Annotated in this window: 203 protein-coding genes, 1 pseudogene and 2 riboswitches (1 of these 206 only partly in view); of the genes and pseudogenes, 113 read left to right on the top strand and 91 right to left on the bottom strand. The window is 58.9% G+C overall.

The genetic code is table 11. From position 1 onward, the window contains the following. A protein-coding gene (hemB, locus tag EDC26_RS10540) for a porphobilinogen synthase (protein ID WP_132582290.1) crosses the window boundary here: on the bottom strand, nt 1–998 show its 5' portion. The gene continues 19 nt to the left of window position 1, outside the view; the window shows 998 of its 1,017 coding nt (coding positions 1–998); it begins with the start codon at nt 996–998; the stop codon falls past the left edge of the window. Nucleotides 999–1,040: 42 nt separating this feature from the next. Then, a complete protein-coding gene (gene yihA / locus EDC26_RS10535) occupies nt 1,041–1,664 on the bottom strand; it encodes a ribosome biogenesis GTP-binding protein YihA/YsxC (protein ID WP_132582288.1) in 624 nt (207 codons plus the stop codon). 162 nt (nt 1,665–1,826) lie between these two features. Here yihA and EDC26_RS10530 point away from each other — a divergent pair, with 162 nt between their 5' ends. The 12 genes from EDC26_RS10530 to EDC26_RS20140 all read left to right on the top strand — a co-directional run bounded on the left by EDC26_RS10530 (nt 1,827) and on the right by EDC26_RS20140 (nt 20,950). After that, on the top strand, nt 1,827–2,531 hold the full coding sequence (locus EDC26_RS10530) for a c-type cytochrome (RefSeq protein WP_132582286.1): 705 nt from the start codon (nt 1,827–1,829) through the stop codon (nt 2,529–2,531). Nucleotides 2,532–2,618: 87 nt separating this feature from the next. Next, nucleotides 2,619–4,661 (top strand): cytochrome c biogenesis protein ResB, encoded by a 2,043-nt coding sequence (locus tag EDC26_RS10525; protein WP_132582284.1) that lies wholly within the window; start codon nt 2,619–2,621, stop codon nt 4,659–4,661. Nucleotides 4,662–4,672: 11 nt separating this feature from the next. Continuing rightward, nucleotides 4,673–6,031, top strand: coding sequence for a c-type cytochrome biogenesis protein CcsB (gene ccsB / locus EDC26_RS10520; protein ID WP_165930992.1), 1,359 nt, complete (start codon nt 4,673–4,675; stop codon nt 6,029–6,031). Nucleotides 6,032–6,521: 490 nt separating this feature from the next. Continuing rightward, nucleotides 6,522–8,789, top strand: coding sequence for a cellulose biosynthesis cyclic di-GMP-binding regulatory protein BcsB (bcsB, locus tag EDC26_RS10515; protein ID WP_165930991.1), 2,268 nt, complete (start codon nt 6,522–6,524; stop codon nt 8,787–8,789). Between the two features lie 4 nt (nt 8,790–8,793). Beyond that, nucleotides 8,794–10,050: a cellulose synthase complex periplasmic endoglucanase BcsZ gene (gene bcsZ / locus EDC26_RS10510; protein ID WP_243700870.1), complete on the top strand. Its 1,257-nt coding sequence runs from the start codon at nt 8,794–8,796 to the stop codon at nt 10,048–10,050. Further along, nucleotides 10,047–13,892 carry a cellulose synthase subunit BcsC-related outer membrane protein gene (locus tag EDC26_RS10505; RefSeq protein WP_165930990.1) on the top strand — a complete coding sequence of 1,282 codons (3,846 nt, stop codon included), beginning with the start codon at nt 10,047–10,049 and terminating at the stop codon, nt 13,890–13,892. Before bcsZ ends, EDC26_RS10505 begins: the two co-directional genes overlap by 4 nt. Nucleotides 13,893–13,930: 38 nt before the next feature. Further along, nucleotides 13,931–15,586, top strand: a complete 1,656-nt coding sequence (gene bcsE, locus EDC26_RS10500; protein ID WP_132582278.1) for a cellulose biosynthesis protein BcsE — start codon at nt 13,931–13,933, stop codon at nt 15,584–15,586. Then, the gene (locus tag EDC26_RS10495) at nt 15,583–15,774 is read left to right on the top strand and encodes a hypothetical protein (RefSeq protein ID WP_243700869.1); all 192 of its coding nucleotides are present in this window, start codon (nt 15,583–15,585) and stop codon (nt 15,772–15,774) included. The genes bcsE and EDC26_RS10495 overlap by 4 nt, the downstream gene beginning before the upstream one ends. Continuing rightward, entirely contained in the window at nt 15,771–16,532 is a 762-nt protein-coding gene (gene bcsQ / locus EDC26_RS10490) for a cellulose biosynthesis protein BcsQ (protein WP_132582274.1), read from the top strand. The genes EDC26_RS10495 and bcsQ overlap by 4 nt, the downstream gene beginning before the upstream one ends. A 1-nt stretch (nt 16,533) precedes the next feature. Beyond that, the gene (gene bcsA, locus EDC26_RS10485) at nt 16,534–19,182 is read left to right on the top strand and encodes a UDP-forming cellulose synthase catalytic subunit (RefSeq protein WP_243700868.1); all 2,649 of its coding nucleotides are present in this window, start codon (nt 16,534–16,536) and stop codon (nt 19,180–19,182) included. A 24-nt stretch (nt 19,183–19,206) separates the two neighbouring features. Then, nucleotides 19,207–20,781, top strand: coding sequence for a cellulose biosynthesis protein BcsG (gene bcsG / locus EDC26_RS10480; protein WP_132582272.1), 1,575 nt, complete (start codon nt 19,207–19,209; stop codon nt 20,779–20,781). Beyond that, on the top strand, nt 20,774–20,950 hold the full coding sequence (locus EDC26_RS20140; protein WP_165930989.1) for a hypothetical protein: 177 nt from the start codon (nt 20,774–20,776) through the stop codon (nt 20,948–20,950). Before bcsG ends, EDC26_RS20140 begins: the two co-directional genes overlap by 8 nt. Nucleotides 20,951–21,073: 123 nt before the next feature. Here the strand turns inward: EDC26_RS20140 and lysA are convergent, their stop codons facing one another. Genes lysA through EDC26_RS10465 form a run of 3 tightly spaced genes read right to left on the bottom strand, consistent with a single transcriptional unit; the run spans nt 21,074 to nt 25,022 of the window. After that, nucleotides 21,074–22,351 carry a diaminopimelate decarboxylase gene (lysA, locus tag EDC26_RS10475; protein WP_132582270.1) on the bottom strand — a complete coding sequence of 426 codons (1,278 nt, stop codon included), beginning with the start codon at nt 22,349–22,351 and terminating at the stop codon, nt 21,074–21,076. Continuing rightward, entirely contained in the window at nt 22,348–22,569 is a 222-nt protein-coding gene (gene lptM, locus EDC26_RS10470; RefSeq protein ID WP_132582268.1) for an LPS translocon maturation chaperone LptM, read from the bottom strand. Before lptM ends, lysA begins: the two co-directional genes overlap by 4 nt. Before the next feature lie 14 nt (nt 22,570–22,583). Beyond that, entirely contained in the window at nt 22,584–25,022 is a 2,439-nt protein-coding gene (locus EDC26_RS10465) for a penicillin-binding protein 1A (protein ID WP_132582266.1), read from the bottom strand. A gap of 115 nt (nt 25,023–25,137) precedes the next feature. Between EDC26_RS10465 and EDC26_RS10460 the strand changes: the two genes are divergently transcribed. The 3 genes from EDC26_RS10460 to EDC26_RS10450 are packed head-to-tail and all read left to right on the top strand — an operon-like array spanning nt 25,138 to nt 27,965. Beyond that, a complete protein-coding gene (locus EDC26_RS10460) occupies nt 25,138–25,749 on the top strand; it encodes a shikimate kinase (RefSeq protein WP_132582264.1) in 612 nt (203 codons plus the stop codon). Continuing rightward, a complete protein-coding gene (aroB, locus tag EDC26_RS10455) occupies nt 25,746–26,831 on the top strand; it encodes a 3-dehydroquinate synthase (RefSeq protein WP_132582262.1) in 1,086 nt (361 codons plus the stop codon). Before EDC26_RS10460 ends, aroB begins: the two co-directional genes overlap by 4 nt. A gap of 6 nt (nt 26,832–26,837) precedes the next feature. After that, nucleotides 26,838–27,965, top strand: a complete 1,128-nt coding sequence (locus tag EDC26_RS10450; RefSeq protein ID WP_132582260.1) for a deoxyguanosinetriphosphate triphosphohydrolase — start codon at nt 26,838–26,840, stop codon at nt 27,963–27,965. 81 nt (nt 27,966–28,046) lie between these two features. Here the strand turns inward: EDC26_RS10450 and EDC26_RS10445 are convergent, their stop codons facing one another. Both EDC26_RS10445 and EDC26_RS10440 read right to left on the bottom strand, forming a co-directional pair. Beyond that, nucleotides 28,047–29,369, bottom strand: coding sequence for an MFS transporter (locus tag EDC26_RS10445; RefSeq protein WP_132582258.1), 1,323 nt, complete (start codon nt 29,367–29,369; stop codon nt 28,047–28,049). 73 nt (nt 29,370–29,442) lie between these two features. Next, complete coding sequence (locus EDC26_RS10440) at nt 29,443–31,062, bottom strand: GMC family oxidoreductase (RefSeq protein WP_132582256.1); 1,620 nt, start codon at nt 31,060–31,062, stop codon at nt 29,443–29,445. Between the two features lie 207 nt (nt 31,063–31,269). Here EDC26_RS10440 and EDC26_RS10435 point away from each other — a divergent pair, with 207 nt between their 5' ends. Continuing rightward, nucleotides 31,270–32,040, top strand: a complete 771-nt coding sequence (locus tag EDC26_RS10435) for an IclR family transcriptional regulator (protein ID WP_132582254.1) — start codon at nt 31,270–31,272, stop codon at nt 32,038–32,040. A 9-nt stretch (nt 32,041–32,049) separates the two neighbouring features. Here EDC26_RS10435 and uvrA read toward each other — a convergent pair whose 3' ends face one another. Continuing rightward, nucleotides 32,050–34,917 carry an excinuclease ABC subunit UvrA gene (gene uvrA / locus EDC26_RS10430; RefSeq protein ID WP_132582252.1) on the bottom strand — a complete coding sequence of 956 codons (2,868 nt, stop codon included), beginning with the start codon at nt 34,915–34,917 and terminating at the stop codon, nt 32,050–32,052. A 127-nt stretch (nt 34,918–35,044) separates the two neighbouring features. Between uvrA and EDC26_RS10425 the strand changes: the two genes are divergently transcribed. Next, nucleotides 35,045–36,256, top strand: coding sequence for an MFS transporter (locus EDC26_RS10425; RefSeq protein WP_132582250.1), 1,212 nt, complete (start codon nt 35,045–35,047; stop codon nt 36,254–36,256). A gap of 376 nt (nt 36,257–36,632) precedes the next feature. Then, on the top strand, nt 36,633–37,118 hold the full coding sequence (gene ssb / locus EDC26_RS10420) for a single-stranded DNA-binding protein (protein WP_132582248.1): 486 nt from the start codon (nt 36,633–36,635) through the stop codon (nt 37,116–37,118). A gap of 198 nt (nt 37,119–37,316) precedes the next feature. Here ssb and EDC26_RS10415 read toward each other — a convergent pair whose 3' ends face one another. Next, nucleotides 37,317–37,814, bottom strand: coding sequence for a HugZ family pyridoxamine 5'-phosphate oxidase (locus EDC26_RS10415; protein WP_132582246.1), 498 nt, complete (start codon nt 37,812–37,814; stop codon nt 37,317–37,319). Nucleotides 37,815–38,184: 370 nt separating this feature from the next. On the opposite strand from EDC26_RS10415, the gene EDC26_RS10410 reads away from it, so the two are divergent. Next, complete coding sequence (locus EDC26_RS10410; RefSeq protein ID WP_132582244.1) at nt 38,185–39,270, top strand: NADH:flavin oxidoreductase/NADH oxidase; 1,086 nt, start codon at nt 38,185–38,187, stop codon at nt 39,268–39,270. A gap of 117 nt (nt 39,271–39,387) precedes the next feature. Here EDC26_RS10410 and EDC26_RS10405 read toward each other — a convergent pair whose 3' ends face one another. From EDC26_RS10405 to EDC26_RS10390, 4 genes and pseudogenes are all read right to left on the bottom strand, one after another. Continuing rightward, on the bottom strand, nt 39,388–41,121 hold the full coding sequence (locus tag EDC26_RS10405; protein WP_132582242.1) for a methyl-accepting chemotaxis protein: 1,734 nt from the start codon (nt 41,119–41,121) through the stop codon (nt 39,388–39,390). 73 nt (nt 41,122–41,194) lie between these two features. Beyond that, nucleotides 41,195–41,494: pseudogene (locus EDC26_RS20590) on the bottom strand (chemotaxis protein CheW); the annotation flags it as partial. A 344-nt stretch (nt 41,495–41,838) separates the two neighbouring features. Beyond that, a complete protein-coding gene (locus EDC26_RS10395) occupies nt 41,839–43,374 on the bottom strand; it encodes an EAL domain-containing protein (protein WP_165930988.1) in 1,536 nt (511 codons plus the stop codon). A gap of 142 nt (nt 43,375–43,516) precedes the next feature. Continuing rightward, the gene (locus tag EDC26_RS10390; protein ID WP_132582238.1) at nt 43,517–45,145 is read right to left on the bottom strand and encodes an MFS transporter; all 1,629 of its coding nucleotides are present in this window, start codon (nt 45,143–45,145) and stop codon (nt 43,517–43,519) included. A 387-nt stretch (nt 45,146–45,532) separates the two neighbouring features. On the opposite strand from EDC26_RS10390, the gene EDC26_RS10385 reads away from it, so the two are divergent. The 6 genes from EDC26_RS10385 to EDC26_RS10360 all read left to right on the top strand — a co-directional run bounded on the left by EDC26_RS10385 (nt 45,533) and on the right by EDC26_RS10360 (nt 51,380). Further along, nucleotides 45,533–45,844: a high-potential iron-sulfur protein gene (locus EDC26_RS10385; RefSeq protein ID WP_132582328.1), complete on the top strand. Its 312-nt coding sequence runs from the start codon at nt 45,533–45,535 to the stop codon at nt 45,842–45,844. A gap of 128 nt (nt 45,845–45,972) precedes the next feature. Then, nucleotides 45,973–47,037, top strand: coding sequence for an ABC transporter substrate-binding protein (locus tag EDC26_RS10380; RefSeq protein WP_132582236.1), 1,065 nt, complete (start codon nt 45,973–45,975; stop codon nt 47,035–47,037). Then, a complete protein-coding gene (locus EDC26_RS10375; RefSeq protein ID WP_132582234.1) occupies nt 47,034–47,804 on the top strand; it encodes an ABC transporter ATP-binding protein in 771 nt (256 codons plus the stop codon). The genes EDC26_RS10380 and EDC26_RS10375 overlap by 4 nt, the downstream gene beginning before the upstream one ends. 8 nt (nt 47,805–47,812) lie before the next feature. Further along, nucleotides 47,813–48,691 carry an ABC transporter permease gene (locus EDC26_RS10370; RefSeq protein ID WP_132582232.1) on the top strand — a complete coding sequence of 293 codons (879 nt, stop codon included), beginning with the start codon at nt 47,813–47,815 and terminating at the stop codon, nt 48,689–48,691. Between the two features lie 52 nt (nt 48,692–48,743). Next, nucleotides 48,744–49,988 carry an ATP-grasp domain-containing protein gene (locus EDC26_RS10365; protein ID WP_132582230.1) on the top strand — a complete coding sequence of 415 codons (1,245 nt, stop codon included), beginning with the start codon at nt 48,744–48,746 and terminating at the stop codon, nt 49,986–49,988. Between the two features lie 225 nt (nt 49,989–50,213). Further along, nucleotides 50,214–51,380 carry a hypothetical protein gene (locus EDC26_RS10360; RefSeq protein WP_243700867.1) on the top strand — a complete coding sequence of 389 codons (1,167 nt, stop codon included), beginning with the start codon at nt 50,214–50,216 and terminating at the stop codon, nt 51,378–51,380. 13 nt (nt 51,381–51,393) lie between these two features. On the opposite strand, the gene EDC26_RS10355 is transcribed toward EDC26_RS10360, so the two are convergent. Together EDC26_RS10355 and EDC26_RS10350 are read right to left on the bottom strand one after the other, a co-directional pair. Then, nucleotides 51,394–51,861, bottom strand: a complete 468-nt coding sequence (locus EDC26_RS10355) for a cyanophycin metabolism-associated DUF1854 family protein (protein WP_132582228.1) — start codon at nt 51,859–51,861, stop codon at nt 51,394–51,396. Continuing rightward, the gene (locus EDC26_RS10350) at nt 51,848–54,133 is read right to left on the bottom strand and encodes a cyanophycin metabolism-associated ABC transporter (RefSeq protein ID WP_132582226.1); all 2,286 of its coding nucleotides are present in this window, start codon (nt 54,131–54,133) and stop codon (nt 51,848–51,850) included. The genes EDC26_RS10355 and EDC26_RS10350 overlap by 14 nt, the downstream gene beginning before the upstream one ends. Before the next feature lie 255 nt (nt 54,134–54,388). On the opposite strand from EDC26_RS10350, the gene EDC26_RS10345 reads away from it, so the two are divergent. After that, the gene (locus EDC26_RS10345; protein ID WP_132582224.1) at nt 54,389–56,599 is read left to right on the top strand and encodes a cyanophycin synthetase; all 2,211 of its coding nucleotides are present in this window, start codon (nt 54,389–54,391) and stop codon (nt 56,597–56,599) included. Between the two features lie 21 nt (nt 56,600–56,620). Next, nucleotides 56,621–59,224 (top strand): cyanophycin synthetase, encoded by a 2,604-nt coding sequence (gene cphA, locus EDC26_RS10340; RefSeq protein WP_132582222.1) that lies wholly within the window; start codon nt 56,621–56,623, stop codon nt 59,222–59,224. A gap of 47 nt (nt 59,225–59,271) precedes the next feature. On the opposite strand, the gene EDC26_RS10335 is transcribed toward cphA, so the two are convergent. Genes EDC26_RS10335 through EDC26_RS10325 form a run of 3 tightly spaced genes read right to left on the bottom strand, consistent with a single transcriptional unit; the run spans nt 59,272 to nt 62,441 of the window. After that, entirely contained in the window at nt 59,272–60,687 is a 1,416-nt protein-coding gene (locus tag EDC26_RS10335) for a YfcC family protein (RefSeq protein WP_243700866.1), read from the bottom strand. A 42-nt stretch (nt 60,688–60,729) separates the two neighbouring features. Further along, nucleotides 60,730–61,497, bottom strand: coding sequence for an IclR family transcriptional regulator (locus tag EDC26_RS10330; RefSeq protein ID WP_132582218.1), 768 nt, complete (start codon nt 61,495–61,497; stop codon nt 60,730–60,732). Next, a complete protein-coding gene (locus tag EDC26_RS10325) occupies nt 61,494–62,441 on the bottom strand; it encodes an N-formylglutamate amidohydrolase (protein WP_132582216.1) in 948 nt (315 codons plus the stop codon). Before EDC26_RS10325 ends, EDC26_RS10330 begins: the two co-directional genes overlap by 4 nt. Nucleotides 62,442–62,899: 458 nt before the next feature. Here EDC26_RS10325 and EDC26_RS10320 point away from each other — a divergent pair, with 458 nt between their 5' ends. The 6 genes from EDC26_RS10320 to EDC26_RS10295 all read left to right on the top strand — a co-directional run bounded on the left by EDC26_RS10320 (nt 62,900) and on the right by EDC26_RS10295 (nt 68,933). Continuing rightward, nucleotides 62,900–63,727 (top strand): transporter substrate-binding domain-containing protein, encoded by an 828-nt coding sequence (locus tag EDC26_RS10320; protein WP_132582214.1) that lies wholly within the window; start codon nt 62,900–62,902, stop codon nt 63,725–63,727. 97 nt (nt 63,728–63,824) lie between these two features. Next, nucleotides 63,825–64,475: an amino acid ABC transporter permease gene (locus EDC26_RS10315; protein ID WP_132582212.1), complete on the top strand. Its 651-nt coding sequence runs from the start codon at nt 63,825–63,827 to the stop codon at nt 64,473–64,475. Nucleotides 64,476–64,489: 14 nt separating this feature from the next. After that, complete coding sequence (locus EDC26_RS10310; protein WP_243700875.1) at nt 64,490–65,140, top strand: amino acid ABC transporter permease; 651 nt, start codon at nt 64,490–64,492, stop codon at nt 65,138–65,140. A gap of 31 nt (nt 65,141–65,171) precedes the next feature. Further along, nucleotides 65,172–66,020, top strand: a complete 849-nt coding sequence (locus EDC26_RS10305) for an amino acid ABC transporter ATP-binding protein (RefSeq protein WP_132582208.1) — start codon at nt 65,172–65,174, stop codon at nt 66,018–66,020. 69 nt (nt 66,021–66,089) lie between these two features. Next, on the top strand, nt 66,090–67,286 hold the full coding sequence (locus EDC26_RS10300) for an amino acid aminotransferase (RefSeq protein WP_132582206.1): 1,197 nt from the start codon (nt 66,090–66,092) through the stop codon (nt 67,284–67,286). Nucleotides 67,287–67,547: 261 nt separating this feature from the next. Next, a complete protein-coding gene (locus tag EDC26_RS10295) occupies nt 67,548–68,933 on the top strand; it encodes an FAD-binding oxidoreductase (RefSeq protein ID WP_132582204.1) in 1,386 nt (461 codons plus the stop codon). Nucleotides 68,934–69,088: 155 nt separating this feature from the next. Here EDC26_RS10295 and EDC26_RS10290 read toward each other — a convergent pair whose 3' ends face one another. After that, on the bottom strand, nt 69,089–70,033 hold the full coding sequence (locus tag EDC26_RS10290; protein ID WP_132582202.1) for a LysR substrate-binding domain-containing protein: 945 nt from the start codon (nt 70,031–70,033) through the stop codon (nt 69,089–69,091). Between the two features lie 298 nt (nt 70,034–70,331). Here EDC26_RS10290 and EDC26_RS10285 point away from each other — a divergent pair, with 298 nt between their 5' ends. Then, entirely contained in the window at nt 70,332–71,402 is a 1,071-nt protein-coding gene (locus EDC26_RS10285; protein ID WP_132582200.1) for an aromatic ring-hydroxylating dioxygenase subunit alpha, read from the top strand. Between the two features lies 1 nt (nt 71,403). Further along, nucleotides 71,404–72,540, top strand: coding sequence for a 2Fe-2S iron-sulfur cluster-binding protein (locus tag EDC26_RS10280; RefSeq protein WP_132582198.1), 1,137 nt, complete (start codon nt 71,404–71,406; stop codon nt 72,538–72,540). Nucleotides 72,541–72,671: 131 nt separating this feature from the next. Here EDC26_RS10280 and hutC read toward each other — a convergent pair whose 3' ends face one another. Continuing rightward, entirely contained in the window at nt 72,672–73,406 is a 735-nt protein-coding gene (gene hutC, locus EDC26_RS10275; RefSeq protein ID WP_132582196.1) for a histidine utilization repressor, read from the bottom strand. 197 nt (nt 73,407–73,603) lie between these two features. Between hutC and hutU the strand changes: the two genes are divergently transcribed. Together hutU and hutH are read left to right on the top strand one after the other, a co-directional pair. Further along, a complete protein-coding gene (hutU, locus tag EDC26_RS10270) occupies nt 73,604–75,319 on the top strand; it encodes a urocanate hydratase (protein WP_132582194.1) in 1,716 nt (571 codons plus the stop codon). 54 nt (nt 75,320–75,373) lie between these two features. After that, the gene (gene hutH, locus EDC26_RS10265) at nt 75,374–76,921 is read left to right on the top strand and encodes a histidine ammonia-lyase (RefSeq protein WP_132582192.1); all 1,548 of its coding nucleotides are present in this window, start codon (nt 75,374–75,376) and stop codon (nt 76,919–76,921) included. Nucleotides 76,922–77,002: 81 nt separating this feature from the next. On the opposite strand, the gene hutG is transcribed toward hutH, so the two are convergent. From hutG to EDC26_RS10245, 4 genes are read right to left on the bottom strand one after another with little or no spacing between them, the layout of a single operon-like run. Next, a complete protein-coding gene (gene hutG / locus EDC26_RS10260; RefSeq protein ID WP_132582190.1) occupies nt 77,003–77,818 on the bottom strand; it encodes an N-formylglutamate deformylase in 816 nt (271 codons plus the stop codon). 12 nt (nt 77,819–77,830) lie between these two features. Then, nucleotides 77,831–79,252 carry a formimidoylglutamate deiminase gene (locus EDC26_RS10255; protein WP_132582188.1) on the bottom strand — a complete coding sequence of 474 codons (1,422 nt, stop codon included), beginning with the start codon at nt 79,250–79,252 and terminating at the stop codon, nt 77,831–77,833. After that, complete coding sequence (gene hutI, locus EDC26_RS10250) at nt 79,249–80,484, bottom strand: imidazolonepropionase (protein ID WP_132582186.1); 1,236 nt, start codon at nt 80,482–80,484, stop codon at nt 79,249–79,251. Before hutI ends, EDC26_RS10255 begins: the two co-directional genes overlap by 4 nt. Further along, on the bottom strand, nt 80,481–81,125 hold the full coding sequence (locus EDC26_RS10245; protein ID WP_132582184.1) for a HutD/Ves family protein: 645 nt from the start codon (nt 81,123–81,125) through the stop codon (nt 80,481–80,483). Before EDC26_RS10245 ends, hutI begins: the two co-directional genes overlap by 4 nt. Before the next feature lie 455 nt (nt 81,126–81,580). On the opposite strand from EDC26_RS10245, the gene ddpX reads away from it, so the two are divergent. After that, complete coding sequence (gene ddpX / locus EDC26_RS10240; protein WP_132582324.1) at nt 81,581–82,186, top strand: D-alanyl-D-alanine dipeptidase; 606 nt, start codon at nt 81,581–81,583, stop codon at nt 82,184–82,186. A 111-nt stretch (nt 82,187–82,297) separates the two neighbouring features. Then, a complete protein-coding gene (locus EDC26_RS10235; protein ID WP_132582182.1) occupies nt 82,298–83,497 on the top strand; it encodes an aminotransferase-like domain-containing protein in 1,200 nt (399 codons plus the stop codon). A 256-nt stretch (nt 83,498–83,753) separates the two neighbouring features. Here EDC26_RS10235 and pbfA read toward each other — a convergent pair whose 3' ends face one another. From pbfA to EDC26_RS10185, 10 genes are all read right to left on the bottom strand, one after another. Next, nucleotides 83,754–85,169: a (R)-1-hydroxy-2-aminoethylphosphonate ammonia-lyase gene (gene pbfA / locus EDC26_RS10230; RefSeq protein ID WP_132582180.1), complete on the bottom strand. Its 1,416-nt coding sequence runs from the start codon at nt 85,167–85,169 to the stop codon at nt 83,754–83,756. Next, nucleotides 85,166–85,966: an ABC transporter permease subunit gene (locus tag EDC26_RS10225; protein WP_132582178.1), complete on the bottom strand. Its 801-nt coding sequence runs from the start codon at nt 85,964–85,966 to the stop codon at nt 85,166–85,168. The genes pbfA and EDC26_RS10225 overlap by 4 nt, the downstream gene beginning before the upstream one ends. Then, a complete protein-coding gene (locus EDC26_RS10220; protein WP_132582176.1) occupies nt 85,950–86,831 on the bottom strand; it encodes a 2-aminoethylphosphonate ABC transporter permease subunit in 882 nt (293 codons plus the stop codon). The genes EDC26_RS10225 and EDC26_RS10220 overlap by 17 nt, the downstream gene beginning before the upstream one ends. Next, nucleotides 86,824–87,975 carry an ABC transporter ATP-binding protein gene (locus tag EDC26_RS10215; protein WP_207915095.1) on the bottom strand — a complete coding sequence of 384 codons (1,152 nt, stop codon included), beginning with the start codon at nt 87,973–87,975 and terminating at the stop codon, nt 86,824–86,826. The genes EDC26_RS10220 and EDC26_RS10215 overlap by 8 nt, the downstream gene beginning before the upstream one ends. Beyond that, nucleotides 87,975–89,006 carry a 2-aminoethylphosphonate ABC transporter substrate-binding protein gene (locus tag EDC26_RS10210; protein WP_132582174.1) on the bottom strand — a complete coding sequence of 344 codons (1,032 nt, stop codon included), beginning with the start codon at nt 89,004–89,006 and terminating at the stop codon, nt 87,975–87,977. The genes EDC26_RS10215 and EDC26_RS10210 overlap by 1 nt, the downstream gene beginning before the upstream one ends. 229 nt (nt 89,007–89,235) lie before the next feature. Beyond that, nucleotides 89,236–90,684, bottom strand: a complete 1,449-nt coding sequence (gene phnY, locus EDC26_RS10205; RefSeq protein ID WP_132582172.1) for a phosphonoacetaldehyde dehydrogenase — start codon at nt 90,682–90,684, stop codon at nt 89,236–89,238. Nucleotides 90,685–90,810: 126 nt separating this feature from the next. Then, nucleotides 90,811–92,058: a phosphonoacetate hydrolase gene (gene phnA / locus EDC26_RS10200; protein WP_132582170.1), complete on the bottom strand. Its 1,248-nt coding sequence runs from the start codon at nt 92,056–92,058 to the stop codon at nt 90,811–90,813. Between the two features lie 11 nt (nt 92,059–92,069). Next, nucleotides 92,070–93,227, bottom strand: coding sequence for a 2-aminoethylphosphonate--pyruvate transaminase (locus EDC26_RS10195; protein ID WP_132582168.1), 1,158 nt, complete (start codon nt 93,225–93,227; stop codon nt 92,070–92,072). 131 nt (nt 93,228–93,358) lie between these two features. Further along, entirely contained in the window at nt 93,359–94,204 is an 846-nt protein-coding gene (locus EDC26_RS10190; RefSeq protein WP_132582166.1) for an EamA family transporter, read from the bottom strand. Nucleotides 94,205–94,218: 14 nt separating this feature from the next. Then, nucleotides 94,219–94,989, bottom strand: a complete 771-nt coding sequence (locus tag EDC26_RS10185; RefSeq protein WP_132582164.1) for a DeoR/GlpR family DNA-binding transcription regulator — start codon at nt 94,987–94,989, stop codon at nt 94,219–94,221. A gap of 233 nt (nt 94,990–95,222) precedes the next feature. On the opposite strand from EDC26_RS10185, the gene EDC26_RS10180 reads away from it, so the two are divergent. Both EDC26_RS10180 and ubiA read left to right on the top strand, forming a co-directional pair. Beyond that, the gene (locus EDC26_RS10180; RefSeq protein ID WP_132582162.1) at nt 95,223–97,703 is read left to right on the top strand and encodes a GcvT family protein; all 2,481 of its coding nucleotides are present in this window, start codon (nt 95,223–95,225) and stop codon (nt 97,701–97,703) included. Between the two features lie 108 nt (nt 97,704–97,811). Then, nucleotides 97,812–98,738, top strand: a complete 927-nt coding sequence (ubiA, locus tag EDC26_RS10175) for a 4-hydroxybenzoate octaprenyltransferase (RefSeq protein ID WP_425012536.1) — start codon at nt 97,812–97,814, stop codon at nt 98,736–98,738. On the opposite strand, the gene EDC26_RS10170 is transcribed toward ubiA, so the two are convergent. From EDC26_RS10170 to EDC26_RS10150, 5 genes are all read right to left on the bottom strand, one after another. Beyond that, nucleotides 98,739–99,170 carry a type II toxin-antitoxin system VapC family toxin gene (locus EDC26_RS10170; protein ID WP_132582160.1) on the bottom strand — a complete coding sequence of 144 codons (432 nt, stop codon included), beginning with the start codon at nt 99,168–99,170 and terminating at the stop codon, nt 98,739–98,741. Continuing rightward, the gene (locus EDC26_RS10165) at nt 99,167–99,412 is read right to left on the bottom strand and encodes a FitA-like ribbon-helix-helix domain-containing protein (RefSeq protein ID WP_132582158.1); all 246 of its coding nucleotides are present in this window, start codon (nt 99,410–99,412) and stop codon (nt 99,167–99,169) included. Before EDC26_RS10165 ends, EDC26_RS10170 begins: the two co-directional genes overlap by 4 nt. A 99-nt stretch (nt 99,413–99,511) precedes the next feature. Then, nucleotides 99,512–100,345 (bottom strand): citryl-CoA lyase, encoded by an 834-nt coding sequence (locus EDC26_RS10160; protein WP_132582156.1) that lies wholly within the window; start codon nt 100,343–100,345, stop codon nt 99,512–99,514. Further along, entirely contained in the window at nt 100,342–101,541 is a 1,200-nt protein-coding gene (locus EDC26_RS10155; protein WP_132582154.1) for a CaiB/BaiF CoA transferase family protein, read from the bottom strand. Before EDC26_RS10155 ends, EDC26_RS10160 begins: the two co-directional genes overlap by 4 nt. A gap of 63 nt (nt 101,542–101,604) precedes the next feature. Then, on the bottom strand, nt 101,605–102,585 hold the full coding sequence (locus EDC26_RS10150; RefSeq protein ID WP_165930987.1) for a Bug family tripartite tricarboxylate transporter substrate binding protein: 981 nt from the start codon (nt 102,583–102,585) through the stop codon (nt 101,605–101,607). A 208-nt stretch (nt 102,586–102,793) separates the two neighbouring features. Here EDC26_RS10150 and EDC26_RS10145 point away from each other — a divergent pair, with 208 nt between their 5' ends. The 3 genes from EDC26_RS10145 (at nt 102,794) to EDC26_RS10135 (ending at nt 106,941) form a co-directional block, all read left to right on the top strand. Next, entirely contained in the window at nt 102,794–103,735 is a 942-nt protein-coding gene (locus tag EDC26_RS10145; RefSeq protein WP_132582150.1) for a LysR family transcriptional regulator, read from the top strand. A 139-nt stretch (nt 103,736–103,874) separates the two neighbouring features. Continuing rightward, nucleotides 103,875–105,494: a GMC family oxidoreductase gene (locus EDC26_RS10140; RefSeq protein ID WP_132582318.1), complete on the top strand. Its 1,620-nt coding sequence runs from the start codon at nt 103,875–103,877 to the stop codon at nt 105,492–105,494. A gap of 133 nt (nt 105,495–105,627) precedes the next feature. Next, nucleotides 105,628–106,941 carry a putative Na+/H+ antiporter gene (locus EDC26_RS10135; protein ID WP_132582148.1) on the top strand — a complete coding sequence of 438 codons (1,314 nt, stop codon included), beginning with the start codon at nt 105,628–105,630 and terminating at the stop codon, nt 106,939–106,941. Between the two features lie 44 nt (nt 106,942–106,985). Here the strand turns inward: EDC26_RS10135 and EDC26_RS10130 are convergent, their stop codons facing one another. Genes EDC26_RS10130 through EDC26_RS10110 form a run of 5 tightly spaced genes read right to left on the bottom strand, consistent with a single transcriptional unit; the run spans nt 106,986 to nt 112,077 of the window. Continuing rightward, complete coding sequence (locus EDC26_RS10130) at nt 106,986–108,488, bottom strand: carboxylesterase/lipase family protein (RefSeq protein WP_132582146.1); 1,503 nt, start codon at nt 108,486–108,488, stop codon at nt 106,986–106,988. Between the two features lie 53 nt (nt 108,489–108,541). Beyond that, entirely contained in the window at nt 108,542–109,327 is a 786-nt protein-coding gene (locus tag EDC26_RS10125; RefSeq protein WP_132582144.1) for an ABC transporter permease, read from the bottom strand. Next, entirely contained in the window at nt 109,308–110,087 is a 780-nt protein-coding gene (locus tag EDC26_RS10120; RefSeq protein WP_132582142.1) for an ABC transporter permease, read from the bottom strand. Before EDC26_RS10120 ends, EDC26_RS10125 begins: the two co-directional genes overlap by 20 nt. A 27-nt stretch (nt 110,088–110,114) precedes the next feature. Further along, complete coding sequence (locus EDC26_RS10115) at nt 110,115–111,119, bottom strand: ABC transporter substrate-binding protein (protein ID WP_165930986.1); 1,005 nt, start codon at nt 111,117–111,119, stop codon at nt 110,115–110,117. A 25-nt stretch (nt 111,120–111,144) separates the two neighbouring features. Next, the gene (locus EDC26_RS10110; RefSeq protein WP_132582138.1) at nt 111,145–112,077 is read right to left on the bottom strand and encodes an ABC transporter ATP-binding protein; all 933 of its coding nucleotides are present in this window, start codon (nt 112,075–112,077) and stop codon (nt 111,145–111,147) included. A gap of 68 nt (nt 112,078–112,145) precedes the next feature. On the opposite strand from EDC26_RS10110, the gene EDC26_RS10105 reads away from it, so the two are divergent. The 5 genes from EDC26_RS10105 (at nt 112,146) to clsB (ending at nt 117,293) form a co-directional block, all read left to right on the top strand. Beyond that, nucleotides 112,146–112,571, top strand: coding sequence for an FmdB family zinc ribbon protein (locus tag EDC26_RS10105; protein ID WP_132582136.1), 426 nt, complete (start codon nt 112,146–112,148; stop codon nt 112,569–112,571). A 6-nt stretch (nt 112,572–112,577) separates the two neighbouring features. Then, nucleotides 112,578–113,267: a DUF502 domain-containing protein gene (locus EDC26_RS10100; RefSeq protein WP_132582134.1), complete on the top strand. Its 690-nt coding sequence runs from the start codon at nt 112,578–112,580 to the stop codon at nt 113,265–113,267. A gap of 32 nt (nt 113,268–113,299) precedes the next feature. Then, nucleotides 113,300–115,084 carry an aspartate--tRNA ligase gene (aspS, locus tag EDC26_RS10095; RefSeq protein WP_132582132.1) on the top strand — a complete coding sequence of 595 codons (1,785 nt, stop codon included), beginning with the start codon at nt 113,300–113,302 and terminating at the stop codon, nt 115,082–115,084. A 95-nt stretch (nt 115,085–115,179) separates the two neighbouring features. Then, on the top strand, nt 115,180–116,040 hold the full coding sequence (locus EDC26_RS10090) for an endonuclease/exonuclease/phosphatase family protein (RefSeq protein WP_132582130.1): 861 nt from the start codon (nt 115,180–115,182) through the stop codon (nt 116,038–116,040). 5 nt (nt 116,041–116,045) lie between these two features. After that, nucleotides 116,046–117,293, top strand: a complete 1,248-nt coding sequence (clsB, locus tag EDC26_RS10085) for a cardiolipin synthase ClsB (RefSeq protein ID WP_132582128.1) — start codon at nt 116,046–116,048, stop codon at nt 117,291–117,293. A 160-nt stretch (nt 117,294–117,453) separates the two neighbouring features. On the opposite strand, the gene EDC26_RS10080 is transcribed toward clsB, so the two are convergent. Continuing rightward, nucleotides 117,454–118,437, bottom strand: a complete 984-nt coding sequence (locus tag EDC26_RS10080) for a tripartite tricarboxylate transporter substrate binding protein (RefSeq protein ID WP_132582126.1) — start codon at nt 118,435–118,437, stop codon at nt 117,454–117,456. An 11-nt stretch (nt 118,438–118,448) separates the two neighbouring features. Then, the gene (locus EDC26_RS10075) at nt 118,449–119,282 is read right to left on the bottom strand and encodes an amidohydrolase family protein (RefSeq protein ID WP_243700865.1); all 834 of its coding nucleotides are present in this window, start codon (nt 119,280–119,282) and stop codon (nt 118,449–118,451) included. 109 nt (nt 119,283–119,391) lie between these two features. Between EDC26_RS10075 and EDC26_RS10070 the strand changes: the two genes are divergently transcribed. Both EDC26_RS10070 and EDC26_RS10065 read left to right on the top strand, forming a co-directional pair. Then, the gene (locus tag EDC26_RS10070; RefSeq protein ID WP_341802614.1) at nt 119,392–120,249 is read left to right on the top strand and encodes a LysR family transcriptional regulator; all 858 of its coding nucleotides are present in this window, start codon (nt 119,392–119,394) and stop codon (nt 120,247–120,249) included. A 262-nt stretch (nt 120,250–120,511) separates the two neighbouring features. Continuing rightward, a complete protein-coding gene (locus EDC26_RS10065; protein ID WP_132582122.1) occupies nt 120,512–121,342 on the top strand; it encodes a class II glutamine amidotransferase in 831 nt (276 codons plus the stop codon). 32 nt (nt 121,343–121,374) lie between these two features. On the opposite strand, the gene EDC26_RS10060 is transcribed toward EDC26_RS10065, so the two are convergent. Together EDC26_RS10060 and EDC26_RS20585 are read right to left on the bottom strand one after the other, a co-directional pair. Next, a complete protein-coding gene (locus tag EDC26_RS10060) occupies nt 121,375–121,695 on the bottom strand; it encodes a helix-turn-helix domain-containing protein (RefSeq protein WP_207915096.1) in 321 nt (106 codons plus the stop codon). Beyond that, a complete protein-coding gene (locus EDC26_RS20585) occupies nt 121,649–122,086 on the bottom strand; it encodes a type II toxin-antitoxin system RelE/ParE family toxin (protein ID WP_132582118.1) in 438 nt (145 codons plus the stop codon). The genes EDC26_RS10060 and EDC26_RS20585 overlap by 47 nt, the downstream gene beginning before the upstream one ends. A 224-nt stretch (nt 122,087–122,310) precedes the next feature. Here EDC26_RS20585 and EDC26_RS10050 point away from each other — a divergent pair, with 224 nt between their 5' ends. Continuing rightward, a complete protein-coding gene (locus EDC26_RS10050) occupies nt 122,311–124,752 on the top strand; it encodes a 3-hydroxyacyl-CoA dehydrogenase/enoyl-CoA hydratase family protein (protein WP_132582116.1) in 2,442 nt (813 codons plus the stop codon). A gap of 10 nt (nt 124,753–124,762) precedes the next feature. Then, entirely contained in the window at nt 124,763–125,959 is a 1,197-nt protein-coding gene (locus EDC26_RS10045; RefSeq protein WP_132582114.1) for an acetyl-CoA C-acyltransferase, read from the top strand. Between the two features lie 395 nt (nt 125,960–126,354). Here EDC26_RS10045 and EDC26_RS10040 read toward each other — a convergent pair whose 3' ends face one another. The 3 genes from EDC26_RS10040 to dprA form a co-directional block, all read right to left on the bottom strand. After that, complete coding sequence (locus EDC26_RS10040; protein ID WP_132582314.1) at nt 126,355–126,819, bottom strand: hypothetical protein; 465 nt, start codon at nt 126,817–126,819, stop codon at nt 126,355–126,357. Nucleotides 126,820–126,873: 54 nt separating this feature from the next. Next, the gene (locus tag EDC26_RS10035; protein ID WP_132582112.1) at nt 126,874–127,782 is read right to left on the bottom strand and encodes a hydroxymethylglutaryl-CoA lyase; all 909 of its coding nucleotides are present in this window, start codon (nt 127,780–127,782) and stop codon (nt 126,874–126,876) included. 89 nt (nt 127,783–127,871) lie between these two features. Further along, nucleotides 127,872–129,008 carry a DNA-processing protein DprA gene (dprA, locus tag EDC26_RS10030; RefSeq protein WP_132582110.1) on the bottom strand — a complete coding sequence of 379 codons (1,137 nt, stop codon included), beginning with the start codon at nt 129,006–129,008 and terminating at the stop codon, nt 127,872–127,874. A gap of 170 nt (nt 129,009–129,178) precedes the next feature. Between dprA and def the strand changes: the two genes are divergently transcribed. After that, nucleotides 129,179–129,694 carry a peptide deformylase gene (def, locus tag EDC26_RS10025; protein WP_132582108.1) on the top strand — a complete coding sequence of 172 codons (516 nt, stop codon included), beginning with the start codon at nt 129,179–129,181 and terminating at the stop codon, nt 129,692–129,694. 99 nt (nt 129,695–129,793) lie between these two features. After that, nucleotides 129,794–130,738, top strand: a complete 945-nt coding sequence (gene fmt, locus EDC26_RS10020; RefSeq protein ID WP_132582106.1) for a methionyl-tRNA formyltransferase — start codon at nt 129,794–129,796, stop codon at nt 130,736–130,738. Nucleotides 130,739–130,844: 106 nt separating this feature from the next. Here fmt and galE read toward each other — a convergent pair whose 3' ends face one another. Both galE and EDC26_RS10010 read right to left on the bottom strand, forming a co-directional pair. Further along, nucleotides 130,845–131,870, bottom strand: coding sequence for a UDP-glucose 4-epimerase GalE (galE, locus tag EDC26_RS10015; protein ID WP_132582104.1), 1,026 nt, complete (start codon nt 131,868–131,870; stop codon nt 130,845–130,847). 138 nt (nt 131,871–132,008) lie between these two features. Then, nucleotides 132,009–132,698, bottom strand: a complete 690-nt coding sequence (locus EDC26_RS10010) for a GntR family transcriptional regulator (RefSeq protein ID WP_132582102.1) — start codon at nt 132,696–132,698, stop codon at nt 132,009–132,011. A 181-nt stretch (nt 132,699–132,879) separates the two neighbouring features. Here EDC26_RS10010 and EDC26_RS10005 point away from each other — a divergent pair, with 181 nt between their 5' ends. The 12 genes from EDC26_RS10005 to EDC26_RS09950 all read left to right on the top strand — a co-directional run bounded on the left by EDC26_RS10005 (nt 132,880) and on the right by EDC26_RS09950 (nt 144,790). Further along, nucleotides 132,880–133,689, top strand: a complete 810-nt coding sequence (locus EDC26_RS10005; RefSeq protein ID WP_243700864.1) for an SDR family NAD(P)-dependent oxidoreductase — start codon at nt 132,880–132,882, stop codon at nt 133,687–133,689. A 55-nt stretch (nt 133,690–133,744) separates the two neighbouring features. Then, nucleotides 133,745–134,962, top strand: a complete 1,218-nt coding sequence (locus EDC26_RS10000; RefSeq protein ID WP_132582100.1) for an ABC transporter substrate-binding protein — start codon at nt 133,745–133,747, stop codon at nt 134,960–134,962. Between the two features lie 55 nt (nt 134,963–135,017). After that, nucleotides 135,018–135,920, top strand: a complete 903-nt coding sequence (locus tag EDC26_RS09995) for a branched-chain amino acid ABC transporter permease (protein ID WP_132582098.1) — start codon at nt 135,018–135,020, stop codon at nt 135,918–135,920. After that, nucleotides 135,917–136,909 carry a branched-chain amino acid ABC transporter permease gene (locus EDC26_RS09990; RefSeq protein WP_132582096.1) on the top strand — a complete coding sequence of 331 codons (993 nt, stop codon included), beginning with the start codon at nt 135,917–135,919 and terminating at the stop codon, nt 136,907–136,909. The genes EDC26_RS09995 and EDC26_RS09990 overlap by 4 nt, the downstream gene beginning before the upstream one ends. Beyond that, entirely contained in the window at nt 136,906–137,661 is a 756-nt protein-coding gene (locus EDC26_RS09985) for an ABC transporter ATP-binding protein (RefSeq protein ID WP_132582094.1), read from the top strand. The genes EDC26_RS09990 and EDC26_RS09985 overlap by 4 nt, the downstream gene beginning before the upstream one ends. Next, entirely contained in the window at nt 137,658–138,377 is a 720-nt protein-coding gene (locus EDC26_RS09980; protein WP_132582092.1) for an ABC transporter ATP-binding protein, read from the top strand. The genes EDC26_RS09985 and EDC26_RS09980 overlap by 4 nt, the downstream gene beginning before the upstream one ends. 18 nt (nt 138,378–138,395) lie before the next feature. Further along, nucleotides 138,396–139,148, top strand: coding sequence for an SDR family NAD(P)-dependent oxidoreductase (locus tag EDC26_RS09975; RefSeq protein WP_132582090.1), 753 nt, complete (start codon nt 138,396–138,398; stop codon nt 139,146–139,148). Between the two features lie 11 nt (nt 139,149–139,159). Next, nucleotides 139,160–139,885, top strand: a complete 726-nt coding sequence (locus EDC26_RS09970) for an SDR family NAD(P)-dependent oxidoreductase (protein WP_132582088.1) — start codon at nt 139,160–139,162, stop codon at nt 139,883–139,885. 6 nt (nt 139,886–139,891) lie between these two features. Beyond that, a complete protein-coding gene (locus tag EDC26_RS09965) occupies nt 139,892–141,592 on the top strand; it encodes an FAD-dependent oxidoreductase (RefSeq protein WP_132582086.1) in 1,701 nt (566 codons plus the stop codon). A gap of 32 nt (nt 141,593–141,624) precedes the next feature. Beyond that, nucleotides 141,625–142,233 carry a glutathione S-transferase gene (locus EDC26_RS09960; protein ID WP_132582084.1) on the top strand — a complete coding sequence of 203 codons (609 nt, stop codon included), beginning with the start codon at nt 141,625–141,627 and terminating at the stop codon, nt 142,231–142,233. Between the two features lie 102 nt (nt 142,234–142,335). Next, the gene (gene waaC, locus EDC26_RS09955; RefSeq protein ID WP_132582082.1) at nt 142,336–143,355 is read left to right on the top strand and encodes a lipopolysaccharide heptosyltransferase I; all 1,020 of its coding nucleotides are present in this window, start codon (nt 142,336–142,338) and stop codon (nt 143,353–143,355) included. Between the two features lie 55 nt (nt 143,356–143,410). After that, the gene (locus tag EDC26_RS09950) at nt 143,411–144,790 is read left to right on the top strand and encodes a 3-deoxy-D-manno-octulosonic acid transferase (RefSeq protein ID WP_132582080.1); all 1,380 of its coding nucleotides are present in this window, start codon (nt 143,411–143,413) and stop codon (nt 144,788–144,790) included. Nucleotides 144,791–144,853: 63 nt separating this feature from the next. On the opposite strand, the gene galU is transcribed toward EDC26_RS09950, so the two are convergent. Then, on the bottom strand, nt 144,854–145,684 hold the full coding sequence (gene galU, locus EDC26_RS09945; protein ID WP_132582078.1) for a UTP--glucose-1-phosphate uridylyltransferase GalU: 831 nt from the start codon (nt 145,682–145,684) through the stop codon (nt 144,854–144,856). 210 nt (nt 145,685–145,894) lie between these two features. Between galU and EDC26_RS09940 the strand changes: the two genes are divergently transcribed. Further along, nucleotides 145,895–146,746, top strand: a complete 852-nt coding sequence (locus EDC26_RS09940; RefSeq protein WP_165930985.1) for a GntR family transcriptional regulator — start codon at nt 145,895–145,897, stop codon at nt 146,744–146,746. Nucleotides 146,747–146,806: 60 nt separating this feature from the next. Continuing rightward, nucleotides 146,807–147,766, top strand: coding sequence for a Bug family tripartite tricarboxylate transporter substrate binding protein (locus tag EDC26_RS09935; protein WP_132582074.1), 960 nt, complete (start codon nt 146,807–146,809; stop codon nt 147,764–147,766). A 167-nt stretch (nt 147,767–147,933) separates the two neighbouring features. Here the strand turns inward: EDC26_RS09935 and EDC26_RS09930 are convergent, their stop codons facing one another. From EDC26_RS09930 to EDC26_RS09920, 3 genes are all read right to left on the bottom strand, one after another. Next, on the bottom strand, nt 147,934–148,146 hold the full coding sequence (locus EDC26_RS09930; protein WP_132582072.1) for a hypothetical protein: 213 nt from the start codon (nt 148,144–148,146) through the stop codon (nt 147,934–147,936). A gap of 84 nt (nt 148,147–148,230) precedes the next feature. After that, entirely contained in the window at nt 148,231–149,049 is an 819-nt protein-coding gene (locus tag EDC26_RS09925) for a type III pantothenate kinase (RefSeq protein WP_132582070.1), read from the bottom strand. Beyond that, nucleotides 149,046–149,870, bottom strand: a complete 825-nt coding sequence (locus tag EDC26_RS09920; RefSeq protein WP_243700863.1) for a biotin--[acetyl-CoA-carboxylase] ligase — start codon at nt 149,868–149,870, stop codon at nt 149,046–149,048. Before EDC26_RS09920 ends, EDC26_RS09925 begins: the two co-directional genes overlap by 4 nt. 153 nt (nt 149,871–150,023) lie before the next feature. Between EDC26_RS09920 and EDC26_RS09915 the strand changes: the two genes are divergently transcribed. The 14 genes from EDC26_RS09915 to EDC26_RS09850 all read left to right on the top strand — a co-directional run bounded on the left by EDC26_RS09915 (nt 150,024) and on the right by EDC26_RS09850 (nt 164,680). Further along, nucleotides 150,024–150,668, top strand: coding sequence for an alpha/beta hydrolase (locus tag EDC26_RS09915; RefSeq protein WP_132582066.1), 645 nt, complete (start codon nt 150,024–150,026; stop codon nt 150,666–150,668). 245 nt (nt 150,669–150,913) lie between these two features. Then, entirely contained in the window at nt 150,914–152,134 is a 1,221-nt protein-coding gene (locus EDC26_RS09910; RefSeq protein WP_132582310.1) for a D-alanyl-D-alanine carboxypeptidase family protein, read from the top strand. A 28-nt stretch (nt 152,135–152,162) separates the two neighbouring features. Beyond that, on the top strand, nt 152,163–153,029 hold the full coding sequence (locus tag EDC26_RS09905; protein ID WP_132582064.1) for a D-amino acid aminotransferase: 867 nt from the start codon (nt 152,163–152,165) through the stop codon (nt 153,027–153,029). A gap of 13 nt (nt 153,030–153,042) precedes the next feature. After that, nucleotides 153,043–153,318: a DUF493 family protein gene (locus tag EDC26_RS09900; RefSeq protein WP_132582062.1), complete on the top strand. Its 276-nt coding sequence runs from the start codon at nt 153,043–153,045 to the stop codon at nt 153,316–153,318. After that, a complete protein-coding gene (gene lipB / locus EDC26_RS09895; RefSeq protein WP_132582060.1) occupies nt 153,318–153,962 on the top strand; it encodes a lipoyl(octanoyl) transferase LipB in 645 nt (214 codons plus the stop codon). The genes EDC26_RS09900 and lipB overlap by 1 nt, the downstream gene beginning before the upstream one ends. A gap of 681 nt (nt 153,963–154,643) precedes the next feature. After that, nucleotides 154,644–155,432, top strand: a complete 789-nt coding sequence (locus tag EDC26_RS09890; protein ID WP_243700862.1) for an enoyl-CoA hydratase — start codon at nt 154,644–154,646, stop codon at nt 155,430–155,432. 192 nt (nt 155,433–155,624) lie between these two features. Then, a complete protein-coding gene (gene lipA, locus EDC26_RS09885) occupies nt 155,625–156,623 on the top strand; it encodes a lipoyl synthase (RefSeq protein WP_132582058.1) in 999 nt (332 codons plus the stop codon). Between the two features lie 152 nt (nt 156,624–156,775). Further along, a complete protein-coding gene (locus tag EDC26_RS09880; protein ID WP_132582056.1) occupies nt 156,776–158,359 on the top strand; it encodes an ABC transporter substrate-binding protein in 1,584 nt (527 codons plus the stop codon). A gap of 14 nt (nt 158,360–158,373) precedes the next feature. After that, the gene (locus EDC26_RS09875; RefSeq protein ID WP_132582054.1) at nt 158,374–159,348 is read left to right on the top strand and encodes an ABC transporter permease; all 975 of its coding nucleotides are present in this window, start codon (nt 158,374–158,376) and stop codon (nt 159,346–159,348) included. After that, a complete protein-coding gene (locus EDC26_RS09870) occupies nt 159,345–160,268 on the top strand; it encodes an ABC transporter permease (RefSeq protein ID WP_132582052.1) in 924 nt (307 codons plus the stop codon). The genes EDC26_RS09875 and EDC26_RS09870 overlap by 4 nt, the downstream gene beginning before the upstream one ends. Before the next feature lie 14 nt (nt 160,269–160,282). Then, on the top strand, nt 160,283–161,281 hold the full coding sequence (locus EDC26_RS09865) for an ABC transporter ATP-binding protein (protein WP_132582050.1): 999 nt from the start codon (nt 160,283–160,285) through the stop codon (nt 161,279–161,281). Next, entirely contained in the window at nt 161,278–162,312 is a 1,035-nt protein-coding gene (locus tag EDC26_RS09860) for an ABC transporter ATP-binding protein (protein ID WP_132582048.1), read from the top strand. Before EDC26_RS09865 ends, EDC26_RS09860 begins: the two co-directional genes overlap by 4 nt. 202 nt (nt 162,313–162,514) lie before the next feature. Next, a complete protein-coding gene (locus tag EDC26_RS09855) occupies nt 162,515–163,378 on the top strand; it encodes an N-formylglutamate amidohydrolase (RefSeq protein WP_132582046.1) in 864 nt (287 codons plus the stop codon). 105 nt (nt 163,379–163,483) lie between these two features. Beyond that, a complete protein-coding gene (locus EDC26_RS09850; RefSeq protein WP_132582044.1) occupies nt 163,484–164,680 on the top strand; it encodes a M20 aminoacylase family protein in 1,197 nt (398 codons plus the stop codon). 137 nt (nt 164,681–164,817) lie between these two features. Here the strand turns inward: EDC26_RS09850 and EDC26_RS09845 are convergent, their stop codons facing one another. The 5 genes from EDC26_RS09845 to EDC26_RS09825 all read right to left on the bottom strand — a co-directional run bounded on the left by EDC26_RS09845 (nt 164,818) and on the right by EDC26_RS09825 (nt 169,162). Continuing rightward, complete coding sequence (locus EDC26_RS09845) at nt 164,818–165,342, bottom strand: carboxymuconolactone decarboxylase family protein (protein WP_132582042.1); 525 nt, start codon at nt 165,340–165,342, stop codon at nt 164,818–164,820. Nucleotides 165,343–165,371: 29 nt separating this feature from the next. Continuing rightward, a complete protein-coding gene (locus tag EDC26_RS09840; RefSeq protein WP_132582040.1) occupies nt 165,372–166,049 on the bottom strand; it encodes an ABC transporter permease subunit in 678 nt (225 codons plus the stop codon). Between the two features lie 2 nt (nt 166,050–166,051). Continuing rightward, nucleotides 166,052–166,780, bottom strand: a complete 729-nt coding sequence (locus tag EDC26_RS09835) for an amino acid ABC transporter permease (RefSeq protein WP_132582038.1) — start codon at nt 166,778–166,780, stop codon at nt 166,052–166,054. A gap of 65 nt (nt 166,781–166,845) precedes the next feature. Further along, on the bottom strand, nt 166,846–167,769 hold the full coding sequence (locus EDC26_RS09830; RefSeq protein WP_132582036.1) for a transporter substrate-binding domain-containing protein: 924 nt from the start codon (nt 167,767–167,769) through the stop codon (nt 166,846–166,848). A 64-nt stretch (nt 167,770–167,833) separates the two neighbouring features. Then, a complete protein-coding gene (locus EDC26_RS09825; protein WP_132582034.1) occupies nt 167,834–169,162 on the bottom strand; it encodes an aspartate aminotransferase family protein in 1,329 nt (442 codons plus the stop codon). A gap of 182 nt (nt 169,163–169,344) precedes the next feature. Here EDC26_RS09825 and EDC26_RS09820 point away from each other — a divergent pair, with 182 nt between their 5' ends. Together EDC26_RS09820 and EDC26_RS09815 are read left to right on the top strand one after the other, a co-directional pair. Continuing rightward, nucleotides 169,345–170,223 carry a MurR/RpiR family transcriptional regulator gene (locus EDC26_RS09820; RefSeq protein ID WP_132582032.1) on the top strand — a complete coding sequence of 293 codons (879 nt, stop codon included), beginning with the start codon at nt 169,345–169,347 and terminating at the stop codon, nt 170,221–170,223. A gap of 13 nt (nt 170,224–170,236) precedes the next feature. Then, nucleotides 170,237–171,352 carry a C45 family autoproteolytic acyltransferase/hydolase gene (locus tag EDC26_RS09815; protein ID WP_481859724.1) on the top strand — a complete coding sequence of 372 codons (1,116 nt, stop codon included), beginning with the start codon at nt 170,237–170,239 and terminating at the stop codon, nt 171,350–171,352. A 108-nt stretch (nt 171,353–171,460) separates the two neighbouring features. Here the strand turns inward: EDC26_RS09815 and EDC26_RS09810 are convergent, their stop codons facing one another. Together EDC26_RS09810 and EDC26_RS09805 are read right to left on the bottom strand one after the other, a co-directional pair. Further along, nucleotides 171,461–172,006, bottom strand: a complete 546-nt coding sequence (locus tag EDC26_RS09810) for a cob(I)yrinic acid a,c-diamide adenosyltransferase (protein WP_132582028.1) — start codon at nt 172,004–172,006, stop codon at nt 171,461–171,463. A 3-nt stretch (nt 172,007–172,009) separates the two neighbouring features. Beyond that, nucleotides 172,010–172,444, bottom strand: a complete 435-nt coding sequence (locus tag EDC26_RS09805; RefSeq protein WP_132582306.1) for a GNAT family N-acetyltransferase — start codon at nt 172,442–172,444, stop codon at nt 172,010–172,012. A 250-nt stretch (nt 172,445–172,694) separates the two neighbouring features. Here EDC26_RS09805 and EDC26_RS09800 point away from each other — a divergent pair, with 250 nt between their 5' ends. Then, a complete protein-coding gene (locus EDC26_RS09800) occupies nt 172,695–172,961 on the top strand; it encodes a copper-binding protein (protein WP_243700874.1) in 267 nt (88 codons plus the stop codon). 272 nt (nt 172,962–173,233) lie between these two features. Beyond that, nucleotides 173,234–174,349 (top strand): LPS O-antigen chain length determinant protein WzzB, encoded by a 1,116-nt coding sequence (locus tag EDC26_RS09795; protein ID WP_132582024.1) that lies wholly within the window; start codon nt 173,234–173,236, stop codon nt 174,347–174,349. 156 nt (nt 174,350–174,505) lie between these two features. Here the strand turns inward: EDC26_RS09795 and hslU are convergent, their stop codons facing one another. From hslU to EDC26_RS09770, 5 genes are all read right to left on the bottom strand, one after another. Then, nucleotides 174,506–175,837: an ATP-dependent protease ATPase subunit HslU gene (gene hslU, locus EDC26_RS09790; protein ID WP_132582022.1), complete on the bottom strand. Its 1,332-nt coding sequence runs from the start codon at nt 175,835–175,837 to the stop codon at nt 174,506–174,508. A 17-nt stretch (nt 175,838–175,854) separates the two neighbouring features. Then, nucleotides 175,855–176,388 carry an ATP-dependent protease subunit HslV gene (hslV, locus tag EDC26_RS09785; RefSeq protein WP_132582020.1) on the bottom strand — a complete coding sequence of 178 codons (534 nt, stop codon included), beginning with the start codon at nt 176,386–176,388 and terminating at the stop codon, nt 175,855–175,857. A gap of 67 nt (nt 176,389–176,455) precedes the next feature. Continuing rightward, nucleotides 176,456–176,899 (bottom strand): RNA polymerase-binding protein DksA, encoded by a 444-nt coding sequence (gene dksA, locus EDC26_RS09780; protein WP_132582018.1) that lies wholly within the window; start codon nt 176,897–176,899, stop codon nt 176,456–176,458. A gap of 68 nt (nt 176,900–176,967) precedes the next feature. Further along, nucleotides 176,968–178,080 (bottom strand): CobW family GTP-binding protein, encoded by a 1,113-nt coding sequence (locus tag EDC26_RS09775; protein ID WP_132582016.1) that lies wholly within the window; start codon nt 178,078–178,080, stop codon nt 176,968–176,970. A gap of 336 nt (nt 178,081–178,416) precedes the next feature. Continuing rightward, nucleotides 178,417–178,905: a Fur family transcriptional regulator gene (locus tag EDC26_RS09770; protein WP_132582013.1), complete on the bottom strand. Its 489-nt coding sequence runs from the start codon at nt 178,903–178,905 to the stop codon at nt 178,417–178,419. A 124-nt stretch (nt 178,906–179,029) separates the two neighbouring features. Between EDC26_RS09770 and EDC26_RS20135 the strand changes: the two genes are divergently transcribed. Genes EDC26_RS20135 through EDC26_RS09755 form a run of 4 tightly spaced genes read left to right on the top strand, consistent with a single transcriptional unit; the run spans nt 179,030 to nt 181,883 of the window. Then, entirely contained in the window at nt 179,030–179,182 is a 153-nt protein-coding gene (locus EDC26_RS20135; RefSeq protein ID WP_165930984.1) for a hypothetical protein, read from the top strand. Nucleotides 179,183–179,186: 4 nt separating this feature from the next. Further along, nucleotides 179,187–179,900 (top strand): metal ABC transporter ATP-binding protein, encoded by a 714-nt coding sequence (locus EDC26_RS09765; protein ID WP_132582011.1) that lies wholly within the window; start codon nt 179,187–179,189, stop codon nt 179,898–179,900. A gap of 2 nt (nt 179,901–179,902) precedes the next feature. Further along, entirely contained in the window at nt 179,903–180,802 is a 900-nt protein-coding gene (locus tag EDC26_RS09760) for a metal ABC transporter permease (RefSeq protein ID WP_425012552.1), read from the top strand. 40 nt (nt 180,803–180,842) lie between these two features. Further along, a complete protein-coding gene (locus EDC26_RS09755; RefSeq protein ID WP_132582007.1) occupies nt 180,843–181,883 on the top strand; it encodes a metal ABC transporter substrate-binding protein in 1,041 nt (346 codons plus the stop codon). On the opposite strand, the gene xerC is transcribed toward EDC26_RS09755, so the two are convergent. From xerC to EDC26_RS09730, 5 genes are read right to left on the bottom strand one after another with little or no spacing between them, the layout of a single operon-like run. Next, nucleotides 181,884–182,834: a tyrosine recombinase XerC gene (xerC, locus tag EDC26_RS09750; RefSeq protein WP_132582005.1), complete on the bottom strand. Its 951-nt coding sequence runs from the start codon at nt 182,832–182,834 to the stop codon at nt 181,884–181,886. Between the two features lie 8 nt (nt 182,835–182,842). Then, a complete protein-coding gene (locus EDC26_RS09745; RefSeq protein ID WP_132582003.1) occupies nt 182,843–183,511 on the bottom strand; it encodes a DUF484 family protein in 669 nt (222 codons plus the stop codon). Next, on the bottom strand, nt 183,508–184,401 hold the full coding sequence (gene dapF, locus EDC26_RS09740; protein WP_132582001.1) for a diaminopimelate epimerase: 894 nt from the start codon (nt 184,399–184,401) through the stop codon (nt 183,508–183,510). Before dapF ends, EDC26_RS09745 begins: the two co-directional genes overlap by 4 nt. A 15-nt stretch (nt 184,402–184,416) precedes the next feature. After that, on the bottom strand, nt 184,417–185,307 hold the full coding sequence (locus EDC26_RS09735; RefSeq protein ID WP_132581999.1) for a lysophospholipid acyltransferase family protein: 891 nt from the start codon (nt 185,305–185,307) through the stop codon (nt 184,417–184,419). A 1-nt stretch (nt 185,308) separates the two neighbouring features. After that, on the bottom strand, nt 185,309–186,154 hold the full coding sequence (locus EDC26_RS09730; protein ID WP_132581997.1) for a lysophospholipid acyltransferase family protein: 846 nt from the start codon (nt 186,152–186,154) through the stop codon (nt 185,309–185,311). 250 nt (nt 186,155–186,404) lie between these two features. Between EDC26_RS09730 and metK the strand changes: the two genes are divergently transcribed. The 5 genes from metK (at nt 186,405) to metF (ending at nt 190,737) form a co-directional block, all read left to right on the top strand. Further along, complete coding sequence (metK, locus tag EDC26_RS09725) at nt 186,405–187,580, top strand: methionine adenosyltransferase (protein ID WP_132581995.1); 1,176 nt, start codon at nt 186,405–186,407, stop codon at nt 187,578–187,580. 63 nt (nt 187,581–187,643) lie between these two features. Next, nucleotides 187,644–187,859 (top strand): DUF1289 domain-containing protein, encoded by a 216-nt coding sequence (locus tag EDC26_RS09720; RefSeq protein ID WP_132581993.1) that lies wholly within the window; start codon nt 187,644–187,646, stop codon nt 187,857–187,859. Nucleotides 187,860–187,890: 31 nt separating this feature from the next. Continuing rightward, a riboswitch (S-adenosyl-L-homocysteine riboswitch) is annotated at nt 187,891–187,987 on the top strand. Nucleotides 187,988–188,059: 72 nt separating this feature from the next. After that, the gene (gene ahcY / locus EDC26_RS09715; RefSeq protein WP_132581991.1) at nt 188,060–189,478 is read left to right on the top strand and encodes an adenosylhomocysteinase; all 1,419 of its coding nucleotides are present in this window, start codon (nt 188,060–188,062) and stop codon (nt 189,476–189,478) included. 90 nt (nt 189,479–189,568) lie between these two features. After that, entirely contained in the window at nt 189,569–189,907 is a 339-nt protein-coding gene (locus EDC26_RS09710; RefSeq protein WP_132581989.1) for a phage holin family protein, read from the top strand. After that, on the top strand, nt 189,904–190,737 hold the full coding sequence (gene metF, locus EDC26_RS09705) for a methylenetetrahydrofolate reductase [NAD(P)H] (RefSeq protein WP_132581985.1): 834 nt from the start codon (nt 189,904–189,906) through the stop codon (nt 190,735–190,737). Before EDC26_RS09710 ends, metF begins: the two co-directional genes overlap by 4 nt. 72 nt (nt 190,738–190,809) lie before the next feature. Here metF and EDC26_RS09700 read toward each other — a convergent pair whose 3' ends face one another. Beyond that, complete coding sequence (locus EDC26_RS09700) at nt 190,810–191,442, bottom strand: 5-formyltetrahydrofolate cyclo-ligase (protein WP_132581983.1); 633 nt, start codon at nt 191,440–191,442, stop codon at nt 190,810–190,812. Nucleotides 191,443–191,469: 27 nt separating this feature from the next. On the opposite strand from EDC26_RS09700, the gene EDC26_RS09695 reads away from it, so the two are divergent. After that, on the top strand, nt 191,470–193,572 hold the full coding sequence (locus tag EDC26_RS09695; protein WP_132581981.1) for a lytic transglycosylase domain-containing protein: 2,103 nt from the start codon (nt 191,470–191,472) through the stop codon (nt 193,570–193,572). Nucleotides 193,573–193,648: 76 nt separating this feature from the next. Further along, complete coding sequence (locus tag EDC26_RS09690; protein WP_132581979.1) at nt 193,649–194,806, top strand: tRNA nucleotidyltransferase/poly(A) polymerase-related protein; 1,158 nt, start codon at nt 193,649–193,651, stop codon at nt 194,804–194,806. 273 nt (nt 194,807–195,079) lie between these two features. On the opposite strand, the gene EDC26_RS09685 is transcribed toward EDC26_RS09690, so the two are convergent. From EDC26_RS09685 to rpe, 11 genes are all read right to left on the bottom strand, one after another. Next, nucleotides 195,080–196,366, bottom strand: coding sequence for a class I SAM-dependent methyltransferase (locus tag EDC26_RS09685; RefSeq protein WP_132581977.1), 1,287 nt, complete (start codon nt 196,364–196,366; stop codon nt 195,080–195,082). After that, on the bottom strand, nt 196,356–196,553 hold the full coding sequence (locus tag EDC26_RS09680; protein ID WP_132581975.1) for a hypothetical protein: 198 nt from the start codon (nt 196,551–196,553) through the stop codon (nt 196,356–196,358). The genes EDC26_RS09685 and EDC26_RS09680 overlap by 11 nt, the downstream gene beginning before the upstream one ends. 278 nt (nt 196,554–196,831) lie before the next feature. Further along, nucleotides 196,832–198,595, bottom strand: a complete 1,764-nt coding sequence (locus EDC26_RS09675; protein WP_132581973.1) for a DEAD/DEAH box helicase — start codon at nt 198,593–198,595, stop codon at nt 196,832–196,834. A gap of 799 nt (nt 198,596–199,394) precedes the next feature. Continuing rightward, a complete protein-coding gene (locus EDC26_RS09670; RefSeq protein WP_132581971.1) occupies nt 199,395–200,129 on the bottom strand; it encodes a uracil-DNA glycosylase in 735 nt (244 codons plus the stop codon). 19 nt (nt 200,130–200,148) lie between these two features. Further along, a complete protein-coding gene (locus EDC26_RS09665; protein WP_243700861.1) occupies nt 200,149–200,598 on the bottom strand; it encodes an HIT family protein in 450 nt (149 codons plus the stop codon). Between the two features lie 19 nt (nt 200,599–200,617). Further along, entirely contained in the window at nt 200,618–202,123 is a 1,506-nt protein-coding gene (pap, locus tag EDC26_RS09660; protein ID WP_132581969.1) for a polyphosphate:AMP phosphotransferase, read from the bottom strand. A gap of 175 nt (nt 202,124–202,298) precedes the next feature. After that, nucleotides 202,299–203,093 (bottom strand): indole-3-glycerol phosphate synthase TrpC, encoded by a 795-nt coding sequence (gene trpC, locus EDC26_RS09655; RefSeq protein WP_132581967.1) that lies wholly within the window; start codon nt 203,091–203,093, stop codon nt 202,299–202,301. After that, nucleotides 203,090–204,121 carry an anthranilate phosphoribosyltransferase gene (gene trpD / locus EDC26_RS09650; RefSeq protein WP_132581965.1) on the bottom strand — a complete coding sequence of 344 codons (1,032 nt, stop codon included), beginning with the start codon at nt 204,119–204,121 and terminating at the stop codon, nt 203,090–203,092. Before trpD ends, trpC begins: the two co-directional genes overlap by 4 nt. Nucleotides 204,122–204,135: 14 nt before the next feature. Further along, complete coding sequence (locus EDC26_RS09645; RefSeq protein WP_132581963.1) at nt 204,136–204,699, bottom strand: aminodeoxychorismate/anthranilate synthase component II; 564 nt, start codon at nt 204,697–204,699, stop codon at nt 204,136–204,138. A 27-nt stretch (nt 204,700–204,726) separates the two neighbouring features. Continuing rightward, complete coding sequence (gene trpE / locus EDC26_RS09640; protein ID WP_132581961.1) at nt 204,727–206,247, bottom strand: anthranilate synthase component I; 1,521 nt, start codon at nt 206,245–206,247, stop codon at nt 204,727–204,729. Between the two features lie 522 nt (nt 206,248–206,769). Further along, nucleotides 206,770–207,462 (bottom strand): ribulose-phosphate 3-epimerase, encoded by a 693-nt coding sequence (gene rpe, locus EDC26_RS09635; protein WP_132581959.1) that lies wholly within the window; start codon nt 207,460–207,462, stop codon nt 206,770–206,772. Between the two features lie 112 nt (nt 207,463–207,574). Here rpe and apaG point away from each other — a divergent pair, with 112 nt between their 5' ends. The 6 genes from apaG (at nt 207,575) to EDC26_RS09605 (ending at nt 213,134) form a co-directional block, all read left to right on the top strand. Continuing rightward, nucleotides 207,575–207,949, top strand: coding sequence for a Co2+/Mg2+ efflux protein ApaG (gene apaG, locus EDC26_RS09630; RefSeq protein WP_132581957.1), 375 nt, complete (start codon nt 207,575–207,577; stop codon nt 207,947–207,949). Between the two features lie 35 nt (nt 207,950–207,984). Further along, a complete protein-coding gene (gene mltA, locus EDC26_RS09625) occupies nt 207,985–209,268 on the top strand; it encodes a murein transglycosylase A (protein WP_132581955.1) in 1,284 nt (427 codons plus the stop codon). Then, nucleotides 209,265–210,437 (top strand): FAD-dependent monooxygenase, encoded by a 1,173-nt coding sequence (locus EDC26_RS09620; protein ID WP_132581953.1) that lies wholly within the window; start codon nt 209,265–209,267, stop codon nt 210,435–210,437. Before mltA ends, EDC26_RS09620 begins: the two co-directional genes overlap by 4 nt. 41 nt (nt 210,438–210,478) lie before the next feature. Further along, nucleotides 210,479–211,258 (top strand): DsbC family protein, encoded by a 780-nt coding sequence (locus EDC26_RS09615; RefSeq protein WP_132581951.1) that lies wholly within the window; start codon nt 210,479–210,481, stop codon nt 211,256–211,258. Between the two features lie 25 nt (nt 211,259–211,283). Next, a complete protein-coding gene (locus EDC26_RS09610) occupies nt 211,284–212,243 on the top strand; it encodes a D-2-hydroxyacid dehydrogenase family protein (RefSeq protein ID WP_132582302.1) in 960 nt (319 codons plus the stop codon). A 390-nt stretch (nt 212,244–212,633) separates the two neighbouring features. Next, complete coding sequence (locus tag EDC26_RS09605; RefSeq protein ID WP_132581949.1) at nt 212,634–213,134, top strand: hypothetical protein; 501 nt, start codon at nt 212,634–212,636, stop codon at nt 213,132–213,134. A gap of 458 nt (nt 213,135–213,592) precedes the next feature. Here the strand turns inward: EDC26_RS09605 and EDC26_RS09600 are convergent, their stop codons facing one another. After that, nucleotides 213,593–214,825: an MFS transporter gene (locus EDC26_RS09600; protein WP_132581947.1), complete on the bottom strand. Its 1,233-nt coding sequence runs from the start codon at nt 214,823–214,825 to the stop codon at nt 213,593–213,595. 122 nt (nt 214,826–214,947) lie between these two features. Then, nucleotides 214,948–215,508: a methylated-DNA--[protein]-cysteine S-methyltransferase gene (ogt, locus tag EDC26_RS09595; protein ID WP_132581945.1), complete on the bottom strand. Its 561-nt coding sequence runs from the start codon at nt 215,506–215,508 to the stop codon at nt 214,948–214,950. A gap of 204 nt (nt 215,509–215,712) precedes the next feature. On the opposite strand from ogt, the gene EDC26_RS09590 reads away from it, so the two are divergent. The 3 genes from EDC26_RS09590 to EDC26_RS09580 all read left to right on the top strand — a co-directional run bounded on the left by EDC26_RS09590 (nt 215,713) and on the right by EDC26_RS09580 (nt 219,232). Next, nucleotides 215,713–217,161 carry an AlkA N-terminal domain-containing protein gene (locus EDC26_RS09590; protein WP_132581943.1) on the top strand — a complete coding sequence of 483 codons (1,449 nt, stop codon included), beginning with the start codon at nt 215,713–215,715 and terminating at the stop codon, nt 217,159–217,161. A 107-nt stretch (nt 217,162–217,268) separates the two neighbouring features. Further along, on the top strand, nt 217,269–217,991 hold the full coding sequence (locus EDC26_RS09585) for a hypothetical protein (RefSeq protein WP_132581941.1): 723 nt from the start codon (nt 217,269–217,271) through the stop codon (nt 217,989–217,991). 50 nt (nt 217,992–218,041) lie between these two features. Continuing rightward, nucleotides 218,042–219,232 (top strand): CaiB/BaiF CoA transferase family protein, encoded by a 1,191-nt coding sequence (locus tag EDC26_RS09580; protein ID WP_132581939.1) that lies wholly within the window; start codon nt 218,042–218,044, stop codon nt 219,230–219,232. 207 nt (nt 219,233–219,439) lie between these two features. Here EDC26_RS09580 and EDC26_RS09575 read toward each other — a convergent pair whose 3' ends face one another. Next, the gene (locus EDC26_RS09575; protein WP_132581937.1) at nt 219,440–221,284 is read right to left on the bottom strand and encodes a phosphoenolpyruvate carboxykinase (GTP); all 1,845 of its coding nucleotides are present in this window, start codon (nt 221,282–221,284) and stop codon (nt 219,440–219,442) included. A 186-nt stretch (nt 221,285–221,470) separates the two neighbouring features. On the opposite strand from EDC26_RS09575, the gene EDC26_RS09570 reads away from it, so the two are divergent. Continuing rightward, nucleotides 221,471–222,991 carry a sensor domain-containing diguanylate cyclase gene (locus EDC26_RS09570; protein WP_132581935.1) on the top strand — a complete coding sequence of 507 codons (1,521 nt, stop codon included), beginning with the start codon at nt 221,471–221,473 and terminating at the stop codon, nt 222,989–222,991. Between the two features lie 31 nt (nt 222,992–223,022). On the opposite strand, the gene gshA is transcribed toward EDC26_RS09570, so the two are convergent. Further along, on the bottom strand, nt 223,023–224,603 hold the full coding sequence (gene gshA, locus EDC26_RS09565; RefSeq protein ID WP_132582300.1) for a glutamate--cysteine ligase: 1,581 nt from the start codon (nt 224,601–224,603) through the stop codon (nt 223,023–223,025). A gap of 167 nt (nt 224,604–224,770) precedes the next feature. Between gshA and EDC26_RS20130 the strand changes: the two genes are divergently transcribed. Beyond that, nucleotides 224,771–225,283 carry a hypothetical protein gene (locus EDC26_RS20130; RefSeq protein WP_165930983.1) on the top strand — a complete coding sequence of 171 codons (513 nt, stop codon included), beginning with the start codon at nt 224,771–224,773 and terminating at the stop codon, nt 225,281–225,283. Here EDC26_RS20130 and EDC26_RS09560 read toward each other — a convergent pair. Beyond that, a complete protein-coding gene (locus tag EDC26_RS09560; protein ID WP_132581933.1) occupies nt 225,168–225,482 on the bottom strand; it encodes a helix-turn-helix domain-containing protein in 315 nt (104 codons plus the stop codon). The genes EDC26_RS20130 and EDC26_RS09560 overlap by 116 nt on opposite strands. A gap of 131 nt (nt 225,483–225,613) precedes the next feature. Beyond that, a riboswitch (SAM riboswitch) is annotated at nt 225,614–225,692 on the top strand. Between EDC26_RS09560 and metX the strand changes: the two genes are divergently transcribed. The 4 genes from metX to EDC26_RS09540 all read left to right on the top strand — a co-directional run bounded on the left by metX (nt 225,681) and on the right by EDC26_RS09540 (nt 229,863). Continuing rightward, complete coding sequence (gene metX / locus EDC26_RS09555) at nt 225,681–226,934, top strand: homoserine O-succinyltransferase MetX (protein ID WP_132581931.1); 1,254 nt, start codon at nt 225,681–225,683, stop codon at nt 226,932–226,934. (Overlaps the previous riboswitch by 12 nt.) Further along, nucleotides 226,934–227,563, top strand: a complete 630-nt coding sequence (metW, locus tag EDC26_RS09550) for a methionine biosynthesis protein MetW (protein WP_132582298.1) — start codon at nt 226,934–226,936, stop codon at nt 227,561–227,563. Before metX ends, metW begins: the two co-directional genes overlap by 1 nt. Continuing rightward, nucleotides 227,563–228,819 (top strand): muropeptide transporter, encoded by a 1,257-nt coding sequence (locus EDC26_RS09545; RefSeq protein WP_132582296.1) that lies wholly within the window; start codon nt 227,563–227,565, stop codon nt 228,817–228,819. The genes metW and EDC26_RS09545 overlap by 1 nt, the downstream gene beginning before the upstream one ends. Nucleotides 228,820–228,888: 69 nt before the next feature. Next, the gene (locus tag EDC26_RS09540; protein WP_132581929.1) at nt 228,889–229,863 is read left to right on the top strand and encodes a serine hydrolase; all 975 of its coding nucleotides are present in this window, start codon (nt 228,889–228,891) and stop codon (nt 229,861–229,863) included. Nucleotides 229,864–230,097: the final 234 nt, after the last annotated feature.

Here is a 230,097-nt window from a genome sequence, read left to right as displayed (position 1 = left end):
AGCTTCGCCGCCGCAACCGCGAAATACGTCAGTATCCCGTCGCCCCCCGCGCGCTTGAAGGCGATGAGCGACTCCATCATCACTTTATCGTGATCCAGCCAGCCGTTGGCCGCCGCTGCCTTGATCATGGCGTATTCGCCGCTGACCTGGTAGGAATAGGTCGGCATGCCGAACGCATTTTTCACGTCGCGCAGAATGTCCAGGTATGGCATGCCGGGCTTGACCATGACCATGTCTGCGCCTTCGCGGATGTCCAGAGCGACTTCGCGCAGTGCTTCGTTGCGATTGGCCGGATCCATCTGGTAGGTGGCCTTGTTCGATTTGCCCAAATTGACGGCCGAGCCCACCGCGTCGCGAAACGGCCCATAAAAGGCGCTGGCGTATTTGGCCGAATAGGCCATGATGCGGGTGTGGATGTGTTTGTGGGCTTCGAGCGCCTGACGGACGGCGCCAATGCGGCCGTCCATCATGTCGCTGGGGGCGACAATGTCCACGCCGGCCGCGGCCTGAGTCAACGCCTGGCGCGTGAGGATGTCTACGGTGGGTTCGTTTAGCACATAGCCGTCGGCGTCGATCAGCCCGTCCTGTCCGTGGCTGGTATACGGGTCGAGTGCGACATCGGTCAGAATGCCCAATTCGGGAAAACGCTTTTTAAGAGCTGCCACCGTGCGCGGAATCAAGCCATCGGGGTTGGTCGCCTCAATACCGTCGGGCGTTTTGAGGCCGGGGTCGATGACCGGAAACAGGGCCAGTACCGGAATGCCCAGGGCGACGCATTCTTCGGCGGCCGCGAGCAAGGTGTCGGGCGAGTAGCGAACTACACCCGGCATGGAGGGCACAGGCTCGCGCACGCCTTGGCCTTCCCTGACAAATACCGGGTAGATGAGGTCGTTGACGGTCAGCACATTTTCGCGCACCAGGCGGCGCGAAAACTCATCGCGGCGGTTGCGCCGCGGGCGGGCAATGGGGAAGTCGGCGGAAACAATAAAGGAAGTCATCAAAATTCTCGGGAAACAGAGGTATAAGGCCGGAAAAGGGTATCAAGGCACGATCTTGGGAGAGATCCAGTTTTCAATATGGGCTGTGGCTTCTTCGAGTCCAATGCGATGGGTGGCCGAAAACGGTACTGCGTTCAGGGCGCCGATGTCGGCCAATTCCTTTCTGACGGCAAAGACAGCCTTGATGCGCTGACCGTAAGGGAATTTGTCGGCTTTGGTCAGCAACGCCAGAACGGGGCGCCCGGTAGGGGCGATCCAGTGCGTCAGACGGCGGTCCAGGTCGGTGACGCCGCGGCGGATGTCGATGAGCAGCACAATGCCCGCCAGCGACTCGCGCTCGCGCAGATAGCCGCCCAGCACGTCGGCCCAGTCTTCGCGGGCGTTTCGGGCGACGGATGCGTAGCCATAGCCGGGCAGATCCACCAGGAATCCGAGCGATGCGTCGGGGTCGATGGGATCGGGGATGCCAAATAAATTGATCAGGCGTGTGCGTCCAGGTGTTTTACTGGAAAATGCCAGGCGCCGTTGGTTTGTCAGGACATTGATCGCCGACGATTTGCCGGAATTGGAGCGGCCGACGAAACAGACTTCGGCGGTCGTGGGCGCCGGTAGCTGATCCAGGCGGGCTGCCGAAACAGTGAAACGGGCGCGGTGCAAAATGGACACGGGTGTACCTAGGTCGGTTGAATTCAGCTGCTATTGTATAATCGCAGGTTTGAAACTGTTGTGATTAGGGTCATTAGGGCTTCTTTCTGGCAAAACTGATCTAATCACAGTGACCACAGCGGCGTTTGTCGCCCGGATCGAATTGCGATCGTAGAGGTTTTCATGAAGCGTGTGTTTTTCCGACTATTGCTTGCCAGCGGCGTGTTGCTTGGCTCGTCCCTTGTTAGCGTCACCTATGCCGCCGAAGCGGTCGGGGTCCCCAAACCCGATGCCGCCAAGGGCGAACAGCTCTATACCAAAGGCGACTCGGCGCGAGGAATTTTGGCCTGTATGTCCTGTCATGGCGCGGCAGGCAACAGCACCATTCCGTCCAACCCGAATCTGGCGGCCCAGCCGCACGAATACCTGGTCAAGCAGCTAGGTGATTTTCGCGCCAAAGATGCTAAATCAGCCCCATCGCGCCGCGGCGCAAACGGCGCGAATACGGTCATGACGAATTTTGCGGCGGCCCTTACACCGGCCGACATGCAAAATATTGCCTACTATCTGGCGCAGCAGCCGCTTGACCCCAAAACGGCGGCCACGGCAAGCAAGAAAGATACGGTGCAACTTGGGCAGAGCATCTGGCGCGGCGGTTTGCCCGATCGCAACGTTGCCGCATGCGCGGCTTGCCACTCGGCCAATGGCGCCGGCATGCCCGGAGAATTTCCCCGTTTGTCGGGCCAGCATCCCGCCTATATTGAAGAACAGCTAAAACTGTTTCGCAGTGGCGATCGCGCCAACAACCCCATAATGCAAGATATCGCCGATCGTATGTCCGACACCGATATCGCGGCCGTAGCCGACTACGCCGCAGGGTTGCGTTAGGGCCAGGCCGAGTGCGGATCAGTATCCGCGCAGCCGAACTAAGGGGGGAAGCTGTCGTTGACGCTTCCCCTTTTTTATCGAATTGAGATGAACCAAATTTTTTCTTTGCGCCGTTGGCGTTCCGATGTTCTCGAACTGCTTGGCTCAATGCGCTTTGCCGTCAGCTTGTTAATGTTTGTTTGCATCGCCAGTTTGATTGGCACGGTGCTGCAGCAAGGCCAGGCCCCCAGCGCGTACATCGATCAGTTCGGACCGTTCTGGTTCGCGTTGTTTGACAAGTTTTCCATCTGGCATATCTACAACAGCTGGTGGTTTTTGTTGATCATGACGTTCCTGGTGGTTTCCACCGGTATTTGCCTGTTCCGCAATTCGCCCAAAATGGTGCGCGACGCGCGCTCGTTTCGTGAATATATACGCGAGAGCAGCTTGCGCTCGTTTCATCATCGGCTGGAGTGCGCGTCCGACGTGGCGCCGGCCGAAAATCAGCGACGCGTGCAGCAATGGTTGTCTGGCCAGGGCTACCGCTATAAATTGCGGCAGGACGGCGAGAGTGTGATGATTGCCGCCAAAAAAGGCAGCGTCAATCGCCTGGGTTATATCTTTGCCCATGCTGCGATCGTGATTATCTGCATAGGCGGATTGATCGACAGCCAACTGCCGGTTCGCCTGCAAGTGTGGCTGGGCAAGACGCCGATTACACAGAACATGCTGGTTTCCCAGGTTCCCGAATCGGGGCGTCTGCCCAGCGGCAACCTCAGTTTTCGCGCGAATATGCTGGTTCCCGAAGGCAGCGAAACCAACAGCGGTATTGTCAGCGTCGATAATGGCGTGCTGATCCAGCCTTTGCCGTTCGTGCTCAAGCTTAAAAAATTCATGGTTAGTTATTATTCGACCGGAATGCCTAGTAATTTCAAAAGCGTGGTCGAGGTTACCGATCCGGCAACAGGCAAAAAATTTGACCGTACGATCGAGGTTAACGAGCCTTTGCGCTACAAAGGGGTCACCGTATATCAATCGAGTTTCGATGATGGCGGCAGCAAGCTGCAATTGGTGGGCTATCCCCTGGTAGGGTCGAAAGACAAGCCCTTTGACGTGAATGGCACAGTGGGTAAAGCAACCGAGATTACGATGGGCGACGACCCGAAGGCCGGGCGTGTCGAACTCGACCTATCGGGTTTGCGCACGATTAATGTCGAGAATTTGTCTGAAAACGCCAATCCTCAGCCCAAGCCCATGCTGGCTCAGGTTGCGGCGGTAACCGGTAGCGCCGCGGGGGCCAAAAACGCCAATCTGCACAATGTGGGGCCTAGCGTGCAGTACCGTGTGGTGGGCCGCGACGGGCAATCGCACGAATTCAATAATTACATGCTGCCCGTGACACTTGACGGCAGTTCGGTATTTTTGGCGGGCGTGCGTGATAATCCGGGCGCCAGCTATCGGTACTTGCGCATTCCGGCCGACGCCAATAATTCGGTGGGCGAATTCATGAGCCTGCGGGCGGCCCTGCATGACCCTGTCATGCGCGCCGAGGCGGCGGGCCGCTTTGCCGCTAAAAATGCCAGCTCCGAGGCACAACGCCCCTTGCTGCAAAAAGCTGCCGCGGGCGCGCTCGAAACTTTCGCCCGGGGTGGGTTTAATGCCATCGTCCAGAAGGTTCCCGAGGCGGATCGCGAGAAAATTCTGGGCTTTGCGGTACCCATGATTCAGTTAAGCCTGGTCGAGCTGCGCGATATAGAACGCGAAAACGCCGGGCTTGCTCCCATCGACCATACCGGCCCCGCGGCTGAGGCGGCCAGCAAATGGATTCAACTTTCAGTGCTGGCCCTGGCGAATTTGCCCGACTATCCGGCGCCGGTGTTTATGACGCTCAAGGGTTTTGATCAGGTGCAGGCCAGCGTGTTCCAGGTAGCGCGCAGCCCAGGCAAGAATGCGGTGTATCTGGGCTGCATCCTTTTAATATTAGGCGTATTCTCGATGTTCTATATTCGGGATCGGCGGATTTGGGTGTGGATCAAGCCCAAGGGGCAGGGCAGCGACTTGCTCGCCGCCATGACTTCGCAACGCCGCACGCTCGATTTTCAACATGAGTTCGACCGCTTCAAGGATGCGATCGGGCGCTTGTCTACGTAAAGAGGTTTCCAATGACCGATACCATCATCAAACCGGGCTTCCCGATGTGGCAGGACGCTATGACGTCCAGCGGCGACTCTCGCGGCCATCGCGGCCGGCCGGACTGGTCGGATATTGTCTTCTTCCTGGTGCTGGCGGGCGGCGCAGCCTATGCGCTGCTGCATTTTGGCTCCAGTATGGACTACTACGAGAAGGTGATCCTGTGCGGCGCGGTAGCCGCGTTCAGTTGGCTCGCATGGTTGTGGCGGCCGATCCGCACGCTGATCATCGCCAGCGGCTTAAGTGCTCTGTTCGCCATTTGGCTGTATAGCAATGGCGGCGGCTTGGGGCAGGGCGATATTACCCGCGCCGAACATGTGTTTTTTCTGAAGTACCTGTTTTCGTCGCAATCGGCCATTTTGTGGATGTGTACGCTGTTTGTGCTGGCTACGGTTTGCTATTGGATAGGTATTTTCAGCAACACGGCCGCCTGGCTGGGCACGGTGCTTACCTGGGGCGCCGTATACGCCGGGGTAACGGGCATGCTGGTGCGCTGGCGCGAAGGGCATTTGCTGGGCCCCGACATCGGCCACGTTCCGGTCAGTAATCTGTATGAAGTATTTGTACTGTTTTCCCTCATCACGGCGTTGTTCTATCTGTACTACGAGCGGCGCTATGCCACGCGCGCACTGGGCGGTTTCGTGCTGATGGTGGTCAGCTCCGCGGTGATTTTTCTGCTCTGGTATTCGTTTACGCGTGATGCCTTTGCCATCCAACCGCTTACGCCGGCGCTTAAAAGCTGGTGGATGAAGCTGCATGTGCCGGCCAATTTTATCGGCTACGGCACATTTTCCCTGGCCGCGATGGTGGGTTTTGCCTACCTGATCAAGGAGCATGGCCAGACTGCATCGCGGGCCCGGCTGATACCCTTGTTTATTCTGGGCGCGGTGCTGTGCGCCGAGCCCTTTGTGTTCGGCGAGAAAGAGCTGTCGATAGTCTGGGTGCTGTACTTTGGTTTAGGCGCGATTATCGTGGGGGCGATATTGGCCTTGCGCGGGCCGATTGCCAACAAGCTGCCGTCGCTGGAAATTCTTGACGACATCATGTATCGGGCCATTGCAGTGGGCTTTGCCTTCTTTACATTGGCCACCATCCTGGGTGCGCTGTGGGCCGCCGACGCCTGGGGCACCTATTGGCAGTGGGATCCCAAGGAAACCTGGGCGCTTATCGTCTGGCTGAACTATGCGGCCTGGCTGCACATGCGTCTCATGAAAGGCCTGCGCGGCAGCATGGCGGCGTACTGGGCCTTGGGCGGTCTGCTGATTACCAGCTTCGCCTTCCTGGGCGTCAATATGTTCCTGTCGGGCCTGCATTCTTACGGAGAGCTGTAAGGCGGGGGTGTTTTGGTAAAACGGCCCGTTTTTGTAGTGGCAGCCCTTGAGGCTGCCATTTTTTGATTTCCGTAGTGGCACCCCTTGTGGGTGCCATCAAAATTCTGTACGAAACTTTACACCGTAGCGCCCGTTACGGTTGCTTTTTCGATGCGCTTATTAAGGCGGGATAGCTCGAAATAGGCTGTTCGAAGTGGCTTGTTCAACGCATATAAACTGACGTTGCCTTGTTATATTTCGCTGACGAGCTTGGCCGCCTGTAATAGATTGTGTATCGGATGCTATCCGCCTGGATGGCATGTTTATAGCAATGGCCATTCAGGTAAGAAAAAACGTGGCCATATTTCCTTCAAACAAGGTACGAGTCCGCCTTGCTATATACGGTTGGTGTATAGCAGGATGCTTCACGCGTGGCGCTCTTTCATCTACTGTTTCCCGCTGAAATGGCGTCATGAGAAGCGGCCTGATTATATTGCTGTTTTGTGTTGCCATGGCAGGCCGCATCGCGGTGGCGGCGCAGCCGCCGGAGGACGGCGGGCAGGCGGCCAGCGCCGGCATTGTTTCGACGGTGCTGCCTTCGTCCGCCGCAGCGCGATCGAAGCCCGCGGTGGCACAGGGGGGCGTTTATGAGACGGTTACGTTGCCCTTTTCTAAACTGGGCGCTTTTCGGCCTATACATCTAAAGGGCATCACTGACAGCAAGTCCATAGGGGTGGGAATAAGGCTTGATCGCGTGGTAACCGCTGCACGTTTACGCTTGACCTACTCTTACTCACCCGCTTTGGTGTTTTCGGTTTCGCACATCCGGGTGCTGGTTAATCAACAGGTTGTCGCGACCGTGCCGTTCACAGCGGCCAATGCCGGCAGTCCCGTTACGCAGCAAATCGAGCTGAATCCGCTGTTTTTTACCAGCTTCAATCAAATAACCCTCGAGCCCGTGGCCCATTACACCATCGATAAGTGCGAGGACCCGGCCAATTCCGCTTTGTGGGTCGACATCAGCCCTTCGAGCGAATTGATTCTGGATGAACAGGCGGTAGCGCTGCCCAATGATCTGGGTTTGCTGCCGGCACCGTTTTTTGATCGTGGCGACACCACGCGCCTTGTCTTGCCCTTTATGCTGGGGGCTGCGCCCAATGACCAATTACTGCGCAGCGCCGGGGTCGTTGCGTCCTGGTTTGGCGTGCTTACCGACTATCGCGGCGCTCGGTTTCCGGTGGTGCATGCGATTCCTGCCGATAAAAATGTGGTGCTGATAGGCAAAGCGGCCGACTTGCCTCCCCTGCTCAAAATAGCGGCGGTTGACGGGCCGACGATTGCCATTTTGAGCAACCCGGGCACCTCGGACAAAAAGATTTTGCTGATTTCAGGCCGCAACGATCAGGAGGTGCAGACGGCGGCCGAAGCGCTGGTGCTGGGCAAGGCGGTGTTGGCCGGCGCGCGAACGACCGTAGACCGGGTGGATATCGGGCCGCCCCGCAAGCCTTATGATGCACCCAAGTGGCTGCCCTTGGACGGGCCGGTCCAATTCAAGAATATAGTGGCCAGTCCAGATGTCTTGCAGGTGCGGGGCGGGTCGCCCGATCCAATACGCATCGACATGCACGTGCCGGCGGATTTGTTTGGATGGACGGGCCATGGCGTGCCGCTGGACCTGAAATACCGCTACACCGCGCCGTCGGTCGTGAACGACTCCATGCTTACCGTCAATATCAACGATGAACTGGTGAAATCGTATCGGCTGACTCCGCGGCGGCCCGAAGAAGACAAGTCAGGCTTCGGATTTCTGCGTGTGCCCTTGCTCAACGACGCCGCTAGCCATTCCGGCAATGCGCTCAACATCCCGGCATTCCGCGTGGGCAGCGATAATCAATTGCAGTTGCAGTTCACGCTCGATTCGCAAAAAAGCGGCATGTGTTCAGGTCTTGCATACAACCCCGCGCGTGCGGCGATTGACCCGGATTCGACCATCGATTTCAGCGGTTTTGCCCATTATGCCGTGATGCCGAATCTGGCGTTTTTCGCCAATAGCGGCTTTCCGTTCACCACGCTGGCCGACCTGGCCGGCACTGCGATCGTGATTCCCGATCATCCCGACTCAAGCGATCTGCAAGCCATGCTCACGGTGCTGGGCTATATGGGGAAGTGGACGGGGATTCCCGCCATGCGTGTCCAGGTTTTGCATTCGAGTCAGGTCAGGGCGCCGCTGGACAAGGACTTGATCGTTATTGGTTCGGGCCCGTCGGCGGCGCTTCTTGAGGGATGGGACTCCGTATCCGCCTTGCGCATAGCGGCGTTGCCGCCGATCGCCGGCGAACCCAAGCGTTATGCGGTGAGTCTGATGGACAAGGCGGGCGGCGGTTCGAAACTGGGCAAGCAAGATGTGACTCTGAGTCAAGACGGCAGGCTTGGCATACTGATGGGCCTGCAATCGCCGCTGCAAAAGTCGCGCAGCATCGTCGCTCTGACCGGCACCGATCCACAAGGCTTGCTGGATGTCGTCAATGCCTTGGACGATCCCGGCAAGGTCAGCGTGATGAAAGGCGGTCTGGTCGTGGCGCGTGACGGCAAGATCGAATCGGCATCCATCGGCGGGCAGTATATGGTGGGAGATTTGCCCTGGTATGCCCAGATATGGTTGGTTGCCATCAAGCACCCTATGTTGCTGGCCCTGCTTGGCATACTCGCGGGTATTCTGGTGTCTGTCGGCGTGTTTCTGGGCCTGCAGTCGCTATCCTCACGCAGGCGCGGGGTCTGATGACATGGCGACATCCGCGGGCTGCTGCCGGTATGCGAAATTGACCTGCACCGCGTCGGCGAGTGCAGCCTTTGCAAGGCTTACCGGGTTGCTTGCGATGGTGTTGACCGCCTGCGTCGTCATGCCCGCGCAGGCGGCGAGCGCAGCAACAGTGAAACCCAGCGCTACCTCGCGTGCCTGCGCTGCTTGGCCCCGATGGGAGGCATTCAAGGGCAACTTCATTAGCACCGATGGCCGTGTCATCGATGTGGGTTCGGCCGATGCCAGAACGGTGTCCGAGGGCCAGGCCTATGGCTTGTTCCTGGCGCTGGTCGCCAACGACAGGCCGCAATTCGATAAGCTGCTTGATATGACCCAGAATATCCTGGCGCAGGGCGACCTGACCAAGCATTTGCCGGCCTGGCTATGGGGCAAACGCGGCGATGGGTCGTGGGGCGTGATAGACAGCAACCCCGCGTCGGACGCCGATCTCTGGCTGGCCTATACCTTGTTGCAGGCGGGCCGTATTTGGCACGAACGGCGTTTCACAGCCCTGGGCACTTTGCTGGCCAGGCAAGTATTGAGCCAGGAGACCGCGCGTTTGCCCGGACTGGGCTGGTCGCTATTGCCGGGTTCCAAGGGTTTCCATCCCTCGGCCGGTGCCTGGCGGCTCAATCCCAGTTATGCGCCTTTGCAGGTTCTGCGCGGGCTTGACGCGGTTTTGCCTGAACACGCCAAATGGCGCCAGCTTATCGAGACTTCGCGGCGCTTGCTCGTGGAAACGGCGCCGCATGGTTTTTCACCCGATTGGGCGCAATATCAGTCGGCCAAAGGCAAATCCGGATTCGTGCCCGACACGGCGACGCGCGCTCTGGGCGGCTACAACGCCATCCGTGTCTATTTATGGGCGGGCATGCTCGATCGCACCGATCCCGACGCGTCCTTGTTGTTGAAAACATTCAGGCCCATGGTCGATTATGTGCGCACGCACGGTTTTCCTCCTGAAACGATCGACACGGCGACAGGCGAATCGGGGCCTAATGCGGGCAACGCCGGATTTTCGGCGGCCCTGGTGCCGTTTCTTCAGGCGTCGGGCGAGCCGCTGCTGGCGCAGGCCCAGGCCGCTCGTGTGGCGCAACTGGAAACCCGGACGCCATCGGGCTATTACGGCCAGGTTCTAAGTCTGCTTGGGCTTGGCTGGCAGGTGGGCCGATTTCGTTTCCGAGCCAATGGCAGTTTATGGCTGGCCTGGCGGCACGGTTGCGCGATGGAGCTGCAATGAATGGGGCTGCGGTTTTACACAGCCCGTCGCTTAAGGTGTTGACGGCGGCGTTATGTTGTCTGATGGAAGCCGCGGCGGCGAGTGCCGCCATGACCCCTCTAAATGGGGTGGCTCCGCCCGTGCAGGCAGTCGGGCCGGCCAGTGTTGTGGCGCAACTGATTGCCAGCGCGCGGTTCTGGAGCCAGAAGCAGCGTGATGATCTGGCCATTGGGCAAATCCAGAAGGCCTTGCGGATTGCTCCCGATAATCCGGATGCGCTGGGCACATTGGGCCTGATCGAGGTTCGCATGAGCCGTCTGGTTGAGGCCGCCAGACTGGTGTCCCGCCTGAATACGCTTAGCCCGGATTCGGATGCCGCGCGTGAGCTCGATTATGCGTATCGGATGGCAGGCCCCGACAAGCAGGAGTTTGCCACCGTGCGCCGTTTGAGCAATACGGACCAGACGGCCGAGGCCGTTCGACGTCTTAAGGCCCTGTTTCCCAAAGGCCCTCCGCAAGGCGACCTGGCCGCGGATTATTTTGATGTGCTGGCGCAAAATCCGCCGGATCGCGCCGGGGCTATCGCGGCGCTGCGGCAAGTGACGATCCGGCATCCGGAAAATTTCAATGCGGCGTTGACACTGGCCTCGCTGCTTAACAGGGAGGCCGCCACTCGAATGGAGGCCGCGTCCATCGTCGCCCGGGTTTTTAAGGATTCCGAAGCGGGTCGATCTTCCGTTTTGAGCGTTTGGCGCCGGATTTTGCGCGCCGCCGGCGACGACCCCGCTTATCTCCAATCGTTGCAGGCGTATGCGGCTGCAGCGCCCGACGATACTGAATTCAAGGACTTATTGACCGCTACCCTTGGCAAGCAGCACGAACAGCGCGCGTTGGCGGCCGACCCCTATTGGCAGGCGCAGCGCGAGGGCCTGAGCCTGCTGGATCGGGGCCGGGTTGCGCAGGCTGCGCCATTGCTGGAAAAGGCCATGACCAAGCGTAGCACTGATCCCGAACTGCTTGGAGGCCTTGGCATATTGAGAATGCGCCAGAGTCGCCAGGCCGAGGCACGAATTCTGTTCGAACGCGCCGCAAAGATTGACCCCGCCGGGCGTGAAAAATGGGAAGGTCTGGCGGCTACCGCCCAATTCTGGAGCACCTTGCGGCTAAGCTCGGATGCGTCCAAGAGTGGAAATCCGGCCCAGGCCGAGCGCTACGCGCGCGCAGCGATGGCCATGCAGCCCGATAACGCCTATGCCCAGAGGGTTCTGCTTGATTCCTTGCTGGCGCAAAAAAAATGGCGCGAGGCCGAACCCATGTTGCGCAGGCTGCTTGCGCAGCCCGCGGCAGACGTCGGCGTGGTGCGCGATATGAGCACCTTGTTGCGAGGGTCGGGCAGGGCCGACGAAATCGCGTCCATGATGAGAGGGCTGCAAACCCGTTTCACAGGAAAAAAGCAGGCGGCGTTTCAGCAGTTGCGCGCCGATCAGTTAAGCACTGATGCGGATCATTTGCTGAAGCAGGACAAAACAGGCCAGGCGCTTGAAAAACTGGAGCAGTCGCTAAAAGAGGACCCGGATTCGGCATGGACGCGTTATACGCTGGCGCGAACTTATCTGAGCTTGGGATTGCCCCAGTTGGGGCAATCGGTGATGAACGAAGGGTTCGCCCGCAGCAAGGCGGCCGACATGAGTTACGCGACCGCGTTGTATCGGAATGGGCAAGATGATGTGCCCGGCGCCATGGCGGCCATTGGACGGATTGCGCCGGCGCAGCGCACCGAAGGCATGCGGGCATTGGCGCACAATTTGCAGGCGCAGCAATTATTGAAAAAGGCGCGTGCCCAATTTGCCAGGGGCCAGCATGTAGCGAGCGAGAAAAGCCTGAACTCGGCTGCGGCGCTGGCCGTGGATGATCCTTACATGCTGGCCTCGCTGGGATCCGAGTGGATCGCGCAGGGCCAGCCCGATCACGGGCTTGGCCTGCTCGGCCATTGGATACATGCGCACTCCGCCAAGCCGGATGTGGATGTGCTGTTGCGCTACGGCGATTTGCTGGCCAGCGCCAAGCGTGAGACCACGTTGAAAAGGTGGTTGGCCGATATAGGCAAAATCTCGGGGCTGACACCGAAGCAGAAGCAGCGTCTGGAAGACCAAGGCTTGCGGCAGGTGTTGCGGGCGACCGACCTTGCTCTGGCCGATGAAGACTACGAGCAGGCGGAAAAATTATTGAATCAGGCCGGCCCGGCGTACCGTGCGGATTCGCGATGGTTGCTGGAATTGGTCGACTTGCGCCGCGATCAGGGCCGCTACGCCGAGGCGCGCACTGTGCTCGCCTCCATTCTTGCCAAGAAGCCTGACGATCTCGATGCCCAGTTGGCGTTGGCGCGGGTGCTTGAGCAGAGTGGCGAACGCAGAAAGGCGCTGACCGTGGTGCGCAATGTGGTGAGCGAAGCGCCCCCCGACGATGTTGATACCCGCCTGTCGGCGGCGCGGCGGCTGGTGGCACTTAGGCGCCCGCAGGAAGCCGCTGTGCTCACCGACGACCTGCATGCGCGGTTCGCGCAACGTCCCGATGTGACCGTGCAGCAGGGACGTATATTGGAAGCGACCGGGCAATACGATCTGGCCAAAGCGCGCTTTCAGGCGGCCTTGGCTCAGGAGTCGCAGGCCGGTGTGCGCCCTGGCCGCGATGGCACTCCGGCCGAGGCGGCCTTGATGGATCTGGATCTGCGCCCGCAGCCGCTGATTGAAACCGCCTTTATCCCGTCCTACGACTCGGGCACTCCCGGCGTGTCGCTATTCCACGGTGTTACGGTGCCCCTGCATGTTCAAGTGCCGCAGGGCTATGACGGCCACTGGTTTTTTCACGCTGATACGGTAAAGCTTGACGCTGGAACCCTGGATGATACGGCGGACGCATACTCCTGGAAATCTTTTGGCCAGTTTGCGGCTTCCCCGCAAAGCGCTCATGGGTCGTTCGATACTCGCGCGACAGGCGTGGCGCTGGGCGCCGGATTTGAAGCCGATAACTGGCGTGCCGACGTGGGCACGACGCCGCTGGGGTTTCCTGTGCAAAATCTGGTGGGCGGGGTGAAGGTGGATATTCCCAATGATTACGTCAATCTTAGAGTGAACGCATCACGGCGCGCGTTGACGAGCAGCGTGTTGTCTTATTCCGGTGCCCGCGATCCCGTCAGTGGCGAGGTCTACGGCGGTGTAGTCCGCACGGGTGTCGATGTTCGCGTATCGCGCGATGTCGGCAAAGCGGGTGTGTTCGCGCAGCTTGGGGCGGGCGTATACACGGGCCGCAACGTCGCGCCAAACCAGGCGTATGCCTTGCGCACGGGGTTTACCGTTCCGGTCTTGTCGGGCCGCAATTGGCGTGTGGAAAGCGGCCTGGTCGGTAATTATTGGCATTATGCGAAAAATCTGGATTTTTATACTTATGGTCAGGGCGGCTATTACAGCCCGCAACGCTATCTTTCGGCGGGAGTGCCGTTGATCTGGACAGGCCGTTCAGGCAAGGCGTCATGGGGGTTGCAGGCAACGGTGGGCTTTTCGCAGGCGACCACGGCCGATTCAGATTTCTTCCCCACCCGCCCAGACTTGCAGGCCAAGGCTTTGCAAGCCGGCTCTGATAATGTCCATACGGGCGGCAGCAGCAGCGGCGTGTCGTACTCGGTCCAGGGCATTTTTCAGTATAACTTTACGCGGCATATCGTCGGCGGCCTGAGCTTTTCGCTTGATCGTTCAACGACATATACACCATCCACGGTCATGATTTATTTCCGTTATCTGTTTAATCCGGATACCGGCCCGGTAAAATTTCCGCCCCATGGGGCGCAGCTGTATTCGGATTTTTGACACGCGCCAACCGCGCTTCACGGAGGTTCCCGCTTCATATGGCGACTTCTTTTTCAGCAGCCTCGACATGGCTTGGGCGAGTGGGCGCTTTGCGTCGTCGCGGCAATTCGCGACTGGCCATCGAGTCTTTGCCTGATGCCTATACAGCGCTTGATAGCGTGGGCCTTTATGCGGTGCATGTGAGTGCCTCGCCGGCGCGTGATGCGTTGTTGTTCGATACGGCGAAAAATTCGCGAGCCAAGAAGGTGACGCTGGTTTTGAACCGGGATACCACTGAGGTTGCAGCGTTTCTGCGCGAGCGTGGATTTACCTCGCGGGGTGCGGCTGCGTGGCCGCGCAAGATTAACGTCCTGGCATGCCCGCCTTCCGGGCAAGAGATGTCGATGGAACAGTCCGCTGCCTTCCCCACGCTGGGGCGGCTGATTGGAGGTTTGCAGGCGATCAGGCGATACGGATTAAAGGCGGGTTCCCTTTATCTTGTGGAGGGCGCCGATAGCTGGCTTAGCTGGCACAATTCGGCTGCTCTTGCGCAAGAGGCCGATTATCTGGCGCATTGGTGCAAGGCGCGTCGTTGCGTCATGGTGCTGTTTTTAAGCTATCACCGCCAGAGCGATAGTCCGTTGGATCGAAGCATTGACGGTCAGGATCCGTTTAGCCGCGATTCATCGGGCGGCGTGAGCTTGCACGGATTCCATGGCGCTTTTACAGGCGTTGCCTATTTATCGCAATCGCTGGGCGAGATGGTGTGGATGGCGAAGTTCTGGCGTGTTCAGGACGCCATGGTGACCGCTCAGTCCCAAGCCTTGCGCTTTACCCCGGAAGGGAGGCTGGCGATCGCGCTTTCGACGCGCGAGGTGGGCGCATCCATGCTGCTTACTCGCGATGAGCACCGGGTTCTGGCGACTCGGGCAGCCGTGGAAGCAGAAGAGTGGGTGCCGCCCGAATGGGAAATTGTCTCCGACCATGACGCAATGACGGCCGCTTGCCAACAGGCTCGCGGCGCGACGGTTCTGCTGGACTATTCCCTGGCGGATGATCTGGATGGTCTGTGTCGAACCGTCCATGAACTGCGTAGTCATTGCGGGCGAGCCATCAAGATTGTGGTGCGCGAGCGCGGGTTGTCGATGCGCCATCAAAACGAATTGCTGGTGCTGAGTCTGGGGGCCAATGTGGTGGCCTCCCGCAATTTGTCGCTGGCGCAGCTTCAATGTCTGATCGAGTCGACGCAAGGGCAGCTTAGTACTCGTCCGATTATCGATGACTACCGTACCGCCCTGGCGGCCGTACAGAGCGAGTCGGCACGCGGTTATTTGAATATGGCGGCATTTTGCGATTACGTTGAACGCCTGATCGAGCGCAGGCATGTGCTGCATCTGCCGCACGCAATGCTGCGGCTACAGTTGTGTTCCGACGTGTCGCATCTGGAAGTGTTGCAGGCTTGCGCATTGTTGCGCTCAGGCGACATCTGTAGCGCTGATGCGGATTTTCTATACCTGTTTCTGTTTGGATGCCCCGTTTCGGATGCCGATATCGTCTTGGAAAAAATATTCGACAGCAAGCTGAACTGCTACTTTGAAAACACAGAGTACTACGGTGTCTTTAAGGACCGAATCGCGCAGATGAAGGCCCAAAATTCCAGGCACCCGGCGCCGGACTACACGGATGTGCTTGCGGCGCCAGGGGTTCCATCATGAATGTGCTTGTGTATTTTTTTCTGGTAGGGTTGGCGGCGGGCGTGCCGGTCTGGATCCTGTGGCAATATCTTCGCCCTCGCGTGAGCGGCTTGCCCCTATTGCGCCGCAAGGACGTGGTGGCGGTCGATCTCAATCCGGTCGTGTTGAATGGCCGTTACGTCACCGATATTGCCAGGCGCTCCGAATGAAGATCATCGCAGTGACCTCGGCCTGCGGCGGCGTGGGGAAAACGACGCTTGTGGCGTCGCAAGCGGCGTTGCTGTTGCGCCGCCAAATAACCGTCGTTGCTCTTGAGATGAACAGGCAAAATGTGTTGGGCTCGTTTCTGGGTTTGCCGGATCGATCGTTGCCGGGTTTGCTCGCGCATGCGCGAGACGGGCAGGTTGCGTGGCCCGCGGCGATGCATCGCAATGAAGAGGGCGTCCGCCTGGTGCCGTTTGGTCAGGCGGATATGCCCGACGCCATCACTTTTGATTCAATGCTTTTGAATGACCCGGATTGGCTCGCGTCTCAGTTACAGAGCATCGATCTGCCGGAGAATGGGGTCGTTTTGCTGGATACCGCCAGCCTGCCCGATATCAAGGCGGCGCAGGCGATTCGTTGCGCCGACCTGGTGCTTTGCGTCACGCGCCCGGAGCCGGTGGCCAATGCCGCATTGGCTCAATCTTTCGAGATGCTTAGTGCCGATAGCCGCAAGCTGAAAATAGTGGCCAATGGTGTTTCGCCGGCGCGCCCGATGCATTACGACATGCTGACCATGTTGCGCGCGTGCGTGGGAATCGATACCTTGTTGCCCCTGCGAATTCATTTCGATGATGCCGTGCCTGAGTCGTATGCGCGCGGCGTGCATTGCTTTGATATGGCGCCTCATTCGCAAGCCGCGCACGATCTGCAGGGCTTGGCAAATTGGCTGGCGCATTGGGTCAGGACAGGCGAGGCGCACTGATATGTCCGCGCCAGCATTCGCGCCCGATGCGCCAGACAATGGTTTTCGCATGCGTTGCGCCGCGTCGCTGGGGGTGGCGCCGCAAGCCAGCTGGCCGATTTGGCTGTTGCGGGTGTTTTTTTGCGCGCCTGCGGCGGGCAAGCCGGACTGGATTCTTTTGTGCGTGACGGCCCTTTATCAACGAGCGTGTGACCGGCTGGACATTTCTGCCGAGCGGATGTGGTTCGACTGGCCTTTGCGTTTGCTGATACGGGCGCCCGGGGCAGGACGGCCCGACTTCATCCGCAAAGGTCTGCTGGCGGGCATCTTCAAGGCCGCCGATGCGTTGGGAGTGATCGAACTGTATAGCTTGCGGGCCTGGATTTGGCGCGTTTTCATTCAGCCGCCCTCCAAGAACACGTTCGGGCGTGCATTGGTGGACTGGGTCGACTGGATGGTTGCCATAGTGCGCCGGCCGCTGCGCTGGGTTTACGCAAGGCTTGCCGCGATGCTTCCGCCTGTGCCGTGGGAGCGTTGGTCGCAGGCGACGGAGCGCCGCATAGGCGGTTTGGGCCGCTACAAGGCGATCATGATCGTGCTGGTGGTTTTTGGGCTGGGCGTGCTGTTGCTGGTAGGCACCGCGCCGCTGGCGCCGGACTCGCAAATCCTGTTCTTTGGCATTACCGTTGTGATCAGCCTGTTTGTCCGGCGTTTTCCTGGGCGTCTTGCCGTACTTCTGCTGGTTGCCTTGTCGGCAACGGCAACCTTTCGCTATATCTGGTGGCGTACAACGCAGACACTGGATTTCCCCAGCTCTACCGAAGCACTGATAGGTTACGCGCTTTACTTTGCTGAAGCGTATACCTGGTTTATTTTAGTGCTGGGCTACGTTCAAACGACCTGGCCGCTTAAACGCCATGTAATGAAATTGCCCGACGACATTGCGTTGTGGCCGTCTGTCGACGTGTTTATCCCGACCTACAACGAACCATTGTCGGTCGTGAAGCCCACCATTTATGCGGCCCAGGGAATAGACTGGCCTGCCGACAGACTGCGCATTCATCTGCTCGACGATGGCAAGCGCCCGGAATTTCGCGAATTCGCGAAGATCGCCGGAGTCAACTACATAACGCGCGATGACAATCGGCATGCCAAGGCCGGAAACATCAATCGCGCACTGGAGAAAACACAGGGCGAGTACATCGCCATCTTTGACTGCGACCACATTCCAACGCGTTCTTTCTTGCAAACGACGATGGGAACCATGCTGGCCGACGAAAAATGCGCGCTGGTTCAAACGCCGCATCATTTCTTTTCGCCCGACCCGTTCGAACGCAATTTGAATACATTCCGCAAGGTTCCCGGTGAGGGCAGCTTGTTTTATGGCTTGGTGCAAGACGGCAACGATTTGTGGAACGCAACTTTTTTTTGCGGGTCGTGTGCGGTCATCAAGCGTGCGCCACTGGAGGAAATCGGCGGCATTGCGGTCGAGACCGTTACCGAAGACGCGCATACCTCGCTTAAATTGCACCGGCTGGGCTATAAATCGGCCTACCTGTCGACGATTCAGGCGGCAGGGCTGGCCACCGAAACCCTGGCCGGCCATATTAGCCAGCGGATTCGCTGGGCGCGGGGCATGGCGCAAATATTCAGGATAGATAATCCGTTTTTCGGCAAAGGCTTGAGCTTTTTCCAGCGCCTTTGCTATGGCAACGCCATGCTGCATTTCTTCTATGGTATTCCGCGACTCGTCTTTCTGGTGATGCCGACCGCGTTCTTGTTATTTCAGATGTATTTTATCAACGCCTCGGCACTGGCACTGGCCGCGTTTGTGCTGCCCCATATTATGCTGGCCAATATTGCGAACTCGCGCGTTCAAGGTAAATTTCGTCACTCGTTCTGGGCGGAGGTATATGAGTCGGTACTGGCCTGGTATGTCATTCTGCCGACGACTATCGCGTTTTTCAGCCCCAATCATGGCCGGTTCAATGTCACCAGCAAGGGCGGTCAGGTTGAGCAGGGCTATCGGGACTGGAGCATATCCATGCCGTATCTGATCCTTGCAGTGATCAATCTGGTGGCCTTCGGTTTTGGCTTGATGCGGTTCTACTGGGGCACGAGCGAAACATCGACGATCATGATCAATCTGTTCTGGACGCTCTACAACATGATCATGCTGGGCGCGGCGATTTCGGTATCGCGCGAAACACGTCAGATACGCGGCGCGCACCGCAGTCCCATGCGTATTGCGGCCACGGTGCTGCTACAGGACGGCCACACCGTCGCCTGTCATACTTCGGACTACTCGACGGGAGGCTTTGGCCTGACACTGCCCGAGCCCTTGCCGCTCGAACAAGGGACGCCTCTGGGCGTTTGCCTGGGCTTAGGCGAGCGTCAATTCTATTTCGAGGCGCGTGTGGCCCGGTCCATTGGCAGGCGCATGGGGGTTGAATTCGCATCGTTGTCGGCGGAAAAGGAGCGCGAGCTGATCCAGTGCACCTTTGGCCGGGCCGATGCGTGGCTTGAGTCCGATGCGGACAATGTGCCGGATCTGCCTTTGCGCAGTCTGATTGAGGTGATCGTGATGGGTTTTGAAGGGTATGTAAAGCTGGGTGGCGAGATGCTCGGTTCGATATGGTCTTTGCTGGCGCTCGGCCGTCGGCGGGCGTGAAAAGTATTCATTCGGAAGATAAACATGGCTAGTTGGAATTTATATTTCCTGCTCAAATTGTTCCTGTATTTCAAGGGAAGTCTGGCTCCTCTTTGGGGAGCCAATCTTGTTTTCATCCTGATCCTCATTTTGCCCATCGAACGCCGCTGGATCCGCGCCGTACGTCTTCTGCTGGCCTTGGCCGTCGCTATCCCTTTGCTCTATTACGAGTCGTCCCTGCCACCGTTCGCTCATGCGCTTGAACAGCTGGGCAGCATCATGAAGTTCGATTCGAGCTATTTGCGCGAATTGGCCGAGCGTTTTATTCCGGCCCGCTTGCTGTGGACGGGTGTGCTCGCCATCGTGATTTATTACGTGCTGAATCGCTGGATCCGCTTCAGCTCGCTGGTGCTTATTGCATTTATCTCGATACCGCTGTGGCATTTGATCGACGCAAGACTAAGCCTGCGCGAGGGTCCTGTTGCACCAGTCGTGGCCAGTGCGGCAGCGGCCGACGCGGGTGGCGGTGCACTGAATGTGGTGGGCAACAATTACGAAGCGGCGCTTAAGCGCTTCCGGGAAACCGAAGCGCCGCGGCAGGTTGTATTCAAGCCCGCCGACCCCCGGGCCGATGCGCAGTTTGACATCATCATGGTGCATGTTTGCTCATTGTCCTGGGACGACCTCAAGGTGGCCCAAGCCCTGAATAACCCGCTTTTGAGCCATTTCGATTATCTTTTCACCCATTTCAGCGGCGCCGTCAGCTACAGCGGCCCGGCGGCTATCCGGTTGTTGCGCGCCGATTGCGGACAAACGCCGCATAAGGCTCTTTATAAGCCCGTGCCGCAACAGTGCCATATATTCTCGGCTTTGCAGCAAGAAGGATATACGCCGCAAATTGCGTTGAATCACGATGGCCAGTTTGACGATTTCATCGGCGACGTGACGCGCAATATTGGCGTGCCCGGCATAAAGAAAATGTCGCTCGAAGGGGTGCCTGTGGCCATCAAAGCCTTTGACGACTCCCCGATACGCGATGACCTGGCGACGCTGGATCGCTGGTGGGCCGCTCGTCAAAAAGTTCAGGGGCCGGTCGCCTTGTACTACAACACGATTACTTTGCATGACGGCAACCATATGGTTGGTTCGAAGATGTCGAGTGTCAAGTCATATCCCCTGCGCCTGGCCAAGCTGATGTCCGACATCGATCAATTTGCCTCGGTGGTGCAGGCATCGGGACGCAAAGCCGTTCTGGTTTTTGTCCCCGAGCATGGTGCCGCGCTGGAAGCCGAGCCGGGGCAGATTGCCGGGTTGCGCGATATTCCTACCCCCAAAATCATTAATTTGCCGGTGGGCGTGCGCTTGATCAATTTTACCGGCCACCGCGGGCCCACACAGGTCATCAGCGCGCCCAGCAGTTATCTGGCGCTGGCGCAGCTACTGGCGAATATGGTTTCCAATAGTCCGTTCAAGCCCGATTCGCCGCCCTTGATTCAATATGCCTCGAATCTGCCGCAGACGGAAATGGTCGGCGAGAACGACGGAATCGTTACCCTGCCTACCCCGAAGGGCTATGCGATGCGTAATGCCGCCGGCAACTGGACGGTTCAAAATGAATGACAAAGATAAATGGGCGGTCAGCGACATTGAGCGGCTGCATGCGCATTTGCCTGAGGTCGATCCGAGGCATTATTTTGATCAGCGGGAACACAATGCTTTGCAAAAGGCGTTGACTACCTGGCCCGTGTTGGCCCGATTAATGGGCCTGCGCCCGCCTGGCGAGCCGTGAGTTTCGGCGCTAGTTCAGCATTCGCGGCACGGTTTTTGGCAGCCACAAGGGCTGCCACTACATTGGCATCAAGGCGATCAATTCGCTGTCAGTGCGCTGTTGTAGCGACAGCCCTTGTGGCTGTCATGACGGCAAGACCGATTCGCTGTCGAAGAGGCTGGCCAGGGTTTCGCGCGGGCGCACTACGTGAACCTGGTCGCCATCGACCATGATTTCGGCGGCGCGCGGACGCGTGTTGTATTGGCTGGCCATGGCAAAGGCGTAAGCGCCGGCCGACATGATGGCCAGCAGGTCGCCTTGCTTGATGGCCAGTTGCCGGTCGCGCGCAAGCCAATCGCCGCTTTCGCAAATCGGCCCGACAATATCGTAGGCCAGGGTGGCGGATTCTGTGCGTGGCGCGACAGGCTCCACATCGTGCCACGCCCCATACAAGGTGGGACGGATCAAATCATTCATGGCGGCGTCGACGATGGCAAAGTTTTTAGCTTCGCTGTGTTTCAGGTATTCGACGCTGGTCAGCAACACACCGGCGTTGCCTACCAGGGAACGGCCGGGCTCAAGCACAACTTGCAAATGCCCCAGGCCGTGTGCCTCCAGACGTTCGAAAACGGCATCGAGCAGCACGGTGGGCGACAGCAGGGTTTCGTCGGTGTAGCGTATGCCTATCCCGCCACCCAGATCCAGGTGCTCGATAGCGATGCCGGCCTGCGCCAGGGCTTCGATCAGCGCCAGCAGTTTGTCGAGCGCATCCAGGTAGGGGGCCACTTCGGTAATTTGCGAGCCGATATGGCAATCGACGCCAAGCACCTTGATGCCGGGCAGCGTGGCCGCCCGCTGGTATACCGCCAAGGCTTGTTCGATGGCGATGCCGAATTTGTTTTCTTTCAGGCCCGTAGAGATATAGGGGTGGGTTTTGGCATCGACATCGGGATTGACGCGCAAAGATACCGCCGCGATGGCGCCGGCTTGATTTGCCACCTGCGCGAGCCTTGCCAGCTCGGCCTCCGATTCTACGTTAAAGCACTTCACGCCCGCCTTCAAGGCCGCCTGCATTTCCCAAGCCTGCTTGCCCACGCCGGAAAAAACAATTTTGTGGGGATCGGCGCCGATGGCCAGGGCCCGCGCCAGCTCGCCACCCGACACAATGTCGAAGCCGGCGCCCAGGTTCTTGAATTCGTTCAGCACGGCCAGGTTGGAATTGGCTTTCATGCCATAGCAGACCAGCACATTGCGCTGGCCCACAGCCTGGCGATACGATTTCCACGCTTCATTCAGCGCCTGGCGCGAATATACGTAGAGGGGCGTGCCGAATTCTTGCGCCAGACGCGTCAGAGGGATGTTCTCGGCATGCAGAACCCCGTTGCGGAACTGGAATTGAGGCGCGACAGTTACCCTGTTCATTTAATCGGAGTGGCCTGGGCCGGAACCGGCGCGTTGTTCTGATCGGCCGTGGGCGCGGTGAGGACGGGCGGCTTGGTCAGAGAGGCATTGGGCGGCGGTGGCGGGGGCATGTACAAGGGGCCTTTATAGCCGCAGCCGGCCAGCGCCCAAAGCAGGGTGAGCCCAGTCGCAAGGCGAGGCAGACAACGAGCGGAAGTGGTCAAAGAAGACACTGGCATGAAGACTCTATATTTTAAAAGGGTACTTTTTCAGGCTGGGCCGCACGCGGGCTGGCGCTGGCACCGCCCAGCTGATTGAGCAACTGGCTGATGCCGTCGTTGCCGCCGCTGTTGCCGCTGCTGGCGGTGTCGCCTGTGGGCAGACCCACCCGCGCCACGGCTATGCCGGGCGGAAATTCGGAAAAGTAATAATCGCCGTCTATCTTGCTTAAACCCGGAGGCATGGGGCCTGGCGGTGTCTGCGGTTGGCCGGCGAGGGCGACGCGCATAAAGCCGAGCCAGATGGGGAGAGCCGCGCCGCCGCCGGTTTCGCGATCGCCCAGCGAGCGGGGCTGGTCGTAGCCCATCCAGGCCACACCTACGATTTTGGGCGTGAAGCCTGCGAACCAGGCGTCGTGAGAATCATTGGTGGTGCCGGTCTTGCCGCCGATGTCGTCGCGCTTGAGTTCGCGGTGTACGCGAGCTCCGGTCCCGTAGGTAGCGACGCCGCGCAGCAAATCATCCATGACGTAAACGGTGCGTGGGTCGATGGCGCGTGCCGCGGCATCGCCCGCAATGGTGGGTTTGGCCTGCATGATGACTTTGCCGCTGCTGTCGGTTACATGGTCGATCAGGAAGGGGGGCACCCGGTAGCCGCCATTGGCAAATACCGAGTAGGCGCCCGCCAGTTGCAGCGGGGTCACACTGCCTGCGCCTAGCGCCAGAGGCAGGACAGCGGGCTGTCGAGCCCGGTCAAAACCGAAGCGGGTGATGTAGTCTTGCACATACTTTGGGCCCACCGCCTGCATGATGCGGATCGACACCATGTTCATGGACTTGTACAAACCCTGGCGCATGGTCAGCATGGGGTTGTATTCGTTGCCGTAGTTCTTGGGGTTCCAGGCTTTGGAGCCGGTTTGGGCGGCGGTCAGCGAGAATGGTTCGTTGGAAATCTGGGTGGCGGGGGTCAGGCCGCGTTCGAGCGATGAGGCATAAAGAAAGGGCTTGAAGCTTGAGCCTGGCTGGCGCCACGCCTGTGTGACGCGATTGAACTTGCCTTGATCGTAGTCGAAGCCGCCCACCATCGCTTGTATGGCTCCGTCTTGCGGATTGAGCGCCACAAAGGCCGCCTGTACCGACGGCATATTGATGACTTCCCAGTAGTCACCGTTCTTGTGCAGATACACGACCGAGCCGCGCTGGATTTTGACGTCGGGCTTGGCGTTTTTGGCCAGGCCGCGCGCCACGACGCGCAAGGCGCGCTTGTCGGTGACGTCGATGATTTCCTGCGAGCTGCGGGCGACGGTGATTTTGTTGGGATCGGCCGAAAGCACCAGGCCCATTACGATATCGCCGCTGTCGGCGTATTTTTCCTGGAGATCGTCAATAATGGGATCGAGCTTGGCCGGATCGTGTTCGATGCCTGCGGGCAGGTCTATGGTTTCTTCGGGGCCCGGGTAGGCCGAACGGCGCGTGTAATCGAGCACTCCCTGGCGCAGCGATGTGTAGGCCGCTTCCTGATCTTTGGAGTTGACCGTGGTGTAAATATTGAAGCCGCGCGAATAGATGTCGTCTTGGTAAACATCGTATAGCAGTTGCCGCGCAAGTTCGGCCACGTAGTCGCCGTGGATGGCGTAGCCGCCTGAAGGTGTGCCTGGCGCCGATTTGATCTGTATGGGCTGCGCCATGGCCTGTTTGTATTCGTCGTCGGTCAGGTAGCCCAGCGCTTTCATGCGGCCCAGCACATAGCCCTGCCGCACTTTGGCCCGCTTGAAGTTGGCGATGGGGTTAAAGCGCGACGGTGCCTTGGGGATGCCCGCGAGCATGGCGGCCTCGGCCGGCGTGATTTCAGACAGGGGCTTGCCGAAATAGGTGCGCGATGCGGCGGCGAAACCATATGCGCGATGGCCCAGGTAAATCTGGTTCATGTACAGATCAAGGATCTGATCTTTGCTAAGGTTGGCTTCGATCTTGAACGTCAGCAGCAGTTCGTAGAATTTGCGGGTATAGGTTTTTTCGGACGACAGGTAAAAATTGCGGGCGACCTGCATGGTGATCGTGCTGGCGCCCTGGGCCTTGGACATGTGCGTGATGTTGGCGATCATGGCGCGCAACACGCCGGACCAGTCGATTCCGCCATGCTGATAAAAACGATCGTCCTCGGCCGATAGAATCGCCGATTTCATGACGTCGGGGATTTCGTTGAAGCGCAAGACGTTGCGCCGTTCTTCGCCGAATTCGCCGATCAGCACCTTGTCGGCCGTGTAGACGCGCAGGGGCACTCGCGGACGATAATCCGTCATGGCATGCAGGTCGGGCAGATTAGGCCACGCCAGTGCCAGCGCCAAGGCACCGAGCAGGGCGACGCACAAGCCCATGCCGATGCAGAAAATGGCCGTCTTGAAAAAGAAACGTCCGATCCAGGATGAGGATGCGGCGCTGGAATTGGATTTGGAGGAGGTAGCAGAACTCATTAGGGGCGATTTTAAGTCTAACCTTGGGCAGACTATGATTTGCTCAGCGGGTTAATGTAACTGAACAATGCAGTGTATCCGTCTGTCTGGGGATTGCAAGTGAGATAATACACAAATGAACAAGCCTTTATGCCGCAGCGCGACGACGAGCGAACCTCAGGACCCGGGCGGAGCCGATGCTCCGGTCGGTTTACTGCTGTCTGATGAGCAGCCCATCTTCCTGGTTGGCATGATGGGCGCCGGCAAGACGACGATAGGTCGCAGTCTGGCTCGCTTGCTGGACCGCGAATTCCTTGATCTGGATCACGAACTCGAAGCGCGCTGCGGTGTGCGAGTGTCGTTAATTTTCGACATCGAAGGCGAAGAAGGGTTCCGTCGCCGCGAAACGGCCCTGCTTGACGAATGCTCGCGCCGCCCGGGCATTATCCTGGCCACCGGCGGGGGCGCTGTATTGAACGCCGAGAATCGTCGTTATTTGCGCGAACGCGGCGTGGTCGTTTACTTGCATGCCACTGGCGATGAGCTATACCGTCGCGTGGCGCGCGATCGCACCCGGCCCTTGCTGCAGACCCCCGATCCGCGCGCCCGCCTGCAAACCCTGCTGATGCAGCGCGAGCCGCTTTATCAAGAGGTGGCCGCCATTACGATCGAAACCGGTATTATGCCGATATCGCAGGTCGCCCAGTCACTGATTTCCTTGTTAAAAAAATACCAGAGTCATTCATGAGCACGGTTCGTGTGAGCACACCCGGAGGATCCTATCCGATTCACATCGAAGCAGGCCGCCTCGAGCGCCTGGCCGACAGCATTCCTCACGATGCTACCGCCATCGCCATTGTCACCAATCGCACCGTGGCAGCCCATTACGGTGAGCGCGCCCGGCGGGCGCTGGCTCAAACGGGCTTGCGGGTAATCCTCATCGAGCTGCCCGATGGCGAAGCCTATAAAGACTGGCAGACCCTGAATCTGATTTTCGACGCTTTGTTACAAAATCGTTTCGATCGGCGTTCGGTGCTGCTGGCCTTGGGCGGCGGGGTGGTGGGCGATGTGTGCGGTTTTGCCGCCGCGACCTACATGCGCGGCATCCGCTTTGTGCAGGCGCCCACCACCTTGCTTGCGCAGGTGGATTCGTCGGTGGGCGGTAAAACCGCCGTCAATCATCCTTTGGGCAAGAACATGGTCGGTGCGTTTTATCAGCCGGTTGCCGTCGATATCGATACCGATGTTCTGAACACCTTGCCGCCTCGCGAGATTTCGGCAGGCCTGGCCGAGGTCATCAAATACGGCCTGATCATCGACGCGGAATTCTTCGCCTGGTGCGAGCAGAATGTAGCGGCGTTGCGGGCGCTGGAGCCCGCTGCAATGACTTATGCCATCAGGCGTTCATGCGAACTGAAAGCTTTGGTGGTGTCGCAGGACGAGCGCGAAACAGGCCTTCGGGCCATTCTCAATTTCGGCCATACCTTTGGCCATGCCATTGAGGCCGGTCTGGGTTTTGGCACATGGCTGCATGGCGAAGCGGTGGGCTGCGGCATGGTTCAGGCGGCCGAACTCTCTGCCGCGACGCTGGGCTTGTCGTCAGACAGCGTCGATCGGGTGCGCAATCTGGTTGAGGCGATTGGGTGCCCCACTCAGGCGCCTGATCTGGGGGCCGCGCGCTGGATCGACCTGATGCAGGTCGATAAAAAAACCGAAGCGGGCCAACTGCGCTTTATTCTTTTGCCGCGAATCGGACAGGCGGTATTCCAGTCGGTACCCGCCGCCGCACTGCAAGCCGTGCTGGGCAAGACCGTTGTGCCGAGCTTGTAGGCGGCCATGACATCCTTGGCCTCCTACGCCTGTCGCCCCGAGCAGTCGCGTGGCCGCGTGCATTCCGAAGCGGCGCCGGTCAATCGCAATCAGTTCCAGCGCGACCGCGACCGCATCATCCATTGCAATGCCTTTCGCCTGTTGGAATATAAAACGCAGGTTTTCGTCAATCATGAGGGCGATCTGTTTCGCACACGCCTGACGCACAGCATCGAGGTCGCCCAGATAGCCCGTACGCTGGCGCGCAATCTGGGTTTGCACGAGGATCTGACAGAGGCCATTTCCTTGGCCCACGACCTGGGGCATACGCCGTTTGGCCATGCCGGCCAGGACGAGTTGAATGCCTGCTTGCGTGAGCTTGCTCCCGAGGTTGGCGGCTTCGAGCACAATCTGCAAAGTCTGCGTGTGGTCGACGAGCTGGAAGAGCGCTACGCCGCCTTCAATGGTTTGAATCTGTGCTTCGAAACGCGCGAGGGCATACTTAAACACTGTTCTTTGCGGCATGCCCGTTTGCTGGGCCCGGTGGGCGAGCGCTTCTTGAACAAGACCGAGCCCTCGCTCGAGGCGCAGATTGCCAACCTGGCCGATGAAATCGCCTACAACAATCACGACATCGACGATGGCCTGCGCTCGGGGCTGATCAGCGTGGCGCAGTTGCAGATGCTGGAAATATTCGCGACTCATTACGCGCAGGTCTTGCGGTTACATCCGCGCCTTGAGCCGCGCCGCGCAATTGCCGAAACGGTACGCGCCATGATCAATACCCTGGTTACGGATTTGACCGAGACCACGCTGGCCAATATACATAGGCATCAGCCCGATAGCGTCGATGCGGTGCGCCGGGCTCCGGCGCTGGCCGCGTTTTCAACGTCAATGCGCCGTCAGACGGATGCGCTCAAGAAATTTTTGCTGGAAAATCTTTATCGGCATTATCGTGTCATGCGCATGACGAACAAGGCGCGCACCATTGTGCGCGATCTGTTCGAGGCGTTTTTGAAAGAGCCGCGTTTGCTGGCCGATGATTATCGCCGCGATAACGAGCAAGCCCAGGCCCGCGCCATCGCCGACTATATCGCCGGTATGACCGATCGTTTTGCGATACGGGAACATCGGCAATTGTTCCAGATGGAGTAGGGGCGACACTTGTGGGCGCCCGGTTTCTTGCATCGATGACAGGCACGAGGCCTGTCGCTACAAAGGATTAACGGGCGACCGCTATCGTCCGCGGGCGCCTGCAGGCACGATCTGCGGCTCGGCATGACTGGCCGACCGGCCGATGAGCCATACGCTGAAGGCTGAGACCACACCCGCAAAGATGGTGTATGCCACGATCAGCCAGGGCTGGCCGCCGTTCATCTTCAGCAGTGCCGTGGCAATGAGCGGCGTGATGCCCGAGGCGAAAATCCCCGAGAACTGATACACGAACGAAATGCCGGTATAGCGCACCTTGGTGTCGAACAGCTCGCAAAAGAGCGCGGCTTCGGGCCCATAAATCGCGGCGTAGAAGATGCCGAAGGGAATGATGATGGACAGCCAGACCACCATCACGTGCTCTGAGTAATTGGCCATCAGCCAGAACGCCGGCAGAGCCGAAAAGGCAGTGATCAGAGAACCCCAGAAGTACGTACGAGTGCGGCCCACTCTGTCCGACAGGGCGCCAAAGTAGGGGATAAAGAAACACATGACCACGGCTGATGCCATCACGCCCGTCAGAGCTTCGGTCCGATTGATGTGGACGGTCTGGGTTAAATAGTTGATCGAAAAAACGGCGAAGATGTTGAAGAACACGCCATCGATATACCGTGCGCCCATGCCTTTCAGGATGTTCCCGGGGTACCGTTTCATCATGTCGAAGAAGGGAATCTGCGATGCCGCGTTGGCTTCTTTGATCTTGGCGAATTCCGGGGTTTCCTGGATGGTCAGTCGAATATACAAGCCCACGAATACCAGCAAGGCGGACAGGCCGAACGCAATACGCCAGCCCCAGTCCAGAAATGCTTCGTTGGTGAGCGTCCCCGACAGTAAGGCAACCACGCCCGCGGACAGACACAAGCCGATGGACAGCCCGATTTGCGGCAATGAAGCATAGAGTCCGCGCTTGTTCTTGGGCGCATATTCGTAGGTCATGAGGACCGCGCCGCCCCATTCGCCGCCTAGGCCCAGGCCCTGAACGACACGGCACAGCAACAGCAGGATGGGGGCCCAGATGCCGATCGAATCGTAAGTGGGGATAAACGCAATCAGGAATGTGGCAATGCCCATTAGCACCAGCGTGAAGATAAGCATGCTTTTGCGTCCGATCCGGTCGCCGAAGTGGCCGAAAATAACGCCCCCGAACGGTCGGGCGATAAAGCCCACGGCAAACGTGGCGTACGCCAGCATGGTGCCCACGAGCGGATCGTGGCTGGGGAAATACATCTTGTTAAAGACAAGGCCGGCCACGAGCCCGTACAAGAAGAAGTCATACCACTCGATGGTGGCTCCGATGAGCGAGGCGGCGACTACCTTTCGGATAGCGCGGTTATCTGGATTGGACATGTTGTCTCCTGGTGTTTTTTACTTTTGGCAAAAGGCTTGCCGGGGTGTGAAATTTTTTATTGGAAATTCCTGATCAAGAACGTTGGCGCTGGGCATCTTCCAGAATGAATTCGGCGGCGCGTTCGGCAATCATCACGATCGGGACATTCGTGTTGCCCGACACCAGGGTGGGCATGATCGAGGCGTCGACCACGCGCAGGCCGTCGATGCCGTGAACGCGCAGGCGGTTGTCGACGACGGCACCGGTGTCCGAAGCCAGCCCCATCCTGGCCGTACCCGTGGGGTGAAAAATGGTGGCTCCGTACTCGCGGCAGAAATGCAGGATTTCGTCGTCGGTGCGCACGTCGGACCCAGGGCGATGTTCTCTTTTCATCAGATCGCTCATGGGAGCGGTAGCCGCCAGGCGCCGCGCGTATTTCACACCCGCTATCGCGGTGCGCCGGTCCAGATCGGTGGACAGGTAATTGGGCTGCATCGAGGGCGGCTCGAAGGGGTCGGTCGATTTGATGTTGATCTCGCCGCGGGACTCGGGCCGCAGCTGGCAAACCGAGTAGGTGCATCCGGAAAAATCGTGCACGGCGCCGCCGGCAGCGTCGGCCGATAGGGTGCCGAAGTGGAACTGGATATCGGGTGTTGCGCTTTCTTGCGGAAGGGCGCGGCAGAAAATGGCCCCTTGATTAATGCCTATGGCCAGCGGCCCGCCTCGGAACAGCAGCCATTGCAGGCCGATCTTGCCTTTGCTCCAGATGGTGCGCAACTGGTCGTTGGTGGTAATGGGCTTGGTGACTTCGTAAATCAGGCGGATCTGCAAATGGTCCTGCAGATTTTTCCCGACCCCGTTCAAGTCCTTGACGACCGGGATTCCGAATTCGTTCAAGAGCTTGGACGGCCCGATGCCCGATAGTTGCAACAACTGCGGCGACTGGATGGCGCCCGCTGAAAGGATCACTTCGCGGTTGGCCAGCAGGGCGCGTTCCACCCCTCCTTTTTTGTAGCGGATGCCGCTGGCCCGGTTCCCTTGCATAAGGATGGCGGTGGCCTGGGCGTCCGTTTCGATACGCAGATTGGTTCGCCCGCGGGCCGGATTCAGGTAGGCCACGGCCGTAGAGCAGCGCTTTCCATTGCGGGTCGTGAGCTGGTAGTAACCTACGCCTTCCTGATCGCCGCCGTTGAAGTCCTGGCGTTTTTTCAGACCCAGCGATGCTCCGGACTGGATCAGGGCTTCGACCAGCGGATGCCGGGTTTTGATTGAGGTGGCGTTGAGCAGGCCGGTCGTGCCACGCGTTGGGCTCTCGCCCAGGTCATTGTTTTCCAGTTTGCGAAAGTAAGGCAGGCAATCGTTCCAGCTCCAGCCGGCGTTGCCTTGCTGTTCCCAGTGGTCGTAGTCCTGTTTTTGGCCGCGTATGTAGATCAGCCCATTGATGGAGCTCGACCCGCCCAGCGTTTTGCCGCGCGGCCAGTAGATTTTGCGCCCCAGCATGTTGGCGTCCGGATCGGTATAGAACCCCCAGTTCAGTTTTTTATGAAACATGGTTTTCCCATAGCCGATGGGGATGTGTATCCAGATATTTTTATCCGGCGGCCCGGCCTCGAGCACACAGACGGAATGCTTGCCGTTTTCGCTAAGCCGGTTGGCCAGTACGCAGCCGGCGGAGCCGGCGCCGACGATGATGTAATCTACGGACTCTGACATGGTTGCCTCGGGTGCCATCGCGTGACCGGTCGGAGACCGGACGTGGCGATATTTATTATTGAGATGCCTTATTTCAATAATTATTGATTTATGGCGTGTCGACAAGATAGAATCGAACGATAATCCACCAGTGGAACAATAAGTTCCATTGGCGTTTCAGTAATGAACCGATAGTCGGCGGGATGTTGTGCCCGAAGGGTTAGCGCCGTGTCCAATGTGTCTTCCCGTTATCTGCGCGTCCCTGCTTTGCTGGAGCAGTTGGCGCGTACACAACACCCCCAGACGCTGGCGCAACTGGCGCAACGTCTGGATTTGCCCAAAACCACGTTGATGCGGATATTGCAGTCTCTGGTCGAGGCCGGCCTGGTGGTCGATACGCCCAATGAAAAGGGTTATGTGCTGGGGCCGCGCGCCACGCTTTTGGCACTGGCGACGTTACGTTCACCGCATTTTTCCCGAACCTCGCGGGCCATATTGGGGCAACTGGTGCAGGTGTTGGGCGAGACCTGCAACCTCACCACGCTTGAAGGCGACCAGATCCGCTATCTTGATCGTGTGGAAACCCATCATCTGCTGCGTCTGCAACTGGAGGTGGGTACGCATGTTCCTCTGCATTGCACGGCCAGCGGCAAGCTGATGCTCGCCTCCATGGACGCCGACCATCGCCGGCAGATTCTGGATCGCATCAGCCTGGAGCGGTTCACCCCTCGAACGCTGATCGATCGGCAGCAGCTCGAGAGCGAGCTGGCCAATATTCGCCAGCGCGGCTTGGGCGTGGATCGCGAAGAGTTCGTTCTGGGTATGGTGGCGGTCGCGGTGCCGGTGCTGGACGCTCAGCAGAATGTCATTGCGGCAGTGGCCTGCCACGGCCCGACGGCGCGGGTTTCCATGGAGTTCTTGTTGGGTTCGGTGCCCGTGTTGCAAAAAGCGGCCATCGCCATGGGTCGCGCGTTGGGCGACGACACCATGTCCTGGTAGGTGCCGCGCCTATTGCTTATGCGGCTTGTGCGCGGCACGCAATAAAGGTTTTAGATAGCGCCCGGTATAGCTTTCCGGGTGAGCGGCGATGTCTTCCGGCGTGCCTTGCGCTACGATGCGGCCGCCGCCGTCGCCACCCTCCGGGCCCATGTCGATCACCCAATCGGCGGTTTTGATGACATCCAGATTATGTTCGATGATCACCACCGTGTTGCCGGCATCGACCAGTTGGCGCAATACGCCCAGCAGTAGCGAAATATCCTGAAAATGCAGGCCTGTCGTAGGTTCGTCCAGGATGTAGAGCGTGCGCCCGGTGCTCCGTTTGGAGAGTTCCAGCGACAGTTTTACGCGTTGGGCCTCGCCGCCCGACAAGGTGGTGGCGCTTTGCCCCAGGCGTACATACGATAAACCCACGTCCATCAGCGTATTCAGTTTGCGGGCAACGCTGGGCACCGCTTCGAAATACGGCAATGCCTGCTCGACGGTCAGATCCAGCACTTCGCTGATGGTGCGGCCGCGATAGCGGATCTCCAGCGTTTCGCGGTTGTACCGCTTGCCGTCGCATACGTCGCACGGCACGTACATATCGGGCAGGAAGTGCATTTCCACCTTGACGACGCCGTCGCCCTGGCAGGCTTCGCAGCGCCCCCCTTTGACATTGAACGAAAAGCGGCCCGGATCGTAGCCGCGCACGCGCGCTTCGGGCACGCTTGCAAACAGCTCGCGTATGGGGGTGAACATGCCGGTGTAGGTCGCCGGATTGCTGCGCGGCGTGCGCCCGATGGGGCTTTGGTCGACATTGATGATTTTATCGAAGTGCGACAGGCCTTCCAGCGAAAGATAGGGCGCCGGCTCGGTCTGGGCGCGGTGCAGCTGCTGGGCCACCGCCGTTGCGAGCGTGTCGTTGATCAGGGTGGATTTACCCGAACCGGACACGCCCGTGACGCACATCAGGCGTCCCGCGGGCAGCGCCAGGTCGACCGATTTCAGGTTATTGCCGGTGCAACCTTTCAGGTATAGCCAGTCCAGCTCATCGGTGATGGGACGCCGCAACGGCACGTCGATGCGCTTGGCGCCGCTCAGGTATTGACCGGTCAGGGAGTTGGGGTTCTGGGGGAGGGATTGAGGCGTGCCATGAGCGACGACCTGGCCGCCATGCTCGCCGGCTCCGGGACCCATATCGATAACGTAATCGGCCGACCGTATCATGTCTTCGTCATGTTCGACCACGATCACGCTGTTGCCCAGGTCGCGCAGATGCTGCAGGGTTTCGATCAGGCGGCCGTTATCGCGCTGATGCAGGCCGATGGAGGGTTCGTCGAGCACATACATGACGCCAGTCAGCCCGGAGCCGATCTGGCTGGCCAAACGGATGCGTTGCGCTTCACCGCCCGAAATTGTGTCGGCGCTGCGGTCCAGCGACAGGTAGTTGAGCCCCACGTTATTCAGGAACTCCAGGCGGGCTTCGATTTCGCGCACGATCCGGTCAGCGACGTCTTTTTTCGCGCCTGACAGTTCCAGCGCCTGGAACCAGGCCAGGCAGGCGGACAAGGGCTTTGCCTCGACCTCGAATATGGCGAGCCCGCGGCGTTCACCGGTGCCTGCTTCCGTGCCGATCAATACATGACGTGCTTCGGCGCGCAGCCGCGAACCGCCGCAGGCAGGGCAGGCTTTGGTGTGGCGCATTTTTCCCAGTTCCTCGCGCACGGCGTTTGAATCGGTTTCGCGCCAGCGCCGCTCCAGATTGGGGATAATTCCTTCAAAAACGTGTTTCTTGACGGTCGATCGGCCTTTCTCGTTCAGGTATAGAAATGGAATTTCCTCGTCGCCCGATCCATAGAGTACTTTTTGCTGCAGTTCTTCGCCCAGTGCCTCGAAGGGAGTGTCGACGTCGAACTCATAGTGCGCGGCCAGGCTGGTCAAAAGCGTATGTGTGAAGGCGTTGCGGCGGTCCCAGCCGTGCACTGCGCCGCTGGCCAGGCTGAGCTCTGGAAACGCCACCACGCGTTTGGGGTCGAAGAAGTCCACATGCCCCAAGCCATCGCATGTGGGGCAGGCGCCCACGGGATTGTTAAAGCTGAACAGGCGCGGCTCCAGTTCGGCCAGGCTGTGGTGGCACACCGGGCAGGCGTAGCGACTGGAAAATGGGTGTTCGTCGCCCGTGTCCATATTCAGGGCGATGACCCGGCCTTCGGCCAGGTTGACTGCGGTTTCAAAGCTTTCGGCCAGCCGCTGCTGGCTTTCGGGCCGAATGCGCAGACGGTCTATGACCACATCGAAGTCGTGTTTTTCGGTTTTTTTGAGGGGCGTGAGCTGATCGATTTCGACCATTTCGCCATTGACCCGCAACCGGACGAAGCCCTGCGCCTGCAGGCTGCTGCATTCGTCTTCGAAGCTGCCTTTGCGCGAACGCGCCAGCGGCGCCAGGATGGCCAGGCGCGTGTCGGCCGCCCAGGTCATGACCTTGTCGACCATCTGGCTGACGCTCTGGGCCTGCAGGGGCAGGCCGTGGTCGGGGCAGTAGGGGGTGCCCACGCGTGCGTACAGCAGTCGCAGATAGTCGTGGATTTCGGTAATCGTGCCGACCGTCGAGCGTGGGTTGTGGCCCGCCGATTTTTGTTCGATGGCAATGGCGGGTGACAGGCCTTCGATCAGGTCCACATCGGGCTTGTCCATCAGTTGCAGGAATTGCCGCGCGTAGGCCGACAGGCTTTCAACGTAGCGGCGCTGGCCTTCGGCATAAAGCGTGTCGAAGGCCAACGAGGATTTGCCCGACCCCGACAGCCCCGTCACTACGACCAATTTGTGTCGCGGCAGGTCGACGGAGATGTTTTTCAGGTTGTGCGTACGGGCGCCCCGGATGCGAATCGCGTCCATCAAGTTACTTTCAGCTATTTCAAAGGCTAACTTGCTACTATAGCGCGCAGCCCCAATCTTTGCGCTGAGCGTATAACTGTTGATGTGTTTGACAGTGCACCGGCGGTTTTCCACAAAAGAGTATTTCATGACCCACCATAGCGCTCGCCCCGGCAAGCCAGAACGTGTTGCACTAAAGCTGACCCCGGTCGAGCGCCGCGCCAGCATTATGCTGGCCCTGTTGTTTGCCTGCCGCATGCTGGGCCTGTTTCTGCTGACCCCCGTGTTTGCCGTGGCCGCGCAGACCATCCCTGGTGGCAACGATGCGGCCAAGGTTGGGCTGGCGCTGGGGGCGTATGGGTTGACGCAGGCTTTTTTACAGATTCCGCTGGGCATGGCCTCGGATCGTTACGGGCGCCGCCCGGTGATTGTGTTTGGCCTGCTGCTGTTCATTGCCGGGGGCGTTATGTGCGCGCTGGCAAGCAATATCAACTGGATTATTGCGGGGCGCGTCATTCAAGGCCTGGGTGCCGTGTCGGCGGCCATCACGGCATGGGTGGCCGACGCCACCCGCCCGGAGGTTCGCACGCGCGCCATGGCGATGGTGGGCGGTTCGATCGGGGTTTCGTTTGCCGTTTCGCTGGTGCTTTCGCCTTTGCTGGTGGGGCAGTTCGGCCTCTCGGGCCTGTTCTGGGCGATTAGTCTGTTGGGTTTTGTGTGTTTGTTGATTGCCAGTTTCGTGGTGCCGGTCGTGCCTTTGGCCGATCTGCCTATTGTGCAGGCCAGGCCGCGCGACGTGTTGCATCATGCCGATTTGCTGCGTCTGAATTTCGGCGTTTTTTGCCTGCATTTTGTGCTGATGTCGATTTTTATTGTGGCCCCGGGCTTGCTGGGCAAGTTGGGCGGTTACGATTCGGCGCATTTATGGGAAGTTTATCTGCCGGTTATCCTGCTTTCTTTTGTGTTGATGGTGCCGGCGGTGTTCTATGCTGAAACGCATCATGCTCACAAGGTGGCGCTGGAGGCGGCGGTGGCCGGCTTGGTGGTGGTGCTGGCCCTGATGCCTTTGGCGAGCCATGCGTTTCTTGCCTTGGTGGCGACGTTTGTCGGGTTTTTTGTGGCGTTCAATATTCTGGAGGCTTTGCAGCCGTCGTTGGTGTCGCGGGTGGCGCCGCCTGAGTTCAAGGGCCTGGCTCTGGGTTTCTACAACACGGCGCAGGCCTTGGGGGTGTTTTCGGGCGCGGTCGTGGGGGGTGTGCTGGTTTCCTATGGCGACGAGTCCAAGGTGTTCCTGGTCGCCGCGGCCTTGAGTTTCGCCTGGTTCCTGACCGCGCGTGGCTTCAAGTCGCCTGCCCTGTAGCGGCAGCCCTGTAGCGCCACCCCTTGTGGGTGGCATTTTTCGCATCTCATCTATCTAGGATAGAACCTTCTAACCCCGCGCCGTGGGCGGTTAAGGTAGGTCGAGCTCCGACGTGCACGGTTCTGGCTTTGCCAGAACTTCCCGCAGGAATAAGCGGCTTCGGGGCGGCGCGCGAACTCGCTTATTCCTGCGGCGTGCCCGAGTCGCCCGCCCTACCTTAACCGCCCACGGCGCTACCGTTGTTGAAATTCGCCACGACAACTCCCGTCCCCACTTGGACTAATCCATCCGCGCACTAATACCAGGGCCTCTACCCGGCGGGCTGCAAATCGTCGATAATAGGCCCAATATAAAATTTTACGGTAGAGATCTCGCCATGGCATCAGTCAATAAAGTCATTCTCGTAGGCAACCTGGGGCGCGACCCCGAAGTTCGTTACAGCCCCGACGGCGCGGCCATTTGCAATGTTTCCATTGCCACCACATCGCAATGGAAAGATAAGGCCAGTGGCGAAAAGCGCGAAGAAACCGAGTGGCATCGCGTGGTGTTTTACAACCGCCTGGCTGAAATCGCCGGCGAATACCTGAAAAAAGGCCGTTCGGTGTATGTAGAGGGCCGTCTTAAAACCCGCAAGTGGCAAGACAAGGACACGGGCGCCGATCGCTATAGCACCGATATCGTGGCCGACCAGATGCAAATGCTGGGTGGCCGTGAGGGTGAAGGCTCGGGGGGCAGCTATAGCAGTGCTGATCCGCAGCAACAGCAACAGCGCGCCCCGCGTCCCGCACAAAGCGCCCGCCCTGCCGCACCACAGTCGGCTCCGGCCAATCTGGCCGATATGGATGACGATATTCCGTTCTAGCCAGTCGTTTATTGGGAAGCGCTAGCAAGCCCACACAGGTTTATAGTCTGGCTGGTCACCGCAGTTAAGCCCGACACGCCGGCCAAGCCGAGGGCTGCGCAAGTCGCTATGCTCAGCTCGTGCGAGTTCGATGCAGTTGGCCCCCGCCGGTGTGGCAGTTCAATGCAACCGGCATCAAGATGTGTAGCGTCTTCGGCATTACGCGGTGACCTCCGGGGCGCTTAGTATGGATACGATTTCCTCATCGTCGACGTTGCGTGCCCTGCCGAATCCGTCAACGTGGCGCCCGCGTGTGGCGGTAATGGCAACGAAACGGAAGTCTTTCAGTTTCGTCATCGATTCCGCATCGGGAAAGCGCTTCAGGTAGGCTGATTTGCACGCCTGCCATTCTTCACTACCGACTTCCGGCGTGGTGGCCCGCCCTTGCAGGGTGACGCGCGGCAATGCGTGCACCGGCTCGCCGGGCACCTCGGGCTGCGCCACAAGAAGCGATGCATCGGGCCTGGCCTGCAGGTTGCCGGTGTGTGCGGCCATGGCGCTGACGTGAATGACCAGGCGTCCTGACGATGGCTCTGCCGCAAACGGTACCCGAGAGACGAAAGGCGTTCCGTCTTCGCCGATGGTTCCCAGTGCGGCTGTTCGCTGCATGGTCAGCAATTTTCGCAGTTCGTGGGTCAGTCTGGATTCGCGGGTCATGGCGTATCTCTGTAATAGCAAGTTGGCGGGACCGAAAACGCGTTTGCCGCATAAAGCCGAATGACGCTACCGCCAACACCCCGACGTACCGTTCCAGTACGACGGAACTTGCGGCGGCAAAGCCTCAATCTTGTCCTGCGTGCCGCTCCGGATACGCCAGGTAAGCTATGCTTGGATGCCGTGATGCGAAGGGTGTCCGGGTAGGCACGCGTAAAAAAGTAGCATACCGCCATGTCAACAACCTTGCTGGATATTCAGGCCCTGCCGGTGCCGCACCTGCAGCGGTGTTGACGAACCTCGCCCACCGCCTTTCGAGTGCTATCATTTTTCGGCTCGTTAACCCACCCTTTCGAAGGACATGAATAATTTAATGAACAGCCATCTTTTTTCATCTCTTACCGTCGGGGCGCAAACCTTTAGCAATCGAATTGTGGTTTCTCCTATGTGCCAATACTCTGCCAACGATGGCTGTGCCGCTGATTGGCATCGAATGCATCTGGGTGCCCTGGCAGGCTCGGGCGCCGGTCTTGTAATGGTTGAAGCGACCGCGGTGGAGCGGGCGGGGCGCATTACGCATGCATGTTTGGGCCTTTATTCCGATGCCAATGAGTCTGCTCTTGCCCAAACCATTGCCTTTTGCCGAACAGCGGGCTCCGCCAAGCTTGGAATCCAGTTAGCTCATTCTGGACGGAAAGGGTCCTGCGAAGTGCCGTGGGACGGTGGGGCCAAGCTGGCAGCCAACCGGGATCCCTGGCCCACCTTTGCACCTTCGGCCTCTGGCGACGGCAGTGTCGTTGCTTGCACTCAGGCCGATCTGGACCGCATTAAACAGGCTTTTGTCGACGCCGCGGTCAGAGCTGTCAAGGTGGGTTTTGACGTGATCGAGGTCCACGCCGGGCACGGCTACCTTTTGCACCAGTTTCTCTCGCCGTTGGCCAATCGGCGTGCCGACCAGTATGGTGGGGAGCTCGAGAATCGCATGCGTTTTCCGCTAGATGTTTTTGAGGCGGTGCGTGCGGTGGTGCCCGAACGTATTGTCGTCGGGGCGCGCATTACAGGATCGGATTGGGTTGACGGTGGAATCACCGTTCAGGAAGCGATCGTGTTCGCCCGGGAGCTGGCAACGCGCGGTTGTGACTATGTTGACGTTACGAGCGGAGGTGTTGCGCCTGCCAAGATTCCGGTGGGCCCCGGTTATCAGGTGCCTTTTGCCAGTGAAATCAAGAAGTCGGTGGGTATTTGTGTGCGTGCCGTGGGGATGATCGTTACTGCGCAACAGGCTGACGATATTATTGCTTCCGGAGCCGTCGACGCGGTGACGCTGGCCCGGGCATTTATTGATAATCCTCATTGGCCCTATGAAGCGGCCAGGGTGCTGGGTGAAGAGTTGTCATATCCCCCGCAATATGCGCGTGCAGAACCTAAACTGTGGCCCGGGAGCAAGCTGAAAGGCTGAACCAGCTGGATGCTCCCTTGCCAGCTGTTTAAAGTTTCTTCTCCATTGGCATATCCATGCTGTTTACCGCGCATAATATGCCTCATCCACGAGGCTCCGGATGAGGCTCGCCTTTCTCTAAAAGGATTGCCACTCTGTATTGGCTGTTGTTCGATCCAGCCGCTGCAGGGGCAATTGGTGTGTCATTGAGTTTAATGCTCTTGCCTTGACGGCTACTCGACTTGGCGCAGCAGGCGGAGTCACAGGCTGTGCGTCGACCAGAATGGGCGCCGATTGTGCAGCGCTATCGCCCAATTTAAATGCTCCTACAGCGGCCACCAAGTTATGCGCCTGCTCGCTCAAGCTGCCAGCAGCCGCTGCAGATTCTTCGACTAAGGCTGCATTTTGCTGAGTGACTTCGCTCAGTTGCGCCACCGCCTCATTTATCTGACTCAAGCCGCTTGTTTGTTCGGCGGTGGCAGAGCTGATTTCGCTAATGAGATCGGTGACCCGCTGTACTTCCGCCACGATGTCTTGCATGGCATTACCCGCGGCATCGGCCATCTTGCTGCCTGCATTAATTTTTTCAACGCTGTCACCAATAAGGGTTTTAATATCTTTGGCTGCAGCAGCGCTTTTCTGGGCGAGGCTACGGACTTCGGCAGCCACAACTGCAAAGCCGCGTCCCTGCTCACCTGCCCTGGCAGCTTCAACGGCTGCATTGAGTGCCAAAATGTTTGTCTGAAAGGCGATGGTATCGATCACGCCAATAATGTCGACGATCTTTTTGGAAGCTGTATTAATCTCATCCATCGTGGTGACCACATTATTGACAACCTCGCCGCCCTTGCTTGCTGATGAGCTGGCAGTCTTTGCCAACTGTGCTGCTTGTTCGGCTACCTCAGCGTTGTTCTTCACCGTGCTGGCAAGCTCTTCCATGGCGGAAGCCGTTTGCGTAATACTGGCGGCCTGCTCTTCGGTACGCTGTGAAAGATCAGTATTACCTGCAGCAATCTGACTTGAGCCGGTTGCTACACTATCACTGCTCAGGCGCACTGTTCCGACTACCTGGCGCAACGACGCTTGCATCGAATCCATGGCTTGAAGCACACTTCCATTGCGTGCCTTCGAAGTTTCAATGGAGCTGGTCAAATCCCCCTTTGCGATAGCATTTGCCACGCGCGCCACATCGCCCGGTTCGCCACCAAGCTGGCGGGTCAGGCTGCGTGTCAAGAATATCCCGATCAGAATTCCCAGTAGCGCGCCAGCGAGAGTGAAGCCGATCAACAATACACGGACATTCGAGTAGATGACGTCGGTTTGTGCGTTATACGCGTTGGCGTCGCTGTTCTTTTCTGCAATAAGCTTGGACATCAACGCCTCGGCATTAGTAGCAAGAGGTAGGGCTTGCCCAAGCAAAAGATCAACGGAACTGCGTGCGTGATCCAGCGGTTCAGTGCGAAGCTGCGCCACAACTTTTTTCAGCATTGTCAGGTAAGCCGAAGTCGACTGATCAGTCTCTGCTACTAGCGCTTTTCCGCTCTTTGATACGAATGTGGGTTCGGTCTTCTTGAGTGCAGCTTTGACTCCTTCAAAACTCCGCTCCATTGAAGCCAACGAATCGGCACGACCTTTTTCGTCTGGTGCGAGTATCGCGCTGCGTACGGCCCGCCCTGCCGCCATTAAATTCAGTTGAGCCTCGGCTGCGTGTCGCAAACCGACTGTCTCGCGCTCGTACATGATAGTGGTCATGTCGTTGATTTGACCTGCTGAACGAATACCCAAACCGCCAATGACAGCCGCGATGGCGGCCACAAACAAAAAACCACTAATTAGCTTGGTCCCGACTTTCAAATTAATAAACCAGTTCATTTTGTATTTCCTGAGCAGAACTCAAATATTTGGACGTAGTGTTGGATTGCGCTCAATGAGCAGAGTTGAGCCGCTATAGGGCGGAGCTGTTTAATGTCACGCCAGCCATCATCTTTTCAAAATTCAGTAAGAGCAACATGCGATCATCGATTGATCCGATCGACTCGATATGTGCCGAATTGATAGCCGCTTTGAAACTCGGCATATTTTTTATATGCTCGGCAGTTAAACGAACCACATCGTTCACCCTGTCAACGACAACCCCGACCGTTTGCCCGGAAATATTCAAGAAAATAATGACAGTGAACGCATCGTGCGTCGAAGGCTCCAGCTCAAAGTAACCACGTAGATCGATGATTGGTATGATCAGCCCTCTAAGATTGGTATGATCAGCCCTCTAAGGTTAGGTATTCGCCACTTGGGCTTGTCTCACTGGCTAGCATCCTGTTATGGGAGTGAGATGGAATCGTGTTCATAAAAATTTCGTACTGATATTTTTTTGGAGACAAATAACGGGCATGCGCACCAGACCAAAGTCGGTGCGTGAGGAGGTGTGCTGGGGGGGGTAGCTTTTGAACTTCGTTATTGAAGTGGAAGAAAGCCGACTAGCGCCTGCCCGATATTTACGGCGCCGCCCACGATTTCTTTAGCCGTGAGGGGCTCAAATAAATACATTGACATTCGATGCAACAATTACGTTGCGCTAGAGCTTTTACATTACGAACTGCCGCGAACCTCATCGGTCGAATGGGGCTGCGCGCAGGCGGGATTCGCGTGCGTTTTGGCCGCCGCGTCCAAAAAGGCTAAAAATGGGCCTAGCTCCATCGGACGGGCCAAGGCGTAGCCTTGGCCATAGCGCACGCCCATGGCAGCCAGGAGTTTGACCTGATGGATGTTTTCGATGCCTTCAGCGATGGTGAGCGCGCCGACTGCTTCAGCGATGTGGACGATTTCGGGGATCAGAGTGGAGCGCACCGCCGCACCTTCCAGCTCGAAGACAAACGATTGGTCGATTTTAAGCAGGTTCGGCGAGATCTGCGTGACCGATTTCAGATTTGAATAGCCCGTGCCAAAATCGTCGATGGCGATCTGAAAGCCTTCTGCCTTGAAGCTCTTGACCTCGGTGATCAGCGTATTCGACAGGCTGTGCTCGGTGATTTCGATCAAGATATCGATATCGTCTCTGGGGGTGGCCGATAGGGCTTCTTGCAATATGGGCATAAGCGTGGCCCGCTCAATGCTCTCGGGAAAGAAGTTCAGAGCCATGATGAATACACTCTCCTGAGTTGGGAGGTGACTGTTGAGTTCACGGATCGCCTTCCTTGTTACCGCGTGATCGAAGCGGTGGACCAGGCCCGCGTGCAGGACGGCGGGAATGATCTGATCAGGCATCCAGATATGTTTCCCTTCCTTCAGGCGCATCAGGACTTCACAACCTGCGAGACGGTTGGATTTCAGATCGAAGAAGGGTTGGTACATCAGTACGATATGCGCCTCGTCGCATAGAAAGCGCACGCGATTTTCTATGCCGCGTAGACGCAACACATAGGGTGTGAGCGTGCCGACAGCCAATACGGCAATCAATAGAGTGCTGATGAGCATGATGACCAGCAATACGCTATTGTCGCGCATGATTGCGCCGATGCCGCGCTGGGTCTGGAAGACCCAGGACATGTTTGGCCGCATGGTGATCTGTTCGTATCCGGAGCCGCTCAATAGCCATGTGCTGGCGTGCTGCGCCTGAACTTGTTTGCGTAGTTGTGCGAACGTGCCGGAGGACATGGGTATTGCCTTGAGCGGCTTGAGCCCGTCAGGCGTGCGCAGCCACACGACGTCGGCGCTGGCGTACAGGTTGTCGGTCAGATAGGGGCTGATGACGACATTGAATCGTCCTTGGCGAACGATGGTGGCTTTGACCTTTTTATTCGCGACCTGTAGCGGAACGTCGATCAATACCTGTTTGCCCGAGCGGGTCGTGATGGCCGGGTAGTGCCCGATGATAGGAATAGGCAGCCGTCCTATCGTGGTTGCGCATACCAGCCGGCCTTCCTCGTCCAGAATGCCTATTTCACGGATAAAGCGCGACCGAATCAACAGGGCATTGAGCTGGATCAGATGTTCGCTCTCGCAGCTCGTGTCGTTGTTGAGCACAAGTTGACCGAGCAAGTCTCGGCTCTCGGCGACCAGACCTTCAGCGGTTTCCAGCGCCTGCGCATGCTGACTGGCGATGCGACCCTTGTCGACCAGAAACACAGTTGCGGTAGACACCATCAGCAGTAAAACGGCAACTATTACGCCAGCCCCGTATGTGAATAACCGAGGGGTTTTCGAGACTCTTAGGAGTAGCCAGTACTGCGCTTGCCTTAGCACGTTTGGCCCCCCGGATGCAGAGAGGTCATGGTATCTCCGGATGTCCCTTCAAAGGCGTATCGTCGCGTATCGGTACTGTCTGGCGCTCGATCATGCGGCGAACGCGCGGCGGGGCCGAGCCGCGGTGCAACGCCAGAAGCCTGTCGAAAACCTCGGCATCCGCCTGGGTGCGCCGTTGGTGGTGGCGGACGTATTCCACCCAGGTGGGCACATGGTAGCTTTCCGTCCATATGCGTGGGCTTTCGAGGTCGCGCAAAAGTGACCACTGGCGTGCCCCATCCCGGATGCGAATGCGGCGGCGCTGGGCCATTTCGATGAGGAAGGTGTGAACATCCTCTTGAGCAATCTCATAATCCAGCGTGATCATGATCGGACCGCTTCGTGGCTTCAGATCCAACTGCAGTTCCGGTTCACTGAAGCGGCCCAGGGGATCCAGATTGAGCGTGCCGAACTCCGGCAAGGTATAGCGTAGCCCCATCACCGCCCCCAGGATGAGTGCGACCCCCGAGGCAATGAGTGCCCAATCCGCCCCATAGGCGTCGGCCGTAATGCCCCAGAGCCAACTGCCTGCGGCCATCCCGCCATAGGTCGCGGTTTGGTAAAGCGCAAGGGCCCGTCCAACAACCCAGCGTGGTGTGGAAAGCTGGACCGTTACGTTGAAAAGAGACAAAGCCAATACCCAGCAAGCTCCGGCAGGCAATAGGGCAAGACAGCTCAGCCACATATCGCGGCTTAGCCCAAGCATCGTGGCGCTTACGGCAAAGCCCAGGAAGCTTGCGCGCACGATCGTCTCATTGCTCCAGCGTTCGCGGATCCGCGCGTTGAGAAGGGCCCCTCCGATGGCGCCAGCACCGAAACACCCCAGCATGGTTCCGTAGGTCAGGGCGCCGCCCTTTACCAGATCGCGTGCGACCAGCGGCAACAGGGCGAGGATCGAGACCGCCGCCAGGCCGAAGACGAAGCTGCGGAACATGACCTTCAGGAGGTTGGGCGACATGGAGATGTAACGCAGACCTGCCCAGATTGCACGCCCGAATGTTTCGTGCGGCAGGCTCCGTGGTTCTCGCTGCGGCTCCCAGCGGGCAAGCGCCAGGATCAGCGCAATATAACTGATTGCATTCAGGGCAAAGGCAAAGGCTGCTCCAGCGACGGCGACGATCAAACCGCCGACGGCAGGGCCCACGCTGCGCATGAGGTTGTAGCTCATACTGTTGAGCGTTACGGCCCCGGGGAGGTCCTCTCTGGGAACGATATCGCCCATCGATGCCTGCCATGAGGGGTTGTGAAGCGCCGTGCCGCAGCCGATAAAAAAGGTGAAGGCCAGCAACAACCAGGGCGAGAGCAGCCCGGCGAAGGCAAAGATCGCGAGGACCGCCGACACCAGCATCATGATGGTTTGCGCCGTCAACATGATGTTGCGGCGGTCGAAATTGTCGGCAAGAGCCCCGGCGGCAAGCGAAAAAATCATCACCGGCAGCGTAGTTGCCGCTTGCACGAGGGCCACCATATCGTCCGAATTCGAGATGGTTGTCATTAGCCAGCCCGCCCCTACTGCCTGGACCAGGCCGCCAAGGTTGGAGGCAAGCGTCGCTGTCCAGAGCGCGCGGAAGGTGGAGTGTCGAAACGGGGCCAAGGCTGATGCTCTTTGGGGCATCTCGAAATCTCCTGTTTGCGCCCGAAAAAAAACTCAGTGTCAGAGGCCGATCACTGGGCTCAATTAGTTCGGAAGGTGGTCTATCGGATACATGTTGGCCAACTTTTCATACTGGATTTATTGTAGCAGCGGAGCCGCGCTTGCAGACCGACATTGAACAATAAACTGTGCTGAATCGGGACGAAGCTGACAAAATCCTGGCATAACCCAGGGTTTTCCTTCCGGCATAACGTCCGGTATTAGAATAGCAAAGGTCGATCCGGTTTTTCGATGGGCTACGCCCTGGATCGTATCGGTGTTGTGGCCCCGGGAAAAGTCCGGGATTCGTATTGCCCGCTGGGCGGCTTCAATAGTTGATCAGCGTGACGGAAAATTAAGGAGTCAATGATGAAATCATCCAGACGTACTTTTTTAGCGGCCGGCGTCGGCCTAGCCTCTTCGCTGGCCTTGACGGGTCAGGTCTTTGCCGAGGCAGCAAAGGTTGATGAAAATGATCCGACAGCGCAGGCGCTGGGATACAAGCACGACGCAACACTGGTGGACAAGGCCAAACAGGCTAAATATGTAGCGGGCGAACACTGTGGCAATTGCCAGCTGTTCCAGGGCAAGGCGGGCGACGAGTGGGGCCCCTGTCCGATCTTTGCCGAAAAGCTGGTATCGGAAAAGGGCTGGTGCAGCGCCTATACCAAGAAGGCCTGACAACGCGCGCCATGGCGCGGCAACCGTTGCAGCGCACTTTTCATTGAGCCGACTCAGAAGCGGCTGCCTTTGCCAATTAAAATGCAATGCCAAGGTATGGCCCAGGCCAAACTCCGGAGACAAACGACATGAGTCATACGACTATATCACTTCGCCGCCGTCATCTTCTGGTCGCCGGCGGCGCACTGGCGAGCGGCAATCTGTTTGGTGTGAACGTTGCGCGAGCCCAGTCCAAGCTGGGAAAGGCGGTTTACGGCCAGGGCAGCATCGACCCGATTTTTACCGCGGGTTATATCGCCTTGAAGAAGGGGTATTTCGGCGAGGCCGGTCTGGATGTGCAGTATCTCAATACTCAAAGCGGCCCGCGCACCAATCAGATGCTGGCCGCCGGCCAGATCATGTTCGGCGCCACGGCTGCGACGGCTGCGCCGGCGCTCACTATCGCGGGTAAGGCCGCCGCGCTGGTTTATGGTTTTGACCGCCGTATGACTTACGCCAATGTGCTTGTGCGCAAGGCAGACTTCGACAGCGGAAAATTCAGATCGTTGAAGGATTTAACCGGCCAGCGTATCGGCGCCACCCAGCCTGGATCGGTGACCGCGCTTATGGCGATCTACCTGATGCAGCAGGCCGGCATTTCGGACAAGGTGGATATCCGGCCGCTGGGCGATCTGTCCACCATGCTGGGGGCTCTGAAAACCGGATCGGTGGCGGCGACCATGGCTACCGCGTCGATGATGGAGCAGGCCGTGCACGAGGGATGGGGGGTGCCCATATTCGATGGCACCAACGATGCCGCCTGGAATGAATTCGTGGGTGGCGATGTGCCTGGAATTGCGGCCTACGCGTTGCGCGACACCATAACCAAGCGCCCCGAAGTGGTGCAGGCCTTTGTGACTGGCCTGGTCAAAGCGCAGGATATCATCAACACGAGCTCAGCCCAGGCCATTACGGACCTGATCTACGACGATTATCTGAAAGCGCTAGCCAAGCCTTCCATCCTGAAGACGATTGAGCTCTATAAAGAAACGGTCTGGTTAAAAGACAATATCATCACCCCGGATGCCTACCAGCGCATGGCCCGGATCATGGGCGGCGGGCGTCAGTTCTCCAATGAGCAGATGAAGACGGTGCCCTACTCTTTATGCGTTGATATGAGCTTCGTGCGCAAGGCGCGGGGCATCAAGTCGTGATCGAGTTAAAAAACGTTGGCAAGACTTACCAGATCGACGAAGCGAGCAGCTGGGCGATTGGCGATGTATCGCTGCATATCGCCAGCGGTGAGTTCGTGTCCATTGTCGGCCCTTCGGGTTGCGGCAAAAGCACCCTGCTCAATATGATCGCCGGCTTTCTGGCGCCCACCGCGGGGACCATTACGGTCGATGGCCAGGCCGTTGCGGGCCAAATCCATCCGTCGCTTGGCTATATATTCCAAAAAGACACGCTGCTGCCTTGGTATACGGTGCAAAAAAATGTAGCGCTGGGGTTGAGATTTCAGGCCGTGCCCGAAGGCCGCATCCGTAGCCGGGTGGCCGAATTGCTCGAGCTGGGTCATTTGAGCGAATTTGCCCACGCCTATCCGCACCAGCTCTCGGGTGGCATGCGCAGGCGTGTGGCTCTGTTGATGAGTCTGGCCGTTGAGCCGCGAATTTTGCTGCTGGACGAGCCCTTTGGGGCGCTCGATACGCACACCAAAACGCATCTGCATCGCGAACTGATGGAAATCTGGCGCAAGCTGGGTCAAACGGTGGTCATGGTCACGCATGATCTGGACGAGGCCATCACGCTGTCGGACCGGGTTATCGTTTTGTCCTCGCCGCCCAGCCGCATGCTGCTCGATGAACGCATCGACATTGCGCACCCACGGGATGTATTTTCGTTGCGGGAAACTCCGCAATTCCTGGCCCATTTCCAGAGTATCTGGAGTGTGCTGGGAGAACAATTTCGCGCCGCCGCCTGAGCCTCGACATGGCGACTCCCTCTCCGCCTTCGGGCTTGCCTGGCAGCCATGCCGAGCATCTGGCGCGAACGCGTCGCCTGGCGCGCCAACGCCGCTTGCAGATTACCTTGTGGCAGATTGCAATCCTGGCCGTTTTGCTCGGTGGATGGGAAGTCCTGACCCGTATCCCGTGGTTCGTCCAGAACACGGTTTTCGATCCGTTTTTTATCAGCCAGCCCTCGCGAATCGCGTTGCGGCTTTGGCAGTGGATGCAACCGGGGCCGAATTCGGTCTGGCCGCATTTGTGGGAGACCCTTCAAGCGACATTCTTCGGCCTGATCGTGGGCGTGGGCAGCGGTTTTGTGGTCGGTATGCTGCTTAGCCGGAACCGTTTGCTGGCCGACATCCTCAACCCCTTCATTGTCGCCTTCAACTCGATGCCGCGGATTGCCTTTGTGCCGCTCATCACGATGTTTTTCGGTTTGGGCATTGTCTCCAAAGTCGTGACATCGTGGTTTGTGGTTTTCTTCCTGGTGTTCTTCAACACCTATAAGGGCGGGCGCAGCGTTGAGCCCGAACTGCTGAATTTCTGCCGGACGCTGGGCGGGTCGCCTCGGCAAATCTTGTGGCGCGTGCGTATCCCGACGGCGGCTGCCTGGACTTTTGCTTCTCTGCCCAATGCGATCAGTTTTGCGCTGATTGGCGTGGTCCTGGCCGAGTTCGTCGGCTCCACGACCGGCATGGGCTATCTGATGATTACGGCGCTGGCGACATTGAACGCTACCGATATGTTCGCGGCGATTACGCTGCTTTCCGCCACAGGCGTGGCTCTGGTGTATGGCGTGACCGTGATCGAGCGCCGGCTGTTGCACTGGTCCCCTGAGTTTCGAGAACAGCAGGAGAGATAGCTGCGCGCGGTTTGGCGATGGCACCTATTACCCATGTATCACAGGAAAACCGATGGTCGACCAAATTGACTCCGCAGCCTTGCCGTTTTCCCCTCTCATCGGCGTTGCGTCGTTGGCACGGCGTGCTGTCCTTAAAGAGAACCTGACTCCGTTGGGGGCGGCGCTATTGGCGCGTGCCCAGAAAAACCCGACAGACGCCAATGCCTATATGGACTACTCCACCGTATTGCAGCTTATGGGCCTGCGGGAGAATGCCCTGGCGGTGCAGGCCGAGGCCATTCAGATTCGGGCGCTGTACTCGCTGCCTGCGTCCCGGCCGGTGTCTCAGGAGGCGCCCGGCTTGCGGTTGCTCGCCATTATGGGGCCGGGCGACCTGATGGCCAATACGCCGATTGAATTCCTGTTGGAAGACTCGGATGTGTCTTTGGACATGCTGTATCTCACGCCGGAATCGGAATGGCCGGAAGTTGTACCGGATCACGATGTCATGATGGTGGCGGTGGGAGAATCCGACGCCAACCAGCCTTTGCTCGGGCGCCTTGCAGGGGTTGTCGCCAATTGGCCCCGTCCGGCCATCAATGTACCCGAACAGATTGCCGTCCTTTCGCGCGATGGCGTGTGTGCCGCCTTGCACGATATACCCGGCGTGGAAATGCCGATTACGACGCGCATCGACCGAGCCACGTTGCAGGCGCTGGGCGTGGGCGCAACAACGGTGGGGGCTTTGCTGCCGCATGACGATTTTCCGTTGATCGTACGACCGACCGACTCGCACGCGGGTCAAAACCTGGAAAAGATAACGCACCGCGGCGAGATCGGCGAATATCTCGAACGGGTCCATGCAGAGCGGTTCTATGTGTCGCGATTTGTCGATTATCGCGACGGCGATGGCTTGTTTCGCAAATACCGGATCGTCCTTATTGAGGGGCGGCCCTTTATATGTCACTTTGCCGTGTCGGCGCACTGGATGATTCATTATCTCAATGCGGGAATGGGCGAGAGCGCTGAAAAGCGCGCGGAAGAAGCCGCATGCATGGCCCATTTCGATGAAGAATTTGCCGTGCGCCATGCGGCGGCTTTCGAAGCCATCTATCAACGCATGCGTCTGCCCTATCTGGGGATTGACTGCGCCCAGACCCGTACGGGCGATTTGCTGATCTTTGAGAGCGACAACGCGATGGTCGTCCATGCCATGGATGGGGAGGCGATGTACCCGTATAAGAAGCCGGCCATGCGCAAAGTGTTTGCCGCTTTTCGCCAGATGCTGGAGAATGCCCGCCGGGCGGCGTCATCCTGAGGCTATCACCGGGGCGTTTGTAGCGGCAGCCCTGTAGCGCCACCCCTTGTGGGTGGCATCAGCGCAATAATCTGCACCCCGTTTAGCAAAAATGGCAGCCACAAGGGCTGCCGCTACAAACGATTGCGCTACGCTGGCAGGTCACTTATGTTCGGACGGTTCGCGGTAATATGGCGCTTTTCCTTGATGACATCCATTGTTCCCGCCAGGGATAGGTCACCCCTTATGAGCGACGCCTCTCACGCAATCCGCCCGAGTCAGGGCGGGATCCGGTTTCAGCATGCCGTCGGCCAAAGCCTTGACGGTGCCCAGCGGCGTTTTCTGGCTCTGCTCGAGTCCATGGGCCTGGATCATGCTGTGCAACTGACGCAGGAAGTCGATGAAGGGGGGCCGTCCGTCCGTTTTGCGTTGCTGGATACGTACGCGAGCCAGTGGGCGCCCGATTGCGATACAACGCAGCTGTGTGAAAAACTGGGCCTGGATTCCGAAAACAATGCCGAGGATCTGGAGCGCGAGATCGTGCTGGCCATGTTGCTCGGCCCCATTCCTTTTTCATTTCCCAGTTATGACGAGTTGGCCAGCGCGATCCGGATTCGTCGAAACGTGGCTCAGGGCGGGGGCAAGACGGTTCTGGCCTTTGATACCGAAGAAGCCGAGCGGCCCACGGACTGCTGGACATACTCCGAGGCGCGCGGCTTTACCCTGTTGCCCGGCTGGCCTTTGATTGAGTCGTTGAAAAAAACGACTCAGCCGGGCGCCTCGGGCAAGCTGTATTCGTTTTCCTGTTATCGGGCCACCGAATATGTGGTCTTGCTGGGTATTGCCCGAGAACTGGCAGAGTGCAATCCGTCGGTGTTCGCTCAGTTGCAGACGCAATGGGAGACGCGGGCGCTGATGGCCGAAGAGTTCCAGAGCACCTTTCTGCGTGAACACGGTACGCTGGCGCACCCGTTGCCGTTTCACTATTACGTGCCGGGCGACCGGCTCTGGTTTCGCAACCCCGACGAACGCTCTGCGAATATCGAGGGTTATGAAGGTTCCTGGGTTTTTTACATCGGGGGCGGGTTTTTCACGAATTTCTGGAAGCCCGACCAGCACTACACATTGACCAGCAAGTGCGTGGAGTTATTCCATTGGCGCAATGCGGTCGTTCAAACTGCGGCAGGCAAGCTGCAGATTGATGAAAATATCGTTGAAGAGCGGGTGCGCCAATCCTTGCGCAATCCGGCAGAGGTGGCTGCCATTTTAAAGACGATGATGCGTTTGCGCGAGCCCACGGGGATATATCGCGAGGGCGGGTGCATCGACGCGACGCGCGAATACGTGCGTTGCGTGTGTCCGGGTACGTCAGAGCTGGTGTTCCCCGGCAATGTCCTGCCGCTTCCGGCATAGAGCCGCCGGCAGTCTACAGAAAATGGTCGAGCAGCCGGCGGCTAATCTTATCGAGCGCCGCCGTATTGCGGATCAGGTACTGCACTCCATGGCTGTCGGCAATCAAAAGCGCAGAGGCCGATAACCTGCGAATGTCTTCTTCGACTTTGAGCACCAGTGTTACGTCGCCACGATCTGTTTCCACCTGCCAGCGGCTGGGAGTTCCAAAAGTGGACACGTGCCGGATGCGGCGGATCTCGGGGGTGAATTCGCGGCTGGCCAGCTCTTCTTCCAGCAGCAGGCGCACGTCGTCGGGCAGGTCTTCGAGTGTGTCTATCCAGACGAGCTCGGAGCCGCCCGCGCCCACCAGCGCTATTCCGTCTTCGGGCGCCGAAATGGGAAAGCTGCGCACGGGAATGACCGCTTCGTAAACGCGTTCGGCCATGGTTAGCACGAGGCGGCCGAAGGGGTCGCGATGCAAGCGGAAATCAGACTGTTTCATCTTCGCGCCCCTTTATTTCGGCGGTGTCGCGCTCGCCTTTCGCCTCGTCCCAATGGGCGTCGCTGGCGTCGGCCGCCGCTTGTTGGGCCTGCGCCTGATAGAGCCGCGAGTATGCGCCGTTGCGGGCTATGAGCTCGTCGTGCGGGCCTACTTCGACGATGCGGCCGCGTTCAAGCACCACCAGGCGGTCGGCCTGGCGCAGCGTGCTTAGCCGATGTGCGATGGAAATGGTGGTGCGGCCTCGCACCAGGTTATCGAGCGCTTTCTGGATTTCCTTTTCGGTGTTCGTGTCCACCGATGAGGTGGCTTCGTCCAGTATCAGGATGCGTGGATTGATCAGGAGTGCGCGGGCGATGGAAATGCGTTGCCGCTCGCCGCCCGATAAGGCATAGCCGCGCTCTCCGACCAGCGAGTCGTAGCCGTGGGGCAGACGCAGGATGAATTCGTGGGCATTGGCCGCGCGGGCAGCCGCGATGATTTCTTCGCGGCTGGCCTCGGGTTTGCCGTAGGCGATGTTCTCGGCGATTGTGCCGAAAAACAGGAAGGGCTCTTGCAGCACCAGGCCGATGTTGCGCCGATATTCGGAAATGGGCAGCGAGCGGATATCGACGCCATCGATGAATATGGCGCCGGCCGACACATCGTAGAAGCGGCAGATGAGATTGACCAGCGTGCTTTTGCCCGACCCGCTATGCCCCACCAGGCCTATCATTTCTCCCGGCGCAATCTCCAGGTTGATCCCGCGGATGACGGCGCGATTGCCGTAGCGAAAGCCGACCTTGCGTAGTTCGATGCGGCCCGTGACGTGCTCGAGATGGACGGGCCGGGTCGATTCGGGCACGCTGGAGACGTGGTCCAGAATATCGAAGATGCGCTTCGCGCCTGTGGCGGCCTTTTGTGTAAACGAAACGATGCGGCTCATAGAGTCCAGGCGGATGTAAAAGCGGCTGATATAAGCCAGAAAGGCCGTCAGAACCCCCACCGTGATTTCACGCTCGGCCACCAGCCAGATGCCGAAGACCCACACGACCAGAAGGCCGATTTCGGTCAGTAGTGTGACCGTGGGAGAAAACAGCGACCACACCATGTTGACTCGGTCATTGACGGCCAGGTTGCGGTTGTTCGCTTCGCGAAAGCGCGCCACTTCGCGCCGTTCCTGGGCAAACGCCTTGACCACCCGTATGCCCGGTATCGTATCGGCCAGCACGTTGGTGATTTCCGACCAGATGCGGTCGACCTTCTCGAATCCGTGGCGCAAGCGGTCGCGCACCAGATGAATCATCCAGACGATGAACGGCAGGGGAAGCAGGGTCGCCACCGCCAGCCAGGGATTGATCGCCAGCAGAATCGCCGCCGTCATGATGATCATCAGCACGTCGGTGAAGAATTCAAGCAGGTGCAGCGAAAGAAACAGGCAGATGCGGTCGGATTCCGAGCCTATGCGCGCGATCAGGTCGCCCGTGCGCTTGCCGCCGAAGTATTGCAGGGAAAGCTGTTGCAGGTGCTGGTAGGTGGTGGTGCGCAGGTCTGCGCCGATGCGTTCGCTCACCCAGGCCAGAATATAGGTGCGGCCCCAGCCCAACAGCCAGGCGAGCAGGGACGAGGCCAATAGCCCGATTAGATAGAGCTCCACCAGGCCGTAGTCGATCGGCACACCGTTTTGAAACGGTATCAGTACGTCGTCCATCAACGGCATGGTCAGGTACGGCGGTACCAGCGCGGCGGCGGTCGAGCCCAGCGTTAACAGAAAGCCGATCAAGAGGGCTGTGCGATACGGTTTGGCAAAGCGCCATAGGCGCAACAAAGCCCAGGTCGAAGGCGGCGCCTGGTTCTCTGCCGCGCCGCCCGGCCGTTCGTCGTGCGCGAGGGGCGGGGCGGATGGGCCGCCTGGCGTTGTGTCGCGCTGCCTGTTGAACTGAGCAATCAGCCGCAGCGCGGCGTCCTGACGGCCCAGGGTGTAGCGCCAGCCCGCCAGCCGGGCACGCGCGTCCTGCAGTTCGAGCGTGCCGACACCTGCGTGGTCATAGTGGCGCAGCCACAACCCCGGCAGCAGGGGCCAGGACAACCAGTCCGCCGCGCCCGGCTCTTTGACGAGCAGCCGGCGGTTAGTCACCAGCAGCAGGCCGTCGGCAAAATGCAAGCGCTGATCCAGATCTGTTTCCAGCCAGGCCAGAATGGTTTCCTGATCGGCAAGTTGCGGCAATACGGAAGCGCGCCAGACGTCGGGCAGATTGTCCGTGTAAAGGCCTGGAGCGTTCAATTCAATTTTCATGGATACGACGTGATCTGTCCCCAAAATATGAGGATTTTGAAATAGTAGTACGATTTCGCCGCGTCGCAGCGTGCTGTTTCGTCGACGGGCTGGCAGTTTAGTGTGGTTTTTTTACGTCTGGCAACAAAATTTTCGGATCTTTTCGCAAGCTTCGCATATTTTGCGGTCAAATTACCGCCATTATTAATCATTAGTTCATAAATATTTGTTTGCGTGGCAATTTTGGCTTTGCGCGACGCTTCTGCCCATTCAAAGATGAAAAAGAAAAGCATTGAATTCATCAATATGCTGTATTTGCGTGGGCCGAATATCTGGACCTACCGCCCGGTCATCGAAGCCTGGGTTGATATCGGCGAGCTGGAAGACTTTCCTTCCAATACTATTCCCGGATTTTACGAGCGATTGGTCGCGTGGCTCCCGTCGTTGATCGAGCATCGTTGCAGTGTGGGTGAGCGTGGCGGGTTTTTGCAGCGTTTGCGCCGCGGCACGTGGCCTGGTCATATCATGGAGCACGTCACGCTGGAGTTGCAGAGCCTGGGCGGCGAGATGCAGGGGGGCCTGGGCCGGGCTCGCGAAACTTCGGTGCGCGGCGTTTACAAGATTATTGTGCGCGCCTGGCATGAACCGGTTACGCGCGCCGCCCTTTACCTGGCGCGCGATTTGGTAATGGCTGCGATTGAAGACCGGCCTTTCGACGTACCCGCGGCGATCGCCGAACTGCGCGAATTGACGGATTCCCTCCGCTTGGGGCCCAGCACCGCATGTATTGTGGACGCGGCCGATGATCGCGATATTCCAATCAATCGTTTGAGTGAAGCCAACCTGGTTCAGCTGGGTTACGGAGCGCGCCAGCGTCGTATCTGGACGGCGGAAACCGACCGCACCAGTGCGATTGCCGAAGGCATCTCGCGCGACAAGGATCTGACCCGCAGCCTGCTTCAGACATGCGGCGTGCCGGTTCCGGAAGGGTACCTGGTCGATAGCCCGCAAGATGCCTGGGATACGGCGCAATCGATAGGTTTGCCTGTGGTGATCAAACCCATCGACGGCAATCACGGGCGGGGCGTGTTTACCAACCTGACGACTCGGGAAGAGGTTGAAACTGCCTACGCCGTTGCGGTAGACGAGGGTAGCGGCGTGATGGTCGAACGTTTTATCTACGGCAATGAACATCGGTTGCTGGTTGTGGGCGGGCGCATGGTTGCTGCGGCTCGCGGCGAGGAGGCGACGGTGGTCGGTGACGGCGTCAGCACGGTGGTTCAGTTGATCGATAGCCAGTTGAATACAGACCCGCGGCGCGGACGTGATGAGGATCAACCACTGAACCTGATTCGTCTGGATTCGGCCGCGCGCCTCGAGTTGGCGCGCCAGCAACTTGGCGCCGAGTCTGTTCCGGCGCAGGGCTTGCCAGTGCTGATACAGCGCAGCGGCAATGTGTCGATCGATGTGACCGATTCGGTGCACCCCAGTACGGCGGCGACGGTGGCGCTGGCCGCCCGCGTGGTTGGCCTGGACATTGCGGGGGTGGATCTGGTTGCCGAAGATATCTCCCGGCCTCTGTCGGAACAGCGCGGCGCGCTGGTTGAAGTTAACGCCGGCCCGGGCCTGCTGATGCATCTGAAGCCGGCATCGGGTGAGCCGCGGCCGGTAGGCCAGGCGATTGTCGATCACTTGTTCCCGCAAGGCGATAGCGGCCGCATACCGATTGTGGGCGTGACGGGAAGCAAAGGGAAGACGACGGTCGCGCGCGTAGTGGCCCATCTTCTGCAATTGAGCGGCCAATACACGGGTCTGGCGTGCAGCAACGGTCTGTTTTTCGGCCGTCGCCACGTGGCGAAAAACGATTGCGCCAATTGGGCCGCCGGCCATCGTGTCGTGATCAACCGTGCGGTTCAGGCGGGAGTCATCGAGACGGGCGGCCGCAGCATTTTAAGCGAAGGCTTGTCCTACGACCGATGCCAGGTGGGGGTCGTGACCAACCTGGATCCGGCATCTGCCTTGCCCGAATTCTATATTCACGACGTTGAGCAGATGGCCACGGTACTGCGCACGCAGGTCGATGTGGTGCTGCCCGATGGGGTGGCGGTGCTCAATGCCGACGATCCGCCGGTCGCGGCCATGGCGCCTTTGTGTGACGGTTCGGTGATTTTCTTCGGCCTCGACGGCGGTGCGCCGATTATCGTCGAGCACCTGGCCGAGGGCGGGCGTGCGGTTTTCGTGCATGATGCCCAGGTCGTCCTGGCCCATGGACAGGAGCAAACCGTATTGGCCGAACTCTCGGCCATTGCCCTGACCGGGGGTGGGAAGCTTCCCTTTCAGGTTGAAAATATTCTGGCGGCGGTGGGCGCAGCCTGGGCGCTGGACATCAGTCCCGAATTGATGCGCACGGGTATTGAGACGTTTGGTTTTGATCTGGCCGAAGCGCCCGCAGAGGGCGTTGCGCCGACTCTCGAAATAGCGGCCTGAGGCAATAAGGAAAATCGGTTCATGGATGTATCACGTGTACGCGCGCTGCGCGGCCCCAATCTGTGGTGTCGGCAGACGGCGATTGAAGCCATTGTGTCTTGCGACGAGCTGGAGCGCAGCATTGGCGAGCAGGAGAGCTTCGGAAATGCACTGCGTGCACGCTTTCCCGATATCGATATTCTGAGGCTGCCCGCCCCCGGCCAGGCCGGCTCGCTCGCGCATGCGTTGGCCTCGGCCGCCTTGCGGCTGCAAACCCAGGCAGGGTGCCCGATCACTTTTAGCCGCACGTCTTCCACCATTGAACCTGGCGTTTATCAGGTGGTGGTTGAATACAGTGAGGAAGAGGTCGGTCGACTGGCCTTCGCGCTGGCCCAGGACTTGTGCATGGCCGCCATGCACGACACGCCCTTTGACCTGGCCGATGCGCTTGCGCGTTTGCGGGAAACGAATGAAGACGTGCGCCTGGGTCCGAGTACCGGGTCTATCGTTTCCGCGGCGCTTGAGCGAGCTATTCCTTATCGACGCTTGACGCAGGGCAGCGTGGTGCAGTTTGGCTGGGGCTGCAAGCAGCGGCGGATTCAGGCTGCTGAAACCGATGGAACGAGTGCGATTGGAGAGTCTATCGCACAAGACAAAGAACTGACCAAAATGCTGTTGGCTACCGCTGGTGTGCCGGTGCCCGACGGTCGCTGTGTAAGTAGCGCGGAAGATGCCTGGGCCGCGGCGCTTGAAATCGGCGCCCCCGTGGTCGTAAAGCCGCGTGATGGCAATCAGGGAAAGGGCGTTACCGTCAATGTGCAAACCCGCGAGCAAGTGTTGGCCGGGTATGCGCTGGCCTGCGCCAGAGGTACAGAGGTGATTGTGGAGCGTTATTTTCCCGGTCACGATTTTCGTTTGCTGGTGGTGGGCGACAAGCTGGTCGCCGCCGCGCGACGCGATCCTCCGCAAGTGATCGGCGACGGCCGCCGCAGCATTGTCCAGCTGGTAGAGCTGATCAATGCCGATCCGGCCCGCGGCGAGGGCCACGGCACATCGTTGACATTGATACGATTGGATGTCATCGCCCTGGCGACCATCGCCAAGCAAGGGTATGCGCCCGATTCGGTTCCGGAAAAAGGTGTCCGGGTCGTTCTGCGCAACAATGCCAACCTTAGCACCGGCGGTACGGCTACCGATGTGACCGATCATGTTCACCCGGAATTGGCCGCCAGCGCTGTTGCCGCGGCGCAAATGGTTGGGCTGGACATTTGCGGCATCGATCTGGTGGGTGACAACGTGTACGAGCCGCTCGACAAGCAGGCTGGCCGCATTGTGGAAGTCAACGCCGCACCGGGATTGCGCATGCATTTGAGCCCGTCGTTTGGCAAAGGCCGTGCGGTGGGCGATGCGATTATCGCCAATATGTTCTGCGATGGCGACAATGGACGCATTCCGCTGGTGGCGGTGGCGGGCACCAATGGTAAAACCACGACGGTGCGGCTGATTGCCCATTTGATGGCCAGTGCCGGACGCTGTGTGGGCATGACCAACTCGGATGGGGTGTATATCGGTCATGAACGTATCGATACGGGTGATTGCAGCGGCCCGCGCAGCGCGCGCAATGTGTTGATGCATCCCTATGTTGATGCGGCGGTGTTTGAAACAGCGCGCGGCGGAATATTGCGGGAGGGTTTGGGTTTTGATCGCTGCGATGTCGCTGTGGTGACCAATATAGGGATGGGTGATCATCTGGGGCTGAACTTTATCAGTACCGTGGAAGATCTGGCCATCGTCAAGCGCGTGGTGGTGGAGAACGTATCGACCGATGGCGTGGCTGTATTGAATGCGGCGGATCCCATCGTGGCCGCCATGGCCGAGAACTGCCCGGGCGGCGTCACATTTTTTGCCGCCGACGGCAACAACCCTGTTCTCGCCAATCATCGCGCCAGGGGGCAGCGCGTGGTGTATGTAGAGGCTGGGGACATCGTGCTGGCTGAAGGCCGTTTTGAACGCCGCTTCGAGCTCGACCGCATTCCTCTTACGCGCGGCGGCACGATAGGCTTTCAGGTTGAGAACGCGATGGCGGCTCTGGCGGCCGTGTGGGCGCTGGGGTTGACATGGCCGGCCGTGCAGGCGGGGCTTGGCGATTTCGTCAACGATGCGCAGGCTGCGCCGGGTCGCTTCAATGTGTTTTCTTATCGTGGGGCGACGCTGATAGCGGACTATGGCCATAACCCGGATGCCATGCTGGCGTTGGTGCGGGCCATCGACAGCATGCCGGCTACCCGGAGGGTGGCGGTCATCAGCGGCGCGGGCGATCGGCGCGATATTGATATTCGTCGTCAGACGGAGATTTTGGGGGGCGCGTTTGACGAGGTGATTCTGTATCAGGATATGTGTCAGCGAGGCCGCGTCGATGGCGAGGTGCTGGCGCTGCTTCGGGAAGGCCTGGTGAATGCCCGCCGTACTCGCGCTGTGCAGGAAATCCGCGGGGAGTTCCTGGCGATCGATGCGGCGCTTGATCAATTGAAAGCAGGCGAGCTGTGCCTGATTCTGATTGACCAGGTGGAGGAATCGCTTGCGTATATCGCGCAGAAGATTGAGTCGGATGGGAAGTTGCTGGCGTCGCGTAGCGTCGCCCTGTAGCGCCACCCCTTGTGGGTGGCATCTCAAAACAAACGCGGCCGTTCCCATCAATACCCGATAAACACCGCGATGGCCAAGGTTGCGCCCGACAGCAGCAACAGGACGATGAATAGCGGCAGGATGAAGCGAATCCATTCGCCGTAGCCGACCCGTGCGGTGGCCAGGTACGCCAGAAGCATGCCCGAGGTCGGTGTGACCATGTTGGTCAGGCCCCCGCCCAGCAGGAAAGCGAGGATGGTGGTTTGGCCGCTTACCCCGGAGAGCTGGGCGATGGGGCCGATGATGGGCATGGTGACGGCCGCCTTGCCTGAGACGGAGGGGATGAAGACGTCGAGGAACATTTGTACACCCATCAGGCCTTGTGCGACCCAGGCGGGAGACTGTTCCTTGGCCAGGCCGGTAACGGCGTGGATCAGGGTGTCGAGCACGGCGCTGTCTTGCAGGATCAGCTCCACTGAAGCCGCCAGGCCGATCAGCAGGCCCGCCAGAATCATGCCCTTCATGCCGTCGACGAAGGCGTCGGAGGCGCTGCGCGAGTCCAGCCCTCCCAGTAGCGCAATGACTACACTTAAAAATACATAGAACGATGCGAGTTGAATGCTGTGCCAATGATAGTTGCGTGTGCCCAGAACCAGTGCCACGCCGGCCAGCGCCAGGGCGATGAGGATGGCGGTATGGCGCGGCGATAGCTTGCCGGCCGTGGTGTGCGATGGGGCCTGCACATATCCGCTGCGGCGCACGTAGTGCATTAAGTACAGGATGCCCAACGGCAGGAAGACAATGAAGACGGCCAGCCGCATTCCTATGCCGCTAAATAGCGGCACGCCCACCAGCGGCTGAGCGACTGCCAGGGCGAGTGGATTGGTGACCGAAGCGATGTAGCCGATTTTGGCGGCGATCGCCACCAGTGCGACGGCAAACAGGTTGCTCAGGCCCAGCCGTTTGGCCAGCACCATCAGTACGGGGATGATGACCAGGTATTCGGAGATGAAGCCCAGGAAGGTGCTGCCCAGCCCAATAAGCAGCATCAGGAGCGGCGCCAATACATATACGTTGCCGTTGGTGACTTCAAGCAGCCGGTCGATGCCGGCGTCGACGACACCGGTGCGGCGCATGACGCCGAACATGCCGCCGATGAACATCACCATGAAAATCAGCTCGGAATTCTTGACCATTCCGCGTGGCACGGCGTTGAGCGCCGAGATGAAGCTTGCGGGCGCGGCGCGGCTTTCGGTGGGGGCGGGAACGCTGGTTGCCAGCAGTGCGCCGGCGTTATGTGTTTTGGCAAGAACCTGGTATGTGCCGGGTACGACCAGTTTGCCTTTGCGCTGGTAGTGGCCCGAATCGACCATGTAGGTAAGTGCCAGGGCGGCGATGATGACCCCGAGCATCATCATGACCGGATGCAGCATGCGGCGGCGCGGGCGGGTATCGGTGTTTGGCTCTTGGGCAAGTGCACTCATGTTTTTTGTCTCCGGCGCGGTAATTTCTATAGTGGACATGGCTTAGGCCGAGTAGCCCAGCTCGGCCGAAATGGCGCGGCTGGTGGCCAGCAGGCGCTCGACGATGGCGGCCGTAGCGGTTGCGGGCAGGTGTGTTTCGGGCCCCGACACGCTAAGCGATGCAATCGTGTCGCCACTGAAATCGCGCACCGGGACGGCCAGCGCCACGATTCCGGGGGAGAGCTCGCCCACGCTTGCGGCATAGCCGCGGCGCACTACGGTATCGAGCTCGGCATGGATTTTCACAGCGGAGCTGGCGCTGTGCAGTTGGCCTTTTTGCCTGATTTTGGATAGGTATTGCGAGCGCACCGTATCGGGAGCCCACGCCAGCAGCACTTTGCCCGAAGCGCCTGCATAAACGGGCCGGCGGTTGCCGACCGCGCCCAGAGGCCGTACCTCGCGTGTGCTTTCGTAGCGCAGCACGCAGACGGTCTCGAGGGCTTCGCGCACGCGCAGTACGACGGTCTCGTCGATTTGCTGGTTTAACGCCAGCATATGTTTTTGGGCGCAACGCGCGAGGGTGTTTTGCTGCGTGGCGGCCACGCCGATGACAAAGGCCTGTGGGCCTAGGGAATAGGCGGCGGTTTTCTCGTCTTGCAGCACGAAGCGGTGCGCCTCGAGCGTACAGAGCATGCGATAGGCGCGCGATTTGTTCAGCCCGGTGCGTTGCGCCAGTTCGGTTACGCCTAGCGCCGGGTGCTCGGCGATCAGGCTTAGCAGGCCAAGCGCGTTGTCGACCGAGTCGACGATATAGGGTTTGGGCGGCTTCATTGGATTTGCCGGCGCACGAAGCCGGCCAGGGCATCGAGAAATGTGTCGAGATGGCCGCGCAAAATACCGAATCCATCGTGTTTTTCGAACGTTGTTTCGTTCATATAGAGCGCGCGGTTGATTTCGATCTGGATGCTGTGGCGGCCGTCTTTGGGCGCGCCTGTTTGGCGAATGATGTCACCGCCCTGGTAAGGGTCGTTGATCGTCACGCGGTAGCCGTAACCGCGCAGGCAGCCGGCCGCCCAGGCCGTGAAGGCCGGGTCGGCGGAGGTGCCGCAGCGGTCGCTCACCACGATGTCCGGGCGGGCTCGGCCGGCGTCTATATTCATCGCGTTACCCTGCGACTTCATGGAATGGCAGTCGATGTGCCATACGCGCCCGGCTCGCTGCCAGGCCTGGTCGATTTGGGCCGCAAGCGCCTGGCGGTAAGGCAGGTAGTAGGCGTCGATGCGATGCTGCACTTCGGCGATGCCAAGCTTGCGCTGATACATGGGTACGCCCGGCAATGCGGTGCGGCGGATCAGCCCCATGCCTCGTGCACTATAGGTTTGCGGCACGATTTCACCCGGCCATGGGGTCGCGAGCAATTCGGTATCGATATCGCTAAGCGCCCGGTTCGGGTCGATGTAGGCGCGTGGAAAGTGAGCGCCGATAAGCGTTGCGCCGCGTTGTGGCGCGCCGCCCCAAAGCTGTTCAACAAAGGCGTCGCGGCTGCTCAGCAGTGCGTCGCGTGGGGCACTGGTGTCAAAGTCGTCGGGCAGGGTAAAGCCGCTGTGCGGGGAATCCAGGACGATAGGCAGGGCGCCGTCGCGCGGCAGCGCGATAAAGAATGGCGAAGAGGTTTCTTGCACGCCGGTGCTTTTGTAGCGGCACCCCTTGTGGGTGCCATCTGGAATATTTGCATCAGCGGCTTTCGCAGGAGATTCGATATCGGCATCATTCATAAATATACGTTTTATTAAATAAAACAAATTTTATATATTATCGATAGGTAAAATTCCCGCGTCAAGAAATCCAACGCTCTTTTTTATCCATATATACCCTATGATTTGGATGAAAATGAACAGATTGATAGGAAAGGCAAACCCGATCGAACCTGGTCAAATCTGAAATAAGGCTCAGTTATTTTGTTTTATTGAATAAAACAACTAAATAAACGCTAGCAACCTCTCACAAGAAACAATCAGCCACGGCGATGGAATTGCCTTCTGCGTATTTACCCCTAATTTCAGGATATTCGATGTGTTATTGATTGACACCCAAATGGATATGTATATACTTTTTATTGGGCAAGGCGGAGCGCCCTGTATGGCACAATAAACAGCAATCTGGGTTTGGCGGATCGCACCTATTCAGGGTGCGGTAAAAGAATTTTTATTCACAGTGTGAGGAGTACAAGGAAATGCGCTTATTCTCAACATTAAAACTATGCCTGGCGACTGCGTGTCTGGTCACTGCTGCTCTGCCCGCACATGCGGAAGATCAGTTGGCCAAAGTCAAGAAGGCCGGGGAACTGGTCGTGGGCACGGAAATGCAATTCGCGCCGTTCGACTTTCTTAAGGACGGCAAACAAGAGGGCTTCAACAAAGAGTTCTTTGCCGAGGTCGGCAAGGCCCTGGGCGTGAAGGTGCGCTTTATCGATCTGCCGTGGCCCAGTGTGCTGCCCGGGCTTGATGCGAAAAAATTCGATATGGTGGCCGGCCCTCTGAATGTGACCAAGGCGCGGATGGAGCATTACACGTTCACGCTGCCCATCGCGGACGGCACCGTGGCTTTGTTGAAACGCACCAAAGACACGGATCTTAAAAAGCCTGAAGACATTGCCGGCAAGGCCGTGGGCGGCGGCAAGGGCTCGGCGCAGCTTGCGCAATTGCGGGACTTTGCCAACACTTTGAATCCCAAGCCAATAATCAAGGAATATATCGACAATAACCAGGCCTACGCGGATCTGGCTGCCGGGCGCATCGTGGCGGTCGGCAATTCACTGACCAACATCGCGTACGTGGCACAGCAGCGGCCTGCCATGTTTACGGTGGTCAAGCCGGCCTTCGGCAAGAAAGTGTATTTTGCCTACATAGGGTTGAAAAACGCCGATACCAAGCCCTTGCTCGACGCCGTTGACAAGGTAATTCTAGCCATGCACAAAGATGGACGCCTGGCCGCCATGCAGAAAAAATGGTTTGGCGTAGCAATGGATGTGCCGGTAGCGCCTTTCGTGCCTAACGTCTGAGGCTTGTCGAAGACTCCGCGGCCCACTGTCCGTTGCGGTAAACCCGCCGGATACGTGGGGCCTGCCGGGGCTCGCAGCCTATCACCACAGAAAGCCTATGCTTGACCTCTCTACCATGATCCATTCCTTTCCCTTGCTGATCAAGGCATCGGAAATGACGATTCTCATCTCATTCATGGGCTTGTGCGTGGGTTATATCCTGGCGATCGGCGTGGCCAGCGCCCGCCTTTCTTCAAACGCGGCCTGGCAGCAGGCGGGCGCGCTTTATGTGTTTGTTTTCCGCGGCATCCCTCTTTTGGTCCAGTTGATGGTGGCGTATTATTTCTTGCCATTTCTGGGCATTAACGTGTCGCCCGTCGTGGCCTCGACGCTGGCCATTTCGCTGTGCGAGGGCGCCTATCTGGGTGAAATATTGCGCGGCGGGTTCCTGGGCATTCCCAAGGGGCAGCTTGAAGCCACGCAACTATTGGGCTTCTCGCGTTTCGATACGCTGGTGCGAATCGAAATTCCGCAGGCGTTGAAGCTCACCATGCCTTCCCTCATCAGCGAAATGATTTTGCTGGTGAAGGCCTCGTCGCTGATTTCGATCGTGGGTGTGGCCGAAATTACACGCACGGCGCAAAACATGGCGGCAAGCACGTTCATGCCGCTGGAAACCTATATTGCCGCTGGCTGCGTCTATATGGTGATAAATGGCGTGCTGTCCCTGGCCGGCCATGTGGCTGAACAACGTTACGGGCGGTCCTGACGATGCGATTCAATATGGACATCGTGAGTCACTACTGGCCCGATATTATCCATGGCTTCATGATTACGCTGGCCTCCTGGGGCGGGGCCGTAGTCCTGGGTCTTGCCGTGGGCTTTTTGATTGCCGTGCTGCAGTTGTTTGGCGGACGCTGGGTACGTGCCGTTTTGCGTGTATATATCGAGGTGCTGCGCACTACCCCTTTTTTGATCCAGCTGTTTATTCTGTATTACGGCGGCCCTTCAATAGGCATTGAATTGTCGGCCATGACCGCCGGCATTGTGGCGTTGGGCCTGTATGGCAGCGCTTATTTCGCCGAGTGTTTCCGCTCCGGGTTCATGTCGGTGCCGCGCGGCCACATCGAGGCCGCGCAATGCCTGGGCTTTTCGCGCCTGGCCACTGTATGGCGCGTGCAACTGCCGCAAATGCTGGTCATCATCACCCCGGCACTGATCAATCTGATCATTATCCTGAGCAAGGAAACAGCGGTTTTGTCGGTGGTGACCGTGCCCGAATTGACGGCGGTGCTGACGCAAATAGGCACCGAACAATTTTCCTATGTTGAAACGACGCTGATTTTATGCGTCTGTTATCTGCTGCTGATCGGTGTTACCGAACGCCTGGGCCGTTGGGCCGAAGTGCGCATGAGCCGTTTTTTGGTACGTTAAGCGAGCGCAAGTTCGCTCATCTGGAGACGCAATGAATCTGAACACCGCCGCGAATGTGCAGGAATATCTGGTTGAGGCCCGCGGCGTCAGCAAGAGCTATGGCCCGGCCCGCGTGTTGAACAATATATCGCTGGGTGTGCGCAAGTCCGAAGTCACTTGCATTATCGGTCCCTCGGGTTCAGGGAAAAGCACCTTGCTGCGTTCGCTGGCCTTTCTCGAAGAGTACGACGGGGGCGAGGTGCTGATCGAAGGCGAGTTGCTGGGCTACGTCGATCGGGATGGGGTGCGGGTCCGGGCGCCTCTGGCGGAGATCAACCGGGTACGCCGTCATGTGGGCATGGTTTTTCAGCAGTTCAATTTATGGCCGCATATGACCGCCGCGGGCAATGTCGCCGAAGCGTTGGTCCGGGTTAAAAAGCTGCCTCGCCGCGAGGCTCGCGAGCGGGCTTTGCACATGCTCGACAAGGTCGGCCTGCTCGAGAAGGCCGATGCCTATCCAATACGTCTGTCGGGCGGCCAGCAGCAACGTGTGGCCATTGCGCGCGCCCTGGCCATGGAGCCGCATATCATGCTGTTCGACGAGCCCACGTCGGCGCTTGATCCCGAGTTGGTGGGCGAGGTGTTGCAGGTCATGAAGACGCTGGCGCGCGAAGGAATGACAATGGTGGTGGTGACCCACGAAATGGGGTTCGCCGCGCAGGTGGCTGATAGAGTTGTGTTTATCGATAAGGGCGAGATCGCGGCCAGCGGGCCGCCTCGGGAGATTTTTCACGATCCGAATAATTCGCGCCTGCAGCAATTTTTGCAGAATTACCTCGACCGCAATGCGTTCTGGACGCGTTCGGCGGAGCCGGTCGAAACAGGTTCTGCGATGGCCTGAGATATGTCTGACAGTCTCACGCGTTTCTTGACCTGTTTTTTTATTTCGGAATAACAAAGAGTAGTCACTATGTTCGAGCATTTGGAAAAGTACGCCGGCGACCCGATCTTCCGTCTGGGCGAGGCTTTTCATCAGGATCCACGTTCGCAAAAGGTCAATCTGACCGTCGGCCTGTATTACGATAATGAAGGCCGCATTCCTTTGCTGAAAACGGTGCAAGAGGCCGAAGCGCGCCGCAATGCAAATCCGCAGCCGCGCCCCTATTTGCCTATTGAAGGCCTGGCGTCTTATCGCAGCGCTGTGCAGAAACTGCTGTTTGGCGCTAATCACGAAGTATTGCGTAGCGGCCGCGTGGCCACGATACAAAGCGTAGGCGGCACCGGCGCCCTGAAAGTGGGCGGCGACTTTTTGCACGCTGCGTATCCCGACAGCGAGATGTGGATCAGCGACCCGGCCTGGGATAACCATTTTGCGATATTCCAGGGCGCGGGCATCAAGACGCATACCTATGCGTATTACGACCCCGAGACTAAGGCCCTGCTGTTTGATCAAATGCTTGGTCAGCTAAGCGCTTTGCCCAAACACAGTATTGTTTTGCTGCACCCCTGCTGCCACAATCCGACCGGTGTGGATTTGTCGCCCGAGCAGTGGCGGCAACTGATTCCGGTGCTGGCGGCCGGCGAATTGATTCCTTTCCTGGACATCGCCTATCAGGGCTTCGGCGCCGGCTTGCAAGAAGATGCCTACGCGGTCCGTGCCATGGCCGACGCGGGTCTGTCGTTTCTGGTGGCCAATTCTTTCTCCAAGAATTTCTCGCTCTACGCCGAACGTTGCGGGGGGTTGTCGGTAGTGTGCTCATCGCCCGATGAGACCGAGCGCGTACTGGGACAGCTTAAGGCCATTGTGCGCCGTATCTACTCGAATCCGCCCATGCATGGCGGGCAAGTCACGGCCAGCGTCCTGAACGACCCCGAGTTGTATGCCTTGTGGGAAGATGAGGTCGCGCAGATGCGTACGCGCATCGCCTCTGTGCGGCAAAAGGCCCACGAGCAACTGTCAGCCAAGCTGCCTGCTTATGATTCACGCTACTTTGTCACCCAGCGCGGCATGTTTAGCTATACAGGCCTGTCCACGGCGCAATTGCAGGCGCTGCGTGAAAAGCATGGGGTATATATTATTGATTCGGGCCGTATCAGCGTGCCTGGGCTCAACACGCATAATATGGATTACTTCACTGATGCAATGGCCAGCGTTCTTCGAGGGTGATAGGTGGCGCCATCTGTAGCGCCACCCCTTGTGGGTGGCAAACCCTCGACAAGAAAATAGGTATCTTGCATTGATGACAGGCACAAGGCCTGTCGCTACAAACTTCACGTACGCGTTTTTGCAAACACCGTCGTGTTCGTCAAGGATCCGCACGACGGGTTTTGTAGCGGCACCCCTTGTGGGTGCCATCGTCCCGCATCGAAACACTAACATCCACTGCTGCCACATCGCTCCTCTCTGGATAAATAATCAGGTAAAACCATGCAAAACCTTTCCGCGATTCCAACCCTTGAGGCACTAAGTGGATTGATATCGTGCTTGCGTCCAGGCGACGACCTGGAACGCTATCTGCACGACGATAGCGGTGTTCGATGCGACGGCCAGCCGTCCCTGGTGTTTCGCCCTTCGACTCCCGGGCAGGTCGCCGACATCGTGCGGGCCTGCCATAGGGAGGACCGGGCCCTGACCATTCAGGGCGGCCGCAGCGGCATGGCTGGCGGTGCAATACCCGATAAAGACGACGTGGTGATATCGCTCGAGCTTCTCGATCAGGTCGAGGAGTTCGATACCGTGGGCGGCACGATTACCGTGCAGGCAGGCATCGTGCTTGAAAATTTGTGTGCCCTGGTCGAGGCGCAGGGCTGGTATTTCCCTTTGGATCTGGGTGCGCGGGGTTCTTGTCAGATTGGCGGCAACGTGGCCACCAATGCGGGCGGCAATCGCGTGTTGCGCTACGGCACCATGCGCGAACTGGTCCTGGGACTTGAAGTTGTACTGGCCGACGGCACAGTGTTGTCAATGATGAACAAGGGGCTTAAAAACAATACCGGGCTCGATCTTAAACATCTGTTCATCGGTACGGAAGGCACACTGGGCGTTATTACACGCGTGGTGCTTCGCTTGTTTCCCAGACCCTTGCGCCGCTATAGCGCCCTGGCCGCCGTCAACGATTTCGAACGGATCACGCAAGTGCTGAAGGCGGCGCGCGCGCGCTTGCCGGAGTTGTCTTCGTTCGAGGTCATGTGGCGGGAGTATCTGGTTGCCGCCGGCCAGGTGCTGAAAAAAACGCCTCCCTTCGAAGCGCGCTACCCCATTTATATTCTGCTCGAAACGGAGAGCGGCGGCTCGTCGCAATCAGCGTCGGCCCTCGAAGATTTTCTGGGCGATCTGCTGGAACGTGGGCAGGTGGTGGACGTGATCATCCCGCAGACCCAGGAACAGGCTGACTCGCTATGGAAGTTTCGGGGTTCGATCGGCGAAATCCTGCGCACCATGCAGCCTTATCTGGCGTTTGATATTGGCATTCCCTTGCAATCCATGCAGAGGTTTATCGATGTGGTCGGCGCTCGCTTGTCGCAGGCTTATCCTGGCGCCCGGAATCTGTTTTTTGGCCATCTTGGCGATGGCAATCTGCATCTATCAACGGGGCCGCATGCGCCTGGCGATCTTCTGGCCATTGAAGAGTTGGTGTATGGCGAGGTCCAGTGTGTCGGGGGCAGCATATCGGCCGAGCACGGCATCGGGCGGATCAAGAAACCATTCCTGAAATACAGCCGTGGCGCCAGCGAACGCCTGGTCATGCAGCAAATCAAGCGCGTCCTGGATGCGCAAGGCGGCCTGAATAAACATCGTGTTATTGATGTGTGATGGGAGCGGGTGGTGGCTTGATTTATGGTTGATGGCAGCCACAAGGGCTGCCGCTACATTATGAAAGAATGGCGGCCACAAGGGCTGCCACTACGTAATTTACGGATACGTTTTTGTAGCGGCACCCCTTGTGGGTGCCATCTTCGCCTACCCCCCTATGCCGCCAACATCTGCCGGTTCAATTCGTCCTGCAGCTTTCCGCGTGCGGCGAGCCAGCGGTGGAAGGCGCGGCAGTGAGGCTTGTCGAAGGCGTTGTGCTTCCATTTCAGGATGTACGGCCAGGGCAGAGGCAACGCCTGTTTAAACGGGATGACCAACCTGCCCGCAGCCACATCCCGTCCGATCATGGAGCATTGCGCCAGCGCAAACCCCTGCCCGGCAATGGCCGACTCAATGGTCATGTGCGACAGGGAAAAAATTCTGTGACTTTCGATGGCTGTTCCGGTGTGGTCGACCTGCCTGGCGGAAAACCAGTCCTGCCATGACGGCGGCGATGTAAATTTGGGTTGCCAATCGGTCGACAGCAAGGGGTAGTCCAGTATCTGCCTTGGGTTCTTCAGCGTTTTTTTCGGGGCGATCAGGCCCGGGCTGCATACCGGCACCACCAGGTCGGTGTAGAGTTCCAGCGAGTTCTGCGACGCTGCGCTGGCATCGCTGCCGTAGGTGATGCGGAAATCGATATCTTCAAGATCGTTGGCGGGTTCGGAGTGGCTGCCTTTGAACTGAATCGTCAGGTCTGGGTAGTGCGTGTCTTGCCACTCGAATACCAGAGGTGCCAGCCACGCTTTGAGTAATGAGGGCAGGGCGCTTAGCGACAGGTTGCTTTGGCTTTTCGATCGGTCCAGCTCAGCTTGGGCCTCGCGCAGTAATTCGAACGCGTGTGTGCAGGATTCGTGAAAGCGCAGGCCGGCAGCTGTGAGGCGCAGGCGTTTGCCATCCTTGAATGTCAGGCTTGCCTCCAAAGCGTCTTCCAGGAGTTTGATTTGCTGGCTGATCGCGCCGGGGGTGATCTGCAGCCGCCTGGCCGCCTCGGCCAAGGTCTGGCTATGGCCTATGGCTTCAAAAATCTGCAGCGCGCGCAAGGGTGGGAGCTTGTCCATGATTTTGTCCGGTTAAGGCAAAGCGTGGGGCGCGAGCCAGTGATGTGGCACCCACAAGGGGTGCCGCTACATGAGCGGCAGGTGCGTTTTGTAGCGGCAGCCCTCGTGGCTGCCAAAACCCCGATAATCAACTTGCGGCCGTCAACCAACAGCGATTATGTCCGTCAATTTTTCGCTCCAGATACTTTAGATATTCTAAACAATAATTAATATTATCGTAGAATTATTTATTTTATTATGGCGTGAATGAAATCGGCAATCAGGGACGTGAAGCGTGCCCGGCTCCAAGGAGGTTGACATGTTTTTAAAGAATGCATGGTATGTAGCGGCGCTTGAAGGCGAGGTGGGCCGTGCTTTGCATGCAGCGCGGATTCTGGGCGAAGATGTGCTTCTGTATCGCAAGCAGGATGGGCAGGTTGTGGCGCTTGAAGACGCCTGTCCGCATCGCAAGCTGCCCCTGTCGATGGGGCGTTTGCTGGGCGACGAGGTCGAGTGCGGATACCACGGCCTGACCTTCGATTGTTCGGGCAGTTGTGTGCGTGCGCCGGGTGTGGCGCATATCCCGAAAGCCGCTTTCGTGCGCCACTATCCTACGGCCGAACGCTATGGGCTGGTGTGGATCTGGATGGGAGAGGCCGCCCTGGCCGATCCCGCCACAATCATCAAGGTGAATCACTGGGGCGACCCCGCCTGGGGTATGAATCGTGGCGATGCGATGACGGTGCAGTGCAATTATCAATACGTCACCGACAATCTGCTGGATCCCTCGCATGTGTCCTGGGTTCATCAGACCTCGTTTGGCAATGCGGCGATCGTGGGTGTTCCTTTGCAAACCGAGGTCAAGGATGACGGCGTCGTGGTGTCGCGCTGGATGCGCGATGTCGAGGTGGCGCCCTTTTATGCCAAGTTCGTCAAATTTTCGGGCCATTGCGATCGCAAGCAGCAATATGAGGTGTACTTCCCCTCGAATGCCATCATCAAGGCGATCTTCACACCGGCCGGGACTGCCGCCGACTCGGAGCCTTTCCATGATGATGTGTTCCTGATGGATTCGTATAACTTCATGACGCCGGTCGACGAATCCACAACCCGCTATTACTGGTTCCAGATGCGCAACTTCAGTCCCGACGATGAGAACGTGTCGCGCCAGTTTTCGGAAGATGTGCGCCACGCTTTCGAGGAAGACCGCGCGGTATTGACGGCGGTGCATGCGGGCATGGCGAAAAGCCCGTCAAAACTCGATTTGCCTCTGGATTCCGGGCCGTTGCGGTTTCGTCGCAAGCTGCAGCAAATGATTCAGGCTGAACAGGCTGCGGCAGAGGCCTCGAGCAGCCATGCCAAGGCATCCGCGGCGTTGCAGGAAGCCTGATATGGATGATGGCGTCGCGGCGTCCAACCGAGTCTTTCGTGACTACATGGTGCTTGCCAAGATACCTGAAAGCCAGGTCATTACGTCTTTGGTTTTGGCCCCCGTGTCAGGAGAGGGCGTGCCTGCCTACCACCCCGGTCAGCACCTGATTTTTCGCCTGGATGCACCCGGTGCGAAAATCTTGCGCCACTATAGTATTTCGGGCGACCCGGCCGCGCCGGGCGCCTTGCGGGTTTCGGTCAAGCGCGAACCGCCGCCCCGTGATCGGCCGGAGCTGCCCCCGGGCGTGGGGTCGGGCCATATGCACGACCGCGTTCAAGTGGGCGATACCTTGACGGCCGCCGGGCCGGTGGGTGATTTCGTGCTGGCTGAAGATTCCGGGCGTCCGGTGTTGCTTTTGAGCGGCGGCGTAGGCCTGACCCCCATGATGTGCATGCTGCATCGTTTGGTGCAGGCATCCAGCCGCCCGGTCTATTTTGTGCATGCCTGCGAGAACGGCGAAGTACACGCGTTTGCCGACGAGGTCGCCGCGCTGGCGCGGCAACGTCCGGGCGTCCGCGTTCATTTCTGTTATCGCGAACCAACGGTACAAGACCGGGAGCGGCCTCGTTTTCAGAGTACAGGCCTGATCAATCGCGAAACTCTGCAGACCTTGTTGCCGCTGGACGATTACGACGTTTATCTGTGCGGACCGCCTGCTTTTATGCAGGCCAACTGGCGCTTGTTGCGCGGGCTGGGAATTGCAGCAGATCGGATTCATTATGAATTTTTCGGACCCGCCACCGTGCTGGAAACGGATCAGGACGTGTCTGGCACAAGCGTCGAACGGGATGCGCAGGCGTCTTCCGGCGCTGAATCGGGCGGAGATGGATCCGGTGCCATCCAAGTGAAATTCGGCCCCTCCGGCATAACCGTACCCTGGGACGATGGTTGCCCTTCCTTGCTGGATCTGGCCGAGCAGGCAGGTTTGAGCCCCAATTACAACTGCCGCGCGGGGCTTTGCAATACCTGCATGTCCACCTTGGTGGCCGGTGAGGTTGATTATTTCGAGGAGCCGCTCGATCCGCCGCCCGAGGGTAAGGTGCTGTTGTGCTGTTCGCGGCCGGTGGGTTCTGTGGTGATCGAGCTTGCGTCGTAGATGTGTGTTGACAGGCGGCATCTTGCATCGATGACAGGCACAAGGCCTGTCGCTACATTCACGTGCACGTTTTTTGTAGCGGCACCCCTTGTGGGTGCCATGTTTGCCAAGATTTCAAACGTAGCCCGTCGCTAATACTTGCCGGCGAACTTGTAGCGGTTTCCCGGATGCCACATGCACGCGTTCGACGTAAAGGCGCGGTTCGAAAACGTGACCCGATCCATGACCAGGCACGGCTGCGACATGGGGATATCCAGTTGCGCTGCTATCTCCTTGGTGGGCAATTTAACCTCGATGGTGTATTGCCCGTTAGGTAGAGGCGCGACCCTCATCAGGTATTCGTTGGGCGTCAGGACCTGCCAGTCCTGCTCCAGATAATCGGGGGCCACCGCGGCGTCCACCAGCCGGTCTTCCACCTGGATCGCAATATCGTTTTCATAATGCACGATCACCGAATGAAACAGCTTCGCGCCAGGTGCGATCTGGAATCGCCGCGCCTGAAGATCATTGGCGCGAACCGAATCCAGTTGCAAAACCTTGCTGGAGTGACGATGGCCGCGATCGCGGATGTCCTGCGCAATACTGCGGATTTCGATCAGGGTAGACTGGAACTTGGGCTGTGCCACGTAGGTGCCCGAGCCTTTGTAGCGCACCAGCAGCTGATCGGTGGTCAGTTCACGCAGCGCGCGATTGACGGTCATGCGGGATACCTTGAACGTTTCGCACAGCGCCAGTTCGGTCGGAATCAAATCACCCTCTTTCCAGGTGCCGTTCTGAATGTGTTCGAGCACGTAGTTTTTAATTTGCTGGTAAGCCGGCTGGGCCAAGCTGGGTGTGATGGCTGCAACGGCGCGTTTGTGACGCATGGTGTCTCCCAAAAAACTTGACGTGTCGTCATTTAACAAAATCCTGTTTAAATGTATAGACAAATTGACACTTTGCCTATACATTACAACTTGAGCTTACAAGAAATCAAGCGGTTTGTCGGCTGATTTCGGTTTCAGGGTGAAGCGGGGCCCCCAGAGATGGCCAAATAGCGCGCCCAATATTTCAGGAGAAGAATGTGTCCAAAGACTCAATTGCCGCCATCGATCATGATCCGCGCTACGATGCCGGCCGCGAAATCCATGCGCCGACCGGTTCCACACTGAGTTGCAAGAGTTGGGTTACCGAAGCGGCCTATCGCATGATCCAGAATAATCTGGATCCGGCGGTGGCCGAAAACCCCACGCATCTGGTGGTGTACGGCGGGATCGGACGGGCGGCGCGCAACTGGGAGTGCTACGACAAGATTCTCGAAACGCTAAAAAACCTGGAGGAAGACGAATCGTTGCTGGTCCAGTCGGGCAAGCCGGTAGGGGTGTTCAAGACCCACAAAGACGCGCCGCGCGTGCTGATTGCCAACTCCAATCTGGTGCCCAAATGGGCTAACTGGGAGAAATTTCACGAACTGGATCGCGCCGGGCTGTTCATGTATGGCCAGATGACGGCGGGCAGCTGGATCTACATTGGCAGCCAGGGCATTATTCAAGGTACCTATGAAACCTTTGCCGAAGCGGCGCGCCAGCATTTCGACGGCACGTTCGAGGGGCGCTGGATTCTGACGGCTGGCCTGGGCGGCATGGGCGGCGCCCAGCCTTTGGCAGCCAGCTTTGCGGGCGCGTGTTCGCTAACCGTCGAATGCCAGCAGTCGAGCATCGACTTTCGCCTTAAAACCCACTATCTGGATAAACAGGCTCGCAATCTGGATGAGGCGCTTGAGCTCATCGCCCATCACACGGCCCGCAAAGAAGCGGTCTCTGTCGGTTTGTTGGGTAACGCCGCGGAGGTGTTGCCCGAGCTGGTGCGCCGTGCGCGTCAAGGCGGCCTGCGTCCGGACCTGGTGACCGATCAGACCTCCGCTCATGATCTGGTCAATGGTTATTTGCCTATCGGCTGGACCGTCGAGCAGTGGAAATCGGCCCAAAAAGACCCGAGCCAGCATGCCCGGCTGCAAGCCGAAGCGGCGCGCTCCTGCGCCGCGCATGTGCGGGCCATGCTGGATTTTCAGAGCATGGGTTTGCCGGTGGTCGACTACGGCAACAATATCCGGCAGGTGGCCTACGATGAAGGCGTCAAGAACGCTTTCGATTTCCCTGGATTCGTGCCGGCCTATATCCGGCCCCTGTTCTGCCAGGGCAAGGGGCCTTTCCGCTGGGTAGCCTTGTCGGGCGACCCCGAAGATATCTATAAAACCGACCGGAAAATCAAAGAGCTGTTTCCGCAAAACAAGCCCGTGCATCGCTGGCTGGATATGGCCCGCGAGCGCATTCCGTTCCAGGGGTTGCCCGCGCGAATTTGCTGGCTGGGTCTGGGTGAGCGCGATGTGGCCGGCCTGGCGTTTAACGATATGGTCAAAAGCGGTGAATTGAAAGGCCCGATCGTGATCGGCCGCGATCACCTGGACACCGGCTCGGTGGCCAGCCCCAATCGCGAAACGGAAGCCATGCGCGACGGCACCGACGCGGTGTCCGACTGGCCTTTGCTGAATGCGCTGCTCAATACGGCAGGAGGCGCTTCATGGGTGTCGTTTCATCACGGCGGCGGCGTAGGCATGGGGTATAGCCAGCACGCCGGCATGGTGATTGTGGCCGACGGCAGCGATGCCGCGCACGAGCGCCTGGCCCGTGTTCTGGTCAACGATTGCGCCAGCGGCGTAATGCGCCATGCCGATGCCGGTTATGAGCTGGCGATCAAAACCGCCAAAGACTATGGGCTGAAACTGCCGATGATCAAGTAGCCCGGTTCTTCAAATCATTTTTTCCGATAACACGTTACAGATCAAGAGCTCGCCATGAAATCCACCCTGTTGATTCAAGCCGGAAAACTCAGCCTCGAAGACATACGCCGAATATGGCGTGACCAGGTGGAGTTGTCGCTGCCCGGCGATGCCATCGAGGCTATGAATGCGTCGTCGGCCATCGTCAGGAAAATCATCGAACAGGGTGATGCGGCCTACGGCATCAATACGGGCTTTGGCAAACTGGCGCAGACGCATATTCCGGATGAGGACCTTGAAACGCTGCAGAAGAACCTGATTCTTTCGCACTCGGTTGGTGTGGGCGAGCCCCTGCCCGCCGAGGTGGTGCGCCTGGTCATGGCCTTGAAAGTGGGTAGCCTGGCGCGCGGCTTTTCGGGTATCCGCTCGGTCGTGGTCGCGACCCTGCTGGAGATGTATAACGCGGGGATCGTGCCGTATATACCCGCCAAGGGTTCGGTGGGCGCGTCGGGCGACCTGGCGCCCTTGTCGCACATGACGCTCTCGCTGATCGGCGAGGGGCGTGCCTACTTCAAGGGCCAGTTAATGGCCTCGCGCGAGGCCTTGCGGCAGGCAGGCATTACGCCGATTGTGCTGGCCGCCAAAGAAGGTCTGGCGCTGATCAACGGCACTCAGGTATCGACCGCTTTGTCTTTGAACGGCTTGTTCCTGGGCGAGATTCTGTTTCGCAACGCGGTCCTGGCAGGGGCGCTTAGCGTCGACGCCGCCAAAGGCAGCGACGCCCCGTTCGATCCGCGCGTGCACGAGATTCGCGGCCAGGTGGGCCAGATCTACGCCGCCGATCTGTACCGCCGCTTGCTGGCAGGTAGCGAAATCCGCCAGTCTCATGTGTTCAATGACAATAAAGTGCAGGATCCGTACAGCCTGCGCTGCCAGCCGCAGGTAATGGGCGCCGTGCACGACTTGTTGCGGCAGTCGGCGCAGACCCTGTTGATCGAGGCCAACGCGGTGACTGATAATCCTTTGATTTTCCCAGGAGAAAACGGCGAGCCGGATCGGGTCATTTCGGGCGGCAACTTTCATGCCGAGCCGGTCGCCTTCGCCTCGGACATTCTGGCTCTGGCCATTGCCGAAATCGGCGGCCTGGCCGAGCGCCGCGTGGCCTTGCTGATCGACGCCAGCATTTCGGGTTTGCCGCCTTTTCTGGTGCCTTCCGCGGGCCTGAATTCGGGCTTCATGATTGCGCATGTCACGGCGGCTGCGCTGGCTTCGGAAAACAAATCGCTGGCGCATCCGGCCAGCGTCGATAGTCTGCCGACCTCGGCCAATCAGGAAGACCACGTCAGCATGGCCACCTTTGCCGGCCGGCGCCTGATCGATATGGTGCAGAATACGGCCACGATCATCGGAATCGAATTGATGTGCGCGGCGCAGGGGATCGATTTCCATGCGCCTTTGAAAACCTCGGCGCCGCTGCAACGCGTGCACGGCCTGATTCGCGCGGCCGTCCCGTTCTATAGCGAGGATCGTTTGCTTGCGCCCGATATCGAGGCGCTAAGCGCCTGCGTGCTGGACGAAACGTTGATTGCCGGGCAGGAGGCGTTTTTTAGTTCGGCGGTTTGAGGGTTTGAGGGGATGGATGGCACCCACAAGGGGTGCCGCTACAACAAGGACCGCCACCATCGCCCGCAATCAAAACAATATCTACAAACCCTTCTTCAACCAACCCAACGCGATTTCAACCGTGGCCTGCACCACGGGCTCGACGGCGTTGGCGCGTTCTTCGGCGTAGGCATAGGGATGGCTTTCATCCATATAGGTGATCTGCGCCTGTTCCAACTGCACCGCATATATGCCGTTGGCTGGCTGGCCGTAATGGCGCGTAATGTAGCCGCCCTTGAAGCGTCCGTTGGCGACGGCGGAGTAGCGGCCGTCTTGCCGGGCCCGGTCTGCCAATTCCTCGGCCAGGCCAACGGGAGTGCTGGCATCGTTGGACGTGCCAAAATTGAAGTCCGGCAGCCGGCCTTCAAAAAACCGCGGCACATGCGAACGTATGGAGTGCGCTTCCCATAGCAATACCCTTCCATGTATGGCCTTGAGCCTTGCCAGCTCTTGCTGGAGCGCCGTATGGTAGGGCTTCCAGTACAGATCCAGGCGCCGCTGCTGCTCGGCTTGGTCAGGCTCCCGCCCGGGCGCATACAGCGCTTGCTTGTCGAAGGTGTCCACCGGCAGCAGGCCCGTGGTGTCTTGCCCAGGGTAAAGGTTGGCGCCGTCGGGCGGGCGGTTCAGGTCGACGACATAGCGCGAATAGCTGGGTTGCAGAATCGAAGCGCCCCATATTTTCGCGAAGCCGTATAAACGATCCAGATGCCAATCCGTATCGTCATAGCGTTGCGCCACGGGCGTCATGCCATGGGCGATATCGTCCGGAATGCGGGTGCCCATATGCGGGATGGACACCAATAACGGAATCGATCCTTGGGCCAGGGTAAAGACGGGTATATCGGTGGGGCTATTCATGATCCATTTTCCTTATTGCAGTAATTTCGAGAGCGCCTGGCGGTAGCGTGCATAGGCCTGTTCCTCGTCGCGATGGCGCCGATCGTGCACGAGCCGGGCGCCGGCGACGTAAACATCGCGTATGGGCGTTTCGCTGCGTTCGCTAAAAACCATGCCCGAGAGCCAGGCGTCGGGGTGCTGTTCGGCCAGGTGAGGATGATCGGGGTCGAGCACCATAAAGTCGGCCTGGCGCCCGAGGGCAAGCGATCCGACGGCGCGACCGCTTGCCTGGGCGCCACCTTGCGTTGCGGCGTCGAATAGCCGGTCTGCCACCTGGGCGTGTTGGGCCGATGCGAGCACATTGCGCTCGTGGCGCGTTAGACGTTGTCCGTATTCCAGCAGGCGCAGCTCCGAGCGCCAGTCCAGGCCGATATGGCTATCCGACCCGAGCCCGAAACGCCCATCGGCCATCAGGTAATCATGGGTCGGGAAAATACCGTCGCCCAAATTGGCTTCAGTAGTCAGGCATAGCCCCGTAACGGCGCCGCTGCGCGCCAGCGATTGCGTTTCGCCCGCGTCCACGTGCGTCGCGTGCACCAGGCACCAGCGTTGATCGACCGCGAAATGATCCAGCAGCCACCGCACTGGGCGCGCGCCTTCGCTTGCCACGCAGGCTTCGACTTCGGCCATTTGTTCGGCGATATGTATGTGTATGGGCGCGCCGGGGAAATGACGGTCCATTCCCTTGAGCAGTTCCGTCAGCGTCGCACCCGATACGGCGCGTAGGGAATGAGGCGCGACACCGTAGCGCCGCCGCACCGTTTCGGGATGACTGCGGCGCAAGTCTTCGAGCAGGGCCAGCAATTGCTCTGGCGTGTTCAGAAAGCGCTGCTGGTCCTCGCGCGGCGCCTGCGCGCCGAAACCGCTGTACTGATACAGCACGGGCAGCAGGGTCAGGCCCATACCCGCCTGCTCGGCGGCATCGGCCAGGCGCTGCGACATTTCGGCAGGCTGGACGTAGCGTTCGCCGCCGGGTTGGTGGTGTATGTAATGAAATTCGCAGACCGACGTGTAGCCCGCTTTCAACATTTCGATGTACAGCCAATGGGCGATGGCGGCCATGCTCTCGGGCGAGATGCGCGCGGCAAAACGGTACATAAGGTCGCGCCAGCTCCAGAAGCTGTCGGCGGCCTGGGCGCGGTATTCCGTGAGTCCGGACATGGCGCTCTGGAACGCATGTGAATGCAGATTGGGCATGCCGGCCAGAATAGGCCCGTGCGCGCGCTGCAATTGCGGAATCGTTTTGAGTGTGTCCGCCGACGTATGGCTGCGCACCGTGGCGAGCGTTCCGTGTTCGTCCCATTGCAGCAGTACATCGGGCTGCCAGCCATTGGGCAAGCGGGCATGTGTCGTGAAGAGGGATCCGCCCGCGTGCGTTGAAATCGGGTCAGTCATGATGCGATCATCCGTTTGTCCAGCGCAATTCGGCCGTGGCGCACGACCAGCGTACAGCGATCCAGGCCGCTCCAGTAGGCCAGTTCGGCCAAAGATTGAATGTTCCAGGCAACGAAATCGGCCGGTGCACCTATCGCAATTTCACCGCATACATCGGGATGGCCCAGTGCGCGCGCGGCGTGAGTTGTGACGCCTGCCAGCACTTCGGCCACCGGCATCCTGAACAAAGTGCAGGCCATGTTCAGCATGAGCAGCAACGAGGTGGTGGGTGAAGTGCCCGGATTGCTGTCGGTGGCGATGGCGATGGGTACGCGGTGGCGGCGCAGCAGGGCCAGGGGCGGCAGCTGCGTTTCGCGTATAAAGTAATAGGCGCCGGGCAGCAATACCGCTACGCTGCCGGCATCGCGCAGGGCGATTACGCCGGCTTCATCAAGGTACTCCAGATGATCGGCCGACAGCGCTTTATGGCGGGCCGCCAGGGCTGTGCCGCCCATCAAGGATAGTTGTTCTGCATGCATCTTGACCGGCAGCTGAAATCGTTCGGCGGCCTGGAATACCCGTTCGGATTGCGCCAGGGTAAAGCCTATACGCTCGCAGAATACATCTACGGCATCGACCAGGCCTTCTTCAGCCAGGGCCGGCAGCATGACTTCGCACACCAGGTTTATGTAGTCGTCGGCGCGGCCGGCGTACTCGGGTGGGAGCGCATGCGCGCCCAGGAAAGTGGTGGCAACGGTCACTGGCCGTTCCTGTCCCAGACGGCGGGCGACGCGCAGCATTTTGCGTTCGCTCTCCAAATTCAGCCCGTAGCCCGATTTGATCTCGATGGCGGTCACGCCCTCGGCACGCAGTGCGTCGAGCCGGCGCAGGGCTGAAGCGAAAAGCTCATCTGCGCTGGCGGCGCGCGTGGCGCGCACCGTGGACACGATGCCGCCGCCTTGCCGGGCAATCTCTTCGTAGCTTGCGCCCGCGAGCCGCAGCGCAAATTCTTCGGCGCGGTTTCCTCCGTACACCAGATGCGTGTGGCAGTCGATCAGGCCCGGAGTCACCAGCGCGCCGCCCAGACTATGCACGTGAGTGGAGTTGCTTTGGTAGACGGCGGGCAATTGGGCCGAATCGCCGAACCACTCAATGCGCTGATCGCGCACGGCTATGGTGGCATTTTCGAGGATATGTTCTGGATTGGCGGTTGGTGCGAGTCTCGCGTGGGTCCATAGAGTAATCCCTGTCATGGTGCGTTCCCCTGAATGCGCAAGCGCACATCGATCAAACGTGAGTCCGGCTGGTTCGGCTTTATGGTCAGTGTCAAAGCCGCGTGCCGGGCAAGAACGATATGCAGCGTATCGCCGGTTTGCAGCGTGTAGGCGGCCGGCGTCGGCCGAGACAGAGTTATCGTGAACGATCCGGCCGCACAATGCAAAAGCGTGCTGTCCGGTTCCAGATTCAGGGTTTGCGCGGCTTCCCGCAAGTCTAACTGCCCGACGCAAGCGCCCCGTCTTGTCATCAGGTTGAAATCCTGCGTCGGGCCACTAGGCAACTGAGCGGTGATGCTCGTTTCACCTCTGAATTGGTACGGTTTCCAGCAGGGCAGGCTGTGTTGTTCATGCGTGTCGTCATTGACGAGAACCATGGGGCCGCCGCGCGTTACGACCAGGGTGCGGTCGATATGGCTGAAGCTGGAAAACGGCCCCGCTTGCGCCACATCGGCCAGGCTTATGCGCCAGACGAACGTATCGAGCGTCGCTGCATTGGGGTGGCTTGCGATCTCGCGGGTGACTCCACCGCCGTTTTTCCATGGCATGGGCCGCAAGTCGCGGGCGGCGATCAATTCGAAGTGAAAGGGAGTGGCAGCAGGGTCGGAATCAGGCGGCATAGGCGTTCGTGGTCGGCGCATGAAGGTGTTTGTATATACAATTATTCATCAATTGGCCTGGAATGGCAATTCATACCGCTTGGTGTATCGTTTCAGGGTGGGAATCGGGCCGTATCAAGCAAGCCTTCCACACGGTAAGTAAGGTGATTATCAGCGATAATGACTTCATGAGCCTGGACAAGGAGATTGATCATGGCCACTGATACCGTAATTGTTCTGGTGATTTTTGTCGTGGGCGTGGCCTGTTCCCTCACGCTGCTGGGGTGGTTGACCCATATCGTCCGCCGTGACAAGCGCGACCGCGATAAGTAGGTTGGGGTGGTGAGTATGGAGTGTAGGTCGAATGTAGCGGCACCCCTTGTGGGTGCTACCTCCGATACCCTCAAATACAGAATCAACAAAAGGCAACAACCGACGAGGAACGGATGAAAGACAGCAGCAGTTTCGACAACGCCATGACGGCCGATGCGCTACCTGAATCGTCGCTCGTCTCTCCTGCCGCCAGCGTGAGCGAGCTGATTGAAATCACGCCCGCCACTCATCCGGTCGACATAGACCTGGTTTACGCGACGCCCAATAATTTAGCGGGCCGCCCGGTTTATGCACAGGCGCGCTGCGCGTTGCGGCCGCAGGCGGCTGCCTGTTTGCTTAAAGCGGCGCTTGCCGCGCAGCGCGCCGGCTATCGGCTCAGGGTGTTTGATGCCTACCGCCCGCCGCGCGCGCAACAGATCTTTTGGGCCCTGTGCCCCGACCCTCGCTATATTGCCGATGCGAACCTGGGTTCGAATCACACCCGTGGCGTGGCCGTTGACGTAACTCTGCTTGATGAAAAGGGCGCGGCCCTGGACATGGGCACTGGCTTTGACGCCATGGAAGACCGTTCGCACCACGACCGCAATGATCTGGCCGCCGGTGTGCAGCGCAATCGCTGCCTCCTGTTGGGCATCATGTTGCGGGCGGGGTTCCGCTCGATCAATACGGAATGGTGGCATTACGAATTGCCCGATTCGCGCAGCTACGCCTTGTTGGACGATCCGATTGTCACGGCGGTGGCGAAATAGGCAGGGTTTCGGTAGCGGCACCCCTTGTGGGTGCCATGTCGAAAGCAAGCTCTATGAACTTGCAGTAAGCTACTGAGCTCTTTATCTTGTTTTCTGGAAATTTGCGGGATTATGAATTCGTCTGCCCTCTCCTATACCTTTTCGCAGCGCGCTCAAAAACTTACGGGTTCGGCCATACGCGAGATTCTCAAAATCACCGTGCGGCCTGAAATTATCTCGTTTGCTGGCGGATTGCCGGCTCCTAAAGGGTTTCCGACCGAGGCCATCAACCGCGCGTACGATCGCGTGCTTGCCCAAATGGGCCCTGTGGCTTTGCAGTACGGCCCAACGGAAGGCTATGCACCGCTGCGCGCATGGGTAGCCGAAGATCTGAAGCGTTCCGGAGCTCACGACATCAGTGTGGATGAAGTCCTGATTGTGTCGGGTTCGCAGCAGGCGCTCGATATGCTGGGCAAGCTTTTTGTCGATCCGGGCAGCAAGGTTCTGGTCGAGGCGCCCAGCTATCTGGGGGCGCTGCAGTCTTTTTCCCTGTTCGAACCCACCTATGTGCCCGCGCCTACCGATGAAGGCGGCCTGATACCCGAGGGTTTGACCGACGAGCGCGTCAAGGATGCGCGATTTATTTATGCCTTGCCTAATTTCCAGAATCCTACCGGCCTGACCTTGAGCCTGGCGCGGCGCCAGGCCCTGGTAGAACGGTGCGCGGCTGTCGGTTTGCCGATTATTGAGGATGATCCCTACGGCGATTTGCGTTACGCAGGCGAAGCCTTGCCGGGTTTGCTGGGCCTGGGGCGCGCGGCCGGCGCTACCGTGATTCGACTGGGCACTTTCTCGAAAGTGTTGGCGCCTGGCTTGCGTTTGGGCTATATCGCCGCGCCCAAAGACATCATTTCCAAGTTGGTGCAAATCAAGCAGGCAACCGATCTGCATACCGCGTCCATTACCCAGATGGCTGTTTACGAGGTGGTCAAAGACGGCTTCTTGGGCACGCATTTGCCCACCGTGCGCGAACTGTACAAACAGCAGTGCACGTATATGCTCGATGCCATGGCCACGCATTTTCCGGCAACGGCCACCTGGACCCGGCCCGAAGGCGGCATGTTTATCTGGGTGACGCTGCCTGCGCATATCGATAGCACCGAGTTGCTGGCGCGCGCCATACAAAAGAATGTCGCTTTCGTTCCAGGTGCGCCGTTCTATACCGATGAGGATGCACCCAAAAACACGATGCGGCTTAGCTTTGTTACCGTGTCCGAGGCAAAAATTCGCGAAGGCGTTGCGGTGCTGGGGCAACTGATCAAAGAGAGCTAGAGCATTTTCGGTTGAAGTGTTTACGGAACTGAACGTGCTTCGGTCGCTGTTTTTTTGAGCCGTTTTGGGTGGTGGGGTCGTTCTATTAAGACGCCGCAGGGCGAGGGGTGAGTACCGTCCGGATCAAGCACGCCGTGCCGGCCCCGCCCCGGCCCCCATAGACGGCGTTTTCAGATACCAAAATGTCTAGCCAAATACCCAAACATCCCATGCCGTATACCGTTTGACCCAAAATGCTCCAGGTCAGGCCGGGCGGCTATAACAGGCCAGCCGATCCCGCAGCGATAGCCTCTTCGAGGATATCGAGCGCCTGCGTCATCTCGGCCGGCGTGACCGTCAGCGGCGGCGTCAGGGTCAGGACATTGCCCATCGTTGTCTTGAACGACAGGCCTCGATCGAGTGCGCGATACAGCACCGCCTCCGCCAGGTCGTTATCGGGCAATTTGTCCGAGCGGCTCTTGACCAGCTCGATGCCCAGCAGCAGGCCGCGGCCGCGCACGTCGCCGATGGCGGGCAGGCGGTTTTTCATCTCGTCCATGCGCGCCAGCGCCAATGCGCCAACCGCTGCCGCGTTGGCAACCAGATCCTCATCCTCGATGATTTCGATTGTGGTGAGTGCCGCGCGCGTCGTAACGGGATTTTTCTCGTGCGTGTAGTGGCCGAAGGCCCAGTCGCCTGCTACGTCCAGATCCGAGCGCGCGATGCATGCGGCGATCGGCAGGATGCCGCCGCCCAGCGCCTTGCCCATTACCAGAATGTCCGGCACCACGCCGTCGTGGTCGCATGCAAACATCCGCCCGGTCTTGCCCAGGCCGGTCGGTATTTCGTCGAAGATAAGGAGTGCGCCATGCCGGTCGCAGGCCTCGCGCACCTTCTTCCAATAGCCTGGCGGCGGCAGATAGGGTACGGCGCGCGCCGGTTCGGCGATCACAGCGGCTACATCCCCTTCGCGTCCCAGCACGTAATCGACCATGCCGGCGCATGCCATGTGGCAGCGATCGAGCAAGGGCTGCCCGTTGTCATCGCAATCGTGGCCGTAGGCGCAGCGGTAGCAGGCAAAGGGTGCGACGTGCTGTGAGCCCGCCACCAACGGTGCGGCGGGCCCTGAGCGGAACAGCGCCTCGCCCGACAGGCTCGATGCGCCAATTCCGGCGCCATGAAAGGCATCCCAGAAGGACAGTGTCTTGAAGCGGCCCGTTGCGGCACGGGCAAGTTTGATGGCGACTTCGTTTGCGTCGGAGCCGCCGGTGGTGAGCAGCACCTTGGAGAGATTGCCCGGAGCGATGGCGCCAAGCTTTTCGGCCAGCAGTATGGCGGTCTCGCAGGCATAGCGCCGGGGCGCGAATGAAAGCGCGTCCATCTGCGCGGCAATGGCCTGCTTCAGGCGCGGATGGCCATAGCCGATGTGGTGGACATTGTTGCCGTGAAAGTCCATGTAGCGCCTGCCGGCCACGTCCTCGATCCAGATCCCTTGAGCCTTGGCAATGACGTTCAGGCAAGGAGTGGACACCGATTGGTGCAGGAATGCGCCGGCGTCGCGCTCGAGAAGCGACCGCGTCGGCTTGTCCAAAGACCGGCGCTGCCAGGCGCGGCGGCGATCCGTAAGATTCGTGTCGCCTTCGGACTGGGCGACCGGGCCGGTGGGGCTCTCTTTGCGTGCCGGTTGTTTCATTCTCTGACGCTTGCCTTGGTCGAGATACGTGACAGTCCGATCAGTACGAGCAGCGTGCCTGTGCCCAGAATCATCGTCAGCGTTGCCGCCTCGAAGATCGCGCCGCGATCAGACAGTGAAAAGATGCCTATCGGCAGCGTTACCCATCCCGGCGGATAAATCATCAGGGTAGCGCCCAATTCTCCCATCGACAGGGCGAAGCTCAGGCTGAATGCGGCGATCAGATAGGGCATGATGAGCGGCAGTGTTACCCGGCGCAGCCGATAGAAAGGCCGTGCGCCCAGGCTCTCGGCGACTTGCTCGTATTCGGGCGGCAGGCGCGTTAGCCCGGCCGAGACGTTGCCGTAGGTAAAGGCTGAGATCAGCAGAAAGTGTGCAATGAACACGATCAGCGCGGTGCCGTTCAGGAGGACGGGAGGCTGGCTGAAGGCCACGAGCAGGCCCAGGCCGATCGATACCGATGGCACAGCGCTGGGTATGAAGAACACCGCATCGAGAATCCGCTTGGGCAGACCCTTCATGGTGCGAAGGGCGAGTGCCGCCCACGTACCGCTCAGCAAGGCCGCCGCGCTGGCCGCAACGCCGGTCAGGACACTGATCTGCAACTGGTCGGCGGATTCTGTTTTGAGGGCCTGTGCGTAGTGTGCAAGTGTCAGGTGGCTGGGCAGTATGTCGTTCCATTGACCGCTGATGCTGGCCAGCGCGATGACGCCGATGGGCAGGCCGTAGATCACGCCGAACAACGCTGCCATGACCGTCCAGGAGAAAATCCGTCCCCATTTAGCCCAGACTAACACGGCGGCCTCCAAAATATGACACAGCCAGCCGATACAGCGCATAGAGGCCAAGCGACAGGACGATGTTGACCACTGCAATGATGCAGGCCGTGGTGTAGTCGAACTCCTGGATCGCTTTGTCGTAAATGAGCAGCGGTAGGGTAATGACTCCTTTGGCGCCGATGAACAGGACGATGCCGAATTCATTGACCGTCAGAAGAAGGCACAAGCTGCCGCCGGCGATCAGGGCGGGCAGTGCGGCGGGCAGGATGATCTGGCGCACGATGCGCCAGGGCCGTGCGCCCAGACTGCTGGCGACCTCGATCTGCGCCGCGTCGATCAGCGAGAAGTTGGCCAGCAGCGGACGCATCACGAACGGTGTGTAAACGGTGATTTCGGCAAGGATGACGCCCCATTGTGAATAGAGAAAATGAAGCGGAGGCAGGTCCAGATGCATCATGTGCATCAGCGATTGATTGATGAGGCCGGCCGAGCCGTAGATGAAAGTGAAAGCGAGCGCCACGAGGAAGGTCGGCAGCGCGATGAAGGTATCGATCAGCCGCCCGATCAGCCGTGCGCCGGGAAACGGGATAAAGGAGATGATCAGCGAGAGCACGAAGCCCAGCACGAGGCAGCCCGCCGAGGCGGTGAGCGCGATGGTGATGGTGTGAAAGAGCCCGCTCAAGAATTGATTGGAGCGTAGTACCGCGTCGAAGCCCGCCAGCGACACGACGTGCTGATCTCCTTCAAGGGCCTGGCGCAGGATCAGCCCAAGCGGATAGAAGAACAACAGCGCGAGAATCGTCAGCGGCGGCGCAACCCAGAATCTGCGCATCGCCCGGCCCGAGCGAGACGGCTGCGGGATTGCCATTGCCATGTCAGCCATTGGTGTCGGACTCCGGTACAAGGGTGACGTCCGCCGGATCGAAATGCACGGCGAGCGACGCTCCCAGCGCCGGGGGCTCGGCCAGGGGCGTCGACGACAGGCGCAGCGTCTGGCCCTGCACATCGAGAGTGATGCTATGCAGATCGCCTTGCCACTGAACGCCGCGCACGACGCCCGTCAGGGTATTGCCGCAGGCCTCGCCTGGATGAAGCCGCAGGTCGTGCGGACGCACGCACACCAGGCAATCGCTGCCCTCGGGCAAAGCGTGGTGATTGCGCCCCCTCAGCAAAGTCTGTCCAAATTGGACGGATGCCAGGCCGGCATCGATCGTGGCCAGTGACTTCGCCGCAAGGATGTTGGCGCGTCCGAGGAATTCAGCCGCGAAGCGATTCGGCGGATTGCGGTAAAGCGCTTGCGCGCTGCCAAACGCAACCAGTTTGCTGTCGCGCATGATGCCGATGTGATTGGCAAGCGTCAGCGCCTCGGCCTGGTCGTGCGTGACATACAGCACCGTCAGGGAAGGAAGATCGCGATGCAGCTTGGCCAGTTCGTCGAGCATCGAGCGGCGGATCTGCGCATCGAGCGCCGAGAGCGGCTCGTCGAGCAGGAGTACTTGGGGGCGAATCGCCAGCGCACGGGCGATCGCCACACGTTGCTGCTGACCGCCCGAGAGCTCGCGCGGATAGCGTTTCGTGTAGGCCTCCATGCCGACCAGCCGCAGACATTCCGGGATGCGCTGGCTGATGAGTTCGGCCGTGACGCCGCGGGCGCGCAGCCCGAACGCCACATTGTCCTCGACGCGCATGTGCGGAAACAAGGCATAGTTCTGCACCACCATGCCGATGTTGCGATCGCACGGGGCCACGTGAGTGACATCGCGGTCGCCGATAATGATGCGCCCGGCCGTCGGCTTGACGAAACCGGCGACCGCTCGCAGCGCCGTCGTCTTGCCCGAGCCTGACGGGCCGATCAGCGCAACGATTTCACCCGGCTTGACGGTCAGGGTCAGCGAATCCAGGACGAGCTGGCTGCCATACGCGACGGAAACGTTCTCGAAGCCGATGCCGGCAGCCCCGGAGGGAGGGAGCGCCGACGCGGCCGACACGCGTGTTGGCAGCTCGCGGGTCATGGCCATGCCGTCCATCAGTTGTTCGAGATGGCTTTGTTGTAGGCGGCCACGTCCTGCTTCAGGTCGCCCAGGACGCGGGCCCAGTCGGGCGACCAGATATTGACGCCTTCGAGCATCGCATTGAGCTTCTTGAAGTTCTCGTCGCTCGGATGAACATCGGTGCGCACCGGGAAGCCGCCTGCGACCACGCTGACGTCTTTCTGCGCCGGCTGCGAGAGCAGGAAATCGATCAGCTTCTTGCCGTTCTCCGAATGCGGGGCGCGTGCGACCAGGGCGATGTAGTAGGGCAGTGAAAAGGCTGTTTTCCTGCCGTCGGGTCCGACCGGGAAGAAAACCTGGACATTCGGATTGCTGCGCATCTGCGCCAGATTCATCTGCAGGTCGCCGTTGGCCACGTACAGTTCGCCCTTGTTGACCAGCGCGGTGAGCTTGCCGGTCGAGGCCGATGGGCCAAGATTATTGACCTGCAGCTTTCCAAGGTAATCAAGGCCCGCCTGCTTGCCTCCGAACGCATGGAAGGCCTGCAGCATCAACGCGGTGCCGTCGCCGGCCTGGCCCGGCGTCGAATACTGGATTTTCATCTTGAATTTGGGATCGAGCAGGTCGGTATAGCTCTTGGGCGGCGCCTTGAGCATCTTGGTGTTATAGATGAAGTTCGGATAGTTGTTGACCATGGCCACATAGAGGCCCTTGGGGTCTTTGTCGGCCGCTTTGATCTTGTCGGCACCAGTGGGCGTAAAGCGTTGCAATAGGCCATCGGCGGCCGCTTTCTGCATGAAGGGCGGCAGGGTGACGAGCACATCGGCCTGCGTGTTGGACTTTTCCTTCATCAGCCGATCGACCACTCCGCTCGATCCTGCTTCGATGTATTGAACCTTGACGCCTGTAGCCTTGGTGAAGGCGGCGAACTGGTCGCCCAGCCAACTGGGCGACCCGTCATGCAGACCGTCCGCGCTATAGATCGTTACGACATTGGATTGTGCCAGAACCGGGCTTGTGATGGCGGCAAGAATACAGGCGGCCGCTAGCATTAGTTTCGTCTTCATGTTCATCCTTCCTTGCGTTGAGTTGGAATGCAGAGAGAACTTTTTACTTATTTATTGCGGATACTCGATCGTCCCGGCTTGTGCCGAGACGATCTACCCTCCTTAATTTCCTATACTTTGCCTTCTGTTCGTGTCATGCCTATGACATGAGGGATGATGATTGAGAAAAGTATAGTATTTCCAAAAAAATGGTCAAGATATCAAAAAGAACCACAACAACGACATTGTCTCAAGCCCATGGCATTGACCAGGTGCGCACGTTGGTATAACTCTTCATCGCCTCCACGATGCCCTCCTTGTAGCCGTTGCCCGAATCCTTGATGCCGCCAAACGGCGACATTTCGATGCGGTAGCCGGGAACCTCCCAGATATTCACCGTGCCCACTTCGAGCTCATTGACGAATTTCGTGATGTGATCCAGCCGGTTGGTGCATACGCCCGACGAGAGGCCGAACGCGGTCGAATTCGAAATACGGATGATTTCCTCGATCTGGTCGGGGACGCGGATGATGGGAATCACCGGGCCGAAGGTCTCTTCGCGCACCAATTCGCATTTGTACGGGATGTGATCGACCACGCACGGGGCGAACAGCGCGCCCTGGCGCGGCCCGCCATACAGCACCTTGGCGCCCTGGGCAACGGCGTCCTGCACGCGCCTCTCAAAAAGCTGTGCAGCCGCTTCGGTGATGACCGTGCCGACATCGACCGAGGGATCCATCGGATCGCCGCACTTGAGTTTCTTGGCGTGGACCAGGACGCGTTCGACGAACGCATCGGCGACGCTCTCGACGACCAGAATGCGTTTGACCGCCGTGCAGCGCTGGCCGGAATTTTTGGTGGCGCCCTGGACGGCCAGCAGCGCCGCGCGGTCCAGGTCGGCGTCCGCCATGATGATGAGCGGGTCGTTGCCGCCCAGTTCCAGCACGACGCGGCGGTAGCCGGCCTTTTCGGCGATATATTTGCCGACCCGCACCGACCCGGTGAACGTGACGAGATCGCAGTCGGGATCGGTGATCATCGAGTCGCCCATGGTGCGGGGGTTGCCGGTGACGACGCTCAGCATTTCGGGGGGCAGCCCCGCTTCGTAGAGCACATCGGCCAGCGCGAGAGCGGTCAGGGGCGTGAGCTCGGTGGGTTTAAGCACGATCCGGTTATTGGTGGCGATGGCCGGCGCGAGCTTGTGGCTGACCATGTTCAGCGGATGGTTGAACGGGGTGATCGCCGAGATCGCGCCCAGCAGGGGCGTACGCATGGTGAATATCTTGCGGTTCTTGCCGTTGGGGCTGATGTCGCACGAATAAATTTCGCCGTCGTCCTTGATAACGAGCTGGGCCGCGAACGACCACACATCGTAAGCACGGCTGGCTTCGTAGAGCGAGTCTTTCCAGCATAATCCGGATTCCGCGGTAATCAGCCGGGCGAAATCATCCTTGCGGTTGCGCAGGATTTCCGCGGTCGTCTGCAAAATGCGCTGGCGCTCGAAACGGGTGAGTGTGGGGCGATAGGCGCGCGCGCGGGCGAAGGCCTCGCGAACATGTTCGGGGCGGCCCGCCGGAACCGTGCCGACCACTTCGTTGTTATAGGGGTTGAACACCTCGATGACTTCGTCGGTGTCAACCCGCTTGCCTGCGATACGCATGGATTCTCGCCGGATGGCGGGCTTCATGGGTGCGTTCATAAAATACCTCGGTAAGTCGATTCCGATCCACGCAACGTGGGGACGGGTTTGTAGCGGCAGCCCTTGTGGCTGCCACCGATGTCAGCGCCACGCAGCGTGAGGGCGGGCAGGGAAAGCTTCGCGGCCTCAGGCGACATGATTGAGGGCAATGGCGAAGACGTCGTAATTTCGCGGCTCGCGCTCTTTGGGCCAATCCACCTTGCGATTGACCAGCAGCGGCACGGTCTGCTCGGTGAGCCCGCCGTGCGAGCGCAGCGGCTCTTTCAGGCCCGATAGATCGTGGCGCTTGGCGCTGGTGCCAAAGACCTTGTGGCGCGTGGCGAGCACGACGATATCGCCGATGCGGTCGGGCGGCAGGTCGAAGCGCTCGCACGCTTGCTCGTTGGAGAGCGCCAGATCGATCCCTTCGAGCGCACGCAGCCGCGCCATCAGGGCTTGGGCGTCCGCGCCTTGCGGCAGGTAAATCGTGGCAAACGAGCCCAGCGCGCCGTGGTGGGCGACATAGGGATCGGTGATGGGCAGGATCACGCGCGCCGTGCCTTGACCCATCCATTCGTCGAAGACGTCCTGCAGGTACATCACATCAGGCGAGCCGTCGGCCTTGTGTTTGTCGTTCATGCCGTGATCGGCGGTGAGCGCCAGAACACACCCTTCCGCTTCGAGCAGTCCCACGTAGCGGTCGAGCATCGCGTAAAAATCGTTGGCGTTCTTCGTGCCCGGCGCGGCCTTGTGCTGCACATAGTCGGTGGTCGAGAGGTACATGAGATCGGGGTGAAAATTTCTGAGCAGCTTGACCCCCGCGGCGAAGACGAATTCGGACAGATCGGCCGAATACACCTCGGGCAGCGGCAGGCCGACGAACGACAGGACGTCGCCGATGCCGTTATCGGCTTCGGTGGCCTGGTTGGCCTTTTCCGCCGAGAAGGCGATCGCTCGCCCGGTCGAAAAGTCCAGGCCCTTGCCCAGCAGCGTGCGCAGCTTGTCCTTGGCCGTCACCACCGCCACCTTCGCTCCCGCGTCGTGGAAAGCCTGGAAAATCGTGGGCGCGCGCAAAAAGCGCGCCTCATTCATCATGACCTCTTCGCCGGTGCCGCGGTCGTAGAAGTAATTGCCCGCAATGCCGTGCAGCTTCGGGGGCTGGCCGGTAATGATGGAGATATTGTTGGGGTTGGTGAAGCTGGGGATCACGCATTTTCCGAGCAGATTCGCGCCGGTTTTCATCAGCCGGTCCAGATGGGGCGCCAGCCCCGCCTTGATGGCTTCTTCGATATAGCCAGGTTCCGAGCCGTCCAGGCAGATCGCCACGGTGGGCATGCGCGGGTAGCGATACTCGCGGCCGTTCACGTTGATGGCGGATTTGTGTAGCTGATTCATGATTCCATTCCTTAAGCAGCCCGGGTGGCCGAATCCGTCACGCCCATTTCCTGCAGAACCTCGCGCACGGCGGCCAGCGCGCCGCGCATTTCTTTCTCGCCCAGGCGTCCGATGCAGCCGATGCGAAACGAGTCGGCCACCGTCAACTTGCCTGGGTAGATAATGAAACCCCGATCCTTGAGGCCGTCGTAGAAGTCCTGGAAGATGAAGCGGGGATGATTCATCATATGGAAGGTGACGATGATGGGGGCCTGTAGGTGAGGCGCGAGCAAAGGCTTGAAACCTAGCGCCGTCATGCCTTCGAGAAGAATGCGGCAGTTGCTTTGATAGCGCCCGCCGCGCCCGGCGACGCCGCCTTCGGCCGTGAATTCCTCGAGCGCCTGGTGAAACGCGACAATGACATGGATAGGTGGCGTGAAGCGGTATTGCCCGGTCTTTTCGAAATTGGCCCACTGGTCATGGAGATCGAGAACCAGTGTTGTTGCATTGCCTTTGCACGCTCCAAGGGCGGCACGCCGGCAAACGACGAAGCCCAGTCCGGGGACGCCTTCAATGCATTTGTTCGAGGAGGCGGCGAGCGCGTCGACGTGCAGCGCGCGGGCGTCCAGCGGCAGCGCTCCGAAAGCGCTCATCGAATCGATCAGATAGCCCTTCCGGTATTTGGCCGCGAGTGCGCCGATCTGCACGATGGGGTTCAGTATCCCCGAGGTCGTCTCGCAATGGATGGTGAAAATGTGAGTAATCGAGGGCGTAGCCTTCAGAATGGCCTCGACCTCGTTTAAATCCGGCGGCGTATCTTCGGCTGTTTCATGAACGACCGTTTCGCGCCCGGCAATCTCGAGAATACGCTTGGCCCGGCGCCCGTACGCGCCGTTGATGAGAACCAGGACCTTGCCTGTGGGCGGCACAAAGCTTGTCAGCATGGCCTCGACGGCAAAAGTGCCCGAGCCTTGCATCGGCACCGTTACGTAGTCGCCGCCGCCGTTGGCGATTTCGCACAGCCTCGTCAGTACGGCCTTGTTGATCGCGATGAAACTGGCATCACGCGAGCCCCAGTCGTGCACCATCGCCGCTTTGACGGTGCGTGAGGTGGTCAGTGGACCCGGCGTAAGAAGAAACGGATCGCCCGTTTCGGAGGCTGCCGGCTTCGAATGCGTGGAATGTGTCATCGGGTGTCCGTCCTGCGTTGGGCGTGTAGCCTCGAGCGTGCCGCACTGAAACAATGCTAAGACAAACCATAAAAATAGTCAATATGCCACACTAAACCACAAGTAACTTATTATGTAGCTGTCTTGAAGTCTCAGAATAGACGCATCAGCATCAGGCCGACGACGGTGAGCGCGGCCGAAACGGCTCGTACTCGGGTGAAAGGTTCTTTGAGGGCAAAGACGGCAATGAGTCCGCCGAACAATATGCTTGTTTCGCGAACCGCCGCGACGAGCGCGATCGGCGCCACGGTCATTGCCCAGATGACGATCCAGTAGGCCGCCAGAGACATGGCGCCGCCGGCCAGACCAGGCAGCAGAAAGCCGAAAGCAGGCCTGATCCCCTGCAGGCCTTTGCGCCACAGGCAGAAGATCAGCATTGGGAAGGTGTCGACGACGAAAAGCGTGGCGGCATAAGCGTTCACGTCGTTCGATATGCGCGCGCCGACGCCGTCGACCACGGTGTACGCGGCGATGGTGGCGGCTGTGATCAGCGCGCAGCCCACGGCGGCACGGCTGGGCGCCATTTTGTGCCGGTGCCCGCGCAGGGAAATAAGCACTACTCCCGTGCCCAGCAGCGCAATGCCCGCGATATTGCCTGGGCTCATGTGGTCTTGCAGTGCGAGCAGGGAGATGCACGCTGTCATGAGCGGCGCAGAGCCGCGCGCGATCGGGTAGATTTGCCCCATGTCTGCGCGCCGGTACGCCTCGGACAGGGAAAGGTAGTAGCCGAAATGGATCAGCACGGAAGCGGCCACCCACGGCCATGCCGCTAGGCGAGGCAAGCCCGTGATCAACAGGGCCGGCAGCGCGATCACGCCGCAGGCGACGCAGATCAGCGTCATGGCCAGGAAGGGGTCGAGCTTGATCTTGATAAGGGCGTTCCAGCCCGCGTGAAGCGCCGCCGCGGCCAGCACGGCGAAAAAGACCGAAAGGGCCATCGTTGCGGGTGCGGTCATTGTTTGGCGACGATGACTTCCCAGTGCTGGGCGATAGCGGCGCGGGCAATGGACTCGGGCGGAAGTTCATCGACAATCAACCCGGCGATATGCGCCACGGAGGTAATCAGCACAGGCGTGCTGTGCTCGAATTTGGAGTGATCGGCCAGGATGTAAACCTTCTGTCCTGTCTTCATCATCGTATGCCTTTGCTCGGCGGCCAGCCGCGAGTAATCGGTAAATTCCCCTTCGGGGGAAATGCCGCCCACGCCGATAAAGGCCAGATCGACCCGGAAGTGGGCCAGAGCCGCAATGGTTTCCACGCCGAACGCCGCCTCGTCATTGGGGTCGATCTGGCCCCCAAGCATGATGACCTTTACACCGGGTGCGCGGCACAACATGGTTGCGATGGGCAGGCTGTTGGTGATGACGGTCAGGTTGTTGAGCTCCATGAGAGCCGCGCCCATGCTGTAGGTGGTCGAGCCCGAGTCGATCAGCACGACCATGCCGTCGCTGACAAGGCTGGCCGCCCGGCGCCCGATGGCCTGTTTGCCCGCGGTGTTTGCACTGACACGGGCAGCCAGTGAGGGCTCGGCCACGGCACGCCGCGCCGCGCCGCCGTGCACGACGTTCGCGCGCCCTTGCCCGGCCAATGCCTTGATGTCCCGGCGGATAGTCTCGCGTGAAACCCCGAGCTTGGCGGCCAGATCGGCAACGCTGACGGACCCGTTTGCATCGAGTGCCTGCGAAATGTGGTCGATGCGGCTGACGGCGAGTTGACGGTTCATGTGAGTCGGATTCCGTGGAAAGGGAAAATTTTATGTAACATTTTTGGATGGGTACTGCAAGCCCGGTTGAGGGCGGCCAGATTGGCGGCAGCCCGCTTCCAGCCTGAGCGGTTGCCTTTGCTGCAGGCACGATTTTTTCGCAATCATGAGTCAATATGTTGTATTAAGTGGTTTTTTGAGGCAATCTATGCATATGTGAGCATTTCAACATTAAACTCGAGGAAACTCAACACATGTCAGCGAGTATTCCCCAGCATGCACGAGTGGTGATCGTCGGCGGTGGCATCATCGGCTGCTCTGTAGCCTACCATCTGACGAAAATGGGCTGGACCGACGTGGCCCTGCTCGAACAAGGCCAGCTCTCTTGCGGCACAACCTGGCACGCGGCCGGCCTGGTCGGGCAGTTGCGCGCGCAGGAAAGCATGACCCGTCTGATTCGCTACTCGACCGCACTTTATGCCGGGCTGGAAGCCGATACCGGCCTGGCTACCGGCTGGAAGCAATGCGGGTCGTTGTCGGTGGCGCGCACGGCCGAGCGCATGACGCAACTCAAACGCACCGCTGCCGTGGCGCGCGCATATGGGGTGGAGTGCGAGGTAATCAGCCCGAAAGCCGCCGGCGAGCTGTGGCCGGCGATGCGTACGGATGACTTGCTGGGGGCCGTCTGGCTGCCTGGCGACGGCAAGGCGAACCCGACCGATTTGACTCAGGCGCTTGCGCGCGGCACCCGCATGCGCGGCGGACGCATCATTGAAAACACCCGGGTAACGGCCATCCACACGCGGCAGACGCCAGGGGGGCGGGAGGTGAGTGGCCTTGCGTGGCGCAATAAAGACGGTGAGGAAGGCGCGATCGAGGCGGAAATCGTTGTCAATTGTGCAGGCCAATGGGCCAAGGCGCTTGGCAGGCTGGCCGATGTTGCGGTGCCGCTGCATTCGGCCGAGCACTACTATATTGTGACCGAACGCATCGAAGGCGTGCACCCCGACCTGCCGGTGATGCGTGATCCGGACGGCTACATTTATTTCAAGGAAGAAGTCGGCGGCCTTGTGATGGGCGGTTTCGAGCCCAACGCAAAGCCATGGGGCATGGACGGCATTCCGGACAATTTCGAGTTTCAACTGCTCCCCGACGATTGGGATCAGTTTCAGGTGCTGATGGAAAATGCGCTGCAGCGTGTTCCCGCGCTCGAAACGGCCCAGATCAAGCAGTTCTACAACGGGCCGGAGTCGTTTACGCCCGACAACAATTTCATTCTTGGCGAAGCGCCCGAACTGCGGCACTTTTTCGTTGGTGCGGGCTTTAATTCGATGGGCATCGCGTCGGCAGGCGGGGCGGGGATGGCGCTAGCCGAATGGATTGCCGCCGGTACGCCGACGATGGACCTGTGGCCCGTCGATATTCGCCGTTTCGCACGCTTTAACGCCAACGACGTCTGGCTGCACGACCGCATCAAGGAAACGCTGGGCCTGCACTATGCGATGCCCTGGCCTAACCGCGAGCTCGACACCGCCCGGCCGTTCCGGCGTTCACCGCTTTATACGCAATTGCGCGACGACGGCGCGTGCTTTGGCAGCAAGATGGGCTGGGAACGCGCCAATTTCTTCGCGCCCAGTTCCGATGAGGCCCGCATCGACTACACATTCGGCCAGCAGAATTGGCTGGCGTGGAACGGCGCGGAGCATCGCGCCTGCCGCGAGGCCGTGGCGTTATTCGACATGAGCTCGTTTTCCAAATTCCTGGTGAAGGGTCGCGACGCGCAAGCTGTGCTGCAAACCATTGTCGCCAACGATGTCGACGTTGCCCCGGGAACGACCGTTTATACCGGCATGTTGAATGACCGCGGCACGTACGAGTCCGACTTCACGCTATGCCGGCTGGCCTTCGATCAGTACCTGATCGTCACCGGGTCGGCGCAAACCACTCGCGACTTCGATTACATCGAACAGCAGATCCCGCAGGACAAACACTGTGTGCTGGTCGATGTGACCGGCCAGTATGCGGTGCTTGCGGTCATGGGGCCGCGGGCACGCGATTTATTGCAGAGCGTGTCCAAAGCGGACTGGAGCAACGCCGCGTTTGCGTTCGGCCAGAGCCGCGAGGTTGATCTGGGCTACGCAACCGTGCGCGCCACGCGCCTGACCTATGTGGGCGAACTGGGCTGGGAGCTTTACGTGCCGGTCGAATTTGCCGTCGGCGTGTACGAAACACTGCACGCGGCGGGCAAACCGTTTGGCCTGGTCAACGCCGGTTATTACGCCATCGATTCGCTGCGTATCGAGAAAGGCTACCGCGCCTGGGGGCGCGAGCTCACGCCCGACTGCAATCCGTTCGAGGCGGGGCTCGAATTTGCCTGCAAGCTTAAAAAAGACATTCCGTTCCACGGGCGCGACGCGCTGCTGGAACTGCGCAAGCAGCCGGCGTGCCGGCGCATGGTGGTGCTGACCGCCGACGGCGCGGCGCAGCACATGCTATGGGGCGGCGAGGCGATTTTGCGCGATGGGCGGCCGGTCGGCTTTGTCACCTCGGCGGCCTTCGGGCACACGCTGGGTTGCCCGGTGGCCATGGGCTATGTCAACAACCCGGATGGCCCGGCCAGCGTCGACTATCTGAGCACAGGCCGGTATGCGATCGATGTCGCCGGCGAACTGTTGCCTGCGACGCTTCATTTGAAAGCGCCTTACGACCCGCGCTCGGAACGCGTGAAGGCCTGACATTGTTCAATGCAATGATGACTCGTCCGGTTAAACTTCGTATTCAACCATCCTGGCTTGCAGCCAGGACTAGGATGACGATATCAACCTGTGCATTGAAAACCACTAGTGAATACTTCAGACGCTTCCATCCCCGATCTGTCCGATATGCGGCCCGACGACTGGGTCGAGCACTGGCTGCCGCGCGCATGGGGGCCTTATGCGCGCCTATGTCGCCTGGATCGTCCGGTAGGTACTTGGCTGACCTTGCTGCCGTGCCTGGCGGCGCTCGTGCAGGCCGCCGACGGCTGGCCCACTGTGTGGCGCCTGTTCATTTTTTCTCTAGGCGCGCTGTTGATGCGGGGCATAGGCTGCACCATCAACGACATCTGCGATCGCGATATTGACCAGAAGGTTGAACGCACGCGTTTTCGGCCACTGACCAGCGGCCAGATAAGCCTGAAAAATGCGCTGTATTTTCTGTTGGGACAGCTGCTGGTCTGTGCCGTGCTGCTGCTGGCGATCAATGCCTATAGCCGATGGCTGGCCGTCTTGTTGTTGCCCATTGTGGCCGTATACCCTTTGTGCAAGCGCTTTACCTATTGGCCGCAAGTGGTGTTGGGAATAGGCTTTAACTGGGGCATGCTTATGGCGTGGTCCGACACGCGCAATATCGTGCCGCTGGCCGCCGTCGCCATGTGGGTGGGGGCCGTGCTGTGGCAGGTGGGATACGACTCGATCTACGCTTACGTTGACGTACGCGACGACAAGGAGCTGGGCCTGCATTCCACCGCCATGCGCTTCGCCGACAAGGGCAAGCAGTGGATCAGCGGTTTTTATATCGCGACGATCGTGCTTTGGGTGTATAGCGGCGTTGCGCTTCACATGGCCTGGGGTTATTACCTGATCCTGGCCGTGATCGCCGGACATTTCGTGTGGCAGATGCGCCTGTTCAACCTGGCACGCCCAGATCAAAACTTTATGCTGTTTCGCGCCAATATCTGGGTCGGCGTGTTGATGATTGTGGCGGCGCTTGGCGGGACGGTGTTGGGGTGATCAAAGTTGGCCAGCACTATCCCACGGGTTGATTAATGGAAGGTCCAGGTTTTTAAAATCTTTGGTATTTCGGGTGGCTAGAACGGCCTTTCGGGTGAGACAGATGGCGGCAATTTGTGCATCGGCCAGGTTTATGGGTTTACCCAGACGCTCACGCTGCGAAACAATGACGGCATAGGCCGTGGCCGCCGAGCTATCGAACGCCAGCACGGATTCAAAAAAATCTTCTTCAAACATAGCTGTCACGGCTTGTTGCAGGGCAGCCTTGCGTTTACCGTCGGGCAGGCGTGTAGCCCCATGCAGCATTTCAGCCATGGAAATCGACGTGGTGAATAAATCGCGGGGCGGCTGCGCATCAATCCAGCGCAGCACTTGACGAGCAGGTTGTGGCCGCATCAACTCGGAAAGCACATTGGTGTCGAGCACGATCATTCGTGGAAATCCACGCTGCGTGTTGGCTCAGTTCGGGCGGGGATGTCTAGTTCGGCTCCGCCAATGTCAGAAAAACGGCGATGTATGCGACTGCCCAGCCCACCGCGTACATGCGAGGTTTCAAGCGCTATGCGCAGGATACGGCGCGCCTCCTCCTCCATCGAATGGCCATGCTCGGCCGCCTCGAGGCGTAAACGGGCCTTGATCTCGTCATTAAGATTGCGAATCGTCAGGCTTGCCATATGTTGTTTCTCCTGATTGGAGCGTGCAAGTTGATATCAATGAAATCAATGATATCATTTTGGCAAGTTGTCGTAAACAAAGCGACTTGCTTAAGGCCGTTACCGCTCCGGCAACTCCCGTGCCGCGACGCCTTCGTAGGTAGGCAGGTACTGCCGGGGAATCGGCCCCTTGTTGCGGCCGCCTTGTTCGGTTTGCTCCCAGGCATGAGCCAAAATTCCAACCGAACGCGACAGGCAGAAGATGCCTCGCGCCAGCGGAGCGGGAAAACCCAGCTCGGCGTAGATAACCGCGCTTGCGCCGTCGATATTCATGGGAATGGGCTTTCCCTTTTTGGCCGAAAGCGCGCGCTCTACCGCCCTGGCAATGGTTGCGAACTGTCCCGACACTTCGCCCTGTGCCGCGGCTTGATCCACCAGATCGAGCAGACGCGGCGCTCGCGGATCGAGGGGATGGAAACGGTGGCCGAAACCCGGTATGTATTTGCCGTGGTTCGCGGTAAAGTCCGCCAGCGCTTTGCCGACGGCCGAAGCCTCGTCACGGCCAGCGGCAATAAGCGCCGCAATATCGTGATACAAGCCCACGGCCTGTTCGCCCGCGCCTCCGTGCACGTCGCCCAATACGTTCACGGCCGACCCGATGGCGTTGTTCAGGCCAACGCCGCAGGTAATGGCCATGCGTGAAATGGCAATGCTCGGGGCCTGAGGCCCGTGATCCACGGACGAGACCAGGGCGGCCTCCAGCAGTTTCCCTTGTGCCCGGCTGGGTAGTTCGCCGCGCAGCATGAGCCAGACCATCTCCGCGAAGCCGATATTTCCAATTAGATCCTCGATGGCGTAGCCGCGGTAGCGGATGCTGCCCGGCTTCATGTCGATAATCTCGGTGTGCCACCAGTTTTTGCTGGCCAGCCCATCGTTTGTTGTTGGCGTGCTCATACGATGCCTTCCTTGTTGAAGCGGGTGATGTCTTCGCGGGTATAGCCCAGATGCTCGAGCAGCGCGTTGGTGTCCTGGCCCAGGATCGGCGGCGGGGTATCCACCGCAGGCGAATCGCCGTTGAGCTTGACGCCGCTACGCACAACCCGGATATCGCGATCGGCGCCAGGCACGTTTTCGAAGGTGGCGATCATGCCGCGATCGCGTATTTGCGGATGAGCCAGAGCGTCTTTTACCTCGTAGATCGGTCCCGCGGGAATGCCTGCATCCGTCAGTAAAGGCCACCATTCGATAGCCGGCCGGCCAGCCAGAGCCCGTTCAATCTGCTCTTTCAAAAGCAGGCGATTTTGCAGACGTGCTTCTCTTACAGAGTAACGGCTATCGCAGGCGAGATCATCGCGGCCCAGAACCTTGCACAAGGCCTCGAACTGCTCCTGCTTATTTGCTGCGATATTCAAGAGGCCATCGCCGGTCTTGAACGTTCCGGACGGACTGGCTGTACTATTTTCGTTGCCCATGGGCCGGGGCTCTTGCCCCGCATTCATATAATTGGACACCGCCCAGCCCATGGTGGCGATCATCGATTCCAGCATGGATACATCGATAAATTGCGCTTCGCTGCGGGAGTGGTCGGCCAGTGTTGCCGCGACCGCGAAGGCGGCGGTCAGGCCGCCGACCGTGTCGGCTATTGGATAGCCGACGCGATAGGGCGCGTTGGCCGGATCACCCGTAATGCTCATCGTGCCCGACATGCCCTGAATGATCTGGTCGTAGGCCGGCAGATTTCTTAACGGACCTTCCTGTCCGAAACCTGAAATGGCGCAATAAACCAATCGGGGCTGATGTTGACGTAACACCGTGAAGTCCAGGCCAAGACGCTTCATAACCCCCGGTCTGAAATTCTCGATCACGACATCCGCATTTTTAACCAGGCGCAGGAATATTTCCTTGCCTTCGGCTTTTTTCAGATTGAGCGTCATTGAGCGTTTGCCGGCGTTCTGGGCCAGAAATGAGAGGCCCATAAGCCTGCCGTTCAACTCCGGGTCGGCGCCCAGCTGCCGCGCCAGGTCGCCGGTGCCCGGCGTTTCCACCTTGATGACATCGGCCCCCATCAGCGCCAATTGATGGCCGCAGAAGGGCCCTGCCAGCACGTTGGTGAGGTCCAGGACTCGTACATTTTTTAACGGTTTTATCATGACATTCGAGCCGTAGCACCCAGGAGGTTTGAACAGGTTGTCGTCCAGGCCAGTTGACGCGGCTTAATTAATACGCAGATTGCCTTCCTTGATGATGGTCGACCATTTGACCGAGTCTTTATGTATGGTGTCGGAAAATTCCTGCACTGTTCCGCCTAGCACGACATTGCCTTCTTCCATGATCTTGGCGCGCAGTGTCTGGCCTTTCAAGACTTCGTTGATATGCGAGTTCAGCAGTTCGATGATGTCTTTGGGCGTACCCGCAGGCACCAGAATTCCTGTCAGCGAGGCGGACTCGAATCCGGGCAGCGTGTTGTCCAGGGGAGGAATATTGGGAAACTGCGGAATCGACTGTGGCGTGGTGATTGCCAGCATTTTGACTTTGGGGTTTTTCAACTGCGGTAGGGCCGCGGGCGCCGAGGCGAAGAAGGCGTCGACTTGCCCGCCCAGCAGATCGGTCATGGCCGGCGCCGCGCCTTTATAGGGCACGTGCAAAACGTCCAGGCCAGCCTCCTTGGCAAAGAAGCGGCCGGTAATGTCGCCCACCGTGCCGGTGCCGGCATTGCCGATAGTCAGCTTGCCCGGGTTGGCCTTGGCGTACTGGATTAGCTCGGCGACCGATTTATACGGCTTGTCGGCCCGCACCACCAGCACCATCGGCTGCGAGGCGACCGAAGCCACTGGCGAAAAATCCTTGGCAACGTTGTACGAGATCTTTTTATATAAATAGGGGTTGATGGACAGATTCGACGTTTGGCCCAGGGCCATGGTGTAGCCATTGGGAGTCGATCGGGCCAGGGTTCCCATGCCTACCGTGCCGCCTGCGCCGGGACGGTTTTCGACAATGACGCTCCAGCCGTATTTTTTGGATAGGGCGGTGCCTAGGAATCGGGCCATGGTGTCGGTTCCTCCGCCGGGGGGAAAAGGCACTATCAGCTTGATGGACTGGGTGGGGTAAGTTTCGGCGCCATGGGCGCCAGGCGCCACGGCCAGGATGCTGGCCAGCACCGAAGCAGCAGCCAGGAATTTGCGGGTGTAAATCATGATATCTCCTGAGTTTTTATGAGTTAAAGCTTCCAGCCGGTTTGCTTTGGACCTTCTTGCCGGCGCCGTCCCGGCAGGGCTGATCGCGCGTGCCGTCACAAAAAGGGTGTAGGCATATTCGGACGTATTCGTGAGGGAAACCATGGTGGTCATTAAATCCAATTACTGATATAAACGTCTATTCGATAATTGTGATCAATTGATTACTATGGGTTATGAATTAAAGATTGAAATTCGCGATCTCCGTTATTTCGAAACGATTGCCGAGCTTGGACACCTGGGTAGAGCCGCGGATGTGCTGTGCCGCAGTCAGCCAGCCCTGACCAAGTGTCTGCACAGGCTGGAAAATGAAATAGGCGCGGCGCTTTTTGAGCGCAAGGGCAGAGGCCTGGAACTTACCGCGGTAGGCAGGGAGTTTTATATCCGGGCTTCGAAAATCTGCGAGACCAACGATCGCTATCTGAGCGACATGAGGGAATTCGTCGCCGGTTCGGTAGGCAAGGTGCGTGTGGGCTGCGGCCCGATTACGGCCGATTATCTGCTGCCCATCATCTGCAATCTGGTTCTGCGGCATGCTCCCAACGTTTCTCTGGAAATCATGATCAACACCAATTATTTCCTGAAAGAGCAAATCAAGCAGGACCGGCTTGACCTGATTGTCGGAGTGGTAACCGACGATGATGAGTTCAGGCACCAGGCGTTCATTGACGATATCGTGGTCGTGGCTGCGCGCAAAGGTCATCCGATTTTTCAATCGGGCCCGGTGAAATTGCGCAATCTGCTGGAGTACCAGTGGATTTTGCCCACGACGCTTGTGGCAAGCCGAAAGTGGCTGGATAAAGTCTTTTTGGCGCACAAGCTCCATCGGCCCAACGCTCACATTGAGACGAATTCGTTGCCGTCCATTCACGATGTGATCGGCAGCACGGATTTGTTGTGCTTCCTGTCGAGGCTGACGCTGGACCATCCTAAAACCCGCGGCATGCTCAAAGAAGTCGAGCTCGCGGAAACCACCATGGTGCGCAAACTCGGCATTACTTATCCGCATGGTTCGCTGATGCCGGCCACCGCCAGGCTAATCGACCTGCTCAATCAGCATCACCATGCGCATATGGCTACCGTGGTCGGCGGCACGCCTGCCACTACATGAACGGTCGATCGCGCTTTTCGGCTGGCTGTCAGGTAACACCCCCGCGCTTGCGCTACAGTTATGCCTGACAGGCGCATCGCATCATCAAAGGCTGGACCAGACGGTGGCCGGAACAAGAAACTTGCAAGGAGACGCGGTCATGGTCGCTCAGGCGCCGCAAACGACGAAACTGGAATTTGATTACATCATTGTGGGAGCCGGTTCGGCGGGCTGCCTGCTGGCCAATCGATTGTCGGCCAATCCGGCGCACCGTGTTCTGCTGCTTGAAGCCGGCGGCCGCGACAACTGGCGCTGGATTCATATTCCGGTGGGCTATCTGTATTGCATCGGCAATCCTCGTACTGACTGGTGTTATCGCACCCAGCCCGATCCGGGGATCAATAATCGCAGCCTGGGCTATCCGCGCGGGCGTGTGTTGGGCGGCAGCTCGTCGATCAACGGCATGGTCTACATGCGCGGCCAGGCCGCCGATTACGACGGCTGGGCCGCGCTGGGCAATTCCGGCTGGGGCTGGGAAGATGTTTTGCCGGTGTTCAAGCGGGTCGAAGACCATCATGGCGGCAGCAGCGAGTTTCATGGCGCGTCGGGCACATGGCGCGTCGAGCGCCAGCGTTTATCCTGGGAAGTGCTCGATGCCTTTCGCCAGGCGGCGGCCCAGGCCGATATCCCGGCGATTGACGATTTCAATCGTGGCGACAACGAAGGCTGCGCCTATTTCGAGGTCAACCAGCGCCGCGGCGTGCGCTGGACGGCGGCCAAAGCCTTCCTGCATCCGATTGCCAACCGCGCCAATTTAACGGTGCTTACCGGTGCACAGGCAGAGCGCATCGTGTTTGCAGAACGCAAGGCGCAGGGAATCAGCTTTGTGCAAAATGGTCAGAAGTTGTTTGCCAGCGCCCGCACCGAGGTCATTCTGTCGGCGGGCTCCATAGGTTCGGCGCAATTGCTGCAGGTCTCGGGAGTTGGACCGGGTGCTTTGCTGCAGTCGCTGGGCATACCCGTCGTGCACGACTCGGCCGGTGTCGGGCAAAATCTGCAGGATCATTTGCAATTGCGCATGATTTATAAGGTGCAGAACGCCAAAACCTTGAATACCATGGTGTCTTCGTGGTGGGGCAAGGCCAAAATGGGCCTGCAATATACACTGCAAAAAAGCGGACCTCTGTCCATGGCGCCATCGCAACTGGGGGCGTTTGCCCGCTCGAGCCCGGATCGAAGCCGCGCCAATCTGGAATATCACGTGCAGCCCCTGTCGCTGGAAAAATTCGGCGATGACTTGCACCAATTTCCGGCGATCACCGCATCGGTCTGCAATCTGCAGCCGACCAGCCGCGGGCATGTGCAGATCACGACGCCCCAGGCCACCGATGCCCCCAATATTCTATGCAACTATTTGCAAACCGAGGAAGATCGCCGGGTTGCGGCCGACAGCATACGGCTGACGCGTAAAATCGTGGCGCAGCCCGCCCTGGCCAAATACCAGCCGCAAGAATACAAACCCGGCCCGGCCACCAGCACGCAAGCCCAGCTCGAGGCGGCGGCGGGAGATATCGGCACCACGATTTTCCATCCGGTGGGCACCTGCAAGATGGGGGTCGATTCCATGGCGGTGGTCGATCCCGAACTGCGTGTGCTGGGGGTGCAGAATCTACGCGTGGTCGACGCTTCAATCATGCCGACCATCACCTCGGGCAATACGAATTCGCCCACCATCATGATTGCCGAGAAGGGCGCGCAGTTTATTCTGGCCTCGGCTTGAGGGGTGCCGGCGTGCCGGTTTTTTATAAAACTGACGATCAGCTGAAAATCCGTGCGACAATTTGTACTGCCTTGATTTTGGCAGCCACAAGGGCTGCCGCTACATTTGTACGTGATTTTCCACCAGGTTAAAAATGCCCGATTTGATTGAGCTGATTGCCAGCGTCTTGTTCGCAATCGCGATTATCCATACGTTTTCTGTTCCGGTTTTTGCACGCTTGTCGCATCGCGGCGGCCGCCATGCGGGTTTATGGCACATGCTGTCCGAAGTCGAAGCGGTGTTTGGCGTATGGGCGTTTATTCTTTTGGTGATCATGGCCTTGCTCAAGGGCACGGGCGGTGCCGTGGCCTATATGGACACGCGCAATTTTACCGAGCCCGCGTTCGTGTTTGCCATTATGGTTGTGGCTGCCAGCCGTCCCATACTGGAACTGGTCGGCATGGTGGTGCAAGGTGTCGCCCGGGTTTTGCCGTTCCGCACTGAACTGGCGACCTATTTCCTTACCTTGTCGCTGGTGCCGCTGTCGGGCTCTTTCATCACCGAGCCGGCCGCCATGACGCTGGCGGCCCTGTTGTTGCGCGATGGCTATTTCAGGCATTCCGAACAAACCGGGTTCAAGTACATGACGCTGGGCGTGCTGTTCGTCAATGTGTCGATAGGCGGCGTGCTCACTTCGTACGCCGCGCCGCCGGTGTTGATGGTGGCTCATACCTTTGGCTGGGACGCCACCTACATGGCGACGCACTTTGGCTGGCGTGCGGCCTGCGCGGTCATTATCAACGCCGCTGTCTTGACGCTGATCTGCCGCAAATACCTGCTAAGCGGAGAATTGGGAGCCGGGCGGAACGTCGATGCAGACGGGCCGGGTCAGCCGAAACTGGCCAGCGCCGCGCCGCGCGCGCCCGTGCCGGCGCTGGTCATGGCGATCCATCTGCTGTTTCTTCTGGGTGTGGTGCTCGGCGCGCATCACCCCACCATTTTCCTTGGCCTGTTGATGTTCTTTATAGGCTATACCGAGGCTTACAAGGGCCATCAGGACACCTTGATGATCAAGGAGGGCCTGCTGGTGGGTTTTTTCCTGGCTGGCCTGGTGGTGCTGGGCGGCCTGCAAAAATGGTGGTTGCAGGATTTGCTGGCTGGCTTGCAGCCCGTTGTGCTCTATTGGGGGGCTACCGCGTTGACGGCGGTGACGGATAACGCGGCCCTGACGTATCTGGGGTCGATGGTCGACGGCACCAGCGACTTGTGGCGCTACATGCTGGTGGCGGGAGCTGTGACCGGCGGCGGACTGACCGTTATTGCCAATGCGCCCAATCCGGCGGGATTTTCGATTTTGAAGAATTATTTTCCCGACGGCGCCATTTCGCCCATCAAATTGCTGGCGGCGGCGGCCATTCCCACGCTGGTGGCCGCATTCATGTTTCTGCTGCCCAATTCGTTTGGCTGAAGCGGCCTGTGAACGGTTGTGGGGCGCGAGCGCCTCGGCAGGGCTTATGGCGCGCTATTTCCTTCGCCGACAAAATGTGCTGTCTGCGGCGCTATCAGGCGGTCGAAGTGCATGACGCTTCGAGTCTCGGGCGTATATGAATCCCATTTGGGTATCGCCGCATGATTGGGGTTGCCGCAATAGGCGAAGGCGACCCATGCTTTCTGCATGGCGTTCGATAGCCCCCGAAATTCTTCCTTGTCGAGCCCGTCAAGCATGGGCGCGTCGTCCCATTTTTCCAGGTTGTTGAAAACAAAGGGTATCTCCAGGCAATGGCATGCCTCAAAATGCCCGGGAGACTGCCAGTCGAACTCGTACACGTAAGAGACAAGCTTCCTGCTGCTGAAGGATTCCGCCAATTGCAGCGAAGGGTGTCTGAAAACCTTGTCGGTGTACATGTCTCCCAGTATTGCCGCAGAGGTCGGCACGGCCCGCCGTCGCGTGTAGGCGTCCAGGCGCATCGCCGCGTGTTGGCCGAACTCTTTGCGGAACAGCTCCTTTACGACCGAGTCATCCGCATTTTGCACGTTGCTGTCGAAATGATAAAAGGCGGCCATTTCTTCTCGTGTGGTGCCGATGAGTAAATCGATATTCAGCTTGCGGTCGCCTTCGAGCGTGCTCGACAGTTCGTTGCAGATGAACTCTCCATCCCGGACAAGCCAGAATGGAGGCTTGGTCTGCGCCAGCTTGTGCTCGGCAACAGCCAGAGATTGCTGCGCTTTCAATAAATCCTGTACGGCAATCTGTTTCAGTTTATGGGCCTCATGGCGGCTTATATCGAGAATTTTCAGGAAGGAGTGCCCCATTTTTTCCGCCTCGTCAGGCTCGGTGAACAGCCTGCCAATCGACGCGCTTTGCAATATGGCTCGCCTGAACAGGCCGTCCAGATTGGGCATAGTCAGCAGTGCCGCTATGGAGCCGCCTCCCGCCGACTGTCCTATCAGGGTAATGTTGTCCGGGTCGCCGCCGAAATGGTGAATATGGTCTTTCACCCACTGCACAGCCAGCACCTGATCTTTTAGCCCCAGATTCCCGTCGCAGAAGCCTGGCAGATATAAAAAACCGAGAGCGCCCAATCGGTAGTTGATGGATACGGTAACGACTTGCCCGTTTCTTGCCATGTTTTCGCCCGAATACCAGGGCAATGATCCAGCGCCGCTGGAGAATGCGCCGCCATGTATCCAGACGACCACCGGCAGTTTGCCCGGATCGGCTGCCGGGGTGCAGATATCCAGAGTCAGGCAGTCTTCGTTTTGGGGCAAGGAAAAATCGCCCATGGCCGCGGCCAGGCGAGATCTGTTTTGCGGCGCGATGGGTCGGTCCTGCGTGGCGTCATAGTCTCCTTGCCATGGCTTTGCGGGCAAGGGTGGATTAAACCGCAGGTCTCCGACCATGGGCTGGGCGTAGGGGATGCCTCGGTAAATGCACACGCCGTTGACGCGGCTTCCCTTCATGACTCCGTGAGGGATCGTGGCATAGCAGTTTGAGCTTTCATTGGAATGACTCATGGGCAGGCCTTGGAGTTAACGACGAAAAATCAGGACGGGGATTTGACCCGACACTATTTGGTGACCGGAAACCTCTTCTCCAGCGGAGCCAGGATCAGGCGGTCGCCGAGCATGAAAATAAAGACGATGGAAAAGCAGACCGCCAGAAAGGTAACGGTTTCGGCGGTTGATTGCGCCTGCAGCATTAAATATCCCAGCCCGTTGGGCGCGCCTAAAAGTTCGGCAACAAGCGCGATTTTCCAGGCGATGCCGTAGGAAATCTTTATCGCCGCCAGAATGAACGGGGTAAGCAGGCGCAGGTTTATCCTGAGCCAGATTCGCGTAGGTTTGCGTGTAAAGCTCCTGCCCATTTCAATGAGCTCTTTGTCAATGGAACGAAAACCTTGGTCGATGTTGATCAGACAAAATGGGATCAATATGGCCACTTGTACGAATACCACCCCAAAATTGCCCGCCTTGAACCATATGGCGGCCAGAATGGCCCAGCCTATTGACGGGAATGAGTTTAAAAATGGCTTTATGCGCTCATTGATCACTCCGTCGCAAACGGGAAGCGTGTTGGCGATGAAGGCCAATACGCCTCCGATCAGGCATGCGATCAGAACCGAGAGAACGACCCGCACGGTGGACACCAGGGCATTGTCCAGGAACTCCGGATCCCGCAGCAGTTCGAACAGCCTTTTGGCCACGGGCCAAGGGCCTGGCAGCACGAAATCGGGCAAGCCTAGAGCCGTGATCCACCAGATTGCCAAAAACAGGACAACAAGCAGCTCACCCAGGAACCGCCCCAGCATATCTTGTTGCCAGTTTGCCCGCGGCTCAGATTTTTGCATATTCATCAAAGCGAGTCTGGATCGGTTTGAAGAAAAACCGTTCGGTGCAATAAACGAAAAATATGATTAGAAACAGGATGACGAAAATGGTGGTGGTGTCGTAGTCCTGGCGCGCAAGGTTGATCACATATCCCAGGCCTGAGTTGCCTCCGAACAGTTCGGCGGCCAGCGTGACTTTCCAGGCGACTCCAAACATGAGCCGTATGGTTGCAAAAACATAGGGATACAGCAGCGGCAGCACGATTTTTCGCAGTTTCCTGATCTTGTTTCGTGAAAAACTCTGCCCCATTTCCATGAGTTCGAAGTCCAGATTGTTCAGGCCGCTGCTTAAATTTATTAAAGCGAATGGAATCAGAACGGCGCTGATTGCAAAAATGACGGAGATGGAATTTATGCCAAACCACATTCCAGCCAGCAACGCCCAACCCACGCCCGAGAACGATCCCAGAAATGCGCCGAACCGTTGATGGATGGCGAACCGGAAAACCGGAAAATAATAAGGGATCAGGGCGAGTATCGAACCTATCAGGAACGACAGGAATATCGCCATCCCTACGTGGTAAAGAGAAAATCCCAGTTGCTCCACCAGGTTCAGGTTGGACAGAAAGGCCCCAATGCCGCGCAGAACGGCAAGAGGGCTTGGCATTTGATACGAAGGGCTTACCCAGGAAAGAAGGCTCCAGCCAAGCAGGCATAGAAGCGTGAAGCCATGTGTTGCAGCCGTCTTTTGGAAATCCGTTCTGCGAGCGCTTTGTGTTGTTTCCATTTCCGATCAGCTTTTCCCGGGGGCGAGTTACGCCTTGATGTGCAGCTTGTCCCATAGAAATGATTCTATCGGCGGCGCTTTCTTGATGACGCCCAGCTCCTCGGACAAGTCGTAAAACTTGTTGATTGCCATGGCGTGCTCTTTGGTGAAGTCCCCCGGGACATCGGAGACATTGCCGAACCACCACTCAAAGAAGGCCGGATCCAGGCCGCTTTTCTGCGAGACCGAATTAAATACCTCCGTTCTGTTGCTCAACGCGTACTTAATGGACGCATCGAACATCCTGATAAATTCCAGATAGGCATCGGGATCGGCTTTTAGCTTTTCAGGATATGAAACATTAACGGCGCTGACGAATCGCACTTTGAACATCTCGATGTTGTCTCTTGCGGTTTCGGCTATGGTTCGATATTCCCCGGAACGGATGGCCCTGTATGCCTGGCTGTGAATCAGGGTTGCCGCGTCTACGCTTGCCCTGGAGAGCGCAGCGGGCAAATTCGAGGCGGGAATTTGCAGTTGTTTCAAATCGCCGCCTTGCAGGTTGGTGTTGATGCCATATTTCTTTTGGAGCGCTATTCTGACTTGCGTGTAGCCCGTGGATTTCAGGCTGTAGGAGCCCAGTATTTTTCCCTTCAATTCCTTCGGGCTGTGAAGCGGGCTATCTTTCTTGACCCAGATTCCCCCGCCCAAACCGCCCTTTGACTGCTGCAAGGCGGTGTTCAGCAGGCGTAATTCCAGGCCCCTGGACGCGGCTGCGGGCAAGCCGATAACCGCCGTCATGATGACGTCGTATTGCTTCGAGGATGTGGCTTGCAGTAATTGCGGGATAGCCAGCCCTTTAGTCTCGATGTCAATTAAATCCGATTTGACCTTGCCGTTGTTGATGGCCCACGTCACCGCGTCATAGGCGGGATCCAGCAAGTAAGCATAAGAAATCTTCTTGCGTGCGGGGGCGGCGTAGCCTGGCCTGGCCACCGTCATCAGGCTTGGAAATGCGATCAATGCCATTTTTAACAGGCTGCGTCTTTTCATCTGTAGCTCCTTTCTAAGCGGATAGTCACGTTTTGCTGTCCGACTCGATAGAGTTGAACATCTGAAGCAATCGGTTGCGATGCAAAGCCAGCGCAGGCAGGCCCAGGCTTCGAGGTCTGGCATCCGGCAGGGGAATATTTTCTTTGACTATCGTCGGTTTCTTCGTCAGCAAAATGATCCGGTCCGCCAGTTGCACGGCCTCGTCAATATCGTGCGTAACAAACACAATCGTTTTTCCTGTTTTTTGCCATATTTGTTCTATCTCCACCCGCATTCTTTCCCTGGTGGTCGGATCCAGGGCAGAGAACGGCTCGTCCATGAAAATGATTTCGGGATCGACGGCAAGGGCTCTGGCGATCGCAACGCGCTGCCGTTCGCCGCCGGAGAGTATGGAGGGATATTTCTTCACCTCTTTCGATAGCCCAACCAGGGCGAGCAGGTCCAGCGCTTTTTGCTCTCTGGCGCTCTTGTTTCCCGGGCCCAGGCGCAGTTCTATTCCCAGGAGGACATTTTCCATGGCATTGCGCCACGAAACCAGCCGGGGCGATTGGAAGACGTATGCAATCTTGGACCAGGCTATGGAAGGATCCAGCCCCATGATTTGCACGGTTCCGGAGGTGATGGGCAATAATCCCCCCATCACTCTGAGGCTGGTCGATTTTCCGCAGCCCGATGGCCCCAGCAGGCAAACGAACTCTCCTTTGTTTACTTCAAAGCTCAGGCGATCGTATATTTTCTGCCCGCCGAGTTCCACCACGACATCTTGAAAGTTAATAACAACTTCTTTTGTCTCTATTGTCATAGGCGTTTTTTTATGTCTTGTGCGCGGGCTCGGCAATCCGGTTTTTAATGCACGAGCATAGCCAGTCTTGTCATTCAGTCGGTCCAATCTTAAATTATTCGCCCCGGAAGTAAAAGGAAATTCTCGCCACCGCCATATCCCTCTTGCCTCGGCCATCCGCACTCCAGAGCAAAAACGGCTAAAATCGTGTGCTTACTTAGTTGGTTTTTCAGGGATTTGTTGTCGTGCCTATTTATGCTTATAAATGCAGCGCCTGCGGACATGAACAGGACGTGCTGCAGAAAATGTCGGATCCGCGGTTAACGGTGTGTCCTCAGTGTGGTCAAAGCACCTATGTCAAGCAAGTTACCGCAGCGGGATTTCAATTGAAGGGTTCGGGCTGGTATGTGACCGATTTCCGCGGCAACGGCAGCAAGCCCGACACAGGCCATACACACTCGACCAACGGCCATAGCTCTTCGTCCACGGGGGCTCATGATGGGGCGTCCGCTTCGACGCCTGCTTCGACTAATGGCGGCGCAAGCTCCAACGGTTCGGCAACCAACGGCTCGTCCTCGACGTCCCATACCGAGAACAAGACGGCTGCGCCCAAGACAGCCGCAGCGCCGCCGGCCTCATCGTCATCGGCTGCTGCTGCGCCGAAACACTAGGAATACATGCGTTTCTTCAAGCGATACTTCATTACCGGTTTGCTGATCTGGATTCCGCTGGTCATTACCGTCTGGGTGATCACGCTTTTGATCCGGACGATGGATAGTTTCGTACCGAGCTTCCTGTCGTCGCAATCATTGTTCGGGGTCCGGATTCCCGGGTTTCCTGTCGTCCTTGTGCTGGTGGTGGTGTTGGTCACAGGGCTGTTCGGCGCCAATTTCATAGGCCGTGCCTTTGTTGATCGCTGGGAAAAGCTGCTGGGCCGGATTCCGCTGGTGCGTTCCATCTACAACTCGGTCAAGCAGGTCAGCGATACAGTGCTCGCGCCCAATGGCCAGGCATTTCGCGAAGCCGTGCTGGTGCAATATCCGCGCCAGGGCTCCTGGACCATTGCGTTCCTGACCGGATCGCCCAGCGGCGAGGTGGCGGCTTATCTTCCAGGCCGGCACGTAAGCGTATATGTGCCCACCACACCCAATCCCACCTCGGGCTTTTTTTTGATGATGCCGCGCGAGGATGTGCATGTCCTGGATATGAGCGTGGACGCCGCGCTCAAGTACATCGTGTCCATGGGGGTGGTTGCGCCCGCAGTCGGCAAATTGCTGGAAGGCGGCGACCCGGCCGCGCTCGGCGGGCATACGCATGATGCGGCCGATCATGTGGCGGACACGCCCGATCAGCGGCCCCCAGCCTGAATTCAAGAGTTTTTTACACGGAGTAATTCTTCATGCGTACCTGCTACACCGGCGAGGTTTCTCCAAGCCATTTGGATCAAACGGTCACCTTGTTTGGTTGGGTGCATCGTCGCCGTGACCACGGGGGCGTTATTTTTATCGACTTGCGCGACCGCGCCGGCCTGGCGCAGATTGTGGTTGATCCCGATAACGTCGCCGCTTTCGAAATAGCTGAAAAACTGCGCAACGAGTTCTGCGTACGCGTGACGGGCCTGGTGCGCCGCCGTCCCGAAGGGACGACCAATAGCGAGTTGGCATCGGGTGAAATTGAAGTCCTGTGCCGCGAAATTGAGATCCTCAATCCGTCGGTTACTCCGCCGTTTCAGCTCGATGATGATAATTTGTCGGAAACCACGCGCCTGACGCACCGTGTCCTGGATCTGCGCCGCCCGCAGATGCAGCACAACCTTATGCTGCGCTATCGCGTGTCGATCGAAGTGCGCAAGTATCTTGATGCCTTGGGCTTTATCGACATTGAAACCCCCATGCTTACCAAAAGCACGCCCGAGGGTGCGCGCGATTACCTGGTGCCTTCGCGCGTGAACGCAGGCCAGTTTTTCGCGCTGCCGCAGTCGCCGCAGCTTTTCAAGCAGTTGCTGATGGTGGCGGGCTTCGATCGCTACTATCAGATCACGAAATGTTTTCGCGACGAAGACCTGCGCGCCGATCGTCAGCCGGAATTTACGCAAATCGATTGCGAAACGTCGTTCCTCAACGAAGAGCAGATCCGCGAAATCTTCGAGGGCATGATTCGGCACGTTTTCAGTACTGTCCAAAAAGTGGAATTGCCTGCCGTTTTCCCTATCATGGCCTGGGACGAGGCCATGCGCCGTTATGGTTCGGACAAGCCCGATTTGCGTGTCACGCTCGAGTTCACCGATGTGTCCGATCTTATGCGAGACGTGGACTTCAAGGTGTTTTCGGGCCCTGCCAACGATGCGGCCAGCCGCGTGGTGGCCCTGCGTGTTCCGGGCGGAGCGGCCATGCCGCGCAGCGAAATCGATGCCTACACCAAGTTCGTGGGCATATACGGCGCGAAAGGCCTGGCTTATATCAAGGTGAATGATGCCACCTCCATTCCCGATGGACTGCAGTCGCCCATCGTCAAGAACATCCATGGCCAGGTACTGATTCAGCTGATCGAACGCACGGGCGCGCAAAGTGGTGACCTGATTTTCTTTGGCGCCGACAAGACCAAAGTGGTCAACGACGCTATGGGCGCGTTGCGCGTCAAGATCGGCCACAGTGAATTCGGCAAGAAAGCCGGGCTGTTCGTGCCGGGCTGGAAACCCTTGTGGGTCGTCGACTTCCCCATGTTCGAGTACGACCAGGCGGAAGGCCGTTATTTTGCGGCGCACCATCCGTTCACCAGCCCCAAGGATGGCCACGAAGATTATCTCGAGACCGATCCTGCGCGTGCCTTGGCAAAGGCCTACGATATGGTTCTCAACGGCTGGGAGATCGGTGGCGGTTCGGTGCGTATTCATCGTGCCGATGTGCAGAACAAGGTTTTCCGGGCACTGAATATCGATGCCGACGAGGCGCGCAATAAATTCGGATTCCTGCTCGATGCGCTGCAGTATGGCGCGCCGCCGCATGGCGGGGTGGCCTTCGGTCTGGATCGTCTGGTGACCATGATGGCGGGCGCCGAGTCGATCCGCGACGTAATCGCCTTCCCCAAAACCCAGCGTGCGCAATGCCTGCTGACCCAGGCCCCCTCGGCTGTCGACGAGAAACAACTGCGCGAACTGCATATTCGCCTGCGTACCGCCGAGTGATTCGTGGGGCCTTGGTGTTTTACCGGATCACTTTAAGACAGGAAAAGTGTACGATCGGAGAGGCGCCACCGCACGAAACATCATAAAGGCTGTCTGTGTCCGTACTTCGCATCGTCAGTTACAACATCCATAAAGGCCGGTCAGCAACGGGCAGCCGCGAGTGCCTGCCCGATTTGCGATTAGGCTTGTATGGCCTGCGTCCCGATCTATTGTTTCTGCAAGAGGTTCAGGGGCGCAACGAACGGCACATCAGCCTGGATGCGCAGCATGAATCGCTCGCGGCGGCGCTTCGCATGGATGCTGCATACGGCTGCAATGCCGTTCATCAGAATACCGATCATGGCAATGCCTTGCTGTCGCGCTTTCCCATACTGAGTCACGAAAACCAGGATATCTCCGACCACAAGCTTGAGCAACGCGGGCTTTTGCATGTCAAGGTTCAGGTTGGCGATACCGTCGTTCACTGTCTTGTCGTGCATTTGGGCTTGTTCGCCGGCAGCCGCTCGCGCCAGGTTGCCGCGTTGGTCGAGCGCATCAAGCGTTTGGTGCCGGTCGATGAGCCCGTCCTGATTGCGGGCGATTTTAACGACTGGAACAATCGCCTTGCGCCGTTATTTGTGCAGCAATTGGGGTTGTTCGAAGTGTTTGCGGTGGCGCCCGAAGGGGTTGCTACCGGGCCTGCGAAGCTGCGCAATTCCGTCAGGCGTCTGGGAAAAAGCTTGCGCCGCTTCCCCAAACCCATGGCCTTGCCGCAGTCCGTACGCGAGCTTGGCATGAATGGGGCGGCACGCTTGACCTTGCCGCCGCGTACCTTCCCGGCGGTATTTCCCTGGCTTCGCCTGGACCGCATTTATCAGCGCGGCTTTGCCGTGCGTCACGCCCGTGTGCTCCACGGCTCGCCCTGGAAGCAACTGTCCGATCATGCCCCCTTGTTTGCTGAACTGGAGCTTCCCTGATCCTCATGCCGGTCCTGCGGTCTGCGTCGCACAAGGATTTACATTTGCGCTGGCGCAAGGGCAATCAGCTTGATCTGCTGCAAAACGGCGAGCAGTTTTTTCCGGCTTTGTTCCAGGCAATCGACGCGGCGCAAACGTCGATTCACCTGGAAACCTATATCTTCAATCTGGATCGCACAGGGCTTCGCTTGCTTGATCATCTGCAGCAGGCCTGCGCGCGCGGCGTCAAGGTACGTGTGGTGATTGACGGATATGGCAGCCTGTTGCATGCGCAGACGCTGGCCGAACGGTTTGCCGCGATGGGCGTGCAGCACCGGATATATCGCCCCGAACCCAAGGGTTGGGCGAGACTCTTGCCTAATCCCAGACGTTTGCGGCGCCTGCACCGCAAGGTGGCCGTGACGGACGGCCGTATTGCCTTTGTGGGTGGCATTAATATTCTGGATGATTTCGAGGATGTGCCCGATGACGGCTTGCCGCCTCGACCGCGCTTTGACTTCACGGTGCGTGTGCAAGGCCCGTTGGTGGCCGATATCGTTTCTGCGCAAAGCCAGTTGTGGCTGCGCATGGGCTGGCGCCGTCGTGACGATTGGGAGGGTTTTGCGCGGCGCCTGGCCGATTGGCGCAAATGGCGTCGTGAGCGCCATACAGAGCCATCGTCGGGCATCGACTCGGGATTGCTCGCCACACTGGTGCTGCGCGACAACGTTCGCTATCGGCAGACGATAGAAAATGTCTATGTGCAGGCCATCCGCAGCGCGAAAAACCGCGTTGTCATCGCCAACGCGTACTTCTTCCCTGGACGGCGTTTGCGTCAGTCGCTAGAGGAGGCCGCCGCGCGGGGCGTTCGGGTTTGCCTGCTATTGCAGGGGCGCAGCGAATATCCCATGCAATATCGTGCCGGCCGGTTCATGTATGACAAGCTACTCGACGATGGCATCGAGGTCTACGAATACCAGGCGAGCTACCTGCATGCCAAGGTCGCCGCTATCGACGCGCTTGCCACGGTCGGCTCGTCCAACCTCGACCCCTTTAGCCTGCTGCTGGCGCGCGAGGCCAACGTCTTCGTCGATGACGTCGACTTCTCCAGTCGCCTGGTTGGTGCACTGGATGCGGTCATGCATAACGACGCGCGGCGCGTCACGTCGGCGGGCCTGCAAAAGCGCAGCTTCCTGGGTCGCTGGATCGACGCCGTTTCGTATTTCATGCTGCGTGTGGGTGTGGCATTGACCGGTAAATCGTCGCTGTATTGAAGTGTCGGGGGATGGCAGCCGCAAGGGGTCGCTTGGATTGCCGATATGGCAGCCACAAGGGCTGCCGCTACAAAACCTTGACGTCCGATGCGCTATCGGTCAAACGAACTCCTTCGCTCATGTAGCGGCACCCCTTGTGGGTGCCATTTCCCACATCGCCTCAATCCAGCTGCAAGTGCGCTTCCTTGGCAACCTTTTTCCATTTGGCAATTTCTTCAGTCACAAACGCTCGTAATTGTTCGGGGTTTGACGCCACGACATCGGCGCCCAGCCCTTCGAGTTGCGTTCGCACTTTGGGTTCTTTCAATACCTCGGTAATCGCGGCTGAGACCTTGTTCAGGATGGGCTTGGGTGTTCCTGCCGGTGCAAAAATGGCATTCCACTCATAGGACGAAAATCCCGGCAGGCCGGATTCGGCAATGGTTGGAATAGTGGGCATCAGGCTGGATCTCGTTGTGCCGCCTACGGCCACGGCTCGCAATTTGGCGCTTTTTATGTGCGCCCAGGACGATCCCAGGCTTGCAAACATCAGTGGCACCTGTCCGGCCATGACATCCAACATGGCTGGGCCGCCGCCCTTATAGGGTACGTGCACCAGGTGCGTGCCGGCCATCAGATTGAACAGTTCGCCGGCAAGATGTTGAGCCGAGCCCGGGCCGGCCGATGCAAAGTAGGTGGGATGTTGGCGATCCTTACCCAGTTTGATCAGGTCGGCGACGGATTTAATCTGGCTTTTGGGGTTCACGACCAACACGTTGGGCACTTTGAGCAATAGGGATACGGGCTCAAAGTCCTTTTGCACGTCAAAGCTCATTTTGGATCGCAGCGCCGGATTCTGCGCGAAATTGGAGGCATCCAGCATCAAGGTGTAGCCGTCGGCAGTACTACGTGAGACGAATCCTTCGCCTATCATGCCACCCGCGCCGCCTTTGTTTTCTATCACTACCGTCTGCCCCAGCTTCTTGCCCAGTTCGGGTGCAATCAGTCGGCCCACGACATCTACGGTGCCGCCGGGTGGATAGGTCACGATCAATGTAATGGGTTTGTCGGGATACGCGGCAAACGCCAGGGTAGCCGCGCCGGCGGCGCAGGCGCCCAGTAAATAACGGATAGTCTTCTTCAATGCGATGGAACAAAAAAGCATGATGAGTCTCCTTAAAATTGAAATAACAGGCGAGGGGTGTCCACCAGAATGGCGAACCGATCTTCTTCTTGTGGAATCCAGTCGGCCAGGTGTTGCAATGCGCGATCAAATCCGGCGCTTGCTTCATGTTCGGTATGAGGCCAGTCGCTGCCCCAGACCAAACGCCGCGCCGAAAAAGCCTGTAGCAGACGGTGGGCGACGAGGCTGGACTGAGCGATGGTTTTCTCGGACCAGACGCGGTAAGCCGCTGATAATTTCACCCATACACGCTGGGTTTGCGCAAGGCCGCACAGGTAATCGAGTGTTGACAGATCGATGCCCGATTCATAATCCGGGCGGCCAAAATGATCAATGACGATTTTGCAATCGAAGGCCAGCAATGGCGGCAGTACGTCTGGAAGTTGAGTGACCGGACAATGCACTTCGATATGCCAGTCCAGTTGCCGGGCTTCGGACAGAAACCGGCGCCAGGTCTCGTTTTGGAATCCGGGCAAGTCCTGGCCGAATAAATTCATGCGGGCGCCGACGACTCCTGCATGAGCCATTTCGTGCAGAATGGCCTTGGGCGTCGCGGGGTCGAGCGCTACGACTCCTTTGCACAGTCCCTTGGCCTGGCGCAAGCACCGCAGCAAATGGCGATTGTCGTAGCCGAGGAAGCTGGGCTGCACCAGAACGCCGCCTGCCAGGCCATGATCGTGCAGTAAAGACAGATAGCGTCCCAGTGGTGCCGGATAGTCGGGCGTGTAACGGCGCTGCGCAATCATGGGCAGATCGCGATCGAATACATGGGCATGTGCGTCGATCGCGCCTGGCGGCATATTTCCTGGGAGGGATCTGGCGCTCATGAGCAAGTCTGAGTGGCTGAGAATAGGGGTAATTCTAGGCATTCAGGCCATAATCATCTATTATTTAATCAATATTTATTCATATTTATAAGATATGGAAATTAGCCAATTGCGCGGTTTTCTTGCGATCCTGGACGAAGGTGCCATTGGCCGGGCAGCCCACAAACTGGATATTGCACAGCCGGCGCTGAGCCAGTCGATTTCAAGAATGGAAAAGAGCCTGGGCACCGTGCTTTTCGAGCGATCCAGGCGAGGCGCCAAGCCCACTGCGGCCGCTCTGGTCATGGCGCAAGATATCCGCAACGGCTTGTACTTGCTGGATGAAGCCGCCCACAAGGCTCAACAGGCCCAAACCGGGCTGTCGGGCACATTGCGTATCGGTCTGGTCTCCTCCGCCTTGTTTGAGGTATTGCCCAAGGTGATCGCGATTATTCGTCAATATGCTCCCGGCCTGCAGTTGGTGTTGAAGGAAATGAGTAACGAAGAGCAGGTGTCGGCCTTGGGGGAAGGAGCGCTCGATGTGGGTCTGATGCACTCGCCTGTCGCTGTCAGCGGCCTCATGAATGAGCGTGTGTTGCGCAGAGACAAATTGATTGCGGCCGTACCCAGTGGACTGGCCTTGAAGCTAAAAAAGAAAATTTCCTTGCAGCAAGTGGCCGAGCAGGGTTTGGTCTTGTATCCCAAGGATCAGTTGCCGCATCTATACGCGGGGATAACACAGGCCCTTCGCCAAGCCGGCTACGAGGTCAAAATCAATCAGCATGCCAATCGCACCATGACGGTACTGGCCTGCGTTGCAGGCGGTTGCGGAATCGGTTTATTGCCAAACTGGATTCAAACCATCGATTTTCCGGGCGTCACCTTTTGCCCCATTTCCGACGGCGATGGTTTACCCAGTTTTGATCTGCTTGCCATCTGGTCCGCACGCAGCAAATTCAATCTGACGAAATGGTTTGCGCTGGTGTAGAGGAGCGCCCCCTTTGTGGCTGCCATCGTCTTTCTGTATATACCCTTCTTGCAGAGTGCCGGATACGTGTGGCATTAATGGCCTGTCCCGACTGGCATGACGTTGCGAAAATACATCGGAATAGCTAATAACTAATTGATTGATCAGCGTTTTATGTGATTTGAATATTCCCGTACTAAAATTGTGGCTAATCAGCGCATCGCGTAGTGCTTGGTGCTTACGCCCTTAATGACGCGTTGTTTTGCGTTAAAGACCAAACACTATGTGTCAGTTGTTGGGCATGAGTTGTGCCACTCCCACCGATATCACCTTTTCCTTTACGGGTTTTGCGGCGCGCGGGGGGCAAACTGATCATCATGCCGATGGTTTTGGCGTAGCTTTCTTCGAGAACAAAGCCTGCCGCCTGTTTATCGATAATGCGCCGTCGTGCCGGTCGCCCGTGGCCGAACTCATCAAACGTTATCCCATCAAGTCCAAGAATGTGATTGCGCATATACGCAAGGCAACGCAGGGTTCCATCGAACTGGAGAACTGCCATCCTTTCATGCGTGAGTTATGGGGCCGACACTGGATTTTTGCCCATAATGGCGACCTGAAGGACTATTCGCCCACGCTGGACGGCCAATACCGGCCGGTAGGTGGGACCGATAGCGAAGCCGCGTTCTGTCAGATTTTGCAGGGTTTACGGCGTCGGTTCGGTTACGAAGCGCCTTCGAACGCCCAACTGTTCGACGCAGTTGAATCGCTGACCCGCGAACTCACCCACTACGGGGTGTTCAATTTTCTGATTTCCAATGGCCGCGTGCTATTCGCGCATTGTTCGACCAATTTGCATTACATTGTTCGCAAATGGCCGTTTAACAAGGCGCATTTGCTCGATGCCGACATGACGGTCGATTTTTCGCAGACCAACCGCCAGGGCGATTGCGTAGCGGTGATAGCCACCAAGCCTCTTACCGATAATGAAACCTGGACCCGCCTGGATGCCGGCCAGCTGATCATGTTTGAAAATGGGCTTGCGGCCAGGCAAACGGTTATTCCCATCCCTGAAGCGGTGCAGCGGAAAAATGCCGAGAACCTGGCCTGCGCGTAAGGCTTGCAATGCATCGAGCGGGAATTTGACGATCAGCTCAGGGGAGCAAGGCCATGCTTCTGCACGATACTGAGCAGTTTCAATGCCATTCCGCTAGGTTGTTTGGCGCCTGTTTCCCATTTCTTTATGGTCGATTCGCTGGTATTTAGATAGCGCGCGAAAACGGGTTGGCTGACATGGTTTGCTTCCCGAATATGTTTAATCTGATCTGGAGCCATCACAGTAGGAATGACAAGACAGGACTCGTCGAACTCACGCATAGTTGCTTTGCTGATTGCGTTTGCGTGATACAGCCCGTTGGCTGCGCTATGAATCGCTTCCAACGCCTTGCTTTTGAATATTGGCTTCCTCATCATGACATATCTCGAATAGATCGCCGTTAGATACGGCAATGTTAATGTTGGTTGCGCTTGACCGTTGGTACAAAATAGCCAGCTTTCGGAAATCGGATAGTTCGGATGCTTTGATATTAGCGCTGTCCTGTTTGGCGTATAAATGGACGTAGATCCACAAATGTCCATAATCAGTAAGGACTATTGATCGGTAAAGATTATTCTTCAACCGAATTTTAACTACGCCACCACCCAAATTACCGATGCTGATGCGCTGAGCCTGTCTGATCCTTCGGCATAGCGTGACATCTGAAATCTCGATTTTATTTGCAGCGCGCCTAAACCAGGCCGTTTTGAAAACGCGTGTTGGGGGATCGGTATAAGTAGACAAAAGTATATCACTCAGTGCCATATTTTTAAAATCATGAGGAGTGAATACCTTATGTGAATAAGCGTGCGAATCCAATTGTGGCAAGTACGCCGGATAAAGCTGTCTTCATCACGATGCACACAAGAGCCCGCCTTGATCGGTGCATAATTCCTTTCGGACGCCGCACGTAATACACTGGGGCAGGCGATCATTTTTGTGACAGGGACCTTTATCCTCATGGTCCCTCCGTTTCCTGGAGGCTATCCATGTCTGCACGTTTATCAGCCGTCGAGGCTGCCCTCCCTGGATCGAATTTCTATATACGCAAAGTGGCCGTGTGCGGCGCAGGGGTCATGGGGGCACAGATCGCCGCCCATTGCGTCAATGCTGGCGTGCCGGTGGTGCTGTTCGATTTGTCGGCCAAAGACGGTGATAAAAGCGCCATTGCCAAAAAGGCGATCGCACAGTTGAAGAAGCTGAGCCCGGCGCCGCTGGGTACGCCCGAACTGGGTGATCTGATCACCGCGGCCAATTATGCGGACGACCTGGGCCTCCTGACTCAGTGCGATATCGTCATCGAGGCCATTGCCGAACGCCTGGACTGGAAGCGCGAGCTCTATCATCGATTGGCGCCGGCCATCAAGCCGGGCGCCATTATCGCGAGCAATACGTCGGGCCTGTCGATTACCTCCTTGTCGCAAGCCTTGCCCGAGCCGCTTCGTCATCGCTTTTGCGGGGTGCATTTTTTCAATCCGCCGCGCTACATGAACCTGGTCGAGCTGATTCCCACCGCCGACACCGACTCCGTGTTGCTGGACCAGTTGGAGACCTTTCTGGTGGCGCAATTGGGCAAAGGCGTGGTGCGCGCCCGGGATACTCCCAACTTTGTGGGCAATCGCATAGGCGTATTCGGTATTTTGTCGGTGTTTGCGCAGGCCGACAGGTTCGGCTTGCCGTACGAGTTGGTCGATGAGCTCACTGGTACGCGTTTGGGGCGCGCCAAGTCGGGCACGTTTCGTACGGCCGATGTCGTCGGCCTGGATACGCTGGCGCATGTGGTGCGCACCATGCAGGATCAGTTAACGGACGATCCGTTCCATGCTCATTTCAAGGTGCCGCCGGTGGTGGCGGCCTTGATCGAAAAGGGCGCTTTGGGGCAAAAGACGGGTGCGGGTTTCTATCGCAAGCAAGGCAAAGCCATTTTGCGGATCGACCCCGCCACTCAGGAATATATTCCGGCCGACGCCAAAATCGACGAGGGTGTTGCCGCTATATTGGCCGAACACGATGCTGCCAAGCGGTTAAAGGCGTTGCGCGAGTCCGCGCACCCGCAGGCTCAGTTTGTGTGGGCCGTGCTGCGCGACGGCTTTCATTACAGCGCGGTCCACTTGGCCGATATTGCCGATACGGCGCGGCAAGTGGACCAGGCCATGGCCTGGGGGTTTGGCCATGCATTGGGGCCCTTCGAAATCTGGCAGGCTGCCGGCTGGCAGCAAGTGGCCGGCTGGATAGCCGACGACATCAAGGCCGGGAAGGCCCTGTCCAGCACACCTTTGCCCGCCTGGGTGGGCAGCGGCCCGGTATGGGAGGCGCAGGGTGTGCAGACGGCCGCCGGCTCATGGAATCCCCGTACGCAGAAGTTCGAACCGCGTAGCGCATTGCCGGTGTATCAACGGCAGATCGGCGCCCCGCGTCAGGTGGGGGAACCCAGCACCTTGCATGAAACCGTGGTTTTCGAAAACGAAGCCATCAAGTGCTGGACTTTGCCCGCGCCGCATCCACGAGATGTGTTGATCTTGTCGTTCAAAACCAAAATGCATACGCTCAGTCCCGACGTGGTGCGCGGCATTGCTCATGCGGTCGATCTGGCCGAAGCGTCATTCAAGGCCCTGGTGATAGGCCAGCTCAGCGAACCGTTCTCCGCAGGGGCGGACCTGAAAGCCATGATGCCCGCTTTTGCGGCGGGCGGCGTGGCGGCCGTCGAGCCCATAGAGCGCGAGATGCAGGAAATGGTTTTGCGTCTGCGCTATGCCCAGGTGCCGGTAGTGGCGGCCTTGGCGGGCATGGCGCTGGGCGGCGGGTGCGAGCTTTCTGTGCACTGCGCCAAGCGGGTCGCGCATTTCGAAACCTATATCGGTCTGGTCGAGGTCGGCATAGGCGTGATTCCCGGCGCCGGCGGCATGTCGTATTGCGCGCGCCGTGCCGCGCAGTTGCAGGCTGAAGGGGCGCCCGATGCGCCCCTGTTGGCCTATCTTAAGAAATTCGCCCTGGCCGTGGCCAGCGCGCAGGTGTCGAAATCGGCGCTCGATGCGCGCCACATAGGTTATTTGCTGCCTTCCGATACGGTGGTCATGAATCGCTACGAACTATTGTATGTGGCGGTGCGCGAAGCGTGGGCTCTGGCCGAGTCGGGCTGGCGCCCCCCCATGGCGCAAACCTTTCCTGTGGCGGGGCGCGATGGCGCCGCTACCTTGAAGGCCCAGCTGCTCAATATGAAAGTAGGCGGGTTTATTTCCGATTACGACTTCGTGGTGGCCGAGAAAGTGGCGCATGTGATATGCGGCGGCGACGTTGACCCCGGGTCGATGGTCGATGAGGCGTGGATGCTGGCGCTTGAGCGCGAAGCATTCCTGGGCCTGCTCGGCAATCCGAAAACCCAGGAGCGGATCGCCGGTATATTGAAAACAGGCAAGCCTGTTCGAAATTAAGGAGCTGGACGTGAGCACACTACAACAAGCTTATATCGTTGCCGCAACCCGTACGCCAATCGGGCGGGCGCCGCGCGGCGTGTTGTCGCGTCAGCGTCCCGATGATTTGCTGGCGCGCGTGATTCGGGGCGTGTTGGCGCAGGCGCCGGATCTCGATCCGGGGGCGATCGAAGATGCCATTGTGGGTTGCGCCATTCCCGAAGGCCCGCAGGGCCTGAATGTAGCCCGTATCGGCGCTTTGCTGGCGGGTTTGCCCAGTTCGGTGCCGGGCGTCACTGTCAATCGCTTTTGCGCGTCGGGACTGACGGCCATCGCGATGGCTGCCGACAGGATCCGCGTGGGTGAAGCCGATGTGTTGTTGGCGGCCGGCGTCGAGTCCATGAGTCAGGTGCCTACTATGGGTGTGAGTACGTCGTTTAGTCCGAACATTTTTACGCACGATGAAAACCTGGGTATTGCCTATGGCATGGGTACGACGGCCGAGCAGGTAGCCATGCGCTGGAAGGTGTCGCGCGAGGATCAGGATGCGTTTGCCTTGCGTTCGCATCAACGCGCCATCGCGGCCCAGCAGGCGGGCGAATTTTCCGACGAAATGCTGCCGCTGGATATTGTCAATCATGTGCCGGATTTACGTAGCGGCAAGGTCGCTGAAGTTCATAAGATGGTTAGCCTTGATGAGGGGCCTAGGCCTGATACCAGCCTTGAGGCCCTGGCGAGGTTGCGTCCGGTGTTCGCGGCCAGAGGCAGTGTGACAGCGGGCAATAGTTCGCAAATCTCTGATGGGGCTGGGGCGTTGCTGGTGGTGTCCGAGAGGGCTCTTAAAATCCATAAGCTCACTCCTTTGGCGCGTTTCGTGACTTTCGTTGTGCGCGGCGTTCCGCCGGAGATTATGGGGATAGGGCCTAAGGAAGCGATACCGCGGGCGCTCAAGCACGCTGGCCTGAAGCTTGATCAGATGGGCTGGATTGAATTGAACGAGGCGTTTGCCGCGCAGTCGCTGGCGGTGATCCGCGACCTGGGGCTTGATCCTGATATCGTCAATCCTATGGGTGGCGCTATTGCTTTAGGCCATCCTTTGGGGGCTACGGGCGCGATACGCGCCGCTACAGTGATTCACGGCATACGCCGCCGCAAGTTCGATTACGGCATGCTGACCATGTGCGTGGGCACGGGGATGGGCGCGGCTGGGATTTTCGAGCGTCTGTAGCGGCAGCCCTGTAGCGCCACCCCCGTAGCGCCACCCCTTGTGGGTGGCATTCGCTGAAGGCGGCATTCTTTTGATATACCGCCCTATGCCGCATAAACCTTCTAGCCCCGCATCGTGGGCGGTTAAGGCGGATCGGGCGATTCGGGCACGCCGCGCGCAGGGCCGGCTTCGGGGCGGCGTGCGAACTCGCGAGGCGAATAGCCCACTGGGCTATTCGCAAGCGTCTCGCTCAAACAGCGCACGCCTTGAATCCCCGAAGCCGGCCCTGCGCGCGGCGTGCCCGAATCGCCCGCCCCACCTTAACCGCCCACGACGCTCAATCGGTGGATGCTCGCGTGGTCGTCGGCGTTGTAGCGCCACCCCTTGTGCGTGGCATCGCCCGACCTAATCAATCCCTAGCGCCGCCGCCGGTAGGCCAGGGCGATGCGGGCGAAGGCTATTTGGAGTTCGCGTGTGCCGCCCTGAAATACTACCGGCCGGCCGTGGCGGGTGAAGCAAACCAGACGTTTGGAGGCGATCAGCGGCACGAATTTGGCAAACTGGATGTCGTCCCAGATGATCTGCCGTCGCGTTATCCACGATTGCTCGATGCCGTTGCATGTAATTCGGGTTTCGGAGATCAGCATGAACCGCGCCACGACCAGCAGTGCCATAAAGCACACCAGAATGCCGCCCGCGATCACGGGGTTGACGCTGTGTGCATGCGGGCTGGTGGCTGTGCGGGTGATTTGCATGGCAATGATAAGCAGCACCACCCAGGCCATGATCTTGATCCAGGTGGGCCAGGCCTGGCCATGCAATGGCAGTGGGCCGATATCTTCGAACAAGGCGGAACGTTCTTCGGCGCTGGGGCCGCACATGGGGGGCAGGCCAGGCGGGTACTGCGCTGGCGCTTGCGCCTTGGCGTGATCCACTCAGGCGGCCTTGCGCGCTGCCAGCGCGCTGCCGGCCCGGCTGGCCGTCTTGCGCCCCAGATGGGCTGATATCCACATTCCGATGTCGACCACTTCGTTCAGGTCGACGCCGGTTTCGATATCAAGCCCGTCCATCATGAATAGCACGTCTTCGGTAGCGACGTTGCCCGTAGCGCCTTTGGCATAGGGACAGCCGCCCAGGCCGGCGACGGAAGTGTGGAATATGCTGATGCCGGCTTCGAGCGAGGCCAGGATATTGGCCAGCGATTGGCCGTAGGTATCGTGGAAATGCCCTGAGATGCGGGCTGGATCGATGATCCGGGTGACGGCGTCCATGACCTGCCTGACCCGTTTCGGGGTGCCCACGCCTATGGTGTCGGCCACGTCGATTTCGTCGCAGCCCAAGGCCAGGAAGCGTTGGGCAACATCGACGACGGATTGAATCGGCGTTTCGCCTTGATAGGGACAGCCCAGCGAACAGCTGATGCTGCCGCGCAGGCGTAGTCCGGCGGCTTTGGCTGCCTGGGCAACGGGTTCGAATCGGGCGATGGACTCGGCAATCGAGCAGTTGATGTTTTTCTGCGAAAAGGCTTCGCTGGCCGAACCGAAAATAACGACTTCGTCGGCGCGAACCGCCAGCGCGTCGTTAAAGCCGCGCATATTGGGTGTGAGCACCGAATAGATGGTGTCGGGCAGACGTTGTATGCCCAACATGACCTCGGCGCCATCGGCCATTTGCGGGACCCATTTTGGGGATACGAAAGAAGCGGCCTCGATGTTCTGGAATCCGGCGGAAGTCAGCCGGTCGATCAATTCAATTTTGACGGCCGCGGCGATGATTCCTTTTTCGTTCTGTAATCCGTCGCGTGGGGAAACTTCAACTATTTTGACTCGATCTGGTAAAGACATGAGGTATTCCTGGGTGGAGACAGTTGGCAGGCGGGCTGACAGGAGCCCGCGGCCGGTTTGGAGAAGGAACAGGCTTAATCATAAACCGTTTAGCGCCGTTGAAAACGGCCGTCGTCCGTCCGGACAATGGATTCGTTCAGTTCGAGTTCCAGCAGGCAAGTGTTCAGCGCTCCCGGACTGAGTTGGGTGCGCCGTTGCAGCGTGTCGATATCCACCGGATCGTAGCCTAATGCGTCGAGCACCCGCTGGGTGTCGACGTCTACCGCTTTCGGTGGCGGGGAAGCCATTTTGGTGCGAGAAGGGGCGTCGATGGCTACGCCGGGGCGCGCCAGGCCGAGCTCGTCATGGATGTCGGCCCCCGATTCAACCAGTTTGGCCCCTTGGCGTATCAGGGCGTGGCAGCCGCGCGACAAGGGCGAGTGGATCGAGCCTGGGATGGCGAAAACTTCACGCCCCATGTCGGCCGCGAATTTGGCGGTGATGAGGGAGCCGCTTTGAGTTGCCGCCTCGACGACCAGGACTCCGCGTGCCAGGCCGGCCACGACTCGGTTGCGTTTGGGGAACTGGTAGGGCATTGCGCGCGTGCCCAACGGAAATTCGGACACCAGCGCGCCGTGCAGGGCGATCTGGTGCGCCAGATCGAGATTTTTGGCCGGATACACCACGTCAATGCCCGTACCCAGCACGGCTACGGTGCCGCCGCCCCCCGGGCCGGCGCGCAGGGCGCCTTGGTGCGCAGCGGCGTCTATGCCCAGTGCCAGCCCGCTGGCAATGCACCAGCCATGTTCGGCCAGGTAGCGCGCAAATGCCAGAGCGTTGTCAATGCCGCCCTGGCTGGCATTGCGTGCGCCGACCATGGCAATGATGGGGCTATCGAGCAGTTCAACCCGGCCGTTGACATATAGCAGTAAGGGCGGGTCGTGGGTATCGAGCAGGGCCTTGGGGTAGGCCGGGTCGGCCAGCGTTACGATATGGTGTGCGGGGGCGTCCAGCCATCGGAGCGTGCGGGTAATGATGTCCAGCGTGCCGGGCGCCGGTTCGGCGACCATCTGGCGGGCCAGTTCCTGCGGCAGCAGCCTGGCCCGGGCGGTCGAGGACAGGGCGTAGATGTTTTGCGGCAGGCCGACCTCCTGCAACAGGTGTCGGGCCTGGGTTGCGCCCAGCCCGGGTTCGAGCGACAAGCGCAGCCAGGCGGCGAGTTCTTCGGAGGATAATGGTGGCAACATGGCGTCAGTGTGACACAGCGTACGGCGCGCGTGTCGCCGGCATGACAGAAAAGCCACCGCGCGCGGCCGTTGCTGCATTGCGTCAGCGGGGCTCCGTCAAGACGTCCCGGTGCAGCGTCGCCCAGACTTGTTTTATCATTAGAGCTTGAATGCTTTATCGGATGAGTTTCATGGCTTTGCTTCCTATTCTTCGTTACCCCGATCCGCGCTTGCACAAAATTGCCAAGCCGGTTGATGTTGTGGATGACCGTATACGCGAGCTGGTGCGCGATATGGCCCAGACTATGTATGAGGCCCCGGGGGTAGGGCTGGCGGCCACGCAGGTGGACGTGCATGAACGCGTCGTGGTGATCGACGTGTCCGAAGATGACAGCGATCTGCGCGTCTTGATCAACCCTGAAATCACCTGGAAGAGCGAAGAGGTTCAGGTGTATGAAGAAGGCTGCCTCTCGGTGCCTGGCGTGTACGACGAGGTCGAGCGCGCGGCCCGCATACGCGTGCGCGGCTTGAACGAGCATGGCGAGCACTTCGAGTTCGAAGCCGAGGGTTTGCTGGCGGTATGTGTTCAGCACGAGCTGGACCACCTCATGGGCAAAGTGTTTGTCGAGTATCTGTCCAGGCTTAAACAAAACCGCATCAAGGCCAGGATTCGCAAGCAAGAGCGTCAGGACGCCCAGCGCATGTAGCTGCGGCCAAGCCGGCCAAACGGCACGCTGGGCTAGCCCTGCCTCCAGGGCTGCTGGACTTGGTATCATGCCGGTTCAATTACACGGTTCGATTTTTCTATGCGCATCGCCTTTGCCGGAACTCCGCAATTTGCCCGCCTGGCCCTGGAATCCATTCTGGCGGCCGGCCACGAGGTCGGTTTGGTGTTGACTCAGCCCGATCGTCCTTCCGGACGTGGCCTGAAATTAATGCCAAGTGCGGTCAAGCAGGCGGCAGTGGCTGCAGGGGTTCCCGTGTTGCAGGCCCGCAGCCTGCGGCTCGATGGCAAGTACCCCGATGAGGCGCAGGCGGTGCGGCACGCCTTGTTGGCGTTGGCTCCAGAGGCGATTGTTGTGGCGGCTTATGGATTGATATTGCCCGAGTGGGTGCTGTCCTTGCCTCGATTTGGCTGCCTGAACATTCACGCCAGCCTTTTGCCGCGCTGGCGCGGAGCGGCACCTATACAAAGGGCGATCGAGGCGGGCGACGCCCGGACCGGTATTACGATCATGCAAATGGACGCCGGCCTGGATACGGGCGATATGCTGCGGGTGCAGTCGCTGGAGATCGGCGCCACCCACAATGCGGCGCAGGTGCACGATGAATTGGCCGTGCTGGGGGCCGGGTTGATTGTTCAGGTTCTGGATGAAATCGCCGGCGGTGGCTTGACTGCGGTGCCTCAGCCTGCTGAAGGTGTGAGCTATGCGGCCAAGCTGGACAAGTCCGAGGCCGCTCTGGATTTTCTGCAATCCGCCGCCGTACTCGAGCGGCGCATCCGGGCTTTCAATCCTGTTCCGGGGGCGAGTTTGCGTTTGCCGGGCCTGGACGATCCAGTAAAGGTCTGGTCAGCCGAGGTTTTGAACAGGCCCGCTCAAAAGACTCCAGGTGAATTGGAGGGCGTTGGCCCCGATGGGCTGGACGTGGCGACCGCCGACGGCGTGTTGCGTGTGCTGGAGCTGCAGAAAGCGGGCGGCAAACGTCAGCCGGTTGCGGCTTTTGTGCAGGGCTGGCAGATCCCGGCGTGAGCACCACCCCTTTGTAGCACCACCCCTTGTGGGTGGCAAAGCGCTGCCCATCAAAACGCGGTACCTGCATTTTCGGGGAATGGCAGCCACAAGGGCTGCCGCTACATTAGCGACGGGCGCGTTTTTTGCAGATGCCGTTTTCCCAGCGCCAGGCATCCTCACACATTTCGGCTATGCCTTTATCCGCGCGCCATCCGAGCTTTTCGGCAGCCAGACGGGTGTCGGCCCAGCAAGCTCCGATATCGCCGGGGCGCCGTGCAACGATGTCGTAGGCAATGGCTTTCCGGCTTGCGTGTTCAAAGGCGTGGATCATATCCATCACCGAATAGCCTCTGCCTGTTCCGAGGTTGACCGTCAGCAATTCTTGCCCGGCCTGTTCGCAATATTTTAGAGCGGCAAGATGGCCCTGGGCCAGGTCCGAGACATGAATGTAGTCGCGCACACCCGTCCCGTCGGGGGTGTCATAGTCGTTGCCGAATACTTTCAGGCGAGGATGCCGGCCCGCGGCAACCTGAGCGATGTAGGGCATCAGGTTATTAGGCACGCCCTGAGGGGATTCGCCGATCAGGCCGCTGGGGTGTGCGCCCACCGGGTTGAAGTAGCGCAGCCGCGCAATGCGCCAGCCGGTCGTGGCGCGGTATACGTCTTCCAGAATGTCTTCGACCATCAGTTTGCTGTGGCCGTAGGGGTTGGTCGCCGATCGCGGGTGGTCTTCGGCGAGCGGCAGTATTTGTGGGTTGCCGTATACGGTGGCCGATGATGAAAACACAAAGGTTTTGATGCCGGCCTGATCCATGGCTTGCAGCAAATGCACGCTGCCGTTCACGTTATTGTCGTAATACCGCAGCGGCTGCTGGGTCGATTCGCCGACTGCCTTGAGCCCGGCAAAGTGCATAGTTGCGGAAATGGACTGCGTTTCGAATAGCCTCTCCAGCGTCCGGGCATCGCGCACGTCGCCTTCGACGAATCCGGGTTTGATGCCGGTGATTTGCGCGATACGATCCAGGACGTCGGGCTTGCTGTTGCACAGATTGTCCAGAATGACGACGCGATAGCCCGCTTCTTGCAAAGCCACCGTGGTGTGGCTGCCGATAAAGCCGGTGCCGCCGGTGACCAGGATGGTAGGGGACATGCGTTTCGAGTCGGAATGAACAGGGCTAGATTGTACGGCAAGGCGCGTACGTGAATTTTGTAGCGACAGGCCTTGTGCCTGTCATCCATGCAGGATACATCTCTTGCGCCAGGGATATGCCACCCACAAGGGGTGGCACTACGCGAGCGGATTTTCGGCGGCGGCCTTGGTCAAACGCTGATAATTGTCCTTCAATATTATTCCGGCATAGTACACATGCTCGCGCATCAAGGTTTCGGCGCGGGCCGCGTCGCGTTCGATGAGTGCGTCGACGATACGATGGTGGTCATTGTGCGAGCGCAGGATAATCTGGTGATCGTCCCAAAGCATGATTCGGTCTGAAGCGAAAGGCGTTGTTTGCGCCTGCGTGGCGAATCGAACGACCCAGGGGTTGTTCGCGGCACTCAGTATCGTATTGTGCAGGTCGATATTCATGCGCTGATAAGGTTGATGATCTGCGGGAAGCAGCACGCCTTTGGCCAGGATGCGGTCGCCCGTGGCGAGGCAGGTCTTGAGTATGCGGATGGTGTCGTGGTCCAGGCCGCGCTGAGCCGCTCTTCGACAGGCGAGGCCTTCGAGTACGGACCGCACTTCGTAGGCCCCGACGATTTCTTCAACCTGATATACCCGCACGGTATAGCCGCGTTTGGCCTGGTGATCCAGCAAGCCTTCATTGCCCAGGTTGGCGAGCGCCGCCCGAACCGGTGTGCGTGACACACCCAATCGGGCCGCCAGCGGGATTTCTTCCAGGCGCTGGCCCGGTGCCAGGATTCCCTGCAAAACCCAGGCCCTGAGCGTTTCGGTAACATGTTCTGAAAGTGTGTCCATCGCCAAATTGTATACATAGGGACGAAAAAAATCTGAAATGATGCTTGAAAAATTGCAGCCTTTAGGGAAACTACGGATGCTGTGAACCTCTTATGTATGCATAATTTCCTGAGTTGTTTTAGCAATAGATCACGCTTTTCCTGGATTCGGGTCCTCTCAACCGGTTTGAGGGATTGTATACATGGGTCTTTACAACAAGATGGAAGTGTTGTCGCAAGAACGAACGCCAATTGCATTGGTGACGGGGGCCGGAGGCGGCATTGGCGCGTGTATTTGCCGGAAATTGGCGGCGGCCGGGTTTCGAGTCGTCGCGGGCGACATCGACCCTGCGCGCGCCGGCCGGGTCGCGCGCGAATTGGGCGAATCAGGATCGCCAGGCCATGTTTCCCTGCCTTTCGATGTCAGCGACGAAATCGCAGTCGAAAGCGCATTCGATCATATCGAGCGAGATTGGGGCCCCGTGCAGGTAGTGGTCTGCGCGGCCGGGCTGCTGTTGTTCCAGGCCGATGGAGAACGGCCTTTGATCAAGAACACATCGGTGGACATTTGGGAACGTAGTCAGGCAGTCAATGCGCGCGGCGTGTTTCTTTGCGCCCGAGCCTATATCAATCGGCGTGAGAAGGCGCCCGTGCCGCATGGGCGGTTTGTCACCTTCAGTTCGGTGGCGGCTCAACTGGGCGGCTACCGTTCCAGCGCTTCGTATATCGCCGCCAAATCGGCAGTGTTGGGTTTGACCAAGGCCATGGCCAGAGAGGTTTCGCATTTGGGCATTACGGTAAACAGCGTTGCTCCCGGCTTGATCGATACCGATATGCTCCGAAGCACTATTTCCAGTAGCGGCGCCATGGAAACGGCCGCCGCCAATATTCCTTTGGGGCGTATCGGCACGGTCGACGACGTGGCCTGCGCCGTGGAGTTTCTTGCGTCGGAAAATGCGGCCTATATCACCGGCAGCGTCATCGATGTGAACGGCGGTTACCGCATGCAGTAATAGTTTGGCAAAGTCGCGGCCGTGGTGGCCCAAAACAACAAAGATTGGAGACAGCATGAAAATTTTTAATCGCATTGCCGCGGCAGTTCTTGCAAGCGGCCTTTTGGCAGCCTCGGCGCTAGCGGCGGAACAAGAGCCGGGAGTAACGGATACCACCATCAAGATAGGCGTGTTTTCTCCCTTGTCGGGCAGCGGCATGGCATATGGCTTTGATGTGATCAACGCCGCCAAGATGTGGTACGAAAAAGTCAACAAGGAAGGCGGTATCAACGGGCGCAAGATTGTGCTGTCCGTCGAGGATACGCGCTGCAACGCCAATGACCTGATGGCCGCGGTGAAAAAACTCACCGAGCAGGACAAGGTGTTTCTCCTGAACGGCGGCTCGTGTTCGGCGGCCGTGGTGGCCGCTCGCGAATATGTCGATCGCGCCAAGATTCCGCTCTTGATGCTCAACGCGTCAGGCGACGGCGCCTTGTATCCACCCTCCAAGTACATCTATGGCGCTTTCTCCATTTCCCAGCATGCCGTTGGAGGGTCGATCGTGCAATTTGCGGTCGAGCATTTGAAAGCCAAGAAAATCGGGTACATCAATCATGACGATGCCTACGGAACCTGGAATCTGGACGCGGCCCGGTTTCAGGCCCAGAAGCTGGGCGGGGTGACGCTGGACGTCCAGTCGATCAATCCTTCCATCACTGATGTGACGGCACCCATGCTGAAAATTCGCGCCGCCAACCCCGATGTTCTGTTATTGGCCACCTACGCACGGCCGGCTGCGCTGATTATCAAAAAGGCGCGCGAGATGGGTTGGACCAAACCGATCGTTCTGGCGGTGAATGGCGCCGCCGATGTGACCCAGTTAGTGGCAAACGTGGGCGGTAGCGACGCGCTCAAGAATTTCTATATCCAGGATGTGGTCGCGGGCCTGCCCGACGACCCCAAAATGGCCTGGGTGTACAAGATGTACAAGGATAATTATCCGGATCTCGCGGCCAAGCCGGGGCATCCGCAAACCTTCATGCCCTATGGCATTCCGTCGGCCATGACGGTGGTGGAGGCTCTGAAGGAAGCCGGGCGTGACTTGACTCGGGAAAAAGTCTTGACGGCGCTGGAGCATATGAAGCTGGATTCCAAAGTCATGGCGGGTCCCATTGAATTCACGCCTACCGATCACGCGGGCCAGAAAGCCGCCATTTACATCAAGTTCGATGGGACTCATAGGGAATTGATTCCAGGTTCCTACAAGAGCGACTGGACCTATCAGCCTAAATGAATTCACCCCGGGCGCGGGCTATGCCTAGGCACGCCTGCGCCTTGCGGAGACACGCATGAGTCTTGCCGACATTTGGCTATTTTTGCAGCAGGGTATTTTGTCGGGCCTGGTCACCGGCAGTGTTTATGCCTTGCTGGCTGTTGCAGTGGTGATTATCTTTAAAGCCACGGACGTGCCGAATTTCGCGGCCGGCGAAATCTTCATGCTGGGCGGCTATGCGGCGCTATTTATGATTGTCGCCCTGCATTGGTCCTATTTACTGGTTATTCCCTTGACCCTGATTGTCGTGTCGGCGGTATGCGCTTTTTTTCAGCGCGTCGTCATGGAGCGGGTGGTGATGAACAAAGGGGTGGGCGTGCAATTGGTGATTGCTACCCTGGGCCTGGCTTATGTGCTTAAAGGGCTGGTGCGCCAGACTGGCCTGGGCGATGTGCCGCGATCCTTGCCTCCTTTGGTGTCGACCGATACGGTCATGATTGGCCAGGCCATATTGACCCGGCTGGATGTCATGATTTTTGTAGTGGCCATCGTCGTAATGCTGCTGTTATTTTTCATGTTCAATTACACGCGAATCGGCAAGGCCATGCGGGCCGTGGGCATGAACCCGAAAGCGGCACAGATAGTCGGCGTCAATTTGCAAACCATGCGCATGGCCGTATGGGGGCTTGCCGGCCTGATCTCTGCGGTTTCGGCCATTCTGATCACCCCCAAAATCCTGATGACCCCCGATATTGGCCATATCGTCATATTGGCGTTTGCCGCAGCCATTGTGGGCGGCATCAGCAGTGTGCCCGGTGCGATAGTGGGCGGATTCATCATCGGCATTGCGGAAAACCTGGTGGGCCTGTTCATATCGACCAATGCCATTGTCGTAGCGCCTTTTCTGGCCATCATGATTGTTCTGGTGTTGCGCCCGCAAGGTATTCTGGGCGGCAGCCTGCAGGTTAAAAAGGTATGAAGATCAACCTGGATAAAGCCCTTTTGTGGCTGGCTTTGCTGGTGTTGTTGGTGTTGCCCTTTACCGCCACGGGCTATGTGCTGTATATCGTGAATCTGCTGATGGTTTACGTCATCCTGTCGCTTGGCCTGCATATCGTGATAGGTGAAACCGGCCAGTTTGCCTTGTCGCATGCGGCCTTTTACGGCGTAGGCATCTACACCGCCGCCATTCTCAATACCGCGTGGCACCCGCCGTTTATCGTGTCCATTTTGGCGGGCGGCCTGGTCTCCGCCGTTTTGGGTTATGTGCTCGGCGCCCTGGCCATCCGTATGCGGGATATCTACCTGGCGCTATCGACCTTTGCTTTTGGCGAGGCGATGCAGTGGGTGTTCGTCAACTGGACGGCGGTCACCAATGGCTCCAACGGCTATCAGATGTCGCCGGCCCGGATTTTCGGTTTTCAACTGACCTCCGATATACGCGCCTATCCGTTTGTGGTGGCGATTGCGGCATTGACGCTGTGGCTGACGGTCCTGCTTTCGCGTTCGCGGCTGGGCTCGGCCTTTCGTGCCGTGCGGGAAAGCGATGTGGCGGCGCAGGCCATGGGAGTGAATGTGAATGTGGTCAAGCGCGTGGCCTTTATGTTTTCGGCCGCTTATGCCGGCGTGGCCGGCGGTGTGTACACCACGTTTGCGTCATTTATCCATCCGGACAGCCTGGGCTTTGACGCCACCTTGCTGATTCTGATCATGATTGTGGTCGGAGGGCTGGGTTCGGTGCGCGGTGCGGTGGTGGGTGCCGTGCTCTTCGGCCTGATCTCTGAGGTCTTGCGGCAGGTGCTGTCGTTTCAGGAAATTATTTATGGCCTGATCCTGATCGGATTCATGATGTTTGCTCCCGGAGGCCTGTTCATTAAAAGGCAGGCCCGCGGGGCGCAGCGTTTGTCTCGGTTGCCCGCGACGCAAGGCGTGAAATCGTCGGCCGGACACGACGAGGGCCGCCCATGACCGCCTGCCTGTCGATTGAAAACCTGACGGTGAAGTTTGGCGGCCTCACCGCCGTCAATAATCTGTCCTTCGATATTGAGCAGGGACGCATTCACGCGCTGATCGGCCCCAACGGGGCGGGGAAATCCACCATTTTTAATTGTGTGTCGCGCTATTACGATCCTTACGCGGGAAAAATAGTGTTCGAGGGCCAGGACATTACGCGCCGCTATCCGCACCACATGGCGGGTTTGGGGATAGCCCGCACGTTTCAAAATCTGGAACTCTTCGGTGGGCTTTCGGTCCGAGAAAACGTGCTGCTGGGTTCGTATTCGCATAGCGCGCGCAGCCTGCTTGGCGTGCTGCGGCGTTCCAGCGCCGAGAACATCGAGTTTGCCGAATACCTGCTCCAGCGCGTGGGCTTGATCGACTTCGTCGATGCGCCGGCCAACAGCCTGGATTTCGGCCGCCAGAAGATGCTTGAGCTGGCGCGCGCGCTGGCAATACGCCCCCGGCTGCTGCTGCTCGACGAGCCTGCCGCCGGATTGCGGAATCGGGAAATTGATACGCTGGACCACTTGCTCGTCGAACTGTGCGCCAAGGACGGCATTACGGTGCTGCTGGTCGAGCACGTCATGCAGCTGGTCATGTCGATTTCGCACGCCATTACGGTGATGTCCTTCGGCGAAAAAATAGCGCAGGGCGCTCCGGCCGACATTCGCACCGATCCGCGGGTAATCGAGGCGTATCTGGGCAAGGAGGGCCAGTCATGAGCGGCGCGCTCCTTGAGGTCGAGTCCATCTCGGCGGCGTATGGGCATATTCAGGCCTTGCACGAGGTTTCCCTGTCGGTGCCCGAAGGTGAAATTGTGGCGTTGCTGGGCGCCAATGGCGCGGGTAAATCCACCACCCTCAATGTCATCTCGCGGTTGATTAAGCCGACGGGCGGATCGGTGCATTTCGATGGGCACCCCATACATACCCGGCGAACGGACGAGATCGTGCGCCGGGGCATAGTCCAGGTGCCTGAGGGGCGCGAGATATTTCGCGATATGACCGTACGCGAGAACCTGGAAATGGGTGCGTATCAGCGACGCGATCGGCCTGGCGTGCGCACCGATCTGGATCAGATGTGCGATATTTTCCCGCGTCTGCGCGAGCGGATCGGCCAAAAGGCCGCCACACTTTCTGGCGGCGAGCAGCAGATGCTTGCAACGGCCCGGGCCATGATGTCCAGGCCGCGGATGATATTGCTCGATGAGCCGTCGATGGGGTTGGCTCCGCTGATTGTCGAGCAGATTTTTGAAATTATCCGCAGGCTGAATCGCGAACAGGGCATGACGATTTTACTTGTCGAACAGAACGTGAAGCTGGCGCTGTCGGTATCGAGCTACGCCTACATTCTGGAGAACGGCGAGATTTCATTGAAGGGCAAAGCGGCCGATCTGATGGCCGACGATGGCGTGCGTCGCGCCTATCTGGGTGCTTAGAGCAGGGTGGAGATTGGCATGGGCTTGGTACAGGGAAAGCTGGCGTTGGTGACGGGCGCGGGAAAAGGCCTGGGGGCGGCCATAGCCAAAGGCCTGGCGCGCGAAGGCGCGACGGTCGTCGTCGCCGATATGGATGAGCCGGCGGCACTCGCGACCGTTCGCGAGATACAGTCCACGGGCGGCGCGGCGCATTCGTTCGCGTTTGATGTGAGGGTGGCGGCCGATGTCGTCCAAGTGGCCGCCCGGGTGGGCGAACAGCTCGGCGCCATCGACATTCTGGTCAACAATGCCGGTATGTCGGTAAAGGGCCGCTTTGATGATGCGGATAGCCCTGATGTATGGGCCAGGGTAATGCAGGTGAATTTGCAGGGCACGTTCAACGTCAGCCATGCCTTTGTCGGCGCCCTGAAAAAAACGCAAGGCGCGATTATCAATCTTTGTTCCATCGTGGCTTTTGGCAGCGGTATTTCGTCGGTAGGCTATGTGGTGTCAAAGGGTGGGGTGAGGTCGCTGACGCAGGTCATGGCCCGGGATCTGGCCCCGTACGGAGTACGGGTCAATGCCGTGGCGCCGGGCTTGATGGAAACCGATATGACAGCGGGCCAGCGCGCGACGCCGCATGGCACGGATTGGTATTGTTCCCGCACGCCCATGGCCAGAAATGGGACTCCTGAAGAAATCGTAGGTCCGGTCATTTTCCTGGCCTCGTCCATGGCCAGTTACGTCAACGGCGTCATACTGCCCGTGGACGGTGGGTATTTGGCGGTATAAGGCGAAGCAGAATGAAAGCAATGGCGGTGGTCACGGGCGGCGCGAGCGGCATGGGCATGGCGATAGTGCAGCGCCTGGCTCGCGACGGGTTTCGAGTAATGGTTCTGGATCGTAATGAGTTGTTGTTGGGCCGCACGATCGAGGAGTTTCGGGCCGAGGAGCTGGATGTGGAGGGCCGATGCGTTGATCTCACCGACGAGGATGAATTGCGCGCCTTGGCTGCGCAGTTGCCACCGGTAGCCGCTTTGGTGAACAACGCAGGCTTATTCGACGAGCGTCTGTTTTTCGAGGTTTCGAACGAAGATTTTCGCCGCATGTACGAGGTCAACCTGATTGCGGCCGCTACCTTGACGCAAGAGCTTGCCGGGAAAATGACCTCGGGCTCGAAGATAATCAATATTGCTTCGCGTGCTTATCTGGGAGCAAAGAACCATCCTCACTATGTGGCCTCCAAGGCTGCTCTGGTCGGCTACACCCGGGCTTCGGCGATGGAGCTTGCCCCGCGGGGGATATTGGTCAACGCCATCGCGCCAGGCCTGATCGATACGCCGCTGCTGCAGGCTCTAAGCCCTGAGCGGCTTGCGGCCCAACTGGCCTTGCAGCCGACGGGACGAGCCGGACGACCCGACGATGTGGCCAATGCGGTGTCCTTTCTGGCGAGCCCGGCCATGAGCTTTATTACGGGCCAGGTCTTGTTTGTAGATGGCGGCAAGTCGTTGGGCGGGTCGGGAGCATAGGAAATCATGGAAGACGTAAGGTGGGACGAAACCGTGGATGCGGTGGTGATCGGGTCGGGCGCGAGCGGCATGACGGCCGCCCTGACCGCTCATTTCGAAGGCCTGGAGGTGTTGCTCATCGAGAAAACAGGCAGGATCGGCGGCTCGACGGCCGTATCGGGCGGCGCGGTCTGGCTGCCGCTCAATTCGCAGTCCGCGGCGGCGGGCCATCCCGATACCTTTGAGAAGGTGTGGGAATACCTGGACCATACCGTGGGCGATGCCTCGGCGGAGTCCATGAAACGGGCGTATCTGGAAATGGGCCCGAAGATGCTGGACTACATGACGTCTCATGGTGTATTGACGCTGGCGGCACGCACGTTTTCGCCGGACTATTATCCCGATCGTCCAGGCGCCGCCTTGGGCGGGCGGGCGCTTGATCCGGTTGAGTTCGATGGCCGCAGGCTAGGCCGGCATTTCAAGGAGCTGCACGATCCGCTAAAGGAGTTCCTGGTGTTGGGCGGCATGATGGTGTCGTTGGTCGATGTACGGCATTTGCTCAATGTGAGCCATTCCTTTGCATCGTTCTGGCACGCGGGAAAGCTGGTCCTGCGATATGGGTCCGACAGGGTTCGCGGCTATCATCGCGGCACACGACTGTTGCTGGGTAATGCCCTGGCGGCGCAGCTGTTTGCCGGGGTGTTGCATTCCAAGCTGCCTTATTGGCTGTCGACGGCGGCCCGGCGTTTGCATTGCGATGCCAGCGGCCGGGTGGTAGGCGTCACCGTTGCCCGCAACGGTGCCGATGTGAACATACAGGTGCGCAAAGGGGTGGTCGTGGCCAGCGGCGGATTTCCATGGAATGCGTCCCTGCGGCACGCCTTGTATCCCAAGCCGATCGGGATGTGGTCCATGTCCCCAACGGATAATCAGGGCGACGGCATACGGCTCGCGCAAGAGGCGGGGGCCGTCATGGGGCGAGGCCACGTGTCGCCCGCTTTTTGGGCTCCGGTCTCGATATGGACCAAGCCCAACGGCGAAGTGGTTCGCTACCCGCATTTGGTCTGGGATCGATCCAAGCCCGGATTGATTGCCGTCAACGCCCACGGCCGGCGTTTTGTCAACGAGTCTTCTTCTTATCACGAGTTCGTCCTGGGCATGTATCGTTCGAACGAAACGGTGCCCAGCATACCCGCCCATCTGATCTGTGATCAGGCGTTTGTGGATAAATGGGGGCTGGGCCTGGCTTTGCCAGGCGGGCGTCCGAGGCAATACCTGATCGACGCCGGGTATCTGTTAAAGGCGAGTTCACTGGATGAGCTGGCCCGGCTGATGGGGGTGCCTGCCGATGCGCTCGTTCAAACCGTGAATCGTTACAACGATTTGGCAGTGAGTGGTGTGGATACTGATTTTGGCAAAGGCAGTACCGAATACAACCGGTATTTGGGCGACCCGCAGCACAAGCCCAACCCCTGTCTGGCTCCATTGGGCAATGCGCCGTTTTATGCCGTCAAGGTAGTGGCGGGAGATATCGGTACGGCGTGCGGAATTTCCTGTAACGAGTATGCCCAGGCGGTGGGGGCCGATGGTCAGGCGATTGCCGGCTTGTACGTGGCAGGCAACGATATGCAGTCGGTGATGGGAGGGGCATATCCGGCCCCGGGTATTACGCTGGGCCCCGCCCTTACCTTCGGCTGGGTGGCGGGCCGGCAGTTGGCGTTACAGTAGCTCTGGTTTGTCTATTTATCTCAAGGACGATTATGAAGATTTATTTTTCACCCGCCTCGCCGTTTGTGCGCAAATGCATGATCGTGGCGCAGGAACTGGGCCTGGCATCGCAAGTCGAAAAGCTGCCCAGCGCCGCCGGTCCAGTTGTGCGCGATCAGACGGTTGTGGCCGCCAATCCCCTGGGCAAGGTGCCCACGTTTTTTACGGATAAGGGCCAGGCCTTGTACGACAGCCGGGTCATTTGCGAATATCTGAATGATCTGGGCAAAGGAAATCTTTTCCCCAAAGAGTCGGATCTGAAATGGCAGACGCTCACCGAGCAGTCGCTGGCCGACGGCATTCTGGATGCCGCCTTGTTGGCCCGGTACGAAAACGCGATGCGTCCCGAAGAGCTGCGCTGGGACGACTGGACGGCAGGGCAGATGGACAAAATCAAAAGCGGCTTGGGCCATTTCGAAGCGGTGATTGGGGTTCGCGGCAAGACCTTTGATATCGGCACGATTGCTTTGGTGTGCGCCTTGGGGTATCTGGACTTTCGTTTCGCCGATTATGATTGGCGCAGCACTCATCCCGCGTTAGCGGCCTGGTTTGCGGAAATAAGCAAACGGCCTTCGGTCGCCGATACGCGACCCTCCGCCTGATAATCACACGCAATTCATCGGTGCGCGCTGCCGCGGGCCGTTGGATTTGAGGATTGAATATTAATTGTATGGGCGTGCGCGACTTGTCTTTATAATCGCGCCATGACGACAAAAATCCTTATTGTTCGCACATCCTCGCTGGGTGATCTGGTGCATATGCTGCCGGCAATATCCGATATTGCCCGGCATGTCCCGCAGGCGCAGATAGACTGGATTGTCGAAGAGAATTTCGCCGAGATTCCTGCCTGGCATCCGGCCGTCCACGACGTTATAACGGTGGCGCACCGGCGCTGGCGCAAGCATTGGTGGTCGGCCGAAACCCGGGCCGAACGTGCGGCGTTGCGGCAAAACCTGCATTCGCGCCGTTACGATGTAGTGCTTGATATGCAGGCCCTGATGAAATCGGTATGGCTGGTGCGCCAGACGCATGGTTTGCGCCATGGCCTGGACTGGCGATCCGCACGCGAGCCTCTGGCTTCTTTTTTTTACGACGTCAAGCACACCGTCAATTTCTGGCAGCCGGCGGTAACGCGGCAGCGTGAGCTGGCTGCCGCCGCCTTTGCCTATACGTATAGCGGTGCGCCCGATTTCGGGTTACAGGCAGTCATCGGCGGCGCCGTGATTCAGCCCTACGCGGTCATCATGCCGTCGGCCAGCCGCCCCGACAAGCTCTGGCCGGTTGAAGATTGGCACAAAGTTTTTTTGCGCCTGCAAGAGCATGGTCTGGCGCTGCGGCTTTTGGCAGGCACCGAGGCCGAGACGGCCCGGGCCGAGGCGCTTGTGGCGGGTCGGGCCGATGCGCAGGTTTTGCCGCGAATGGGCTTGAACGATATTGCCAAGGTTCTGTCCTGTGCGCGGGTGATGGTCGGGCTCGATAGCGGCCTGACTCATTTGTCGGCAGGCCTGGGGCGGCCCACTGTGGGCATCTACAAGGCGTCGACCCCGGTGCGTACCCCGCTCGAAGGGCCGGCCTACACGGCCAGCCTTGGTGAACGGGGTAATGCGCCCTCGGCAGAAACCGTGCTCAGCGCTCTCGAGCAGGCCCTGGCCTATCGTGACGCGAGCAGCGCCCCCGACAGCTTGGAAGGGTCTTACAGCCTGTCTGGGAGTGATTTCATTTAGAATTGGCATGTGTACCTTTTAGTTACAGCCTTTTTCGTATGGCGGTGATCCTTCATTGAATCGCTTTTTCTACACTGCTTTTATCCGTTTGCTGTCGCCCGGCTTGCTGGGGTGGATGGCATTGCGTGCGCGGCGGGCGGGCGGCGATTGGGGCGTATGGTCGGGCAGCCGTTTTGGCCGTTATGCAGGCGTGAGCGTGCTGAAGAAACCCATCTGGGTGCATGCCGTCAGCCTGGGCGAGACCCGTGCAGCGCAGCCGCTTGTGCAGGCTTTGCTCGATCAGGGCGAGAGCGTGCTCCTCACGCATATGACGGTGACCGGGCGCGCCGAAGGAGCCCTGACCTTTGCAACCGCCATTGCGCAGGGCCGGTTGAAGCAGGAGTGGCTGCCCTACGATTTCCCCGGCTGTACACAGCGGTTTATGGCGCATTACCGGCCGCTCATCGGCATATTGATCGAGCGCGAGGTTTGGCCCAACGCGATTGCGTCGGCTCGCCGGGCACACATACCCATGATGCTGGTGAGCGCGCGCTTTTCCGATCACGCCTTACGTAACAGCCTGCGGGCCGGGCGTGTCATGCGAGAGGCCTATGGCAGCCTTGATGCGGTCTATGCCCAGACGTTAAGCGATGCGCAGCGACTCGAGCAGGCTGGCGCTTCGGCGGTGCGGGTGTCGGGCAATTTCAAATTTGATGTTTCCCTGCCTGCCGACAAGGTGGCGCGCGGCAAGGCTTTCAATGCGGCGCTCAAACGCAAGGTCGTCGCCATTGCCAGCACGCGTGAGGGTGAGGACCAGCTGTTTGTGGATGCGATAGCCCGCAAAGTCGGACGCGCCCGCGGGCATGGCAAGGATCTGGCCGAGCGGGTGATGTTTTATTTGATCCCGCGCCATCCACAACGCTTCGAAGAGGCGGCGGCGTTACTGCAGAAAGCGCAGCTGCCGTTTATGCGGCGCTCCCAGTTGGTTGATATCGGCCAGGCGGGGGCCGCGGCCCTGCGTGCCGGTGGCCAGCCTTTGGTGCTGCTGGGCGATAGTCTGGGCGAAATGCCCAGTTATTACGCGAGCAGCCATATTGCCATTGTGGCGGGCAGCTTTGAGCCTATGGGCGGGCAGAATTTGATTGAGGCGTGCGCGGTAGGCGTGCCGGTACTCGTGGGGCCGCATACCCGGAATTTCGAGCAGGCGGTGGTCGATGCGATCGATGAGGGCGCCGCGATACGGGTCCAGACTGTCGACGCGGCCTTGTGCAAGGCGCTCGATTTGCTGGATCAGCCCGCTGAGCTAAGCAAAATGGGCCAGGCCGGCGCGCATTGGGTGCAAAAGCATACCGGCGCCATCGCCAGGGTCGTCGCCGGGTTGAACGAGATCAAGGCCCGGAAGGCGGTGGCACCCACAAGAGGTGCCGCTACAAAAACGTACCCGCCGCTAACGTAGCGGCACCCCTTGTGGGTGCCATCGACCGCGGCAATAGGCCTGCCCGGGCTGAACCCCGCTCCATCAAAGCCCGTGGTACTTGCGGCCCAGTTCCAGGGTGGCCTGAAAAAATCCCGCCTTGCTGCCGCAATCGTAGCGCAGGCCTTCATACTCAAAACCGTATACCTCTCTGGTGCCGAGCAAACTTGCAATGCCGTCGGTCAGCTGGATTTCGCCGCCTACCCCCGCCTGGACTTGGCGCAGGTGTTCGAAGATTTCAGGTTCCAGCACGTAGCGCCCAACCACGGCGAGTGTGGTGGGCGCGACGTCGGGTGCCGGCTTTTCGACGATCGCCGTCAGGCGGGTTGTTTTGCCGTTGATCCGGCTGCCGGAAATAATTCCGTATTTGTTCGTTTGATCGCGCGGCACATTTTGTATGGCGAGTACGCTGCCGTTTTGTTGGTGTGCGGCCTCAATCAGTTGATGTGTAACCGATGTGGTGGCGTCGATCAGATCGTCGGCCAGCAGCACGACAAAGGGTTCGTTGCCCACAATGGGAGCCGCGCACAGCACGGCGTGCCCCAGCCCCAGCGGGGCGGATTGCCTGGTGTAGATGCAATTGACATGATTGGGGATGATGTTGCGTATGGCATCGAGCAATTTCGTCTTGTGTTTTGATTCAAGGTCGGCTTCGAGCTCGGGAACGCTATCGAAGTGATCTTCGATGGCTCGCTTATTGCGGCCCGTTATGAAAATCAGATCAGTGATGCCTGCTGCGATAGCCTCTTCGACCGCATATTGGATCAGTGGTTTATCGACGATGGGCAGCATTTCCTTGGGCATCGCTTTGGTAGCGGGCAGAAAACGGGTGCCCAGGCCGGCCACGGGAAATACGGCTTTGCGAATTGGCTTCATGATGAATAATTGTTTTTGAGTGCTTTGGTAAGCCTGTCATTTTATGGGATAAAGCGCCTGGGCGTATTGCTCACGCCTGCAGCAAATTCGCACCACGTCACGGCGGCCTGTTAAAACTGTCCCTCACCAACGGATTGGGGTGGGGTATTTGATAAACGGATACCCTTTGATATATCAGCCGCCAGTTACTATAGAATGGGCCGCAAGAAGATGGCTGACCCGTTTGATGCTCACAACGGCCGTCGCGGAAAATGGATGGGGTTCGAACACGGCCGGGAGTCATTTGGAATGGGTAAGGAAAAAGGTGGGTTACCAGAATCGCTTGCGTCTATTTCTGCGACAGATCGTGTCCGGCGGGAAATCGAAGCCCGCATTGTTGCAGGCTTGCTGCCCCCAGGCGCACAATTGGACGAAGGCCGCTTAAGCCGGATATTTTCGATTTCCCGCACGCCGGTTCGAGAGGCCTTGCTTCAATTGCAGGTTCTAGGTTTTGTACGCATAGCGGCGCGGTCGGGCACCTATGTGGTGCAGCTTTCGGCTGGTGAACTGGCCGATATATTCGAAAGCCTGGCGTACGCCGAGGGTTTGTGCGCGCGGCTGGTGGTGCAGCGTATCGGATCGGCGCAGATCAAGGACTTGCGTTTATTGCACAAGGAGGGCAAACGTGCGGTAACTCGTAAAAGCCTGGATGATTATTCTGCTTATAACAAGGCTTTCCACGAGCTTTTTTATGCCAATTGCGGCAATGCTTATTTGATCAATCAGATTACGCAAATGCGCAAGCGCACGAACCCTTACCGCATGCGCCATTTCGACTATACCGACCGCATGGCCAGTTCCTGGTTCGAACATGATCGTTTGCTGCTGGCGGTGGTGAACAAAGACGAACACGGGGCGGCACGCGAAGCGACGGAACATATTTTGGTCGGCGGCAAGGACTTTTGCGACCTGGTTGCTGCGTCTCCGGAGTATCTGCAGTTCGACCCGGACACCAGCGCTGCGTGGGATTGCGGTATTGCCGATATGCCGAGTGTGTTCGCGCCTACGCCTCCTGTGCACTAGCAGAAAGCGCTTCAAAGAACGGAGGGTTGGCTAATACTCTTTGCGTAGGTGGAGACGACTATGCTCAAGCTCAAAATGATGGCATTGGCGGTACTGTTAAGCCTGAGTTCGATTTCCCCAGCCCTTGCTCAATCGGCGCCTCTGAAAATTGTCGTGGGGTTTGCGCCTGGCGGCGGAGTGGATGCATTGGCCAGGATTACGGCGCGTCACCTTGAAACGACGCTCATGCGCTTTGTGGTGGTGGAAAATAAATCGGGGGCGGGCGGCACGATTGCCGCCGATTACGTGGCCAACTCGTCGCCTGACGGCAATACCTTGCTGCTGGGCGATACGTCCTTGCTGATTGCACCGCACGTTTATCCCAAGGTTGCTTACAAATTACCGGGAAGCTTCGAGCCCGTGGGTATGGTCGGGCAGGCCGGTCTGGCGATTGCGGTGCCTGGCAATAGCCCGGCTAAAACGCTGGCCGACTTTTTGGCCATGGCCAAAAAAGCGCCGGGTAAATATCCCTTTGCCTCGGTTGGGGTCGGGTCGATTCATCACCTGGCGGGCGAATTGCTGGAGCTCAAGGCCGGCGTAAAACTTCTGCACGTTCCGTATCGCGGCGGCAGCAAGGTCAACCAGGCGCTGGCGGCGGGTGAGGTATCGATGTCTATTGCCAGCATCGCTTCGGCGATGGGCCTTGCTCAGGCTGGGAAAATCCGCATTCTTGCCGGTTTGTCGGCCAAAAGATTTCCTGCGCTGCCCAATATTCCTACGGTAGCAGAAGCCGTGCCGGGCTACGACGTGACTCCGTCGTTGTTCCTGCTCGCGCCCAAGGGCGCACCAGCCAGTGCGCTGGCGCCAGTGACGGCGGCCTTGAAGCAGGTGCTGCAGGAAAAGGCCGTGCAGGATGCGTTCATCGTGCAAGGATCGGTGGCGCAATACCACGATCCTGCGTGGCAAGCCGGCTGGATGCACTGCGAAGAAGCGCGCTGGGTCGACGTGATCAACCAGGCGCATCTGAAATTTGGCAATTAGCTGTGGATTCTTTATGTACGGAATGCTGCTCGGACAGGCCCAAAAACCCATGGACCTGGTCGTTCCTCCGGCCAGCGAGCAAGTGCCGGTCGATGCAAAGCATCTGGGGGCCACGCTCTGATTGTGATTTCGCTTTGAGGCCGAAATGAAGTCTCGACGGTGTGCGTCTACGGTTTGCTTTGCGTGGCGGCCGGGGCCGCGCCGGCGGCGGGCTGAGTACCCACCGAAGGGACCCCCAGTTTGACGGATTCGGGGCTTTTCTGTGTCAATAGCATATGGGAATCGCGCCCTTCCTCGCTGGGCGGGTTGCCTAAAAAGCCTTGGCCGTAGGCCAGGACAATGATGTTGGCGATCAGAATGAGCAGGAATAGAAAGCGCATGGCCGACAAGAACGGAAAATGGTTTGAGCTGCGCCGGTGTTTTTGGCTGTGCTCGAGTTTTCCGTATTGTAGTTCGAAGTCTGGCTACTGTTCGCAGGCCAGACGGGCCAGGCCGTCAAGCACCGGAGCCGCCAGCCATTCTATGGCTGTGATCGGTAGGCCCAGGCGTGTTTGGGCGGCGGCGAGCAGGGCCAGCGTTTCTTGCTGGACGATGGGCCAGCCGCCGCCGGCGCTGTATATGCGTGGAGCTCGGCCATAGTGCTCCAGCCCGATCAGCCATTGCCGCAATACGGCGCCGGCCTGGGCGGCGGCGATGCCGGTGGCGATAGCCCCATGCGTATCGGTGGGGTAGGCCGTCGTTTCCCCCCGGGCTTGCGGCAGATTGGCGGTGGCCTGGGCGAGCGAAATACGCATGAGCTCCGGCCCAGGGAGAATCAGGCCACCCTCGAAGCTCAGGTGCGGGCTAAGCGTATCGATAGTAGTCGCCGTGCCAAAGCTGGCCAGCATCAATGCAGATTCGGGCTCACGGCCTGTTGTTTGGCCCGCGCGCGCATCCTGTGCGCGCTGCGCCAGAGCCAGCATCGACACCCAGCGGTCGGCGCCCAACTGATCCGGGGATTGATAGCGATTGCGTACCCCCAGTGCTTCGCTGCCACTGGTTACCCAGGCTATGGGGCATGCATGCAAAGCCAGGCAGGACTCGATTGCCGCACAGATCGATGCGCCGGCCACGTTCACGCCCAAGGCGGCCACGGGCGGTGCGGGAAGTTGCGCCAGCCAGCGGGGAAACCGGTCCAGGGCGGCATGGTCGAGCGTCAAAGCCGCCGTTTCGCGCCTGCCGCTTTGACGCTCGACCCAGCCGAATTTGATCCGGGTATTGCCCGCGTCGATCAAAAGCATCATGGCTGCAGCCGCACCGAAATTTCACCGATCGAAATGGCCGTTTCCCCTTCTGCGTTGCGCACCAGAAGCTGCCCAAACGTATTGACGCCGCAGGCGATGCCGGCGTGCATGATGCGCCCGCCTTCGAGCACATTGATGTGTTGGCCGGCCAGGACGTCGGTGCAGGCATAACGCTCGGGGAGAGAGTCAAAACCGTCGCGTACGGCCTGGCTGAAACTGGTCGACCAGGAACGCGCGATAGCGGCGACCATGCTGGCCGTAGAGGTTGCCGCCGCCTGCACGTCTCGCGCGGCGATTTCGGACCAGTCGGCGATTTGCCTGTTTAGCGATTGGCTTAGCGCCCGCGCATCTTCCAGATTAATGCCTATGCCGACAACCACGACGTGGTGGTCCGCCGCCAGGCGCGCCGTGCCTGCGCGAGTAATTTCGACCAATATGCCGGCCAGCTTGGAAAATTGCCAGTACACGTCATTGGGCCATTTCATGACGAGGCGGTTGCGGTGTGCGGGGCCGATCAGTTCGCGCAAGGCTTCGCAGGCGGCCACGCCGGCCAGCGGCGAAAGCGTTGGCAGTTGCCTGGGTGGCAGAAATACATCGAAGGCGCAGGAAAACATCAGGTTGGCGCCGCTGCGGTTCTGCCAGGTGCGGCCGGCTCGCCCACGCCCGCTTTCCTGCAAGTGTGCGCCCAGCAGCCAGGGCCGGGCCATGGATTGCTCGTTATGGCGTGCCCGGGCAAGCAGGTCGCCATTGGTGGAGGCGGTGCGTTCAACCCATTCGATGTGTCTGAAGTTGGGCAAGGCCAGCCGCAGGCTCGCGGCCATTTGGTCCGGCGGCGGCAGAATAGGGGCGGATGACGCTGGCATCGTGGGTAATAGGGTGTTGTAATAGTGGCCGGGCCAGCGGCGGCGCCTCTGGTTAGAGAGAGTCTACCCGATGTTGTTATGATTTGAATCTTTTTTCCGCCTTGATGCTTTATGCCTGTATTTGCTAAAAATGCCGTATTTCAGGGCCTGGCCGGGGCGATTGACTGCACTATCGACTGGCCTGATGGTCCGTTGCGTGGCTGGGCCCTGGTTTTGCACCCGCATCCCTTGCACGGCGGTGCGCGCGATAACAAGATTGTGACCACGATTGCGCGCGCGTGCGTGCAACAGGGTCTGGTGGCGGTGCGACCCAATTTTCGCGGCGTCGGCGCGTCGGCCGGTGAGTTCGATCGGGCGGTGGGCGAAACGGCCGACATGCACGAACTGGTGGCGCAGTTCTCGGCGGCCAACCCCGAACTGGCCGACGGCAAATGGGTGCTGGCGGGGTTTTCGTTCGGGACCGCGGTGGCAGCCCAGTTGTATGCAGGCCTGGCCCAACAGCGGCAGAAAACGCCCAACGCGCTCATATTGGCCGGCACCGCGGTGGATCGCTTCAAGTTTCGCGACGTTGTCGTGCCCGAAGATACCTTGCTGATCCATGGCGAGCGCGACGAAGTGGTGCCCCTGTCCGAGTCCATGGACTTCGCGCGTGCGCATGGCTTGCCGGTTGTCGTCGTGCCCGATGCATCGCATTTTTTTCACGGACGTCTGATTACACTCAAACTGTTGCTGCAGCAACGCCTGGCAGCGTTGTAATTTGTTGGAAAATCCAGTATCAACTGTTTTCAGGTTCGCGCGCTGAATTCTCGGATCAGCCACTTTGTGCCGGGTGGGCTCTGCCTATAATGGGGTCTTTGCTTTTCAGGCCTTCAAGCTTGGACCGTTACTTTGGAAAGTCGATGACCCATTCAGTTCGTTTTCGTTCAGCTCGCTTTCTCAGTGGCCACCGTTCGCGTTACGTCCTTGCCGGACTTGCGCTGAGCCTTGCTCCTCTGGTATCCATGGCGCAAAAATCACCTGCCGCTGTGGCGCCGCCTGCCGCGCCAGTGGCTGCGCCTGCCTCCGCATCTGCGCCGGCCGCGTCCGCGCCAACTGCAAGCGTCCTGGCTCCAGTGGCGGCTCCGGCCGGAACATTGGCCATGGCCGGTGATTTATCCTCGGTTCCAGCACCCGCGATCGAGGCCAAGGCGTGGCTGGTTCTGGATGCCACCAGCGGCCAAATCATCGCCGCGTCCAATCCCGACGAAAAAATTGAACCGGCGTCGCTAACCAAGCTGATGTCGGCCGACATTGTGTTCGATGCGCTCGACAATAAACGTCTTACGCTGGATCAAACCGTCAATATTTCCACGAAAGCCTGGAAAACGGAAGGCTCGCGCATGTTCGTCAAACTCAATACGCAAGTATCGGTTGACGACTTGTTGCAGGGGCTGGTTGTGCAGTCGGGCAATGATGCAACCGTTGCTCTGGCCGAGGCCGTGGCGGGCAGCGAGTCGGCGTTTGTAGCGTTGATGAACCAGGAAGCGGCCCGGATCGGCATGAAAGATACGCATTTTGCCAATTCAACCGGGTTGCCCGATCCCAATCATTACACGACAGTACGCGATTTGGGCATCCTCGCCAACAGCCTGCTGCACAAGCATCCGCAGTACATGCGCTATTACAAAGAAAAAGAATTTACCTATAACAAAATCAAGCAGCTGAATCGCAATCGCCTGTTATGGACCGACCCTACCGTCGATGGCCTGAAAACCGGCCATACCCAGTCGGCGGGTTATTGCCTGGTGGCAAGCGCAATACGCAATGATCGCCGCGTGGTGGCCGTGGTCGTTGGGACCGCGAGCAACTCGGCGCGCACCGAAAGCACTCTCAAGCTGCTGAACTGGGGCTTCCAGAATTTCGACACCATCAAACTGTTCGATACCCAGCATCCGGCGGTGCAGGCCAAGGTGTGGGAAGGGCAGGCCGAGACCGTGGGGTTGGGCGAAATGCAGCCGATCTGGATTACCGTGCCGCGCGGCAAGGGCCCCGAGGTCAAGCCGGTGGCCCAATACACCCAGCCTCTGATTGCACCGCTCAAAAAAGGTGCCAAGGTGGGCACCGTATCCTTGTCGCTGGGTGGCAAAGTACTGCGCCAGGATTCTCTGCTGGTTTTGAACGCTGTGCCTGAGGCCGGGTTCTTCGGGCGCGTTTACGATAAAATCCGTTTGATGTTTCACTAATTTTCAAGCGGATGACAAGGCATAAGTAATGATTCCCGATGTTGATAGCGACAGTATTGTTTATTTGAACGGTGACTACGTCCGTTTGGGCGATGCCAAAATTTCGGTGCTGGATCGTGGGTTTATTTTCGGCGACGGCATTTATGAAGTGGTGCCGGCCTACGGGCGTAAACCTTTTCGCATGGCGGCGCACCTGGCGCGTCTGGAGCGCAGCCTGGCGGCCATCGGTATCAAAGCCGGCCGCTCTCGCGATGACTGGGAAAAGCTGGTGCTCGATATGCTCAAGCGCTCGCCCACAGCGGATTGCATGGTGTACCTGCAGGTGACGCGCGGCGTGGCCAAGCGCGACCACGCGTTCCCCAAAAACGCACTTGTGCCTACGGTGTTCTGCATGGTGTCGCCGTTCACGAGGCCAGACGCTCCTCACCGTGAACAGGGGCTTTCGGTCGTGAGCATGCCCGATCTGCGCTGGCTGCATTGCGAGATCAAGTCCGTGTCGCTATTGGGCAATGTCCTGGCCAAACAGCACGCGATAGAGGCTGGTGTGGACGAGGTGGTGCAGTTTCGCGATGGTTTCCTGTCCGAAGGGTCGTCCTGCAATATATGGGTGGTCAAAGACGGCGTGCTTCTTGCTCCGCCGCGCAACAACCTGATCCTCGAGGGAATACGCTACCGCTTTCTCGAAGAGCTGGCTGGCGATGCCGGAGTGTCATTCGAATCGCGTCCGGTGTCCGAAGCCGAGGTTGCGCAGGCTGATGAGCTGATGCTGTCGTCGGCCACCAAAGAGGTCTTGCCTATTGTCAACTACAACGGCAAGTCCGTGGGAAGCGGCAAGCCGGGCGCCGTGTATGCCAAATTGCGTGCGGGCTACGACAGGGCTATCGCTGCGCTTTAACGATTAACGCCTTATGCCCACGATTCCTCCCGAACAATCCTTAATCGAGTACCCAAGCAATTTTCCGATTAAGGTCATGGGCAAGGCGCATCCCGATTTCGCGCAAACGATGACCGACCTGGTGATGCAGTTCGATCCCCAGTTCGATCCCGCGTCCGTGGAAATGCGCCCCAGCGCCAACGCCAATTACATAGGGTTGACGTTTACCGTACGAGCCACTTCGCGCGAGCAGCTTGATAATTTGTATCGTGCCTTGCATGCTCACCCGATGGTGGCGATAGTCTTGTAATGATCAACGTCAAGTGGTGGGCGCGGCCGGCCGAGTATCTTGATGTCTGGCAGGCCATGCAGGCGTTTACCGAGGCGCGCGACGGGGGCACGCCCGATGAAATCTGGCTGGTGGAGCACCGGCCGGTGTATACCTTGGGGCAGGCGGGCAAGCCCGAACATATCCTGAACAGCGGTTCGATTCCGGTGGTGCAATCGAACCGCGGCGGGCAAGTCACCTATCACGGGCCAGGCCAGGTTCTGGCGTATTGCCTGATCGATTTGCGGCGTCTTGGCATTTATGCCAAAGAGTATGTGGAGTTGCTCGAGAAAGGGGTGATTGGAGTCCTGAAGGAGCTGGGGCTTGCCCGAGCCTGCTGCAAGGCGGGCGCGCCTGGGGTGTATGTGCCTATGGAGCAAGACGATCTGGCCAAGATTGCCGCCTTGGGGATCAAGATTCGCAAAGGTTGCGCTTATCACGGCGTTGCGTTGAATGTGGCCATGGACTTGTCGCCCTTTCTGGGGATTAATCCCTGCGGCTACGAAGGTTTGCGCACTGTTGATTTGCGGACTTGCGGCATATCAATACCGTTTGAACAAGCCGGCGATCTGCTGGCGCTGCGACTGAGCCAGGTTTTCGAGGGGTATGGCTCGGGCGTGCGGTAGATTGGCGTTCTGTATCGCTACCCGTATTACCGCGTTCGCAACGCCACCCGTAGTGCCACCCCTTGTGGGTGGCATTCGCTGCAGGTGGCATTCTTTTGTCGCATAACCTATCCGCCTAGAACCTTTTTTCTAGCCCCGCGACGTGGCCAGTCAAGGTGGGGCGGGCTCTGACGGTCACGGTCATGGCTTCGCCATGACTTCCCGCGCGCAGGACCGGCTTCGGGGCGGCGTGCGAACTCGTGGGGCGAATAGCCCACTGGGCTATTCGCAATCGTCCCACTCAAACAGCGCACGCCTTGCATCCCCGAAGCCGGCCCTGCGCGCGGCGTGCCCGAATCGCCCGCCCCACCTTGACTGGCCACGACGCTATGTTGTGAAGGTGGCAGCCACAAGGGCTGCCGCTACAAGTACCTGTACGCGAGCTTTGTACCGGCAGGCGAATTTTGTAGCGACAGGCCTTGTGCCTGTCATCTACGCAAGACACCGTCTTTCATTCCAGGGTTATGCCACCCACAAGGGGTGGCGCTACATAACGTTCCGGCGGGTCTTTGTAGCGGCACCCCTTGTGGGTGCCACAACAGCGGTCGCGATACCGTCGCCAGCGTAAAATACAAACTCATTTGTTTTCAGTGGTGGGCAAGCAGAAAGCTTCCCGCTTCGCAGCGCCAACAGGAGATCAGCGTGTCCACATCAGAGCAAGCACAATTGTTGGTGGATCGGGTCGATGGGGTAGTCACGTTGACCTTGAATCGGCCGGATCAATTCAATGCCTTGACCGAGGAACTCCTGGCCCAGTTGCAAAGCAGCCTGGATGTATTGGCGCAGGACGCCGACCTGCGCTGTGTGGTGCTTGCCGCCGCGGGGCGGGCGTTTTGCGCCGGCCACGATTTGAAGCAGATGCGCGCTGCGTCCGACCACGATTACTACGTGCGGTTATTCGCGCGTTGCGGGAGGGTGATGCAAAGTTTGGTGGCGTTGCCGGTGCCCGTAATTGCCAAAGTGCACGGGATGGCGACCGCTGCCGGTTGCCAATTGGTCGCCAGTTGCGACCTGGCCATTGCCGCCGATACGGCCAAGTTCGCGGTGTCGGGGATTAATGTCGGCTTGTTTTGTTCGACGCCCGCGGTGGCCTTGTCGCGCAATGTGCCGGCCAAAAAGGCTTTTGAAATGCTGATGACCGGCCGCTTCATCAGCAGTTCCGAAGCGGTGGATAATGGCTTGATCAATCAGGCGGTGGCGCCCGGGCAGCTTGACGCGACCGTGGCAGCCCTGGTGCAGACTATTTGCGCGAAAAGTCCGGTGGCGGTGCGTACCGGCAAGGCCATGTATTATCGGCAACGCAGTATGGGCCTGGCCGATGCGTACGATTATGCCGGGGGTGTTATGGCGCAAAACATGATGGCCCAGGACGTGGCCGAAGGCATCGATGCCTTCACGCAGAAGCGGCCGCCTGTATGGAAGGGGTGTTAGCAGCGGTGTGAAATGGCAGCCACAAGGGCTGCCGCTACATGCGACAGGTATGTTTTTGTAGCGGCACCCCTTGTGGGTGCCATTCCTGCTAATACCGACCTTCCCCAAAGGGAGATTAGGCGGCGCGGCAGGCCACGGGTTAAAATGACTTTTCTATGAACGCAAGACCTGCGTCTTGCCGCAGGAAGCCGTATGACCACACCCGTCGAGCAGTCTCTTGGCCACGAAGCCGCGGCGCAGCCGCCCGCTTACGATCCTACTCAGAAACAGAAATCCCTGGCCAAAACGTCGCGCATTCCCATTAAGGTTGTGCCGGCCGAACGCCTCAGAAAGCCCGACTGGATCCGCGCCAAGGCGCCGGCCGCCGGTTCGCGTTTTTACGATATCAAGCGGATCTTGCGCGAGCACCATCTGCACACGGTTTGCGAAGAAGCGGCGTGCCCCAATATCGGCGAGTGTTTCGGCAAGGGTACGGCCACCTTCATGATCATGGGCGACAAATGCACTCGCCGCTGTCCTTTCTGCGACGTGGGCCACGGCCGTCCGGACGCGCTCGACGAAAACGAGCCCGAAAACCTGGCGCGCACTGTTGCGGCCCTGCGGCTTTCCTATGTGGTGATTACGTCCGTGGACCGCGACGATCTGCGCGATGGCGGGGCCGGTCATTTCGTGGCATGCATACGCAAGGTGCGCGAATTGTCACCCAGCACCCGTATTGAAGTGTTGGTCCCCGATTTTCGCGGCCGTCTCGATCGTGCGCTCGAGGTGCTCAATGGCGGCCCTCCCGATGTGATGAACCACAATCTTGAAACCGTGCCTCGCCTGTACAAGCAGGCCCGGCCCGGGGCCGATTACCAGCACTCGCTCACCTTGCTGTCAGAGTTCAAGAAAGTGCATCCCAATACCCCGACCAAATCGGGGCTGATGCTGGGTCTGGGCGAAACGGACGAGGAAATCCTGCAAGTCATGCGCGATTTGCGCTCTCACAATGTCGATATGCTGACGATAGGGCAATATTTGCAGCCTTCCGAGCATCATCTGCCGGTACTGCGTTATGCGCCGCCCGACATTTTCGACATGCTCAGGCGCGAAGCCCTTGCCATGGGTTTCAGCCATGCGGCGGTAGGCGCCATGGTGCGCTCTTCGTATCATGCCGACGACCAGGCCCACGCGGCGGGCCTGGTCTTTTAAACATCGACGCCCCTTTATGGGGCGTCGGCCATTCAAGAGTCCCACCTGCTTGGGGAAAACACCGATCTTTTAATTGGCGTGGGGTCGCTTACACTCGAAGAATGGGTAGATGAGCCCAAGGGGGGCTTATCGTTTTAAAAGGCATAGTGACCATGAAGTTAATACATAAAACGGTTCTTTTGTCGGCGCTGGCGGTTGGTTTCCTGAGTATCGCCAGCACGACGCAGGCCCGCGACCTGACGATCGCCCTGCGTTCCGAGCCCAGCTCCATGGATCCGCAGTTCCATTCGCTCACGCCCAATACGCAATTGTCGGAAACCATGTTCGATCCCCTGGTGCGTACCGACGCCACGGCCAAGCCTGTACCGTCGCTGGCCGAGTCCTGGACGGTCAACGGCAATGTGTGGTTGTTCAAATTGCGCCCCAATGTCAAATTCTCCGACGGCTCGCCTTTTACAGCCGACGATGTGGTGTTTACCTACGCTCGCGTACCCCTGGTTCCCAATAGCCCTTCATCCTATACGCTGTATTTAAGCAGCGTTGCCAAGGTCGAGGCGGTTGACCCGTTAACGGTAAGGATCACCACCAAGGGGCCATCGCCCGTCTTGCTGGCCAATTTGTCCATGATACCGATCATGTCCAAAAAAGACGCATCCGGCCCGGCGCCCGAAGGCAAGACTACGGTAGAGTTGAATCGCGGCGAGGGCCTGATTGGCACCGGCCCCTATAAATTCGTGTCCTGGAAGCGCGGCGCCGAAATCGTGCTCGATCGCAATCCGTATTACTGGGGCGCGAAGCCCGCCTGGGACAAGGTGATATATCGGCCCATTTCCAATTCGGCGGCGCGGGTTGCGGCGCTTTTGGCGGGCGACGTGGATGTGATCGAGGATCCTCCGACCGACGATTTGCCCAAGCTCAAAAAAGACAAAAAGCTTTACATCCAGGAAACGCCCTCGGTGCGGGTCATTTACGTGGCGCTGAATCAATCCAAGGAAGTGCCTCCGGGCATGGCGGGCACCGGTGGCAAGAATCCGCTTACCGATGCGCGTGTGCGTGAAGCTTTATCGCTGGCGATCGACCGCAAGGCCATTGTTTCGCGCATTATGGGCGGGGTGGCCCAGCCCGCCGCCAATTTGCTGGCCTATCCGGCCTTTGGCGCTTCCAAAAAATATTCCGTCGTGCCCCAGGCCAATACGGCTCGCGCCAAAGAGCTGTTGGCTGCCGCGGGCTACCCCAAAGGCTTCACCGTGTCTTTGGGCTCGCCTGCCGGGCGTTACACCAATGACCAGCGCATTGCGCAGTCAGTGGCCTCCATGTGGGCGCGCATAGGCATCAAGACCGATGTCGAAACCATGGCGCCGCCGGTGTTTTTCAAGAAACGCGACTCTTATTCATTCAGTACTTATCTGGCCGGCTGGGCGGCCAGCTCGGGCGAAATGCTCAACCCGCTCACGGCCCTGGTCGTGACCAAAGACCCGAAGCTTGGGCTGGGAACCACCAACTGGAGCCATTATTCCAATCCCAAAATAGACAGCCTGGTCATGGAGGCGTCCAAAACCCTGGACGACGCCAAGCGCTCTGAAATGCTGCAGAGCGCGGCGAATATGGCGATGGAAAACTACGCCATCTTGCCTTTGCAATTCGAGCTATCGGTCTGGGCGATGAAAAAGGACATCCGCTACGGCGGGCGCACCGATCAAATGACGCTGGCTCAAGACATGACACTGGCCAAGTAAGGCCGGGTTGACAGGTGCTATCGAGCATTATTCGCCGACTGATCCAGACCTTTGTTGTGGTGCTGGTCATGTCGGCGTTGGTATTTGCCGGGCTTTATCTGGTGGGCGACCCGGTGTCCATGCTGGCCAGCCCCGAGGCCACCGATGCCCAGCGCGAGTTGATTCGCCAGTCCCTGGGCCTGAATCTGCCTTTGTGGCATCAGTATTTCATTTTTCTGAGCAAAGCCGTCCATCTGGATTTCGGCAACAGCTTTTTAACCGGCGAGCCGGCCATGCGTTTGATTCTGGAACGCATGCCGGCCACCCTGGAACTGGCCACGGTGGCCATGCTCCTGTCGTTATTGATTGGCGTGCCTCTGGGCATATATGCCGGCCTCAAACCGGAAAGCGTCAGCGCCCGTTCGATCATGACCGGATCGGTGTTGGGTTTTTCGCTGCCCAATTTCTGGGTCGGCCTGATGCTTATCATGGTGTTTGCCGTGTTGCTGGGCTGGTTGCCGGCCGGTGGGCGCGGGCCGGTCGAAACATTCGGGCCGATTCAGCTTAGTGTTTTCAGCTGGGAGGGATGGCGCAACCTGATCCTGCCCGCTTCCACGATCGCCTGTGCCAAGTGCGCCCTGATCATCCGCGTGACGCGCGCCGCCACTCGCGAATGCCTGCCGCTCGATTACATCAAGTTTGCCCGCGCCAAAGGCTTGTCTGAAAAGCGCGTGCTGGGGGTGCATCTGCTCAAGAATATTCTGATTCCCATCGTCACGATAGGGGGTCTCGAATACGGCCAGGTTTTTGCGTTTGCGGTGGTGACGGAAACGGTATTTTCCTGGCCGGGCATGGGCAAACTGCTGATCGATTCGATCATTACGCTGGATCGGCCCGTGGTGGTGGCCTACCTGATGTTGACGGTCGTGTTCCTGGCCATGCTTAACCTGGCGGTAGACATTATCTATACCGTGCTCGATCCGCGCGTACGTTTGGAGGGGGGCGCATGACGACGGCCGATACTCCCATTCAGCCCAGCCTTGTGCCAGCCAGGCGTGAAAGCCTGTTGCGGCTGTTTATCGAGCAGTTCCTGGCCAGCAAGCTGGCGGTGCTGGGTCTTGTTCTGCTGGTTCTGTTTTTATGCCTGGCGATTTTTGCGCCCTGGATTGCGCCGCAAAATCCGTTCGATATCGGGACGCTGGACATCATGGATTCGAAACTGCCTCCCGGGTCGGTGAGCGGCAGTGGCGCCATGACATATTGGCTGGGCACGGACGGCCAGGCGCGCGACGTCTTTTCCGCCATTTTGTATGGCCTGCGCATCAGCCTCATTGTGGGCTTTGTGTCGGTATCCGTCGCCTTTGTGATCGGCTCAACAGTGGGTTTGATTTCGGCCTACTTCGGCGGCCGCGTCGATGCACTCCTGATGCGCATCGTCGACATCCAGTTGTCGTTTCCATCCATACTGGTGGCTCTGATATTGCTGGCGGTGCTGGGCAAAGGCGTAGACAAGGTGATTGTGGCGCTTATTGCCGTGCAGTGGGCGTATTTTGCGCGAGCGGCCAGAGGCGCCGCCATTGTCGAGCGCAACAGAGAATACGTCGAGGCGGCGCGCTGCATGTCGCTGTCCTGGCCGCGAATTTTATTTCATCACGTATTTCCCAATTGCATTCCGCCGCTCATGGTCATTGCCACCATCGATCTCGCGCATGCCATCGCACTTGAAGCCACCTTGTCTTTTCTGGGCGTGGGGGTGCCTGTGACCGAACCGTCGCTGGGTATGCTGATCGCCAACGGCTTCGAGTTCTTGATGTCGGGCAATTACTGGATTTCGTTCTTTCCGGGCATTGCGCTGGCGCTGGTGGTCGTGGCCATTAATCTGGTAGGCGATCATTTACGCGATATTCTCAATCCGCGCAACGAAATTTAGGCAGGAGCTTTTTTTTGCAGACACACGCATCACCGCTTTCTTCCAGCCCATGGCTGCTCGATGTACAGGGGCTGAAAGTCTGGTTCCATACCCGCGCGGGCGTGGTCAAGGCGGTGGACGGCGTTTCCTTGCAGATCAAACGAGGAGAAATCCTGGGGCTGGTGGGCGAATCGGGTTCGGGTAAAAGCATGACCGGTTTTTCCCTGATGAACCTGGTCGACGCTCCGGGCCGGATTCAGGCCGACCGCCTGTTTTTCGACGGGCGCGATTTGCAGACCTTGTCGGCAGGCGAATATCGCGCTTTGCGCGGAAACGACATGGCGATGATTTTTCAAGATCCCATGATGACCCTGAATCCGACCTTGCGCGTCGATACGCAAATGATCGAGACGATACAGGCGCACGAATCCGTTTCGCGGGCGGCGGCCCGTGCCCGTTCGATAGAGGTGCTGGGCATGGTCGGCATCCCGGCTCCGGCCGACCGGATGAGTGTCTATCCGCACCATTTATCGGGCGGCATGCGCCAGCGCATTGCCATCGCCATTGCCTTGTTGAACAGGCCTAAGCTGATCATTGCCGACGAGCCTACGACGGCATTGGACGTGACCATACAGGGGCAGATTCTGTACGAAGTGCAAAAACTGTGCCGTGAAATGGATACGGCGCTGATCTGGATTACGCACGACCTGGCGATTGTGTCGGGGCTGGCCGATCGCCTGGCGGTGATGTACGCAGGCCGCATCGTTGAAACGGCCCCGACGGCCGAAATCATAGGGGCCGCGCAACATCCCTATACCCATGGCCTGATGGCCTCGATTCCTACGTTCGACACCCGCGGCAAGGAACTATTCCAAATTCCCGGCTCGACGCCGTCGCTGCTGAATATGCCCGAAGGCTGCCCGTTTCGCTCTCGCTGCTATCGCGCAACGCCGCAGTGTGTTCAGGAGCCGCTATTCGAGGAAGTCGCGCCCTTGCATAAAGTAAGCTGCTGGCATCGCGGGGTTCAGGCATGAGCGCCGATCGCGACGACATCATTCTTGGCGTGCGCCAGTTGGAACGCCATTATGTGCAGCCGCAAGACATGGTGGATCGGCTAGGGCGTGTGTTGAGGGGGCGTGCCGCGCCTCGGCCGGTGCAGGCCGTGGCAGGTGTCGATCTGGACATTATTGCCGGCGAGGTCATAGGCGTGGTGGGTGAATCGGGTTGCGGAAAATCCACGCTGGGGCGCATGCTGACTGGAATTTTGCCGCCTACGCGGGGTGAAATCTTCTACAAGGGCCGCTCGGTTGCGACGCTTGATGCAGCGGCCCGGCGCCAGTATGAGTTAAGCGTACAGATGATTTTCCAGGATCCTTTCTCGTCGCTGAATCCGCGCATGCGCGTGATCGATATTATTGGCGAGGCTCCGATGGCGCATGGCATGGTTACGCGTGCCGCCAAAGAGGCTTATGTGTGCGAGCTGATGCAGAAAGTGGGCCTGGACCCGTCCTATCGGTTCCGCTATCCGCACCAGTTCTCGGGCGGCCAGCGACAGCGCATCGGTGTGGCTCGCGCCCTGGCTCTGAAGCCTTCGGTCATTGTCTGCGATGAGGCGGTGGCGGCGCTGGATGTGTCGATCCAGGCGCAGGTGCTGAATCTGTTTATCGAGTTGCGGCGTGAATATGGCTTAACGTATTTTTTCATCAGCCACAACCTGGGAGTGGTCAGCCATATTTCCGATCGCGTGGCCATTATGTACCTGGGACGCATTGTCGAAATCGCGCCAACTGAAACCATTTTCAAGGCGGCCAACCACCCGTATACGCAGGCGCTCATTAAAGAGCTGCCCCGTTTGCAGGCTGAACGGCGTCAGTTCGACACGATCAAGGGCGAGCTTCCTTCCCCGAGCGATCCACCCGCGGGCTGCCCGTTTCATCCCCGCTGTCCGCATGCCATGCCGCGCTGCCGCGTCGAGCGTCCGTTGCTTAAATCCGTGGAGCATGACGGGGTTTCGGGAGGAGAGTCCAAGCACCTTAGCGCCTGTCATTTGAATGATGGTTCGTAGGCCGGTTATGAATTTTAGGGTTGAAAATGGCACCCACAAGGGGTGCCGCTACATGAGCGACCGCCACGTTATGTAGCGGCAGCCCTTGTGGCTGCCATCGCGCCGTAAACTATTGATCAGCCCCTATACCTGACGCCCATGCGATCCGCGTCAATTGCAACGATGATTTTGATTCAAGGCTGGATTTTCAAGGAACCTTCAAATGATATTCGCCGATTCCGATTTTGAACCTTTTGTCCTGTCGCGGGCCAAGGGCCACGCGATTCCGCTGGTCTGCGATTCGCCGCACAGCGGCGTCATCTACCCAAAGGACTTCGGTAGTTGCCTGCCCGCGTCGATTTTGCGTTCGGGTGAAGACACCTATGTCGACGAACTTTGGCGCGCCATTCCCGCGGTGGGAGGGTCTTTGTTGGCCGCCAATTTCCCGCGGTCCTATATCGATCCCAACCGTGAACTCACCGATATCGACGTGAACATGCTCGCCGAGCCCTGGGCGACCGAAGTGCATCCCACGGAGAAAACCCGGTTGGGTCACGGGCTGATATGGCGGCTTGCCCGCAAGCAGGCCATTTACGATCGCAAGTTATGGGTGGCTGAAGTCGAAAATCGCATCCAGACCTTCCACCAACCCTATCATGCCGCGCTAAACCAGCAGATAGAAGCGGCCTACGAAAAGTTCGGAGGCGTCTGGCATTTGAACCTGCACTCGATGCCGGCCGATTCCTACGAGGTGCTTGAAATTGACTCGGACCACCCTCTGGCTGATTTTGTGCTGGGAGACCGCGACGGAGTCACCTGTGATCCGGCCTTGGTCGAAACGATCGAAACCTTTTTGATCGGGCGCGGCTATGCGGTGGCGCGCAATGATCCGTTCAAGGGCGTGGCGGTCATTGCCCGCATCGGGCGGCCCGCCGAGAACCGCCACAGCCTGCAAATCGAGGTCAATCGCAAGCTGTATATGGATGAAGATACCTACGAGAAATCGCCGGGCTTTGGCGCCTTGCAGAAATCACTTACCTTGCTGTCCGAACATTTGGCCAAGTTCGTGCAGGCGCAATTGGTGTAGTGGCTCCCCTTGTGGGTGCCAAGGCACGCTATCACCAACCCGGTAAATTGCGTTATCGTATTCCCAAGACACTCCATCATAGTGTCATTCCTAGAGACGAAAATTATGAGTTTATTAGCCGATATTGAACAAAACCATCAAGAACTGATTGCGATCCGCCGCGATATTCATGCGCACCCCGAACTGGCGTTTAACGAACAGCGCACCTCGGCCCTGGTGGCCAAGCGCCTGACTGAATTGGGCCTGGAAGTGCATACGAATATAGGCAAGACGGGGGTTGTGGGGGTGTTGCGCTCTGGAACGGGCGGCCGCTCCATTGGCTTGCGCGCCGATATGGACGCGCTGCCCATGCCCGAGAACAATCGTTTCGCGCATTGCTCGACGAATCCCGGCAAAATGCATGGTTGCGGCCACGACGGCCATACCACCATGCTGCTGGGCGCCGCCCAGTACCTGGCGACGCACAAAAATTTCAACGGCGTGGTCAACTTTATTTTCCAGCCGGCCGAAGAAGGCGGCAATGCCGGCGCCAAGGCCATGATGGACGATGGCCTGTTTGAGCGCTTTCCCTGCGATGTGATCTACGGCATGCATAATATGCCCGGGATGGAGGCGGGTGCTTTCGGCTTTCGTGCGGGGCCGACCATGGCCTCGAGCAATCGCTTCGATATCATTATCAATGGGGTGGGCGGCCACGCCGCACAGCCGCATAAGTCCGTAGACCCGATCATGATCGCGACGGAAATGGTGCAGGCCCTGCAAACCCTCATCACACGCAATAAAAATCCGATCGACACGGCAGTGTTGTCAATTACGCAGATTCATGCGGGTGACGCCTATAACGTGATTCCGGCGCAGGCAGTGATTCGCGGGACCGTCAGAACCTATAGCGTCGAGGTCCTGGATCTGATGGAAAACAATATGCGCCGCATTGTGACCAAACTTTGTGAGGCATACGGCGGCACGGGCGAGCTGGATTTTGTGCGGTGCTATCCGCCCTTGGTCAATTGGCCGCAGCAAACCGAGTTTGCGGCAGATCTGGCCGAAAAAATCTTTGGCGCCGACCGGGTCGATAGGGATACGCCGCCGCATACCGGAGCAGAGGATTTTTCCTTCTATCTGGAAAAAGTGCCCGGCACGTATCTGTTCATCGGCAATGGCGATGGCGATCACCGCATCAATACGTATCACGGCATGGGGCCGTGCCAGCTGCACAATTCCAATTACGATTTCAACGATGCCCTGCTGCCGATAGGTGCCACGTATTGGTCGAAGTTGGTCGAGGCGACGCTGGCCGCGTAGGATAGGTGTTGGACGGGGACGTGGACGCCGTTGTGACGTGCCGGTGGCACCCACAAGGGGTGCCGCTACAAAAACGTATCCGTCCTAATCGAGAACGTACCCGTCGCTAATGTAGCGGCAGCCCTTGTGGCTGCCATTCAACGCTCGTCATCCGAATGGATTTCCAGCGCCTCGAGGAAGCGCGCCACCATGTTGTAGGTGGCGATAGTAGCGGTCAGCTCGACCAGCCGCTTGGCGTCGAAATGCGGTTTGACGGCCGCGAAGACCTCTTTGGGTACGTGCACGTGGCGCGTCATGGCATCGGTGTAGGCCAGCACGGCGCGTTCCTGTTCGTTGAAAACCGTCGATGCTTCCCACTGGTCGAGTGCGTCAAGCTGCCCTTGCGTCATGCCTTCTTTGAGTGCAATGGGGGCGTGCTGGTCGGCTTCGTACGGCGCGCCGTTCAGGATTGCGATGCGCATGATGACCATTTCACGCAGTTTGCCCGGCAATGTGCTGCGTTGCCGGATTCCGGTCAAGTGGCTGAGCCAGCCGCGCGCCACTTCTGGGCTGTGCAGCAGCATTTGGTATAGATGCAGAACGCTTCCGCGCTCGGCTACGATTTGCTCGACGAGCGGCCTGACGTCGGGGTGGTTCAGGTCGGCGTAGGGGAGGCGGGCCATGGTTGTCCTTTCTGGGTAGAGATCGATGATCAGATGTTATGTTGGTAGCGCTTTACGACTAAAGACACTGAATAGCAGATAATAAAGTACACGGCGCCGACAAAGAACAGGGCTTCGACCACGGCGCCGTTGCGCTCGCCCACACCGTAGGCCTGGCCGAAAAAATCGGCCAGGGCAATGACATAGACGAGTGATGTGTCCTGGAACAGAATGATGCCCTGGGTCAGAAAGAGCGGCAGCATATTGCGAAAGGCCTGCGGCAAAATAATCAGGCGCATGGATTGGGAATAGGTCATGCCCAGCGCGAACGCGGCGTGTTGCTGACTACTGGAAATGCTTTGAATTCCGGCGCGGATAATTTCCGAATAGTAGGCTGCTTCATACAGCGCAAAGGCGACCAGGGCCGACACCAGGCGCATGTCGGTGGCGCCTGACAGCCCAAACAGCGACTGCAGAAAGTCCGGTACGATCAGGAAAAACCACAGCAGCACCATGACCAGAGGCACCAGGCGAAATATAGTGACATAAGTGGCCGCCAACACGTTCAAGGTTTTGTAGGACGACAAGCGCATCAGTGCGATCAGCGTGCCCCAGACGATGCCTGCCGCCATCGCCGTAAAGGTAATTTGCAGCGATACACCCATGCCGCGGCCCAATAGGTTGAACGTGCTTTGGTTTAGCCAGCCGAAATCGAATCCAAAGATCATGGTTATTTCCTGAACGACAGGCCGGGGATGTAGCAAAGCCGCTCGATCCGCCACATGATCGCCATGACGCACAGGCTGATCAGGGCGTAGAGCAACGTGACAGCCATAAATGACTCGTAAGAGTGGGCCGTGTAGTCGACCAGTTGGCGCCCCTGCGCGGCCAGTTCCATGAGCCCTATGGTCGAGGCGATTGCCGAGTTCTTGAATATGTTCAGGAATTCGGACGTAATGGGAGGCAGCACGATGCGAAATGAGACAGGCAACAGCACGTATCGATAGGTCTGGAGCAGCGTTAATCCGTTGGCCAGGCCCGCGTTTTTCTGGCCGCGCGGCAAGGCATTGATGCCCGAGCGCACCTGCTCGCAGACCCGCGCGGCGGTGAATACCCCCAGACAGATCATGGCCGCCAGAAACTGCTGAACAAAAGGCGGCAGTTGCTTGAATTGTTCGCCATAAGGCATGAGCTCGGGCACCGCGAAATACCAGATGAAAAACTGCACCAGCAGCGGTACATTGCGAAACAGCTCAACATAGGCGGCGCCGATGGCGCGGCAGGCGCGATTGGGCAGGGTGCGCATGACGCCCAGCGACGTGCCCACGACAAGGGCGATCAACCACGCCGACAGCCCAAGCATCAGCGTGACTTCGAAGCCCGACAGCATCCAGTCCAGGTAAGTCTGGTTTTTGGAGGCGTGCTCCAGAAAAACGCCCCAATCCCATTTGTATGACATAGTGTGCTCGCAATAGAGGCTAAGCGGCGCCGGAGGCCGGCGCCGCTTATGGCACTACCGTGCTTTTAGTTGATGGCTTGATCGTTAGGGTTCGCGTACGCCTTTTTCACCAGGTCGCTCATGGGCATATGGAAATTGCTGCCTTTGGGGGGCACCGGGTTCATGAACCATTTGTCGTAGAGCTTGGCCATTTCACCGCTTTTCATCATACCGGCGATGACGCCGTCGACGACTTGCTTAAAGACAGGGTCGCCCTTTTTCATGAAGAAGCCATAGGGCTCCACCGACTGCGAAGTCCCTACAATTTCCCAATCGTTGGGGTTGCGCGCCAGCGTGCGGGCGCCCGAGAGCAACACGTCGTCCATCATAAAAGCGGAAACACGGCCGGATTGCAATATCAGGAACGCTTCGGCATATTCCTTGGCGCTTTGTATGGTGATGTTGGCGTTTTGCTCATCGTTCATTTTGCGCAGAATCTTTTCCGAGGTTGTGCCGGCCAAGGTCACCACCGATTTGCCGCGAATATCCTTGAAATCTTTGATGCCGCTTTTCTTGTTGACCAGCAGGCGGGTGCCGGCGACAAAATAGGTATCGGCAAAGGTGACCTGTTCCTGGCGTGCTTTCAGGTTGGTGGCTACCCCGCAGGCCAGGTCGACGGTCCCGTTTTGAACCAGAGTAAGTCGATTTTGAGGCGTGAGCGGCATCAGCCGGACGGGTAAATCGGGTTTCTGGACGTCTGTTTTGATCGTGGCGATGATCTGGTTGCAGATGTCCTGCGCAAAGCCTATGGGTTTCTGATTTTCGTCGTAGTAAGAAAATGGAATTGACGACGTTCTATGGCCTATGACCAACACATTATTGGTTTTGATCTTGGTCAGCGTGGGGCTTTTGCTGACGTCCACGGCTGCCTGCGCGGCCATCGTGAACGAGAGCAGACCCAGCGTGGCTCCCAGTACGGCGGTCTTGATCGATAGTGATTTTTGTTTCATTACCTGTCTCCTGTTGTTGCTGAAAATATGAATGCGGCCGTTCGCAGGGCTGTCGGCCCAGGCCTTATTTGGCCGGCACGATGTCCTGCACGGTCTGTACGAAGCGGTTGACGATTTCACTGATGTTGGCTGCGGTGCAAATAAAGGGCGGCGCGAGCAGTACGTGGTCGCCGTGGATGCCGTCGATGGTGCCGCCCGATGGGTACATCATCAGGCCGTTGTGCATGGCCTGGGTCTTTAATTGGCTATTGATTTTCAATGCAGGATCGAAGGGAGCTTTGGTGTTTTTGTCTTGCACGAACTCCACCCCCGTGAACAGGCCGCGGCCGCGAATGTCGCCGATGTAGGGGTGGCCGTCCAGAGCGCTGTGCAGCTCGGTGCGCAGTTGCTCGCCGCGTGCCAGTACGTTTTTCAACAGATGTTCCTTCTGGATGACTTGCTGCACGGCCAATGCGGCGGCGCACGCGGTTGCGTGGCCCATATAGGTGTGTCCGTGCTGGAAAAAACCGGTGCCGCCGGTGATCGCGTTGTAGATTCGGTCGCTGGCGATCATGGCGCCTATAGGTTGATAGCCTGCGCCCAGGCCTTTTGCAATGGTGATGATGTCGGGCACGACCTGGTCCTGGTCGCAGGCGAACAGGTGGCCGGTGCGGCCCATGCCGGACATGACTTCGTCCAGAATCAGCAACACGCCATGGCGATCGCACACTTGCCGGATACGCTGCAGATAGGTTTTGACCGGGGGTACGGCGCCGGCTGTGGCGCCCACCACCGTTTCGGCCACAAAAGCGGCGACGTTTTCGGTGCCCAATTCGAGAATTTTTTGCTCAAGCTCATCGGCCAGCCGCGTGGCGTATTGCTCTTCGCTTTCGTGGGCCAGTTGGTCGCGGTAAGCGTAGCAGGGCGACACGTGGTGGGCGGGCACCAACAAGGGCAGGAATGGCTTGCGCCGTGTGGCATTGCCGCCGATGGCGAGCGCTCCAAGCGTATTGCCATGGTAGCTTTGGCGTCGCGCAATAAAGTATTTGCGCGATGCCTGCCCGGTCTCCACAAAATATTGGCGTGCAAGCTTGAGCGCGGCTTCAATCGCCTCGGAGCCGCCCGACAGGAAATAAACGTGGTTTAGCTCCCCGGGGGCATGCTGCTGCAGAAAATCCGCCAGATCTTCGGTCACTTGCGTGGTGAAAAACGAGGAATGGACATAAGCAATCTGGTCAAGCTGCTTTTTGATGGCTTCGATGATGGCCGGGTGACCGTGGCCCAGACACGAAACGGCAGCGCCGCCCGATGCGTCGATATAGCTTTTGTTGTTCTGGTCGAAAACTTCTATGCCTTGTCCGCGCACGGCGATATCAAGATGCTTTTTGGGGTTGCGGTGGAAAACATGGGTCATGGCGGTGCCTGGCTGATAATGAGGTGGTAATTCAACAAACGTTTCTTATATAATATACAAAGAAACAAATAAATCAAACCAATTTCTGTGTAACAAGGTATTGTCAGAAACGTGCTGTTTTCAAAACTTGACTTGGCTTTAATCGCTGTACTCTACAAACTGTTGTTTTTTCCGCTCATATCATGATGAATCAAAAAAATAGTCCGCCGCAGCATCTCGATGCCCTGGTCGCGTTGGTACGGCAGGAGTTTCCATCCATGACCCAGCAGTTCCAGGTGGGCGCGAAGTATCTGACCGATTTCCCGGCCGAAGTACCGATTTCGTCCATGCGCAAGATCGCCCGGCAGGCTCAGGTACAGCCGGCAACGCTGGTGCGTTTGGCCCAGCACCTGGGATTCGACGGATGGGAGTCGCTAAAGGAGGTGTTCGTCCAGTCTTTCCGCCAGACGCCCAAGTTGTATACCCTGCAGGCTAAAAAGGTGGTTCGCTCGAAAAGCCCGCAGGCCATGATAGGCAAAGCGCTGGCGGTGCAAGCCTGCAATCTGGCTTCGCTGGAAGAGTTGAACGCAGGGCGCATGCCGGTGGCGGTGGATTTGCTGGCGAGCGCCCGCTTTGTCCATGTGGCGGGCTTTCGCGCTTGCTTTGCACCGGCGTTCAGCTTCCACTATTTGTACAGACTCTTTCGTTCGACGGTGGGCATGCTGCGTGGCGATGTGGGTACGCTGGAAATGGAGTGTCGTGCGCTCGCGGCTGACGATATCCTGGTCGTGATGAGTTTTGTGCCGTATTCGCACGAGTCCTTGCAGGTGACACAGGCGGCGCATAAGGCGGGCTGCAAGGTGTTGGCGATCTGCGATAGCGTGTTGGCGCCCATTGCCTTGAAGGCCGATGCAATTTTGCTTTTTTCCACCGACACGCCTTCGTTTTTCCCCTCCCTGACTTCGGCCCAGGCTCTGATTGAGGTATTGATCGAGCAGTTAGTGGTTAAAAGCGGTAAACAGGCCGTGGGCCAGATTGAACGTACAGAAATGCAGTTGCATCAGACAGGCGCGTATTTGTAAAGGCGGAATGCATATGCTTTCTAGAATCGAATTGACGGGCACGCCGTTCGAAGTGGGCCATTCCCTGGGCAAGTTTGGCGCAACCGTTGCGCATTCGTATCTGGTTTCGTCCGCGCCTTGGCAAAGCGTCATGGCCTGGAAGGGGCGGTCTGCGGCGCAGGCCATGGTCAGCCTGATACAGCAGCGTTTTTCCCGGATTTGGGAGGAGCTCGGCGGCCTGGCGGCGGGGCTCGAGCTGCCCGTAGAAGAGGTGGCGTTGTGGAATTGCCGTGGCGATGTATGGGCCATGGCCCCCGATGGATGCACGACGGTGCAACTGCCGTCGGCGCCGAGCCCGCGCATGACGCACAACGAAGACGGCGATCCCGGGTTTGCAGGATTTTGCGCCATCGCCGAGGTGGCCATCGATCAAGGCTCGCGGTTTGCTTCTTTTGTGTATCCAGCCTCCCTGCCCGGGCACACCTTTGCCGTGACCGAGGCGGGCCTGGCGATGACGGTCAATAATTTGCGGTCTCGCGATGTGGCGGTCGGCGTACCTCGCATGATCCTCACGCGTGCGCTGCTGGACCAACCCGGCGTTCCCGCGGCATTGGATTTACTGCGTCAAACGCCGCGTGCTGGCGGCTTTCACTTAACCCTGGCGCAGCGTGGCCATGCCGACCTATGGAGTGTCGAGTTCAATGCGGCAGGGGTATCGGCGAAGCGCATACAGGCGCCGGCCTTGCATGCCAATCATGCGATTCATGCCGATTTGCGCGATTTTCCGCAAATCATTACAGAATCTTCGCGTTGTCGCCAGATGCGCGGCGATGCGATGCTGGACGAGGCGGTGCGCGGTGCGTCTATGGCTGGTTCGCACGATGGTGAAAATCGGGAGCCTCGGGGGCGAGACGCGCGCAAGGCCGGCCCAGCGAAAGGGCCTGCGGTCGATCCCCTGGCTATCCTGGCCGACCAGCAGAACGCGGAATTCCCGATTTACCGCAATGCGCCCAACGATAGCGATGCCGAGAACACCATGGCCACCGCCGACATCCGCGTAGAAAACGAGGCGGTGCGTTGGGACGTCTATGAACGCCCGGGCGAGCCGCCGCGGTTTCGGTTGCGTGACGCGCGGGTGTGTGCGATGTGAAGAAAGATGGGTTCAATGTGACGAAAATGGCAGCCACAAGGGCTGCCCCTACAAACCCTCCAGTCAATCATGTAGCGCCACCCCTTGTGGGTGGCAAAACCCTGGCAATCACCCGTCCCGGCCCCACAAGACATCGGCTCCGCCTTGCGTTTTGTTAAGCACCCGCGCCAATACGAAACACAGATCGGATAGCCGGTTCAGATACTGTTTGACAGGCGGGCTGATCGTTTCGTGCTGGTTCAACGTGAGCACGGTTCGCTCGGCGCGACGGCATATGGTGCGCGCCATATGCGCCAGTGCTGCGGCACGGCTCCCGCCGGGCAGGATGAATTCTTTTAACGGCCCAAGTTCAGCGTTGTAGTGCGCCAGCGCCTGATCCAGGCGCAGCACGTGTTCCGTTGACAGCGCGGTGTGGCCGGGGATGCATAGCTCGGCACCCATATCGAACAGGTCGTTTTGTATGCGCGCCAGCAAGGTATCGATGGCTTGGGGCAAAGATTCGCTGCGCAACAGGCCGATGGCGCTATTGAGTTCGTCGACGTCGCCCAGCGCGGCAACGCGCGGTGTGTCTTTGCCGATGCGGCTGCCATCGCCCAGGCCGGTGGTGCCGGCATCGCCGGTACGTGTAGTGATGACAGACAATCTGGTGGCCATGATTCAGGACTCCTTCGCCAGGCGCTGCAGGGCATCGCCCGTTACTCGAACGATACGCCATTCCGGCAATATCTCGGCGCCATGGCGCTTGTAGAAGTCGATGGCATTCTGGTTCCAGTCCAGCACGGTCCACTCGAAGCGCCCGCAATCCTGTTCGACGGCGAGTTGCGCCAGGTGCCGCAACGCCATGCTGCCCAGGCCGCGTCCGCGATGCTCGGGTTGCACGTAGATATCTTCGAGGTACAGGCCGCGCTTGTCGAGAAAGCTGGAGTAGTTGTAAAACCACATGATGTAAGCGATGGGACGGTCCGGCTCGGCGTCGGAGTGAATCACCAGGCAATGCGCCGCCGGTTGCGGGCCGAAAAAACTCGCACGCAGGCTGTCTTGGGTCGCTTTGAATATTTCAGTCAGTTTCTCAAAAACCGCCATCTCCCGCATTAGCGCGTGTATGAACGGGATGTCCGGTTCGCGCGCCGGGCGCAGCCGGTAATGGTCTGACGGGGCACGCTTGTTTACGGGCCTGTCTGAATGCGCTGCCTTTGTTGGGTAACTGTCACTTACGTGTTTCAAGCCGGCTCCTTTGTTTGGCGTTATGCTTGGTTCGCGGATATTGCTCTCGGAATATCGAGGTTTCATGTAAGGAGTTTAAGGCATGTTTTTATCCAATCGACTGGGGCGGCAGGCTGTAATGGCCGGCTTGATGTTGACATCGGTCTATGCCGTGACGGCGCAGGCCCAGCAGGCCAGCGCCTCGGGTGAGGTACGGCGCGTTGACGCGGCGGCGGGCAAAGTGGCCATCAAGCAGGGCGCCATTGCCGATCTACAGTTACCGGCCATGACGCTGATCTATCAGATTGATCCGTCTTTACTCAAAGGCATCCAGCCTGGCGACAAGGTATCGTTTACCGCCAAACGCGAAGGCGGCAAATATATCGTGACGCAGATCAAGAAATAAGGGTGATGGGCGAGCGCCTGGACCGTGAATTATGTAGGGGCAGCCCTTGTGGCTGCCATGTCCGATAAACGAGGGCGCAGGTTATTGCGTAAATGGCAGCCACAAGGGCTGCCCCTACATACGTTTACAGCACATACCATGACCGTATATAGGCGCCTGTTGGCGCCTTTTTGTTGGCTTTCAGTTATCTATAAGCAGAAATAAAAAATACGATTGTGATAACATCTGCATTAAATAATCACAAATGTTATATATTGGATACGCCAACAGCCATGCGCGACTCCGCACAAACGTACTTGCCTCCGGCGGTCGACGACGAAATAGATTTGTTCGAACTCTTCAATATTCTTTGGAACAGGAAATTCGTTATTTTGGCATTTACAGTGCTCGTTACGATTGTGGCGACAGCCTATGCCTTTACGGCCAAGCAAAAATGGACGTCTGTTGCGTACGTCAGCGCGCCTCGCGTCGAGCAAATAAAAGCCTATCTGGAGCAGCGTCGGGCATTGGCACGGGTGGACGGGAACAAGCCGGTCAATACTTTGCCTCTGATTCAGAGCCTGTTTTCCAGCTTTATCGCTTTGAGCTCCGCAGAGAACAACAAGCAAGCGTTTTTGTCGGAAAGCCGGTACTACAAGGATTTAGCCGCCAATGCAAAGGCTGGAAATGCCCAGTATTTATTGGTGAACCTAGCTAAGAAGAACCTGCTGGTAAAGCAACCGGGCAAGGATGATATCGCGCCTTACTATGCAATATCCTTTACCGCGGATACGGCCAAAGATGCACAGAGTGTTCTCAGCAACTATATCGCCGCCATCAATAAACAAACATTCCGGCGCGTGGACGGTGAGTTCGGCGATAGCCTCAATGCCAGCGTTCTATCGCGCCAGGCCGAGTTGGCCGATATCGAGTTCAAATTAAAAAGTGCCCGCGAGCAGGAAATCGCCAGCCTGCAGGCGGCACTGCTAACCGCAAATACGGCTGGGCTTAAGGACTACGCCGTTGGGCGAAGTTTTGCGGGGAATACGGTTATTGAACTGAGCGATACGCATCGCTTGTTTATGTTGGGTCAAAAACTTCTAAATGCTGAATTGACTACGGCCAAGACGGCCCCGCTGATCTTTCCGTCCCGTTATTACGAGATCAAGCGCGAGTTGAATTTGCTCGAGCCATTGCTCAAGTATCAGGTTGCGTCATCGTATAGCTACAGCTATCAGCTTGCCCCGACATTACCTCAGACACGGGATGCTCCGAAACGCTCGCTTATCGTTATGTTGGGCCTGATATTGGGCGGCATGCTCGGATGCGGTTGGGTGTTGCTGGGCGAAATGGTTCGCAAGCGTAAAGATACCGAGCCAGGGTCCGTTCCTGCTGCGGCTCTTCAGTAGCAGCACCTCTTGCAGGTGCCGGTTGCCAATGATGGATACGCTTTTGTAGCGGCAGCCCTTGTGGCTGCCATGTTCGATAAACGGGGCGCAGGTTATTGCGTAAATGGCACCCACAAGGGGTGCCGCTACATATGCCCTACAGCACGCTACATCTTCCTACAGCACGTACCTGGCCAGATCCTGGCTGCTGGCGGCTTCCTCGAGCTTGTCGTTGACATAGGCCGCATCGATAGTGATGGTTTTCCCGCTGCTGGCCGAGGCATCGAACGACAGGTCTTCGAGCAGTTTTTCCATGACCGTGTACAGGCGCCGCGCGCCGATATTCTCGGTGCGTTCATTCACCTCGAACGCCAGTTCGGCCAGCCTTTTCACGCCTTCGTCAGTAAATGAAAGCGTGACGTCTTCGGTGGCCAGCAGCGCGCTGTATTGTTTGGTGAGGGACGAATCGGTATCGCACAGAATACGCACGAAGTCTTCCGCCGATAGCGAGTCGAGCTCGACGCGAATCGGGAAGCGTCCTTGCAGTTCGGGTATCAGGTCCGAGGGACGCGACAGGTGGAACGCGCCCGAGGCAATGAACAGGATGTGGTCGGTGCGCACGACGCCGTACTTGGTGTTGACGCTCGTGCCCTCGACCAGAGGCAGCAGATCGCGTTGTACGCCCTGGCGCGATACGTCGGCGCCGGCGTGTTCCTGGCGCGACGCGATCTTGTCGATTTCGTCCAGGAATACGATGCCGTTTTGCTCCGCATTCGTAATGGCGTTGGTGCGCAAATCTTCTTCATTGATACGGCGCGACGCTTCTTCCTCGGTCAGAAGCTTGAATGCTTCTTTGACCGTCATTTTGCGCTGTTTCTTTTTGTCGCGGCCCAGGCCGGCAAACATGCCCTTGAGCTGCTCGGTCATTTCTTCCATGCCTGGAGGAGCCATGATTTCCATTTGCGGCGCGGCCTGGGCGACTTCGATCTCGATTTCCAGGTCGTCGATCTTGTGTTCGCGCAACCGCTTGCGGAAAACCTGGCGAGCCGAATTTTCTTCGCGCTGAGGTTCGCCCTGGGCGTTGCGCGCAGGGGAAATCAGCACGTCGAGAATGCGGTCCTCGGCGGCGTCTTCGGCCTGGGTGCGCACCTGGCGTATTTGTACATCGCGGGTTTGCTTGATCGAGATTTCGACCAGGTCGCGGATGATGGTGTCGACATCGCGGCCCACGTAGCCTACTTCAGTGAACTTGGTGGCTTCAATCTTGATGAAAGGGGCATTGGCCAGTTTGGCCAGGCGTCGCGCGATCTCGGTTTTTCCCACGCCGGTGGGCCCGATCATGAGTATGTTTTTGGGCAGGATTTCGTGGCGCAAGGGTTCGGGCACTTGCTGGCGGCGCCACCGGTTGCGCAGCGCCACCGCCACGGAGCGCTTGGCGCGATTTTGCCCGACAATATTCTTGTCGAGTTCGGAGACGATTTCTCCGGGAGTCATGGTGCTGGCTGACATATGGGCGGTGCTCGGCGTTAAAGAGTTTCGACGATGTGGTTCTGGTTGGTGTAGATGCACAGGTCGCCGGCTATTTCGAGGGATTTTTTAACGATCTCGGCAGGCGCTATTTCGGTATTGTGCAGCAGGGCCAGGGCGGCAGCCTGAGCATAGGCGCCGCCTGAACCGATGGCGGCCAGGCCGTGCTCGGGTTCGAGCACGTCGCCGGTGCCGGTGAGTACCAGCGTATGTTCGTGGTCGGCCACGATCAGCATGGCCTCGAGGCGGCGCAAGGCGCGGTCGGTGCGCCAGTCGCGCGTTAGTTCGACGGCTGCGCGCATCAGGTGGCCCTGATGTTTTTCCAGCTTGGCTTCGAAGCGTTCTTGCAAGGTGAAGGCGTCGGCCGTAGCGCCCGCAAAGCCGGCCAGGACTTTGTCGTGATACAGGCGACGGATTTTGCGCGCAGTGGCCTTGACGACGATATTGCCCAGCGTTACCTGGCCGTCGCCGCCCAACGCAACCTGATTGCCGCGCCGGACGCAAATAATGGTGGTGGCGTGAAATTGTTCCATGTGGCTTTTCCTTTGAACCCTTTATCTGGAGGCGAACCCCCAGAGTTCAAGAGGAAAAAGCCATCATTCAATCTCCGTAAAGCTTTTGGCGCATTTCGCGCCGTTCCTGGGCTTCGAGTGACAGGGTGGCCGTGGGCCGTGCCAGCAGGCGTGCCAGCCCTATGGGCTCGGCAGTTTCTTCGCACCAGCCGTATTCGCCCGAATCGATGCGGGTAATGGACTGCTGCACCTTCTTGAGCAGTTTACGCTCGCGGTCGCGGGTGCGCAATTCAAGCGCATGCTCTTCTTCGATCGTGGCGCGATCGGCCGGATCGGGCACGAACTGAGTCTCGCGCAGGTTTTCTGTGGTGGCGCCGGCATTACTGATAATGTCCTGCTCCAGCCGTTTCAAGCGATCTCTGAAGAAGGCCAACTGGGCTTCATTCATGTAGTCGGATTCCGGCATCGCCAGCAGTTCTTTTTCTGTCAGAAGGTGATTCTGAACGGCGGTTGCGGCAGATTTGCTTGCCATGATGTACCTCTTTTATATGTGATGTTGGCACTCGTTACCTATGTTGCTATCTCCGGCAGCGGGGTACGTTATGAGGCCAGGCATTGCTCCAAACCCCGAGTAAAAATTTCTTCGGGGAGTTTATGACCGATAAATACCATTTTGGTATTGGGTTTTTCGTTGGACATCCAGGGTTTTCCGGGTTCGGCTCCCATCATCATGTGCACGCCTTGAAATAGCATACGACGATTAATGCCTTTCAGGTAGAGAATGCCTTTATATCGCAAAAGATCCGGGCCGTAGACCTGGACGATACCGCTTAGAAACTCTTCAAGGCGTTCCGGGTTGAAGGCCTTGTTGGAGCGGAACACGAAGGCTCCGATGGCATCGTCGTGGTGGGCGTGATGGTGATCCTGGTGGTGGTGCGCGCAATGGTCGTCGCACTCGCCGTCGTGGTCGTGGTCATGATCGTGGTGCTCGTGACCTTGCTCGTCTTCATGGTCGTGCGCCGCGTCGGGATGTTCGTCGGCCAGAAAGTCGGGATCGATGTCCAGAATGGAGTTCAGGTTGAAGCCGCTTACATCGATGATGGCTTTGAGGTCGGTTTGACCGAAGTTGACCGGTTCGATCGAGGCGCGCGGATTGATATGCATCAAGCGTGAACGCAAAGCCTGGTAATCGACCTCGTTGACCAGATCCTTTTTGGAAATCAGGATGCGGTCGGCAAAGCCCACTTGTTTTTGCGACTCTTCCTGCTTGTCGAGGGTTTCCATGCCGTGTTTGGCATCGACCACGGTAATGACGGCATCGAGCCGGTAGTAATCGGCGATCTCGTCGTCCATGAAAAAGGTCTGGCACACCGGGCCTGGATTGGCCATGCCGGTGGTTTCGATCACGACGCGTTCGAAGGTCAGTTCGCCCGCTTCGCGTTTGACGCTCAAATCGGTCAAGGTGCGCATCAGGTCGCCGCGCACGGTGCAGCATACGCAGCCGTTGCTCAGTTCGATGATCTGTTCTTCGCTATCTTGCACCAGCAGATCGGTGTCGATGCTTTCGGGCCCGAATTCGTTTTCGATGACCGCAATTCGGCGGCCGTGATATTCGGTCAAGATGCGTTTGAGCAGGGTTGTTTTCCCTGCACCGAGAAAACCGGTGAGTATTGTCACCGGTACCATTTTCTCCGGACTAGGAGCGGCTTTCATTATGGGCCTCGCTGGCGCGGGTCAAAAGGCAGAAGACGCTTGGATGAGTGGCAACTATCAGTTTGCACCGCAAAATAACTTAACGTGCGATTACAGCACAGCATACGCTTTAGAGCAAATAGAGCCCTGGAAAATTGTATTTTCGTGATAAATCAGGCACCTGGAGGCGTTCATACGGCCGATTTCCGCAGGATATATCGGCGTGGGTCACGGGCCATTATCGATGGCACCCACAAGGGGTGCCGCTACAAAACCACCCGACACGCTAAGTAGCGGCACCCCTTGTGGGTGCCATAATCCGGCCATCAAACGACATTTCCAACCCCCGCCAGGTGCTTAGTGGTTATGTGAATGGGCGTGAGGCGCTTGTCCCTGGCATTGCTGACACAGGGCGCGCAATTCGGTTTCGTGGGTCGAGAGCGTGAAGCCGGCCTGGGCTACTTTTTGTGCCAGTTGCCGGCTGAGGGCAGGGTCGCTCAACTCGGCCACGGCACCGCAGCCGGTGCAGATGACCAGCAGGTCGTGCGGTGTTCCGGCGGCGTCGAGGCAGGCCGTCCAGGCGTTGATGGCGTCCAGGCGGTGGATCAAGCCCTCTTCGACCAGAAAGTCCAGTGCGCGGTATACCGTGGGCGGGGCGGCGCCGGCCTGCGCCGGCCGTATTTCCTCGAGCAGCTCGTAGGCTTTCAGGCTGCGCCGCTGGCGCAAGAGTATCTCCAGCACCTTGCGCCGGATGGGTGTCAAGCGTTTGCCGCGCGAGCGGCACAGGGACTCGGCGGTGTCGAGCTGGCGGGCAAGGACAGCGGGTGTGGTGGGGCGGTCTGGCATGGCAGTGCGCGGGAACGGCTCGTCAGCCTAATGTTAGAATAGTTATGTTATAACATAACAAGTACGTAAGCCCAGCTCCATCCACTCCTTAGACTCAAACCCGGGCGCCTCGCCCCTGCTATCCATGTCCTTGCTTCCTGCTCATGCCGATCGTCTGCGCTCTTACCGCGGCTCGGCGCTTCTGGCGTCTTGCGGCGCCCGTGTCGCTCGTGTGGCGCTGGTCGTTGCCGCGATGTGGGGCCTGACCGGCTGGGCTATGGGCTGGTGGCGGATTTGACGCGATGATGGGCGCAGTCATTGAGCTGGATCGAGTGTCTTTCGGATGGCGCGAACGCGTTGCCATCCGCGATCTGAGCGGAGCTTTTGAGCGTGGGTCGCTGACGGCGGTTGTCGGCCCCAACGGGGCGGGCAAATCGACGCTGATCAAGGGCATCATGGGCGTGCTGAGTCCTTTGCGTGGCCGCATCCGCTTGGGCGGCGACACCCGTGACGACATGGCGTGCCTGCCCCAGGTCGGAGAACTGGATCGCAGTTTTCCCATCAGCACCTATGACCTGGTGGCCATGGGCGCCTGGCGCCGGGTAGGGGCCTGGGGGCGTTTCGACGCCGCTGAGCGCGAGCGTGTATGGCAGGCGCTGGAGACGGTGGGAATGGCCGATTTCGGCGCGCGGGTTATTGGCACCCTGTCGGGCGGACAACTGCAGCGCGCGCTGTTTGCCCGTTTGTTGCTGCATGATGCGCAAACCTTGCTGCTGGACGAACCTTTTGCGGCGGTCGATCGCGCAACGACCGAAGATCTGATGGCATTGTTGCTGCGCTGGAATGATGAGGGCCGCACTGTGATTGCGGTGTTGCATGACCTGGACATGGTGCGGGCTTCGTTTCCCCAGGCTTTGCTGTTGGCCGGCCAGGCGGTTGGATGGGGGGCGACGGCCGATGTGCTTACCCCCGAAAACCTGCATCTGGCGCGTCATCTGTGCGCGGGGGACTATTGATGATGTGGTTGTATGACTGGTTCTTCGCGCCGTTTGTCGAGTATGGATTCATGGGCCGGGCGCTGGCCGGGTCGTTTGCACTGGCGTTTGCCGCGGGTCCGTTGGGTGTATTTCTGGTGTTGCGCCGGATGAGCCTGATGGGCGATGCGATGGCGCACGCCATTTTGCCTGGCGTCGCTGTTGGATTTTTGACCGCGGGGCTATCCCTGGGTGCCATGACGATAGGGGGCATGGTGACAGGCTTGATCGTGGCCCTGCTGGCAGGTGCCGTGGCGCGTGCGACACCGCTCCGGGAGGACGCCAGTTTTGCGGCGTTTTATCTGGTTTCTTTGGGGCTGGGCGTGCTGTTGGTGTCGCTGCGCGGCTCGAACATGGATTTGATTCATGTCCTGTTCGGGACGATTCTGGGCCTCGATGACGCCTCTCTGCTGCTGGTGACGATATGCAGCAGCATTACTTTGGTGGTGATGGCCGTTATTTTCCGGCCACTGGTGGTCGAGTGCCTGGATCCGGGTTTTCTGCGCGCCGAGCGCGGGCCGGGATCGCTGAGCCATATGGTGTTTCTGGTGTTGCTGGTCATGACCCTGGTTGCAGGCTTCCAGGTGCTGGGCACCCTGATGGTGGTGGGCATCATGATGCTGCCTGCCACCGCGGCCCGTTTCTGGGCGCGCTCGGCCGGTTGGCAAATGATGTTGGCTGGGGCCATAGGCGTGTTTTCCTGTTATGTTGGTTTGCTGGTGTCTTATCATGCCAACGTGCCGGCCTCGCCCGCCATCATTCTGTCCGCGGGCGCGGTGTATTTTTTGTCGATATTCCTGGGGCCGCAGGGCGGCCTGCTGCAGGCGGCCAGACGGGCTCGCGCGCGCCATCGCCGTTTGTCGCAGATGGGTGAAAATAATTGATTATTTCGTACGGAGAGTGTGTATGTCTGGCGCATGCGTAATGAAGATAGACACGTGGTCGTTGCCCCGCAAAATACGGTCGGCGCTTGCGGGCGCAATGCTGCTGGTGGCAAGCCCCTTTGTTCACGCAGCCGACTCGGTGCCTCTGGATGTCGTCGCAAGCTTTTCGGTGTTGGGCGATATGGTTCGGGTTATCGGCGGCGATCATGTTGCCCTGACTACGATCGTGGGCCCCAATGGCGATGCGCACACCTTTGAACCAACCCCCAAGGACGCCCGCGCCTTGTCGCAGGCCAAGGTTTTGTTTGTCAACGGACTGGGGTTTGAATCCTGGATGCCGCGGCTCGTGGCCGCCTCGGGATTCAAGGGGCAAGAGGTCGTGGCAAGCAAGGGCGTGACGCCGCGCGAGCTGACGCCGGCCGAGCAGGCACTGGCGGCGATGGAAGAAAAGCACGAGCGCGCGCCGGGGCGCCATGCACATGCAAGCCGGGCAGGCGCTGGCAGCCATGGCCGTGACGCGCAGGAAAATTCGACCGACCACGCACATATCGATCCGCACGCCTGGCAAAGCCTGAGCAATGGCCTGATTTATGTTCAGAACATAACGGCGGCACTGGCGGCGGCCGATCCTCGGCATGCGGACGATTATCGGGAGCATGCGCGGATGTACATGCAGCAGATCAAAACGCTGGACGCCCGCATCAAGCAATCGCTGGCGGCCATTCCGGAGGCGCGGCGCAAGGTTGTTACTTCGCACGATGCGTTTGGCTATTTCGGCCAGGCGTATGGCGTACAGTTTATTTCGACGGTCGGTATTTCCAACGAGGCCGAGCCGTCGGCCAAAGAAGTCGCCAACATCATCAGGCAGGTCAGGCGAGAGCATGTTCCTGCGGTGTTTATCGAGAACATAAGCAACGCGAAACTGATCCGTCAGATTTCTCGTGAAACCGGCGCCAAGGTGGGCGGAACCTTGTATTCCGACGCGCTGGCTCCTCCCGATCAGCCGGCGGGCACGTATCTGGGCATGTTCGAGTGGAACGCCGGCAAGCTTATCTATGCCTTGGATACCAAGAAACAATAATTACCGCTTGCGGTTGGCGCGCGGGTGGGCCTGGTCGTAGGCTTTTGCCAGGTGCTGAAAATCCAGCCGGGTGTAGATCTGGGTGGTGGAAATATTGGCATGCCCCAGCATGTCCTGCACCGCTCGCAGGTCTTGCGCCGATTGCAGCACGTGGCTGGCGAAGCTGTGGCGCAGAATATGCGGGTGCACATGCACAGGCAAGCCCGCGCGGGTAGCCAACAGGTCAAGTTGCAACTGCACCACCCGGGGCGAAATCCGTTTGCCGCGCGCACCTATAAACAGCGCTGCCGCATCTGCCGGGGCCGCGCCCTCGGGTGCCAATTGATTGCGCACCTCCAGCCAGCGTTCGATGGCTTGCACCGCCTTGCCTCCCAAGGGCACGCTGCGTGTCTTGTTGCCTTTGCCTTTGACAGTGACTTCGTGCTCGTCGAGCTGAATCCAGCTTTGCGTTTCGTAGCCCGCGGCCCGTGTGTAGCGCCAATCGAGGCTGACCAGTTCGGCCAGGCGCAGGCCGCTGGAATAAAGCACTTCGAACATGGCCTGGTCGCGGCATTCGATAGGCGTCTTGGGCTCCGGCAAGCCCGGGTGATCCAGCAATACCTGCGCCTGCTCGACCGACAGGGCTTTGGGCAAATTGCGCGGCGCTTTGGGAGCCCGTATGCCGGCCACCGGGTTATGAGTAAGACCGGCTTGAGGCGACCACCATTGATAGAATCCGCGCCAGGCGGCCAGGGCGCGCGCCAGGCTGCGCGGCCCCAGGCCCTGCCCGTGCAGGCGAGCCACCGATTGCCGGATGTGGCCTTCTGTCACACACTCGATCGCGATGCCGGGTTGGCATTCGACAAGATGCTGCAGGTCGTGCCGGTAACCGTCCACCGTGTGTGCGGAATAGCGCCGATTGGCTTGCAGGTGAGCCAGCCATTGTTCCATTGGTGGCGGCAGGACGTGCATGAACGTGTTCAGTCGGCGCCCGACAGGCGGCTCAAGCTGGCGCTGGCCAGGTCGTTGATGGTGTCCAGAAAGCTGGTGCCCATGTCCTGGGTGAAACGATCGGGGTCGTCGGATCCCAATACCAGCAAGCCAAAGGGCGCGTCGGCCCCCGTTGGTTTGAGTGCGATGATGGCGAGCGAGGCGGGCTTGGAACCCAGCCAGCCGGCGACTTCCTGGTCTTGCAAGGGGCCGCAATAAGGCTTGGCCAGCGTGCGGGCATATTCTTTGACGAGATCATTGACATCTTGCGTGAATTCGCTGTCGACGAGCTTGGGCAAGTCCCATAGGCGTAGCGCGATAGTGGGCAAGTCGAACAGATCGCTCAGATTGCGCACAATGTGCGCGGGGAGTTGGGTGGGATCCGATTCGGCCAGCATTTTGCGGCACCAGGTATTTAAGGCTTTGCCGATTTTTTCGTTGCCCGATGCGTTGCCGATCAGCCCGGCGAGCCGCCATTCGAGGTCTTTGGTTTTGGCGCGTAAAGTCATGATCTGGCGTTCGCCCAAAGAGATCGCGCGCGCCTCGTGGGGGTGGGGTACGCGCAGGCTGGCAAACAGATCGGCGTTGTCTTGCAGGAACTCGGGATTCTCTTTAAGAAACTGGGCGATGTCTTCGGCGGAAATGGGGTCGGAGCTCATGGCTTGGGAGGTTCCTTGAGGTTGAGGGAGTGAGTGAGGGCATCGATATCGACCTGGCCATTGAAAACGGTTATCGCCGGGCCGCTCATGGTGAGCTGGGTTGCGTTCCAGGATATGGTCAGCGGCCCGCCGCGCGTATGCACTTGCACCGGGCTGTCGAGCAGCCCGCGGCGTATACCGGCGACAACGGCGGCACAGGCGCCTGTGCCGCATGCCAGCGTTTCGCCCGCGCCGCGCTCGTAGACGCGCAGCCTGATCGTGCGGCGATCGACGATTTGCATGAATCCGGCATTGACCCGTCTGGCAAAGCGAGGGTGCGACTCGATAAGCGGCCCCTGTTCGCCGACCGGGGCCGCGTCGACATCGGCCACCTGCTGTACCGCGTGCGGATTGGAGATCGCCACCAGCGACAGATCCACCGTTGTGTTGTTGGGTAGAGGCAATGTCCAGAGCGTGTCGGCGGCGCAGGCTCTGGATGCCAGGCCCTGAGTGTCGAAGGACACGTCGGCGGGCTCGAAGCGGGTTTGGCCCATGTCGACGGTGACCTCGCCGTTGGCCGCTTGATCGAGTGTCAGCAGGCCGGTGGCGATTTCGGCACGCAAAGGGTTGCGTCCCGACAGGCCCTGCTCGTGTACGAACTGCACGAAACAACGCGCGCCGTTGCCGCAATGCTCAACTTCGCTGCCGTCGGAGTTGAAGATGCGGTAGCGGAAATCGGCTTCGGGGTGATGCGGCGCCTGAACCAGCAGGATTTGGTCGGCGCCGATGCCGAAATGGCGGTCGGCCAGGGCGCGCGCGCGTTGCGGCGTCATGTCGATACTTTGGCGCACGCCGTCGAGCACGACAAAGTCGTTGCCTGCGCCATGCATTTTTGAGAAATTCCAGATCATGTTCAGGATTATCCCCTAATAGAATCTTTTTTCACCTTCGGGGCGTGTTTTAAAGCGACGATGCACCCAATAGTACTGGGCGGGATCGGGCCTGACCCAGCTTTCGATCAGTTGGTTGATGCGCACGGTGGCCTGCTCCAGAGTCTGTTCGCCGGGAAAATCGTCCAGCGGCGGCAGTACCTGAACGTTATAACGGCCTGTTTCGGGATCCAGCCGGCTCACGACCGGCACCACGACCGCCTCCCATGCCTTGGCAATTTGCGCGGTGGCGGGAATCGTGGCGGCCTGTACACCGAAAAAAGGGGCGAACACGGCGCCTTTGCGACCAAAGTCCATATCGGGCAAATAATAAATGGGTATGCCGGCGCGAAGCTGCCGGATCAGGCCGCGCACGCCGTCGTGGCGGCTGACCAGGCGCACGTCGTTGAAGCGCCCGCGGCCTTCGCGTACCAGATAGTCGACGTCGGCATCGCTTTGCGGGGTATAGAGGGTTGCCGATTGCAGCAGGAATTGCGATAGCCGCGTTGCAGCCGCATCGAGTGCAATGAAGTGCGGCGCGAGCATGATGATGCGGCGCTTGGCCGCCAGCAACCGTTCCAGATGCTCCAGTCCGCTGATTTGAACGGCTTCCTTGATCGTTGCAGAGGGGCCGAACCAGAACAGGCCTCGATCGACGACGGACTGCGCAAGCAGATAAAAATGGCGCTGCAGCCAGGCCTCTTGCTCGGATGGCGAGCGCTCGGGGAAACACAGCGCCAGGTTGATTCTGACAATGCGCGCCCGGGAGCGCAGCAGTTTGGGTGTGAGCCACCCCAGTATGCGTCCGTAGCGTAGGCGTGTACGTGTATTGCAACGGCCGAAGTAGGAAAAAATGGCTCGCAGCAGGGTTAATTTGCTCAGATTCATGTCAGGTCGGACGGTGGAGGGGGGCGCCCTTGGGTATTTTGTAGCGGTTGTAGCTCCATAAGTATTGCGTGGGGCAGCGGCGTATCAACGTTTCCATGGCGTGATTGATCAGCGCGGCCTGTTCGTCGGCTGAGTCAGGTAAGGGCTCAGGCAGGCGCATGTAGTGGATACGCCAGCCCTGGCCTTGCGGCAGGCGTTCGCCCGCGGTCAGGATCACCGCGACTCCGGTTTGGGCCGCCAGCTTGCCCGCCAACGTCATGGTGTACGCAGGCTTGTCAAAGAAAGGCGCCCACACGCCGTCGCCGCCGCCAGGCACCTGGTCGGGCAACATGCCCACGGCTTCGCCGCGTTTGAGTGCGCGTACGAACTCGCGTACACCCTGCCGGTTGGCCGGCACGGCGTTGAGCTGCGAGGTGTTGCGCGCACTTTCCATGACCGGGGCCAGAAAGGCTTGGCGAGGCGGGCGATACATGACGGTAATGCGGCCGTGGCGAGTCAGGTAGCGGGCCGTGATTTCAAAGCAGCCCAAATGCGGGGTCAGGTACAGAATGCCGCGTCCTTCGCCCAAGGCCGCTTCAACCACGGCATTGTCGTCGGTGACGACCTTGTCCAGGCATTGCTGGTTGCGCAGCCAGACCTTGGGGAGCTCCATGATCATGGCGCCGGTCTGGGCTGCAGCTTGGCGCGCGAAAGCGGGGTTGGGGTAGCCGGCCTGTTTGGCATTGGTCTGCAGGCGTCGGCGGTATTTGCCTGGGATGGCGTAGACCAGAAGGCCGCTTATCCGGCCGATACCGTGCAGGATGGGCAGGGGCACGGCAGCAAGCACACGGAACAGAATCAGCAGCATAAAACAACAATAACCCTTTTATAACCAATGGAAAAATACGCTTTCACCTATTTTCGCTTAAAATACGCTCTATCGCTAAGTTAACCGACAACTTGCGGGGCGATAGGCAGGCCATTTTCAAAAACGGCCAGGTCAAAAAAAACCGCTAAAGCGTCGCGCCCCGTCTTCCAGGCTATAGGCTTCCGAGGTGCAACGCATTCCGTTCAACCTCAAGGTCGCATCGTGCGGCCATTAAAAGGAACGTATTGCTGTGGTAAACAACGATTTTCTCTTTACATCCGAATCGGTCTCCGAAGGCCATCCCGACAAAGTCGCGGATCAAATTTCCGACTCCATCCTCGATGCCATTTTTACCCAGGACCCCAAAGCGCGGGTTGCAGCCGAAACGCTATGCAACACGGGCCTGGTTGTGCTGGCTGGTGAAATCACCACCACCGCCAATGTGGATTACATCCAGGTTGCGCGCGACACCATCAAACGCATCGGCTACGACAATACCGATTACGGGATCGACTACAAAGGTTGCGCGGTGCTGGTGGCTTATGACAAACAGTCGCCCGATATTGCTCAAGGCGTAGATCGCAGCCCCGAAGAACTGCTCAATCAGGGCGCCGGCGACCAGGGCCTGATGTTCGGCTATGCCTGCGACGAAACCCCCGACCTCATGCCGGCTCCGATCTGGTATGCGCACCGTCTGGTGCAGCGCCAGAGCGAGTTGCGCAAAGACGGCCGTCTGCCGTGGTTGCGTCCCGATGCCAAGTCGCAGGTTACTTTCCGCTATGTCAACGGCAAGCCTGCCGAAGTTCATACCGTGGTGCTCTCCACCCAGCATGCGCCTGAAATCTCGCAAAGCGACATCCACGAAGCCGTCATCGAGCAAATCATCAAGCCCTGCTTTCCGGAAGGCATGCTTACGGCCCAGACCAAATACCTGGTCAACCCGACCGGCGTATTTGTCATCGGCGGGCCGCAAGGCGATTGCGGTCTGACCGGCCGCAAGATTATCGTCGATACCTACGGCGGCGCATGCCCCCATGGCGGTGGCGCGTTCTCGGGCAAGGATCCCTCCAAGGTCGACCGCTCTGCCGCCTATGCCGCGCGCTATGTGGCCAAGAATGTGGTGGCAGCCGGCTTGGCGCGTCAATGCCAGGTGCAGGTCAGTTATGCCATTGGCGTGGCCGAACCCATCAACATCACGGTGTACACCGAAGGTACGGGCATCATCCCCGACGAGCAGATCGCCCGCCTGGTTCGCGAGCAGTTTGATCTGCGCCCGCGCGGTATTATCGAAATGCTCGATCTGCTTCGCCCCATCTACGCCAAAACAGCGGCCTATGGGCACTTTGGGCGTTCCGAGCCCGAGTTCAGCTGGGAAGCCACCGACAAAGTGCTGGATCTTCAGCAGGCGGTCAAGCTGGCGGTGTAAATCTGGAATACGCCCGATGTCGGGCGTATTGTCGGGCGCGATCTGGGAGGAGTTCTGATTTTCATGACGGCAAGCACTCGCCCCGACGACGATAGTTATAGTCTTAAACGCAGCGATTCACCCTGCGTGGCGGTGTGTTCAACCTTGTACGATGAAGTCTGCCGAGGTTGTGGGCGCACCACCATGGAAGTGGCCAATTGGGTCTTTTTGTCTGATGATGAAAAGCACGCGATCTGGCAGCGCATCAAGGCGCAGGGCTATCCGCGAAACAGAGGTTAAATAGGTAGCGCAATTGCGCTACAATTTCGGCTTTCCTGAGGAGTGCTGCAACGGGATTTTGCCGGGTTCGCGCCCGCCGCCCCGCTAGGCTCAGGAAACGCTTTTTGATTCAACGGCGCTCATCATCTCCTGTATCGTAGGCGAAGGTGAGCGGCAACCCCATCCGCACTTTTCCCGTACAGGTTTATTGGATTATTACCATGAACACTGTCGCTGAAACCGTTTTTTCCGATTACACCATTGCCGATATCGGCCTGGCCGGCTGGGGCCGTCGCGAAATCGCGATCGCCGAAACCGAAATGCCCGGCCTGATGGCTACTCGCGACGAGTATGCCCAGTCCCAGCCCCTGAAAGGCGCGCGGATTGCCGGCAGCCTGCACATGACCATTCAAACCGCGGTGCTGATCGAGACCCTGGTTGCCCTGGGCGCCGAGGTGCGCTGGGCGTCATGCAATATTTTTTCCACGCAAGACCATGCCGCGGCCGCGATTGCCGCCGGCGGTACGGCCGTGTTTGCCGTCAAGGGCGAAACCCTTGAAGACTATTGGCAATATACCCACAAAATATTCCAGTGGCCCAATGGGCAGCATGCCAACATGATTCTCGATGACGGCGGCGATGCCACGGCTCTTTTGCATTTGGGAACCAAGGCCGAAGCCAATCTGTCGGTGCTCGACAAACCGGGCAGCGAAGAAGAGCGTGTTCTGTTTGCGTCCATCAAGGCGCAACTAAAGGTCGACCCCAAGTGGTATTCCACTCGCCTGGCGCAGATCAAGGGCGTTACCGAAGAAACGACGACCGGCGTGCATCGCTTGTATCAGATGTCCAAGAAAGGCGAACTCGCCATCCCCGCCATCAACGTGAACGATTCGGTCACGAAGTCCAAGTTCGACAATCTGTATGGCTGCCGCGAGTCGCTGGTCGACGGCATCAAGCGCGCTACCGACGTGATGGTGGCGGGCAAGGTCGCGCTGGTTTGCGGCTTTGGCGATGTGGGCAAGGGGTGTGCGCAGGCCCTGTCTGCCTTGCGCGCCCAGGTTTGGGTAACCGAAGTCGATCCGATCTGCGCTTTGCAGGCGTCGATGGAAGGCTACAAGGTCGTTACCATCGAAGAGGCCGCTGACAAAGCGGATATTTTCGTAACGGCTACCGGCAACTACCATGTCATTACGCGTGCCCACATGGAGCGCATGAAAGATCAGGCCATTGTCTGCAATATTGGCCACTTCGATAATGAAATCGATGTTGCGTCCGTCGAGAACCTGAAGTGGGAAGAGGTCAAGCCGCAGGTCGACCACATTATTTTCCCCGATGGAAAACGCATCATTCTGCTGGCCAAAGGCCGCCTGGTGAATCTCGGTTGCGCCACTGGCCATCCGTCTTTCGTGATGTCGGCCTCGTTCACCAACCAGACGATTGCGCAGATCGAGCTCTATACGCGTGGCAGCGCCTACAAGACGGGGCAGGTTTATGTTTTGCCCAAGCATCTGGATGAGAAAGTGGCGCGGCTTCATCTTAAAAAGCTGGGTGTTCATCTGACTGAACTGCGCGCCGATCAGGCCGAGTATATTAACGTGCCGGTAACCGGGCCGTTCAAGCCCGATCACTACCGTTATTAAACCCCTGGCGGATGTGGCACCCACAAGGGGTGCCGCTACAAACGCAGGTCGCAAGCGCCTGCGGCCTGACGATTTATACGGAGTCTGATTATGCAACTCATCCTGGTCTGGATTTTGAATGCAGTGGCGCTGCTGATCGTGGCTTATGTATTGCCCGGCATCAGTGTGTCGTCTTTCGGCTCGGCGCTGATCGCGGCGCTGGTATTGGGCTTGCTCAATACGCTGGTCAAGCCGGTGTTGATATTGCTGACTTTGCCCATCACGATTGTGACCCTTGGCCTGTTCCTTCTGGTGCTCAATGCTCTGGTGTTCTGGTTTGCGGGCTCGATTCTAAAAGGCTTTCACGTCAACGGCTTCTGGTGGGCCGTGCTGGGCGCCATTGTCTATAGTCTGGTTTCCGGATTGCTTTCCAGGTTGTTGTATTCATGAATTCTGCGTCATCGATAAGTCTGGAGTTTTTCCCTCCCCGCGATATAGCCGCCCAAGAAAAACTGGTGCGCTCGGCCAAGCAGTTGCTGGCCTTGCATCCCAGCTATGTCAGCGTCACCTTCGGCGCTGGCGGGTCTACCCGTTCGGGCACGGCCGATACGGTGAGCCTCATGCAGAACCTGGGCTGCGAGGCGGCCCCTCATCTATCGTGCATAGGGTCCAGTCGCGCCGTATTGACCGAGATTCTGGATGCGTATCGCGCGGCCGGGATCCGGCGTATTGTGGCGCTGCGCGGCGATACGCCTTCGGGCATGGGGGTCGAAGCGGGCGAGCTGCGCTATGCCAGCGATCTCGTTCGATTCATCCGCGAGCATAGCGGCGACTGGTTTCATATTGAAGTGGCCGCGTATCCGGAAATGCACCCGCAGGCGCTTAATGCATCCGAAGACCTGGATCATTTCGTCACCAAGGTCAAGGCGGGGGCCAATAGCGCGATTACGCAGTATTTTTTCAATGCCGACGCGTATTCCGATTTTGTGAACCGGGTCCGGGCCAAAGGGGTATCGATACCCATCGTGCCGGGGATCATGCCGATTACCAATCATTCGCAGTTAGTGCGGTTCTCGACGATGTGCGGCGCGGAAATCCCGCGCTGGATTCGTCTTCGCCTGGCCGAGTTCGGCGATGACCGCGCTTCGATCAAGGCTTTCGGGGCGGACGTGATTACCCGCTTGTGCCAGCGCCTGTTGGATCAAGGCGCGCCGGGGTTGCATTTTTATACGCTTAATAATGCGGATTCTATCCTGGCCATTCATCGCGGTTTGAGCTGATCGGTGGTCGCGTGATTGTGGTGAGGTGGCAGCCCTTGTGGCTGCCAAGCCCCGCGCCTCTTTTTATCAGCCCTACAAAAGAACCGGCGCGGGCACGGCCCACCCTTTATCGGTCAGCACGGCGTCCAGCCGGACGTCGTGCCCGGCTGGGGTGTAGGCTTGACTGGACAGATCCCCGCAGGACCAGGCTATCCCTATGGTGGTGCAAGAATGTTGCTGCGTCTTGATCGCCGCGAGTGTGCGGTCGTAATAGCCCTTGCCGTATCCGATGCGGTCGCCTGCGCGGGTGTAGCCCAGCGTGGGCACCAGCACCAGATCGGGTAATGGCGCCAGTTCACTTTGAGGCTCGGCGATGCCGTAAGCGCCAATCTGCATTTCCGTGTCGGGTGTCCATACCCGGAATTCCAGGGGTGCGTCGATGTCGGCGACCACCGGCAGCGAAACCGTAAGCCCGTTTTCTTCCACCCATTGATGCAGCAGCGGCTGGAGTTCAGGCTCTTCGTCCATAGACCAGAACGCCGCGATATGCTGCGGGGCGGGACGATTGGCGGCCAGCAGCCTGGCACGGGTTGTGGCCAGCCAGGTGAACAGACGGCCCCGAATCAGCAATGCGCCACGGTGTCTATCGATGGGATTGATCTCGGCGCGCAACTGTTTTAGTCGCGCGCGAAGGGGGACTGCGTTATTCTCTAGGGTGTTATTCATGGATGGTGCGATCGGAGTCCAAACAAGATGTTATCGAAGCAGCAACAACGGTATCAGAAAACTCGAAATCTTTCTGGCGGACCCCTTGGCGCCTTGTCCCGTAAAAGCTGGTGGCTGGCCTTGTCTTTGGGCCTTGCCGGTTGTGCCGGCGCAAAACTTCCCGACAATACAGCGGATCCCGTCGCACCCCAGGCTTTGGTCGCGCCGCAAGCGACACCTGCGGCTCCTGTGCCCGCGCCGCTGTTGCTGGTGTCCTCGCCCGAGGCGGAACAGGCTGTGTTGGACGCGCGTGCCGCCATGCAGGGCCGCCAGTGGGACAGGCTGGCCAGCTTGGTGCCACTGGCCAAAGGCGACCCTTTATTGGGCGATTATCCGGCCTACTGGTATTTGCGCCAGCAGTTGGCCGATCCCAATGCGCCAGTCCCCACAGCCTTGCTGCAGCAGTTTCTTTCGAACAGTCGCAACGCATATTTAGTCAACCGGCTTAAAGGCGACTGGATTGTCGCTGCCGCTCGTTCCGGCGACTATGCCACGGTCGATAATTTGGGTCCGGTGGAGGTCAGCAATGCGCAGGTCGATTGCGCGCGTTTGCAGGCACAGGCAGCTACCGAGCGGCCGGTATCCGCTGCGCAGACTATGGCTGCATTTGCACCGGGGCAGTCGTGCTGGGCCTTTCTTGGTCAACAGGTTTCAGCCGGGGTGGTGGGGTGGAAGCAGCTCGATCCTGTGTTGCGCGCAACGCTCGAAACCAATAAAACCGGTGATGCGCAACGGCTCGCCGGGCTGATGTTTGCGCCATCGGAAATGTCCGAGTATCGGGCACTGATGCAAAACGCCAGAAAATGGCTGGCGTCGCAGAAGGCGCCCAAGTCGCGCGCGCAAATTGAGCTGGTTACCTTGGCCCTGTCGCGTCTGGCGCGAGGCTCTGATCGTCCCGCGGCGGCGGACTATGTAAGCAGCCAATGGTCGCGATCGGTGCCCGCCGTGGATATGCAGTGGGTGTGGGGGCAATTTGGCTTGGTGTCGGCGCTTAATCTGGAAGGCCAGGCTGTGATGTGGTACAGACGGTCGGGCGATACGCCCATGACCGATTACAACCACGGATGGCAGGTGCGCTCCGAGCTCAGGCAGGGCAGGATCGACTGGCAACAAGTCAGAAAGGCCATTGACAGAATGACCCCGAAGCAGCGCGCCGAGCCGGTATGGACCTATTGGTACGGTCGCGCACTGGCTGCGCAAGGCGATCGCGCCGGCGCGCAGGCGCGTTATACGTCGATTGAGGATAATCTGGATTTTTACGGCCAACTGGCTAATGAAGAGCTTGGCCGTCCCATGACGATACCGCCATTTCCCCCTCCCGTGACCCCTGCTGAATTGGCCGGCGCGCGATCCAATCTGGGTTTGCAGCGAGCCATCAAGCTGTTTCACTTGGGTTGGCGCCCCGAGGCGGTGCCGGAATGGAACTTCTATCTGCGTGGCATGAGCGACCGGGAATTGCTGGCCGCAGCCGAACTGGCCCGGCGTGAGCAGATTTTTGACCGGGTAGTGAATACGTCGTTGCAGACGAAACATGAAATCGACTTCAAACAGCGGTTCATTGCTCCCTTCGAAGGCCGGGTAGCGGAAAAAGCGCGCCAGATCAATCTGGATCCAGCGTGGGTTTATGGCCTGATTCGTCAAGAGTCGCGTTTCATCACCGATGCCCGGTCCAGTGTCGGGGCATCCGGGCTGATGCAGCTTATGCCTGCCACGGCCCGTTGGGTGGCACGCAAGATCGGCATGAACGACTTTACACCCTCGTCGGTCAACGACTTTGACACCAATACCGTATTGGGCACCAACTATCTGAACATGGTATTGCAGGATCTCGATGGCTCGCAGGTGCTGGCCACGGCGGGCTACAACGCGGGCCCCAAACGTTCGGTGCTGTGGCGATCCAAGCTTCAGGGGCCTGTTGAAGGCGCCATTTTCGCCGAAACCATTCCCTTTACCGAAACCCGTTTGTATGTCAAGCACGTAATGTCCAACGCCGCCTATTACGCCACCATGTTTACCGGCCGGCCCAATTCCCTGAAAGCGCGCCTGGGCATGATTTCCCCCGAGCCGGACACCAAAGTCAATTTGCCGTAAATATTATTTTGATTAATGGCACCCCTTGTTTGTAGCGGCACCCCTCGTGGGTGCCATCTCCCCCAATGACCAAACAATGACGACAGCCCACCCCGACCCCGCCACCCACGGCCTCGATGTCTATATCGTCGGTGGAGCGGTGCGTGATCGTTTGCTGGGTTTGCCGGCCGGCGACCGCGACTGGGTGGTGGTGGGATCCTCACCCGAGGAAATGGCCAGGCGCGGCTTTATTCCGGTGGGCGGAGACTTCCCGGTCTTCCTGCATCCCAAGACCAAAGAAGAATACGCGCTGGCGCGCACCGAGCGCAAATCCGGCCGGGGGTACAAGGGCTTTACCTTCTACGCCGGAGTCGATGTCACATTGGCCGAGGACCTGAAGCGGCGCGACCTGACCATCAATGCGATTGCCCAGGCGGCCGACGGCCGCTTGTTTGACCCGCTTGAGGGGCAGGCCGACATCAGGGCTCGCGTGTTGCGCCACGTGGGTCGGGCGTTTGTCGAAGACCCAGTGCGTTTATTGCGCCTGGCCCGATTTGCCGCGCGCTTTCACGACTTCTCGATCGCCCCGGAAACACTGGCGCTGGCGCATCAGCTCGTCACGGACGGCGAGGTGGATATGCTGGTACCCGAACGCGTATGGCGTGAAGTCGTCAAAGGCTTGTCGACCGCGCAGCCGGGCCGTATGTTCCAGGTGCTTGACCTCACCGGCGCTCTGGCCAGAGTAATGCCCGGCCTGATATTTGATCAGGCGATTTATGCACAACTGGCGGCTGCGGCCCTGGCCAATTTGCCTGTAGCTTCCCGTTTTGCCTTGCTGTGCCGCCTGTCGGCGCGACCGGAAGAATTGGCCAATCATTTGCGTGCGCCGACCGAGTGCCGTGACTATGCACGCCTGTTGCCGTCGGTGCTGCAGGTTGTCGCAAAAGATACAAGGGAGACCGTCGCAGGCAAGCCCGGCGGCTCGCCTTCGGGCGATCCGCTTGAAGAATGCCTTGCTCTTCTCGAACGTTGCGATGCGCTGCGCAAGCCGGCACGCTTCCTGGATCTGCTCGATGCCGCTGCGTGTGTCGTCGACGTGAATACGGCAATATGGCGCGAGCGCGTCTCAGCCGTTCGATCGATCGATGCCGGCGCGATTGCGCAAGCATGCCGCGGCGAGCCCGAAAAAATCAAAATCGCATTGCGCGAGGCGCGCCTGACGGCGTTGGCCAAACTGATGAAGCGCGGCGTGTAGGCAGTTTGGAAGGCGATCTCGCAAGGCATCAAGAAACGCGCTGCAAGAAAACATGGTCGGCAACAGCCGGCGCCAAAACCGTCGGAATCAAAAAAACCAAAGCCGGGGAGACCCTTGTGGAGCCCTTTTGAGGCGCGTGAAGCGCCGATGTGGGCGAACGCAAGGGTCTCCCCGGCTGAGCGCATAACCCATTCCATTTCCAAATCAACCGTGTATTTTTATTGATGGCAGCCACAAGGGCTGCCGCTACACTTGCACTTCGCGTTCACAAACTCACAAGCGATCCCGCCGATCTCCCAACGCAAAGCCCATCAACGGATCATCCATCCCGCGGCCTATCGCCAACACCTTGAACAACTCACCCATTTCAGTTTCGGCAACCAGCTTTTGTACCGAAGCCATCGTCTTCGCGCGTGCTTTGGCGTTTTCGGCATCCATCCCGCTGAGCAAATCAGGCAGGCCTGCATTCATCAGAAAGCGGGCCTGCGACGTATAGCCCAGTACATCCAGCCCGCCCGCCAGCGCCGCATCGGCCATCGCCGTGAAATCCACATGCGTAGTGATGTCCTGCAACCCCGGGTGTATGAGCGGCTCGCCATGCGCATGATGGCGAAAATGGCACATCAAAGTGCCGCTCGCGCGCTGAGGGTGGTAGTACTCGCGTTGCGGAAAGCCATAATCGATAAGCAGAGCCGCGCCGCGTTCGAGCCACTCGCCCATTTGGCGAACCCACCCTTCGGCCCGCCTATTGATTTCCGATCGATATCCGGCAAGCGGAGGCATGCGTTGCGCGACGATTTCTTGCAAAGTCTTTGGCGCAAGACGCTCGACGTAGATAAACGGCGTTGCAGATCGTGATGCTCCGGGCTCGGCATCGTGCAGGGCGCGATCGGCGTACCCTAGCCGAGTGGTCGATTGGTCCAGTGTCATGGCGCTCGTGTCGCCGTTGATGGCACTTAGGCTGACTCCCACTTCATAAAGCTGTTCGTCCTGGCCCCACTGGAACAGGGTGGCGGGCATCGCATCGAGTACCTCATTGGCCAGAACGCATCCGGAAAAGGCTTCAGGCAGGCTGTCCAGCCATGTGACGGACGCGCCGAATTCGGCTAGGCGCTGTTGCTGGCGCGTACGCAAATCGGCCGATATTTCAAGTATCTGGTAATGCGGATCAATACCCATCTCGCGCAGGGCGGCAATGACAGCGGCGGCGAGCGCACCGGACCCCGCGCCGAACTCCAGAATGCATGGCGATTCGCTGGCTTTCAATATCTGTGCGGCCTGCCGAGCCAGAACTTGACCGAATAGCGGTGTCAGTTCGGGTGCCGTGGTGAAGTCGCCGTTGGGCAGATCGCTTGCGAATTTGCTGGATCCGGCGGCGTAATAGCCTAGCCCCGGCGCATAGAGTGCGAGGTTCATCCACTGTTCGAAGGGCATGAATCCTAGAGACGCCTGTTCGATAGTCTGGATCAGATGGTCTTGCATTGCCTGCTGATGGGCAAGCGTCACGGGCTCCAGGGCGGGCAGGCCGGTGGGGGTGGCAGGATGCTGATTAATCGTCATGGTGGTGGGCTTGTTCGGCGCTGTTGCCGGCTGATTGTTTGAGCGTATAGAGCGCGTGGCACATGGCGATCAGAAAGGCGAGCAAAAGCGCCGCGCTTGCCGCAACGATGAGGTTGCCCAGGGCGATCCAGAGCGGAAAAGCAAGTAGGAAGGCAAGCAGCAAGGGCTTGCGAGCAAGCAGTTTCATGGGCGCCAAAAGAAAGGTGTCATTTCATTCTTGAATCAACTATGAACGCGAAAGCGAAGCGTAGCCGTAACGTAGGTAGCTTGGATGTAGCGGCACCCCTTGTGGCTACCATCGATAAAAGTACACGGTTGATTTAGAAACGGAATCAGCTATTTTATCGCGTCGAGAATGCGGCCTGTGACGCGCCAAAAAAAAGCCTCGCGTTTCACGCGAGGCTTTTTCGGCAGGGATTTGGCGTTTATACCCGCCTTTGTGTGAAGGCGGAGGTTTGACGCTATTTAGACGAAGTCGCGATCTGAAGTACTTTTTTCGCGACTGGCACCGACTTTCTCGCCAAAACTCGGGCGGGCGGCAGAACGTTCGCGCGGAGCGGAGCGTACGGCCGGTTTACTGGAGCTCTTGCGGGCGAATTCGGGGCGTGGCGTGGCTGTGCGACGGTCAGCGAACGCCGGGCGTGGGGCATGGACAGGCTTGTCGCCGAAGCTGGGACGTTCCGCACGTACATGCGAATCACGTTGCGGTGCATCGGCGCCGGGCCGGGCGCTAAATGCCGGACGCTCGGTACGGGGCCGGTCGTTATACGAAGGGCGCTCGGCGCGCGGTGCGCCGTTCGTGCGGCCTTCGTAGGCCGGCTTGTCGGCAAAGCGAGGCTTGCCTGCATAGGCGGGCTTATCGCCGAAGCTGGGCTTGCCGGCATAAGCGGGCTTGTCACCGAAGCGAGGTTTGGCCGCATAAGCGGGCTTGTCGCCAAAGCGTGACTTCCCTTCGTAGGCAGGCTTGTCGCCGTACGCACGGTCGTTGCCAGGCTTGTGGCCATAGCTGGGTTTGCCGCCGCCGAAACCGCTGCGGGCACCGAAACTCTTGCCGCTGCCCTTGCGGTCCGTATAGGTGGGGCGTGCCGTTTTCTTCGGCTCCAGGCCTTCGATGGTCTGGACAGCAATGGGCTGGCCGATGAAATGTTCGATACGGCGTATTTTGTGGCGCTCGGCCAGAGTGGCCAGCGTAATGGCCAAACCGCTGTGGCCGGCGCGGCCCGTACGGCCGATACGGTGTACGTAGTCTTCGGCTTGCATGGGCAAGTCGTAGTTGAAGGCGTGGCTGATGCCTTGTACGTCGATGCCGCGTGCGGCGACGTCGGTGGCCACAAGGATGCGCAGACGGCCTTTTTGCAGCAGGCCTAGTGTGCGGGTACGCTGGCGCTGATTCATGTCGCCGTGCAGGGCGGCTGCCGAGAAACCTTGTTCGGATAACCGGTCGGCGAGCGTATCGGCACCGCGTTTGGTGGCGGTAAAGACGATGGCCTGTTGCAGGCTGGCGTCGCGCAGCAGGTGGTCAAGCAGGCGCAGCTTGTGGCTGTTGTCGTCGGCGTAGAGCAGGCTTTGGGTGATGTTGGTGTGTTGCTGTTTCTGGCTGGACAATTCGATACGCAGCGGGTCGCGCATCATTTTTCCGGCCAGGTGGGCAATGGTGCCGTCCAGGGTTGCCGAAAACAGCAGGGTCTGGCGGCTGGCGGGCGTGCTGGCGACGATGGTTTCGATGTCTTCGATGAAGCCCATATCGAGCATGCGATCGGCTTCGTCGAGCACCAGGGTGTGGACGGTCGATAAATTGACCCGTCTGGATTGCAAATGGTCGATCAGGCGACCCGGGGTGGCTACCAGTACGTCGACACGGCGCGACAAAGCCTTGAGTTGAGCGGCGTAGGGCATGCCGCCGACGACGGTTGCGGTACGCAAGTCTTTAAGATTCGCACCGTATGAGCGTGTGGCATCGGTGACTTGCATGGCCAGTTCGCGGGTGGGGGTCAGCACCAGGATTTGCACGCCCGTGCCTTTGTTGGCGGGCATCGTGGATATGCGGTTAAGCGCCGGCAGCATGAAGGCGGCGGTTTTGCCGCTGCCTGTTTGCGAGGACACCATCAGGTCGTGCCCGGCCAATGCCTTGGGAATGGCGGCGGCTTGAACAGGAGTGGGTTCGGTGAAGCCGGCTTTCAGGACGGCGGACAATAGGTCAGGTGCGAGACCCAGGGTTTCGAAAGACATGCGTGATCCTTTGCCGAATAAACGGCGCATACACGTAGCGTCGGCTCATGTGTGGCCGGGCGCAGGTTGATTGGCATCGTGCCGACCAAATCAACCTAAAGTGCTGCGCGTACCGTGGTGACGGGCGGCGAAAGGTTCGGAGGTCAGGAAGCGATGGCGTTCGACATGGGTGCTGATAAGTCAGTCAACTGCTGAGACACAGCGTGAATGCTGTAAAAAAATGTCGACGCATTAATGTTGCAGTGCGCAAATTATAGCTGGATCTATAAACTAGGGAAACCCCGGTGTTGTAAATAAGGGAATGTGCGGTTTGTCGCGACGCCCTGTAGCGCCACCCCTTGTGGGTGGCATTCGTCCTTTCGCATTAATCTGATCTTGCTTAAAACCTTCTAGCCCCGCGTCGTGGCCAGTCAAGGTGGATCGGGCTCTGACGGTCACGGTCATGGCTTCGCCATGACTACCCGCGCGCAGGGTCGGCTTCGGGGCGGCGTGCGAACTCGTGGGGCGAATAGCCCACTGGGCTATTCGCAAGCGTCCCACTCAAACAGCGCACGCCTTGCATCCCCGAAGCCGGCCCTGCGCGCGGCGTGCCCGAATCGCCCGCCCCACCTTAACCGCCCACGACGCTCGATTGGCGGAGGATTGGGGGATTGTTGATAATTGACCGTCAATGAATTTGATTGACGTGACCGTCGCTGATGTAGCGCCACCCCTTGTGGGTGGCATGGCGTTCTAAAAATACCGCCTCGGCTATCAACGATTTTGGCAGCCACAAGGGCTGCCGCTACATGTGTTTCCTTTACGCGCCGACCCAATCGATGGGCGCCTGGCCTTGTTGTTCTAACCAATCGTTGGCTTGTTTGAAATGCTGGCAGCCTATGAAAGGCTTGGGCGGGCGCTGGGCGGAGAGGGGTGAGGGATGGTTGGCGGTGAGAATGAGTTGTTGCGGGTTGTTGGGCAAAAGTTGCCGTTTGGCTTGCGCGTGCGAGCCCCACAGCATGAATACTTTGGGTTGGGGGCTTTGTGCCACCCGCTTGATGAGAGCGTCGGTGACGACTTCCCAGCCTTGCTTCGCGTGTGAAGCAGGTTGATGCGCTTCCACGGTCAGCACGGTGTTCAGCAACAGCACGCCTTGCCTGGCCCAGCGGGAGAGTTCGTTGCCCGGTGCGGGGGCGGCCTCGGGGTATTCCAGCGCCAGTTCTTTGAAGATATTTCTCAGGCTTGGTGGGCAGGGGCAGGCGTTGGGCACAGAGAAGGCCAGCCCTTGCGCCTGGTTGGGCCCATGGTACGGGTCTTGCCCCAGGATGACGACACGAACCGTGTCCGGTTGTACAAAGTGCAGTGCGCGAAATGGTTGTTGGGGATAGATTTCAGCCCCGGCTTCAAGCCGCGCGGCAAGAAATCTCGATAATTGTCGAAGGGCTTCCTTGGGTTCGGGCACGCGCAAGATTTCTTTCCACACTTCGTCGAGGCTTTGGAGGTGGCTTAGCAGCGTGCTGTTCAACGCGTTTTGCGCGGGGCTGAATTGAGACATGGTTGCAGTATCCAGGGGTTCAGGCGGCAAGCGCCGCGATCAGGCCGCCGTGGTAGGCGGCAATTTTTTGTGCGAGCAGTGGGCTTTGCTTTTGCCACGCAGCGATCTGCGCGGGCGTGCGCGTCGGGGCGGGCGCCCATATCGCCTCGGGGAAGCGGCTATCGGCCCGCCAGCGTGGAATGATGTGCCAATGCAGGTGGGGCGTCATGTTGCCGAACTGTGCCAGGTTGATTTTGTCGGGCTTCATGTGGTGTCGCAGCGCTTGTTCCACCTGCCATACGACTGCCATTAAATCCGTACGCTGTGTGGGCGATAGCTCGGTCATTTCCTTTACATGGTCGTTCCAGATGACTCGCGTCAAGCCTGGATAATCGGCATCGGCTACCGCTATGACTCGTAGTTGGCTGTTTTGCCAAAGCACGTCATCGCCAGTGTGGTGGCATAAAGGGCAATCGCTGATTTTTGTCATGATGGTCGAGATGGCCTGGTCAGTGGGTATCGAGTGCCTTTTCCAGCGCTGTGACGGTGCGTTCGAGCACCGCCACGCGGGCGTGCCGCTTGTCGTTCGATGAGAGCGCATGCCATGGGGCGCGGACTGTGTCGGTGCGGGCCAGCATCTCGTTGGCCGCTTGCATATAGGCTGTCCATTTTTTTCGATTGCGCCAGTCCTCAGGCGTAATTTTGAAGTTTTTGAAGGGCGAGGCTTCGCGTTCGTGAAAGCGTTTCAATTGTTCTGCGCGCGTCACGGCGAGCCAAAATTTCACCAGCACCGCACCGTTGTCGGTCAGCTGGGCCTCGAACTGATTGATTTCTGCATAGGCGCGTTGCCAGTCCGCCGGCGCCGCGTATTTCTCGACGCGTTCGACGAGTACGCGCCCATACCACGATCGATCAAAAATCGCGATTTTTCCTGGAGCTGGCAGGCAGCGCCAGAATCGCCACAGGTACGGGTGGGCGATCTCGATATCGCTGGGGGCGGCAATGGGATGAATGCTGTATTGGCGAGCGTCGAAGGCGTGAGTGACACGCCGGATGGCGCCGCCTTTGCCCGCAGCATCTTGGCCTTCGAAGACCAGGATCAAAGAGCGGGCCTTGAACTTGTCGTGACGCACCAGTTCGGCCAGGCGTGCCTGCCAATACTCCAGTTGCGTATCGTATTCCTTGCTATCGAGCTGCGCTGTATAGTCCAGCTTCTCGATCCGCGGAGGGATTTTTGCTCCGGCCATGGCGCGACCGCCAGCCGCTTTTGGAATTCCATTGTCCGGTGCGAAATTGGAACGGATCGGGGAAGGTTTTTGCTGCAAGGCTGCCAGAATGGCCTGACCGGTTGCGACGGCCCGCATATCCGGATCTGCGCTGGGAATGATGTGCCATGGGGCAAAATCGGCCTGGGTCAGGTTGATCGAAAGTTCTCCCGCGCTGCGCAGGCGCGCAAATTTCTTTCGAACCTTGATCTCGCTGGGATGGACTTGCCAGGCGGTTTCACGATGGGCCAGGAGGTCGTCGGTGCGCTTTTTCTGGGCCTCGCGCGAGAGGTGATGCCAGAGCTTGATGATTTGTATGCCGTCGCCGGCCAGCATGGATTCGAATTCGCGTATGCCTTGCGCGAGGCTCTGGATGACGCCCGGATCGGGTTTCTTTTTGGCGGCTTCTCTGAGCAAGGGTTGGTACCACGAGCCGAACACGATGCCGGTGCGGCCCAGGGCCGGCAACGGCTGCCAGTAGCGCCACAGCGGCGGATAGCGTTTTTCCTCGGGGGTAGCCTCGCCAAAGGCCATCGTGCGAATAAAGCGCGCGTCCATCCATTCGTTGATCAGGTTGACCGAGGCGCCCGTGCCTGCTCCGTCTATACCGGCAATCACGATCAACAAAGCACGCTGAGCTTTTTGCAGCCGCGCGTATTGTGCCTTGAGGAGCGCTGTGCGAAGTTTCGCCTCGATGGGCCCTGCCTGTTCCTTGCTGAGTTTCGGGTCGGATTCTGCGGCAGTAAACATGAACGGATTCCAGGGTGTTAGGGGAGAACGGTAGTGGATGTTTTGTAGATACCGGTTTGATTATTGGCGATTATGGCAGCCACAAGGGCTGCCGCTACATGGCGTACCGGGTAGTTTTGTAGCGGCACCCCTTGTGGGTGCCATTCCCCCGCAGCACTCCATGACTCCGCAGTTCCTATTCCGCCGCGAACAAATCGCGCAGGGCAACGCCTGGTTCCTTGGCTCGCATGAATGCCTCGCCTATCAGGAATGCATCCACCTTGTGTTGGCGCATGAGAGCCACGTCGTCGGCTTTGAGAATGCCGCTTTCGGTGATGACCCGTTTGTGAGGTGGGACGGCGGGCAGGAGGTCCAGGGTGTTTTGCAGCGAGGTTTCGAAGCTGCGCAGATTGCGGTTGTTGATACCCAGTAGCGGCGTATGCAGCTCGAGCGCGACATCCAGCTCGGCTCGATCATGGATTTCGACCAGCACGTCCATGCCCAATTCGATGGCTATTTCTTCAAATTCGCGTAACTGATGCGGGCTTAGAGCGGCCACAATCAACAGTACGCAGTCGGCTCCCAGCGCGCGGGCGTGGATGATCTGGTAGGGATCAATGATGAAATCTTTGCGCAAAACCGGCAAGCTGCAGGCGGCGCGAGCCTGCCGCAGGTGGTCGTAGGAACCTTGGAAGAACTGTATGTCGGTCAGAACTGAAAGGCAGGTTGCTCCGTACGCGGCATAAGACGCCGCAATTTCGCTTGGAACGAAATGTTTGCGTATGACCCCCCGGGAGGGAGAGGCCTTCTTGATTTCGGCGATGATACCGGGCTTTCCCTGGGCGATTTTCTCTTCGATGGCGCGGGCAAAGCCGCGTACATCCTTGCGGCTTTTGGCCTCGCGCAGAAGATCGGCCTCGCTGCGCATCTGGCGCGCGGTAGATATCTCTATTTTCTTGGTGTCGAGGATTTTGGCAAGAATATCGTTCATGCGCTGAGTTTCCGTGTATAGGTGCAGAACTCGTCCAGTTTAGCGCGGGCCGACCCGTTGGCAATGGCTTCGAAAGCCAGCTTCAGGCCGTCCTGGATGGAGTCGGCCCGGTTGCCGGCGTAGATGGCCAGGCCGGCATTGAAGGCTACGATATCACGAGCCGCGCCCGAAACGTTTCCCAGGGCCTCCAGGACCAGCTTGGCGGACTCCTCGCGATTATTGACCTTGATGGAACGGTTCGACACCATGGACATGCCGAAATCTTCCGGGTGGATTTCGTATTCGCGCACCTTGTCATCCTTGAGTTCTCCGACCAGGGTGGCTGCACCCAGCGAGGCCTCGTCCATACCGTCCTTGCCGTGCACGATAAGCACGTGCTTGGAACCCAGGCGTTGCAGCACACGCACCTGTATGCCGACCAGATCGGGGTGAAACACCCCCATCAACTGATTGGCGGCGCTCGCCGGGTTGGTGAGGGGGCCAAGTATGTTGAATATCGTTCGAACTCCCAGCTCTTTGCGCACGGCCGCTACATTCTTCATTGCGCCATGATGGGCCGGGGCGAACATAAAGCCGATGCCGATCTGTGCAATACCCTGGGCGACCTGTTCCGGGTTTAGCGTGATCTGGGCGCCCAGCGCTTCCAGCACATCGGCACTGCCCGAAGACGATGAAGCGCTGCGATTGCCGTGTTTGGCGATTTTGACGCCCGCTGCGGCGGCCACAAACATGGCGGCTGTGGAAATATTGAAGGTGTGCGAGCCGTCGCCGCCGGTGCCGCACATGTCCAGCAGGTTTTCCGGGTCTGGCGTCGTCACAGGCAGCGCGAATTCGCGCATGACCTGAGCGGCGGCGGTAATTTCGCCTACCGTTTCTTTTTTGACGCGCAGGCCCATCAGCAAGGCGCTGGCAATTTGCGGGGACATTTCGCCGCGCATCAGCATGCGCGTGAGATGCAGCATTTCGTCGTGGAAAATTTCGCGGTGTTCAATGCAGCGCGCCAGCGCTTCGGCAGGAGTTATGGTCATGGTTGTGTTCCCGGTTATAGCGTTAAGAAATTGCGCAGCAACGCGTGGCCGTGCTCGCTAAGAATGGATTCAGGATGAAACTGTACTCCGTAAACCGGCAGCGTTTTGTGACGCACGCCCATGATTTCATGGTCTTCGGTTTGCGCCGTGACTTCCAGGCAGTCGGGCAGGCTGGCGCGTTCGATGGCTAGGGAGTGGTAGCGGGTGACGGTATACGGTGAAGGCAAGTCTTTGAAAACATCGGTGCCGGTATGGGTAACCGGTGAGGTTTTGCCGTGCATGATGTGCTGGGCGCGCACAATTTTGCCGCCGTAGGCGGCGCCTATGGCCTGGTGGCCCAGGCAGACCCCCAGGATCGGCACTTTGCCGGCAAAGTACTGGATCAGTTCGACCGAGATGCCGGCTTCGGCGGGTGAGCAGGGGCCGGGCGAGACGCAGATGCGGCCGGGCTTGAGCGCCGCGATTTCAGCGACCGTGGCCTGGTCATTGCGTATCACTTTGACCTCCTCGCCCAGCTCGCCGAAATATTGCACCAGGTTGTAGGTAAACGAATCGTAATTATCGAGCATCAATAGCATGTGGTTCTCCTGACGATGCCGGCGGCATCAAATGGGCTCGTCCAGACCAAACTGAACTTGTTCGGCGGCCCGCAGCACGGCGCGTGCCTTGGCCTCGGTTTCGAGCCATTCTTTTTCGGGATCGGAATCGGCCACGATGCCGGCGGCTGCCTGCACGTACAACATGCCGTCCTTGATGATGCCGGTGCGTATGGCGATCGCCACATCCATCTCGCCGCCGTAGCTCAGGTAGCCCGCTGCTCCGCCGTAAATGCCGCGCCGTACGGGTTCGAGCTCATCGATGATTTCCATGGCTCGCACCTTGGGGGCGCCGGTGAGCGTTCCGGCGGGGAACGTAGCGCGCAGCACATCGATATTGCTCATGCCCTCGTTCAGCGTACCGCTCACGTTGGAGACCAGGTGCATGACATGCGAGTAGCGCTCGATCGCCATGGTGTCGGTGACTTTGACCGAGCCGGTCTGGGCGATGCGGCCCACATCGTTGCGCGCCAGGTCTATCAGCATGACGTGTTCGGCGCGCTCTTTGGGGTCTGCCAGCAGCTCTTCGGCGAGCAAGGCGTCTTCTTCGGGCGTGGCGCCGCGTTTGCGGGTGCCTGCCAGAGGGCGTATGGTCACTTCGCACTGCTTGCGATCTTCCTGGTTGACGATTTCCTGGCGCACCAGGATTTCGGGCGACGAGCCCACTACGTGGAAATTGTCGAAATCCCAGTAGTACATATAGGGCGATGGGTTCAGCGAACGCAGGGATCGGTACAGCGACAAGGGGGAGTCGCGAAACGGTTTGGCGATGACCTGGCCGATCTGGACTTGCATCAGATCGCCCGCGGCAATGTATTCCTTGGCCTTTTGCACGGCGGCAATGTAGTCGTCTTTTTTGAAGTCGCGGCGAATATTGGTTTGCATGCTGGCATAGGCATACGGGATCACGACCGGCGTGCGCAGTTTTTCGCGCAGTTCTTTGAGGCGTCGTTTGGCCAGGGCGTAGCTTTCGGGCTGATGCGGGTCGGCGTAGACGATCAGGTAGGTGTGCCCCGCCAGATTGTCGACGATGACGAGCTCGTCGATGTGCAGCAGCATGATGTCCGGCGTGCCGCCTTCCTGCCCGGCTGGAAAGGGCTTGGTCGATGGGCCGAGCCGGGGCTCCATATGGCGCACGGTGTCATACCCGAAATAGCCGGCCAGGCCGCCCGCAAAGCGGGGCATTCCGGGGCGGATGGCTACCTTGAACCGCTTCTGGTAGCGCTCGATGAAATCCAGCGGGTCGCCTTCGTGGGTTTCCACGACCTCGCCCCGATGCAGCACCTCGGTGAGTGTGCCCGATGCGCGGATCACGGTCTTGGCCGGTAGGCCTATGAACGAATAGCGCCCGAAGCGTTCGCCGCCCACGACCGACTCCAGCAGGCAGCTATTGCGTCCGCCCTCCGGTCCGGCATGGGCCAGCTTCAGATAGATCGCCAGCGGCGTATCCAGATCGGCGTAGGTTTCGGCGATGAGCGGGATTCGGTTGTAGCCCAAGGCGGCCAGTGCCTGGAATTCGATTTCTGTCATAGTGGTCTCGATGTGATGCAGCTTTACATACAAGCCGGGCAGGAATCAAAAAAGCCCGGCCAAATTAGGTTCCGGGCTTAGTTTTTCAGGTAATGCTGTCGGCATGAAAAAGACGTAGTCTTGAAGGCCGGGCGAGAATTACCGCTACCCAGAACACAAACGCCACCAGCGCCAATAGGCGCTGGGCGTAGGGTAATAGAAGGTAGTGGCAGTCATGGTATTGGTTGGGTGTGGCGTGTTTTAGTGCCTGGCCGGCCCTGTAGGCCTTTGCTTGGATAGGCGATACTATATCATCGACGGCGGGAATTCGCACGTGTTGGTTTCATCATTGATGGCAGCCACAAGGGCTGCCGCTACAAAAACGTGACGGTGAATCATGTGGCGGCACCCTGTAGCGCCACCCCTTGTGGGTGGCATCATCCTCACAATCAAGGCAATATTTTGCATGGATGACAGGCACAAGGCCTGTCGCTACAGGCCTGTCGCTACAACAAGAAGCGCCCTCGTGGCGAAGGCCTGCCGTTACACCGAGATGGATTCAGCCTTGACGATTTCGCTGCGCATGGCCGCGATGACTGCTTTGTAATCGGCCTGGCCGAAAATGGCGGAGCCGGCCACGAAGGTGTCGGCGCCTGCGGCGCGTATGGCGGCAATGTTGTCGACCTTGACCCCGCCATCGACCTCGAGGGCAATGTCCTGGCCGCCGTTGTCGCGCCAGGCGTCGATTTTTTGCCGCACCTGAGCCAGCTTGTCCAGCGTTGCCGGAATGAAGTGCTGGCCGCCGAACCCCGGATTGACGGACATCAGCAACACCACATCGAGCTTGTCCATGACGTAGTCCAGCCAGTTGAGCGGCGTGGCGGGGCTGAACACCAGCCCCGCCTTGCAGCCATGTTCTTTGATTAGAGCCAGGGATCGGTCGGGGTGGCGCGAGGCCTCGGGGTGAAAACTGATGATGTGGGCGCCGGCTTTGGCAAATTGCGGGATAATGGCGTCGACCGGCTCGACCATCAGATGAACGTCAATGGGCACCGTGGAGTAGGGCCGTATGGCCTCGCATATCATGGGGCCCATCGTCAGATTGGGAACAAAATGGTTGTCCATGACGTCGAAATGTATCCAGTCGGCGCCGGCGGCAACGACGTTGCGGACTTCTTCACCCAGACGGGCGAAATCGGCCGCCAGGATACTGGGCGCGATGCGGGTGGCAGGCATGGGTGTCAACTGAATCCGTGGTTCGAGAATAGAATCGAGTATGTGCCATTATTACAGATTGGCGTCGAATGTCCTTTTTACACCGATGAATCGCTTAATTCGGGATCTCCTCGTGAAACCTTACGATCTGACTATTACCGTGACCCCGCAGTATCTGCCCGAGCAGTCCGAGCCCAGTGAGCACCAATTCCTGTTTGCTTACACGGTGCGTATTACCAATAGCGGCGAACATGCGGCTCAGGTTATCAGCCGCCACTGGATCATTACCGATGGCCAGCAACGGGTCCAGGAGGTTCGCGGCCTGGGCGTGGTGGGGCAGCAGCCTTTGCTCAGTCCGGGGGAAACCTTTGAATACACCAGTGGCTGTCCACTGCCCACTCCCATCGGGACGATGCGGGGCGCTTATCATTGCGTGGGTGAAAATGGCATCCCCTTCGAAGTTCCCATCAACGAGTTTGTGCTGGCCATGCCGCGCACGCTGCATTAATCCGTATACGGATGTTCTCATTTTTAAAGTAGTGCATGAAAAGAATATGGCTGTCCTCCTTCCTGCTAACCCTTTTGGCGGCGTGCAGCACCGTGCCGGAACACAATCAGGCGCCTGCACCCGGCCCCGCTCCGGCGCCCAGCATTGCGGAGCAACCTCTGCGCGTGCCCGGCCTCGGCTCCATGCCGGATACCGCGCCGCGTGCGCTGGCCGCCAGGTTCCAGCCTACGACCTGGGCGGCTCTGCCTGGCTGGCAAAGCGACGATTTGTCCCATGTCTGGAAAGGGTTCGTCAATAACTGCAAGGGCCTGATGCGGCCTGTGTCGGGGTCCCTGGCGATGCCGGCGCGAGCGACTCCGCGTGCCTGGCAGCCGGTGTGTGCCGCGGTGCTCTCGTCGGGTATTTCGGTGACAACTCCTGATCCGACGTCGGTGCGGCGGTTTTTGCAGGATCATTTGCAGCCCTGGCGCGTGCTGGATTCCGCGGGCCATCCGGCCGTCAATACCGTGACGGGCTATTACGAGCCGCTGGTGCATGCGTCGCGCACGCGTGGCGGCCAATATCAATGGCCTTTGTACGCGGCGCCTGATGATTTGCTGACCATCGATCTGGGTTCCGTTTATCCGGAGCTGGCCGGCAAACGCGTGCGCGGCAAGCTGGTGGGCAAACGCGTCGTGCCTTATGACACTCGGGCGGAGATCGCCGCGTCCGCCAAACAGCCTCCCGTTATTGTCTGGGTCAATGATCCCGTGGAAGCTTTTTTCCTTACCGTGCAAGGATCGGGGCGCGCCTTGCTGCCTTCGGGCGAAACAATACGCCTGGCGTATGCCGACCACAACGGCCGGCCCTATGCCTCGATAGGGAAATGGTTGGCCGATCACGGGCAGATGCCGTTGGCAAAGGCGTCGATGCAGAACATCAAGGCCTGGGCCAAGCTGCATCCCGACCGCGTGCAGGAAATGCTCAATGCCAATCCGGCCGAAGTCTTTTTCCGCGAAGAGGCTGTGTCTGACGCGGACCTGGGCCCGCGCGGGGCGTATGGCATTGCCTTGATTGGCCAGCGTGCAATTGCCGTCGACACCAGCTTTGTACCGCTGGGGGCGCCTGTTTATTTGAGCACGACCTATCCCGCTACGGCCCGCCCGCTTGACCGGCTGGTGTTTGCGCAAGACACTGGGGCTGCTATCAAGGGTGCAGGCCGCGCCGATTTTTATTGGGGCTTTGGCGACGAGGCCGGCGCCCAGGCCGGGCGCATGAAACAACGCGGTGAAATGTGGCTGTTGTGGCCCAAACAGGCGGGAGCTCCCTCGGCGCGATGAACAAAGAGTCCGTTGTCGTCTGCGGCGCCGGTATTGTTGGGTTGGCCTGTGCCTTGGGGCTGGCCAGAGGTGGCTTTGGCGTGACGTTGATTGGGCCGCGTCCCGCGTCCCCGCCGCCTGAAGTCGATGTGTATTGCCCGCGGGTTTACGCCATTTCGGCGGCCAGCCAGCAGTTTCTGGCCGATCTGGGCGTTTGGAGCATGCTGGATTCAACGCGCCTGACGCCGGTCGAGGGTATGGAAGTGTACGGCGATGCCAATGGCTGCGTCACACTGCAGGCATGGCAAGCCGCTCAAACGACCCTGGCCTGGATAGTCGAATCCAGTGAGCTCGAGCGCGTGTTGCAGCAGGCTGTGCAGGTGTATGGCATACGCTGGCAGTCCGAGTCGTTTCACGAGCGGCAGGCGGGCGTCGTGGTGACCGAGTCGGGCCAGCGCTTTGCGGCCGATCTGTTGATCGGAGCGGACGGCGCGAGCTCGCCGGTGCGCCATGCCGCCGGCATTTCTACCCGGTCCAGGCCTTACGGCGATATCGGCCTGGTTGTGCATTTGACGTCCGATCTGCCGCATCAGCAAACCGCTTTGCAATGGTTTACCGCCGATGGCGTCCTGGCGCTTTTGCCCATGCCCGATACGGCCGACGGCCACCAGGTGTCGATGGTCTGGTCCATGCCGCAGGCTTTGGCCAAGGCGTTGCAGAATCTACCCGAACCGCAACGCAATGGGGATCTGCAGGCCCGTTTGCAAGCCGTCACCGGCGGGCGTTTGGGGCACTTGCAGGTGCGCAGCCCGCTGTTTGGCTTCCCCTTGTTTCTGGAGCAGAGCACCATGATTGCGCCGGGTGTGGCGCTGGTGGGCGATGCGGCGCACCGGATTCATCCGCTGGCCGGTCAAGGCTTGAATCTGGGCCTGGCCGATGTGCAGGAACTGTTGCGTGTGCTGGGCGAGAAAGAAGCTTATCGAAGTGTGGCGGATTATCGTGTGCTACAACGCTATCGTCGCGCGCGCGCTGAGCCGGTGTTGGCCATGCGCGTGGCCACCGATGGCCTTCATCGCCTGTTTTCCGCGCAGTCGGCACCGGTCGCGTGGGCGCGTAATGTGGGCATGCAATGCGTTGATCGCCTGCCTTTCATCAAACGGTTTTTGATTGCCGGCGCCTCGGGGCGATAGCCCTTTTGGGCCTGGCGTCCGGCAAGGAATCAGGAGTTTTTATGAGTAAGCGGTTCTCGATGTGTCTGGGTACGATTTTATGCGCCGGCCTGGGCCTTTTTGGTGTCCCTGGACAGGCGCAAACCGTCAGCGCCGCACCTGCTCCGCTGGCTGAGTCCATACCTGCTTCGCAGGGCAATAGTGCGCTGGATGCCATCAAGAAGGCGTTTTCCGCCCGCTTCCCGGAGGTGGATGTGGCGGCCGTGCGCGAAACGCCGTTCCCGGGCTTGTATGAAGTGCAGATTGGCATGGACGTGGTGTATACCGATGCCGAGGTCAGCTATTTGCTGCAGGGTTCCCTGATCGACGCGAAGAGCCGTGTCGATCTGACTTCAGAACGCCTGGCTGCACTCTCGAAAGTGTCTTTTGCGTCATTGCCGCTCGATCTGGCCATCAAACAGGTCAAAGGCACGGGCGCGCACAAGATGGCGGTTTTTGAGGATCCCAATTGTGTGTATTGCAAGCAGCTGCATCACACTTTGAAAGACATCGACAACGTCACGGTCTATACATTTTTGTTGCCAATCCTGACGCCCGACTCGGCGATCAAGGCCCGCGACGTCTGGTGCGCCAAGGATCAAGCGGGCGCCTGGACCGACTGGATGGTGAATGGCAAGGTCCCGGCCCAGGCCCAGTGCGATACACCCACCAAGCAAATTCTGGCGCTGGGTAAAAAGCTGATGATACAAGGCACGCCTGCTATCTTTTTTGCAGATGGCACTCGCGTCAATGGCGCTTTGCCGCTGGACGCCTTGCGGGAGAAGCTGGACAGTCTGAACTAACCCATTGCGGGCGATTTCCATGAAAATGAAAATAGCGGTACTCGACGATTATCTGAAGGTTGCGCAACACTTGGCCGATTGGCCATCGCTGGACAGCGGTGCGGAGCTTACGGTGTTTACGGAAACGTTGCCGCAAGCGCCCCGTGAAAGGGCCGCGGCTTTGGCCGGCTTCGACGTTATTGTGGCTATGCGCGAGCGCACTCCGTTTCCGTCTGAACTGCTGCAGCAACTGCCTCGTCTGCGTTTGCTGATTACCACCGGCATGCGCAATTCAAGCATAGATATGCCGGCATGCAAGGCGCAAGGGGTTGTCGTATGCGGCGCGCCGGGCAGTCCTGCGGCCGTTTCCGCCACGGCGGAATTGGCCTGGGCGCACATTCTGGGTTTGTTCAAGAACCTGGCCGCGGAAGACCGGGGGATGCGTTCGGGGCTGTGGCAAACCCGGCTGCCGGGCATTGTTGCGGGCAAAACCCTGGGGGTGCTGGGTTTGGGCAAGCTGGGCCAGGCCGTGGCCGTGGCGGGCAAGGCCTTTGGCATGAATGTATTGGCATATAGCCCGCATCTGACGGACGAGCGCGCGGCGCAGGCCGGAGTGCGCCGTGTCGACAAACATGCGCTGTTTAGCCAGTCCGATGTCGTCAGTCTGCACCTGGTGTTGAGCGCGAGCACTCGCGGCCTGGTCGATGCCCAGTCGCTGCGGGCCATGAAAGCCAGCGCGTACTTGGTGAACACGTCGCGTGCCGGGTTGGTGGATGTGGCGGTTTTGTATCGTCTGTTGAAAGAAAAGAAAATAGCGGGAGCCGGCCTGGATGTTTATCCCGACGAGCCGCTGGCAGCCGATGATCCGATCCGCCGGCTTGACAATGTGTTGCTCACGCCTCATCTGGGGTATGTCAATCCGGAAAATTTTCAGGCTTTTTATCAGAATGCGGTCAAGGCCGTTGCCGCCTGGGCGGGCGGGCAGCCGATCCATGTGCTGAACTGAGGCCCTTGCCCATGAGAGGCGGCGGGCCTGCTTTGCGATGAAAGCGGTCGTGGAAGAAACCAGGCGGCGCGGCGCCCGGCCCAATGGTGTCAGCTTGTTTTCAGTAAAAGTTAACCATTGTTGATACTGCGCAAGGCTTGCCCAGATTATTATCGCAATTGCATTACTGCTGCCTTTTCATCCTGCGGGTTTCATCATGTCGGTTATTGGTGCGATCATTGTGCTGTACCTATATTTGCATTTCGCTCATTGATTCAATCGGCCAATTATTGTTGCAAATTGACAGTGTTCAGCGCGGTTTCGGAACATTGTCATAACACTTGAACGGTACGATGCAGGCGGCCATTGTGGCTATTTGAACGTGCTCTTAATTTTTTTGGAAAATTATCCATGAATACATTATCGAAAACCTGTGCCATGGCCGTAGGCGCATTCGCCGCGGCGATCAGTTTTTCCTGGGCGCCGGCAAATGCCGCCACAACGAGTACGGCCGCTCCGGCCAGTTCGGCCGTGGTGACCGGTGTGTGCAATGATGGAACGTCTTATACCGGAGATACTAAAAAGGGCGCTTGCCGTGGGCATAAAGGGGTTAAGGAGTGGTATGGCAGCAAAGGCGCTTCGGCTACTCCAGCGGCAGCGGCGCCCGTAGCGGCTGCTCCGGCTGCGGCGGCAACCTCCAAGGCAGCGCCTGCTTCGGCCAAGGCGGCTCCTGCGAAGTCTGCGGTGGCGGCGGGCGGCGGGGCTGGCAAGGTGTGGGTGAACTCGAAGAGCAAGGTCTATCATTGCCAGGGCAGCAAGTGGTATGGCACGACCAAGGCCGGCGAGTACATGACCGAAGCGCAGGCCAAGGCGGCCGGCAATCGCGCCGATCACGGCAAGGCTTGTTCGTAGGCACCTGTAGCGCCACCCCTTGTGGGTGGCATTCGCTGCGGATGGCATTTTTTCGTACCAACCTTATCCGCTTAAAACTTTCTAGCCCCGCATCGTGGGCGGTTAAGGCGGATCGGGCTCTGACGGTCACGGTCATGGCTGCGCCATGACTACCCGCGCGCAGGACCGGCTTCGGGGCGGCGTGCGAACTCGTGGGGCGATCAGTCCACTGGACTGATCGCAAACGTCCCACTCAAACAGCGCACGCCTTGCATCCCCGAATCCGGCCCTGTGCACGGCGTGCCCGAATCGCCCGCCCCACCTTAACCACCCACGACGCTCACGTCGGCGATGTTCGCCGTTAATGTAGCGGCACCCCTTGTGGGTGCCATTGTTCCTAAAACCGAACGGTATTCGCGTGAGAGATAAGCCGCCCAAAGTGCAGAGACGGATGAAGATGGACGGGCTTGCGTTGCTCATCACGCATTCTCTCCCACCTTGATCTCCTTCCCGTCCAGGCCAATCAGGAAGACGATGGATAGCAGGCTAAAGACGGCGATGGCCACAAAGGCGTGGTCGAAACGGCCGGTGATGGCTACGAACGCTGCAAAGGCAACAGGGGCGACCATGTTGGCCAGGTAGACGACAATGGACGAGCCCGCGGCTGTTTCGCCCACCAGCTCGGGCGGCGAGCGGCGCGCGACCTCGGCAATCTGCACGCCGTTCCAACTGGCGGCTGTGGCTCCCGCTGCGGCCGAAAGCAGGATCATGGCCCATAGTGGCCATGCCTCGGTGCTAAAGCCCAGTAATAGGGTCGTCAGGGCGGAACCCACCGCGGTAATGGTGAGAGTCAGGGGCGCGGAGCCGATGCGGTCGGCAAACCACCCCAGTGCGATCCGGCCTGCGACGCCTGCCGCCTGCATAATCGCAAAAACCACGCCGGCCAGGCTTAGCGAGTAGTGCAGATCGTCGACCAGATAGATCACCATAAAGGTGAACCAGCAGCTTTGAGTGGTCGCTAGAAGAAAACCTACCGTCGCCAACTTGGGCAGGCCTGGCCCGCGCGCCAGTGCTTTCAAGGGTATGCCAAGATTGCGGATTGTGTGGCGGTTGGGCCAGGTGTATGTTTTTGCCCGGGCGGCAGGTTCATCGACCCGGCCATGCAGGCGCCAGGTGAGGCACGTCGTGACGACAACCAGTAGCGCGGCGACAAGCAATGCAATGCGCCATCCTGCGATGTCGATCAACGGCGGGATGGCCAGGCCGGCAATAACGCCACCCAATGGTACGCCGGCCTGTTTGATCGAGAAGACCAGGTTTCGGCTCTCCGGGGGTGAAAAACGTTGCAGCACTTCGCTGCCTGCCGGGCTTGCTGTGCCGTAGCTCAGGCCGATCATGAAGCTGGCGATCAGAGCCAGGATGAGCGAGGGGAAGAAAAAGAGAACGACACTTGCCGCGCCAATCAGCAAGCCCAGTTGTACTGCGCGGATTCCGCCGATTTGCCGGATCAAGGTCGTACCGACGATCAGGATGAAGAGAGCACCGATTGTGGTGGCGGCAGTCAGGTACCCGATCCAGCTTCCGTCCCAGCCTAACGGCTCCATCATGGCTGGGAAGGCGATGGGAATAAGCCGGGTGAGAAACGAGGTGGTCGTCTGCAGGACGAGAATCGCAATAACGGGTACGGCCCAGGCTGGAAATACGCGTCTCATCGGTTAATGCGCAGGGTTGAAAAGTTTTGAAACGACAAGCATACCCGACGTTGGCTATTGGAGGAGACCCTTACGGTATTCGGTGTCATAGCCCTCTTGACTATTGATCTACGCCAGCCCGTTTACACACGTTCCGTTTTCTTCTGATTTGATTCGATGCTCGGCATCGAACATGCGCTTTCGTGTGCCAGCAGCCAGCGTTTGCGATCCAGGCCGCCACCGTAGCCCGTCAGCGAGGCATTTGCGCCGATCACTCGGTGGCAGGGAACGACGATGGAGATGGGGTTGGAGCCATTGGCGTGTCCCACGGCACGTGTTGCGGTAGGTCGGCCGATCCGGGCCGCCAGAGTGCTGTAGCTAACGGTATGGCCGACCGGGATACAGCGCAGCGCACTCCATACCTTGCGCTGGAACTCTGTGCCTTTGGTTGCGACCGGCAGGTTGTCGATGGCGTTCAGCTCGCCCTCGAAATAGGCATCCAGCGAGCGGCTGGCTGCCGAGGGGCGCGATGTCTCGCGCAGCTCGATGGCATTTGCGCCATATTGCTGCCGCAGAAGCGTTCGCATGCGCTGCTCGTGATCTTCCCAATCGGCGGCGCGCATGCAATGGTTGTCGTCTGTGACGATCAGCATCGGCCCGGTGGGCGTATTGATACGTTCGAGAGAGAATATTTGCGTCAGCATAGCGATACTCCGGCGTTTGAAGTGAACAATATAGCCCCGGAAAGGGACTTCCGCTGGCGGTTATCGGACGTTATTGTCATATCGCCACGTCTTGTTGACCATCGATCCTGTTTTGAATTCACCGGTCGTCAAATCGTAGTTCAGCCATTAATGGCTGTCCGAAAGCCGCTAGACAAAGCGTGGGCGCTGCATTAGCATTTCTGCATGGATCTGGATCACAATGCATGCTATCGCGCTGTTTGCGCCCGTGACGTTCGCTTCGATGGGCGGTTTTTCACTGCCGTTAAAACCACAGGTATTTACTGTCGCCCGGTCTGTCCGGCGCGCACGCCGCAGTCTGCGAATGTGGTTTTCTACCCTACGGCTGCAGCGGCGCAAGCGGCGGGTTTTCGCCCCTGTCTGCGGTGTCGGCCAGAGACCGCGCCCGATCTGGGAGCATGGCGGGGCACGTCGGATACCGTGGCGCGTGCGCTGGTCATGATAGAGCTGGGTGCTTTGGATGACGCCGATGTGGCCGCCTTGGCCGGCCGCGTGGGCGTGGGTGAGCGGCAGTTGCGGCGCCTTTTCCGTCAACATCTGGGAGCGTCGCCCGTTGCCGTCGCCCAGACCCGTCGCGTTTTGCTGGCCAAGCAGCTTATCCATGAAACACGGCTGCCGATGGCCGAAATCGCTTTCGCCGCGGGTTTCGGCAGCATCCGCCGTTTCAATGAGACTTTCCTGGCATTATTCGCATGCCCTCCCGGCGATTTGCGAGGCTCGGGAAAGGCGGATGTCTCGGCCGGGCCGCATGGCGAAATCGAACTTCTGCTGCGCTATCATCCGCCGTACGATTGGCCGGCCATGCTGGAGTTTCTGCGTCGGCGGGCTATTCCCGGCATCGAGCTCGTTACCGCCGATCGTTATGTGCGATCGGTGCAATTCGATGGGGTGCAGGGAACGGTCGCGGTCCAGGCGGCGAGTGGGGATGCGTTGCGCGCCACGTTGCGGTTTCCCAAGCTTTCGGTATTGCCTGTGATAATTGCGCGACTGCGGCGTGTGTTCGATCTGGCGACCGATCCCATCATTATTGCCGGCCATCTTGCCAAAGATCCGGTGCTGGCCGCGTTGGTTCAGGCGCGGCCGGGTTTGCGCGTGCCGGGCGCCTGGGATGGCTTTGAGTTGGCCATTCGTGCCGTGCTGGGGCAGCAGATCACGGTGGCTGCCGCCGTGCGTCTGGCGGGGCGTTTGGTGGCCATGTATGGCCAACCCATGACACAGCCCGAGGGAGGTTTGACGCATGTGTTCCCCGAACCCGAGGCGTTGGCGGCAGCGGACCTGGCATCGCTTGGCATGCCCCGCAGCCGGGCTGCTGCGCTATCGGCCGTGGCGGCCGCCGCTATGGCCGATACGCATCTCTTTGACGCGAGCCGTGGGTTGGACGAGGCTGTTCAGCGGTTGCGCCTGATTCGCGGCGTGGGAGAGTGGACGGCGCAGTACATTGCCTTGCGCCAGTTGCGCGAGCCCGATGCTTTTCCCGCCGCCGACGTCGTTCTTCTGCATGCCATGGCCAGGCAGGAAGGGCGCGACTATTCTTCATCCGAGATTCTCCAGCGAGCCCAAGCGTGGCGGCCTTGGCGCGCCTATGCGGCGCAACACCTCTGGGCCTCGGCATAAGCATTGTTATGGGGGGCTTTGCCGATTTCTGATAAAGTCTCCCAGGGTAGTATGTGCGGGCGGCTGCGGCGCCGCGAATTCAAGGGTACGAGGGAAATGGGAATGGCATGAGCAAGGGTTGTGTCGCAGGCCTGGTCTTGATACTGGGAGTTGGACTGACAGGGTGCGCGGACTCAGGGAAAGCGGGGTTGGCGGGCCCTCGTAACGAATCCATGTCATTTGACCAGTTGGCGCAAACCGACTTCAACCGTACCGTTACGATCGCCATGCGCGATAACCTGGATAGCCTCAATCGTCTGCTCGAAAAGCTCTATCGCAGGAATCCCGCCGAGTGGCGCAAGACCGGAGCACCCGATTTGGCGACGGCCTTGAAACTGGGGCACAAGGCCATCGAGCTGGGCCAGGCGCCGCCCGATCTGAAGGGCTTTCGCGATATTCAGATTCTTTCCATTGCGCTTGACCCCACCTATCGCGGCGATCGGGTGGGGGCTTTTATTTTTGGCCTGGCCAATATGATTATCCAGGCACACAATGGCAAGACGCGATTTTATGTCTCCGACATTCTAAGTGCTCAGCATGTCTACAACGCGGCTCGCAATGTCGAGATTGCCGCTTGGCTGCTGCAGACCCGGCGCGACGCTTCGGGCCACCATCTGCTGTTGGCCAATGAAATTTCCGGCGATATTGCCAACCTCAGTTTTGAGCGTGAATTTGGCGGACTGATCGGCCGGCTCGATCTGGTGGCCAACCTGCTTGATGAAAATCTTCGGCGAGTGGGCATCAATTATGTGCAAGGCCTGCTGTTCTTCAATTTCCTGCCGGTGCGGTGAGCGTTGTATCTGTTATTAAAATACAAATTTGATTTAGGGGCTTGGCCACTATGCTTAAACCTTTGAGCGGGATACGCGTGCTCGAATTGGGCCAGTTGATTGCCGGCCCGTTTGCCGCCAAGATGCTTGGCGAATTCGGTGCCGAAGTCATCAAGATCGAGCCGCCGAAAACGGGCGACCCATTAAGGAAATGGCGCCTGTTGCATGACGACACCTCGGTTTGGTGGGAAGTGCAATCCCGCAATAAGCAATCCGTCACCCTGGATTTACGCCAGGCCGAAGCCCAGGACGTGATACGCCAGCTGGCGGCGACGACCGACGTCCTGATCGAGAACTTTCGTCCCGGCACGCTGGAGAACTGGGGCCTGGGCTGGGATGCCCTGCATGCGATCAATCCCGGCCTGATCATGCTGCGCGTCTCTGGATATGGGCAGACCGGCCCCTATCGCGATCGCCCGGGTTTTGGCGTGGTGGGCGAGGCCATGGGCGGGCTGCGCCACTTGAGCGGCGAGCCGGGGCGAGCGCCTGTGCGGGTGGGCGTTTCTATCGGGGATTCTCTGTCGGCCCTGCATGGCGTGATTGGCGTGTTGCTGGCCTTGCGTCATCGCGAACAGAATAAGGGCGAAGGCCAGTACGTGGATGTCGCCTTGTATGAGTCGGTATTCAATATGATGGAAAGCTTGCTGCCCGAATATGCCGTGTTTAATGAAATCCGTCAGCCCGCAGGCAGCAGCCTGCCCGGCATTACCCCCAGCAACGCTTATATGTGCGCCGATGGCAAGTATGCTTTGGTGGCGGGTAACGGCGACAGCATTTTCAAGCGCTTGATGTCGGCCATCGACCGCGGCGATTTGGCGGAAAACCCGGCTTATGCGCATAACGACGGGCGTGCGCAGCATGCGCGGGCGATCGATGCAGCCATCGAAGCCTGGACCAGAAAGCATACCCTGGATGAAGTCCTGGAAACGCTGCATGAGGCGCGCATACCGGCGGGACGCGTTTACGATATTGCCGATATCTGCGCAGACCCTCATTACCAAGCGCGTGAGATGATCCTGGATAGCCAGCTGGACGACGGTACTCCCGTCAAGCTGCCCGGCATCGTTCCCAAGCTCAGTTCAACGCCCGGCACCGTTGAGCGCCGCGCTCCCAAGCTGGGCCAGGACACCGAGCGAGTCTTGACGGCTTTGGGTATCGACGCGGATACTCAAAAAGATTGGGCGCGCCGCGGGGTTATCTGAATGCAAAGGATATGGCACCCACAAGGGGTGCCGCTACAAGCGACGGATCCGTTTTTGTAGTGGCACCCCTTGTGGGTGCCATTTTCCCAGAACGTAGATACCGTCTTGGGTATCGACGTTTTGTCAGCGGCACCCCTTGTGGCTGCCATAATCGTTGAGACCCAAAGACGGTACTATCTAGACAGAAAAAATCCCCGAGACCGGCGATTAAGCACCAAGCTGCCCGCTTAACCGGTCTTGCAGACTGCGCAGTTCCGCAGGCAGATGTTTTTTAAGCTTGTCGAACAATTCTGCGTGCAGGCCAAGCTCTTTACGCCACGCGGCGCGATTGATCGACGTGATGTACTGGAACTTGTCGATGCCGAAATCGAGCCCGTCCCAGGTGATGTCTTCGTAGCGGGGCGAAATACCGAACAGATTGTCTTCGCCCTTGGCTGAACCGTCGATGCGTTCGAGCATCCATTTCAGGATGCGCATGTTTTCGCCGAATCCGGGCCAGATAAACTTGCCGTGATCGTCGGTCTGGAACCAGTTGACGCAAAAAAAGCGTGGCAGCGTGGCGCCTGCCGCCTGCAACTGCTCGCCCAGCTTTAACCAATGCGCGAAATAGGCGCTCATGCTGTAGCCGCAAAACGGCAGCATTGCGAAAGGGTCGCGCCTCACTACGCCCTGCGCGCCTGCGGCCGCAGCCGTGGTCTCCGAGCCCAGTGTGGCGGCCATGTACACGCCCTCGGTCCAGTTGCGCGCCTCGGTCACCAGCGGCACCGTGTCTGAACGGCGTCCGCCTACGATGAATGCGTCAATGGCCACCCCGGCGGGGTTGTCCCATTCGGGATCGATCGCCGGGTTTTGCACTGCCGACACGGTGAATCGGGCGTTGGGATGGGCCGCCTTGCGGCCCGAATCGGGCGTCCAGTCCTTGCCGTGCCAATCCAGGCAGTGCTTGGGCGCCGGCCCCATGCCTTCCCACCAGACGTCGCCGTCATCGGTCAGTGCAACGTTGGTGAAGAGCACATTTTCGCGCAGCGATGCCATGCAGTTGAAGTTGGTTTTTTCGTTGGTGCCGGGCGCCACGCCAAAATAGCCCGCTTCGGGGTTGATGGCATACAGGCGGCCATCGGCGCCGGGCTTGATCCAGGCGATATCGTCGCCAATGGTAGTGACTTTCCAGCCCGGCAGCGACGCGGGTGGAATCAGCATCGCGAAGTTGGTTTTTCCGCAGGCAGACGGAAATGCCGCCGCCACGTGCATTTTCTTTCCGGCTGGCGAGGTAACGCCCAGAACGAGCATGTGTTCGGCCATCCAGCCTTGGTCCCGGCCCATGGTGGACGCAATGCGCAGGGCGAAACATTTCTTGCCCAATAACGCGTTGCCCCCGTAGCCGGATCCGAAGGACCATATCTCGCGGCTTTCCGGGTAATGCACGATGTATTTGGTATCGTTGCAGGGCCATGGTACATCGGCCTGACCGGCTGCCAGCGGCTTGCCTACCGAATGTACGCAGGGCACAAATTCGCCCTCGGCGCCCAGCACGTCGTAGACCTTGCGGCCCATTCGTGTCATCAGCCGCATATTGGCAACGACGTAGGGCGAGTCGGATAGCTCTACGCCGATGTGCGCGATGTGCGAACCCAGCGGGCCCATGGAGAAGGGGATCACGTACAGTGTGCGCCCGCGCATGCAGCCTGCGAACAGGCCGTTCAAGGTTTCGCGCATGGCCGCCGGTTCGGTCCAGTTGTTGGTGGGGCCGGCATCGTCTTCTTTTTCACAACAGATAAAGGTGCGGCTCTCTACGCGCGCGACATCGCTGGGATCGGACCATGCCAGGTAGGAGTTGGGCCGTTTGGCCGGATTCAGGCGCTGCAACGTGCCGGCCTGCACCATCAGTTCGCATAATCGATCGTATTCTTCTTGCGAGCCGTCGCACCACTCGATGCGGTCGGGCTGGGTCAGCGCGGCGACCTGCGTTACCCAGGCCTTGAGATGCGCATGGGATACCCACTGGGGGGCATTGAGTTCGAGCGGTGGAGTGGGGTTGGTGGCAGGGGTCATGAGTTTGGTCTCCGTTATAGTTGATATCATACAAGAGAGCGGGTAGGGCGGCGTGAGCGCCTATGGCGCTAAAATGGGCCGAATGTGGGCTCCCACGCACCCGACCCATACCGCATTGTCACGAGATTTGCGCTGTCGTTGTAGAGGTAACGCAGATCTCATCACATTCGAAAGTCAGAGCTTTCCATGGCAGATAACAACAATCATTTAACCAAAATCCTGCAGCAGGTGGGCCAGGCAACAGGCGACGGTGATATCTTCGATGTTGCGCCAGCCTCGCTTTGGCTGGAAGACTACAGCGGCATTCAAACGTTGTTTGCCCAATGGCGCGCCGAGGGGATAAGCAATCTGGGCAGCCATTTGCTGGCCAATCCCCATCTTGTGGAACAGTGCACCCAGCAAATGCGGGTGGTCAACGTGAACCGTCGCACGCTTAGCCTGTTCGAAGCGGATGATCTGGAGCATCTGAAGCAGAATCTCGACCGGATATTCAGGGGTGAAATGCTGGCAGGCTTGATCGGCGAGCTGGTGCAATTATGGAATGGCCAGCGTCATTTTTCGGGCCACAGCGTGAATTACACCGTATCGGGACGCCGCCTGGACGTCCAGATACGAGGCAGCATCCTGGGTGATGAGCCCGACAATTGGAGCCGCGTGCTGGTGGCGGTGGAAGATGTAACCGAGCGGTTGTCCGTCCAAAGCCAGCTGGCGGCCAGCGAGTCGTACGCGCGCGGCCTGTTCCAGCATTCGCCCGTGTCGCTGTGGGTCGAAGACTTCAGTGCGATTCGACGCTTGTTCGATGAGATCCGTCGCGCGGGCATTTCGGATTTCCGCACGTTCACCGATGTTCATCCGGAATTTGTCACTCGCTGTGCGGAAGAAATCAGGGTGATCAATGTCAATCAGACGACTCTCGCATTGTTTGTCGCTCCCGACCAGACAACGCTCTTGAATAATCTGGATAAGGTATTTCGCGATGATATGTATCCGCATTTTCGCGAACAACTGGTTGATTTGTGGGAAGAAAGATTATTTCAGCAGCGGGAGGTGGTGAATCACACGCTTGCTGGCGATCCCTTGTATCTGTACCTGCAGTTTTCGGTACTTCCCGGCCATGAAGAAAACTGGGATCTGGTGCTGGTGGCGCTTACGGATATTACCGCGCGAAAAAAGGCCGAGGCGTATCTCGAGTTTCTGGGCAAGCACGATTCCCTGACCAAGCTGCACAATCGGAGTTTCTATGTCGATGAGCTCAATCGGCTTGAGCGAAAGAAATTCTATCCCGTGAGCATCATTATTATCGATCTGAACGGGCTGAAGGCGATGAACGACGCGCTTGGGCACGCGGCGGGCGATGATTTATTGCGCCGTTTCGGGGAAGTCCTGGATGCCGCGGTCACCAAGCCTGCCTGCGCCTCGCGCATTGGGGGCGATGAATTCGCGGTTTTGTTGCCTTCGACCGATGCGGAGGGCGCGGCCGAGGTCATGGAGCAGATCGTTGCCCTGGTGGCGGTGAATAATCAGTATTATTCGGCGACAACGCTTTCGATCGCCATGGGGTGCGCCACGGCTGTGGATGGAGAACGCCTCGAGCTGGCAATGCAAAGGGCGGATAGGGCGATGTACGAGAGAAAGCGCATGTTTTATACCGAAGAACCCAATGAGCGTCGGCACGCCGATGACGCTGCCGGCGCTTCAGGCGCCTGACGGTATCGTCGGCGCCCGGCCGGATTCTGCGTCAAGGGCGTTTAAGCGCCGCATGATAACGGGCCACGTAGGTGTCGAAGTCTTCACGGTCGCTTTGCTCCAGATGAGCCTGCTCCTGCACCGATTGGGCGGCCATCTGGATCATCTCATGCTGCATCGCAGCATTCAAGGGCCTGGCACGCAGCGCGTCGCGGTGCCGCTGGCTTTGCTGCAAGGTGTAGTCATGCAGGCTGATGCCATCGGCGCGTAGCGCCTCCAACAGTTCGGCTGATGGGGTCTGCTCGCTGTCGCTGAGTTTGGGCCGTTGCGCCTCTACGGCGTGTACATAGTTCTGGCCGCCGTGTGCGGCATCGAGCGCTTCTGCGTAGGGGAGAATGCGCTCGATCAGTTCCAGGCCCCAATCGGCCAGGCCGACGGATTGGTGCGAATCGGCCGCGTCATCGGACCTGATCAACTGCAGGCCTGGCTTGCGGCCTTCCTTGACGACCAGGCCGAAATTGCCGCGGCTGTGGCGGCACGTGCCGTCTTGCGGAAAGAATGGGCTTTCCTCTGTGGCGCAAAAGAGCAGGAAGGCATCCATGAAGTAACTGGTCTGGGGCGAAATGCCGATTGGCGAGTCGGGATCGATATCCAGGCAACGCACCTCTATATATTGCACGCCGCGCTCGGCCAGGGCTGTGACAGGGCGCTCGCAGCGCCCAGTGGTGCGCTTGGGCCGGATCGTGGAGTAATACTCGTTTTCGATTTGCAGCACGTGCGTGTTGAGCTGAATCCATTCGCCGTTGCGATGTGTGCCTATGGCTTCGTAGGCAGGCCACGGTTTGGTGACGGCGTTGTACATACGGGCCAAAAAGGTTTCTATATCGTTATAGCAAAGCTGTAATTCCGATTGCGCCTTGTTTTGATAGCCGAAATCGCTCATGCGCAAGCTGGTGGCGTACGGCAGATACAAGGTGTCGGCGTCCAGGCTTTGCAAGGACTGCCTGGCGCCATGCATGAATGTGCTGGATACGGCAGGCGAGGCCCCGAATAAATACATCAGCAGCCACGAATAACGCGTGAAGTTGCGAATCAGGGCCAGATAGCCTTTGGATCGACGATCTTCAACGGAAGACCCCCGGACGCCGAAACGTTCCCATATTTCGTCCGGCAACGAGAAGTTGTAATGCACGCCGGCGATGCATTGCATGGTTTTGCCGTAGCGCTCGGCCAGGCCGCGCCGGTAGACGTGCTTGAGCATGCCAGTGTTGGAAGTGCCGTACCAGGCGATGGGGATGTCGGCCTCTGCAGGAAGGTGCGCGGGCATCGATTGATTCCAGATCAGTTCCTGGCCGAGTTGCTGCGCCACAAAACGGTGGGTGTCGTCCAGTTCTTCGAGCAGGGCGGCCACCGTGGTGTGGGTTCCCGTAATCATTTCCAGCAACGACTCGGAGTAGTCTGTCGTGATGCGGGGATTAGTCAGCGCCGAGCCCAGCGCGCCCGGGTGCGGCGTACGGGCAAGTACCCCCTGGTTATCGACGCGCAAGCCTTCTTTTTCGATACCGCGTAATATTTTTTTGAGCAATTCGGGGTTCTGGCGCAGTGCCGTGTAGCGGGAGTGCTTGGGAGTCATTGCAGGATTGTTTTTAGTCATTCAGCCTGCGATTTTACGGGTGTTTGACAATTAGTGGTGGGATACAGGTTATGGCGGAAGTGGATTTGGCCGATAGCGGCGCAGGGCCCGGGCCGCGGGGCGGTAAACTGAACATCCTTTGTGGGAAAGGATGGCTGGGAGCCCGAATGTTCAGACGTATGGCAGCGGTTTCAATGGTTTTTATGGCCTTGACGGGATGTTCGCCGGAGTACAACTGGCGAGTGGCCCCGATTGCTGACGGGTCGGTGACGGCGATTTTTCCGGGCAAGCCCGAGACCGGGCAACGCCCGCTGGATTTCTCGGGCCACTCTCTGCAGTTTTCCCTGACGGCAGCTCAAGTCAATGACGCGGCGTTTGCGGTAGGTTACGCGCCGTGGCCCGATGAGTGGGCGAATGACGATCAGGCCAAGCACGATTTTGCCCGGGCGGTGATACGTTCGCTCTATCAGAATCTGGGCGTGGCGCCGCCTCGGGTTTTACCCGAACCCGGCAATCGTTTTACCATTGAGGGCAAGTCGCAAAAGGGCGCTGCCCGGCTCGATGCTAAGGTTTGGCTGCTACCTCGCGGCTTGGTCGAAGGCCTGGTAACCGCTCCCTCCGCGCTTTATCCAAAGCCGGAGGCGGACGAGTTTTTTGGTTCTTTGGGGAAGCCTCGGTAGCGACATTTAGCCAACCGGCTTGCAAAACCGCAGTAATGGCCGCTTGGCGACCGCGCACCTGCAACTTTTGGCAGGCATTTTGAATGTGAAAGTTGACCGTGCGTTCGGCCATGCCCAGAATCATGCTCATTTCCCAACTGGTCTTGCCGATGGCTGCCCAACGCAGGCAGGACAGTTCCTTGGTTGTAAGAGGGTTCATGGATCTGTTTCTTATCATTGGTATGTCGCTTTAATTACAATAACTAAACCAATGTATCAATTTTATTCATTTTGGTAAAATCCAGGGAGACAAAACGATGCTCGGTTTATTCGATGGTGATAAACTTTGAACATCGAATCGGCGCCGATTTGCGTGATCTGCTTGCGGGCGCCTCATAAATCCAGCTAAAGAGTCCATATGGCCCAACTATCTGCTTCATCTACGTCGTCCGTATTGCCTGAAATTCCCGCTTCCAATATTGAAACCCGCGTGCCTGCCGGCTCGGTCGGGTTTGTCACCCCCCAACTTATTGCGTTTAACGACCCTTTGCCGCTCAGCAGCGGCCAGGTTTTGCCGTCTTACGAGCTGGCCGTTGAAACTTACGGTGTGCTGAACCCGGCGCGCACCAATGCCGTGTTGATCTGCCATGCGCTGAATGCTTCGCATCATGTGGCCGGCATGGCCTGCGGCAATCCCAAGGATGTGGGCTGGTGGGACAATATGGTCGGGCCTGGCAAGGCCGTCGATACCGATCGGTTCTTTGTCATTGGCGTCAACAATATTGGCTCGTGTTTCGGTTCAACGGGGCCGGCCAGCCTCAGGCCCGATACGGGCAAGCCTTGGGGCGCGGCATTTCCCGTCCTGACCATCGAAGACTGGGTGCTGGCCCAGGTGCGCCTGGCCGATCATTTCGGCATTGAAAAATTTGCGGCGGTGATGGGTGGGTCGCTGGGTGGCATGCAGGCGTTGAGCTGGGCCATCACCTGCCCCGAGCGGGTCGCGCATTGCATTGTGATTGCCAGCACGCCGCGCCTGTCGGCGCAGAATATCGGGTTTAACGAAGTGGCGCGCCGCTCGATCATCTCCGATCCGGATTTTCATGGCGGCGATTACCTGGCGCACGAGACCTTGCCCAAGGGTGGGCTATCGGTTGCACGTATGCTGGCTCATATTACCTATCTGTCCGATGACGACATGGCCGAGCGATTCGGCCGCACTCAGCGTGCGCCGGCCGAAGGAGGCGAATTTCACTATGGCTATGGGGTTGAGTTCGAAGTGGAGTCGTATCTGCGCCATCAAGGCGAGAAATTCTCGGGCTATTTCGATGCCAATACCTATCTGTTGATTACCCGCGCGCTCGATTATTTCGATCCGGCGCGCAATTTCGGCGGCGATTTGGCTCGGGCCCTGGCCGGGGTAAAGGCCGATTTTCTGCTGGTCTCCTTTACGACCGACTGGCGCTTTCCACCGGCACGCTCGCGCGAAATCGTGCGGGCGCTTCTCAAAAACAATCGGCCGGTCGCGTATGCCGAAATCGACGCACCCCACGGCCACGATGCTTTTTTGCTGGAAGATCCGCGTTATCACGCGGTCGTTCAGGGCTACTATGACCGCATTGCACATAAGCTGGATCTGGCGCCCCGCCGGATGAGCCATGGAGTGTCAGCGTGATGTCAACGCAATCCGTAGTTGCGCCCAACCCTATCAGGCCTGATCTGGCGCGTATCGCCAGCTGGATCATGCCGCAAAGCCGGGTGCTGGATCTGGGGTGCGGCGACGGCGCGCTGTTGGCCTACTTGCACGAGCAAAAAGAAGTGGTGGGCGCAGGTGTTGAACTCGACGATGAACAATTCATCGCCTCGGTGCGTCGCGGTGTTTCGGTGGTGCAGCAAAACCTGGAAGAAGGCCTGGCCTTGTTCGATGACCAGCAGTTCGACACGGTGGTGTTGTCGCAAACATTGCAATCCATGCACCATACCGAACATATCCTGCGCGAGATGGCGCGGGTGGCGCGTTTCGGAATCGTGTCGTTTCCCAACTTCGGTTACTGGCCCCACGGCTGGTCGATTTTGCGCGGGCGCATGCCGGTTACCGGGGAAATGCCGTATCAGTGGTACGACACACCCAACATTCATTTGTGCACATTGAAGGATTTTCAGAATCTGGCCGCTTCGCTCGACTTGCGCATCACGCATCTGGCCACCTTCAATGTCGACAAAGAGATCAAGTTCCTGCCCGGCTGGCGCAGCACGCTGGCGGTGTATCGATTCGAATCGCCCAAACGGGACGCACGCAAATAATAGGGAGAGTCATCGTTCCGTCGTCTAACGTATACGCAAGTCCACGCGTCATTCCTTTGCTGATTCTGGGTTTTTCCAGCGGGTTGCCGCTGGCGCTGACTACCGGGACCTTGCAGGCATGGGCCACGGTGTCTAACGTCTCTTTGCAGGATATTGGCTTTCTGACGCTGATCGGTTCGGCCTATACGCTCAAATTCCTCTGGTCGCCCTTGGTTGATCGTTACGCTCTGCCCGTGCTGGGCCGCCGGCGCAGCTGGATTTTCATGACGCAGATTCTGCTGGCGATGGCTATCGCCAGCATGGGGCTGTTTTCGCCGTCGGGCAGCCTGGCAACCCTGGCGATGCTGGCGGTTGTGGTGGCGTTTTTATCGGCCACGCAGGATATTGCGTTCGATGCCTATAGCACCGATGTATTGCGCAAGCACGAATTGGCGGCCGGCGCCGCGGTCAAGGTGCTGGGCTACCGGATCGCCATGGTCGTATCGGGCGGTCTGGCGTTGATCATTGCCGATCAATGGCTGGGCTGGGGCGGTACCTACTTTCTGATGGGCGCGTTCATGGTGGTGTGCGCATGCGCCACGCTGCTCGCACCCGAGCCCGAAGTGGTCGCCCGCACGCCCCGTACGCTGGGGCTGGCGGTCGTGGAGCCGCTGGCCGAATTTTTCAAGCGGCGCGGCGCCATCACGATTCTGCTTTTGATTGTGCTGTACAAATTGGGCGATGCGTTTGCCGGCGCGTTGTCGACCACCTTTCTATTGCGCGGGGTGGGCTTTAGCGTGTCCGAAGTGGGGACGGTCAATAAAGTGTTCGGGCTGGTTGCCACGATCATCGGCGCCTTGCTGGGCGGCTCGTTAATGGCCCGCATGGGGCTGTACCGTTCGCTAATGATGTTCGGCATCTTCCAGGCGGTTTCGAATTTTGCATACTGGGTGCTGGCCGTGACGCCGCCTCATCTGTATTCGATGGCGGCAGCGGTGGCCATTGAAAACTTGTGCGGAGGCCTGGGGACAGCGGCCTTTGTAGCCTTGTTGATGGCGCTGTGCAATCAGGAGTTCTCCGCGACTCAGTTCGCGCTTTTGTCGGCGCTGTCGGCGGTGGGGCGCACCTACCTGGCCGGCCCCTTGACTCCGCCGCTGGTCGAGCATCTGGGCTGGCCAACTTTCTTCATGGCAACGGTGGCCATATCCGTACCGGGTTTGCTGCTGCTTTGGTGGCGGCGCGCCGAGATCAAGAGCCTGGAGACCATGCGTTCATAGTCTGGGTAGCGCTGCCGGCGTAATGATGTAGTCGCTAGTGTTAGTGTGATAACTTGGGAAAGAGGACGTATGAACCGAAGAGCATTACTCAAAACGGCTGCGTTGAGCGGTTACCTGACCGTTGCCGCGGCGCCGGGCGCAAAGGCGCAATCCGTGGACGAGACGTCGTTGAATGCGGCATTGGAAAGCTTCGCCGGCATTCATCCTGGAACCACTGCTGCGTGCATTTCCATCGAGCGGGCCAGCGGCATAAAGCGTTATGCAGCAGCGGCGGATCGCCCGCTGTTTGTTGGCAGTGCAATAAAGACTTTTATTCTTGCGCACTATTTGCTCGATGTGGAAAGCGGGCGCCTGTCGGAAGGGACGCAAGTCAGTGTGGGGCCCGAGGTGTGGTCGCCGGGCAGCAGTGTGCTGATCGGTCTTCAGGGGAAGACCAGCGCCAAGACCATACTCGAAGCCATGATCACCCATAGCGACAACACGGCTACGGATATTGCGATGAATGCGGTGGGTGCTGATCGGGTGCGCGCGCTGATTGGTAGCGTTGGGCTCAAGCACACGTTGATACCCGATTCGACACGCAAGTTGTTTTCGTACTTGAGCGGCGCCGATAGCGGTGTGGATTTGGGTTGGTCGGGAATGGAGAAGATGGCGGCCGGGCAGTTGCCGGGCAAGCCGAGGCCTCCCATCAACGATAAGCAAACCATGATGAGCACGGCTGCCGAGATGACGAGGTGGTATGAGTATGTGCTGTCGGGAAAGCTGTTCAAAAAACCTGAGACGTTGAGAGAATTCAAGCGTATTTCCGCCATGGCGGATGCGATACCGGCGACTTTGCCTGACGATACGATGGGGTATGGGAAAGGAGGCAGTATCGACTGGGAGGGTTTTCACTGCTTTTCGGTAGCAGGGCAGATGGTGCGGCCTGCGCATAGGGCGAGCTTTTGCTTTATCGTCAACTGGATGGGGGATGACGGGTCCGTAGCGCAGACGTTTGCCGAATTTATCGAGCGGGCGCGCAAGGCGGTTGCGCTGGCGTCGTGATGGTAACTGACTGCTTTTGTAGCGCCACCCCTTGTGGGTGGCATTCGCTGCAGGTGGCATTCTTTTGATACCGCCCTATGCCGCATAAACCTTCTAGCCCCGCATCGTGGGCGGTTAAGGTGGATCGGGCTCTGACGGGCACGGTCATGGCTGCGCCATGACTTCCCGCGCGCAGAACCGGCTTCGGGGCGGCGTGCGAACTCGTGGGGCGAATAGCCCACTGGGCTATTCGCA

Origin of the sequence: Paralcaligenes ureilyticus, from assembly GCF_004346225.1 — a bacterium.
In the GTDB taxonomy this organism is placed as follows: Bacteria; Pseudomonadota; Gammaproteobacteria; order Burkholderiales; family Burkholderiaceae_B; genus Paralcaligenes; species Paralcaligenes ureilyticus.
Note: the sequence above shows the minus strand (reverse complement) of the source record. Positions and strands in the feature narration are given on the sequence as shown.

Excerpts from the sequence above, each read along its gene's own strand:
- EDC26_RS09840 (WP_132582040.1), bottom strand. The coding sequence starts at position 166,049 with ATGATCTTTGGATTCGATTTCGGCTGGCTAAACCAAAGCACGTTCAAC.
- EDC26_RS10350 (WP_132582226.1), bottom strand. The coding sequence starts at position 54,133 with ATGAAAATTGAATTGAACGCTCCAGGCCTTTACACGGACAATCTGCCC.
- hutC (WP_132582196.1), bottom strand. The coding sequence starts at position 73,406 with ATGCGTCACAAACGCGCCGTTGCAGCCATCACACCCAGCTTGGCCCAG.
- waaC (WP_132582082.1), top strand. The coding sequence starts at position 142,336 with ATGACGACAAAAATCCTTATTGTTCGCACATCCTCGCTGGGTGATCTG.
- EDC26_RS09665 (WP_243700861.1), bottom strand. The coding sequence starts at position 200,598 with ATGACAAAAATCAGCGATTGCCCTTTATGCCACCACACTGGCGATGAC.
- EDC26_RS10210 (WP_132582174.1), bottom strand. The coding sequence starts at position 89,006 with ATGAAGACGAAACTAATGCTAGCGGCCGCCTGTATTCTTGCCGCCATC.
- hutI (WP_132582186.1), bottom strand. The coding sequence starts at position 80,484 with ATGACAGGGATTACTCTATGGACCCACGCGAGACTCGCACCAACCGCC.
- EDC26_RS10305 (WP_132582208.1), top strand. The coding sequence starts at position 65,172 with ATGAATCTGAACACCGCCGCGAATGTGCAGGAATATCTGGTTGAGGCC.
- EDC26_RS10125 (WP_132582144.1), bottom strand. The coding sequence starts at position 109,327 with ATGAATATGCAAAAATCTGAGCCGCGGGCAAACTGGCAACAAGATATG.
- EDC26_RS09970 (WP_132582088.1), top strand. The coding sequence starts at position 139,160 with ATGAAAGCAATGGCGGTGGTCACGGGCGGCGCGAGCGGCATGGGCATG.
- EDC26_RS10185 (WP_132582164.1), bottom strand. The coding sequence starts at position 94,989 with ATGAACCGTCAACTCGCCGTCAGCCGCATCGACCACATTTCGCAGGCA.
- EDC26_RS10360 (WP_243700867.1), top strand. The coding sequence starts at position 50,214 with ATGAGCGACGCCTCTCACGCAATCCGCCCGAGTCAGGGCGGGATCCGG.
- EDC26_RS09860 (WP_132582048.1), top strand. The coding sequence starts at position 161,278 with ATGAGCGCCGATCGCGACGACATCATTCTTGGCGTGCGCCAGTTGGAA.
- EDC26_RS10530 (WP_132582286.1), top strand. The coding sequence starts at position 1,827 with ATGAAGCGTGTGTTTTTCCGACTATTGCTTGCCAGCGGCGTGTTGCTT.
- EDC26_RS10170 (WP_132582160.1), bottom strand. The coding sequence starts at position 99,170 with ATGATCGTGCTCGACACCAATGTGCTTTCCGAGTTGATGCGGCCACAA.
- hutG (WP_132582190.1), bottom strand. The coding sequence starts at position 77,818 with ATGAATAGCCCCACCGATATACCCGTCTTTACCCTGGCCCAAGGATCG.
- EDC26_RS09735 (WP_132581999.1), bottom strand. The coding sequence starts at position 185,307 with ATGAATCTGAGCAAATTAACCCTGCTGCGAGCCATTTTTTCCTACTTC.
- EDC26_RS10065 (WP_132582122.1), top strand. The coding sequence starts at position 120,512 with ATGTGTCAGTTGTTGGGCATGAGTTGTGCCACTCCCACCGATATCACC.
- EDC26_RS10050 (WP_132582116.1), top strand. The coding sequence starts at position 122,311 with ATGTCTGCACGTTTATCAGCCGTCGAGGCTGCCCTCCCTGGATCGAAT.
- EDC26_RS09580 (WP_132581939.1), top strand. The coding sequence starts at position 218,042 with ATGCTTAAACCTTTGAGCGGGATACGCGTGCTCGAATTGGGCCAGTTG.
- EDC26_RS09810 (WP_132582028.1), bottom strand. The coding sequence starts at position 172,006 with ATGGCCACCAGATTGTCTGTCATCACTACACGTACCGGCGATGCCGGC.
- bcsE (WP_132582278.1), top strand. The coding sequence starts at position 13,931 with ATGGCGACTTCTTTTTCAGCAGCCTCGACATGGCTTGGGCGAGTGGGC.
- ssb (WP_132582248.1), top strand. The coding sequence starts at position 36,633 with ATGGCATCAGTCAATAAAGTCATTCTCGTAGGCAACCTGGGGCGCGAC.
- EDC26_RS10370 (WP_132582232.1), top strand. The coding sequence starts at position 47,813 with ATGGCGACTCCCTCTCCGCCTTCGGGCTTGCCTGGCAGCCATGCCGAG.
- EDC26_RS10215 (WP_207915095.1), bottom strand. The coding sequence starts at position 87,975 with ATGGACGGCATGGCCATGACCCGCGAGCTGCCAACACGCGTGTCGGCC.
- EDC26_RS10235 (WP_132582182.1), top strand. The coding sequence starts at position 82,298 with ATGAATTCGTCTGCCCTCTCCTATACCTTTTCGCAGCGCGCTCAAAAA.
- EDC26_RS20140 (WP_165930989.1), top strand. The coding sequence starts at position 20,774 with ATGAATGACAAAGATAAATGGGCGGTCAGCGACATTGAGCGGCTGCAT.
- EDC26_RS09920 (WP_243700863.1), bottom strand. The coding sequence starts at position 149,870 with ATGGCCGCGAGCCTGCGGCTGGCCTTGCCCAACTTCAGACACATCGAA.
- dapF (WP_132582001.1), bottom strand. The coding sequence starts at position 184,401 with ATGATCTGGAATTTCTCAAAAATGCATGGCGCAGGCAACGACTTTGTC.
- EDC26_RS09690 (WP_132581979.1), top strand. The coding sequence starts at position 193,649 with ATGACGACAGCCCACCCCGACCCCGCCACCCACGGCCTCGATGTCTAT.
- lipB (WP_132582060.1), top strand. The coding sequence starts at position 153,318 with ATGATCAACGTCAAGTGGTGGGCGCGGCCGGCCGAGTATCTTGATGTC.
- EDC26_RS09755 (WP_132582007.1), top strand. The coding sequence starts at position 180,843 with ATGAAGATAGACACGTGGTCGTTGCCCCGCAAAATACGGTCGGCGCTT.
- EDC26_RS10525 (WP_132582284.1), top strand. The coding sequence starts at position 2,619 with ATGAACCAAATTTTTTCTTTGCGCCGTTGGCGTTCCGATGTTCTCGAA.
- EDC26_RS09615 (WP_132581951.1), top strand. The coding sequence starts at position 210,479 with ATGAGTAAGCGGTTCTCGATGTGTCTGGGTACGATTTTATGCGCCGGC.
- EDC26_RS10310 (WP_243700875.1), top strand. The coding sequence starts at position 64,490 with ATGGACATCGTGAGTCACTACTGGCCCGATATTATCCATGGCTTCATG.
- hutH (WP_132582192.1), top strand. The coding sequence starts at position 75,374 with ATGAAATCCACCCTGTTGATTCAAGCCGGAAAACTCAGCCTCGAAGAC.
- EDC26_RS10295 (WP_132582204.1), top strand. The coding sequence starts at position 67,548 with ATGCAAAACCTTTCCGCGATTCCAACCCTTGAGGCACTAAGTGGATTG.
- ahcY (WP_132581991.1), top strand. The coding sequence starts at position 188,060 with ATGAACACTGTCGCTGAAACCGTTTTTTCCGATTACACCATTGCCGAT.
- EDC26_RS10000 (WP_132582100.1), top strand. The coding sequence starts at position 133,745 with ATGAAAATTTTTAATCGCATTGCCGCGGCAGTTCTTGCAAGCGGCCTT.
- xerC (WP_132582005.1), bottom strand. The coding sequence starts at position 182,834 with ATGCACGTCCTGCCGCCACCAATGGAACAATGGCTGGCTCACCTGCAA.
- dksA (WP_132582018.1), bottom strand. The coding sequence starts at position 176,899 with ATGGCAAGCAAATCTGCCGCAACCGCCGTTCAGAATCACCTTCTGACA.
- EDC26_RS09975 (WP_132582090.1), top strand. The coding sequence starts at position 138,396 with ATGGGCTTGGTACAGGGAAAGCTGGCGTTGGTGACGGGCGCGGGAAAA.
- EDC26_RS09815 (WP_481859724.1), top strand. The coding sequence starts at position 170,237 with ATGCTTTCTAGAATCGAATTGACGGGCACGCCGTTCGAAGTGGGCCAT.
- EDC26_RS09980 (WP_132582092.1), top strand. The coding sequence starts at position 137,658 with ATGAGCGGCGCGCTCCTTGAGGTCGAGTCCATCTCGGCGGCGTATGGG.
- EDC26_RS10150 (WP_165930987.1), bottom strand. The coding sequence starts at position 102,585 with ATGATTTACACCCGCAAATTCCTGGCTGCTGCTTCGGTGCTGGCCAGC.
- EDC26_RS10140 (WP_132582318.1), top strand. The coding sequence starts at position 103,875 with ATGGTCGCTCAGGCGCCGCAAACGACGAAACTGGAATTTGATTACATC.
- EDC26_RS09670 (WP_132581971.1), bottom strand. The coding sequence starts at position 200,129 with ATGTCTCAATTCAGCCCCGCGCAAAACGCGTTGAACAGCACGCTGCTA.
- EDC26_RS09775 (WP_132582016.1), bottom strand. The coding sequence starts at position 178,080 with ATGAAAGCCGCTCCTAGTCCGGAGAAAATGGTACCGGTGACAATACTC.
- EDC26_RS09765 (WP_132582011.1), top strand. The coding sequence starts at position 179,187 with ATGATGGGCGCAGTCATTGAGCTGGATCGAGTGTCTTTCGGATGGCGC.
- EDC26_RS10355 (WP_132582228.1), bottom strand. The coding sequence starts at position 51,861 with ATGAAACAGTCTGATTTCCGCTTGCATCGCGACCCCTTCGGCCGCCTC.
- EDC26_RS10450 (WP_132582260.1), top strand. The coding sequence starts at position 26,838 with ATGACATCCTTGGCCTCCTACGCCTGTCGCCCCGAGCAGTCGCGTGGC.
- bcsB (WP_165930991.1), top strand. The coding sequence starts at position 6,522 with ATGGCAGGCCGCATCGCGGTGGCGGCGCAGCCGCCGGAGGACGGCGGG.
- EDC26_RS09845 (WP_132582042.1), bottom strand. The coding sequence starts at position 165,342 with ATGGCCCGCCTCCCCTACGCCGACCTGAACCACCCCGACGTCAGGCCG.
- EDC26_RS10080 (WP_132582126.1), bottom strand. The coding sequence starts at position 118,437 with ATGCTTTTTTGTTCCATCGCATTGAAGAAGACTATCCGTTATTTACTG.
- bcsG (WP_132582272.1), top strand. The coding sequence starts at position 19,207 with ATGGCTAGTTGGAATTTATATTTCCTGCTCAAATTGTTCCTGTATTTC.
- EDC26_RS10505 (WP_165930990.1), top strand. The coding sequence starts at position 10,047 with ATGAATGGGGCTGCGGTTTTACACAGCCCGTCGCTTAAGGTGTTGACG.
- EDC26_RS09695 (WP_132581981.1), top strand. The coding sequence starts at position 191,470 with ATGTTATCGAAGCAGCAACAACGGTATCAGAAAACTCGAAATCTTTCT.
- aspS (WP_132582132.1), top strand. The coding sequence starts at position 113,300 with ATGCGTACCTGCTACACCGGCGAGGTTTCTCCAAGCCATTTGGATCAA.
- EDC26_RS10195 (WP_132582168.1), bottom strand. The coding sequence starts at position 93,227 with ATGACACATTCCACGCATTCGAAGCCGGCAGCCTCCGAAACGGGCGAT.
- EDC26_RS10010 (WP_132582102.1), bottom strand. The coding sequence starts at position 132,698 with ATGGACACACTTTCAGAACATGTTACCGAAACGCTCAGGGCCTGGGTT.
- lysA (WP_132582270.1), bottom strand. The coding sequence starts at position 22,351 with ATGAACAGGGTAACTGTCGCGCCTCAATTCCAGTTCCGCAACGGGGTT.
- trpE (WP_132581961.1), bottom strand. The coding sequence starts at position 206,247 with ATGACAGAAATCGAATTCCAGGCACTGGCCGCCTTGGGCTACAACCGA.
- EDC26_RS09925 (WP_132582070.1), bottom strand. The coding sequence starts at position 149,049 with ATGATGCTTTTGATCGACGCGGGCAATACCCGGATCAAATTCGGCTGG.
- EDC26_RS10035 (WP_132582112.1), bottom strand. The coding sequence starts at position 127,782 with ATGTCTTTACCAGATCGAGTCAAAATAGTTGAAGTTTCCCCACGCGAC.
- EDC26_RS09770 (WP_132582013.1), bottom strand. The coding sequence starts at position 178,905 with ATGCCAGACCGCCCCACCACACCCGCTGTCCTTGCCCGCCAGCTCGAC.
- dprA (WP_132582110.1), bottom strand. The coding sequence starts at position 129,008 with ATGTTGCCACCATTATCCTCCGAAGAACTCGCCGCCTGGCTGCGCTTG.
- EDC26_RS10280 (WP_132582198.1), top strand. The coding sequence starts at position 71,404 with ATGGATGATGGCGTCGCGGCGTCCAACCGAGTCTTTCGTGACTACATG.
- EDC26_RS09685 (WP_132581977.1), bottom strand. The coding sequence starts at position 196,366 with ATGACGATTAATCAGCATCCTGCCACCCCCACCGGCCTGCCCGCCCTG.
- bcsA (WP_243700868.1), top strand. The coding sequence starts at position 16,534 with ATGTCCGCGCCAGCATTCGCGCCCGATGCGCCAGACAATGGTTTTCGC.
- EDC26_RS09855 (WP_132582046.1), top strand. The coding sequence starts at position 162,515 with ATGATATTCGCCGATTCCGATTTTGAACCTTTTGTCCTGTCGCGGGCC.
- ogt (WP_132581945.1), bottom strand. The coding sequence starts at position 215,508 with ATGCTGACGCAAATATTCTCTCTCGAACGTATCAATACGCCCACCGGG.
- EDC26_RS09610 (WP_132582302.1), top strand. The coding sequence starts at position 211,284 with ATGAAAATAGCGGTACTCGACGATTATCTGAAGGTTGCGCAACACTTG.
- gshA (WP_132582300.1), bottom strand. The coding sequence starts at position 224,603 with ATGACTCCCAAGCACTCCCGCTACACGGCACTGCGCCAGAACCCCGAA.
- EDC26_RS10390 (WP_132582238.1), bottom strand. The coding sequence starts at position 45,145 with ATGCCCCAAAGAGCATCAGCCTTGGCCCCGTTTCGACACTCCACCTTC.
- metW (WP_132582298.1), top strand. The coding sequence starts at position 226,934 with ATGTCAACGCAATCCGTAGTTGCGCCCAACCCTATCAGGCCTGATCTG.
- EDC26_RS09575 (WP_132581937.1), bottom strand. The coding sequence starts at position 221,284 with ATGACCCCTGCCACCAACCCCACTCCACCGCTCGAACTCAATGCCCCC.
- EDC26_RS09700 (WP_132581983.1), bottom strand. The coding sequence starts at position 191,442 with ATGAATAACACCCTAGAGAATAACGCAGTCCCCCTTCGCGCGCGACTA.
- EDC26_RS10165 (WP_132582158.1), bottom strand. The coding sequence starts at position 99,412 with ATGGCAAGCCTGACGATTCGCAATCTTAATGACGAGATCAAGGCCCGT.
- phnA (WP_132582170.1), bottom strand. The coding sequence starts at position 92,058 with ATGAATCAGCTACACAAATCCGCCATCAACGTGAACGGCCGCGAGTAT.
- EDC26_RS09825 (WP_132582034.1), bottom strand. The coding sequence starts at position 169,162 with ATGACCCATGTTTTCCACCGCAACCCCAAAAAGCATCTTGATATCGCC.
- EDC26_RS10300 (WP_132582206.1), top strand. The coding sequence starts at position 66,090 with ATGTTCGAGCATTTGGAAAAGTACGCCGGCGACCCGATCTTCCGTCTG.
- hslV (WP_132582020.1), bottom strand. The coding sequence starts at position 176,388 with ATGGAACAATTTCACGCCACCACCATTATTTGCGTCCGGCGCGGCAAT.
- metX (WP_132581931.1), top strand. The coding sequence starts at position 225,681 with ATGGCCCAACTATCTGCTTCATCTACGTCGTCCGTATTGCCTGAAATT.
- trpD (WP_132581965.1), bottom strand. The coding sequence starts at position 204,121 with ATGACCATAACTCCTGCCGAAGCGCTGGCGCGCTGCATTGAACACCGC.
- EDC26_RS09540 (WP_132581929.1), top strand. The coding sequence starts at position 228,889 with ATGAACCGAAGAGCATTACTCAAAACGGCTGCGTTGAGCGGTTACCTG.
- EDC26_RS10445 (WP_132582258.1), bottom strand. The coding sequence starts at position 29,369 with ATGTCCAATCCAGATAACCGCGCTATCCGAAAGGTAGTCGCCGCCTCG.
- EDC26_RS10180 (WP_132582162.1), top strand. The coding sequence starts at position 95,223 with ATGTCAGCGAGTATTCCCCAGCATGCACGAGTGGTGATCGTCGGCGGT.
- metF (WP_132581985.1), top strand. The coding sequence starts at position 189,904 with ATGAATTCTGCGTCATCGATAAGTCTGGAGTTTTTCCCTCCCCGCGAT.
- EDC26_RS09850 (WP_132582044.1), top strand. The coding sequence starts at position 163,484 with ATGAGTTTATTAGCCGATATTGAACAAAACCATCAAGAACTGATTGCG.
- EDC26_RS10005 (WP_243700864.1), top strand. The coding sequence starts at position 132,880 with ATGGGTCTTTACAACAAGATGGAAGTGTTGTCGCAAGAACGAACGCCA.
- EDC26_RS10130 (WP_132582146.1), bottom strand. The coding sequence starts at position 108,488 with ATGAGTCATTCCAATGAAAGCTCAAACTGCTATGCCACGATCCCTCAC.
- EDC26_RS09830 (WP_132582036.1), bottom strand. The coding sequence starts at position 167,769 with ATGAAACAAAAATCACTATCGATCAAGACCGCCGTACTGGGAGCCACG.
- galU (WP_132582078.1), bottom strand. The coding sequence starts at position 145,684 with ATGAAGCCAATTCGCAAAGCCGTATTTCCCGTGGCCGGCCTGGGCACC.
- EDC26_RS09870 (WP_132582052.1), top strand. The coding sequence starts at position 159,345 with ATGACGACGGCCGATACTCCCATTCAGCCCAGCCTTGTGCCAGCCAGG.
- pbfA (WP_132582180.1), bottom strand. The coding sequence starts at position 85,169 with ATGAAACAACCGGCACGCAAAGAGAGCCCCACCGGCCCGGTCGCCCAG.
- EDC26_RS09710 (WP_132581989.1), top strand. The coding sequence starts at position 189,569 with ATGCAACTCATCCTGGTCTGGATTTTGAATGCAGTGGCGCTGCTGATC.
- EDC26_RS09905 (WP_132582064.1), top strand. The coding sequence starts at position 152,163 with ATGATTCCCGATGTTGATAGCGACAGTATTGTTTATTTGAACGGTGAC.
- aroB (WP_132582262.1), top strand. The coding sequence starts at position 25,746 with ATGAGCACGGTTCGTGTGAGCACACCCGGAGGATCCTATCCGATTCAC.
- EDC26_RS10345 (WP_132582224.1), top strand. The coding sequence starts at position 54,389 with ATGAAAAAGAAAAGCATTGAATTCATCAATATGCTGTATTTGCGTGGG.
- mltA (WP_132581955.1), top strand. The coding sequence starts at position 207,985 with ATGAAAAGAATATGGCTGTCCTCCTTCCTGCTAACCCTTTTGGCGGCG.
- EDC26_RS09940 (WP_165930985.1), top strand. The coding sequence starts at position 145,895 with ATGGCTGACCCGTTTGATGCTCACAACGGCCGTCGCGGAAAATGGATG.
- EDC26_RS10460 (WP_132582264.1), top strand. The coding sequence starts at position 25,138 with ATGAACAAGCCTTTATGCCGCAGCGCGACGACGAGCGAACCTCAGGAC.
- EDC26_RS09645 (WP_132581963.1), bottom strand. The coding sequence starts at position 204,699 with ATGCTATTGATGCTCGATAATTACGATTCGTTTACCTACAACCTGGTG.
- EDC26_RS10220 (WP_132582176.1), bottom strand. The coding sequence starts at position 86,831 with ATGGCTGACATGGCAATGGCAATCCCGCAGCCGTCTCGCTCGGGCCGG.
- EDC26_RS10115 (WP_165930986.1), bottom strand. The coding sequence starts at position 111,119 with ATGAAAAGACGCAGCCTGTTAAAAATGGCATTGATCGCATTTCCAAGC.
- EDC26_RS09805 (WP_132582306.1), bottom strand. The coding sequence starts at position 172,444 with ATGCGGGAGATGGCGGTTTTTGAGAAACTGACTGAAATATTCAAAGCG.
- EDC26_RS10325 (WP_132582216.1), bottom strand. The coding sequence starts at position 62,441 with ATGAATGATGCCGATATCGAATCTCCTGCGAAAGCCGCTGATGCAAAT.
- EDC26_RS20585 (WP_132582118.1), bottom strand. The coding sequence starts at position 122,086 with ATGGCACTGAGTGATATACTTTTGTCTACTTATACCGATCCCCCAACA.
- EDC26_RS09620 (WP_132581953.1), top strand. The coding sequence starts at position 209,265 with ATGAACAAAGAGTCCGTTGTCGTCTGCGGCGCCGGTATTGTTGGGTTG.
- rpe (WP_132581959.1), bottom strand. The coding sequence starts at position 207,462 with ATGCCTGCCACCCGCATCGCGCCCAGTATCCTGGCGGCCGATTTCGCC.
- EDC26_RS09835 (WP_132582038.1), bottom strand. The coding sequence starts at position 166,780 with ATGTCATACAAATGGGATTGGGGCGTTTTTCTGGAGCACGCCTCCAAA.
- EDC26_RS09560 (WP_132581933.1), bottom strand. The coding sequence starts at position 225,482 with ATGAACCCTCTTACAACCAAGGAACTGTCCTGCCTGCGTTGGGCAGCC.
- EDC26_RS09965 (WP_132582086.1), top strand. The coding sequence starts at position 139,892 with ATGGAAGACGTAAGGTGGGACGAAACCGTGGATGCGGTGGTGATCGGG.
- EDC26_RS10135 (WP_132582148.1), top strand. The coding sequence starts at position 105,628 with ATGCCCGATTTGATTGAGCTGATTGCCAGCGTCTTGTTCGCAATCGCG.
- EDC26_RS09930 (WP_132582072.1), bottom strand. The coding sequence starts at position 148,146 with ATGCGCTTTCTATTCCTGCTCATTCTGATCGCCAACATCATTGTCCTG.
- EDC26_RS09720 (WP_132581993.1), top strand. The coding sequence starts at position 187,644 with ATGACGGCAAGCACTCGCCCCGACGACGATAGTTATAGTCTTAAACGC.
- clsB (WP_132582128.1), top strand. The coding sequence starts at position 116,046 with ATGCCGGTCCTGCGGTCTGCGTCGCACAAGGATTTACATTTGCGCTGG.
- EDC26_RS09585 (WP_132581941.1), top strand. The coding sequence starts at position 217,269 with ATGAGCAAGGGTTGTGTCGCAGGCCTGGTCTTGATACTGGGAGTTGGA.
- lptM (WP_132582268.1), bottom strand. The coding sequence starts at position 22,569 with ATGCCAGTGTCTTCTTTGACCACTTCCGCTCGTTGTCTGCCTCGCCTT.
- EDC26_RS10320 (WP_132582214.1), top strand. The coding sequence starts at position 62,900 with ATGCGCTTATTCTCAACATTAAAACTATGCCTGGCGACTGCGTGTCTG.
- EDC26_RS10315 (WP_132582212.1), top strand. The coding sequence starts at position 63,825 with ATGCTTGACCTCTCTACCATGATCCATTCCTTTCCCTTGCTGATCAAG.
- EDC26_RS20135 (WP_165930984.1), top strand. The coding sequence starts at position 179,030 with ATGTCCTTGCTTCCTGCTCATGCCGATCGTCTGCGCTCTTACCGCGGC.
- EDC26_RS10380 (WP_132582236.1), top strand. The coding sequence starts at position 45,973 with ATGAGTCATACGACTATATCACTTCGCCGCCGTCATCTTCTGGTCGCC.
- trpC (WP_132581967.1), bottom strand. The coding sequence starts at position 203,093 with ATGAACGATATTCTTGCCAAAATCCTCGACACCAAGAAAATAGAGATA.
- ccsB (WP_165930992.1), top strand. The coding sequence starts at position 4,673 with ATGACCGATACCATCATCAAACCGGGCTTCCCGATGTGGCAGGACGCT.
- EDC26_RS09675 (WP_132581973.1), bottom strand. The coding sequence starts at position 198,595 with ATGTCTTTCGAAACCCTGGGTCTCGCACCTGACCTATTGTCCGCCGTC.
- pap (WP_132581969.1), bottom strand. The coding sequence starts at position 202,123 with ATGTTTACTGCCGCAGAATCCGACCCGAAACTCAGCAAGGAACAGGCA.
- EDC26_RS10100 (WP_132582134.1), top strand. The coding sequence starts at position 112,578 with ATGCGTTTCTTCAAGCGATACTTCATTACCGGTTTGCTGATCTGGATT.
- cphA (WP_132582222.1), top strand. The coding sequence starts at position 56,621 with ATGGATGTATCACGTGTACGCGCGCTGCGCGGCCCCAATCTGTGGTGT.
- EDC26_RS10495 (WP_243700869.1), top strand. The coding sequence starts at position 15,583 with ATGAATGTGCTTGTGTATTTTTTTCTGGTAGGGTTGGCGGCGGGCGTG.
- EDC26_RS09730 (WP_132581997.1), bottom strand. The coding sequence starts at position 186,154 with ATGCTGCTGATTCTGTTCCGTGTGCTTGCTGCCGTGCCCCTGCCCATC.
- EDC26_RS09590 (WP_132581943.1), top strand. The coding sequence starts at position 215,713 with ATGGATCTGGATCACAATGCATGCTATCGCGCTGTTTGCGCCCGTGAC.
- EDC26_RS10110 (WP_132582138.1), bottom strand. The coding sequence starts at position 112,077 with ATGGCCGAGGCAAGAGGGATATGGCGGTGGCGAGAATTTCCTTTTACT.
- galE (WP_132582104.1), bottom strand. The coding sequence starts at position 131,870 with ATGTCCCCTACCATCCTGGTCACCGGCGGCACCGGCTTTATCGGCAGC.
- EDC26_RS10075 (WP_243700865.1), bottom strand. The coding sequence starts at position 119,282 with ATGAGCGCCAGATCCCTCCCAGGAAATATGCCGCCAGGCGCGATCGAC.
- EDC26_RS09960 (WP_132582084.1), top strand. The coding sequence starts at position 141,625 with ATGAAGATTTATTTTTCACCCGCCTCGCCGTTTGTGCGCAAATGCATG.
- bcsZ (WP_243700870.1), top strand. The coding sequence starts at position 8,794 with ATGGCGACATCCGCGGGCTGCTGCCGGTATGCGAAATTGACCTGCACC.
- phnY (WP_132582172.1), bottom strand. The coding sequence starts at position 90,684 with ATGAACGCACCCATGAAGCCCGCCATCCGGCGAGAATCCATGCGTATC.
- EDC26_RS10330 (WP_132582218.1), bottom strand. The coding sequence starts at position 61,497 with ATGAAGCCGCCCAAACCCTATATCGTCGACTCGGTCGACAACGCGCTT.
- EDC26_RS09745 (WP_132582003.1), bottom strand. The coding sequence starts at position 183,511 with ATGAGCTCCGACCCCATTTCCGCCGAAGACATCGCCCAGTTTCTTAAA.
- fmt (WP_132582106.1), top strand. The coding sequence starts at position 129,794 with ATGCGCATCGCCTTTGCCGGAACTCCGCAATTTGCCCGCCTGGCCCTG.
- EDC26_RS09570 (WP_132581935.1), top strand. The coding sequence starts at position 221,471 with ATGGCAGATAACAACAATCATTTAACCAAAATCCTGCAGCAGGTGGGC.
- EDC26_RS09985 (WP_132582094.1), top strand. The coding sequence starts at position 136,906 with ATGACCGCCTGCCTGTCGATTGAAAACCTGACGGTGAAGTTTGGCGGC.
- EDC26_RS09935 (WP_132582074.1), top strand. The coding sequence starts at position 146,807 with ATGCTCAAGCTCAAAATGATGGCATTGGCGGTACTGTTAAGCCTGAGT.
- uvrA (WP_132582252.1), bottom strand. The coding sequence starts at position 34,917 with ATGGACGCGATTCGCATCCGGGGCGCCCGTACGCACAACCTGAAAAAC.
- EDC26_RS09820 (WP_132582032.1), top strand. The coding sequence starts at position 169,345 with ATGATGAATCAAAAAAATAGTCCGCCGCAGCATCTCGATGCCCTGGTC.
- EDC26_RS09990 (WP_132582096.1), top strand. The coding sequence starts at position 135,917 with ATGAAGATCAACCTGGATAAAGCCCTTTTGTGGCTGGCTTTGCTGGTG.
- lipA (WP_132582058.1), top strand. The coding sequence starts at position 155,625 with ATGACCACACCCGTCGAGCAGTCTCTTGGCCACGAAGCCGCGGCGCAG.
- EDC26_RS20130 (WP_165930983.1), top strand. The coding sequence starts at position 224,771 with ATGTTCAGACGTATGGCAGCGGTTTCAATGGTTTTTATGGCCTTGACG.
- EDC26_RS10160 (WP_132582156.1), bottom strand. The coding sequence starts at position 100,345 with ATGAGCACGCCAACAACAAACGATGGGCTGGCCAGCAAAAACTGGTGG.
- EDC26_RS09795 (WP_132582024.1), top strand. The coding sequence starts at position 173,234 with ATGCGCGACTCCGCACAAACGTACTTGCCTCCGGCGGTCGACGACGAA.
- EDC26_RS10255 (WP_132582188.1), bottom strand. The coding sequence starts at position 79,252 with ATGACTGACCCGATTTCAACGCACGCGGGCGGATCCCTCTTCACGACA.
- EDC26_RS10405 (WP_132582242.1), bottom strand. The coding sequence starts at position 41,121 with ATGAACTGGTTTATTAATTTGAAAGTCGGGACCAAGCTAATTAGTGGT.
- EDC26_RS10040 (WP_132582314.1), bottom strand. The coding sequence starts at position 126,819 with ATGTGCGGCCCCAGCGCCGAAGAACGTTCCGCCTTGTTCGAAGATATC.
- EDC26_RS10290 (WP_132582202.1), bottom strand. The coding sequence starts at position 70,033 with ATGGACAAGCTCCCACCCTTGCGCGCGCTGCAGATTTTTGAAGCCATA.
- EDC26_RS10440 (WP_132582256.1), bottom strand. The coding sequence starts at position 31,062 with ATGTCAGAGTCCGTAGATTACATCATCGTCGGCGCCGGCTCCGCCGGC.
- EDC26_RS10120 (WP_132582142.1), bottom strand. The coding sequence starts at position 110,087 with ATGGAAACAACACAAAGCGCTCGCAGAACGGATTTCCAAAAGACGGCT.
- EDC26_RS09915 (WP_132582066.1), top strand. The coding sequence starts at position 150,024 with ATGCCTGTATTTGCTAAAAATGCCGTATTTCAGGGCCTGGCCGGGGCG.
- EDC26_RS09680 (WP_132581975.1), bottom strand. The coding sequence starts at position 196,553 with ATGAAACTGCTTGCTCGCAAGCCCTTGCTGCTTGCCTTCCTACTTGCT.
- EDC26_RS09605 (WP_132581949.1), top strand. The coding sequence starts at position 212,634 with ATGAATACATTATCGAAAACCTGTGCCATGGCCGTAGGCGCATTCGCC.
- EDC26_RS10145 (WP_132582150.1), top strand. The coding sequence starts at position 102,794 with ATGGGTTATGAATTAAAGATTGAAATTCGCGATCTCCGTTATTTCGAA.
- EDC26_RS10285 (WP_132582200.1), top strand. The coding sequence starts at position 70,332 with ATGTTTTTAAAGAATGCATGGTATGTAGCGGCGCTTGAAGGCGAGGTG.
- ddpX (WP_132582324.1), top strand. The coding sequence starts at position 81,581 with ATGACGGCCGATGCGCTACCTGAATCGTCGCTCGTCTCTCCTGCCGCC.
- EDC26_RS10465 (WP_132582266.1), bottom strand. The coding sequence starts at position 25,022 with ATGAGTTCTGCTACCTCCTCCAAATCCAATTCCAGCGCCGCATCCTCA.
- EDC26_RS10425 (WP_132582250.1), top strand. The coding sequence starts at position 35,045 with ATGACCCACCATAGCGCTCGCCCCGGCAAGCCAGAACGTGTTGCACTA.
- EDC26_RS09995 (WP_132582098.1), top strand. The coding sequence starts at position 135,018 with ATGAGTCTTGCCGACATTTGGCTATTTTTGCAGCAGGGTATTTTGTCG.
- hslU (WP_132582022.1), bottom strand. The coding sequence starts at position 175,837 with ATGTCAGCCAGCACCATGACTCCCGGAGAAATCGTCTCCGAACTCGAC.
- EDC26_RS10385 (WP_132582328.1), top strand. The coding sequence starts at position 45,533 with ATGAAATCATCCAGACGTACTTTTTTAGCGGCCGGCGTCGGCCTAGCC.
- EDC26_RS09910 (WP_132582310.1), top strand. The coding sequence starts at position 150,914 with ATGGCGCAAAAATCACCTGCCGCTGTGGCGCCGCCTGCCGCGCCAGTG.
- EDC26_RS10415 (WP_132582246.1), bottom strand. The coding sequence starts at position 37,814 with ATGACCCGCGAATCCAGACTGACCCACGAACTGCGAAAATTGCTGACC.
- EDC26_RS10365 (WP_132582230.1), top strand. The coding sequence starts at position 48,744 with ATGGTCGACCAAATTGACTCCGCAGCCTTGCCGTTTTCCCCTCTCATC.
- def (WP_132582108.1), top strand. The coding sequence starts at position 129,179 with ATGGCTTTGCTTCCTATTCTTCGTTACCCCGATCCGCGCTTGCACAAA.
- EDC26_RS10060 (WP_207915096.1), bottom strand. The coding sequence starts at position 121,695 with ATGAGGAAGCCAATATTCAAAAGCAAGGCGTTGGAAGCGATTCATAGC.
- EDC26_RS10155 (WP_132582154.1), bottom strand. The coding sequence starts at position 101,541 with ATGATAAAACCGTTAAAAAATGTACGAGTCCTGGACCTCACCAACGTG.
- EDC26_RS09600 (WP_132581947.1), bottom strand. The coding sequence starts at position 214,825 with ATGAGACGCGTATTTCCAGCCTGGGCCGTACCCGTTATTGCGATTCTC.
- bcsQ (WP_132582274.1), top strand. The coding sequence starts at position 15,771 with ATGAAGATCATCGCAGTGACCTCGGCCTGCGGCGGCGTGGGGAAAACG.
- EDC26_RS10410 (WP_132582244.1), top strand. The coding sequence starts at position 38,185 with ATGAACAGCCATCTTTTTTCATCTCTTACCGTCGGGGCGCAAACCTTT.
- EDC26_RS09760 (WP_425012552.1), top strand. The coding sequence starts at position 179,903 with ATGTGGTTGTATGACTGGTTCTTCGCGCCGTTTGTCGAGTATGGATTC.
- EDC26_RS10245 (WP_132582184.1), bottom strand. The coding sequence starts at position 81,125 with ATGCCGCCTGATTCCGACCCTGCTGCCACTCCCTTTCACTTCGAATTG.
- EDC26_RS09900 (WP_132582062.1), top strand. The coding sequence starts at position 153,043 with ATGCCCACGATTCCTCCCGAACAATCCTTAATCGAGTACCCAAGCAAT.
- EDC26_RS09880 (WP_132582056.1), top strand. The coding sequence starts at position 156,776 with ATGAAGTTAATACATAAAACGGTTCTTTTGTCGGCGCTGGCGGTTGGT.
- EDC26_RS10190 (WP_132582166.1), bottom strand. The coding sequence starts at position 94,204 with ATGGCCCTTTCGGTCTTTTTCGCCGTGCTGGCCGCGGCGGCGCTTCAC.
- EDC26_RS09800 (WP_243700874.1), top strand. The coding sequence starts at position 172,695 with ATGGCCGGCTTGATGTTGACATCGGTCTATGCCGTGACGGCGCAGGCC.
- EDC26_RS10335 (WP_243700866.1), bottom strand. The coding sequence starts at position 60,687 with ATGAGTGCACTTGCCCAAGAGCCAAACACCGATACCCGCCCGCGCCGC.